Source organism: Novosphingobium sp. 32-60-15, assembly GCF_002280675.1.
In the GTDB taxonomy this organism is placed as follows: Bacteria; Pseudomonadota; Alphaproteobacteria; order Sphingomonadales; family Sphingomonadaceae; genus Novosphingobium.
Map to the genome: position 1 here is coordinate 1 of NZ_NCEN01000004.1, position 228,718 is coordinate 228,718.

The following is a 228,718-nucleotide window of genomic DNA, read 5'->3' on the forward strand; positions in this document are numbered from 1 at the left end:
AGTTGCAGATACTGTTGAAAGCCCACCATGATAGCAACCCTTCTGCCCTCACACTGGACACAGTTTACATGGACAGTTGTGGTATCGCTATTAACATAATCATTATTATCAAATCTAGTGTCGGAGCGCTGTGCCATGAGCTTTAACTCTCTTAGCAAACTCCTGGCGATCATGGCCCGCCTGCGCGATCCTGAACGCGGCTGCGAATGGGACTGCGCCCAAACCTTCGCAACCATCGCGCCCTATACCATCGAAGAAGCATACGAAGTCGCCGACGCGATAGAGCGCAATGACATGGCCGCGCTCAAAGAAGAGCTCGGTGATCTGCTGCTGCAAGTCGTATTTCATGCCAGAATGGCCCAAGAAGCTGATTTATTTGACTTTTATGATGTGGCGGCCGCGATTTCGGACAAAATGGAAGTTCGTCATCCGCATGTATTTCATCAACAAAACCCCGACGGCCAATCCCGCGAAGACCACTGGGAAACCGCAAAAGCCGTCGAACGCGAAGCCAAGGGCGCAACCAGCGCGATGGACGGCGTAGCCCTTGCCCTGCCTGCGTTGATGCGCGCAGAAAAGCTCCAAAAGCGTGCAGCCCGCCAGGGTTTTGACTGGCCCGATCCCGAAGGCGCGGCTGCCAAAGTCACCGAAGAAATCGATGAACTGCGCGAAGCCGCAACCGACGAAGAACGCATCGCCGAGGCCGGCGATTTGCTGTTTGCCGCAGTCAATGTGGTGCGAAAATATGGCGTCGCACCCGAAGACGCCTTGCGCGCTGCCAACGCAAAGTTTGAACGCCGCTTCCGCGGAATGGAAGCGCTAGCGCAAGGCGAGTTTGCCGGGCTGAGTCTCGAAGAACAAGAAGCCCTGTGGCAGGACGTCAAGAAATCAGAGGCTGGTAAAACGGCCTAATTCACGCGGCGTCAGGCGGACTTTGATCCGCATGGCAGGTTCACCACCCTCCCCATCGATCTGATGTTCTTCAACGATATCCCCATGCGCATGCAGCCAAGCCAAGCGCTGGCCATCGGAAAGCGGAACCATCAAATCCAGGGTCTGGGCGCTTCCGGTGAGCATGACGCCCAACTTGTCGAGGAATGCTTCAACACCCTCACCGGTCAACGCAGAGAGCGGCGCAACTGGCACGTCTGCAATTTTAGCTGAGATGATATCCTGACGCACCGCCTGGTCATCTGCGGAGAGCAAGTCCCACTTGTTCCACACCTCGATCACGGGGATGATTGTGCCCCCTTCCCCATTGATGCCGAGGTCCGCAAGGATCTGTTCGACCTCGGCTTTTTGCTCAGCCGTCGCGGGGTTAGCGACATCGCGCACATGGACGATGACATCGGCGGCAGTTACTTCTTCAAGCGTCGCGCGGAAGGCTGCAACCAATTGCGTCGGCAGATCCGAGATGAATCCGACCGTATCGGACATAATCGCCTTATCCACACCCGGAAGGCGGATAGCCCGCATCGTCGGATCAAGCGTGGCAAACAGCAAGTCTTCTGCCATCACCGTCGCGCCGGTCAAACGGTTGAACAACGTTGATTTTCCCGCATTCGTGTACCCTACCAGAGCAACCACGGGCCAAGGCGCACGTTGTCGCCGTTCACGGTGTAGTCCGCGTGTGCGGCGCACTTGTTCAAGTTCGCGGCGCAGGCGTGCCATGCGGTTGCGAATCAAGCGGCGATCTGCCTCGATCTGGGTTTCACCCGGACCGCCAAGGAAGCCGAAGCCCCCGCGTTGCCGTTCAAGGTGCGTCCAGGACCGCACCAATCGGCCAGCTTGATAATCAAGATGGGCGAGTTCGACCTGCAAGCGGCCTTCAGCAGTTGCCGCGCGCTCGCCAAAAATCTCAAGAATCAGGCCGGTGCGGTCAATGACCTTGCGCTTGAGCTTTTCCTCAAGGTTGCGTTGCTGGATCGCTGAAAGTGCGCCGTCGACAATGACAAGTTCGGCATCGGCCATGTTGCAAGCAACGCCGATGCGTTCAACTTGTCCTTCCCCGAACAGAGTGGCTGGGCGCACGGCCCGGATCGGCAGGATGAACGAGTCCACAACCTCGATACCGATCGCGCGGGCAAGGCCCTGCCCTTCTTCAAGCCGGGCTTCTGCGTCATCGCCGTAGCCGCCTCCCCGCTGCTTTATATCGGGGAGGAGGACAACGGCGCGCGCGCCACGGGTTACTTCACCGGCGACTTCGCCAGTGTTGTTGCCAAATTCAAAAGTGCTCAGGAATCCTCGCCATCCCAGTCGCCGGTGAGATCAACATGACCGGCAGGCTGAATTGTTGAAACGGCATGCTTGTAAGCAAGCTGGACATAGCCCTCACGCTCAAGCAGCATGCAGAAAAGATCGTACGACGCGACTTTGCCCTGCAACATCACACCGTTGACAAGGAACATCGTCACTTGAACGCCAGAATCGCGCACGCTGGACAGGAAGATTTCCTGCAAGAGCCGCGCCTTCTTGCTGTTTTCCTCACCCGTGGTCTGGAAGTGCGCAACCGAAAGCTGTTGTCCCGGCATGATTGTGGAAATCGCGTGTTTATAGACGAGTTGCGACTGGCCATCACGGCGCAACAGAATCGAGAAATTGTCAAACCAGGTGACAATCCCCTGAAGCTTCACACCCTTGACAAGGAACATCGTGACCGGGGTCTTGTTCTTGCGGAGATGGTTCAGGAACAAGTCTTGCAGGTTCTGGCCCTTGCCTCCGGTCGGCCCGGTTACGGGCGCTGGGGGCGGCGTTTCCACTGCGGGCACAACCTCGGCCTTGGGCTTCGGGCGTGCGGTAAGTGTCTTTCCGGTCATTTCTTCTGACTCCGTTTTCTATTGGCTCAGCCCCTTTATGGGACCTCGCAATCTGGCCGTTACGGATTTCGCCGCTTTTGCCGGGTTCGATTTCAAGTGTAGGTCGCTACTTGCCAGAGGTAAACATGAGAAATCGCCGCAAGTTCCGAATAAATGCGTATTCACGACTCTATTCGTCGTCTTCCCCTTCACGACGATCCGCCATGCCGAGCAGTTTGAGCTTCCTGTGAAGGGCAGACCGCTCCATGCCTATGAAGCTGGCAGTCTTGGAAATATTCCCTGAAAACCGCCGAATTTGTACCTTGAGATACTCACGTTCAAAGTTTTCGCGCGCCTCTCTTAAGGGCACGCCCATAAGCGATGAACCTCCTGCTTCTCCGCCCATAGGAGTTGCAACGATTTCGGAGGGAAGCATGTCGCCATCGATCCGGGCAAGGCGATCGCGCGGCGCCAGAATGATCGTACGCTCGATCACATTGCGCAATTGGCGGACGTTGCCGGGCCAATCATAGCTTTGCAGGGCGGCCATTGCTTCCGGCGTTACGGCAGGTGGCGTGACGCCTTGTTCATTGGCGTACCGCGCGAAGAAATGATCGACCAGTGCCGGAATATCTTCGCGCCGTTCGGTCAAGGACGGGATTGCTACAGGCACGACATTGAGGCGGTAATAGAGGTCCTCACGAAAGCGGCGTTCTGCGATTTCCTTTTCAAGCGGGCGCGACGACGATGAAACGACGCGCACGTCCACGCGCAATTGGCGATGGCCACCAACGCGGACGAAGGCCTGCTCGGTCAAAACGCGCAGAATGCGAGCTTGGCTGGAAGGCGGCATGTCGGACACTTCGTCAAGGAACAGTGTCCCACCATCAGCCATTTCGAGCAGCCCTGCCCGGACCAATTTGCCGTCAATTTCCTCACCGAACAATTCCTGTTCAAAGCGTTCGGGCGTAATGCGTGCAGAATTGACGGTAACAAAAGCGTTTTGCGCGCGTGGGCTCCACGAATGCAGCAGGCGCGCGGCCACTTCCTTGCCCGACCCTGCAGGGCCCGTAATCAACAAGCGGCTGCCGGTGTTTGCGACACGTTTGAGGGTGGCGCGTACCTGGTTGATGGAAGTGCTGTTGCCGGTGAATTCATCGGCCATGACAAAGTCCTGGCGCAAGCGGGCGTTCTCGCGGCGCAATCGCTCGGTTTCCGTGGCACGTTCAACAAGCAGCAGCAGGCGTTCTGCCTCGAAGGGCTTTTCCAGGAAATCCATCGCGCCGCGGCTGATCGCGGATACGGCCGTATCAATGTTGCCGTGGCCTGAAAATATGATGACGGGCAATTCAGGTTCCCGCCGTTTGATTTCATCCAACACTTCAAGCCCGTCCATCGGGCTGCCATGGAGCCAGACGTCCAGCAACACGAGACTCGGTCGCCGCTCATCCACGGCGGCAAGCGCTGATGTACTGTCTGCTGCGGTGCGACAGCCGTAGCCTTCGTCGCTCAACACGCCTGCCACCAGTTCCCTGATGTCGCGTTCGTCGTCGACGATGAGGATGTCGAGTGCCATTTTGGGTCCTGTCAGTCCTGTTCGGTGCCGGTATTGGCTGAATTCAAAAGGGGATCACGCGCAAAACGCATAGTTACGCTCGTTCCGCCGGTGGGTTGGGCTGTGAAGGCCATTTCGCCACCGTGCTCTTCGATAATCTTGTGGACGATCGCCAAGCCGAGGCCAGTCCCTTTTTCGCGTGTGGTGACATAGGGTTCAAGAATGCGATCACGTTCGGCCGGAAGGCCGATGCCGTTGTCTGTCACGGAAATGGTTACAGTCTCGGCATCGCCTGTCAGTGTAACTGCGATTTGGCCGCGATAATCCACGTCAGCCAATTTCGATTTTGTTTCAATCGCTTCAACTGCATTTTTCAGCACATTCGTCATGCATTGACCGAACTGATGGCGGTCACATTCCAGCGGATAGTTGAGCTGGTCACTGGCGAAGTTGTAGGCAATTTGCGTGTGCGCAACTTCTTGCAAGAACAACGATTGCCGCACCAGATCACTGGCATCTTCGGCCCGGAAAACCGGCTTTGGCAGCCGTGCAAACGAGGAGAATTCATCAACCATTTTGCGCAAATCGCCGACTTGGCGAATGATCGTTGCGGTCAATTCCTCAAACAGTTCGGGGTCTGTTTCAATTTGTCGGCCATAGCGACGGCGCAAGCGCTCAGTGGCAAGCTGGATGGGCGTTAGCGGATTTTTGATTTCATGAGCGATACGGCGGGCAACGTCTGACCATGCGGCGCGTCGCTGATCAAGCAATTGGCGCGTAATGTCTTCAAACGTGATCACGTAGCCATTGCTGTCTTTGGCGACACGGACGGCAAGCGTGCGCAAATCGCCTGCAAGGGGATGCTGGATGACGTTGTTGGGTTGGCCAGAGGCCACCAGTTGCGCAAATACCGGCGAGACGTCAGAAAGCGATTTCCCGATAGGGGATTCTGCACCCGGAGCCAGCAAGAGCCGCGCAGCTGAAGGGTTGATCAACTGGATCGTACCATCGCGACCAATGGAAATGATCCCGGCGGTTATCGATTCCAACACCGCTTCGATGAAGGCGCGGCGCACTTCCAATTGCGCATTGGCAGACACCAGAGCCTGGGTTTGCCCCTCAAGCTGCTGCGTCATCCGGTTAAACGCACGGGCAAGCAGGCCAATTTCATCGGTGCCGCTGTTCTGCGCCACGCGCATGGCGAAGTTGCCGCTGCCGATGTTGCGCGCAGCCGATACCAGTTCAGCCAAGGGGGCCACTTGGCGATCAGCAAAGCGCAGCGCGGCCCACACCGCCAGCCCGACAAGCGCAAGGCTGATGACAAAGAGCGCGATGTTGAAGCGCAATTGCAAGGCGCGGGCGCGGGTGGTCAGCATATCGTACGCCTTGAGTACGGTCTGCGCGCGCTCCCATTGTTCGAGCGCCAGAGCATTCGAATTGCGGGCGGCGTAAAGATAGATTCCGCGGCCTTTATCAACGGCGGTAACAGCATCGATGCGTTCAGCCGATGCGTTCACGACGACAGTTTCTCCAGCGTCGAGCCGCTTCAGATCAGCGGCTGACACGCGTTGCCGGTCATCCGTTTTTTCAGGATCTACAATCGCAGCAGTACGCAAAGTGCCGTCAGGCGCGCGCTCAAGAATGGCGGATTCGTTCAGTTGGCGACTAAGGACCTGAAACGAGTAGCCTTCTGCAAATTCCGTCGAGGTAATCGCGGCTTGATCAAGGTAATCACGAATGTCGCCGGCCATCGTGACAGTCTCGTTGCCAACATCGCGCAACTTGTCTTCATAATATCCGCGCGCAAGCTGGTTGGCGTTTTCCAGCATGCCGCGTGAACTATCGGAAAACCAGAACTCCACCCCCGACTGAAAAAGGATAGATGCAAAGACCACCACCAACAGCGTTGGCACCGCAGCGATCAAAGAGAACAGCCAGACAAGCCTGACGTGCAAGCGCCCGCTTGATCCCAACAGACTGCGGCTGGCGCGACGAATTGCAAGACGGCGTCCGCCCAGCACCAGAAGGGCCATTGCCGGGACAATTGTGCCGATCAGCAGCGTTGATGTCAGCCGTGATGGAAGTATCTGTCCTTCATTGCTGGAACCGGTTACGGTGAGCCAACTGACAGCGATCATCAGGGCAAAAATGGCAGACGCTGCCAATTCCAGCAGCAAAAGGACATTGGCACGACGAAGACTGACAAGGACCCGCCGCCACCAACGTGGCATGCGCCGAACCTTTATCGTGCCTTCATTTTGCATAGTTGCTATATAACAACACTGCTGTGGCAAAAATGCAAGTGGAAAGCACCAAAATTGAACAAAGGCTGTGCTTCAAGACAAGATCACTCTTTGACGATGTAGTCTTCCGGAAAAATACCAAGATCAGACAAGCGCTTGCGCAATGTGTTGCGGTTAATGCCCAGCATTTGGGCGGCGCGCAGTTGATTGCCACCTGTCTTGCCCAATACGTTCAAAAACAGTGGCCTTTCGAACGCAGCCAGGGCCGCGCTGTAATAATCGCCGGGTTCAGGGTGGTGTTCTTCAAGCCAAAAATCGACCGCAGCGCCAAGATCGGCAGGATCTTTTGAACCAAGGTCGGAATTGCGAGAAACTGCGGCACCTTCGGTTTGTGCAAGCAGCGGTTCAATGGACGTTGCATCAATAACTTCATCGCGGGCCAGCAGAGCAAGCCGATAAATGAAGTTGCGCAATTCGCGCACGTTCCCGCGCCATGGCTGACGCGCAAGAATGTCGGCACCAGCCTCGGTCAAGTGGCGTCGCGGCAGCCCTTCTGCGGCGGCTTGGGCAAGGAAGTGGCGTGCCAAGGCTTCGATATCGTCTGTTCGTTCGCGCAGTGGCGGAAGCTCGATCGGCACTACGGCGATGCGGTAATACAAGTCTTCGCGGAAAGTGCCGGCGGCGATCATCGGCAGCAGGTCGCGATTGGTGGCTGCTACGATCCGGCAATCGAGCGTAATCTCGTCCCGTCCGCCGACGCGGCGGATTTTGCCCGATTGAAGCGCGCGCAAAAGCCGGGTTTGCGCCTGCATTGGCATATCGCCGATTTCATCAAGGAAAAGCGTTCCACCACTCGCCTGTTCGAACTTGCCGATGGATCGCGCCACTGCTCCGGTGAACGCACCCTTTTCATGCCCGAACAATTCGCTCTCGATCAATTCACTCGGGATAGCGGCTGTGTTGACCGCAATGAACGGACCAGAGCGACGGTTGCCCAGTTCATGAATGGCTTCAGCGACCAGTTCCTTGCCTGTGCCTGATTCCCCAAGGATCAGGACGGTCAGGTCATTGCGGAGAACGCGCGTGATCATGCGGTAGACCGCTTGCATCGCTGCGCTGCGCCCGACCAGCGGCAACCCCTGAGGCACGTCCTGAGGCACGTCGAACGCTTCGGCTTCAGCTTTGCCAATGGCCTGCGTAACAGTGCGGATCAGTTCCTCAAGGTCGAACGGCTTGGGAAAGTATTCGAACGCTCCGGTATCGCTGGCGCGAACGGCGGTATCGAGGGTGTTTTGTGCTGACAGAATGATGATCGGCAGGCCCGGATCGGCATCGCGCACCCGGCCAATCGTCTCGATCCCGTCGCCGTCGGTCAACATCACGTCGGTCAACAGCAGGTGATAGGCATGGTTGGCAAGAAACCGGTCGCGCCCAGCGATGGAATCGCAGCGATCAACGGTAAAGCCCTCGGCTTCGAGAGCGGCGGTGATGACGAGGGCGATCGAAGCATCATCCTCAACCAGCAGGACGCGTTTCCTCATGATGCAGGGACCGATCCTGCGACTGGCAGATGAATGCGGAAGTGTGTCCAACCGCCCAGTTCATCGCGATCATGGGTAATGCGACCGTTCATTTCGCGAACCAACTTTTGCACCAAAGCAAGCCCCAGCCCTTGCCCGTTCTTCTTGCCGGTGACGAAAGGCTCAAAAATATGATCGCGCAATGACGGGTCTATACCGGGACCATTATCGGACACGCGCAGTTCTATCGGCAACCGCAGCGGCACTCCGCCCGGTCCTGTGTGCAGCAAGATGCCGCTGGCAAAGCGCGTGCGGACCACGATGCGCGGCGATGGCTGTGATTGACACGCCTCGCGTCCGTTGCTCAGCAGATTAAGCAAGACCTGCACCAGCGAGTCCGGGTTTGCCATAATCGGCGGAAGGGAGGGATCGAACTCCTCCTCGATCGCCACCGGTTCAGGCGATCCGGCAGCAATGACGGCCTGCGCTCGCCGGACAGCCTCATGCAAATTGCACGATTGCGCAGGTTCCGTGCGGCGGCGTGAGAGCGATTGCATCTGGTCGATCAACTTGGCGATACGGTCGACTTCCGCAGTGATGAGGCCCGTCATGGCGCGATCGCGCTCTGACAGCTTGCGATCCAGCAATTGTGCGGCACCGCGAATCCCCGCAAGCGGATTCTTGATTTCATGCGCCAGCACCTCGGGCGCGCGCAGGGCGATGCCCTCCCCGCCACCTGCCCCGCCGCCATCGCCTGACAATGCTTCAACCCCAACGCCTTCGTGGAGCATGAGCAATTGCCAACCGGGGCAGTAATTGACGGGGCTGGTCATCACGTCAAACCTACGTGGTGCCTGCCCCCGGATTTGAACGCGAACGCCCCGCGCGAAAAGCTGCGCCTCTCCTTCGGCCAGGCGGCCAAGGATAAGCGGCTCATCAAATTCGAAGAGTTCGGCAACCGATTTGCCGACCAACCGGCGCGCGCCCTGCCCCATCAGTTGCTCAGCCGCCGGATTAACCGCCGCAACAATCAAATCGGGGTCCAATTGCAGCAGGGCAAGCGGCAGACTGGCAACGACGCGCTTCGGATCGGGCTTTTGGGTCGGGTCCTGTTTGCGCCAATCCGGAAGAGTAATCATGCTGCTGCCCGGTGCTCCGCCTGATTTTCGCCCGCGTTAGCCAGTTGATGCTCAATCGCGCGACCATAGAAATCGGCAAGGCTGGCAATGACCGCATCAGGATCATCGATAAAGTTGACCTTGTTCCGGAAATCGGCCGAGCCGTGAAGGCCCTTGGTATACCAACCCAGATGCTTGCGCGCCATGTTGACACCCGTAACCGTGCCGTAATGCGCCTGCATGGCATGATAATGCTCAATGATCAGCGCGTATTGTTCGGCCAACGTCGGATCGGCCAAACGCTCACCCGTTTGCAGCCAGTGCATCATCTGGCCCAGCAACCATGGACGGCCATAAGACCCCCGCCCGATCATTACGCCATCCGCGCCACTTTGCTCGATGGCCGTGGCTACGTCCTCGATCGTACAAATGTCACCATTCACCAGAACCGGCAGCGACACCGCCTCTTTCACTTGGCGGACGAACGCCCAATCGGCATTGCCTTTGTACAATTGGTTGCGCGTGCGTCCGTGTACAGTGATCATTTTCGCGCCCAAGTCCTCGGCAATGCGCGCAAGTTCGGGGGCGTTCAGGCTATCATGGCACCAGCCCATGCGCATTTTGACCGTGACCGGTACGCTGACGGCCTTGACCGTCGCTTCGATCAGGCGCGTGGCTAGCGGAATGTCGCGCATCAAGGCTGAACCGGCATCACCATTAACAACCTTGCGCACCGGACAGCCCATGTTGATGTCGATGATCGCCGCGCCCTTGTCCTCGGAAAGCTTCGCAGCCTCGGCCATTTGCACCGGATCACAACCGACAAGCTGCATTGAAACCGGCTCCTCCGTTGGATGCCACGCTGCCTTCTGGATAGACTGACGCGTTTCGCGGATTGCCGCAGGGCTGGCGATCATTTCGGTTACATTCAGGCCCGAACCAAAGCGGCGCACGATGGTGCGGAAAGGCAAGTCTGAAACGCCCGTCATAGGCGCAAGCACAACCGGCCAATCTACGTTGACGGGGCCAACCTGGATCGGCTTGAGTTGTGGTGGAACGGGAACGTCGGACATACGATAACCTGCCTAAAAAACAGGCAGCTGTCTAAGCCATCGCCACGCAAACGGCAAGGCTGTTGCTCCCACAGGGCAAGCGCTGGTAGAGGCGCCAACAATGGATAGGCAGGACTCCCCAAACGCCATGCGGACAGCAGCCATTGTCGTGGCTGCGGGCAAAGGACTGCGCACCGGTGGCGCTGTTCCCAAGCAGTTCGTTGCATGGCGCGGAAAACCCTTGGTTCGGCATTCGGTCGAGGCTTTGGCAATGGCCGGGATTGCACCAATCGTTATCGCTATCCCCGAAGGTTGGGATGACATTGCGGCAGCGTCAGTGGCTGGCATTGCCGGGGTGCAATTTGTGCACGGCGGGGCAACGCGGCAAGAATCGGTCAAGCGAGCGCTTGAAGCGTTGGCGCACGTCGCACCTCAAACCGTGCTGATTCATGACGCCGCGAGGCCTGTTTTGCCGCGCTCAGTCATTGATGGGCTGTTACGGGCATTGGCAAGCGAACCTGCAGCGATACCGGTCCTGCCGGTCGTCGACAGCATGGTTCGTGGAACGTCAGGATTTCGGGCAGAAACTGTAGCGCGCGATGAACTCTACCGCGTGCAAACCCCCCAAGGTTTTGATTATAGTGCAATACTTGAAGCGCACAGACGGTGGCAAGGTCCGTTTGACGCAGGCGACGATGCCCAAGTTGCTGATGCTGCCGGGATGCAGGTCACGTTAACCGCAGGTGACGAAGACTTGCGAAAAGTGACGTTCGCCGCCGATTTACAGGAGCCTTCAATGAACCGTCCCCCGCGCACAGGCATGGGCTTTGACGTCCACCGGCTTGTCGAAGGCGAGGACTTGTGGCTTTGCGGTGTCAAAATACCGCACGACAAGGGCCTTTCGGGGCACTCAGACGCAGACGTTGCGATTCACGCGCTTGTCGATGCTCTGCTGGGCGCCATTGCTGCGGGCGATATTGGCGATCACTTCCCTCCATCTGATCCGCATGGGAAAGGCGCTTCATCGGACCGGTTTCTGGCCCACGCAGCGCAGCTTGTGGCCAAGGACGGGTATCGCATTGCCAACGTTGACGTCACGATCATTTGCGAGGCGCCGAAGATCGGACCGCATAAGTTTGTGATGCGCGAGGCGCTTGCCCGGATTCTCGGGATTGACTTGGCCGCCGTCTCGGTCAAGGCGACGACTACTGAACGGTTGGGACTGACAGGGCGCGGTGAAGGTATCGCGGCGCAGGCTGTGGTCACGGTTGTTCCAGAGTGATGGCGTAGGAGAAGAAACGATGGCGTTGTTTCGGTCAGTTTTCGCTCTTGGCGCGACGGTTGCTCTGGCACAGGGGCAATTTGCCTATGCATCGACGAATGCAGAAAACTGCCTCAGCGAAGCCGAAGTTGGCGGATTGGTAGGCTATGCCCTGCCATCCGTCATTGATGGCGCGATGAAGGCATGCAAACCGCACTTGTCGCCAACAGGCTTCTTCGCAACGCGCGGGACTGCATTTGCAGGGCAATATGCAGCGCGCAAGGATTTGAACTGGCCCGTTGCAAAAAACGCGTTCCTCAAGCTTGGCGGAAGCAAAGACGCCACGATGAACAGCACATTGAAGGCCCTGCCCGATGGTGCATTGCAACCTTTTGTCGAGGCGATGGTTTCGGAAATGGTCGGTGGTGAAATCAAGCCCAACCAGTGCACAGCCATTGAACGGGGTGTGCGTATTTTATCCCCGCTTCCGGCCGAAAACACGGCGGAACTTATAACCTTTGTCGTAGTGCTCGCAGACAAACCGAAGAACGGTAAGCCCGCGTCTCTGCCGATTTGCAAGGCTGCAAACTAAGACCATGGACAGCATTCTTCCCGCAGAAATTGGCATCCTCGCACGCCGCGTGATCGAGGAAAACGCAGCCCTTGGCCGCAAGCTGGCTGTTGCAGAAAGCTGCACCGGCGGCTTGGTAGCAGCAGCATTAACCGAAGTGCCGGGAAGTTCGGCCGTGCTTGACCGTGGATTTGTCACGTACTCAAACGAAGCCAAGATCCAGCTTTTAGGCGTGTCCGAGGACGTGATCGACACGTTTGGCGCAGTCTCTATCGCCGTGGCATGGTCGATGGCTCAGGGCGCGCTGAAGAGATCAGGGGCTGATGTTGCCGTTGCGATTACAGGTGTGGCGGGTCCTGAAGGCGGGACTGATCAAAAGCCGGTCGGTACCGTGGTGTTTGCATGCGCCAAGCGCGGGGAAGATCCCGAAGCGACCAATGCTGAACTCAAGATGTTTGAAAACGCGATTACACGGGCAGACGTTCGCTTTCAGGCAACACTCGTGGCGTTGGAGTTGTTATTGCCGTAAAGTTGCTGGGCACGCTTTTCAAATGCCGCCACCATTTTACGAAAAGCGCTGTCAAGATATTGCCCGGCCAGCTTTTCAAAGATCGCATTGCGGAATGCGAAGTCTACGGAAAAGTCGATGCGGCAGCCGCCATCCGCAGATGGCGTAAATGTCCAATCGTTCGCCAAATTCTTCAGCGGTCCTTCGAGATACTCGACTTTGATAGACCGATTGCGGTCTTTCAAGACGCGTGAGGTGAACTTTTCCCGCAGCGCGCTAAAGCCGACCAACATGTCGGCAATCATCACGGTTTCGTCTTCAGATTTGATCCGCGTCGCGACAACCCACGGCAAAAATTCGGCATAGCGGCGCACGTCAGCGACCAGACTATACATCTGTTCAGCCGACCATGGCAGTTCACGGGTTTCAGCGATATGCGGCAAGATCAGCCGTCCTTTGCCTCAGACTTTTAATGCAACCTTGGCGAGTTGCGCTTCGCGCGCCGCCCGCATCTCCCGGAAATCATCGCCCGCGTGATAGCTTGACCGGGTGAGCGGGGTTGCGGCGACTTGCAGAAAGCCTTTGGCCCGCGCGATGGAACCGTAAGCATCGAATGCCTTGGGCGTGACAAATTCGATCACTTTGGCGTGCTTTGGCGTGGGTTGCAGATATTGACCCATCGTCAGGAAATCGATCTGCGCCGAACGCATATCGTCCATCACCTGATGCACCTCAAGCCGCTGCTCACCCAGCCCCAGCATAACGCCTGACTTGGTAAAGATGCGCGGATTGTGGCGTTTTACCTGCTCAAGCAAGCGCAACGAGGCGTAGTAGCGCGCGCCCGGTCGTATCGTCGGGTATAGCCGTGGCACGGTTTCAAGATTGTGATTGTAAACGTCTGGACCAGCATCGACGATGGCTTCGACTGCGGATTCCATCTTGTTGCGGAAATCAGGCGTCAGGATTTCGATGGTCGTGTCCGGCGTCATCTCACGCAGGGCTTTGATGACTTTGACGAAATGGCCTGCGCCACCGTCGGGCAGATCATCGCGGTCAACCGACGTGATAACAATATGCGTAAGGCCCAACTTTGCAGCAGCGGTGGCGACGTTCATCGGTTCCAGCGGGTCAACTGCACGTGGCATACCCGTCTTCACGTTGCAGAAAGCGCAGGCGCGGGTGCAAACATCGCCCAGGATCATCACCGTGGCGTGCTTCTTGGTCCAGCATTCACCGATGTTCGGACACGCAGCCTCTTCACACACCGTGTTCAGACCGAGTTTGCGCATCAAGTTGCGCGTTTCGCCGTAACCTTTGCTGGTGGGGGCTTTGACACGGATCCAGTCAGGTTTCCGTTGACGCTCGGGCTTAAGGGCCGGTGATGAAGCAGTTTCGTTCATGCCGATCAGATAGGCGCAACTGCATTCACTTGAAAGACCCAATTGATACGTCCATTGTCACACCCATGGACCAAACCGCGACACCAGAACTCGATCGGCTTATCGCCGGATATCAACGCTTCCGCGAACAAGCGTGGCACCCGAAGCTGGAACGGTGGGCAGAACTGAATACCGGCCAAGCGCCGGACACTATGATCATCGCGTGTTCGGATAGCCGGGTTGATCCTGCACAGATATTTGATGTCGATCCGGGAGAAATTTTCGTGGTGCGCAATGTTGCCGCGATGGTGCCGCCGTTTGAAACAACGCCAGGGCATCACGGCGTTTCAGCCGCGCTTGAATTTGCTGTACAAGTACTGAAGGTTAAAGAAATCATCGTGATGGGCCATGGCCTTTGCGGCGGTTGCAAAGCGGCCTTGTCGCAAGACCTTAAAGGCACAGAGCCCGGTCAAGGCGGTTTCATCGCCGATTGGATTGCGCTGCTGGATGATGCGCGCGAGGAAGTCGTAGGGAAGCACGGCAGTTCCGGCCAAGCAGCGGAGCGTGCAATGGAACTGGCCGGTGTTCGCGCCAGCCTCGCCAACTTGCGCACTTTCCCTTGTGTGCAGATCAAAGAGGGCCGCGGCCAACTACGACTACGCGGCGCGTTCTTCGCGATATCGGACGGGTTGCTACATCTGCTTGATGAAGCAACAGGAGAGTTTGCACCGGTCAACTGACGCGGCGCAGACCAACCAAAAAAGGGCGGCCCGCAAAGGCCGCCCCCTTTTCGTATCAAGGCGTTTTATGCGCCCAAAAGGTTACGGACGCGCTTGCGTCGTAGCGAAGGCAGACCACAGCCGGGCCAGTGAAGCGCGCGCGCCACCGACTTGCGCAAAGGAAGCTTTGGCTTCTTCAAACTTGTCCTGATCAATTTGTGCAATGCCTAGACGTGTCAGCGCACGATCTTTGTCGATGTTGCCCTTTTCAAGGGCCATCTTGTACATCTCTTCTGCCTTGGCAGCCTCATCGTATGACAGGTAAGCATCGGCCATTGCCAATGCGCTTCGGCCATCCTTGCCTGCGCGGGCTTCGCGGTCCAATGCTGGCAGTGAAGCCTTATCGGCTGCAATGCGGCCCTTGGCTTGTGACATGGCGTCGGCGACAAAAGGATCGTTGGCGCGCAAAACGCCTGCCTTTACGCCACTTTCAGCAACCTTGAGCACTTCGCCGGGCAGACGACGCGGATCGGCAGCTTCGATATATTCGATATATTCACGCTCGACATACTTCGGATCGTTCTGGAACCCGCCCGAGCGGAGAAGAAGGCGTCCAAGATCAAGCGATTCCTGATTGGTGAACGTGCCAAATTCACGCGCAAGCTGGCCAGCACCAAGCCAATTGAGGGCCGTCGGATCATTCTCGACCATCATCGTCGACCATTCGATCGCTTGAGGACCGAGGCGGTTCTTGTATGCAATCAGGTTTGCCCGCTTGTACCAGCCTTCAGGCACTACGCCGCCAGCAGCCTTGCGCGCTGTCAGGGCCGAACGAAGGGCATCGAGCGCCTGCGCATGCTGGCCTTGCTGCGAATAGCTGTCTGCCAGCAGTTCGGCTGCCGTGTCATCCTTGTAATTGGCCTGCACGACCGTCGTCAGCGCCGCAATCGCCGCAGGGTAATCCTTGTTTGAATAGGCGAAATTGCCAAGATAGAATTGATATTCGGTCACATTGGCCGCAGGCACCATGCCGCTGTCGAGCATGTTCTTCATGCCGCGCTGCCGCATGGCGACGTCGTTCAAGGTTCCGCCGATGCTGACGCCCCAGCCCCCAGCGGCCATGCGATCAAGCGGCGTCGAGATGGCAGCTTCAGCTGCGGCCAACTCTGCTTTCGCATTGGTGAGCAAAGCAGCCTGCGCTTCAGGTGTTGCGCCCTTTTTCTTGGCTTCATCAAGAGCAGTTACAGTTTTCTGGATGGGGCCAGCGGCAGCAACAAACTCTTTCGAGTACGATGCCTTTACTTCCTTTGGCTTCTTTTCTGCAGCGATTGCTGCTGTGGCGCCCACGGTCAGCGCTGCTGCGCCGATGCTGGTGGCGAGCACGAGGGCCATCGCCGTCTTGCCAATCAACCCAAAAGTAGCACGCATATAACTCGTCTCCTGTTCGACCGGATGCGGCGGCGGGGCTACCGTGCCTTGCGCCACAGCGCATCCTGTGTCCTCTCACCATTGGCTGCTTCCGCTAGTGGCGCGGAATTTTAACCTTGGCAACGGGGTGAGCGCTACCCTTTTCTCTTTGAACGACAATTGAATGACACCTCGTCCCAATATTCATGCAATCCGTCGCAGATGTGGAAAACCGCCATCAAAACCGGGGCATCAGGCCTGTGTTGCTGGTCATCCCCGGTCAATTGGCCTAGAGCCTTGACGCATCCCTGAAACAAAAACGAAAAAGCCACCATAGTGAGCGACGATACCACCATCATCGACCCCCCGATCCCAGCGCCGGAAGGCGAATTCCAGCGGATTGACATCGTCGATGAAATGAAAACCAGCTACCTTGATTACGCGATGAGCGTAATCGTCAGCCGCGCGCTGCCCGATGTGCGCGATGGTTTAAAGCCAGTTCACCGTCGCATCTTGTGGACCGGCCACGAAAACGGCTTCGTCTCGACCAAAGCCTATCGCAAGTCGGCGCGTATCGTTGGCGATACGATGGGCAAATATCACCCGCATGGCGATAGCGCGATCTACGATGCCTTGGCGCGTATGACGCAAGACTGGTCGATGCGGCTGCCGCTGCTCGATGGTCAGGGCAACTTCGGTTCGATGGACCCCGATCCTCCGGCATCAATGCGTTACACCGAAGTGCGTCTGGCCAAAGTGGCAGATTCGCTGCTCGCCGATATTGAAAAAGACACGGTTGATTTCACGCCCAACTATGACGGGTCGGAACATGAACCGCAGGTTCTGCCCGCGCGCTTCCCCAACCTGCTGGTCAACGGCGCTGGCGGTATCGCGGTTGGCATGGCCACCAACATTCCGCCGCATAACCTTGGCGAAGTGATCGATGGTTGTCTGGCCTACATGGACAACCCGCTGATCACGATTGACGAGCTGATCCAGATCATTCCGGCACCGGATTTTCCCACCGCGCCGTTGATTCTTGGCCTTTCTGGTGCGCGCAAGGCATACCACGAAGGCCGTGGCTCGATCATCATGCGCGCGCGCCACAAGGTTGAGGAAACCCGTGGTGATCGCCGGGCTATCGTGCTCACTTCGATCCCGTATCAGGTTGGCAAGTCCGGCCTGGTTGAAAAGCTGGCCGAGGCCGCCAAGGACAAGCGGATCGAAGGCGTTTCGGACATCCGCGACGAATCGAGCCGTGAAGGTGTGCGCGTCGTCATCGAACTGAAGCGCGATGCCACACCCGAAGTCGTGCTCAACCAGATCTGGCGCAACACCCCTGCCCAATCCAGCTTCCCCGCCAACATGCTGGCAATCCGGGGCGGCCGTCCCGAGGTTCTGAACCTCAAGGACATCATCGAAACCTTCGTCCGCTTCCGCGAAGAGGTCATCACGCGCCGCACCAAGTTTGAACTGAACAAGGCGCGGGACCGCGCCCATATCCTGCTCGGCCTCGTCATCGCGGTGACGAACCTTGATGAAGTGGTGCGGATCATCCGTGGGTCGCCCAACCCCGCTGCTGCACGCGAAACGCTGATTGCGCGCGAATGGCCGATGGGTGAAATTGCCCCGTACATCAAATTGGTTGAAGCCATCGAAGACATCGGCGTCGCTGATGCAGCGACATATCGCCTGTCCGAAACGCAAGTCCGCGCTATTCTGGAACTGCGCCTGCACCGCCTGACGGCCCTGGGCCGTGACGATATTGGTGGTGAGCTGGAAGGCTTGGCGGTTGCCATCACCGAATTCCTCTCGATTCTGGCAGACCGGGTGAAGCTCTACGGCGTGATGCGCGAAGAATTCCTCGAGGTCCGCCAAGCCTATGCCACGCCGCGCATGTCTGAAATCATGCCTGCCGCTGATGGCATCGAAGATGAAGACCTGATCGAGCGTGAGGACATGGTCGTCACGATCACGCTTGACGGCTACATCAAACGCACGCCGCTCTCCACCTTCCGTGCGCAGAACCGTGGCGGTAAAGGCCGTTCGGGCATGGCGACGAAAGAAGAAGATGCCGTCGCCACGATGTTCGTTACCAGCACCCATACACCGGTGCTGTTCTTCTCGACGGCGGGCAAGGTCTATCGCCTGAAAGTCTGGCGCTTGCCTGAAGGCGGGCCGACCACGCGCGGACGCCCGGTCGTAAACTTGCTCCCTGCGCTCGATAAGGACGAGACTATCGCAACCGTGTTGCCCCTGCCCGAGGATGAGGCGGAATGGGGCAAGCTTTCGGTCGTATTCGCCACGGCCAAGGGCAACGTCCGCCGCAATTCCATGGATGCATTCGCTAACATCCCGTCCAACGGCAAGTTCGCGATGAAGTTTGATGCTGACGAGGATGGCTCACCCAATGTGGACCGCCTGATCGGCGTCGCCTTGCTCGAAGCCAGTGATGACGTCCTGCTTGCCACCCGCGCAGGCAAGGCTATCCGCTTTGCTGGCGATGAAGTGCGCGAGTTTACAAGCCGCACCTCGACCGGCGTACGCGGCATGACGTTGAAAGGCGATGACGAAGTTATCTCGCTATCAATTCTCCACCGCGTCGGCGCCACACCTGAAGAACGTGAGGAATACTTACGTTTCGCCCCGTGGAAGGGCGAGAAGGAAGGCGAGATGGCTGATCAGGAACGCTATGCCGTTATGGCCGAGCGTGAGCAGTTCATCCTCACCGTCTGCGCCAATGGCTATGGCAAGCTTTCCTCAGCGTTTGAATATCGCCGCACCGGTCGCGGTGGCCAAGGCATTACCAATATTGATAACATTGCCCGCAACGGGCCGGTGGTCGCCAGCTTCCCGGCAGTTCAGGCTGACCAGTTGATGCTCGTGACCGATCAGGCCAAGCTGATCCGCCTGCCCTTGGCGTCGTTGCGCGTGATTGGTCGTGGCTCGGCGGGCGTCCGCTTGTTCAGCGTGGCTGATAAGGAGCATGTCGTCAGTGCCGTCCGGCTTGCGGAAGACACCGAAGTTGTCGAAGACGTTGAAACTGAAGTTGATGGCGGTGAAGCTGACGTGGGTGAGAGCGCTTCGGAATGAGCGATCTGCCCACGGTCGCCTACAAAGTGTTGACTGGCCCGCAAATGATTGAACTGGAACATGCTGGTTCCTTCAAAGGTGCGCCGGTCGATCTGGCCGATGGCTACATCCACTTGTCGACCCTCGACCAGTTGACCGAGACGGTGGACAAGCATTTTGCAGGACAAACTGACCTGCATGTTGTGGCGGTTGATCTTGAGGGGCTGGGCGCGGCAGTGAAGTGGGAGCCATCGCGCGGCGGGCAACTGTTTCCGCATATCTATGCCGACCTGACATTAAATGTTGTGACCGCTTATGGGCCGCTGGACCGCGACGCACAGGGCCAGGTTTGCATTCCTGTGGCTGGCTAACCGGCCAAGCGCCTGACATGAAATGTCGCAATCCCGGCCTTCGTGCGAATGACAAACGGTATAAATGTCCTTAGTCGTTTTTAAACTCACCCCGCGCACGCAGTGTGGCGATCACGCCAGTGCAGATCAGAAACTGCCCAAAATAATACAGCGGCCAGATCAACATATCCGGCAAGCTGCTTCCCGCCAGCGGCCCCATGCGCGCAAATATGAGCAGGTCCGACACCACAAACATCATAGCGCCTACGCCAACGCGATAGCGCGGGAAGTGGCTCAACCATGCCGCAGCGGCCATTCCGGCAAGGCTGAAGGCATAAAGAGTGACCTCTGCCGCTTGCAACAATTGCCACGAAATAACTGGTACACCAATCGATGTTGCCACAGCAGCCGCTTTCTGGCTCCCCGTGGGATGCGTCCTACGGTGCCGCAAATACAGCGCAATCGCAACCAGATGCCCGAGGAAAAACGCCACCGCCCCAGCAGTGAAGAACATCTCGATCAGCATATCGCCAACTGCGCCCAGCGCCATGACCAGCGCCAGCCAATGGGCATTGCGTGAAGGGTGATGCGCCCATGCATAGGCCGCCAGCAGAGCCACACCGGCGCCTTTCCACATGATCAGCCACAGGCCCGGCACATGGCCTTTGGCCGCCAGCCAATAACTGACCCCCGCGACAAGGCTTGCCACCAGCCACGGACGTCTTTCGATCAGTGCGCGTTTCGGCACATGGCCCCTTCCCATCTGTTCCGATGACGGTCTTGCCCCAGCGCTGCAGCAATGCCAAGGGCAGAGCTATGACGCATCAGGTACATATCATCGGCGGCGGAATGGCCGGAAGCGAAGCGGCTTGGCAACTGGCGCGGCGCGGCATCCGCGTGCGCCTTTCGGAAATGCGGGGCGGCGGCGATACTACAGCAGCACACCATAGCGACGGTTTGGCTGAACTGGTCTGTTCAAACTCGTTCCGTTCGGACGATCATGAAAAGAACGCAGTTGGCCTGCTTCATCAGGAAATGCGCAATTGCGATAGCTTGCTGATGGCTGCAGCAGAGCAAGCGCGCGTTCCGGCAGGTTCTGCATTGGCAGTTGATCGTGATGTGTTTTCCAACGCGGTTGAAGAAGCACTCGCTGCGCAACCAACGCTGCAAATCGTGCGGGAGCGCGTGGATGTTCTGCCGTCCGATGGCCTCACCATTGTCGCCACCGGCCCGTTAACGGCCCCTGCACTGGCCTACAGCATCGGCGCCGCCACTGGTGCGGACAGCCTCGCCTTCTTTGATGCCATCGCTCCCATCGTTTATCGCGATTCTATCGATATGGACGTGGCGTGGATGGCTTCGCGCTGGGACAAGGGTGCCGAGGCATCGCATGCCTTGGGCGGTGACGGGCGCGATTACATCAATTGCCCGATGACCAAGGACCAGTACCACGCCTTCCGCGAAGAATTGCTGGCGGGCGAGAAGACTGAGTTCAAGGAATGGGAAGCCAACACGCCCTACTTCGATGGCTGTATGCCAGTCGAGGTGATGGCCGCGCGTGGCGTTGAAACACTGCGGTTTGGCCCGATGAAGCCAGTAGGCCTCGACAATCCCCATACCGCAACGGCAGAGCATCCGAACGGGCGCTGGCCCTATGCAGTTGTCCAACTGCGGCAGGATAACAAGCTTGGTACGCTATGGAATATGGTGGGCTTCCAGACCAAGCTGAAGCATGCCGAACAGGTGCGCGTTTTCCGCACCATACCCGGCCTTGAAAATGCCGAGTTCGCCCGCCTTGGCGGCTTGCACCGCAACACTTTCCTGAATTCGCCCACGCTGCTTGATCGGCAGTTGCGGCTCAATTCTGCGCCACACATCCGCTTTGCCGGGCAGATCACCGGCTGCGAAGGCTATGTTGAGAGCGCGTCTGTCGGTATGTTGGCAGGATTGATGGTTGCAGCGCAGATCGCAGCGCGGGATTGGACCCCACCGCCGCCGACGACCGCTTTGGGAGCACTTCTTTCGCACATCACGGGGGATGCGGAAGCGGAAACCTATCAACCGATGAACATCAACTTCGGTCTGTTCCCGCCCCTGCACGATGTGAAAAAGAAGTCGCGAAAAGAAGCCTATACCGAACGCGGCAAGGCTGACATGGCTGACTGGATTAAGACGCTGTCCTGAAATCTATTTGCAAGAACACTTCGGTTTCGGCTTCGGTTTGGGGCGCGTCGCTGCGAATTCTTCGCGGCTTAACCACAAGTCTGCGTTGCCATCAGCAAACTTGAATTTATCCACCGTGGTATGTGCCCACTCTTCAAACGTCAGCAGATTGTTGCCGTCCTTGTCGAGTTTGCGAAAGTCCTTGGCCCGCGCCGCCAACATTTCGTTCCGGGTAATCCGGCTATCGCGATCCTTGTCGAGCATATTGAAGCGTTTGGTTTCGCGCCCGACCTCGGTGGCCTCAGGCGGGGCGACACCGACAAGACCATCGACATCAGCCGAAGGCAAATCATCCGGTTCTGCATCTGGTGCTTCTTCGATGGCCAAAACCGGCGCATCACCGAATGTCGTCTCTGCCCGACCTTGCCACCAAAACACGCCCGCAGCCACCAGCATCAGCGTTGCCAGTCCCCCCAGCAATCCCCGCAGCATGTCCATCGCTCCTATATTGAGCCACGAACCTAGCGCGTCAGGTAAACTTGCGGCACCGAGAGATCGTACCGCTTTGGCAGGATTTTAGTGGCCGAACAGGCCTATCCTGAGAAGTGCGGCGAAGTTTGCGACGGGCCTTGCGCTATCCCCCTGTGCTGATCGCACAGCATGCGCACGCAGAATGGAGAGAGGCCGCATTTTGCGCGACAGTCGTTTCGGGGCTTGGGCTACCGTCGCTGGATTGAGCAGTTGTTCAGCGGTTACCTGCACTGCTGCCATATCCTTCTCACCCACAAGACTGCCGAGCGCCACGTAAGCGGCAATCTGTGCGCTTTCCAAAGCGGTTCCTCCATCCTCGCCAACAACTTTGGCCTCCCACCCATCGACGAGGCCGATCAGTGCGCCTGCTTCGGCCTGCCAGATAGCCATGCGGGCCAATAATGGTTCCCCCTTTGGCCAATGATCAACAGGTTCTGCCAAGCGATCCCGCCACCATGACAAGCGCAGTTGGATCATCAGCGGTTCACGGCCAGGCCGCGCCGCGTCTTTCAGCCGATGTTGTAGCAAAAACAACGCTTCCCAAGCCTGCCGCGCTTGATGATCGGCGTAAACCAGTGCGAATCGTTCAATTGCGTCCAAAGTTTCTTTGGGCACAAAAGGTTCGTTAGACATTGATGAGTGACCTTGGGCGAGACGGGAAAATCAAACGTGCAGTTTGATCCGGTTGGCAGGTAATGGAAAAGACAGGCTTGTAAATTCTTTATATTACGAGGTTTTCCTCTTTTACATGATGCGCGCTGTTTACCCGCAATATGTTTGGAAACAAGATTTAAGCAACTGAACTCAAAACAAAAAGGAGTTGATCAGCAAATCAGGCCATAGGCGATGCGTTGCTGCGGCAATTTTGAAGTATTAAGACAGAATGGCCCGAATATGTTGGCCTCTCCAGCAATCTTAAGCCTATATTAACCACGAACCTTACCCAATATATTACGCGTTTGCCGTTAGTGCAGTCCAATGCACAATACTCTCCACCCCCGGCTCGTCACCAAGCGTAAGGCACCTGCGATACTGCAGAAGGTGCAACGCACGTTCAAATCGCTCGCCCGCGATACTAGCGGCAATGCCTTGATGATCATGGCATTTGCAGTCGTGCCGCTGTTTGCGCTTGTGGGATCGAGTATGGACATGGGTCGTGCCTATATCGTTCAGTCGCGGTTGCAACAGGCATGCGACTCAGGAACGTTGGCTGCGCGTAAAGAACTGGGCGCCATCGCGAACTTCAACGTCAACAGCCACGGGGCCGCGATTACGACGAAGGCCAACCGGTTCTTCAACGTGAACTTCCCTGACAATATGTACAGCGCAAAGAACCGCAACTTTCAGATTTCGATCGAGGACGATATGTCGATCAAAGGTCTGGCGTCGGTGGTTGTGCCCACAGATGTGATGAAGATGTTCGGCAAGAGCGACATCACGCTGAGCGTGCAATGCCGTGCGGAATTGAGCATTCCAAACACTGACATCATGATGGCCCTGGACGTGACCGGGTCGATGCTCGACACCAATCCGGGTGACTCATCGAACCGATTGACCATCCTGAAAACAGTTGTGAAAGATTTTTACAACACGATGGAAACCACCCGGCAGACCGAAAGCCGCTTGCGTTATGGTTTTGTGCCCTATTCCACTAACGTGAACGTAAGCAGCCTGTTGAAGAGCCAATGGGTTGCCAATTCATGGGTTTACCCATCCCGGGTGCTGGGTTCTGTAGAAAATGTTCCTTGGAACCACACATACTATATTGACTTCGTGAATGTTTCCGGTGGTAATTCTTCGACGACGTCAACCTACACAGCGACGAAGGGAGCCAACGAAGGACAGTATTATTGCCCAACTCCCGCTAACACCATGACTGAATCGTGGCAGGAATTGTCGTCGACCACCGAAGTGGTGAAAAACCCGGACGGCACAAAAACCACCAGAAAGTACCGCCGCACACGTAACGGTAATTACTATTGGGCCAATCTCAACGGCACAACGTGTACGATGACCACACAAACATTGACTGATTTTATTGACACGTTCACCCAGATCACTGAACCACGTGTGTCACCGGTCAATGTGTGGGTTTACAAAGACATCACACACAATGCCAGCAATTGGCGCAATGATTCCAATGGCTGCATTGAAGAACGGGCAACTTACGAGATCAGCGACTACAACAATGTCGATCTTGATCGTGCGATGGATCTCGACATCGATCGCGTACCTGCACCCAATGATCAGACCACACAGTGGAAGGCAATGTACCCTGCCTTGATCTACGAACGTTCCAAATATTGGGATGGTTCAGGGCCATTCACGCCCGGTGAAGTCACGACCACGCAGGATTTTCTCGCACCCCATTACAGCGGACATGCAGCTTGCCCGAAAGTGGCCAAAAAACTTCAAGTCTGGACCAAGGCTGATTACAACTCCTACGTCGACGGGCTAACCGCTGGCGGCAATACCTATCACGACATCGGGATGATTTGGGCTGCGCGCCTGCTCTCGCCGACCGGAATTTTTGCGTCTGAAAATGCCGACGTCTCGGATGCACGACGCACAAGCCGGCACTTGATCTTCCTGACCGACGGCCAAACGGAACCACGCGACATCAGCTATAGCTCCTATGGTGTCGAACCGCTGTCCAAGCGTCGCTGGAGTGAAAGTTCACCGCTGACATTGACACAAACGGTCGAAAAGCGGTTCTCGTTCGTATGCGCAGAAGCGAAGAAGAAGCGGATTACAGTTTGGTTCGTGGCTTTTGGCACCAACTTGAACCCGATCATGACGCAATGCGCCGGGCCTGGCCGAAGCTTTAGCGCTTCCAATGCGGGCGAATTGCAGAACGCTTTCCTTACCATCGCAAAATCCATCGGCGCATTGAGGCTCTCGGAATGAAGCAGTTCCATCTCCTGAGGCAGTTGAGGCAGCAAAACGAAGGCGCGGCAGCCGTCGAATTTGCCCTGATAGCGCCGATGCTGATCATGGTGATCATGGGCATGTTTGATGTTGGCTACACGCTTTACGCCAACGTGACCCTGCAAGGGGCGGTGCAGCAGGCCGCGCGCAAGGCGACAGTTGAAAGCGGTCAATCAACGTGGAGCTTGATGGACAACGCCGTGCGCCGACAAGTCGGGCTGGTCGTTCCCAATGCGAACGTCACGTTTAACCGTAAAGCCTATTCCAACTTTTCAAACGTCGGCATGCCCGAAGACTTTACCGACGTGAACGGCAATGGCCAGTGCAACGCTGGGGAACCGTTCGAAGATGCAAACGGTAACGGGATTTGGGACCAGGATCGCGGGGCAAATGGCATGGGCGGTGCTCGAGATGCAGTGCTTTACACCGTTACAGTTACCTATCGCCGCCCCTTCCCGATGGCCACGCTAATTGGACTGCCAAGGGACGTTACATCTGTCGCCAAGACAGTTCTGCGCAATCAGCCTTATGATTCCCAAAGAAGTCTCGCAATTCCAGGAACATGTGCATGAACAAGCAGTTTTCCAAAGTTGCTCGCAGATTACACCAGTTACGCGGAAGTGTTTCAGGCACTGCCGCGATGGAATTTGCGTTAGGTCTTCCGATGTTGTTGGGCATCGGACTTTGGGGTGGCGAACTCGGCAATCTTGCAATGGTCAACATGCAGGTAAGCCAGCTTGCGATGCAGATTGCCGATAACGGGTCACGCATCGGCGACACGTCCATGCTTGAAGATCTCAAAATCTATGAAAGCGATATCAACGACATACTGGAGGGTGCCAATATCCAGGCCAGCAGTTTGGATGTCATGCGGCATGGGCGGATCACAATAAGCAGCTTGCAAGTCGTTCCGGGAACGACTGACAGGCAATACATATTATGGCAGCGCTGTAAGGGCGGAAAAAATGTCCCGTCGCGTTATGGTCCTGCCGGCACGGGCGCAACAACGACGCTCAATGGAATGGGACCAGCAGGTGCAGAAATCACCGCGAGCCAAGGCGATGCTGTGATCTTCGTGGAAATTGAGTACAATTATCAGCCACTTATATCTGCAAAGTTTGCACCGACAAAGGCGATCCGCGCCGTGGCAGCGTTCAATGTGCGCGATGACCGCGACATTACGCAAATTTATCAGCGCGATCCCAGCGACCCTGATCCGATTGCGTCGTGCAATGTTGTGGCAGCGCCAGATGCAGCACCCGCGCCAGACGCAACGCCATCAGCTGTGCCCAGTGCGACACCGTCTTCGACACCGACCGCAACCCCGACAGCCGGGCCGACAGACAGGAATACAGGTCGTCCGACATCGACACCTCCGCGTCGTACACCGCGAAACGATGACGATTAGTGTTCGACTGTTGTCACATCAGTTCGGACTAAAAAACAGGGCGCGCATATCAATGCGCGCCCCATTTCTAACTTGGCTTAGGCAGTCGCAAATCAGCGATAGCAGACTTTCCGAACAGCGTCAGCGACGCGCTTGGCATCAATCAAAGCGGCCTTTTCAAGGTTTGCGGCATAAGGCAGTGGTACGTCTTCGTTGCATACGCGCAAGACTGGAGCGTCCAGGTGATCAAAGCCTTCTTCCATGCAAATGGCCATGATTTCAGACGCGATTGAGCACACCGGAAAACCTTCTTCTGCCACAACCAGACGATTGGTCTTGGCAAGCGAGGCCAGCACCGTTTCCTTGTCGAGCGGACGCAATGTGCGCAGATCGATCACTTCGGCGTCAATGCCTTCATCAGCCAACGTAGCAGCAGCCTCAAGTGCCAGGCCCACGCCGATGGAATAGGACACGATGGTGACGTCCTTTCCTTCGCGGACGATACGGGCCTTGCCGATTGGCAGAATAAAATCATCCATCTGCGGCACATCGAACGTACGGCCATAGACCAGTTCATTCTCAAGGAATACGACCGGGTCTTCGCTGCGGATCGCTGCTTTCAGCAAACCCTTGGCGTCAGCTGCATCGAACGGCGCAATCACAATTAACCCGGGTACGTTGGCATACCACGGGCCATAGTTCTGCGAATGCTGCGCACCCACGCGGCTTGCAGCACCATTGGGACCACGGAAAACGATGGGGCAACGCATCTGGCCGCCAGACATGTAATTGGTCTTGGCTGCCGAATTGATGATGTGGTCAATTGCCTGCATGGCAAAGTTGAACGTCATGAATTCAATGATCGGCCGCAAACCGCCCATCGCTGCGCCGGTGCCGATCCCGGCAAAGCCATATTCCGTGATCGGGGTGTCAATGACGCGGCGCGGGCCAAACTCTTCGAGCAGGCCTTGCGTCACCTTATAGGCGCCTTGATATTCAGCGACTTCTTCACCCATGACAAAGATGCGGTCATCGGCGCGCATTTCTTCGGCCATGGCATCGCGCAAAGCCTCACGCACCGTAGTGCCGACCATTGCCGTGCCCGCAGGCACTTCGGGATCGGCAGCAGAGGCAGGAACCGATGCGACTTGCGCCTTGGGTGGTGCAGGAGTGCTGGATTCCAAAGCCTTTGCTTCAACCACAGGAACGGCGACGGGAGCCATCGCGGGCGCAGGCGATGCGGCTTCATCGTCCCCCTGCAACGTGGCGATTATAGTGCCGACTTTCACGCCTTCTGTGCCTTCGGCAATCAGGATGTCTGAAATGACACCTTCGTCAACCGCTTCAAATTCCATCGTCGCCTTGTCGGTTTCAATCTCGGCAAGGATGTCGCCGGATTTGACCGTATCACCGGCCTTGACCAGCCACTTGGCCAGCGTGCCCTCTTCCATCGTAGGCGAGAGGGCGGGCATTTTCAGTTCAATCGCCATCTCAATACTTCCCCACCAGCACGTCGGTATAAAGCTCGGCCATATCGGGCTCGGGCGATGTCTCGGCGAAATCTGCTGCCTGCGCGACAGTCTGGCGAATGCGCTTGTCGATGTCCTTGATCTTTTCTTCGGTCACGCCACGCTTGAGCAATTCAGCCTTGGCGGCTTCAATCGGATCGTGATTGTCGCGCATGTCCTGCACTTCTTCACGGCTACGATACTTGGCCGGATCGGACATCGAGTGTCCGCGATAACGATATGTCTTCAGTTCCATCAGAACCGGACCATTGCCACCGCGCACATATTCCAGCGCGACTTCGGCCGCCTGCCGCACTTCCAACACGTCCATGCCGTTCACGTCCATGCCCGGAATGCGGAATGCTGTGCCACGACGGTAAAAGTGCGTTTCTGCCGAACCGCGTTTTACCGCAGTGCCCATCGCATAGCCGTTGTTTTCAACCACGAAGATGATCGGCAATTTCCACAGCGCAGCCATGTTGAAGGTCTCATAGACCTGGCCCTGATTGGCTGCACCATCGCCGAAATAGGCCATGCAAACACCACCATCGCCGCGATATTTGTGCCCGAAGGCCAGCCCTGCCCCAAGCGACACTTGCGCGCCGACAATGCCATGACCGCCAAAGAACTTATGTTCGGTGCTGAACATATGCATCGAGCCGCCCTTGCCGCGCGATATGCCAGCGCCACGCCCCGTCAGTTCGGCCATGATAACCTTGGGATCAATGCCATAAGCCAGCATGTGCCCATGATCGCGATAACCGGTAATCACACTGTCATGGCCTTCTTGCAGCGCAGACTGCAAACCCACCGCGACAGCTTCCTGGCCGATATACAAATGACAGAAGCCGCCAATAAGGCCGAGACCATACAATTGCCCGGCCTTTTCCTCAAACCGGCGAATCAGCACCATCTGTTCGTAGAACTTCAACAGTTCCTCATCAGATGCGTCATAGCGGGTATGATTGGCGTGCGCTTGCTGTAGGCTGCGCAATGCGAAATCCGCCTCTTCAGCAACAGAAGACGCAATCACAGGCTGATCGTCTGGTTTCCCAGCGGTCCGTGCAGTCCTTGAGTTCGCTCTTGCTACGGGTTTGGCGGCGGGTTTAGTGGCTCTGGGCCTGGCGGGCTTTGCCAAGTCTGGTTTTCCTCTTCTGGCACCTCAGGTTCCGCGAAATCCGGAACTTGCAGACGTGCTATAGCCTAGCGGAATATGTTCGCAACGCTGTTCAACAGCTACGAACCTTTTGCGGATACCTATGCAAATTCCATGAACCGAACAGGTTCGTCGTTCGCAAACGCAACACACAAAATCAACACTGGTTAACCAGGATCGATTCCTACGAAATCAGACGGTTTGATGGTACAAATCCAAATGACGGTAAACGTCTACGATGCCTTGGCAACAAACCGAATTCTGGTTTAGCTGCAAAAGAGTGAAGCGCGCGAATCGTATAGAAGCTCGCATGTTTGCCGTAATGGCTCTAGGTCACGCGAAACAGGGGATTTCTAGTGTTTTTGACCCGGTCCATGCGCAGCGGAGTACTGTGGGAAGCTGCGACAGACTACAAACGCGTTTTCATTGCGGTCTTTGCGGCAAGCGCAGTTCTAAACGTACTGCTTCTTGGCGGCTCGTTTTACATGATGCTCATTTATGATTCAGTCTTGCCAAGCCGGTCCATACCGACGTTGTTTGGCCTGCTGATCCTGTTGGGCTGTGTCTACTTGTTCCAAGGATATTTCGAGACCTTGCGCGCTGGTATGTTGGCAGATGTGGCAAACGCCCTTGACCGGCGCTTGTCGCGCCGCGTCCAAGACGCCATTTCACAATTGCGGCTGCATGGGAACCGATCGCTAGGTGACGGGCTGATCCCCATGCGGGATCTTGAACAAGTCCGTGCGTTTCTGTCAGGAGGGGTCGCCACCCTGATCGATTTGCCATGGATCGTGTTCTTCATTGCGGTCTTGTTCGCCCTCCATTTTTGGCTGGGTATGACTACGCTAGTTGGCGCAGCAGTGATCTTCTCGCTAACGATTCTTACCAACCGCACGATGAGCCAACCTTCATCGCAAGTCGCGCAATTGGCAGCACGTCGCAACGGTGCCGCCGAAGCCAATCTGCGCCACGTCGAACTTCTTGCAGCGCTGGGCATGCGTGAGCGGATGCAAGAGCGGTTTGAAGCGATTAACCGGCGCTACACAGCTACGCAAAACGCGCTTAACCGAACAGCAACTGCATTCACCGGATTAAGCAAGATCCTGAGGCTTGCGCTTCAATCTATCATTCTCACCGTGGGGGCGCTGCTGGTTATAGATGACCGCGCAAGTGGTGGGGTGATCTTTGCCGCTTCCATCCTGTCTGGCCGGGCGCTGGCTCCGGTCGATCAGGCTATTGGCAACTGGAAAAACATGATCGCCGCGCGCAATGGCTGGCAGCGACTGACCGAGTTGCTTGATAAGGTGAAGCCGCTCGCCGAAGTTGCCACAACGCTGCCTCCACCTGTTGGGCGTTTGGAAGTAGAGGCGCTGTTCGTCGGCGCTCCCGGATCACAAGTGCCCATCGTGAACGGCGTGCGTTTTGCCCTCAGCGCTGGCGATGCATGCGGTGTGATCGGCCCAAGCGGTGCGGGCAAGTCAACGCTCGGCAAAGCGCTGGTTGGCATTTGGCCAGCCTTGCGCGGCCATGTGCGGCTTGATGGCGGCGCGCTTGACCAATGGAGCGAAAGCGTTCGGGGACGTTTCCTTGGGTACTTGCCGCAAACCGTTGAATTGCTCGAAGGCACTGTTGCCGAAAACATTTCGCGCTTTGACCCTGATCGAGGCAGCGATCCACAAGCCGTTTCGTCAGCGGTCATCGCAGCAGCCCGTTCCGCGGGCGTACACGATCTCATAACGCGGTTGCCACAGGGTTACGATACGCCTGTAGGCCCAGGTGGCGACACCCTCCCCGGCGGACAACGCCAGCGTATCGGTTTAGCCAGAGCGCTGTATGGCGATCCGTTCTTGGTGGTGCTTGATGAACCGAATTCGAACCTTGACGTTGAAGGTGATGAAGCATTGGAACATGCGGTCATGGCCATTCGCGCACGCGGCGGGATCGCTATAATCATCTCTCACCGCCCTGGCATTGTCGAACGAACAAGCCATGCGATGATCATGCGCGATGGACAGATCGCCGCCTTTGGCCCAACATCCGAAGTCCTCGCAAAGTTGATGCCGGCAAAGCCCGTTCTTGCCTCGCAGAATAAGGGTGTTTGAAGTGCAAGACAGCGCATTTTCCACCCCAGAAGCCCATTCCAACCCCTCGTACGATCCAGAGGCCGATGTCGAACGCAAACTGCGTTCGGTATCGATAGCGTTTGCGGTGCTGCTGGCCATTTTCATTCTGGCAGGTATTCTATTGCCGATCGGCGGCGCGGTAATTGCTGGCGGGCAAGTTGGCGTTGAATCCCATGTCAAACGCATTGCCCATCCAAACGGGGGTGTGATTGCCGAAATCCTTGTCCGCAATGGGCAATCTGTCCAGAAAGGCGAAGTGCTGCTGCGCTTTGACGATCGCGTAACCGACGCAGATGCGCAGTTCTCAAGCCTTAGCGTTGATCAAATGCTTGCACAGCGGGCACGGCTTGAAGCCGAACGCTTGGGGGCATCGTCCATCAAATTCCCGGCCCAACTGGTGCGCAGCAATCCCAATTCTGCCAAGGTTATGGCGGACGAGGAAAAGCTTTTCCGCATCCGCCAATCTGAACAAGCAGGCATGGAAGCGCAACTTAGCGCCCGTATTGCGCAATACAGCCAGCAAATTGTCGCGCAACGCGCGCAAATCCGTTCACTCGAAAAGCAATCGGTGCTGATTGAACCTGAACGCAAAGGTGTGCGTGAATTGTGGGATCAGGATCTTGTCACAATCAGCCGCCTCAATCAGCTTGAGCGAACCGCCGCTGACATTGAGGGCAATATTGGCGCGATGCATGCTGAAATCGCACAGGCGCAGGCCCGCATCTCAGAAGCGCGCCAGCAGATCATTCAACTGGGCGAAACCCGCCGTTCGGAGGCGGGTGAGCAACTTGCCCAGCTCAACGCAGTGCTGAACCAACAACAAGTGCGCAGCGTTTCTGCCGGTGATGCACAAGACCGCAGTTCGGTGCGCGCGCCATACGATGGCGTAGTCGATAAGCTCGCTTTCAACACGATCGGCGGCGTCGTGCGTCCCGCTGAAGTTATCATGGAAATCGTGCCCGATAGCGACACTTTGCTTGTCGAAGCAGCCGTCGCACCCAATGACATTGACCGCGTCCGCGCCGGCCAAACCGCACGAATCCGCTTCACAGCATTCAGCAATACCGCCACGCCAGAAATTATTGGCAAAGTCGTTTTCGTCGCAGCCGACAGTACGACCGATCCAGAGGCTAAAACCAGCTTTTACCCTGCGCGCATTGCGATTGATCAGGCCGGCCTAAAGCAGAACCCGGAACTTGCTCTGAAACCGGGGATGCCTGCTGAAGTGTTTATCGAAACAGGCAACCGAATGATGATTTCTTACCTCACCAAACCGCTGCGTGACCAATTCGCCCGGGCTTTCCGGGATGATTGAAATGCGCTTGCTTTTGATTGGCCTGTGTTCCGCGCTAATTATCGCGCCCGTTGCTGATGCGCAGGACGTAAGCCCCACTCGTGAGGCGACAGCACCGACCCCGGTTACCCGCTTGGAAGAGGCATTGGTACTTGCCTACGAAAGCAATCCCAACCTGCTCGGCCAGCGCGGCATCTTGCGCTCAACCGATGCGCTTTATCCCGGTGCGCGCTCTGCTTATGGACCACAAGTCAGCCTTGAAGGGCGGCATCAATTTGCATGGGACCGGACGCAGTTGCAAACCGGGAATTATGCCGGCATTGACGGGTTTGCCTCAACTGCCGCGCTCGTCTTCTCGCAGCCGTTGTTCAGCTTTGGCCGCCGTTACGCCTCCGAACAGTCGGCGCTTGCGCAGATTGATCTAGGCCGAAATCAACTGCGTTTGACCGAAGCGCAAACGATGCTCACAGTGATTCGCGACTACCTCTTCCTCGTTCGAGACCGCGACGTCGCTAACATTACGGCCGAAAACCTTGCGCTGCTGGATCGGCAATTGTCCGCAAGCGCAGCCCGGTTCCGCGTTCGCGAGATCACTTCAACCGATCTGCAACAAGTTGAAACCCGGGTCGCCATCGCCCGCACGCAAGTGCTGAACGCGCAGGGTAGTGTCGGGGTGAGCCAATCGCGGTTCTTGCAAAGTGTGGGTGCGCTCCCGGGCACCTTGGCGTCACCCCCACCACTTGATCCAGGTGTGGCAACTCTGGATGATGCTTATGCCATTGCAGAAAATGAAAGCCCCCTGATCCTTGCAGCCCGTGCCCGCGAAAAATCCTCGCGCGCGGAACTTGCCGCTGCCCGCGCAGATCAATATCCGAATGTCACCATGCAAAGCAGTGGGGCTTACGGCACTGTAACGCCCTACTCCAATACCCGCCGCACGACTGAATTGCGCTCGGCTATTGTCGTTGGCATCCCCTTAATCGATGGTGGCAACCGCCGCGCGCGCATTGAAGGCGCAGAACAAGCCAATGACGCGGACTGGCGGCTGCTCGACGCCGCGCTGCGTGATACGCGTCAGGCCGTTGCTGAAACCTGGAACAATTGGCACGCCGCTGAACAATCCGTCCAATACTTCCGCACCGCGATTGAAGCCGCACGTAAAGCCTATGACGGTGCCGTTATCCAGGAAAAGGCCGGCGCTCGCACAACGCTTGATGTCCTCGACTTGGCGCGGGACTTGCTGAATGTCCGTACAAGCCATGCGAGTGCGATGGCCAATGAATATGTGGCGCGGGCATCATTGATAGCTGCGATGGGCCGCCTCGAAGCGCCACTCCTTTTGCCAGATGTGCGGCGCTATGATCCGGACACCAATTTTCGTAACCAGCGCTGGCGCGGTGATGTGCCCCTGGTTACCTCGATCCTCTCCGGCCTCGATTCCATTCCGGTGCGCGATCTGGAAACAGACCGCACCTACCGCGATCCCGCTGCAAATTTGCGCAGTAACAATGTCGTCTCTGTCCCCGTGCCCTGATCACGCTTTACCAGTCACGCTTCCGATTATTCCGGTAAACGACAGGCACAAATTTGCCATCGGTTGCGCGCAGGGTACTATCCTGATGTCGTGCAACGTCAGGCTCATGTCAGGTTCCCCGGTTAGACAAGGTCATATGCCCATTGGCTTGAATGATCAGCAAACCCTTGCTGCGCGCTCTACGACTTAGCGTTTTTTCAGCTTAGAGTTTTGACAGTGGATAGTAATCTGCAACAAGATGAATCCATGCGCATTCTAATTGTCGAGGACAGCGACAGGCTGGCAGGCCTGATTGCTGACGTGCTCAAACGCGATGGCTATGCTTGTGATGTTGCTGCAACGCTGGCCGATGCCGAAAATGCGCTGGCTGTGGCAGAATTCGATGCCGTATTGCTGGACCTTGGCCTGCCCGATGGTGATGGTGTTGATTGGCTCAGAGTGCAGCGCCGCGCAGGCTTTGACAGCCCCGTTTTGATGCTCACAGCACGCGGTGCGCTGGATGACAGGATAATCGGTCTGGATGCCGGGGCAGATGATTATTTGGTGAAGCCTGCAGCCATGGATGAAATCTCTGCCCGCCTCCGGGCGTTATTGCGCCGCCCCGGCCGCCGAATGAATCCCGTGTTGCAAGTCAGCGGGATCAGGTTTGACACCACTTCGCGACAAGCAACATTCAACAACGCACCACTTGAATTGACCCGGCGCGAGGCAAACTTTCTTGAATTGCTGATGCGCGGCGCCGGTAGCGTAGTGCTGCGTCAGAAAATCGAAACCGCGCTTTACGATTTTGACGACGAGATCTCGCCCAATGCAATTGATGCCATTGCGTCCCGCTTGCGGCGCAGGTTGAAGGCCCATGGTGCCGGTGATTGCATTCACACATTGCGCGGTTTGGGCTACCTTTTGGAAGACAGCGCGCGATTTCCGGGATCGCCATCGTGAAGCGGCGCCCTTCGATCAACCGGCGCTTATCGCTCGGCTTGTCGGTCACTGCGGTCATCGGAACGAGCTTGCTGCTGACTGCAGTCTTTGCGGAATATCGTCTGGGCATAAGCGACCTTACCGGCACTGACGCTTTTCGATTTGCCTGGTCTGAAGTGGCCGATCACGTGGGCATGCCCGTGTTGATCCTGATCCTTCCGGCAATTCTGACTGTGCGTATTATCATTCAACGGTCGTATCGCTTGCTCGAACAGTCCGCCAGGATCATCTCGGAAACACCTGCCACGCGCGGCCTGCAAATAGATGATCGGGCGATGCCCGTGGAAGTCCTACCCTTTGTGAGCGCCATCAACGATTTGCTGAAACGTTTGGACCACGCGGCAAAGGAGCACGAAAATTTTGCCGCCGATGTAGCGCACCAAATCCGCACACCGCTTGCGATCATGGCGCTTACCCTGGATCATGGGAACGATCCCGACATCGCCATCTTGCGCGCCGAAGTTGCCAGCATGTCGCGATTGGTTGATCAACTGCTGCTGCTTACACAAGTCAATGCCCAGGCCGCTGCGCCTGTGCCAATGCAGGTTCACCCGCTCAATGATCTGGTGATTGATGCAACATCGCGTTTTGCCCCATTGGCTGTAGCGGCATCGCGCAAAGTCGCCTTTGAAGAATGTGCTGCTGACGTGGCTGTCGCTTGTCACAAAGAGGCCGTAGCGTCTGCGCTGCGAAACTTGCTCGATAATGCATTGCGGGTCACCCCTGAAGGCGGCACTGTGGTTGTCGGCTGTGGCCCGGGCGCACGGGTCTTTGTGCGCGATGAAGGCCCCGGCCTTCCGGCTGCAGAATTGGACAAGATTGTCAGACGCGAAATCCGCACGGATAGCACGCAGGGTAAAGGTGCCGGGTTGGGTTTGGCCATCGTTACCCGGATCATGGCCGCGCATGGCGGGCAGTTGCAAACACACCCGGACAAGCGTGAACTGGTTATGGTTTTTCCCGCCTGACACCTTTTCCACTTTGACGTCAGGTTGCTGTCAGGCTCACCACCCAAGCCGCACAACATGGGCAGAAACACCGTACTTTTAAGCAGCGTTGCGCTGTTGGCTATAACGTTTGGCGGATGGTGGGTGGTGTCGCCCGCCACCCCTTCACCCGATAACCAAGCAGCAGAGAAATCAGCCGCCAACCCGGATTTTCTGGCAGTGGCCGATGACAAGGTTCGCCTGTTGGGGATCACGCTCGCAGCGGCAACCCCGGCTTCGGAAGTGGCTTTGGCGCAATTGCCTGCCACAATTTCTCCCCCGCCAAATGCACGGGTTGCAGTGGCAGCGACTTTGCCCGGCACTGTCCAGCGCACTTTCGTCAACGAAGGTGACATGGTTCGGGCAGGCCAGCCACTTGCCGTCGTGATAAGCCGCGATATCCTCACGATTGGTGCAGACTTATCCCGCGCAAACGCACGGCTCGGCGTGTCGCAGGCATCTGCTGCGCGACTGTCAAAGCTTAGCCGTGAAGGGATCATTGCAGCTGCCCGCGCCGATGAGGCCCAAGCCATTGCTGCCGAAGCCCGCGTCGATGTTGCGGAAAAGTCCCGGATCCTGCGCATGGTTGGTGGCAGCGGCAGCACTGGAACCTACACTTTGACCGCGCCAATTTCAGGCCGCGTTACACACGCAGATCTTGTCGCCGGAAACCCGGTAGATGGCATGAACGCTCCTTTCGTTATTGACGCTGAAGGCAAGTATGAGGTGATCGCCCAAGTACCCGAAAACCTTGTCGGCAAATTGCAGCCCGGCATGACCGTCCGGCTCGGCGACATTTCAGGCAAAGTAACGTCCATCGGATCGACGATTGATCCTGCGAGCCGGTCTGCCACCCTGAAAGCAAGTTTGCCTGCTGGTCCCGGCGTACTCGCTGGGCGCAATGCCACTGTGACGGTTTTCGGCCCAGCCCCCGCAAAGGCCGTCGTCGTCCCTTCATCTGCACTCGCTTCAATCGACGGGCGTGATGTCGTGTTCGTTGTGGCCAAGGGAGGATATGACCGCAGGTTCGTCAAGGCAGCGACCGCCAACGGGAAAAGCGTTGTCATCTTCGAAGGCTTAGGTGCAGGTGAACGCGTTGTCGCTTCGGGCACCAGTGCGCTCAAAGCGCTGATTTTGGCGCAGTAAGCGCGATGCTTCAACAAATTGTAGCCCATTCCCTATCCCGGCGGATGCTGGTGATTGCCCTTTCGCTGGTTGTGGCAGCTTTGGGCGCCTGGGCTTTCATCCGGCTTCCGGTGGATGCCTATCCCAACATTGCCCAAACGCAGGTCAAAATCATCCTGAAAGCGCCCGGCATGACCCCGGAGGAGGTCGAAAGCCGGGTAATCACGCCCATAGAGACCGAGTTACTTGGTATCCCGAACCAGGCAATCCTGCGCTCTACTGCCAAGTACGCCATCGCCGATATCACGGTTGATTTTGTTGATGGGACTGACATTTATTGGGCACGCCAACAGGTGGCAGAGCGTTTATCGGGTGTCTTGGCGGATATGCCCGGCGCGGTTTCGGGCGGCCTCGCGCCAATTTCCACCCCGCTTTCCGACATTTACATGTTTACCATCGAAGGCCCGCTCTCGCTTCAGCAGAAGCGCGAATTGCTCGATTGGACAATCCGCCCTGCCTTGCGTACGGTTCCCGGCGTTGCAGACGTGAACGCGCTTGGCGGCTTTGTCCGCACATTCGAAGTGCGCCCCGATCCGGTTGCGCTCGCTGCCGCACGGTTGACCGTCACTGATTTGCGTACCGCGATTGAAAGCGGCAATCGCAACGATGGTGCAGGCAGGCTGACCAGCGGAGAGGAATCGCTCATCGTGCGATCCGTCGGCGCGATGCAATCCGTTCAGGACCTTGCAGGGCTGGTCGTAGCAAGCCGCGAGGGACGCATCACGCGCGTATCCGATGTGGCCAGCGTTAGCGCAGGCAGCCTTACCCGCTATGGCGCTGTGACCCGCAACGGCCAGGGCGAAGCCGTGCAAGGCCTTGTCATCGCCTTACGTGGGGCTGATGCCCGCACGGTGGTTGATGGCATTCGGACGCGTCTTGCCGAGGTTGAAAGCGGGCTTCCTTCAGGAACGACCGTCGACGTCTTCTATGACCGGTCAGACCTTATTTCGCGCGCGGTCGGTACGGTTGAAAAGGCTTTGCTCGAAGCGACAGTGCTTGTCGTCATCTTGCTCATCGTGTTTCTGGGTGATTGGCGCGCAGCCGCCATTGTTGCGGCAACCCTGCCCATGTCCGCTTTGATCACATTCCTGTTCATGCAAGCGTTCGGTCTATCGGCAAACCTGATGAGTCTTGGCGGTTTGGCTATTGCCATCGGAATGCTGGTTGATGGCGCGGTCGTGGTTGTCGAAAATATTGTTGAACGCCTTGCTGCGCGCAAAGATGATCACACACCCGGCCTCAACCTAGTGTACCGGGCCACCACCGATGTGGTTGTCCCTGTCTCGGCCGGTATTGCCATTATTGCGCTCGTCTTTCTCCCGCTCCTGGCGCTTGAAGGATTGGAAGGCAAACTGTTTGCCCCCGTTGCATTGACGATTGTCTTTGCACTGGCAGGATCGTTGATCGTCGCGATCACGCTGGTACCTGTTATGTCCTCTCTCGGCCTGCGGACGGGACATCATCAAGAACCTGCGCTGATGCGCTGGTTGGCGCCGCGCTATCACCAGTTGCTGACAACCGCCTTTGCCCGCAAGAAACTGGTCTACGGACTTTCCGGGTTTGGTTTGTTGCTGGCAGGCCTCGCTTACGCAGGTGTCGGCAAAACCTTCATGCCGACGATGGATGAAGGATCGGTCATTGTTCAGTTGACCAAGCTTCCGTCGATCAACCTTGCAAAATCAGTCGAAGGCGACCTTGCCGTGCAGCGTGCGCTGTTAAGCGTGCCCGAAGTCGCCGACGTTATTGCCCGCGTCGGCTCTGACGAATTGGGCCTTGATCCGATGGGTCTCAACGAAACCGACAGCTTCGTGCGGCTCAAGCCCCAATCCGAGTGGCGCGGCGACAAAGACTTTATCATTGAGGAACTGCGCAAAGCCACTGATGGCCTGCCCGGCATCGAAACAAGCTTCACACAACCCATCGAAATGCGCGTCTCCGAAATGCTCACGGGTTCGCGCGGCGATCTTGCGGTCAAGATTTTCGGTCCCGACAAGGCGGTCTTGTCAGATCTCGCCGGCAAAGTACAAAAGTCCATAGAGGGCGTACGCGGTGCCACCGAAGTTCTTACAGTCGCCAATGATAGCGTCGATTACCTGCAACTCGACATCGATCACACCAATGCAGGTCGCTTTGGCATGCCTGTTGATCAATTGCAGGACGCCCTGCGCGCGCAAGTTGAAGGTATGGCTGCAGGCAATGTCCTGGAGGGCCAGCGCCGTATACCGATCATGATCCGGGGTGATGAAAGCCTGCGCAGTGATCCCGCGCGCTTTGCAGATCTGCAACTGCTCACCCCCCGCGGAACGCTTGCACGGGTCAGCGATATGGCCAAGATTGAAAAGACCAGCGGGCCGGTGAAGCTCGACCACGAAAACGGCTCGCGCTTCGCGCTGGTTCAGGCGTTCGTTTCGGGCCGCGATCTTGTCAGCTTTGTTGATGAATCGAAGGCGGCGGTCACAAGAAATGTAGTCCTGCCTGCAGGATACCGTATTGTCTGGGGCGGTCAGTTTGAAAACCAGCAACGTGCCTCGGCCCGGCTGATGACAGTAATCCCCTTTGCTTTGGGACTGATCCTGCTTGTCTTGCTGGCTACATTACGCTCAATGCGCGCTTCCCTGCTGATCTTGGGCAATATTCCATTCGCAATGGTTGGCGGCCTCATTTCGTTGTGGGCCTCGGGTGAATATCTTTCGGTTCCTGCCTCTGTCGGCTTCATCGCCTTGCTCGGGATCGCAGTCCTGAATGGCCTGGTCCTGGTGTCCTGCTTCCGGCAATTGCGATACGAAGGCATGACGATGGCACAGGCCGTGCGCATTGGCGCTGAACGCCGGTTACGCCCTGTGTTGATGACGGCCAGCATCACCGCATTCGGCCTTGTCCCGCTGCTTTTCGCAACTGGTCCCGGATCAGAAATTCAGCGTCCCCTAGCCATCGTTGTGATCGGCGGACTGATTACATCAACCCTGCTGACGCTCGTCCTGCTGCCAATCCTGTTCGAACGCTTCGGCGAAAGCGCAGATGAACGCGACGACCCTCGCGAGAGCGGAAGTGCCGCCAGTGCCTGATCTGATGCTCTCCCTCCACTGCGCCACGGCCGATGCAGATGTCATCACCAATGCCCTTCGCACGATTACGGACGCGCCCATCCATTTGCATGATGAAGCCGTGCTTGGCCGGGATTTCAGCGATGCGGCACTTGGTGAAAAAGTTACCGGGCAATTGCGCCGCACCTGCATTGAACTGCTGGTCGAGGATACCATGATTGACGACTTGATCGAAGCTGCGCGCACATGCCGCCGTCGTTTGCCCGTGCGCTGGCACGCTGTCCCTATATCGGCGCAAGGACGCTTGGCATGAACCGCTTGGCCCTCAGCGCCATTGTCGCCGTACTTTTGGCCAATCCGGCAGTCGCCGCGCCCAGCTTGCCGGATGAGCCGATGGTGGTGGCAGCCCTGGACAATCATCCATCTGTGACTGGCGCAGCGCAACGCGTAGAGGCCGCACGCGCCGCAGCCCAGATGCTTTCGCGCGGATCGCAGGAGTTCACGCTGTCTGGCAGCTATATGTCGCGCGATATCACCAATGAGCGACGCTATAACGAATTTGATGCCAGCCTGACCCGGCCAATCCGCATGCCGGGAAAAGCAGGGCTGGATCGAAAATCAGGCCAGTTGGGCGTCGAAGTCGCCCAAAATCGGATGGAAGACGCGCGCCACCAAACGGCGCTTGTCTTGGCAGGAATGTGGATTGATTGGCTGACTGCCGGAGAATTGCAGCGCAGCGATCTTGCCACCGTGGACCTTCTTGAACAGGAGGTTCGCGCTCTGACACGTCGCCACGAATTACGCGATGCGTCCCGGCTGGAGATCGATCAAACGCAGGCAGCGCTGGATCAAGCGCGTGGCCAAGCGACACGGACCACGGCCGATTTGGAACGTGCCCGCGCGATGCTGGCCGCCAATTTCCCCGATTTGCCGCTGACTCAAGCCCCCCCTGCCCTCGGAACACCCGAATTGCCGAATGACGGGTTGGAAAAGCTGCGCGATCTTGTCATTTCGCGCAGTCACGAGATCCTTGCATCCCAACGCGAAGCTGAACGCGTTTCAACACTGGCAGAACGCGCACATCGCGATCGTATCGCCGACCCATCCGTTGGCGTGCGTGTTTTCAGAGAGCGTGGCGGCCTTGAACGGGGCGCAGGCTTGACCTTTTCAATGCCGTTGGGCGGCGGCTATCGTAAAGCCGCTGCTGAACAAGCCTCGTCCGAAGCAAGCGCTGCCCAATTGGAATTGGTCAGCGTGCGCCGAATGGTTGAAGCGACGGCGCAGTCCGATCTGCTTGATGCCCGCAACAGGCTGGCTTCGTGGGAGAGATTTGAGGCTGGTTCTCGCACTGCCACAACTGCCGCTACGCGCGTCAGCACAGGCTACAGGCTTGGTGCAATCGACTTGTCCGATTTGCTGCTGGCGCGCCGGCAAGAGCATGATGCAAGGCGGATGGAAGTGACGGCACGGGCGGATTCGATCCGCTCCTTACTCAAGCTGCAAATCGATGCGCACGTCATCTGGATGGGTAGTGAAATTGAAAATTGATACCCACTTGCCCGGCATTGCGGGATGCGCCACTTTGACAGGCGTGACACTCCGGCGCATGTAGCGCGCCATGCAATTTACCGGTTTCGATCTCGATCACTTTGTGGCCCATTACTGGCAAAAGCAGCCACTGCTTATCCGCAATCCTTGGGGTGATTGGCAAAACCCGCTTGAGCCTGATGAATTGGCCGGGCTTGCTTGCGAAGATGACGTCGAATCGCGCCTTGTCATCGGTAATGATGGCAACCGGACCATGGAGAATGGCCCGTTTGCCGAAGATCGGTTCGCTGGCCTCGGCACTGGCCCCTGGACGTTGCTAGTCCAAGCTGTGGACCATCACGTGCCCGATGTCGCCGAACTGATTGCACCGTTCCGATTTGTACCCAACTGGCGCATCGATGACGTGATGGTCAGTTACGCGACTGATGGCGGCGGTGTCGGATCACATTACGATAATTATGATGTCTTTCTCGTCCAGGGCCTTGGCCAGCGGCGGTGGCGCGTAGGCCCCAAGTGCGATTCCCGGACACCCTTGTTGCCGCATGACGACCTGCGCCTTGTTGCCGAATTTGAGGCAACTGATGAGTGGGTGCTAAATCCCGGCGATATCCTGTATGTGCCGCCCTGCTACGCGCATGATGGCGTGGCCGTGGGCGATGATTGCATGACATATTCAATCGGGTTTCGCGCACCTTCGCGAAGTGAATTGATTGAAGGATGGGCTGAGCATCTGGCCGAGCAATTCTCCGACGAAGAGCGATATACCGACCCCGATCTTGCCTTGCAGGCCCAGCCCGGCGAAATATCGGAAGCCGCCATCGCTCGGCTGCATGACATTGTTATGGAAGCCATCTCTGATCGCGCCGGATTTGCGCGCTGGTTTGGCCAGCACAACAGCACGCCAAAGTACGACCGCGATTGGCGGCCCGAAACGCTGCTCGATGAAAAGGCGTTGCTTACATCCGTGGCGCAAGGCCTACCGCTTATTCGCAACCCGGCATCACGATTTTCTTTCATCCGCGTCGGCCCGCAAGAAAATGCTTTGTTCGTGGACGGTCAAAGTTTCAAATGTGAGGGCGAAAGTGCCGTGTTGGCTGAAAGCATCTGCGCGACCCCTGTCATTTTGCTTGGTCACACTGACGTCCAATGCGCCGACGTAGCATCGCTGCTTATTGCGCTGGTCAATCAGGGAAGTTTAGCGTTCGACGACGATGGCTAGACGCTTGGCCTTCAGAAGTGCTGCGTCCTTTCAGTAGTTTACCGACATATTCCAATGCCCGCATTTCAACTTGCTTAACCTAATCAGGCTTAAGGTGCCAAAGGACGTGGGCAACTGGAAATACGCATGACTGAAGGAACCGGGCGTTCGGCCAAATGTGGGCAATGTCGCGACGGGTTCGCATTTGATCGTCCGATCACCATGGCCTTCCAGCCCATCCTCGACTTTTCCGCAGGTTCGATCTTTGCCCAAGAAGCCCTCGTTCGTGGCACCAACGGCGAGACTGCTGCTGACATTCTGACAAGCGTGGATTCCCAAAGCCGCTACTCATTCGATCAGCTTTGCCGGATCAAAGCCATTGAATTGGCGTCGGATTTATCGCTGGCGCAAGATGGCAGCAATCTGTCCATCAATTTTCTGCCGAACGCGGTCTACGAACCGCGCGCCTGCATCCGCACCACGCTTGAAACGGCCATGCGCGTGTCTTTCCCGCTGCGGTGCATCATCTTTGAATTCACAGAAGTTGAGCAACTCGACACCAATCACCTGCTCAATATTCTGCGCAGTTACCGCGCGATGGGCTTCAAAACCGCGATAGACGATTTTGGCGCAGGCTATGCCGGGCTTGCTCTTCTGTCCCGTTTCCAGCCCGATCTGGTCAAAATCGATATGGAACTAATCCGTGACATCGACAAATTCGATGTCAAACGCACCATCGTAAGAGGTATTATCAGCATCCTCGACGACCTTGGTATTCGCGCCATTTGCGAAGGCATCGAGACGCTCGAGGAGTTCGAGGTTTTGCGCGATATGGGGATCGACCTCATGCAGGGATACCTGTTTGCGCGACCCAGCCTCGCGCAGATCACGGCACCGTTTTGGCCAGATCGGCAGGATTTGGCGCGCGCTCAGGCATAAATTACTTCAATACATTCCGGATTTGACAAAAATGCGCGAACCGGAAAGCCAGTCCGCGCTTTTTTGATTAGCTACCTATCCTGGAACAAGCCTCAGATGTGGATGGCCTTGCCATAAGCTGCCAGCACGCTTTCGTGCATCGATTCACTGATCGTCGGGTGCGGAAATACGGTGTGCATCAATTCCGCTTCGGTTGTTTCAAGCGTCTTGCCAATGACAAAGCCCTGAATCATTTCCGTGACTTCGGCACCAATCATGTGCGCGCCGAGCAGTTCGCCAGTTTTGGCATCGAACACGGTTTTGACAAAACCTTCAGGTTCACCCAGCGCAATGGCTTTGCCGTTGCCGATGAACGGGAACATGCCAACCTTGAGCGTGTAGCCAGCCTCTTTGGCTTTCGCTTCTGTCATGCCCACGCTGGCGATTTGCGGGTGGCAATAGGTACAGCCCGGAATATTGCCACGATCCATCGGATGGGGGTGAACATCCTTGTTGCCAAGTTCAGCGGCAATGGCTTCGGCGGCGATCACGCCTTCGTGGCTTGCCTTGTGTGCAAGCCATGGCCCCGGCGTAACGTCGCCAATCGCCCACAGGTTCTTGACGTTGGTACGGCCAAAACCATCAATGGTGATAAAGCCGCGGTCAGCGGTCACGCCAAGCGCTTCAAGACCGATGTTTTCGGTATTGGGCACAATGCCGACTGCAACGATCACGTGGCTGAAATCGCTTTCAGCGACCGTTCCATCTTTGCTCTTGATCTTCGCCTTCAAGCCATTGGCATTCAAAGCGATGCTTTCGACACCAGCACCGGTCATGATGGTGATGCCCTGCTTGGTCAGCGCCTTTTGCAGGAAGGCGGAGACGTCAGCGTCTTCCACCGGTACAACGCGGTCGAGCATCTCAACGACGGTAACCTTTGATCCCATATCGTTGTAGAAGCTGGCAAATTCGATGCCAATTGCGCCCGAACCGATGACCAGCAGATTGCTCGGCAATTCCTTCGGCGTCATCGCATGGCGATACGTCCACACGCGTTCACCATCGGCCTTGGCAAACGGCAGATCACGGGCGCGCGCACCGGTTGCCACGATCACGTGCTTGGCTGTGAGGGTTTCAACACCATTGTCACCTGTCACCTCCACGCTCGTCGCGCTCTTCAACACGCCTGCGCCCATGTGAACCGCGATCTTGTTCTTCTTCATCAGGTGCCCGATGCCCTGATTAAGTTGCTTGGCTACACCGCGCGAACGCTTGACCACTGCATCAAGATCAGCGCGAATGTTGTCTGCCGCCAGACCATAAGCTGCTGCATGCTTCATATGGTTCAGCACTTCGGCAGACCGCAGCAGCGCCTTGGTCGGGATGCAGCCCCAATTGAGGCAAATGCCGCCAAGATTTTCCCGTTCAATAATCGCGGTTTTCAGGCCAAGCTGCGCGCAGCGGATGGCCGCTACATAACCGCCGGGGCCCGATCCTAGAACGATGACATCATATTGTTCAGCCACGCGAAAACTCCTTCAGGCCTTATATCTTTGGCCACTGATTTAGCATCAGGAGCAGACAGCGCCGCTCCTCATTATGTCAGGCGATCAGGCCGAGCGGATCTTCGATCAACGCTTTGAACGCCTGCATCAGGGCCGCACCGTCTGCACCGTCAACTGCGCGGTGATCAAAGCTGCCCGTGGCTGACATCACCGTAGCCACTGCTAAAGCGCCGTCGATCACATAAGGCCGCTGTTCGCCTGCCCCCACAGCCATGATCATGCCCTGTGGCGGGTTGATGACCGCGTCGAAATTTTTGATGCCGAACATGCCAAGGTTTGAAAGCGATGCAGTACCGCCTTGATATTCATGCGGCTGCAGCTTGCCTTCACGTGCTTTGCCAGCAAGTGCCTTCATTTCGGTTGCGACTGCCGAGATCGATTTGTTGCCCGCGTCAACGATGATCGGCGTAATCAGGCCCGAAGGCGCAGCGACAGCAACCGATATGTCGGCGCGTTCATAAGTGCGCAATTCATCGCCAGCAAAGCTGACATTGCATTTCGGAACCTGAACCAGCGCCTTGGCCAGCGCTTTGATGATCAGGTCATTGACCGAAAGCTTTACGCCTTGCGCTTCCAAGGTCTTGTTCAACTGGCTGCGCAGCTTGAGCAATGCATCCAGTTGAATATCGACCGTAAGGTAAATATGGGGAATCGTCTGCTTCGCCTCAGTCAGGCGGCGTGCGATTGTCTTGCGCACGTTGTTCAGCTTCTGCGACGTGTATGGAATGCCGAAATCTGGAGCCGGTGCGGATGTTGGCGCTGTTGCGGGCTCGGCGATTGCGGCAGGTGCCTGAACAGGCGCAGCAACTGGAGCAACCATCGCTGCTGAAGGTGCAGCGACAACGTCTGCTTTTACAATCCGACCATTGGGGCCTGAACCCTTGACGCTCACAAGATCAACGCCTGTATCTGCCGCAATGCGCTTTGCCAGAGGGCTGGCGATCACACGGTCAACTTTGGCAGCAGACGCCGGTGCAATTACCGCTGCTTGCGCCTTAGGCGCGGGCGAGGGTGTTGTTACTGCTGTTGGAGCAGGCACAGGCACTTTTGCCGCTGGTGATGGCGCCGGCGTTGCATCTTCGTCTTCCCCAGCGATCATCGCGATCACCGTACCGACCTTTACGCCTTCGCTGCCTTCCGAAACGTCGATGGAAACAATCGTACCCTCGTCGACGGCCTCAAATTCCATCGTGGCCTTATCTGTTTCAATCTCGGCCATGATATCGCCCGAGGACACTTTATCGCCGACTTTCACCAGCCATTTTGCGAGAGTACCTTCCTCCATGGTTGGCGAAAGGGCGGGCATCTTGATCGCGATGGGCATGGGCGGTTTCCGGGTCCTGTTTGCGGCAAGGAAACCCGTGCCGAAGCACAAACCTCCTTTGCATCTTTTGTCTGCCCCATTTCACCAGCATGGCGCGTTCGGTCAAGTGGCTTGCCACTTGCACCGCATACGAATTTGCCGGTAGTTGTGCACCAGAGGATCCAAAACATGCCACAACGTATCTATCTCGTCATCATGGATGACACAGACGAAGCTCGCGCGGCATTGCGCTTTGCTGCAAGGCGCGCGGTTCGAACCGGTGGTGCTGTCCATATCCTCGCACTTGTCCCGCGCCAGCAATTCGTTGCCTTTGGCGGTGTGCAGGCAACGATTGAGGAAGAGGCGCGGGATCGCGCAGAAGTTTTGGCGATGGCCGCCGCCGGCAGCCTTGCCTCGGAATCGGGTCTAACGCCCGTCATTGCTGTAATGCAAGGCGATGGCCCCCAGTCTGTCCGCGCGTATCTTGGCGAACACCCTGAAATTTCGGCACTTGTCCTGGGTGCGGCTCTTGAAGGGAGTCCCGGCCCGTTGGTCACGCATTTTGCCGGGAACGTCGGCCAACTCCCCTGCCCGCTGATGATTGTACCCGGCGGGCTAAGTGATGAAACGATTGACCGGGTGAGCTGACCTCAACGCTTACCTTTGCCCTGATGGCGGATATTTGAAGGACGGCCACGCTTTCCTGCGGGATGCGGCCCTTTGAACCCCGCGCCCTTGCTGCGCGGCTTGTGCTCAGACCGCCCGCCCCGCCGCTCAATTCCGCGCACGCCATCGGCCACTTCAACCGGCTCAAACTTCAAGGCTCCAGTCAAAGGATTGGCTTCGGCAAGCCGAAGCTTGATTATCATACCCATGGTGAATTGCTCACCAGTGGTTTCACCGACCAGACGCTGCGCCTTTTCATCATAACCGAATCGTTCTGCGCCGAGCGTCGATATCGGCACTAACCCGTCGCCGCCCAAACCGATGATCGTGGCAAAAAGGCCGAACTTCTGCACGCCGGTGATGCGGGTATCAAAGACCTCTCCCACCTTACCTGAAAGCCATGCGGCCACATACCGGTCGATTGTATCCCGCTCAGCTTCCATCGCGCGGCGCTCTGCCACGCTCAAGGCCTCGGACACGCGCCCAAGATCTGACCGGTCACGGTCGGACAGGCCCGATGTTGCGGGAACATCGGCATCAGGACGGGGTTGTTCAAGCTTGTAAGCATCCACCAGCGCGCGGTGCACCAGCAAGTCCGAATAGCGCCGGATGGGCGAGGTGAAGTGCGCATAACTGCCCAATGCCAAACCAAAATGCCCGGCATTGCGCGGTCCGTAATAGGCCTGTGTCTGGCTGCGCAGCACGGCCTCCATCACCAGTGCCTTCTCAGTATCGTCAGACACATCTTTGAGCATGCGGTTGAACAATGATGGCGTGACAACCTGGCCCAAGGTCAGCGTCCGCTCGAATGTGGCGAGGTACTCTTTCAGGGCAATCAGCTTTTCGCGGCTGGGCGGTTCGTGGATACGATATACTACCGGGGCGACCTTCGCTTCCAGCGCCTTGGCCGCCGCCACGTTGGCGGCAATCATGAAATCCTCGACCACGCGATGCGCATCAAGCCGCTCGCGCAGCGCGATTTCTGCAATCTTACCTTGCGCATCAAGCACGACCCGCCGTTCGGGCAGATCGAGATCAAGCGGGTCACGATCCTTGCGGGCATGCTCAAGCAAACGCCATGCGTCCCAGAGGTTCGTCAGATGCAGAGCAGCCTCGCCCGTATCGATCCGCCGCTGCGCCTCTTCATAAGCAATCACCTCGGCGATGCGCACCAAGGCGCGGGTAAAGCGCCATTCCTTGATCCGGCCTTGCGCATCAATCGACATATGACACGCCATCGCAGCCCGATCTGCGCCGGCTTTGAGAGAGCAGACATCCGCGCTCAATACTTCCGGCAGCATCGGCACGACCCGATCCGGGAAATAGACAGAGTTGCCGCGTTTGCGGGCCTCACGGTCAATCTGGCCACCGGGACGGACATAAAAGCTTACGTCCGCAATCGCCACAAGAGCACGGAAGCCGCCTTCGCCATCGGGTTCGGCCCAAATCGCGTCATCGTGATCGCGCGCGTCACTTGGGTCGATGGCGACAATGGGCAGATGCCGCAAGTCCTCACGGTGATCTTCGCTGAGCGACAGACGTGCCGCGATATCGCCTTCATCCAGTGCCTCGGCCGGGAAGATAAACGGGATGCCGTGCTTGTGAATGGCTATCAGGCTGAAGGCTCTAGGTGCCAGTGGATCGCCCAACACGGCAGTCACGCGCATGCCCGCACGCGCTGAACGGCCAGCTGGTTCAGCGAGAACGAGCTGTCCAGCCTCGGCCCCGCCAAGATCAGAGATCGGCACGGCATTGCGCACGCGCTTATCAACCGGCGCGAGCCACCCTTTGCCCGTGCCATCCAGTTCGACAACGCCAAGCAATTGCTCGTCATTGGTGGCGAGTTTCTTCATGGGGTGGGCCAGCCAGCCATTACCGACTTCCTCGGTCCGCGCCAACACGCGGTCCCCTACCTTAAGCGCTGCTTGCCGATCCCGGACCTTGCCGCGTGGTTCGATAACGCGCAGCCGCGGCGGCGGGCTGGCATCGTCAGGCTGCCATGAATCAGGGATGGCATAAGCTTCGCCGTCCTCAATCTCCAACACGCGCAAAACGGTTACGCGCGGCACTCCGCCCATTGCGTGAAACGCGCTGCGGTTGCCGTCGATCAGGCCTTCTTCGGCCATATCTTTCAGCAAGGCTTTGAGCGCAATCTTCTCGGCGCCCTTGAGGCCAAACGCCTTGGACATTTCCCGCTTGCCAGCAGGTTCATCAGACTGCGCAATGAAATCGAGGATTTGCTCACGTGTGGGCATGCCCTGAGGAAGCTTGTGCGACGATTTCGGCGGGAATTTGCTATTTACCATTTCCGGCATGTGGTCGTTCACATGCCGGAAGGCAAGCAGTCTTCAAGGCTTGGGTAATGGCGCGAACTGGCCGCCGGGCACAGCCGACGCTACCGGGCTTTGCGCACCGGTTGCGCTGACCGCACTTACGCCAAACAGCCAGTCATCGGCCCGCACTCCTGGAAAACTGGCTGAAAGCGCCGATGTCTCGACCACTTTTGTCTCCCACATCGGTGCATCTGTGCGGCGCTGCCACACAATATAATACGACGCTCCGGCCACCGCCTGCCACTCCAGTTCGGTTGATGTTTGCACCGCGCCTTTCACCTTGGGCGCAGGCGGTATTGGCGCAGCAGCAAGCGCTGCCAAGGCCCGCACGTTCAACCGCGTCACTTTGGCAAGTTAGGGGAAATCCATTTCATCAATGGTATCGCCAAACTTCACGCCGTTTTCGATGCGCAAGTCTTGATGCTGGTGTTCATAGTCTTCAACCGCCACGCTGAACCGGATTGCAGGGAAGCCCTTGTCTGAAAACGGCAATTGATCGCCGCCGCGACCCATCCGGTCTGCGCGCCAGATCTGCCGCACAGCAAGGCCTTTGGCATCCTCTGCCGCAAGTCCGCCGATCCATCGTGCGATATTGCGCGAAGGGCTGTCGTTCTCCCCCCCAAAGCGCCGCATTTGCGCGCGCAACGCATCGGTAGCATCTGCGCGCAGACCTTCGGACAGGACGCGGACATGCTTGTCATCACGATAACCATCGGACCCGCGTGAGCCGCCGACGATATCGTTGTTGAGCACGGCTTTGACTGTCCAGCCTTGCTCTGCGGCATAATCGGCCAGCAATTTGCCGCCCAGCAACCCCTGCTCTTCACCTGACAAAGCGGCGTAGATGATGGTCGCTGGATACTTTAGTTGAGAAAGTACACGCGCTGCTTCCATAACCAACGCAACGCCCGAGGCGTCGTCATTGGCGCCTGGCGCATCGCTTGTCGCATCAAGAATTTGGCTGACGCGGCTGTCAATATGTCCTTGAACAATAACGACTTCTTTCGGCCGTTCTGTCCCGCGCTGGATCGCGACGACATTGACAAGACGAGTCGGCACCGGCACCCGGTCACCCGCAATCATCCGTTCGGGCAGCACAACGTCAAGGCAGCCACCGCACGCAGCGGAAGTTTTGCGGAACTCGGCCTCTGCCCAATTTCGTGCAGCACCAATGCCGCGTTCGGGATCTGTTTGGGTGGAAAGCGTGTGCCGTGTCCCAAAGCCCACCATCCGCTCAACATCGGCGCGCAACCGCGTTTCGTTAATCGCGTCCTCTGGCGCTGCGGCCATTGCAGCGGTGGAAACGACCAGCGATAAGAACGGGAGACAAATGCGCATGACCACAGGTTTACGCATATCGCTGCAACAGCCAAGTGGCCGATGCAAAAAGGGTGGTGACACGCGCCACCACCCATAAAATCAGTATGAACGTGCGATCAGGATCGTTTCCACCGCTGGCTCACCGGTAAACGGGCAAAGGCCCGTCGGCTTAGGTGCGTCCAGCGGCGTATTGCGGATGGTGAGCTTCAACGCTTTGAGCTGTTCGACCACTTTATCAAGTGCAGCACCGGTCGGTTTGGACCAGCCCATTTCCACCCAGCCCGGAAACTTTGCGCTGTCGTTGAAATATTCGGCAAGGCCTGCCAGATCGGTAACGTCACGCACGATCAGCGCATCGCGGCGCGCGCGTGCCTCGGCATAAAGACCCGATTGGACCGCCTCCAGTTGCGCCGCTGCTCCGGCGATAAAGTCCTCTTTTGACTGACCGACAAAGTTCGGTTTGGCATCAGCGCGCCAAAGCTGGTCACGACGCAGCGCGGACACTTGTCCACCCTCGGCGTCACGTCCACCAATTTCAAGGATAAGCGGCACTCCCTTCTTGACCCAGGCCCACCGCTTTTGCGTGGCTTTGCCCGGACGCTTGTCAAGCAGCACGCGAACCCGCTCGTCAAATACGGATTGCTTGGACAAACTTGCGCGGATTTCCTCGCAGTAGGCCAGCAACGCTTCGTCGCCATCGTTATCACGCAGCATCGGCAGGATCACGATTTGCTGCGGTGCAACTTGCGGTGGCACGCGCAAACCATCGTCATCACCGTGGGTCATGATAACGCCGCCAATCAAACGGGTTGAAACGCCCCATGACGTCGTGTGCGCCAGCGCCTGTTGGCCTTCCTTGTCCTGATAGCGAATGCCGGCAGACTGCGCGAAAGTGGTGCCCAGATAATGCGAGGTTCCGGCTTGCAGCGCCTTTCCGTCCTGCATCATCGCTTCGATGGAGAACGTCTCAACCGCGCCGGGGAATCGTTCATTTTCAGGCTTCGGCCCGGCAATCACCGGCATCGAAAGTGGGCCTTCGGCAAAGGCACGGTACATTTCCAAAGCCCGCAGCGTTTCGGTCATCGCATCGGCTTCATCAGCGTGCGCGGTATGGCCTTCTTGCCACAGGAACTCGCTGGTGCGCAGGAACATGCGGGTGCGCATTTCCCAGCGCACAACATTGGCCCACTGGTTCACCATCAGCGGCAGATCACGCCACGATTGCACCCAGCGCGCCATCGCAGCACCGATTACTGTTTCCGATGTCGGACGAACCACCAGCGGCTCTTCCAGCTTTGCCTCAGGATCAGGCACCAGACCGCCCTTACCATCCGCAATCAGGCGGTGATGGGTGACAACCGCCATTTCTTTGGCAAAACCGTCAACGTGTTCCGCCTCTTTGGCGAAATAAGACAGCGGAATAAACAGCGGGAAGTAGCAGTTCTCTACCCCGGCCTCTTTGATTTGTGCATCCATCAGCTTCTGGATGCGTTCCCAAATGCCATAGCCCCACGGCTTGATAACCATGCAGCCGCGTACGCCGGATTCCTCGGCGAGTTCGGCTTCGGCAATGACGGCTTGATACCATTGGGCAAAGTCGTCGGCGCGCTTCACATTGAGCGCATGCTTGATCGTAGGCTGGTTCATGGCTTGCGCGTTAAGGCGCAAACGCGTTTCCCGCAATGCCGGATTCGGCATTGCGGGAACGGTTGCCTACTTCGCTAGCTGATCAAGCTTCTTCTGCATTTCGGCCATTTGCGCCCGCAATGCGTCAAGCTCCCCGCCTTCAGCGGCTGGCTTTTCGTCATCCTTGAGGACAGTCCCGGGGACGAAGGCTGCTGCTGCAGCCTTGAACATTTCCATGTTGCGCTGGGCGATTTGTGCCAACGGGTTTGTCCCGATACTTTCCTCGATAGCCTTGCGCATTTTGGCCTGGTTATCGCGGAAATGGTCCATCGAAGCTTCAAGATAACCCGGCAGGAAAGCCTGCATCGAATTTCCATACATCGAGATCAACTGGCGCAAGAAGTTCGTCGGCAGAATCTGCTCGCCCGCAGCTTCTTCGTCCATGATGATCTGGGTCAGAATAGCGTGCGTGAGGTCCGCGCCCGTCTTGGCATCCATCACTTTGAAGTCGACATTATCCTTCACCATCTGTGCCAGATGATCGAGCGTAATGTAGCTTGAAGTGCTGGTGTTATAGAGGCGGCGATTGGCGTATTTCTTGATTATTACGGTTTCGCCGGTCTTGGATTCACTGGACATGGAATGCGGCCCCATATGAGATAAAGGCTTTTAGCATGTGCAGCATGTGCGGCGCAACAATTCTTAATAACCGCGCGAGGCAAGGCGTTACCGCGAAAACCTCTGCCCCAGAAGGGTCAACAATTCATATTGCGACAAGCCGCTTGTTTGCGCAGCCAAAGGCAAATCATAAACCGCGCCAAGCCAATCCCCTTCGCGGCAATCGGGAACATCGCTCAAATCGACGATTGTCAGGTCCATTGAAACACGCCCGAGCACGGGCACTTCGCGGCCTTGCCACGCAAATCGCCCTTTCCCCGACCAGCATCGCAAATAACCATCGGCATATCCCACGCCCAAGATCCCGACGCGCATCGGCCCTGCGGCGGTAAAGGTTGCATTGTAGCCGACGCAATCTCCAGCCTGCAGCGTGCGGACTTGCACAATAGCTGCTTCTGGAAAGGCCACTTGGGCAATCCTGCCCGCAAATTCCGGTCGCACGATGCCGCCGTATAAGGCTATGCCCGGACGCGTAAGGTCAGCATGATAGGCACGTCCCAACGCGATACCTGCGCTGTTGGCAAGGCTGTAGCGTTTTGCAGTGACAAGCTGCCGAATGCCCTCAAAACTTGCCAACTGTCTGGCATTTTGCACGACATTTTCATCCGCACTGGCAAGATGGCTAAGGCAAATGTCGATATCCAGCGAGGCGAATATAGCATCGCCAAGGTCGTCCAAGGCAAAGCCCAGGCGATTCATTCCGCTATCCACCATGACATGGCAGGGCCCGCCGCCAGCCTCAATCCACCGCCGTGCCTGCGGCAGGCTGTTCAACACCGGCCTTGTACCGGTCGCCTGTGCAAAGCCGACATCCTGCGCATTCAAGGGGCCGTGCAGAACCGCGATTTGTTCAGCGGGCACATGGGCCAGCAATTCGGGCACTTCGCCCCAATGCGCGACAAAAAAAGCGCGGCAACCAGCCCCGGCCAAAGCTTGTGTTATTGTGCCCGAGCCAAGCCCGTATGCATTGGCCTTTACCGCAGCACCAGCAGTTGCCGCCCCCGACATTGCATCCAATATGCGCCAGTTTGCGCCGAGCGCAGCATCATCCATCCGCAGGCGCAATGAAGAAGGGGGCGGGGAGATAATCTCAATCATCCTTGAAATCGGCCGGCAATCCCGGCTTCAAGCCCCAAAGTGCGACGATCAGACCAATCAGCACGATCACCCAAGTGTACCATAGGCCCGCATAAGGATCACCGGTGCGGGCCACGATATAGCTTGAAATCAGGGGCAAGAAACCGCCGAAGTACCCCGTCCCAAGGTGATAGGGTATCGACATGGAACTGTACCGGATGCGCGGCGGGAACATTTCCGAAAGTAAGGCCGCGACAGGCCCGTAGGTTGCCCCCGAAAGCGCCATCAGGCCCAGTAGCGCTGCAAGAACCGCGACAGTCCGGCCGAACGATGGCTTTACTTTGGCAAAATCATAGCCAAATTTTGTCAACTCTGCCTGCAGCGCTGCCGTCCGGGCTGCTGCTTTCCCGTCCCACGGGAATGTCGACATATTCAAGGCCGCCCCGCCAACGGTGACCGCAAATGTCGGCGCGTCTTCAAGGGTGTAGGTTATGCCGGAGGCTGCCATGTCGCCCAGCAATTTGCCGCAATTGCTGTCCTGTTCGGATGCAAACGGGCTGTAATTGCAGTCCGCGCCGCTCACCACCACGGGATTGCGCGCGGCGGCCGCCGCCAGTTCGGGATTGGCCGCAGCCCCCATCAACCAGAATGCCGGAAACATCAGAAGCAACGTGGCTGCATACCCGAATACAATGGGTTTTTTGCGCCCGATCCGGTCAGACAACGCACCGAACAATATGAAGAAACCCATGCCAAGCGCAGCCCCCACCCCGACGACAATCTCGGCATAAGTGTCCTCCATTCTCATGGCCGATTTCAGGAAACTGAGGCCGGTGAACATGGCGGTGTACCAAATGACGGTGAGGCCCGCAGCGACGCCGAACAGGGCAATAAAAATGCGGCGCTTGTTACCGGGATATGTGAAGCTTTCGACAAAAGGATTGCCGGCCAATTCGCCCTGCTCTTTCATCGCCTGAAACACGGGGCTTTCGGAAAGTTTGAGCCGCATCCACAACGAGACCGCAAGCAGTGCAATGCTCAACAAAAATGGTACGCGCCATCCCCAAGCGAGCCAGAACTCCTCGGTCATCAAGGCCTTGCTCGACAGAACGACGATCAAACTCAGCACAAACCCGCCAACGACGCTGGCTTGAATATAGCTTGTATAGTAGCCGCGCCGTCCGCCGGGGGCATGTTCGGCCACGTAAATTGCAGCGCCGCCATATTCCCCGCCCAGCGCGAGCCCCTGCAGCACGCGCAAGAAAATGACGATCGCCGGAGCAAACAGGCCGATGGAGTCCGCCGACGGGATCATACCAACGCCTGCCGTGGCGACGCCCATCAGGGTGACCGTCACAAGGAAGGTGTATTTGCGCCCGAGTTTATCACCCAGATAGCCAAACAGGATCGCGCCTAGTGGCCTGAAACCGAAGCCGACGGCAAACCCTGCCCACACAAGCAGGACTTGAAGCGTGGCATTGTCCGACGGGAAAAACGTCTTGCCTATGATTGAGGCAAGTGTGCCATAAATGAAGAAGTCATACCATTCGAACACTGTCCCGGCGGAACTGGCAGCAATGACCAGCCTGATGTCCGAGGCACTAGGCTCTGTCCCAAGGTCCTTCACGTCTGCAGCGCTCACACCAAAAATCCCCCAAAACCGGTTTATTCTTGCGCAGGCTCTAGCGAAGAGGACCCGTCCATGAAAGCCCCGCAAATGTGGCCAAGTCTCATTTGCTCAACGCGTCCAGCGCAGCATCCCATGCCAAAAGGATCGCACTATGGCGCGCAGGATATTTCTGCGCCGGTTCGAGAAGAGCCATGCCCGGCCAATCCGGTGTAAAGCCCCCGTCAGCTAACCATGTGGCCAAGCTCTGCCGGGCGTTGCGCAATTGATCACGGTTAAGCCCAACGACCCCTTGCGCAAAAATCGAAGCCGCCGCTTGGCCGACTGCGCAAGCATGTGGTTTCAACCCGATCGCCGAGACGTTCCCGTCTACATCAAGTGACAGGCAAATTTCGATGGCACTACCGCAACTGCGCGACCTTGCCGTTCCCTTTAAACCATATGCTTCGTTCCAGGGATACTTGGTCAGTTCCATCGCCGCTGCCAGAATAGCGGGCGTGTAAAGCCCTTGGGCGCCGCTCATATCAATCGCTGGTGCCAGGACGAATGACGCGGACTTGGCTGGCTTGAGTAGCCGCCTCGTTCCTGCGGTCACCGATTGCCGTCATCAATTCTTCGCTGGCGGCATTGAGGAACGGGTAGCTGCGCGAAGCGACAATCCAATCCGGCCGACCATCCTTGCCCTTGATGATGTCATAAGCGAAGACGACCACGGAGTAAGCCAGCACGATAATGACGAAGCCTTTGACCGCCCCGAAACCAAAGCCGAGGAGCCTGTCAACCGGCCCGATCGCTGACCCGCGGCTTGCCCGTCCCATACGCCGCGCAATGAAACGGCCTGCAAAATAAGGAAGGAATGACAGCAAAAAGAACGCCAGTACCCCTGCACCGGTTTCATACGGCAGATATTGTGACAGGTAAAACGTTGCTGTTTCATGGAAATAATGGACGGCCAGCAAGGACAAGCACCACGCTGCCAACGACATGACTTCCTCGACGAAGCCGCGAAAAAAGCCGCCAACTGCGCAAACGCCGACAAGGAACAGGACTGTGTAATCGAAACCGGTCATAATGGTTATGCCTATGACCCGCCCATGACACGGTCAATCAGATTTGGCAGCAGCTTGAGCGGTGAGTACTTCAGGCCAGCAACCTTTTCTGCGCCCGCTTCCGGTCCGCACCCGCGCGTAAAGCCCAACTTGGCAGCCTCGCGCATCCGGACAGGCGTATGCGCAACCGGGCGCACTTCACCCGACAGCGATATTTCGCCAAACCAGATTGAATCAGCAGGAAGCGGCCTGTCTGCCAAAGCCGAAACAAGTGCGGCGGCCACGGCCAGGTCGGCTGCAGGATCAGTCAATCGATATCCGCCTGCGACGTTGAGATACACTTCGGCTGTCGAGAAATTTAGCCCGCACCGCGCCTCAAGCACAGCCAGCAACATGGCAAGCCGCCCGCTATCCCACCCCACAACCGCGCGACGCGGCGTGGCACCACTGGCAAGGCGTACGGTCAGCGCCTGTATTTCAACCAGCACCGGGCGCGTGCCTTCAAGTGCCGGGAACACGGCGCTGCCCGGAACTTCCTGTTCACGCCCTGACAAAAACAGCAACGATGGATTGCCGACTTCTTCAAGGCCGGATCCCGCCATTGCGAAAACGCCGATTTCGTCCACTGCGCCAAAGCGGTTTTTGATTGCCCGCAATATCCGGTATTGGTGACTGCGTTCACCTTCGAAGCTCATCACCACGTCAACCATGTGTTCCAGAACACGCGGGCCCGCGATAGATCCGTCTTTGGTGACATGGCCGACCAGCACCAAGGCGGCGCCGGTTTCCTTGGCATAGCGGATAAGCTCGAACGCGCAGCCGCGCACCTGGCTGACGGTTCCGGGCGCCCCCTCAATCTGATCCGAATGCATCGTCTGGATCGAATCGATCACGAGCAGCGCAGGCGGCTCCATCGTGCCGAGCGTGGTTAAGATGTCGCGTACCGATGTTGCCGCAGCGAGTTGGATTGGCGCTTTGCCGAGGCCCAACCGGTCAGCCCGCAACCGAACCTGATCAGACGCCTCTTCGCCGCTGATATAGACAGCAGAGCCACCTTCCATCGCCACTTTGGCCGAGGCTTGCAGCAGAAGGGTCGATTTGCCGATACCCGGATCGCCACCCATCAGGATTGCGCTGCCCGGAACAAGCCCGCCGCCAAGCGCGCGATCAAATTCGGCAATGCCTGTTTTGCGCCGTTGTGGCAGCGCAATGGGCGCATCAAGCGATACAAAGGCAACCCTGCGGCCACCGCTCGACAGATCATGCTTGGCTGAAAAGACCGTTTCAGGGGCTTCTTCAGCCAGCGTATTCCATTCGCTGCAATCGGCGCACTGACCCTGCCAGCGGTGCGTGACACTGCCACAAGCCTGGCAGACATAGCGGCGTTTCGGTTTGGCCATGCCACTCACTTATTCAGAACATAGGTGGAACGCAAGCGCGGCATTGCGCCAACTTCAGCCAAATCAGCAAGGATTTTGTAACCATGCCGATTGAGATCATCGTTAACGAGGCGCTGGTATCACAGCACGCTATGGCTGCACAAACTTCTCCCATGCTTGGCGTTAATCCGAAGCTGTATCGGCACTTTGCGATAGGCACGATTGCCATTGCGGTGATTGTCGCTGTATTTTCAAGCGGTGAAACGCAAGACGCGATTGCCAAAAATCAGCAGCAGATCGCGATTAAGAAGGCCGATGAGGCAAAGTTCGGGAAGACCAGACTGGTCGACAACCGCGATGATAGAGTCAAGCAGAGTATCGAAAGCGGCGGTTTCGGAGCAGAGCCATCCGCGCCGATGATCATAGACTCACCTGGCAATTCCGGTGGTGATGCCATGGCGACAGATATCGGCCCGCCAAAAATGCCCGTCATTATTGAACCCAATCAGGCGATGATGGCCAAGATGAACGCTGATGAGCGCAAAGCCTATCTCAAAGCGCTTGAGGATGACGCCAAAAAGCGGGCTGCAAAAGGCCCTTACGTTCCCACGAAAGCACAGCTAGCAGCCCTCGACGAAGCCTCTGCCGCGCGTGCCGGACCGCCAAGCACGGACTAGGCCGAGCACGCACTAGACTGGGCGCCAAATAGGCTGTGAGGGCCTTCAGCCTTTCGGCATCAATGCCATGGCTGAAATGACAAGCGCCTGCGCCCCTGCCGCGATCACCTTATCTGCCTCGGGAACGAAAAACGGACTGTGAAGCGACGGCAGGACTGTCCCATCCTTGCGCGCTTTTGCAAGATCGTCTGCGCGCCTTGCCCCGACCCACAAGATTGTCGCTTGGATATTCGCGCTATCGGCAAGACCGTATTCGCCAAAATCTTCGCCAGCCATTGTTGGTGTCGTTTCCACGACCCTGTCCGCACCAAGGCTTTGCGTTAAAACCGCGTTGATTTTCCGCGTGAAGTCCGGCGTGTTCCATGTTGCCCGGGTATGGGTTTCGCGCACCAGCACAGTCGGCATCCGGTCTTCCGGCAACCCTGCTGCAATGCCCTCGCCTTTGGCAATGCGGGCAATCCCGTCAAGCAAGCGCTGGCGATGGGCATCGCCATAGCTGCGCACGGTCAATTGCAACTGCGCCTCGTCGGGGATGATGTTGTGCTTTGCGCCTGCATGAAAGCTGCCGACAGTTACCACCGACGGCTCAAACGGGCTCATTTCGCGGCTGACCAGCGTTTGCAGGCGGGTCACGATCGCGCTGGCCAGAACGATGGGGTCTTTGGTCGTCTGCGGATAGGCACCGTGCCCGCCAAGCCCCCGCACGGTAAGGTCGACGCTATCGACATTGGCAAAGGAATATCCCGGCACGGTGCCGATCACGCCGCCCGCCAGATCACCGCTATCATGAAAAGCAATGGCATAATTCGGCTTGGGAAAGCGGGTGTAAAGCCCGTCGGCAAGCATGGCCCGCGCGCCCAGCCCGACTTCTTCGGCAGGTTGGCCGACCATGACCAGCGTGCCCGACCACATCTGCCGGTTGGCCGCCATCAGCCGCGCGACTTCGATCCATGCCGTCATATGTGTATCATGGCCGCATGCATGCATGATGCCGCTTTCCACGCCCGCCGTAGAAGTGCCGCGTGCCTTCGAGGCATAGGCAAGGCCCGTCTGCTCGATCACCGGCAAGCCGTCCATGTCAGCGCGAATCAGCACAACCGGCCCCGGCCCGTTGCGCATCACCGCGACGACGCCGGTCTTGCCAACCTTTTCGGTAACCTCGAACCCCGCTTTGCGCGCCTCTGCCGCAAGCCGCGCCGCTGAACGCACTTCCTGAAAGCTTAATTCAGGATTGGCATGAAAATCGCGATAGACCTCCATCAAACCCGGCAAATCACGGGCAATGGAATCGCTGATGGCATCTGCCTTGGCAGGTGTGGAGATGAGAGTGATAGCCGACGCGACGGCGAATAGTGTTTTCATGCAGAGCAAGCTACTTTGCCCGGCCCAACTAACAAACACTTTATGCGGATGGTGCCCCTGGCCCGACTCGAACGGGCACGTCTCTCAACAAACGATTTTGAGTCGTTCGCGTCTACCATTCCGCCACAGGGGCACAGGGTCTTCTGGGGACGGGCCTTAGCCACGCCCCCAGTGTCACGTCAAGTGTTGCGAAGCGCTTCTGCCACAAGCTTGTGCAACTTTGAATGAAGCGAGTCGTTTCCGGCAAGGATCGTCTCGTCACAGATGGGCAGCGAACGACCCTTGTAATCGGACACGAAGCCACCGGCCTCACGCACGAGCAAGCACCCTGCGGCGCTGTCCCATGGTTGCAGGCTGCTTTCCCAATATCCGTCATAGCGGCCAGCAGCCACCCATGCCAGATCAAGCGAGGCGGCACCGTTTCGGCGGACACCCGCAATGCGCGGGCCGATTTCGGCGTAAATCCGCGCCCATTCATTGATGTCGCCATGGCCGGCAAACGGGATGCCCGTAGCGATCAGCGCTTCATCCATATAGCGCCGTGCCGAAACGCGGAGCCTGCGGTCCTGCAACCACGCGCCACGGCTCTTTTCAGCCCAGAAGCTTTCGTCCGTGATCGGCTGATAGACGATCCCGGCGGTGACTTCACCCCAGTCCTTGCCATCCAGCGTGCGTTCTTGCACGGCAATAGAGATTGCAAAGTGCGGAATGCCGTGGAGGAAGTTGGTGGTGCCATCCAATGGATCAATGATGAAGCGCGGCTTGCCGTCTTCACCCGGAATTTCGCCGCCCTCTTCCATCAGGAAGCCCCAATCAGGCCGCGCTGCGCGCAATTCGTCCCACAAGGTACGCTCAGCCATCTGGTCGGCCTTGGAAACAAAATCCGCAGGCCCCTTCTTGCTCACCTGAAGATGTTCGACTTCACCAAAATCGCGACGCAAGCGCTGGCCCGCTTTGCGCGCAGCACGCTCCATCACGCGCATCAGGCCGGTAATTGCTGCCATGTAATCAGCCCACCTTGCCGACGTACGAACGCTCGTAAACGTCGACGATGATGCGTGTGCCGCTGCCGATGTGCGGCGGAACCATAACGCGGACGCCATTGTCGAGAATCGCCGGCTTGTACGACGAAGAAGCAGTTTGCCCCTTCACCACGGCATCGGCTTCAACGATGGTGGCTTCAACCTGATCGGGCAATTGAACCGAAATCGGGCGCTCGTCATACATTTCGAGAAGCACGGTCATGCCGTCCTGCAGGAATGCCGCGGCATCGCCCAAAAGATCGGAAGGCAGCGTGATCTGATCGTAGTTTTCCACGTCCATGAACACCAGATCCTCGCCCTCGGCATACAGGAACTGGAAGTCCTTGGTATCAAGCCGGACGCGTTCGATGGTGTCCTGGCTGCGGAAGCGGACGTTGGTTTTGCGGCCGTCGATGAGGTTCTTCATCTCGACCTGCATGAACGCACCACCCTTGCCTGGCTGGGTGTGCTGGGTCTTGGCAACTTTCCAGATGCCCTTTTCGTATTCCAGGATATTGCCCGGACGGATGTCCACGCCGCTGATCTTCATGATGAAAAGAGCCTTATAAAGGAAAGGGGTCTTAATAAAGGGAAGCGCGGCCCTTAGCCGCTCATGGCCGTTGCTTCAAGCGGGCGTCGCATGCTAGCGCAAATTCAATGAAACGCACCGCACTTCTCGCCCTCGGGCTGGCCAGCCTTGCCACATCGGCCAATGCCGTACCGGGCGGCAAGTTGATGACGCTCCAACTGGGCGCGTGGACGTGCGAAGTGCCTGGCGATGCAACGGTTATGCCGATCGCAAAGCCCGAACTCAGCTTCACCGCAGTAGCTGATTCGAGCTACATTTCTCCCGAAGGCATCCGCGGTTCGTATTTACGCCTTGCTGGCGATGTCACGCTTACCAGCGGGACATTTGCCGGTCGTCGTTTCACGATGGACGGTGAAGAAATCATGCGTGAATTGGTCGGCGGCGATAAAGAATCGGGCATCCGCTGCGTTCACGCCAGCCCGATCAACATGGCAACTTCGGGTTAAGCAGGCTGCCCATCGCGCCGCATGCGCCAATAGGCATAGCCAAGAATACCGGCAAACAGCGCGACACCAACCGGAAGGCTTGCCGCAAATCCATCCGCCAGCGCCAATGCATCCGGATTGTCCGTAGCTGCGACAATGGCGGCATAAGCGATGTTGAACAAGCTATCGCCAACGATCAAGCCGGTCGCGGTCAAAACGCCCATGCGTTCGGCCAAGTCTGGCGCTTTCTGCCGGGCGGCCCAGCGATTGTAGAGATGCCCGAGTACCGCGCCCACGATTACCAGCATCGTCACTTGGGTGGGCAGATACATACCCATACCCACAGCGAGCGGCGGCAAGCTTTTGCCTGAACGCTTGAGCACTTCATCCACAGCGATCACGCCCGCGCCGATGGCCGCGCCAAGCCCGACCAGATCCCAATCAAGGCTGCCGCCCAGAACCCCTTGGGCAATGGCCGAGATCAAGGCTGCTTGCGGCGCAGACAGAGGTTTCTCGCCTGCTCCGGGGGCGCCCTGAAAACCAAAGGTTGAATTGAGCAAGTCGAGAATGGGCGGGATCACCAAAGCGCCAAACAGCACGCCAAGCACCAAGGCCACTTGCTGACGCCAAGGCGTCGCGCCGACAAGCTGGCCGGTCTTGAGGTCTTGCAGATTGTCGTTCGAAATTGTGGCCACACCAAACACGATGGCCGTGACGAACAACGCAAAGGCGACCAGGGCTTTGGTATCGGCCTCGCTCCCACCTTGCCCGAAGAGCCCCAGCAGCAGCAGTGAAATACCGAGCGCGGCCAGAATGCCGACGCCTGAAATCGGACTGTTGGATGCCCCGATCAGGCCAGCCATGTAGCCGCAAACCGACGCGATAATCACGCCTGCGACCAGCACATAGACAACCGACGCAACCAGCGTCATGCCAAGCGCGCCCGCAACCGGCCCGCCTACAGCGAAATCAGCCAATAACAGGGCGATGGGGATCATCGAAAGCACGATGGTGGCCCCGACGATGCCGATGGGAATATCCCGCTCGGTTATGGCAAGGCTTTCAAAGCCAGCGCCTTTGCGCGCCTTGTTTGCCGCAAGCGCGCTGGCAATGCCGCGAACAATCGGGCCGATGACGCGCAGCAAAGTCCAGATCGCTGCGACACCGATTGTCCCGGCGCCAACGAAGCGGATCTTTTCGCGGAAAACCGAACTCACGAAATCGGCAAGGTCAGTCCCTGCGGGCGGACCACCGGCGGTGAATTGCGGCATGAGTACGCCAAAGCTGATGACAATCCCGGTCAACATGGCAAGGCCGACGGCGATGCCGACAAGATGCCCGACGCCGACCAGAGCAAGCGACAAGCCGCCGAACAGCATCGATCCGCCGGTGCCCATCTTGAACACGCCGCCCACTTCCTCCACCGCGAACTTCATCTTGGCAAGCAACGGATAGAGCGCGGCCAGAAGTCCGCCTGCGGTAACTGCGGCAAGGCCTTTGCGGTTTTCCTCTTCGCCGCCAACGCCTGCACCAACTTTCAGAACTTCAGCAGCAGCAACGCCTTCGGGATAAGGCAAATCCGACCCTGTCACGAGGGCGCGGCGCAAGGGCACCGAATACATCACCCCCAAAATGCCGCCAACGGCGATGACCGCGACGGATTCCCAATACGGGAAATCTGCCCACCATCCCACCATGACCAAACCCGGCAGCACGAAAACAATCGCCGAGAGCGTGCCGGCCGAACTGGCGATAGTCTGGACGATGTTATTTTCCTGGATAGTCGTGCCGGAAAACGCGCGCAGCACCGCCATGGAGATCACTGCAGCAGGTATTGAGGTGGCGAATGTCAGCCCGATCCGCAGGCCAAGGTAGACATTGGCGGCCGTGAATACGACCGTCAGTAACGCGCCGAGGATGACGCCTCGGACAGTCAGTTCCCTTGGGCCAGCAGTCCCGATCATGCGCCACTCCAGTTTGCCATGTTCAAGGCGCTTGTCTGGCACGTGCTGCGCACGGGGGGAAGTGCGTTCAGCTTACGAACGCAACCTTGGTTGATCCGCTTACCATTTGTGCAAGGCGGGCAGCGTCCCAATTGGTCAGCCGCACACAGCCATGGCTTTGCGCGCGGCCAATCGTATGCGGCTCTGGCGTGCCATGAATGCCGTAATGCTCTTTGGACAAATCGATCCAGACCACGCCCACCGGACCATTAGGTCCCGGTGGCAGCAGATGCTCACCCTTGCTGTCGGGCACATCCCAGAACAGGCTGGCATCATAGCTGAATTCGGGATTGTACGACTTGCCGTTGATCGCCCAGTTGCCCAGCGGCAAAGGGTCTTTGTCCGAACCGGTTGTGACCGTAAACAGCGCGACAAGCTTGTCTGCCTTGTCAAAAACCTTGAGTGTTCCGGCGCTCTTGCTCACGACAATTCGCGAAGCGGTTGGCTGTGACGTGCCGACACCAAGGCTGATCAATGTCGTTGCCCAATCCTTGTTTTCGACGGTTGCCGCATCGAAACCGTCGGCTCCTACATTGGGCACACGCAATTGCTGGCCTGCACGATATACTGCCGGTTGGGGCTCTGCCGCCTGCGAAGCCGCATCTGACGGAACCGATGTAGGATTGAGCATGCGCAACACATCGGGGGTCGTATGGAACCGCTCCGCCAGCTTTTCTTCGAGCGATGTGTATCCCATCGCTGAAAGCTTGGCCTGTTCAGTCGTTTCCTTTGGCAAAGGCACGAACGGGCCACGCGCAAAGTCTTCAGGGATCGTCACGACGCGGGTCGCCGCAATGTTTGACCACGGCGCCAATGCCTGCAGCGTGGCAGGATCGAATTTGCCGGTCACAGGGATTTCCGTGGCAGTTTGAAAGCCCTCAAGCGCATTGCGCGTCGACAGCCCCTCTTTGCCGTCAATTATGCCCGGAGCAAAGCCCAACCGTTCCAAAACCACTTGCGCTTGCATCACGGGCAGCGGGGTATCCTCGCGTTCTCCCGGTTGCCCCGGCGCCGGATCGCGCGATGTCATTGGGTCAGGCGCCAGAACGGTCGCCGCATCCTCTGACGGCGCGGACTGCTGCGGTTCGGATTGGCAAGCGGAGAGAGAAACGAAGGCGAGCGCGGCTGCGGTGGCGTGACGGAGCATCTGAAATCCCGGAAAGTTATCCGGTCAGAACGCTCGGACAGACGCTCAAGTTCCCCCCGCCCTCAATCCCGGTCAGTGGAGCGAGGATTGGTACGGATCGCTTCGTGGAACGCCACAATTGCGGCCGCTTCATCACCACCCCAAACGGCGTTGCTAACCGCGATGAAATCTGCCCCGGCTTGCACCAACGGGCCACAATTGGCAGGCGTAATGCCACCAATCGCCACACAGGGAAGCTCAAAAATACCCTGCCACCATTCCAGCAGGTCCAGCCCGGCCACAAATTCGGTATCTTTGGTCGTCGACGGGAAGAATGCGCCAAATGCCACATAGTCCGCGCCCGCTTCACCTGCGGCCATGGCAAGGTGTCGGCTGTCATGGCAGGTTACGCCAATTTGCGCATCGCGGCCAAGCCGCTCGCGCGCCTCACGCACATCGCCGTCTTTCTGCCCCAAATGCACACCATCGGCGTCAAGCCGTTTGGCCAGGCTGACCGAGTCATTGATAATAAACGCAACTTCGCGGTCTGCACAAATGCGCTGGAGCGGTTCGGCAAGGCGCGCTGCGGCGTGATCATCAAGCCCTTTGACCCGAAACTGAAATGCAGCGACCGGCCCGGCATCGAGCGCGCGTGCAAGACGGTCAGGGAATGCACCCTCAACATCAAGAGGGGAAATCAGGTAAAGTTCGCTGGTAAGGTTCGTCATAGCTGCGGCCCTTATCCATGCGTCGCTGATACCGCAAGAAAAACGCCCCGCCCCGGCTTTTGCCGGGTGCGAGGCGTGCCTTTCCGTCCTCTCAAACGGTTATCAGGCTGGTACCGCAATCTTGTTTGTCGATCCAGCGTAGATTTCGTCAATGGCAGCGCCCAATGCTGCATCAAATTCCGCGTCCGTCATCTGATGACGCAAGTCTTCCAGCAGCGCACGGCTGAAGCTGGCGATGATACCGGTGTTCTTGGCCAGTTCGACACACGCCTCAGGACGCTTGTAACCACCCGACAGCGCAACAACGCGCAGAACCTTGGGGTGCGCCACTAAAGGATCGAATGTGCATGGCGCGACAGGCAGCGACAGCTTCAGCATCACTTGAACACCGTTAGGCAGTGCATCCAAAGCCTTCAAGATTTCACCGAGCAGGATCGTGTCACACTCTGCGCGGGTTTCGCTCTTGATGTTCACTTCAGGCTCAATGATCGGCATCATGCCATGGGCCAGAACCTGCATGCCCACTTCGAACTGCTGCTTTACAACCGCGGCAATACCTTCGCGGTTTGCCGAATTGATGACCGAGCGTTCCTTGGTGCCGAATACGCCCAACGCCTTTGAGCGCGTCAGAAGTTCGTCCAGCGTTGGCATCGGCTTCATAAGCTGAACGCCGTTGGCTTCGTCTTCCAGGCCCTTGTCGATCTTGATAAAGGGAACCACGCCATTTTCGATCAATGCCTGCGGTACCGACTTGCCATCAACAGTGCCGTCCATCGTGCGTTCAAACAGGATCGCGCCGATCACTTTTTCGCCGTGAAACACGTCCGAGCTGATGATCCGAGCGCGCATACCATGGATCAGGCCGAACATTTCTTCTTCGGTGGTCCAAGCATCTTCGGTTACGCCGTAACCCGCCAAAGCCTTGGGCGTGGACCCACCAGACTGGTCCAAGGCGGCGATAAAGCCATTGCCCGAGGCCATCTTTGCGGTCATTTCGGTTGTGTTCATGAGCCCGTCCTGTTCTCGTGGAAGCCCGGAAAACAGGCTCCGCATACCTATGCGCAAGTGCGCCAAAATAATGCGCCATGATTTGGCGCATAGCTATCCGTTGACACGCCATAATAAGGCGCGTGCCGCAGTGCAACACGCGCCTTTAAAAAATAATCAATGGCTCCAAAAATTATGCGCCAAGAGCGGCCACGCCAGGCAATTCCTTGCCCTCCATCCATTCAAGGAAGGCACCGCCCGCCGTCGAAACATAGGAAAAGTCGCTGCCGACGCCCGCATGATTAAGGGCTGCCACAGTATCGCCCCCGCCCGCGACCGAAACCAGCGAACCTTCTTTGGTCAGTGCCGCTGCCGTTCGGGCCAGTGCAACCGTTGCTGTATCGAACGGCTCGGTCTCGAAGGCACCCATTGGACCATTCCAGACCAGCGTCTTGCAGGTTTTCAACACGTCGGCGAGCGCTTCAACCGCAGTCGGGCCAACGTCAAGGATCATCTCGTCAGCCGCCACTTCGTGGACGTTGCACGTCCGCAAGCTTGGCGGATTGGCCGCAAATTCTTTCGATACGACAACATCATAAGGCAGATGGACGGTGCAACCGGCCTTGTCAGCGTTTTCCAGAATTTCGTCAGCGGTCGAGGTCAGGTCATGCTCGCACAACGACTTGCCAACGGCCACCCCGCGCGCGGCAAGGAACGTGTTGGCCATGCCACCACCGATGATCAGGTGATCAACTTTACCGACCAGATGCTTGAGCACATCAAGCTTGGTCGAAACCTTTGCACCGCCGACGACGGCTGCGACCGGATGTTCCGGCTTGCCCAGCGCCTTTTCAAGCGCGGTCAATTCAGCTTCCATGGCGCGTCCTGCAAAAGCGGGAAGCGCGTGGGCAAGGCCTTCTGTCGATGCATGCGCGCGGTGCGCAGCAGAGAAGGCATCGTTGACGTAGAAATCGCCGAGGTTGGCAAAGCGTTCGACCACAGCAGGATCGTTCTTTTCTTCGCCACCGAAGAAGCGCGTGTTTTCAAGAATGGCAATGTCGCCTGCTTGAAGGGCGGCAACGGCTTCCTTGTCGCCCTCCCAGTCAATGAAGCTGACCGGGCGGCCCAGAACTTGCGACAAAGGCCCTGCCAACTTTTTCAGCGAGAATTCTTCCGAAGGCTGGCCTTTGGGCCGTCCGAAGTGCGCAAGGACCAAAACCTTTGCGCCCTTGTCCGACAGTTCGTTCAGCGTGGCGACAGTGGCACGCAGGCGCGTATCATCGGTTACAGCGCCATCCGCCATCGGAACGTTCAGGTCTTCACGGACAAGCACGGCCTTGCCGTTGACATCGCCAATATCGTCGAGGGTTTTGAAGGTCATTGCTCGATCCTCACTTCATCGCCAATGGCAATATCGCCATCGGTCAGGACCCGCCCACGCACACCGCCACGCCAATCCGGCAGCAGCGCGGCTTTCAGGCCGGGCAGAATTTCGTCCATGCGGCTGCAAGGATCGCATTCGCAGGTAACTTCTATGCGCAAGCTTTCGCCGATGGCGATGACTTTACCAGCCTCACGCGGGAGGCGGATGCCATGCACCAGCAAGTTCGCGCGACGTTCGTGCCAAGGGAGAATCCGATCAGCGCTCAGAGCCAGGTCTGCAAGCGCTGCATCCCAGCTTTCCGCCTCGATCAGCGAAATCTGTCGACGACCCTTCCCACCGGGGCGGATCGCACCGCGAAGATCACCCCGCACGCCGAGTTCACGGGTTACCGAAACATTTTGGAGCGTCTCAATGGCTCCGCGCGACCGATCATGCCGCGCAATGCCACCAAGACGCCCCATGTTTTCCACCAACCTTAAAGGAACTTGGCCATCACGCCTGCGGTATCCAGCATGCGGTTCGAGAAGCCCCATTCGTTATCGTACCACGAAAGAACACGAACCAGCTTGCCTTCCAGAACGGCAGTTTCAAGGCTGTCGATGGTCGATGAATGCGAATCGTGGTTGAAGTCGATCGAGACCAGCGGCTCTTCCGTGTAGCCCAGAACGCCCTTCAACGGACCTTCAGCGGCCGCCTTGAGAACAGCATTCACTTCGGCCAGCGTCGTGTCGCGCTTTGGCGTGAAGGTCAGGTCAACGACCGATACGTTTGGCGTTGGCACGCGGATCGATGAACCATCGAGCTTACCCTTGAGGTCTGGAAGAACTTCACCCACGGCAACGGCTGCGCCGGTGCTGGTCGGGATCATGTTCATCGCAGCAGCGCGGGCGCGGCGGGGATCGCTGTGGATCTGGTCAAGGATCTTCTGGTCGTTAGTGTACGAATGGATCGTGGTCATCAGGCCGCGTTCGATACCAATCGCTTCGTGCAGAACCTTGGCCATCGGCGCGAGGCAGTTGGTGGTGCACGATGCGTTCGACACAATCTTGTGATCGCCGGTGATCTTGTCATCGTTCACGCCGAACACGACCGTGAGGTCAACATTCTTGCCCGGAGCAGAGATCAACACGCGATTGGCACCTGCATCAAGGTGCTTCTGGCCACCTTCACGCGTGGTGAAGAAACCGGTGCATTCCAGAGCAATATCAATGCCGTTGGCAGCATGCGGCAGATTGGCAGGATCGCGCTCAGCCGTCACTTGAATACGCTTGCCGTTGACGATCAGATCATTGCCATCAACCGAAACATCGCCCGCGAATGCGCCGTGAACGCTGTCGCGCTTGAACAACAATGCGTTGGCTTTGGCGTCCGCCAGGTCGTTGATCGAGACCAGTTCAAGGCCGCAATCGGGCCGTTCGAGGATGGCGCGTGCAACATTGCGCCCGATACGTCCGAAACCGTTGATTGCAACCTTGGTCGCCATGAGAGGTTCTCCTGTTTAAACTACGATACCCGCGCGAGGATTTGCGGAACAATCTTTTCAACCGTAAGACCGAAATGGTCGAACAGCGCTTCAATGGGGGCCGATGCACCGAACGAATCGATGCCGATGGTCAGGCCATCGCCGACGTACTTTTGCCAGCCTAATGTGACGCCTGCCTCAATCGAGACTTTCAGCGCATCTGCCGGCAGAATGCCTGTGCGGTAAGAGGCGTCCTGCTCGTCGAACAGTTCCCAGCATGGCGCGGACACCACGTCTGCGCCGATGCCCTGGGCTTCAAGGGCGACAGCGACGTCCTTGGCGATGGCAACTTCCGAACCCGTAGCAATCAGCACAACCTTGCGCTCTGCTTGTGCTTCAACCAGACGGTAAGCACCGTTGGCGCTCTTCATGTCGGCATCAAAACGCACCGGAGGGAGGTTCTGGCGGGTCAGCGCGAGAACCGAGGGACGGTCCTTGTTCGCCAGCGCCAATGCCCACGCCTCGGCAGTTTCGATGGCGTCTGCGGGGCGGAACACCAGCAAGTTGGGGATCATGCGCAAGGACATGACATGTTCAACCGGCTGATGGGTCGGGCCATCTTCGCCAAGGCCGATGGAGTCGTGCGTCAGGACATAGACAACGCGCTGATGCTGCAATGCCGACATGCGGATCGCGTTGCGGCAATAGTCCGAGAAGATCAGGAAGGTGCCGCCATAAGGGATCACGCCGCCATGTAGCGCCATTCCGTTCATCGCCGCAGCCATGCCGAATTCGCGGATGCCGTAATAGACGTGACGCCCGGCGTAGTCGTCGGCAGTGAACGGCGTGGTCGACTTGGTCTTGGTGAGGTTTGAGCCAGTAAGGTCAGCCGAACCGCCCACGAGTTCAGGCACGTTCGCCGTAAACGCTTCCAAGGCCATTTCGCTGGATTTGCGCGTGGCAACCTTGGGTGGATTGGCGATCAACGACTGGATATAAGCGTCAAAGCCCGTTTCAGCCGGAAGCACGCCGTCCATGCGGCGAGCAAGCTCAGCAGCCTTGGCATTGCCTGCGGCACGTGCTTCCCAAGCGGCATGGTCAGCCTGACCAAGCGCCCCTGCGGCGCGCCAGTTGGCCATGATTTCGGCAGGCACTTCGAAAGGAGCCGCCGTCCAGCCCAGATATTCGCGCGCGGCGGCGATTTCGTCTGCCCCCAGTGGCGAGCCGTGGACATTATGGCCGCCCTGCTTGTTCGGCGCGCCCTTGCCGATCACGGTGCGGCAAGCAACCAGTGACGGGCGCGGATCAACCGCAGCTTCAGCCAAAGCCCGGGCGATATCGGCAAAGTCATGCCCGTCGCACGTCGTCACATGCCAACCGCTGGCGGTATAGCGGGCAAGGATATCTTCGGTGGTTGAAAGCGATGTGTCGCCGTCAATCGTGATCTTGTTGTCGTCCCACAGAACGTTCAGACGGCCAAGCTTTAAGGTCCCTGCAAGCCCGATCGCTTCGTGATTGATGCCTTCCATCAGGCAGCCGTCACCTGCCACAACCCATGTCTTGTGATCTACCAGATCATCACCGAACTGGGCGTTCAAATGGCGTTCGGCCATTGCCATGCCGACCGCCATAGCCAGACCTTGCCCCAGTGGACCAGTCGTACATTCAACCCCGTCCAGCATGAAGTTTTCGGGGTGACCGGCGCACGGACTGTTCAACTGCCGGAAATTGCGGATGTCCTGCATCGTTGGCGCGGCATAACCCGTCAGGTGCAACAACGCGTAAATCAGCATCGAACCGTGGCCTGCCGACAGGACGAACCGGTCACGATCAGACCAGTTTGGTGCTGCCGGGTCATGTTTCAGGAATTGCGTCCACAACACGGTTGCCACATCGGCCATGCCCATCGGCATGCCGGGGTGGCCCGAATTTGCAGCCTGAACCGCATCCATGGCGAGCGCGCGGATCGCGTTGGCCATTGGTGCCAACTTGTCCTGACTGTGCGCCAGCGCGCCGGATTCGCGTGTCATGCTTGCAAAAAACCTTCCATGTCGTGCGGTCAGCAGCGACCTTTACAATGGTTTCCGAATGATTCGGAGCGCGGCCTCTTTGGTCACGCTGGCCGCTATGGTCAAGGCTGAGGCGACGACAGGCGATCGTTCAATGGCATAGATTGACGCTATGCGGCGGCATTTTCTGGGTTGGCTGTTGCGATAAACCAACAATCTGTTAGCGTTCATGCCCATGGCGACTGAAGCATTGGATGCCGCGCTGGATCGGCTTGAGCAAGCGCTCGGCAGGGTCGAGGGGGCTGTTTCACAACTGGGCAATCATGGCGGCGAGGCTGGCCAGGAACTGGCTATTCTCAAAGTTCGCCACCGGAAGCTGAAAGATACTGTCGCGCAAGAACTGCAGCAACTGGACCTGTTGCTGGCAGGCCTGCCCAAATGAGGAAATTCGGTTGATAAACGTCAACCTTCCAATTGGCGGGCGTTCGTTCGCCGTATCTTGCGCCGAGGATGAGGAACCCCACGTCGAAATGTTGGGCCGCATGCTCGATGATCGCGCGCGCAAAATGGGCGGAGCGCCCAATGAAGCCCGAATGCTGCTGGTCGTCGCACTTATGCTTGCCGATGAATTGCACGAAGCGCATCGTCAGGCGCCACCACCAGAAAATACAGCCCAACCATCCGCTTTGGCGCGCGAAATGAATGAGCAGGCCGCCGAACGGATCAACTTATTGGCAGAACGGCTCGAAAAACTTGGGCAAGCCCTTGAGCATGGGCCTGCGAAGGCCTAACTAGAGGGTGACGGGATCTGCCCGGCACGAGCCGCATGAATATCCCTGAGGCTATAAGCAATCCAAGGGGTCTGCCCCTGTCTGGGACCCTGGTCCCGGGTAAGCGGTCCCCACCTGACGTCGAGGCGTCAGAGGATTTTCCGAGCTAACGACCCATGGTGGGCCCGTCACCCCCCTTTTTTGAGCCTTCGGAGTTGAGCGTGGACGGAAAAGCAGCACTGCGCCGTGACCTGAGGGCGAAGCGCAATGCCCACGTTCTTGCACTGGACCCGCGCTTTCGGGCGCTGATGTTCAAACAGCCCCCCTCACCTGTTGCAGCGCTTGTTCCGGCTGACGCCACGGTTGGCGTCTATCTCGCCGGACCGGGTGAAGCACCGGCAACGGCTTATGCGCGGCATTTCCATGAAGCTGGCCACAAGGTTGTTTTACCGTGGTTCGCAAACCGTGCCGCGCCGATGACGTTCCGCGAATGGCGCTCACCATGGGTTGATGACATGCTTGTCCCCGGCCCTTGGCAAGGCATCGCCCAACCTGATGCTGACGCCTCCGAATTTGTACCGGACGTAGTGTTCGTGCCTTTGGTCGGTTTTACCGCAGAAGGTGACCGGCTGGGCCAAGGCGGCGGCCATTATGACCGGTGGCTGGCAGCAAATCCCGGCGCAGTGCCCATCGGCCTTGCCTGGGACTGCCAATTGGTCAGCGACCTGCCCTGTGAGACGCATGACCGCCCGCTCCACGCCGTGGTAACGCCTACGCGAATCTATGGCCCTTGGGAGTTGGCAGCATGAAGCATGACGAGCGCCCTGACTGGCAGCCGACATGGCGCAAGCCGATTGGCATCATTCTGTTGCTCGTTGCGCTGACACTTTATGCCGTGGCAATCGCATCGGCCTCGTCCATCATTGGTCAATGGCATGTTCTGCTGCAAACGCTGGTATACATTGTACTGGGCGTCGCATGGCTATTGCCGCTGCGCCGATTCCTGATCTGGATGGAAACCGGCCGCTGGGGCTGACACGTCCCAAACCCGCGCAGAAGGCAGCGCCTTAATTCCGGAATATAGGGAAAATTCCCCAAGGTGGCGCGAGTGACGGGACTTGAACCCGCGACCCTCGGCGTGACAGGCCGATACTCTAACCAACTGAGCTACACCCGCTCGCCCCTTGGGGAGACGCGCCTCTATGGCAGGTTGATCGGGCTGTCAACACACTGCGAACGGTAATTTCTGTTGAACATTGCGGACAAAGAAAAAGGCGCCCGAAGGCGCCTTTTTCATCTTCCCAATGGCGCGAGTGACGGGACTTGAACCCGCGACCCTCGGCGTGACAGGCCGATACTCTAACCAACTGAGCTACACCCGCTCGCCCTTGGGAGCGCCGCCTCTATGGCAGTGATCGCACCCTGTCAACGCTCAACGTACAGCATTTTTGAGCGAGACAGAAAAACTTGGTTTAACAGCGTTAACCACGTTTTAGCGTCTCTTTGGCAAACCGGTGTCTGGCGCAATCTGTGCGTCAAAGGGACTTGGAATGCTTGCAAGATCGATTGCCGTAAGCGCTGGTAGCGCTGTCGCCGTGTGTGCGCCGGTTGCAGCACAAGCAGCCGCCACCGTTCGCTTTGCAAGCGACGTTTTTGTCGAGAAGTTCGTGACGGCACCTGGTGGCCACAAAAGCCGCATCCTTGCCCGCGCGGATCGTTTAAGCCCCGGCGACAACGTAATCTTTGTGGTGAACTGGATTGCCCGGCGCGGAGATCAGTTCACTGTGACCAATCCCCTGCCCCGCACCGTCGCCTTTCAACGCAGCGTTGATGGTACAGAAGAAGTCTCGGTCGACGGCGGCCGTTCATGGGGCCAACTGGAAGACTTGCGTATACGTGACCGTGATGGCTTCATTCGCGCAGCTTCGCCCGAAGATGTAACCCACTTGCGCTGGCGCGTGCCGGGGAATGTCGCCTTGCGCGGCAGTGGGCAGCTTACCTATCGCGGCGTCGTGCGCTGATTCAGTCGGCCAGCAACAATACCGGCGTCTCGATCAGCTTCTTGACGGCTTGCACAAAACTGGCCGCGTCATGGCCATCAACCACGCGATGATCGCAACTGATAGATATATTCATCAGCTTGCGCTTCTCGATCCGTTCACCGCCCATGCCATCGGAAACAAACATCGGGCGTTCAACGATGCGATTGGGGCCGATGATGGCCACTTCTGGCCGATTGATGACCGGCGTCGTTGCAATCCCGCCCAAAGGACCAAGCGAAGTCAGGGTAAGCGTTGATCCTGAAAGCTCTTCGGATTTTGCCGATCCGTTACGCGCAGCTTCCGCCAAACGTCCGATTTCTCGCGCCAATTGCCACAAGTTCAACGTTCCGGCGTTGCGAATGACCGGCACCATCAAACCGGCAGACGTTTGCGCGGCGATACCCAGATGCACCGCGCCGTAACGCGTGACGATCCCCGCCTCGTCATCATAGCGTGCGTTGATCATCGGGAACTGCGGCAAAGCGCGACAGATGGCCGTAATCAACAATGGCAACATCGTCAGTTTGGGCTTGTCGCCCCTGCTGGCGTTAAGCTGTCCTCGCATAGTCTCAAGCGCCGTTACGTCACACTCTTCGACGTAGGAGAAGTGCGGAATATTGCGCTTGGATGCGGCCATATTCTCGGCAATCCGGCGGCGCATGCCGATGACCTTGATCTGTTCATCACCGCGATCGTGCCCAGCAGGCCGGTATCCGCCCGCAGCGTTGTACGCCAGGAACTGGTCAAGATCGGCATGACGGACGCGGCCTTCGTCCGAGGGGCGCACTTCGGCAAGGTTGATGCCAAGGTCAGCCGCCCGCTTTCGCACAGCGGGGCTGGCCAGGACCTTTGCTTCCGCCCCCCGCCCGTTCGTGTCGGGCGAGGTCGAGCCACTTTCCGATGACATGGCCGGGCTTACGAGCCGAACGGATGCGCGTGGTGTCTCGACTTCGCTCGACACGAACGGCAATTGGGCATCTGGAGCAGCTTGTTCTTCGAACGGCGTTTCGACGTCTATACGCTCTGCAAGGATTTCTGCTTTGGGCGCAGGGGCTGTCGCATCAGCGTCAACTTCGCCTTCAACCTCGATTACGACCAGCGCCGAACCGATCGCTACTACATCACCAACTTCGCCAGCGACCGAGATGACGCGCCCGGACACCGGACTTTCCATCTCGACAGTCGCTTTGTCTGTCATCATGTCGGCAATGCGGCCATCTTCTTCAATCTGGTCGCCGACGGCCACGTGCCACGCCACGATTTCAGCCTCGGCAATGCCTTCACCGATGTCGGGCAGACGGAATGTATAAGTTGCCATAGCAATCAGGCTTTCATCAAACGGTCGATAGCCTCGCCAATGCGGACCGGTCCGGGGAAATAGGCCCATTCAAGGCTGTGGGGATAAGGCGTGTCAAAGCCGGTCACGCGCTCGATCGGCGCTTCCAGGTGATAGAAGCAGCGCTCCTGCAGCAATGCGGACAGTTCGGCGCCAAAACCGCAAGTGCGCGTCGCTTCATGGACAATCAGGCATTTGCCCGTTTTCTCCACCGACTTTTCCACAGTCTCTATATCGAGAGGTACCAAGGAACGCAGGTCGATGATCTCGGCGTCAACGCCTTTTTCAGCACAAACCGCAGCGGCCACATGCACCATCGTGCCGTAAGCCAGCACAGTGAATGCCTGCCCCGGACGGACAATGCGCGCCTTGCCCAAGGGAATCGAATAATAGCCTTCGGGCACCTCACTGTCGGCGTGTTTTGCCCAAGGCTCTACCGGTGTGTCGTAATAGCCGTTGAACGGGCCGTTATAGATGCGCTTTGGTTCAAAGAAGATCACCGGATCGTTGTCTTCTATGGCCGCAATCAGCAATCCCTTGGCATCGTACGGGGTGGAGGGAATGATCGTCTTGATGCCCGAAACGTGCGTAAACAATGCCTCGGGGCTTTGGCTGTGCGTCTGACCGCCAAAAATCCCGCCGCCAAAGGGCGAACGGACGGTCATGGGCGCAATAAACTCTCCTGCCGAACGATAGCGCAGCCGTGCCGCCTCTGACACGAGCTGGTCCAGACCCGGATAGATGTAATCGGCAAACTGGATTTCAGGCACGGGCCGCAGGCCATATGCACCCATGCCCACCGCAACGCCGATGATCCCGCATTCACTGATCGGAGTGTCAAACACGCGGGTCTTGCCATGCTTTTTCTGCAAGCCCGCCGTCGCCCGAAAAACGCCGCCAAAATAGCCGACGTCCTCGCCCATCACGACCACGTTGGGGTCGCGTTCCATCATGATATCCAGCGCATCGTTGATGGCTTCGATCATGTTCAGACGGCGCGCAGGCGCGTCCTGCAATGATACCGGAGTTTCGTCCACGATCATGACTCTTTCCATTCCGGCCATTTGATCCGGCGCTCACGGATGGCTTGTTCGCTTTGTTCCTTGAGGTGCCAGGGCAATTCTTCGAACACATCTTCGAACATGGTGTGGAACGGATGATGCAAGCCGTGTCCAAGGATACCGTTCTTTTCGGCTTCCTTGGTGGCTGCCTTGACCTGATCGACAAGTTCGCGATCCATCGCCACTTGCTGGTCTTCCGACCATTCGCCCAGCGCGATCAGATGCCGCTTCAACCGCATGATCGGGTCGCCCAGCGGCCATTCCTCGCGTTCATGCGCGGAACGATACTGGCCCGGATCATCCGATGTCGAATGCCCCTCTGCCCGATAAGTGAAGTGCTCGATCAAAGTCGGACCGGCGTTTGAACGCGCGCGGTTGGCCGCCCATTCAGTCGCTGCGTAAACCGCCAGCGGGTCGTTCCCGTCCACGCGAATACCGGCGATGCCATAGCCGATTGCGCGCGCCGCAAACGTGGTCCGCTCAGCCCCGGCAAATCCGGAAAAGCTTGAGATGGCCCATTGATTGTTGACGACGTTGAAAATGACAGGTGCATTATAAACCGCAGCAAAGGTCATCGCCGAGTGGAAATCACCTTCTGCCGTAGACCCTTCGCCAATCCACGTCGCGGCAATCCGGCTATCGCCCTTTATCGCGCTGGCCATCGCCCAACCCACGGCTTGCGGATATTGCGTGGCAAGGTTGCCCGAAATCGAAAAGAATGAAACTTCGCGCGCCGAATACATGATCGGCAACTGCCGACCCTTCAATTTGTCGGCACGGTTGGAATAGATCTGGTTGACCATTTCCACCAACGGATAGCCGCGCGAAATCAGAATGCCCTGCTGGCGATAGCTGGGAAACACCATGTCATCATGCGCCAGCGCCATGGCGGGGGCGACCGACGTTGCCTCTTCGCCCGTACACTTCATATAGAAGCTGGTCTTGCCCTGCCGTTGGCCGCGATACATCCGGTCATCAAACGCGCGGGTCAGCGCCATGGTGCGCAGCATGCGGCGCAGAGTGTCCGCATCAAGCTTCGGGTCCCAAGGGCCAACCGCGTGGTGATCTTCGTCCAGCACCCGCACCATATCTAGGCATAACCGGTGCGTTTCGGCAGCCGCACAGCCTTCGTCCGGGCGCGGTTGTGCGCCTGCTGACGGAATGGCCAGGTGCGAATAATCCACCACATCGCCGGGCCTGAACCTGGGTTCAGGCACATGCAGGGATAGCGGCGGCAGGTTTCCGCGAAGTTTATCGGTCATGACTTATCGCCTGCATCTGACTGACTCTCCCGCGCCAAGACCCCAAGCATAAGCAAAAAGGGCTGCGACGCAATATTCCCGATGTGTGTTATTTTATTTCACACACCTTTGCGAGTCAATCAAGCAGATCAGACAGCCACTGGCGCACTCAATTGGCCTTGCGGGGCATATCCGGTAACCTCGAAGTCCTCGATCCTGTAGCCGAATATGTCATCCGGACGCCGCACTATCGAGAGGCGGGGCTCTCCATCCGGCTCCCGCGCAAGCTGCGCTGTGACCAGATCGGCGTGGTTAAGGTAAAGATGCGTATCTCCGCCCATCCAGACGAGTTCGCCCGGCTCAAGATCGCATTGCTGTGCAAGCATGCGCAGGAACACCGCCCCGCCCCACAAGTTGAACGGCAACCCCAGCGCCACATCACAACTGCGCTGATACAGCAAACCGTTGAGCCGGTTGCCGCTCACGTGGAACTGGTAGGTCTTGTGGCATGGCGGCAAAGCCATCTGGTCCAGTTCGGAAACATTCCAGCCTTCAACGATATGGCGGCGGCTGCCCGGATTGTTGCGCAGCGAATCCACCAGATCCGCCACCTGGTTCACGCCTTGAGGATGCTGACGAAACAGCCCTTCGCCTACAGGTTCATAAACCGGCCAGTTGACCCACTGCTTGCCATAAACCGGCCCAAGATTGCCCCATTGTGCAGCAAAGGCAGCATCTGCCACGATGCGCGCGGAGAACGCCTCGCGCGTAATATCCTCGCCACTGGCCTTGCGATATTTGTCCAGCGGCCAGTCCGTCCAGATTTGCACACCCTGCGCGCACAGATCACGAATGTTGGTATTACCGGTCAGAAACCACAGAAACTCGCGCGTTGCCGTCTTCCAGAATACGCGTTTGGTGGTCAAAAGCGGCATGCGGCCATCAGCAAGATCAAACCGCAATTGCGCGCCAAAGACTGACCGTGTCCCGACGCCGGTACGATCAACGCGTTCGTCCCCATGCTCCCAGATCTGGCGCATCAAATCGAGATATTGCCATTCGGGATGGCGCGCAGAATCAGCAATTTCGCTGGAAGACGTGGACATGCGCCTGCTTCTATCCGCCGATGCACCAACGCGCAAAACTCGGAGCAAAAAAACTTGTTTGCACCCGCTTGTCACTACCCGAAGCCCTTATTATACGGCCCCTCTGCCTTGTGACCGGGTAACCGGTTGCTGATCGGTCGGGGAATAGCTCAGCCTGGTAGAGCACTGTCTTCGGGAGGCAGGGGCCGGAGGTTCGAATCCTCTTTCCCCGACCAAATCATCTTTATGCAATGCTGCGGGGGCACCGCGGGAACGTCGGTTGCCTTTGTGGTTTCAGTCCGGGAACCCTTAATCCCGGAGCGCCCCATGACCAAAACTTACAAAGACGCCGTCGCCAAGCTTGAAGCCGATCATGATCTCATCGAGGCATTGTTCGAAAAAGTGAATGATGCCAGCGGCAAACAGAAACGCCGCCTCGGCATTCAGGCCGCAAACCTTGTCAAAATCCACATGACGCTGGAAGAAGAGTTCTTCTATCCGGCCCTGCGCGGCAAGGGCGATGATGACAAGATCACCGAGGGTTTGGTTGAGCATGACACCGGCAAATTCCTGATCAACGATATCCTTGCGCCTGAAACTGACGATGATTCTTTCGGCCCCAAGCTGCAAGTGCTGGGTGAGCAAATGGAGCATCATCACAAGGAAGAAGAGCAGGACAACAAAGGCGTGTTCGATCAGGCCCGCAAAGCCGACATCGACCTTGTTGCCATGCTGGACCAGATGATTGAGCGCGAGAATGAGCTACGTGCCCAACTGGCAGAAGATGACCTGCCCGATTGGGACATGAACTTTGTTGATGTGAGCGAAAGCACCTGACCATCTGTCAGCGACGAGTTGTGCAGGACCTGCTGCCAGTCCGTTTTGGCGGCTCAAGCGACCCCAAAAATCAATGAATTCAACGCAAAGGGGGTGTCACGAAACCAGTGGCACCCCATTCTCTTGCCACATATCGTTCAATCATAAGGATCAAAACCGTGGTCAAAAAGCTCTCCATTTTTGCAACTTTCGCAGCGCCGCTCGCTTTGATGGGTACTGCTGTATATGCCCAAGGAACTGCCGCGCCCGCTGCCCCTGCGGCTGAAGCCACTGCACAAGTCGCCGTGGGCGCGACGGTCTACGACTCCACCGGCGCTGAAGTCGGCAAAGTCAAAAGCGTTGCAGCGCCCAATTTCGTGATCGACACCGGCAAGAACACTGCCACGCTCGCGTTGTCAGCGTTGGGCACCAGCCCCAAAGGCCCGGTCCTTGGCCTGACGCGTGAGCAACTTGATACCGCTGCCGAAAAGGCCGCTGCCGATGCAGCAGCAGCGCTGGCCTCGGCGATTGCAGTTGATGCGCCGGTCCATGCCTCTGACGGCACAACGGTAATCGGCAAAATCGCCGAAGTCGCTGAAGCGGACTTTGTGCTCGATACCGGTTCCACCAAAGTGAAAATGCCGAAGACCTCGGTGGCGAACGGGACCAATGGATTATTCATTGGGCTCACGGCACAAGCTTTCGCTGAAGCCACAAAAAGCGCCTCGCCACCGTCTGCAAGCAAGTAAACCGCACGGTGGGGCGGGCGGCGCGACTGAAGCCCCTTGTCGCGCCGCCCTAGCCGCCCCGCAGCAGTTGCACACCCCAATCGCGCTCGAACAAATATAGCAGCAGTCGTGCCGCTTCGCCGCGTGGTGATGACAGGCCGCCGTCACGTTCCATCAGCAATCGCGCATCATCGTGAGCCATCGGCAACAGACGCGCAATTTGTTCGAAACTTGCTACCTTGAACGGCGTATCGCCCGATTGGCGTGTGCCGAGCAGTTCTCCGCCACCGCGCAACCGCAAATCTTCCTCGGCCAGCCGAAAGCCGTCCTGCGTCTCGCGCATCAGCGCAAGCCGTTCGCGCCCGGTTTCGGACAAGGCCTCCCCGCGTAGCAACAGGCAGGTGGATTGCTGGCTGCCCCGGCCAACCCGCCCACGCAATTGGTGCAATTGGGCAAGGCCAAAGCGTTCGGCTTGTTCAATGACCATCAGCGTGGCGTTGGGCACATCGACGCCCACTTCGATAACCGTCGTCGCAACCAGAACCTTCGCCCCACCGCGCGAAAATTGCTCCATTGCGGCGTCTTTTGCCTCTGGTCGCATCTGGCCGTGAACCATCACGACGGTATCGCCAAAACGCTCCCTCAATGCAGCATATCGGGCTTCTGCGGCGGCAATATCCTCGGTTTCAAGCTCGCGCACCATCGGGCACACCCAATAGGCCTGCGCGCCTTTTTCCACATGCCGGCCAACGCCGTCTACCACATCGCCGATGCGTTCAAGCGCGATCACGCGCGTGTCGATCGCTTGTCGGCCCGGCGGCATTTCATCAAGCCGCGATACGTCCATCTCACCATATTGGGCCAATGTCAGGGTGCGCGGGATCGGAGTTGCAGTCATCGCCAGGCAGTGCGGCGTATGCTTTGCCTTTTGCGTCAACATCAGCCGCTGCCCCACGCCAAAGCGATGCTGCTCATCAATCACCACCAGTCCGAGATTGCGATAGGAGACGCTGTCCTGAAATATCGCATGCGTGCCAACGCAAATGTCGATGCTGCCATCCATCAGGCCCATCAGGATAGACTCCCGCGCCTTGCCCTTATCACGCCCCGTCAGCAGCGTAATGGTAACGCCTGTGCCCGCAGCCATCCGCGTGAGTGTTTCTGCATGTTGGCGCGCGAGTATTTCCGTGGGCGCAAGCAAGGCAGCCTGACAACCAGCCTCAACCGCGATCAGCATGGCATGCAGGGCAACGGCGGTTTTGCCTGAACCCACGTCCCCCTGCAACAGACGCAGCATCGGCGCCCCTTGCGCTACATCGCCTTCGATCTCGGCAATAGAGCGTGTCTGCGCGCCGGTCAGCGCAAAGGGCAGGTTCAGCTTCGCGCGTATCCGCCCATCGCCCTTCAACGGCGTGCCTTGGCGGTTCCGGTTGCTTTCACGCACCAGCATCAGCGCGAGGCTGTTGGCCAGCAATTCGTCATAGGCCAGGCGATCGCGCGCGGGCGCGTTTTCGGCTTTGTGCGCCAGCGGCAAAGCGTCATGCCAGCGCGGCCAGTCCAACTTTGCCGCCAGCCCCGGCTCGATCCATTCGGGAAGTTCCGGCAGTTGCCCCAAGGCCTGATAGATCAAACCCTGCAGTCGTCCCTGCGTGAGCCCTTCAGACAGCGGATAAACCGGCTCGTTCAACTGGCCAAGCATACCGGCGCTATCGTCACTCACGTGATCGGGGTGGACCATCTGCCAGGTCTGCCCGAACTGTTCGAGCTTTCCCGCAACCCAGCGCTTTTCGCCAATCGGCAATTGCTTTTTGCCGGTATAGGACGCGCGGCCAAAATAGGTCAGCGCAACGTAATTGCCGACAGCATCTTCTGCCAGAACGCGGAAAGGCCCACGCCCGGCGGCTTGTTTGTATTCACGCGGGGTCAGCGCGATCACAATCTGCTCGCCCAGCCCTGCTTCGTCCAGATTGCCGACTGCCCGGCGCAAGACGAACCGGTCCGGCAAATGGTAAGCCAGATCCTTGATCCGGTTCAGCCCCAGCTTTTCCAACGGACGCGTCAATCCCGGCCCGACGCCCTTCAGACCGGCAGTTTCGGCAAACAGGTGATTAAGCACTTCAGGACGCATTTTGTGGACATAGGCGGAACGCGTGCCCTTCGCCACTGGCACGCCCGAGAATATTCACGGCAATTTTTGACCCAGCGCATGGAACGGGGCCCCAAACAGGCGCTTCATCCGTTCAACGACCAGAAGAACAGGAGAAGAATGCAATGTTGATCCCCCATGGTGCCGTAATTGCCCTTGTCGATGGTGAAAACTGGGAAGTGCTGCGCAACAGCGGCACCGAAGCAGAACCCGAATTGAGCGTTTTGGCAACGCCTGAACTGGACGAAACCAATCATAGTTCGGGCAACCGCCATCGCGTGAGTTCGGCCAATCCATCAGGCAATCAGCGCGATGAAGACGCCCACGCCGCCGCCGTTGGCGATTGGCTGAATGCCCAGGTGCAAACGCACAAGATTGAACACTTGTTCGTGATCGCCTCGCCCCGCACTTTGGGTGAGCTGCGCCACCGTTACGGCAAAGCCGTGCAGGCAGCATTGGCGGGAGAATTGGCAAAAGACCTGATCGGCCGCCAACCGTCCGAGGTCCTCGCGGCATTGCGCCACGAATAACCCCGATTGGCACTCCGGTATGTCGCCGGGGTGCCTTTTCGTGTGGGTCCTGCTGCCTTGTTTCTGCGTCCGGAAACGCCTAACGGCCAATCATGACTGACGCCTCACCATTTGATCCCGCTTACTTGCGCCGCATTCATTTTCGCGCGTGGCATCGTGGCACTCGTGAAGCCGATTACATGATCGGCTGCTTTTTCGATCATTATCACGCCCAATGGGACGCTGCGCAGATCGCGTGGTTCGAAGAACTGATCGAGGAAGACGACGTAGAAATCATGGCATGGGCACTTGGCACGCTTCCCATCCCTGAAAAATACACAGGCCCCATGATGGACGAGATGCGCAAGCTCGATTACGTCGTGATCCCGCGCTGAAACTGACCGTCACGCATTAGCACAATCGTCATGCCCGATTTCACCCGCATCCTTTCGGCCAAGACGCCGCTTACGCTGTCCTCGGTCGCGCGTGGTGCACAGCCGCTCGTTTTGGCCGATCTTGCACGTGCCGCCAAAGGCCGGACGGTGTTTATCGCGCCTGATGATGCGGCCATGCGCGCCATCACAGATAGCGCGGCATTTTTTGCACCCGATCTTGAAGTCATAGACTTTCCAGCCTGGGATTGCCTGCCGTTCGACCGCGCATCACCAGCTCTATCCGTCAGTGCAAAACGGCTTTCTGCCTTACAAAAGCTGCAGCACAAGCGCAGCGGCCCACAATTGCTGGTCACCACGATCAACGCGGTGCTGCAACGCGTGCTAACCCCGTTCCGCATCCGTGAATCCACGCGGCTGTTATCACCGGGCGCTGAAATTGGCCGTGAAAGTCTGATCGCGTTGCTGCAGAGGCAAGGCTACTCGCGCACCGATACTGTCGTTGATGCTGGCGAATATGCCGTTCGCGGTTCGGTGTTCGATATTTTCCCGTCAGGCCTTGATCACGGACTGCGGCTCGATTTTTTTGGCGACGAGTTGGAAACGCTGCGCCTGTTCGATCCGAACACACAGCGTTCCGTGCAGCCCGTTGAAACGCACTTGCTCCTGCCAGCCAGTGAAGCGCTGCTTGATGAAGACAGCATCAAACGCTTTCGCAGCCGCTATCGCGAACAGTTTGGTGCCACCGCCACTGGCGATCCGCTTTACCAGGCGATCAGCGAAGGCCGTCGCCTTGCCGGGATGGAGCATTGGCTTCCGCTATTTGAAGACCGGCTCGTCACCTTGTTTGACCACTTGGGCGAAGACGACCTTGTTCTGATCGACGGCAGCGCCGCCAAAGCCACCGAACAGCGCATCACGGATATTGTCGATTATCATCAATCGCGTTTGGATAGTTCATCCAAAGCGCCCGGCAGCTACCGCCCGCTTGCCGAATCTGCGCTGTACCTGACCCGCGATGAAATCGACCGCGCGTTGCTCGGCTGGCCCGTCCACCGCACCACGATGTTTGCCGAACCGGAATCGCAGCACGTCATCGATTTCGCATTCACTTCGGGCCATGATTTCACGCCTGAACGTGCGGCCGCCACCAGCGGCGGTACGAACATTTACGAAGTGGCGGCAAAGTACCTGGCGGCGCTGGGCACACGCGGCCTCAAGCCGATCATCGCCGCTTACAGCACCGGCTCACGTTCACGCCTCGCCTCGCTGTTGGCAGAAGCGGGCAAGTCAGCGCCGCTCATGGCCGATAGCTGGCAAGACGCGCTGGGCCTTGCCGCCACCGGAAAACCGGTTGCCGTTGTCCTTCCGCTCGAACAGGGCTTTGCCAACGCTGAACTGGAACTGCTGACCGAGCAGGATATCCTTGGCGACCGGCTTGTCCGCCGCAAAAAGAAGCGGAAAGACGCTGATGCATTTTTGGCGGAACTGTCTGCGCTTACCCCCGGCGATCTGGTTGTCCACATGGACCACGGCATCGGGCGTTACATCGGGCTTGAAGCCATCGCGGTGGGCGATAGTCCGCATGACTGCGTCCAGCTGGAATATGCCGGCCGCGACAAACTCTATATCCCGGTCGAAAACCTTGATGTCCTGTCCCGCTATGGCTCGGATGCCGAGGGCGTAAGCCTTGATAAGCTGGGCGGAGAAGCGTGGCAGCGCCGCAAAGCCCGGATGCGCGAACGCATTCTGGAAATGGCAGGCCAGCTTATGGCAACTGCCGCGCATCGAGCACTGCGTGAAGGCGCAGTTCTGGCCGCCGATCCCACCAGTTACGGCCCGTTCGTTGATCGCTTCCCGTGGGATGAAACCGACGATCAGGAACGCGCAATTGACGATGTGCTGAGCGACATGGCCGGTGGCAAGCCGATGGACCGCCTTGTCTGCGGCGATGTCGGCTTCGGCAAAACCGAGGTTGCTCTTCGCGCAGCGTTCGTAGCGGCCATGGCGGGCATGCAGGTGGCGGTTGTTGCCCCCACCACGCTGCTGGCACGCCAGCATTACACAAATTTTGTCGAACGCTTCAACGGCTTCCCGCTTGAAATCGGCCGTCTATCGCGGCTTGTGCCTGCCAAGGAAGCTGCCGAAACCAAAGTCGGCTTGGCCAATGGCACAGTCGATATCGTGATCGGCACCCATGCCCTGCTGTCCAAGTCGGTCGATTTCAAGCGCCTCGGCCTTGTTGTCGTTGATGAAGAACAGCGCTTTGGCGTGACGCACAAGGAAAAGCTGAAAGAGCTGAAAGCCGACGTCCACGTTCTGACGCTCACCGCCACGCCCATCCCGCGCACGCTGCAAATGGCCATGTCGGGCTTGCGCGAATTGTCCACCATCCAGACACCACCTGTCGACCGACTCGCCACGCGCACTTATGTGATGCCGTGGGACGATATGGTCATGCGCGAGGCCCTGCTGCGCGAACACCAGCGCGGCGGGCAAAGCTTCATCATCGTGCCACGCATTGCCGACATGGCCGATCTTGAAGAGTGGCTGCGGCTCAATGTTCCCGAAGTGCGCTTCGTCACGGCCCATGGCCAGATGAGCCCGACCGAGGTCGAGGACCGCATGGGCGCATTCTACGAGAAGAAGTACGAGGTCCTGCTCTCAACCACCATCGTGGAAAGCGGCATCGACATTCCTTCGGCCAACACCATTGTCATACACCGCGCCGACCGCTTCGGCCTTGCCCAGTTGTACCAATTGCGCGGGCGCGTCGGTCGCGGGAAAATCCGCGCTTATGCCTACCTGACGCATTCCGAAAACATGGCTCTGTCCGAAATCGCGGAAAAGCGCCTCAAAGTGCTGGGTGATCTTGATAGCCTTGGCGCAGGCTTCCAGCTTGCCAGCCATGACCTTGATCTGCGCGGTGCCGGCAATCTGCTGGGTGACGAACAATCCGGCCACATCAAGGAAGTCGGCTTCGAATTGTACCAGTCGATGCTTGAAGACGCGATCCTTGCGGCCAAGGCGGGTGACATCAGCCTTGCGCGTGAACGCGATGCGCTTAGCCCGCAGATCACAGTCGATGCACCGATCATGATCCCCGAAAATTACGTTCCCGACCTGGCTGTCCGCATGGCACTTTATCGCCGGATGAGCGACGCAGAAGGCCCCGATGCCGTCGAAGCACTCGCCGCCGAAATGATCGACCGCTTCGGCCCATTGCCACAGCCCACGACAAACCTGCTGCGCCTGATCGAAATCAAGCGCCAGGCCATCGAAGCCAACATTGCCAAGATTGATGTAGGGGCCAAGGGCGCGCTGGTAAGCTTCCACAAGGACAGCTTCCCCGATCCGATGGGCCTGATCGCCTATGTTGAAAGGTTGAACGGCATCGCCAAGCTGCGGCCTGATAACAAGCTCGTCATTACGCGCGCTTGGGGCACGCCTGAAGGGCGTCTCAACGGCCTTGTCCAGATGACCAAGGGCCTGTCTGCTATTGCCCGAAGGGCGCGCAAAGCGGCTTAACGCAGCAGTTCGACAATCGCTTCGGCGCGCAACGGTCCCGCCCGAAGAAACCCTTGGAACGTATCGCAACCTTCATCTGCCAAGACCGCCAGTTGCGTCTCGCGCTCGATCCCCTCAACCACAATCTTCTGCCCCAACGCCCGCGCCATGGCGATGATCGCCCGCAAAATGGCTCTGTCACGTGGGTCTTGATCAATGTCGCGTGCCAATGACCCGTCAAGCTTCAGCGTATCAATCGGCAAGGCCTTCAGCGTTTGAAAATTGGCGTAGCCGGTGCCGAAATCATCCAGTGCAATACGCACCCCCAGATCGGCCAATTCACCCAGAACCTGCGACGACCGCGTGAAATCGGCAACCAAGGTATGCTCGGTCACCTCCAGTGTCAGCAACTTTGGCGCAAAGCCTGTCTGGGCCAGAATCGCCCGAAAGTTCTTGGCAAACTCCTCATCGGCCAGATCTTCTGCGGTTACATTCAGCGATAGCGCCAATGGTGGCTCCCACGAGGCCGCAATCGCCAAGGCGCGCTTGGCAATGTGCTGCGAAAGCTGCGCCACGTGATCGCCCCGTTCGGCAATTGCAAACAGCGTCTCGGCCCCGATCCGTCCAAGCTGTGGATGATCCCACCGTGCCAAGGCTTCAACACCTGCCAAAGCCCCGCCCGAAACCGTATACTGTGGCTGAAACACCAGCCCGATCTCGTCGCGCGCCATGGCCCCGATCAAATCCGCCTCAAGCCGTGCCGCGCTGCGCCCGCGCGCGCGATGTGACCCGTCCGCCCACGCGACCCGTTTGCCATTCTGTTGCTGTAACGACGATAGCGCCTGATCAAGCCGGTCAAGTATCGCAGCGCCGCTCTCGCCCGGTTGCCCGCGCAGCAGCGCAGTGCGTGGAGCCAGATGCAGCACATCGCCGCGCATCGGCAAGGACCGTGCAACAGTTCGGGCCAAGGCTTCTGCCAACCATTGCCAGCGCTCACGGCTTGGTGTGCCCGCACTTGCGACAAGGAAGTCACCACCACTTACGCGCGCAACCAGCGCATCAGCACCCAACTCTTCGGCAACGCAATCCCGGATGCGCCGCGCAATCTCGGCCAAAGCCAGATCGCCACCTGCCTGCCCATAGGCAAGGTTGACCGACCTGAACCGGTGCAGGCCAATCAACATCGCGTGAACAAAGCCGCTTTTGCTGGCACTTTCCAGCCACGCCAAGGCATCGGTTGCGCCGGGCAACCCTGTCAGCCGATCTCTGGCGGCAAAAGTCTGAAATGCGGGTTTTACAGGTGAGGCCATCGTCCCGCCATACCGCCTAAAACTTGCCAAACCGTAGCGCTGTTCAAAACACGGCCTGGCGAAATTCATTATTGTGCATTGCGCGCTTCACCACCGCCTCATATCCATCGCAAGTACCCATTACCAAGGTCCTCACGATAATGCCGGAATTTGCCCGCCTTGCTCTGTTGGCCTCTCCCACAGACCGGGCCCAGGAAGCCTGCGATGCCTTGCGCAAAACGCGCGATTGGGTTGCATTGGAAGACGCGCAAGCTGTTGTCGTCATCGGCGGCGATGGTTACATGCTGCAAACGCTGCACATGATGATCGACATCGATCACATCATTCCCGCCTTCGGCCTCAATTTGGGAACCGTCGGCTTCTTGATGAACAAGTACCGCTCAAGCCGGTCGATTGACGAGCGTCTCAGCAAAGCAACGCGAATCGCGATCTCACCGTTGCGAATGACGGCAACGACAAATTCCGGCCAGATTCACTCCGTTTGCGCCATCAATGAAGTGTCCTTGCTGCGCGAAACCCGCCAAACCGCCAAGCTTGAGGTCAGCGTCAATGGCAAAGTTCGCATGCCTGAACTGGCGTGCGATGGCGTTCTCGTCGCAACCCCTGCAGGCTCTACGGCGTACAACCTGTCCGCCAATGGCCCGATTCTGCCACTGTCTTCAAACATGCTCGCACTTACGCCGATCAGCCCGTTCCGGCCCCGCCGCTGGCGCGGAGCGATCTTGCCCGACACCTACGAGATCGTGTTCAAAGCTTTGGAATCAGTAAAGCGTCCGGTACTCGTCGTCGCAGATCAAAAGGAAGTCCGCGATGTGAGCGAGGTCCGCGTAAAGGCTTGGCCAGAGCACCGCCTGACCTTGATGTTCGATCGCGGACAAAGCCTGGAAGACCGCATCTTCGCCGAACAATTCATGGTCTGACGAAAATTTGAAAACAGGTGCTTGCCAAACCGGAAACGCCTGTTATTAGCACGGCCCTGCCCCGGGGAACCGTGGCTGCTCCCTGATAGCTCAGCGGTAGAGTAGGTGACTGTTAATCACTTGGTCGTAGGTTCGAATCCTACTCAGGGAGCCAATTTTTCCGATTTATCGCGAGAGATCAGCGGCTTAGTTGGTGCCGCCAAACCCGTTCTCATGCAATCTCAACCTGCGAAGCTATCGCCCGTGTTCAATTGTGGGAATTGGAAGTGGGCAGGCGCAGCGTTGTCCTCGCTCTGCTTGAGCCTTCTATCTCCAAATTCGCAATTGCGGCGGCCTGCCAGATTGCTGCCTACCGTCGAGACAGGACGGTCCCGGAACCGCCATTGGTTGCGAGACCACTTTTTGGCGATGAACGTTGGCTTCTCACGTTTACAAGAGGCCACCGCAAAGTGCGCCTTGCGAGTCGCGTGGGTGGCGGTGGCCCTTGGATGACCTTCCTATATCCCAACGCAGCAATAAATGTCTCTGCTGGACGGATAGTATGAATAATACTCGTAAAATGTCAGCGGGACGCATGAACCTTTCGTAGATTCCAATTTCTCCTCATAATATTTGACTCTGCGCGGAATCCTGTGATTGGCTAACACGTAGGAAAGCTTAGCGTCCGCAGACCGCTTGCCCTCCTGATCGGCTTTGTTGCTAACGCCGGTATAATGGTCGCAACTACGTGCGGATGCCCAAATTTGGCCGATCCTCCTCATGCAGGAAGGATATAGCTATGACTTATGCGCTGATGTTAGCTTTGTCCGCTGGGCTGTTCGCCACCAGCGGCGTTGCCACTTATGCCCAAAACGAACACACCGTTTATGCAGGAAAGCACACCAAGTCCGTCTGGGCTAACCGGGTGAGTAACGATCTTTCGGGAAAGCTGGAGTATCCCAACACCCCGACGTCCGGCTTCGTTTCGGTACGGTTTGAATGTGGGCCAGATGGGAAACCGATCAACATTGTGGTTGTTAATCACAGTCACAGTCGTTTTGACGCCAAATCAATCCGTGCGGTCCGCTCGTTGCGCTCACTTCATCCGCTGCCAACCAGTATCAAGACTGGTCAGAAAATGCAGGCAAATCTGATATTTGCAACAAACGAATATCAGCTTTCACGCCAAGCCCTCTTGCTCGAACGGGCTGAAGCAACTCGTTTATCGTCCTCGCAATCAGAGCAAACCGTCTTGGTTTTAAGTTCCAGTTCAAGAAGTCCCGGCTGATCTCGGTCGGTACGCGCGAGGCCATTTCACACTTAAGCTCTGCGGGCGAGAGAGTGGTATGGCTTCGCGTTTACGGCAAAGGGATCCAAGACTTGTCCATCGAAGAGGACTGCATTTCAGTGATAGCTGCGGAGTGATCCGCTCAGGATCGCGTCAAGGACGGCGGGGTGGAATGGCTGGGCAAAGCGCACGAATGCGCGAAAGTCCTTGCTGGTTTCCACCACAGCAGCACGCGCTTCAAGGCCAGGAAGTGTCAACCAGACCAGCGTGCCTACTGGCGGATTTTCCATACCGTCAATCGCAGCCGACAAGCACGAAAGATTTCGGACGTTAACCTTCGCGCGCAAGATACCCCGACGGTATGCCGCTTGAATGGGCGCTGTTGCCGCCGGGATAGCCCCTGACGGTCCGCCGAATTGCATGTCACGATCAAGCCACATAGCCGTCTCCGGTCCCATTTTGGTCCTGATAAGAAGGACGGTGCATTAACCAGCACATTCAGTTGTAGGCAGGTCGAAATCGTCCCATTGCGTGTTGTTACTTAGCCAAAACGAAAGCGGCGCAAGGATCAATCCTTGCGCCGCAAATGTTCCTGAAGTCCGGTTGCAAAGCGTCTTAGGGTCAGGACCTATTAATCCCGCCTTCGAGGTTTGAGGCAAAATGGCATGGTGCAAGGCGGATAGGCGCAGGAATAGTGGTTCTATTTCAAGACTATCTTCCCGGCGCACCTGTCCGTCCGATATGTTCGCCATTCCGGCGCCTCGAAGGCGGGATTAATAGGTCCTGACCCTAGTCAGCAACACCGTGGCAGTGCTTGTACTTTTGCCCTGAACCGCATGGGCATGGCGCATTGCGGCTAATGCCTTGCCCGGCGAAGGGATCAGCCGAAGGCGCACCAACTGATAGCGATACTGCCGCTTGTGGCGGAAGCGCGCCGAACATTGCAGGAACGGGCGGCAAGGCATCGTTTTCCCCGGTGAAGGGATCGATGTGGCTTGTCAGGAAGTCCGGAAGTTCGGGAAGCTGGAATTCATCGGCTGGCCGCATGCGGATTTCGCTGGTCATCAGGATGCGGGTTACGTCCTCGCGGATCGCGTCGAGCATCTTTTCAAACAGGCCGAACGCTTCTTGCTTATACTCGTTGATCGGCGTCTTTTGAGCATAGGCACGCAAGAACACGACCTGGCGCAGCGCATCAAGCGTGGCGAGATGCTCTTTCCAGTGGTGATCAAGCCGTTCCAACAGGATAGATTTCTCAAGGCTACGCCACGCCGCTGCATCAACCTCGGTGATCTTCGTGTCCATATGGGCATCGGCAAGCGTCTGAACGCGTTCTTCAATCACGTCGGGCTCAATCGCCTCTTCCTGCAGCCAATCCTCAACAGGCACGTCAAGGCCAAGCACATCAGCGATCCGCGCCTTCAAGGCATCGACATTCCACTGTTCAGGGTAAGACCCCGGCGGACATGCATCGCCAACCAGCGCGTTGACCGTATCGTGGCGCATATCTGTCACGACATCGGCAACGGCTTCGGCATCCATAATGTCAGCGCGCTGTTCATAAATGACCTTGCGTTGGTCATTCATCACATCATCGTATTCGACGACCTGCTTGCGGATGTCGTAATTGCGGGCTTCCACCTTCTTCTGCGCTGTCTCAATCGCCTTTGACAGCCACTTTGAACCAATCGCCTCGCCATCGGCAAGGTTCGAATTCATCATCTTGGCAAACAGAGTATCCGGCCCGAAAATCCGCAACAGATCATCTTCAAGGCAGAGGTAAAATTTGCTCATGCCCGGATCGCCCTGACGGCCTGATCGGCCGCGCAACTGGTTATCGATGCGTCGGCTTTCGTGGCGTTCGGTGCCGATCACGCAAAGGCCGCCGGCCTCAAGCACCTTGCGCTTGTCCTCGGCCACTTCGGCGCGAATCTTGGCAATCCCTGCATCGCGCTCCGGCCCTTCGGGGACATCACGCAGTTCATCATCGATGCGAAACTCGATGTTGCCACCAAGCTGAATGTCAGTGCCACGGCCTGCCATGTTGGTGGCAATCGTTACTGCGCCCAAACGGCCCGCCTGCGCCACGATATGGGCTTCCATCTCGTGGAAACGGGCGTTCAACACGTTGTGCGTCACGCCTTCCTTGGTCAGGAATTCTGACAGCAATTCCGACTTTTCGATGGAGACCGTGCCGACCAGCACCGGCTGGCCGATGTCATGCTTTTCGCGGATCAGCTTGGCGATGGCCTGAAACTTGTCCATCGTGTTCTTGTAGAACTCGTCCTCATCATCGATGCGCAAGACCGGCACGTTGGTGGGGATCGAGACGACATTCATCTTGTAGATATCAAAGAATTCCGGCGCTTCGGTCGCGGCAGTGCCGGTCATTCCCGAAATCTTGGGATACATGCGGAAATAGTTCTGAAACGTGATCGAGGCCATCGTCTGGTTTTCAGGCTCGATGTTGACGCCTTCCTTGGCTTCCACCCCCTGGTGCAAGCCATTCGACCAGCGCCGGCCATCCATCATGCGGCCGGTAAATTCGTCAATGATAACAATCTTGTCATCCTTGACGATGTAATCGATATCGCGCTTGAACATCTTGTTGGCTTTGAGCGCCTGATCAAGATGATGGACGACCATCGTGTTCTCGACATCGTAAAGGTTTGAACCTTCGAGCAAACCTGCCGTTTCCAGCGCGCGCTCGACCCATTCCACGCCTTCTTCTGTCAGCGTGATGTTCTTGGTCTTCTCGTCCGCCTCGTACAGTTCGGGCTGGATTGTCTTCACCACCGCATCGACCGAGAGATAGAGATCGCTCTTGTCATCAGTCGGCCCGGAGATGATCAGCGGCGTCCGCGCTTCATCGATCAGAATGGAATCGACTTCGTCAACAATCGCGAAATTGAAAGGCTTGTGGACCATCTGATCGCGCGAATGCTTCATGTTATCGCGCAGATAATCAAAGCCCAGCTCGTTATTGGTCGCGTAAGTGATGTCGCTTTCGTACGCTTCGCGGCGGCGCTCTTCATTCATGTTGGGCACAATCACGCCCACGCTAAGGCCCAGGAAGTTATACAAAACGCCCATAGTTTCCGCATCGCGGCGGGCCAGGTAATCGTTCACCGTCACAACATGAACGCCCTTGCCCTCAAGCGCGTTGAGATAAACCGCCAGCGTTGCAACCAGCGTCTTGCCTTCACCCGTGCGCATTTCGGCAATTTCACCGCGATGCAGCACAATGCCGCCGATCATCTGCACATCGAAATGGCGCAGGCCCAGCGTACGCACAGACGCTTCGCGAACGGTCGCAAAAGCCTCGGGCAGAAGCTCGTCAAGCGTCTTGCCCTCTGCAAGCATCTGCCGGAATTTGGCTGTCTGGCCGGTCAGTTCTTCGTCCGAAAGCGCCTGCATGGCGGGTTCAAAGGCGGCAATCTGGCGCACGATCTTGTCGAGCGATTTAACGTAACGGTCGTTTGAAGAACCAAAAAGAGCTTTGGCGATGGAACCGAACATAAGGCGGTACAATCCTGTCAAATAAAATAGTGTTGAAATGGCGCGCGGGTGACGCGCCGAATGTAGCAAAGGGATTGCTGAATTGAGGAACGACGAAAGCCGCGCTATTCGCGGGCGCGGTCTGTCAGTTCTATGCCGCAAGACCGGACGAATGCCGGGGCGGGCAGCCACACGGTTTTTCTGCGCGTACCGTAGCGTTTCTGCGGGATTGTCCCACCGCGCTCAACACAGCGCTGTTGACGCCGTTCGGCTGACGCCGTTGCTGCACCTGACGTGCCCGCGCCTGCAATCTCCGTGCGCGATGCAGCAAACGCCACCTCAGGCAGGGAAAGGCCCGTAATTATGGCCAACAGGGCGAGCAGAATGCGCATCACCAAGCCAGATAGGCATTCCAACGGCATTCGTCTATCGTGAAAACACAGTCATCTCCTCAGCCGTCAAGGTTGAACCGTGCTTCATGGCGCGCTAGGCGCTGTGCCATGTCAGACGCTGTATCCCCACTCGCCTCGCCCTTCCCCGCGCTTCCCGCCATTGCCGGAGCGACGCCGCATGTTGTGCGCGCCGGTTACAAGGACTGGGGCCGGTGTGATCTGACTTATGTTGAACTGGCGCAAGGCACTGCAGTTGCAGGCGTTTTCACCCGGAACATTTGCTGCTCATCCGAAGTGGAACTTGGCCGCCAGAATGTTGCCCAGGGCAGCGCGCGGGCGCTGGTTGTCAACGCTGGCAATTCTAACGCTTTCACCGGCTATCGCGGGCGCGAGGCAGTTGAACAGATCATGGAGCAGGTTTCTGCCCACCTAGGCTGCACGAAAGAGGAGGTTTTCGTCTCCTCCACCGGCGTAATCGGTGTTCCCTTGCCCAAGGACAAGGCGCGCGCAGGGGTTGCAGCCGCGCTTGAGGCCGAACCCTGCTCATGGGAAGACGCTGCCCGCACCATCGGAACGACCGATACCTTCACCAAAGGCGCTACCGCCTCGGCAATGATTGGTGACACTCGCGTCAACTTCAGCGCCATCATCAAAGGCAGCGGGATGATCGCGCCTGATATGGCAACGATGCTGGGCTATATCTTCACCGACGCCGCTGTTGACCCGGCCTTTTTGCAAGAGTGCCTGTCAGCTGCCAACACGCGCACGTTCTCGTGCATCACGGTCGACAGCGACACCTCCACCAGCGACACCGTGCTGGCCTTCGCCACGGGGAAAGCAGGCAATGCGCCATTGACCGGCTTTGATAGCCCCGGCGCTGACGCCTTCGCCGCTGCCTTGGCTGACATTTGCCGCCAGCTCGCCCACCTTGTCGTCAAGGATGGCGAAGGCGCGCAAAAGTTCATCGCGGTCAGCGTATCTGGCGCAGTGTCCGATGAAAGCGCCCGAAAGGTTGGCCTTGCCATCGCCAACTCGCCCCTGGTAAAAACGGCCATCGCAGGCGAGGATGCCAACTGGGGCCGCGTCGTCATGGCTGTGGGCAAGGCAGGCGAACCGGCAGACCGTGACCGCCTGTCCATCGGCTTTGGCGGGATATGGGCTGCGCGCCATGGCCAACCCCTTGCCGATTATGACGAAGCCCCCGTTGCCGCGCACCTGAAAGGCCGCGAAATCTCGCTTGAAGTCGACCTTGGCCTTGGCGATGGCGAGGCGACCGTTTGGACCTGCGATCTCACTCACGGCTATATCTCGATCAACGCCGATTATCGGTCATGAGCCGCGCGCCATGATCACACTCTGGGGCCGTCTCAATTCGCACAACGTCAAGAAGATCGCGTGGGCGCTGATCGAAATGAACCTCGCGTCCGAGCGTAAAGATATTGGCGGCCAATTCGGCTACACGCCGGAATATCTCGCCATGAATCCCAACCGCATGGTGCCGACCCTACAAGATGGCGATCTTGCGCTTTGGGAATCCAACGCCATTCTGCGCTATCTGGCAGAGCGCTATGCTCCAGCTTTTCGCAGCGATGACCCGGTGGTCCGTGCCTCGGGTGATAAATGGATGGATTGGCAATTCCATTTTGCCGACGCTCAACGCGATGCGTTTTTGGGCTGCGTTCGCCAAGGCAAGGATGGAACCGATGCAGTCGTAGCACAATCTGCCGTGAATGCGGTTGCCATGATGACTATTCTTGATGCCGAACTTGCCCATCGCAATTGGCTCTCGGGCGAACGCTTTGGCATCGCAGACATCCCGATGGGCGTCTATGCTCACACATACTTTTCGCTCCCCATGAATCGTCCTGATTTGCGGCATCTTGCCGAATGGTACACGCGCTTAAAACAGCGACCCGGCTATACCAGCCAAGTCATGATCCCACTCACCTAAGGATGACGATGTCGCGAACCTCACTTGACGCAGCTGTCGCTGCGCTGATGCGCGAAACCGCTGAAAAGACGCTGCTCAAACATTATCAAAAGCTCAGCATCGGCGATGTGACCGATAAAGCTGCTGACGATGTCGTGACTATTGCCGACACCGAAAGCGAGGCCATGCTTGCCGAGGGTTTGGCAAAAATCCTCCCAGACGCCGTCATTGTAGGCGAGGAGGCGGCCCACGCTGATCCCGCCATATTCGAGCGGCTATGCGACAAGCTGTGCTGGATCATCGATCCGCTCGACGGGACCAACAATTACGCTGTCGGCAAGCCGCCGTTCGGCATCCTTTTGGCACTGGCAGAACAAGGCGAAACCGTTGCAGGCTGGATTTACGAACCGCTATCAGGCCGCCTGTGCACCGCGCATCGTGGGCAAGGCGCATGGATCAATGGCGAACGTTTTACTTCAAGGGTAAGCGGTGCAGACAAGCCCATCGCCGCCATTTCGCTTGTGTTCGTGGACAAAGAGAAACGCGAAGCTCTGCTGGAACACATTGCCCCGCATTACACGCTGGTGGACATTCCGCGCTGTGCCGCCGAACAATACCCGCGCATCGTCCTTGGCGCCAACGATGTATCGCTGTTCGAAAAAACGCTTGCGTGGGATCACGCAGCCGGCGTCCTGTTCCTCAATGAATCCGGCGGCAAAGCGGCACGCCCGGATGGCTCAGCATATCGCGTTGACCGCCACCTGGAACCGGGCCTGATCGGTGCTTCCAGCCCGGCATTGTTCGATGCGATGGCAGAACGCCTCGCCAAAATTGGCTGATCCATCCCCCAACCCGTTTTCAGGCGGGTGGGGAAGGGCATTTGCCTTGGCTGGTTACAGCACGCTTTCCAACCAGCTCTTGAGCTGGCTCTTGGGCGCAGCACCAAGCTTTTGTGCAACAGGCTGGCCGTCCTTGAACAGGATCATCAGCGGGATTGACTGCACGCCAAACTGGCTGGCGGTATCGGTGTTTTCCATGATGTCGACTTTTACAATCTCGACGCTATCTGCCAGCTCTTCGGAAATTTCTTCAAGCGCCGGCGCAATCATCTTGCACGGGCCGCACCAATCAGCCCAAAAATCCACAAGCACAGGCTTGCTGCTACCCAGAACGTCGGTGGCGAAGCTGGCGTCGGTTACGGCTTTGGTCGGCATCGAATGAACTCCTGTCTATTTGTCTCTAACGTAAGGCGCGTGGGAGCCAGCGCAACCGATCAGGCAGAAAAGGATTCCTGCTGCCCGGTAAGGCGCAACTTTTGCTCGTCGATCACACTTTGCGGCACCACGAACAATTGCGGTGTGTGCGTATACAGCAACGCGGCCTCCACCGGCACGCCGGGGTGGATCATTTCCAGCGCCGCTGCATAGGCCGCCATTTGCCGCACATAAGCACCGGGCACTTCATCCATTGTCATGGGAGGACGCCGGGCCGTTTTGAAATCGATGATGCGGATGCGGTCACTTCCGATGACCAATCGGTCCACCGTCCCGCTTACTACCCGCCCGCCAACCACAGCGGCCAGCGGCACTTCGGCAAGCGATTCCGGCCCGAATACATCGGCCCAGTCAGGATGCTCCAGCACTGCAAGCGCTGACGATATCATTGCCTCGCGCTCCTCAACACTGAATTCACCGCCCGCGCGCGCAAGCCACGTTCGGCCAGCAGTGCCACGCGCATCAGCCGGCACTTCGGGCAAACGCTCTATCAAGCGGTGCAGCAATGTCCCTCGCCGTGCTGCCATCATGGCTCCGGCACCTGACTGCGCCGGTGGATCGGGTGCATCATCTTCACCCAGCGATGATGGTGCCAAGGGCCGTGGAGGCCGGGGCTCTGCCCCTATTGGCGTCAACAAAACATCCGGCAAAACCATCCACTCTGTCGCAATAACCTGCGCCGGTTTTACCGGGAACGGCAGCGGAGCCCCAATGGTCTTGCGCCCCACCCATAACGAGCATGGTTCCCATTCTGTATCGCCAAACAGTGGCTCCAACTGCGCAAACCAGCTGTCCTCGGGCAGGTCAGCACCGCCTCTGGCCTTTTTCTTGCCTTTGGCTCCTGCGATAAACAGTGCTTCTTCTGCGCGCGTCATCGCCACATAAAGCAGCCGCCAATGCTCCTCCCGCTCGGCCAGCTTGGCAACGGATTCAGCTTCCAGAACGGCCGGTGCCTTTTCCTCTTTGCGCAGCGGAGGCAAGGGCACCTTCCGGCGAGCGCCGAGCACATCTTCGACCAGTTCAAGCCCGCGCGGTGGCGACAAGTCAGGATCATCGGCAGAATCGGCCAGGATGACGATCGGCGCCTGCAAACCTTTTGATCCGTGCACCGTCATCACGCGCACCAGACCGTCGCTCTTGCCCGCCTCGCGCTTCAACTCTCCTTCGCCAGCATCAAACCATTGCAAAAAGCCGACAAGGCTTGGCACATTTGCGCTGGAATAGGCCATTGCCGCATTCAGCAATTCATCGATTGGATCATGCGCCTCACGCCCCAACCGCGCGATCAACTTGCGCCGCCCATCCCAAGGTCCGACCAGCAGCCAGTGCAACAGCACTTGCGGCGGGTCATAATCTGCCCTCGCCAGCAAACTGCGCAACCGCTCCATCGCTGCAAAGGTCGCAGGACCTTCGTTGCGGCGCAGCCAGCTCCACAACCGCTCACCATGTGGACGATAGCCATGCTCCAGCAAGTCTTCCTGGCTCCATCCGATCAGCGGCGAAACCAGCAAGCCTGCAAGATTGAGATCATCAAGCGGCTGTGCGGCAAAGCGCAGTGCCGCCACCAGATCCTTTACCGCCAACGGCGCGCCCAGCCGCAACCGGTCAACCCCTGCCACCGGAACGCCGCGCGCATGCAACCGCGCCACGATCAGCCCTGCCAGTTCCTTGCGCTTGCGCACAAGGATCATCACATCGCCCGCGTTGGCGAGCCTTGGCCCACCTTTGGCGAGCGGAAACCCGACGTCGATCCAAGCCTTCACTTGCCGGGCAATACGGTCTGCCAGTTCACGGTCAGGGCGTGAGAGCCAGCCCTCCTCGCCCTCGTCGTCTTCGCCTGCGTCTTCAACCTTGTCCTCATCGCCCACCACGCGCCACAGTCCGACCGTGCCGGGGATGGGCAACCCGCGATGGGGTTCAGGGGGTTGGCTCAAACCAAACCGGTCCCACCCGATCCGCGCTATAGCGCCATCCACGAAATCGAGGATCGGGTTGGCCGTACGGAATGACTGGCCAAGGCCCAGTTCAAGCAATTCCCGTTCTGGATCACGCAAGACATCGGCCACTTCGACCAACTGGCTTTTGACCTTGCCGCTGGCGCGCGCGAAGTTTTCAGGGCTCGTGCCCTGAAAGCCGAAGATAGCCTGTTTATAATCGCCAACCACAAACAGCGTGCGCATCTTCGGTCCGCGCTGGCCTTCCCCGGTGAAAAAGTCGGAAACCAGCCCTTCAAGAACGATTTCCCACTGCGAGGCATTGGGCTTGGTCAAAAGGTCTGCCGCGGCACGGATCTGGTCATCGAAATCAATGAACCCTTCGCGCGTCTTGGCCTCATCCCACGCCAGCGCAAAACGCCGCCCGACAGTCAGCGCCGTATCCAGCAACGATGCCAGATCCAGCTTGGCCTTCAGTTCGCGCACCACCTCAATCGATGCAATGACCCGCTGCGCCGCCTCGCCATAGGAGCCGTCGACTTTGAGGAGGTTCTTCAGCCATTTCGGCTCACCCTCGGCATTGCACAGCGCCTTGGCCAACTCATCAATGCTTTGCGCGCGCGCTTCGGGCGAGGCGCTTAACCACCGGGCAATCGGCTCGGCCATCTTGGCCCCGTTGGCAGTACCCCAATCCAATTGCACCTCAAGGCATGACCTAAGGGCTGCTGCATCAAACGCATCATCGGCACAAATCGCGGCAAGGCTCGCCTCGCCGTCATCTTCATCTAAACCAAGCACACTGTTAATACGCGGGCGCAATGGTGGAATCCACGACCCCGGCCCCCACCACAAATCCCGTGCGCCCGCACTGCGCAGCAGGAATGCCTCAACCTGATCCTCGCTCATCCGCAAGGACAGGGACGCGAGCGCATCAAGCAACGCCTCGTCACCCTGCGCTTCGGCCTCAACCAGCATCTCGGCAAGCACTTGGCGCACCAGCAAGGCGCGGTCGCGGTCTTCCATCGCCCGTGTGCCGGGGCGCAGACCGGCTTCCACGGGGAACGAAGCGAGCAACCATTGGCAAAATGCGTGGATCGTCTCGATCCGCAAGCCGCCCCCGGGGCAATCCAGCACCGCGGCAAAGCGGCTGCGCGCCCGCGCCACAGTGGCGGGATCAAACGGCGCGCCAATCGCCATCAGGTCTTTGGCAAGGCGGGTGTCATCCATCCTCACCCAGCCTGCCAGAACTTCGTTCACGCGCGTCGCCATTTCGGCAGCGCCTGCTTTTGTGAACGTCAGGCATAGCAATTGCTCAGGCTCGACGCCGTCCTGCAAAAGCAGCCGCAATACGCGCGCTGACAGCACTTGCGTTTTACCGGTGCCTGCCGATGCCGAAAGCCAGACCGTACGCTGCGGGTCCACCGCTTGCGCCTGGTTGTCCATAAGCGGATAGACTTTGCTCATGATGCGCCCTCTGCATTGGCGCGTTCACGGCCCTGCCATTCATCCAGACGCATCAACTGGTCATAGTCCGAATAGCCGGGAAGATCAGGATTGAGCCGCGCGGTAAACGGCTCATCGCCAAGCAACCATCTCGCAATGGCTTCGCGCAGGAAATCCTCGGTCTTGATCAGGAAGTCTTCTAGCAGAATGCCCGATTGCCGCGCATTCTCTTTCACAGGCGACTTCATATAGCCAAATCCGCGCTCTTTATTGCGCCCCAACGACCAGTATTCGAACCGTGTTGGAACGCCTGCGACGCCATCAATCCCGCCACCCTGCGCGATCAGCCCCAACAGCCCCAGTTGTAGCGCAAAGCCCTGCTCCACCATCTTGCCCGATGGCGGCATGCCTGTTTTGTAATCCACCACACCAAGGCTACCATCAGCCAGTTTGTCGATCCGGTCGGCCCGCCCATGAATGCGGATGCCGTCAACGACGATCTCGCCCTTCTGCTCGACCGAAAGCACCTCGCGGCCCTCACCGTTCAGCCGGTCCGTCTCTTCTTCTATCCAGTGCAGCGCGTTGATCAGGCGCGGTTTCCACATTGTCCGCATAAACGGGTGGGCGCTCATCTCATCAAACATACGCTCGGCCAGTGGCACCAATTCGCCTGGCATACCGCCTGCATCATGCCAGGCCTTCAGCACGTCATGCACCGCCGTGCCCTTCCACGCAGGCGTGGGATCGGCGTCAATCGGATCAAGGCTGCGCAAATTCAGGATGGCCGACGCATAAAACTGATAAGGATCACCGCGTAGCCGGTCGAGCGCAGTCACCGCGATCGGAACGCGCCGCTGCTCTGCTGTTGGCATCGGCTCCGGTCGTGGGTAGGCCGGAGCAGGCGCGGCATCGCCGAGTGCCTTGGCCAAGTCTACTGCGCGGTTTTCGGTGCGCAATTGCTCTCCCAACATTGCCTGAATGCGCAGCAAAAAGCGCGATGGAATGGCAGGCCCTGCCGCATCGCGATGGGCAAAGCTCAAGACTACTTCAGGCGCGCCCAATGCTGCGGCCAGATCGTGCGCGGAAAGGCCGATGCGGAAATCGGCCCCCGGAATGCCCAGCGCACGCAAGATCGGCGGGGCCAGCAGCGGATCAGGCGCAGGGTTGCCCGGCCATGTCCCTTCGGTCAGCCCACCACAGATTACCAGATCTGCCCGGCTCATCCGCGCTTCAAGCAATCCATAAATCGCAAGGCGGGGATGGCCTCCATAAGGGGGACGCACCGATATTTCGTCCATCGCATCGCGCAACAATGCCGGAAGATCGGCACAGTCGACCGTTGATGGCGCATTTCCCGCCGCCTCGCGCCATCGCTCGACGAATTGTGACAAGCACCGTCCGTCGGCCTGCGCCCACATGCCTGCCCCGCACAAAGCTTCACCTGCGTCAGCCAGCGCCACAAGCGCAGCATCAAGCGGCAGGGCTCCTTCAAGCGACACCAATGGAAACAGCAAATCCTCAACGCCTGACCACCAGTCGGTCAGCCCCGGAAAGCGCTTTTCAAATTTCTCGACCGCCTGCCGCGTTGCGGGCAATCCCGGCCCCGGCCTCGGCCCGCGCAATACCAGATCAAGCTGGCGCACGCGCTCCAGCCAAGCAGGTCGCTTATCCCCCGCTTGCACCAGCGGATGGCCCAGCAACGCCACAAGCGCCACCGGAGCAACACGTTCCGCCACAACTTCGGCCAGTTGTAACAACACCCGTCCCGCTGCAGTCTGCGGCAAGGGTCTGCCCGCCGTGTCATCGGCTATGATGTTCCACCGGCCCAGATGCGCTACAACCCGCGCGGCAAGGCTGCGGTCAGGTGTGATGACCGCCACGCGCCGCTCTGGCTCGGCCAAAGCCTCGCGCACCAGCACCGCAATGGCCTGCGCTTCCTCTTCGGGATGCGCGGCTTCCATCACCCGAACGCCCGAAAGCCGCCGATCTTTCGCCTCAAGCGAAACCCAGGCCGCGCTGGCCTCAGGCGGCAAGAACAGGTTCGAGATTGCGCGGCTGCGTTCAGGCGGTGCCGGCGAAAGGCCAGCCCGGTGCCACGGCTGCACCTCACCGCGCGCAATTCCCATGCGATTGAGCAGAAGCTTAAGATGATACTGCGGATGCGTGACCACATCGCCACGGTCAAAAACAGCGCCATCAGGCCCGCCTGCGCTGCCCAGCGCTTCCCAAACATCTGCATCCAGTGCAAGGTCGAGATCGGGCAAAATCACTCCGCCGTCGGGCATATCAGCCACAGTACGCAGCAACTTTGCAACCGCGGGTGACGCAGAGGTAACCCCTGCCGCAATCACCGGATGCGAAGGCGGCCGCGTCCGCCATGTTTGTGCTGCATGGTCAAGCAACCGGTTCCGCCGTTCTGGGGCATCAATACGCCCAAGCGCATCCAGTTTAGCCTGCCAAATCGCAAAGACTGACGCAAAAATCCGTGTGTTTTCGATCCAGTGGACAGACAGGTCCGATGCAATCCCGACAACCGCTTCATCCAGCAATTGCTCGGGGTGAATCCCCTCTACCAGCAACCGGTCCATGCCCTGCGCCAGCCCGCGCGCCTGACGCAGCAAAGCTGCCGCACCGGGCGCATCACCACCCAGCACTTGCCGCAAAATCTGGGCTAACCGAAGCAGCCGCCAAACCGGATCGACCGCCTCGGGAATATCCAGCCCTGCGCCGATAGGATCAAGCAGCGGCCCCAGCGTCTCATCCAGATCAAGATCACCCACCACCGCCATGCGCGGCAACAACAGGCCCTGCCCGCTTGCGCGGATGAAAGCCTCGGTCACCGTGCGGATCGCGCGCTGGCTCGGCAAAAGCAGCGTCAAACGGGCAAGGCCGAATCGGTCTTCGCGATACCGGGGGATCAATCCCGCAACCAATGCATCGGCAAAACCACGGTGCGCCGCGATTGACCACACGCGTGGGCGAAAAGCCCCTTCTGTCATATCAATCCTGACGCAATGCGGTTTCGGTCGGCGCAATCATTCCGGGCTCACCCACTTCGTACCACAGGCCAAGATGCGAAGTTCCAAACAGACGACCCTCTTCAATCGCCCGGTCCCACAGCTTTGATGTGGAGAACGCACCATCAGGCGCATCGCGCATCAATCTGTGCGAGACAATCTGGATGCCGCTAAAGATAAAGGGCGCAATCCGTCCGGTGCGCCGCCGTGAAATCGCGCCAAGCGGATCCATGTGGAAATCGCCCTTGCCGCGATAATTGAACGCGCGCGCATGCGGCACCAGAAGCAACAGCGCATCCATCCGCTCCGGGTCCCAAAATTCGGACAAATGCTCAAACACATTGCGCGGCCCATCCAGCCAGATGTTGTCGCTGTTCAAAGCAAAGAACGGATCGCTGCCGATCAATGGCAGGGCCTTCGCCATGCCGCCGCCTGTTTCAAGCAAGTGCTCACGCTCGTCGGAAATGGCAATCTCGGGCTTTTCCCTGCGCGCAAGATAAGCCTCCAGCGCATCAGCAAGGTAGTGCACGTTCACCACAGCCCGCGCCACGCCCGCATCTTGCAACTTATCAAGGCAATGGTCGATCAGCGGCTTGCCGGCCACTTGCACCAAGGGTTTGGGCCGCGATGCCGTAAGCGGACGCATACGCTTGCCCAAACCGGCTGAAAGCACAATGGCTACGTCACTTGCCAGTGGTTTGCTCATACCGCGAACGTGCCGCCAAGATTGGCCCGTACATCGGCAGGAATGTTGGCGTCAAACCACGCCCGCACCGGTGCCAGCGCCGGATGTGCCAGATCACGCTCCAACGCTGCCCACACGCGGGGGATATAATCAAGGTAACGCGGCTTGCCATCGCGCTTCCATAACCGCACGAAAATGCCGACAATCTTGGCATTGCGCTGGGCCCCAAGCCGCGCATAATCAGCCCGGAAATCCTCGCCCTCCCCTGTTTGGGCAAGGTAATAATCCAGCATTTTTGCCTCAAGTCCGGGCGAAACATCGCGCCGCGCGTCTTGCAAAAGCGATACCAGATCATAGGCCGCATGGCCCACCAAAGCGTCCTGAAAATCAAGCAGACCTTGGCTGTCCAAGCCGCCCAGCAACATCACGTTTTCCGCGTGATAATCGCGCAGAACCGTAACGCCGGGGCGTTGCCGCGCCAGCAAAGGCGCAAGCGCTTCGTCCCAAGCCGTTCCCCAACCGCGGCCATCAACGTACAGTTCGCGCGCGGGCACGTACCATTCTGTAAACAGCCTTGCCTCGCGCTGATATTCGGCCAGCGTATAGTTCGTGAACGGTCCCGGCGGCAGGCCGCGCAGTTTGATTAATGCATCAATGGCAACGCGGTAAATCTCTTCTTCGTCCTGCGGCCACGCATCAAGGTATTCGCGCATCCGCACTTCGCCAAAATCTTCCAGCAGCACAAAGCCGTCGCCAGCCTGTTCGGCCAAGATGATCGGCGCGCGCATGCCATTGCTTTCCAGCCATCGGGCTGAACGGATGAACGGTTCCGGGTCTTCATTGGGCGGCGGTGCATACATCAACATCGCCGTGCCAGTTGAGCGGCGAATGCGGAAATAGCGGCGGAACGATGCATCGCCCGGCAAAGGCTCAATCGTCGCGCCAACCCAGCCAGCCTTGTTCAGGAAAGCTTCGGTGCCCAAAGGAATAGTCAGGTCCATAACCCTCGCTCTAGCCAATCGCGCCCTGCCCGCACAATGGCCCTGCGCCCGTTTTCGGTGGATTCAAGCGCAATCGACAAACACCCTGCCTCATCGGCAAAGCCGCCAGCATTTTCCGGCCATTCCGCCAGCAACGCAGCACCTTGGCGATAATCATCAAGCCCGATTTCCTCCGCTTCCGATGGATGCTCCAACCGGTAGAAATCAGCGTGTACCAACGGCAGCCGTACCAAAGGCGGATCGTAAACCTCGATAATCGCAAAGCTCGGGCTTGGCACTTCGCCATCGTGGCCCAGCGCGGCAATAATCGCGCGGGCAAGCGTGGTCTTTCCCGCACCCAACCCACCGGTCAGGGCAACCACATCGCCCGCGCGCAAATCAGCAGCGATCCGTTGTGCCAGCTCTTGCGATGCGTCCAGATCAGGAAGCGCGAAGATCATGGCAGCACAACGATTGCGCTGGTGCCAAGTCCCGGTTCCGACATCAATTCCAACGTGCCGTTGTGGGCTTCAACCAATTGCCGCACCAACGGGAGGCCCAGTCCCTGACGTCGCTCTACTGCACGACCGTCCGCGCCAACTTTCAACCCGTCAAGCGCCCGTGCCAGCACCTCGGCGTCCATGCCGCGTCCGTTGTCAGAAACCACAACCTGCAACTTTGCGCCGACTTTGCGCGACGCTTCAACCAATATCCGGCCGCCCTCCGGCGTTGCGGCAATCGCGTTATCGATCAATTGCCCGAACGCACGGCGCAACCGCCGGGCATCGCCCGTCACCACGCCAGCAGACCTGTCCGCGCGCAGATCCAGCGTCAGCTTTGCTGCGCTCAAACGCTCGGCGCGCTCTTGCACAACTTCGGTCAGCAGCGGAAACATCTCCACCCGGTCCTGCGCCAGCGGCAGCGTTCCGGCCTCGCTTTGCGAAAGATCGAGCACATTCTCGATCTGCTCGCCAAGCCGCTCAACCGATGACAGGATCGCTGCAACATATTCGTTTTGCTGCTCGGTCAATTCCCCGGCCAGCCCGCTTTGCAACAGTTCGGCAAACCCGCCGATGGATGTCAGCGGGGTGCGGAATTCATAGCTCATATTGGCAATGAACCGTGTCTTCACCGCGTCGGCTTCAACCAGCGCGGCATTGCGCTCACGCAGCGCGGCTTCGGCCTTCTGGCTGTCGGTTATGTCCAGCACGGTCAGCATGCCGTTGCCATCGGGCAGCGGAACGCCCGCAATGGCGAGATGCCGCCCGTCAGCCAGCGTCAACCGCCCGCTGCGCTGCTTGCGTTCAAGCGTTGCGCCCTGAATGACTTGCGCAATCGTGCCGACTTGGGCCGGGCGCTTCAACTGGGAAGCGATCTGCTTTAGCAAGACATCAGCGCGCGGGTGCGTTGCCAAAAATGCCTCGTCCAATCCCCAATCGGCTGCAAACCGCCTGTTCCACAACTGGAGTTTGGCATCGGGCGCAAACACTGCCAGCGATTCAAACAGGTTGTCGAAGGTTGCGGTACGGGTCCGCAGCAAAGTGTCGCGGGTTGCGGAAAGTTGCAGTTGCTCGGTACGATCTTCAAAGATCATCAACATGCCGCCATCGGGCATTGGCTGCGCAATCACGCGCAAATGCGTGCCGTCAGACAAATGCCACGATTCCTCAATGGGTTCGTGTGACAGGAACCAGCTTTGACGTTCGCGCCGCCATTCCGGAAAATCGCGCACCTCGGGCAGGCGTCCACCATCACGCATCCGGTCAATCACCCGGTCAAAAGGCGGCGTGTCGATTACCCAGGCATGCGGCACTGCAAAGATGCGCAGGAACGGCTGGTTGGCGAAGACCAGATTGCGCTTGTCATCAAACTGCGCGATCCCGGCTGACAGCGTATCAAGCATTTCGCGCTGTGCTTCGCGGAACCGGCGAAACTGGCGGGTGATATCCTCCATTTCCTCGATATCAACAGCATAGCCCGCCACACCTTCATCGCCCAACGGCAAATCGGTAACCCGCAACGCCCGCCGCTGGCCTTTGATCGTGGCCAGTACTGAGCGTTCGATCGGCACTTTGCGCGAATGGGCCTGCCGCGCCACTTGCCCTGCAGAAAGTCCCTCGATGGGTTCGACCAGTTCGGTGCCTTGGGCAATCACTGCATCGGCGCTCACCGCCCCGACGGCCTTCACATATGCGCTATTCACCAGGCGCAGTTTGAAATCAGGCCCCCGGAACCACATCGGCAAAGGAGCAGCTTCAATCAGCCCGGAAAGCCCCGCAAAGTCTGCCTTTGCGCTGCTGGTCTCGGCCCGAAGCTGTACCAGTTCCGCTTCGCTTTCGGAAAAATCGAAGAACCAGACCAGCGCTGCACCACCGGGCGATACTTGCGGATCGGCCAAATGGCCGTGCGCCGCCAAACTGCGCGCACCGCCACGCGGAGTCAGCGCCAGTCGGAACGGCGTTGCGGTTTTCTGGGCGCGCCGCACGGCCTCGCCCAAAGCTGATAACTCAAGTGCATCAAGCCCTCGATCACCGGCATCAAGTTCGGACAAGTACTCGGGCATGGCATCAAACCCAAGCCAGCCCGCAAGCCGCGATGGCCCTTCAATCCGCCCGTCTGCCCTGACCAGCAAAGGCAATGCCGGTGATTCGTCGATCATCCGCGCCAATCGCCGCGCCTGGCGCTGCACCGCTTCGCCCCTGCGGGCGCGGGCACGTGCATCAAGCACAAACCAGCAAGCCCCTACCGTCCAAACGGCAAGCAGCAATCCAATCAGCACCAAAACAGTCTGGTTCAGCAGCGGCATCATGCTCTCGCTATGCGCACAAAGCCTTTAATACAATGGTTGATGTGGGCCAAATATCATCAGCATGATGTATGAAAAAGGACGGCGAAGCCCGCGCTCCACCGCCCTTGCAACTGATCGCCCCTGAAGCCGTTAGTAGCGGTAATGGTCTGGCTTGAACGGGCCTTGCGCCGAAACGCCGATGTAGTCAGCCTGCTTCTTGGAAAGCGTGGTCAGCTTAACGCCCAGCTTTTCAAGGTGAAGCGCGGCAACCTTTTCGTCCAGATGCTTGGGCAGGACGTAAACGTCGTTCTTGTAGTTTTCGTTCTTTGTGAACAATTCGATCTGCGCCAGCACCTGATTGGTGAAGCTTGACGACATCACAAAGCTCGGGTGACCAGTGGCGCAACCAAGGTTGACCAGTCGGCCCTTGGCCAGAACAATGATCTGCTTGCCATCGGGGAATTCCACCAGATCGGTGCCGGGCTTCACTTCGGTCCACTTGTAGTTGTCGAGCGCAGAAATCTGGATTTCGCTATCGAAGTGGCCGATGTTGCACACGATGCTCATGGGCTTCATCGCCATCATGTGTTCGGCGGTGATCACGTCTTCGTTGCCGGTTGCGGTTACGAAGATATCGCAACGGGTTACCGCTTCTTCCATCGTGACAACTTCATAGCCTTCCATCGCGGCCTGAAGCGCGCAGATCGGATCGACTTCGGTTACCATAACGCGCGCGCCGCCCTGGCGCAGCGATGCTGCCGAACCCTTGCCCACATCGCCGAACCCGGCAACGCAAGCAACCTTGCCAGCCAGCATCACGTCTGTTGCGCGACGGATCGCGTCAACCAGCGATTCCTTGCAGCCGTACAGGTTGTCGAACTTTGACTTGGTGACCGAATCGTTCACGTTGATCGCAGGGAAAGGCAGTTTGCCGTCCTTGGCGATCTGGTAAAGGCGGTGGACGCCCGTGGTGGTTTCTTCCGAAACGCCCTTGATTGCCTTGACCGATGCGGTCAGGTAACCCGGCTTGCGCTTCAGGAAAGCATTCAGCGCGCGGACGAATTCGATTTCTTCTGCGTTTGATGGTTCGAACAGGGTTTCGCCCGCTTCAACGCGCGCGCCCCACAGTGCAAACATCGTGGCATCGCCGCCGTCATCAAGGATGAGGTTGGTGGTGATATCGTCACCCCAATCAAAGATCGAGCCGACATAGTCCCAATATTCGGCAAGGCTTTCACCCTTGATCGCAAACACCGGTATACCGGCAGCTGCAATAGCGGCAGCGGCATGGTCCTGCGTCGAAAAGATATTGCATGTCGCCCAGCGGACTTGGGCACCAAGCGCAACCAGCGTTTCGATCAGAACGGCGGTCTGGATCGTCATGTGCAGCGAACCGGTGATGCGCGCCCCCTTCAAAGGCTGCGACGCACCAAATTCCGTGCGGAGCGCCATCAGGCCCGGCATTTCGGTTTCAGCGATACGGATTTCCGCGCGGCCAAATTCGGCAAGGCCGATATCGGCGATCACATAATCATTCTTGGCGTCAATTACGCTGGCCACGAGGCATTCTCCTGAAAATCCGATATGCGCAATTGCGCCATGCCCGCCCTTTAGCGCGGCTTTATGGTTCGTGCAAACATAACATAAAGATTTCTTTATATCCGAACTGAGGGCCAGCCCTGCACTTGCCCCGTTGCGCCTTGGCACAGGCGTCCTATATCCCTGCGGCAAGTCCCATCCGCACACGCAAGCGGCCTTGGGCATATCGAAAGGAATTTCAGCATGACCATCGCTGTTGGAGACAAACTGCCCGACGTGAAAATCGTCAAGGCGACCGCTGACGCCAATGAAGCCGTCCAGTCTGCCGATTATTTCAAAGGCAAGAAGATCGCACTCTTCTCCGTTCCCGGCGCATTCACGCCCACCTGCTCGGCCAAGCATCTTCCCGGCTTTGTAGACAAGGCTGCCGAGCTGAAGGCCAAGGGCATTGATGAAATCGCCTGCACCGCCGTCAACGATCCGTTCGTGATGAAGGCGTGGGGCGCAGCTTCGGGCTCGTCAGACGTTACCATGCTGGCAGATGGCAATGGCGATCTTGCCGAAGCGCTCGGCCTTACGATGGACGGTTCGGGCTTTGGCCTTGGCAAGCGCGGTCAACGCTTCTCGATGGTCGTCAATGACGGCGTGGTCGAACAGCTTTTTGTCGAAGCACCGGGCGACTTCAAGGTCAGCGCCGCTGAACACATGCTCGAAAACCTCTAATCATAATCTGGCCCCTGCATCCAGCGGGGGCCAGCTTTGATCAGAAAGAAAGCCTTACGCGTCCAACCACACGGTCACCGGCATGGCGCAGATCGGCGTGCGGTGAGACTGATACCCGCGACGTATCAATATCGGTCCCGACATAATCCAACCCGACGGTGAAAGGAAACTGGTTGTATTCCAACCCGAGTTTCCAATCTGTATAACTGCCCGCAGGCCGTAACCGCGCAGCCCGCAACGGATTGTCGGCATCACCCGTCGTATAGCCGACCGAGGCTGACACGCTTACGGGGAAGGCAGGAATTCCGGCCAACGCATTGGCCCTCAGGTAAAGGTTATCCCCGCCAATCGCATCCTGGCTTGGCGCATAAAAAGCATTTGCTCCCACTTGCAGCGGACCTATCGAATAGCGCGCGCCGAGCCCCAGTTCGGCATAATTCATGCCTGTGTCAGCACCGCCAAACACGTGGCCAATCGCTTCTGTGCGCAGGGTAAATCCGCTGAGGCTCCAATCCTTGCCAATGCCAAGGTCGGCCACCAAGTCAGCATTGGCATGGCGGTCAGACTTGCGCAGCGCTGCAACGCGGACCGATGCGTCCAACCCTGCAATGCCTGCGTAAACGTCCGTCGAGGCCGAAACCTCGCCGTCACTCCAGCTTACCCCCCGGCGCACCTCATCAGTTGTCGCCTCGACGCCGAAATCAACAGATTGCGCATGGGCTGCAGGAACAAACGCCCCCGCAGCCAGCACGGCCAATCCAAGTTGAAAAGCCAGTCCGGATGGGCGGGCAAGACTGACCATAATTACCTAATCCTTATCCGGCACTAGCGCGGCTTTTTGCACTGTCAGCTTCGGCGAGAATCACCGCACGGTCCTGTGCCACCATCGCCATCAACGTTTGGCGCAGACTGTCGCGCCGCGCATCGACGATGCGTTGAATGGCCTTGCTGTTCGATGAACACCATCCCGGCGCCGAACCTTTCAAGGCATTTTCCTGCGTCATTGAACGCGAAGCCTGCATGCCTGAACCCACCAGCGCGGTCCGTTCCACCGTAAGCGAAACCGACCACATGCAGCGCAGCGTGCTTGCACGTCCGCCCGGCCCTGCAGACCCGATCTGCTTCTCTACAATTCTGGTGGAGCCGCGATAGTCAGCGGCAATCGGGCCGGCATCAGGGTGTTCAATTGTTGCCCGATGCTCCAGCGCCTGTGCGGGAGCCGCAATCAAAGCGCCAAGCATAAGCCCGGCAAAGGCAAAGCGTTTCATAACTCGTGTCTCCTGCAATGCCCCGACATTTTTTCCGCCGGTGACGCTGCCAAGTTAGTACGCCCTGCCAATAACCCAAGACATAGATTTGTAACGTTTGTTTGCCGGACAGAGCCTCAATAACCCATCAGACTAAGCACTTCCTTGCGGCTGCGGGTGTCTTCTAGAAACGTACCCATCATCCGGCTTGTTACCATGCCCACACCCGATGTGCGTACGCCTCGCGCGGTCATGCACGCATGGCTTGCCTCGATCACAACCGCAACGCCATGCGGCCGCAAGTTGTCCCAGATGCATTGCGCCACTTCGGCGGTCAGTCGTTCCTGAATCTGCAATCTGCGGGCAAAGCCATGAAGAACCCGCGCCAGCTTGGAGATGCCTACAACCTTGTCGCGCGGCAAATAGGCAATCGCGGCCTTACCAATGATCGGAGCCATGTGGTGTTCGCAGTGGCTTTGGAACGGGATGTCTTTCAGCAGCACAATCTCGTCGTAACCACCCACTTCCTCAAACTGCCGCTCAAGGTGCGCCGCCGGGTCCTCGCTGTAACCCATGCAATATTCTTTCCACGCCCGCGCCACGCGCTTTGGCGTATCCAGCAGGCCTTCGCGTGCCGGATCATCGCCTGACCAGCGGATCAGCGTGCGGATGGCTTCTTGAACATCAGCGGGAACGGGGATTTTACCACGGGCCAGATCATCAGCATCGTCAGCCCCCACCACATCGCTCATTGCATGCCCCTCCTATCCCTTCGGCCGGTGTAAAATCCGGCTCGTAAACAAACCCTTGCGATAGAAGGATATGATCTCCTCCGGCCGCTCCGGGTCCAGCACTTCGTTATCCGCAAGCGCCTTTTCCGCATCGCTCAATTCATGCGGAACGAACGGGATCAGGCGCTTACCGGCCTTTGACGTAGCGCCGATCATTGCAGCCATTCCGCCATGCTGGCCCAAGCGCTCCGCTACCCGCTCAGGCGTCATACCGCAATGCTCGGCAAGCAGCGAAATGCGCAAATTGCGGATTGTACGCCCGCAATGGGCATTGGCTGGCCGTGCACAATCGATGAAAACATCGCATTCGCTATCCAGTCCCATGGACCGGTTGTTGAGATTGGCCGATCCGATGCGCAGCACCTCATCGTCAACAATCGTCAGCTTGGAATGCACATAAATCGGCGTCCCACCCGCCGTTACAGGGTGCCAGACAGAGAACCTGCGCTTGTGATCAGCCTGCTCGATGGCTTGTATCAGCCGCACCCTTGCCCCATCCATCGCGGCTTGCTCCAACCAGCCATCAGAGCTTTGCGGATTGATCAGCACCACCTCTGGCGGGTCAGGTTCAGCCATGCGAACCGCAATCGCTTCGGCAATTTTGCGAGATGCGAAATACTGGTTCTCGAAATAGATGTGCTTTTTTGCGCGCGCAATATGTTCGACAAACAACGCCTCGATTTCGCGAATTTCCCCCGCATCGGCATATTGCGACCGCGTCCGCGCGATGCCGATTTCGACATCGCGGAACTCGGCTTCGATCTGCGCTGGCCAGGGCGATGAATCCTGCGGCACACAAGGGATCAGCGGCTTGCCCCCTGCCTGCACCCAGCGCGTACGCCCGAACTTGCCGAGCAAAGCTGCCGCATCGCCCTCCATCAACATTGTGCAATCATGCCAAGGACCGTAAGGTCGGCCACCCGGACCCCGCCGTCGCTTGTCATTGTCCAGGTGGTCGCGCGTGTCCCAGCGGTCACCCGCCATATCGATCCCGCCACACACCGCAAACTTGTCGTCGATCACCACAATCTTCTGATGGTGACTGCATCCCAGCGGATGGGCACTGTCCAGTTTGAACACGATCCGCGGATGCCGCCACCACCGCAGCAGATCGAGCATCATCGACCCGCGAAACACCGCTTTTAAGGCACCAAAGTTCCACTTTAGCACCCGTATATCCAGCGTCTTGCGCCGGTTGGAAAGCCACACAATAAAGGTGCCAAGCCGCGCGGGCGCAACCTTGCGGCGCGGCAAATTCCACCACCGGCGACCGCCGCCAATCTTGATGCGAGTGTCAAAATCCCACCCGATCAACATGATCCGCTGCTGCGCGCGCATCATGGCTTCGCGCATTAACGAGAAGTAGTCGGCCGCATCAATCACTGCATGGGCGCGCGTCGCCATGGCATATCGCCAGACAGACCGTGTTTCACCAGCATGATCGGTTTCGTTTTGATCTGCGAGTTGATTGCTATCGTGCGTCACGTATTCCCCGCCAACCGCATAGTTCGTGACGCCCCGACCCGCCACATAACGATACAGTTAGTGCAGGTCTGCGGCCACATTGCAAGGTTACGCTTAGCGGTAATGACGGTTCCCGTGTCGGATAATGCCGCGCTGCTGCGCGCTAGTTCCTGAATTCAATTCTCGACCGGGATGACCAGTTCATCAGGATGGGCCATGTTCAAATTGCTTCGTAGCAATTCTCCGACAAGATCAGGGTCAGCGTGACGCGGGTCAAGCAAGGCAACACGGTTCTTCATCCGGTCCCGCTCGGCGGTCAGCTTCGCAATCTCGGCCTCACGCTGATCAAGCAGCCGCGCATTTTCACCCCAAGCCAGCAGTCCACTTGGCCCGGCAACACCGATAGCGCCAAGGACCAGCAAAGCCACAAGCGCAAGCGACTGGGTCAGACTGTCTTTTGGAAGCAAGGGGGCGCGGCGTGATTGCATGGTCTTACTGAATCACAATTCCCAAGCCGATTCAAGCGCTAATGAAAACAATTCGGAATATCCTTGGCATAGGATCGTTCAAAACGGTGTGCTGGGCGACGCGGTCAGTAGAACGCTGCTCTCGAAACGATGCTGCCAGCCTTAGCCTGTATATGCGCTGTTCACCGTATTCCATCCGCGATGGTTGCCTGTCCTTTTCCAGACAGCTTTCCTGCCAATCCGGAGCGGCTCATGGAACTCGCAGTCCCTTCGCGTCGTCATTTTTTGACCGCAATCGGAAACTTGGCCAGCGCAGGCTGGATTGCAATGAACTGGCCGAAGATCGCAGCCGCAACCGAACACTCCGGCCATGATGCCGCAGCACCGCCCAACGCCATCAAAACACTGTCCGAGAGCGAGGCCGCCACTGTTGATGCCATCGCCAACCTGATTGTGCCCGGCGGTACAACACCCGGCGCACGTGACGCGCGCGTCATTTATTTCATCGACAACGCGTTGGGGAGTTTCTTCGCAGCCCAATTGCCCTCGTTCCGCGAAGGTCTGGGCGAATTTACCAGCAGCTATAGCTCAAGCCATGGGACCGAAACTTCGTTCGCTTCGGCCGCTGAAACACAGCAGATTGCGTTTCTGAAAGAGGTTGAGAAAACGCCGTTTTTCCTCGCTGTGCGCAGGCTCACCGTGCTCGGTCTGCTCGCGCTGCCCAAATATGGCGGCAATCATGACAATTTGGGCTGGAAGCTGATCGGGGTGGAGGACAACCACGCGTGGGAGCCACCATTCGGCTTCTATGACCAGGATTACGCAGGGTTTGAGCCCTACCCCGGCACCAAGCCCTACACCGCCTGACGGAGCAGCCCGATGCAGCGCAAAACTTTCAAGACCAGCGAAACAGTCGATTTCATCGTCGTAGGCTCTGGCGCATCGGGCGGAATCATGGCGCGTGAACTGGCGCGCGCGGGCAACAGTGTTGTCGTGATGGAACAAGGCCCGCGCCTTGATGCCCATGAATTTGAACATGACGAACTGAAATACCGCAACCTTTCCGGCATCACCAATAACCCCGCCACCAACCCGCAAACCTTCCGTAATACCGAAGACCAAAAGGCCGCTAAGGTTTCGGGCAGAAACCCGCTGACTTACGCCCGCGTGGTCGGTGGCAGCAGTTCGCACTTCAACGCCAATTTCTGGCGGTTGCACGAAATCGACTTCATCGAACGCAGCCGCCTTGGCGCAATCGAAGGCGCAGACCTCGTCGACTGGCCCATCACATATGCCGAACTCGAACCGTACTATACCAAAGTGGAATGGGAAGTCGGCGTGTCCGGCCTTGCCGGGGCCAGCCCGTTCGATCCGTGGCGCAGCAAACCCTACCCCATGCCGCCCTTGCCCGTGAAATCATCCGGCGTGTTGTTTGAACGCGGCGCAAAGAAGCTCGGCCTGCACCCCTTCCCCGCCCCGATGGCGATCAATTCGGTCCTCTACAAAGACCGCCCGCCGTGCATCCAGTGCGGCCTGTGCGGCGGCTTTGCGTGTGAGGTCAAGGCCAAGTCATCATCGGTCTGGACCGTCATACCCGAGGCCGAGGCCACCAGGCGCTGCGAAGTGCGCGCCGAAAGTTACGTCTTCCGCATCGGCATGAACAAAGCTGGCCGCGCCACCGGCGTCTATTACTATGATCGTGATCGCAAGGAACAGTTCCAGAATGCCCGTGCGGTGGTCGTCTGCGCCAACGGTGCCGAAACACCACGACTGCTGCTCAATTCGGCCACGGGATCAGCCCCCCAAGGCCTCGCCAATTCCAGCGGCGCGGTGGGGCGGTACTTGATGTTCAACAAGGGCGGCGGCGCGATGGCGCGCTTCGAACACCCGCTGAACGAATACAAGGGCGCCAATGTAACGCGCATCATGCACGACTTCTATGATTCCGATCCCAAGCGCGGGTTTTATGGTGGCGGTGGCTTTGATGCGCGATCAGGCGGTCCACTCACATGGGGGCAAAGCGTACCCAAGGGGACACCAAACTGGGGGCCTGAATTCAAGGAATACCTTGAATCGTACACGTATTGGATGAACTGTTCAGGCCACGGCACATCACTGGCGGTCGAAAGCAATCGCGTCGATATCGATCCCGATTTGAAAGATGCGTGGGGGCTGCCAGCCATCCGCGTAACCCACAAAGACCACCCCGACGATACCAAGCACGCCAAATGGCAGGTGGAACGTGCGGCTGAAATCATGGACGCAGCCGGAGCCAAGCAGATCGTCCCCGGCGAAATCGGTGAGGCAACCGGCGGGGTTCACTTGCTCGGTACCTGCCGCATGGGCAATGATCCTGCAACCTCGGTCATCGACAAGTACCACCGCACGCATGATGTACGGAACCTGTTCCTGTGCGATGGTTCCAGCATGGTCACATCAGGCCGGGGCCAGCCCACGCAAACCATAGAAGCGTTGGCGTTCCGCGCCGCAGATCACATCGCCAAATTCGCCCGCACAGGCGATATCTGACAATCAGGCTCTTGCAGAGACAGCGTCTTTGATGGTGGAGGAAATGGTGCACCCGGAACGATTCGAACGTCCGGCCCTCAGATTCGTAGTCTGATGCTCTATCCAGCTGAGCTACGGGTGCCTGCCATTTTCTTCAAACGCAAATCAATGCGTTCATATCCCGACATTCGCCCCAAAAGGGGGAATGGTGCACCCGGAACGATTCGAACGTCCGGCCCTCAGATTCGTAGTCTGATGCTCTATCCAGCTGAGCTACGGGTGCGTGGAGACGCGCCTTTAGGTTGGTCTTTTCCCTTTGGCAACCCCTTCAATCACAAGCCCGTCAAGCACCGGAATTAGCGCCTGCGCCAAGGGTATGTCGAGCGGGGGCATGGGCAAAGCCAACAGTTCCGGCGCAGACACCCAGTTTATTTGCGTGCCGGCCTCAAGCGCCTTGGGCGAACCGCACCAACGCGTCGCTGTATATAATAACAGCAGCACTGCCTTTTTCCCCGGTTCGGCAAAGCTCGTTGCAAACGACAGCGGCGTGATCGCATAAGATTCGACAATAACGCCCAGTTCTTCGGCTATTTCACGCACCAGTGCGGCTTCGGGCGCTTCACCAGCCTCAACCTTGCCGCCGGGAAATTCCCACAGCCCGCCGTGGGCTTTGCCCGCAGCGCGTTGCTGCACGAGCACTTTCCCGTCTGTGGATAATAACGCAAGCGCAACCACGACCATCATCGGCGGATTGCCGTCCATCTACGTTGCCTCCATCAATATTTTATTAGGCATGGTATCGTATTATTGCTGAACCGCAATATTGGAAGAAATGTGAAGTTGCTGTTTCATCATCTTATTCGCAATACTTGCGGCGCTACGGCCATTGAATACGGCTTGCTGATTGCTGTGATCGGTCTGGCAGCAGCCACCGGCCTGAGCAAATTCACACCATCGTTGAACAACATTTACTCAATGGTTCACCAAGCCACCGAAAATAAGGTCTGAACGGTTTAACGCAATTTTTAGAATTGCACACGTAAGACTACCAACGCTTGCTTCGGTACAAAAATTCTTGAGCGGGCCGGGATGATGAAAACATACACTAGGAGACTGACCATGAAGCTTTTCCGTGACCTGTTCACCAACGAAGATGGCGCCACCGCGATTGAATACGGCCTGATCGCCGCTCTCGTGGCTGTTGCTGCAATGACCGCCATGGGCTCGCTCGGCAACTCGCTCAGCACCACGTTCGGTCTGGTTTCGACCAACATGACCAACGCACAAGACGGCAAGCTCTAAGAGCTTGATGATCGCCTGAAGGGTTGGGCGTAACACACGCCCCCCTTCAGGACGGTTTCTTACTTGTTCAAAGGAATTCCATCATGAAGCTTTTTCACGAAATACTGAAAAGCGAAGATGGGGCTACAGCAATTGAATACGGCCTGATCGCCGCTCTTGTTGCCGTTGCTGCAATGACCGCCATGGGTTCACTGGGCAACTCGCTCAGCACCACGTTCGGTATGGTTTCGACCAATATGGTCAAAGCGCAGGACGGCAAGCTGTAATAGCTCGATTACCGCAGAAAACCGGAGGGGCTGGCAAACGATTGCCAGCCCCTTTTCTGATTCGGCTTCGGGCACTATCTCAATTTACACCCAAGTATTTAATATACAACAATTTTTACCTTCTGGCCTACCGAAAGTTTACTCGTCGTGGTCAATCCGTTGAGCACCAGAAACCGTTCAAGCGCCTTGTCGGTATAGGCCATCCGGCTGGCCATAGTCTGGACCGTCTCGCCGGACTTTACCGTAACAACCGAAAGCTTGCGCGGGCGCACTGCTGATGCTTCGGTGGCGTTGATCCGGCGGATTGACTGGAACATCGCATTGAACTGCGTCGCCTGTCCTGCCTGGCTGATAGTCGCAAAATGGAACGCCTGTTGTGGCCCCCATTCATAGGCAAAAACGATTACGTCGACCTGGCTGTTGCCGCTTGTGGCGCGCGTCGCACCATAGGCGGCTTTGATGCCGTTAACCGTCGTCGTCTGAATCGAATCAGCCCGCATTTGCTGTTCGCTCAATCCCGCAAACACGGTGTTGATGTAAGCGGACAGATCACCATTGTACTGCGCTGATGAAAACTCGCCCTTCCCGCTCTGGCCCGAAATCGAAACAGAGCGCGTTCCGTTAACCAGATAGAACCCGTTGGGCGCCTGAAACGCCAACCGCAGCGAAGGATGCGTAAACTTCGATCCATCGACAATGCCCTGTGCCGGATCATCACCATATGTCAGGCCATTGATCCCTGCCAGAAACGCATCGCGATTGGTCATCCCCGGCTTCGTTCCGGCACGTGCCAAAGCGGCGCGGACGCGCGATGCCGGATCAGGATGGGTACTGGCCCATGCCGGAACCTGATTCGAAGTGCCCTTTATGCTGGCATCCAGCGTGTTCTGGTTGGCAAGGCTTTGCAAAACCGATGACATCGCGCGCGGATCATATCCTGCGCGCTGCAAATAGGTAACGCCAAGGTTGTCCGCTTCGGTTTCCTGCCCGCGCGAATACTTCAGCGTCAGCAATTGGCTGCCGGTGGAGAAAATCTTCTGCCCGATCTGCCCCAGCGCACCGTTGCCGAGCAATGCCCCTGACAGCAGCGTACCCAACGTGCCGATGATGGTATTGCGCGTTGCAGCGCTTTGACGCTTGGAGGAATGGCGAGCAGCAACATGACCCACTTCATGGCCCAGCACACCTGCCAGTTCCGCCTCATTGTTCATCAAAGCCGCCAATTGGCGCGTCACGTAAATATAGCCGCCTGGAACCGCAAAAGCGTTGTTCACGGGCGAATTCAGCAGGGTAACCGTAAAGTCACCACGCGCGTTGCTCAGGCCGGATTGTACCGCAATATTCTTGCCGATCGTCTGCACATAATTGGACTGCGGGCCAGTCATCGCCCCGCCAAATTCCTGCAGCAACTGGGGATGCGCTTCGGCACCTTGCTGCCGGTCTGCCGCGCTGATGGCCTGGATTGCACCTTGTGCATTGGCCGGGCTAGCCTTCTGGCTGGCCCATGCAGGCAGAACTACCGCCGCCATTGCGGTTACTGTCAGAATTGCAGCACGTGAACGAAGTTTAACTGGCATCGGTCTCTCCCTACCGGCAAGCGAGATTGTACGCCCGCACCTTAACCGGTGACGAACGCAATAACCCCTATCTCGCAAATAGAGTTCCCGAGCGCCAGTGGGCGCACAAGATTAAGCGCCGATGCGCAGGAACCGTTCAGCACGCAACTGGCGTAACTCATCGCCTGTCTTGCCTGCCAGTGCGTCCAGTTCCTCAGCAATTGCTGCGCCCAGCTTTGCACAGGCAGCCGCAGGATCGCGGTGTGCGCCGCCCACAGGCTCACGCACAATCCGGTCAATCACGCCAAGGCCCAGCAGATCTTGCGCCGTCACTTTCATCGCCTCGGCTGCATCTGCCGCTTTTTCCGATGTGCGCCAAAGGATTGATGCACAGCCTTCGGGCGAGATCACCGAATAGATAGCGTGTTCCATCATCAACACGCGCTCGGCACTTGCCAGCGCAACGGCGCCGCCCGATCCACCTTCACCGACAATCGTTGCAACCATCGGGACGCCCAGCGCCAGACACGCCTCGGTCGAACGGGCAATCGCTTCTGCCTGCCCACGCTCTTCAGCTTCGACGCCCGGAAACGCGCCTGACGTATCCACCAGCGTCACCACCGGCAGGCCGAATCGGCTGGCCATTTCCATCAGGCGGATAGCCTTGCGGTATCCTTCAGGCTTGCCCATGCCAAAATTGTGGCGGATGCGGCTTTGCGTGTCATTGCCCTTTTCATGGCCGATCAGCATCACCCGCCGATTGCCCAGCTTGGCAAAGCCGCCGATAATGGCCTGATCTTCGCCATAAAGCCGATCCCCGCCCAAAGGCAGAAAATCGGTAAACATAGCCTCGACATAGTCTTTGAAGTGGGGGCGCGCGGGGTGGCGGGCCACTTGCGTCTTCTGCCACGGCGTCAGCGCGCGATAGGTGCTTGCCAACAGTTCGGCGGATTTGGTTTCAAGCCGGCGGATCTCGGACCCGATATCAATGTCTCCGCCCAGCGCCGTCTGGCGCAGTTCGGCGATGCGGGCTTCGAGCGCGGCGACCGGCTTTTCGAACTCGAGATAGGAAATCATGACGCTCCCGCTAAGCGCGCGCGCGCCTTCGGTCAACTGCTAGCCGCGTTTCCCAAGGGATGGCGTTCATTCACCAACGCGACAAGCCGGGCAGAATCAACGTGCGTATAGATTTGCGTCGTTGCAATATCGGCATGGCCCAGCAGCGTTTGCAGCACCCGCAAATCTGCCCCGCCTTCCAACAGATGCGTGGCAAAGGCATGGCGCAGTACATGCGGGCTGACCGTTTCCGGGTTCAATCCGGCCCGCAGTGCCAAGTCCCGCAACAACTGGAACAGCCGCACGCGCGACAAATGCCCCCCTTTCGGACTTGGGAAAACAAAGCGCCCGCCTTTGCCCCTAACCGCCAACCAATCGGCCAGCGCCCGCACCGCGCGCGCTGATACCGGCACCATCCGCTGCACCCCGCCCTTGCCCGTTATCGTCAGGAACGGCGCATCGCGCGGCACGGCCGCAATCGGCAGCGAAACCAGTTCCGTCGCGCGCAAGCCCGAACCATAAAGCAATTCCAGCAAGGCCAGCATCCGCAAACCTTCGGGCGTTCCTGTCGCGCCATCGGCCTCTGCCGTGACAAACAAGGCACCGACTGCGCTGTGATCCAGCACGCGCGGCAACGGACGCCGCGCGCGCGGACGCGGCAGTGCTGATGACGGATCATCATCGCGCAGCCCTTCATCCACCAAAAAGCCATAGAACTGTCGCAATGCCGATGCTCTGCGCGCCAGCGACGACGGCGCAAGCTCGACCCACGCCGCCGCCAGCTTCGCAATGTCCTCGCGCCCCGCCGTGGCCAGCGTACCGATCACCAGCACCGCACCTGCCAGGTCACGACGATAGGCAGACAGCGTATTTGCTGCCGCCCCGCGTTGCGCTGCCAGCATCGCCAGAAAGCTCTCAACCTCAGGCTCGGCGGCGGCCTTTACCACGTCAAACGCGGGAAACCGCTTCGGCTGCGATCATCCGCGCCTCGGCTTCAAGACCGACCTGCCGAAGCGCCGAAACGATGTGGTACAAGTGCAGCGGCGTCATCCGGTCCCAACGTTCCGCTTGCATCCCGAATGCCGCCAGCAAGGAAACCAGCGCCGGGTTATCCGATGCTGCCGCCGCATCAATCGCGCGCGTCCATCGCGTCTGCCGGTTAAGGTCAACGCTCATCTTTTCGGCGAAATTGGTTGCGGCAGCGGGGTCAACCCGTTGCAACCCCATCAGCCCTGCCAGCAAAAATCGTGACCGCAGCGCCCCTTCGGATTCATCGTTGTCGGCAAAGGCGTTCAAGCCATCATTGGTCACTTGCGTGGCCCGTGCAGGATTGGCGAGGACCACCAGCCCCCAGCCCTCGCTACCAACTGACAGGAACGGTGCCCATTTCAAGGCATTGCGATCCAGTCCTGCAGTAAGCATGGAGGCCACCAAAGCGGCTGCATTGTCTGACAAGTCGTTTGAAGGGGCAAGCCGCGCTGCGGCATAAGATGTCAGCACCAGTCCTGAATAGGCGCGGTCCGGATTGGTCCCATCACCCCACAAGGTGCGGATGGCTTCAAAACGATCACTGGCTGCTTTTGCCAGATAGGCGGCGCGCAGCGTTTCAGCCCGCTTCGTCCATTCATCCGCTTCGGCAGCGCCACCGCCGTTATTGGCGCGTGCCGCATAAAGCTGGCTGTAAAGATCGATAACCGCCTGTGATGACAGAACTCCGCGCGCGGCAGCCACATCAGCGGCGGCTGCGCGGGATGCCAGTGGCAGCATGGGTGCGCGCACTGCCGTCAGCGAATAGGTCGCGCCTGCACTCTGGCGCAAGGCCGCAGGCGGCTCGACACCGGTCGCAAACGCCATGCCGATGCTCCACGGCGTCAGAGCATCGACACCTTCCCATTCAATCTTCACGGCGCGCCGCGCATTGATTGCAGCACCGGCAAATTTCTGGGCCAGCAGTATATCGATCTTGCTGCCGGTGCCGCGACGCAAAGCGCGGTCCAGTTGCGACATGCCGGACGATCCCTCGTCAGAGAACGAGGAACAGATCGCGCGGGACAAATCCCATTCCCACCCGGGTCGCCCTGCCGCCGTCAGCGCGGTAATCGGGCACAAGCCAACCGGATCAGATGTGGCGATAAAGCTTGCCATCGCCGCATCTTCCAATGCGCGCGTAAAGTTGCCGCTGTCCACCGATTGGACCATGGCCCGCGCGGCATCAGCCTCGCCCATGCGCAACAGCAATTGCGCCCGCATTGCCGCCCAATCCGCGCCATTCATGCCAACAGGCGTCGCCAATCGGCTGGATAGCGCGCGACGGGCAAGGATGTGGCCCCAGCGCGAAACGAACCGCCCGCGCGTTTTGCCAATCACACCCTCAACAAATTGCCCGTTCAGGTAATGCGTTGAAGCAACCGGAAATCCGCCCTCACGCTCATCAATCACACCGACAATCTCAAGACTACGACGGCCCGATGGCGGAATATCAAACTTCGGTTTGGCCGATTGGATCAGCTTTTCCAGCAGAACAGGGTCAATCGACTTGAGCAACGCCTCATCGCTATTGCCACCGCCACCGCCACCGCCACCGCCAGTCGATTGGGAAGCATTGGCAACAGGGATGGCCTGAACCACCGGCGTCGCGGTGCTTGCCGGTGTGCCGACAGGGCTTGGCGCAGGGGTGCTTGAAACCGGGCGTACAGTTGCTGGCGTCGCCGAACGCGCCGGTGCAGATGAACGCTGCGGTGCAGGCCGCGATGGCGCAGGCGGGCTGTCAAACCCGGGAGGAAGCAGCGATTCTTGCGCAACCAACGTTCCCGAAACAGCCGCCAGCGCAGCGACCCCGCTTAACCAAAGAATGCGCCGGTTCATTGTTGCAGAGCTCCTGCGCTCACCGGTTGTTCGATCCATCGCATCGGCTGCGCCCCACCCTTGATCCATGCAATCACCAAAATTGCGGCCACCAAAATTGCAGCCAACGCCAGCGCGCCGACCACGGCAACTATCCTGTTCACGCGCATTTCGCTCCCGGCAGCCCGATTGCCGCCCCCATTCGCTGTCAAATGTGCCTCAACAGGCGATACTTGCAACGATCACTAGCGCAAGTATAGGCAACCCGGCAATGCAACTTGATGCCGCCCCTCTCAGTTCGTCCGAAATCGGCCATATCGCGCGCCGGATAGATCGGCCTTTGGTGCTGGTTGGCATGATGGGCGTCGGTAAAACCACAATAGGCCGAAAACTCGCCACAATGCTTCATCTGCCCTTCGTCGATGCCGATGAAGAGATTGAACGCGCTGCACACATGCCCATCCCTGAAATCTTCGCGACATACGGCGAACCCTATTTTCGCGATGGCGAACGGCGCGTCATCGCCCGGTTGATTGGGGACGGACGGCCCAATGATCGCAAAGTCCTTTCCACAGGCGGCGGCGCATTTGTCGATGCGTCCACGCGGGCGCTGTTGCTGGAAAAGGCCATCGCGATCTGGCTCGATAGCGATATTGCAACGTTGCTTGAACGCGTAGGCCGCAAAGGCAACCGCCCATTGTTGAAAACGGGCGACCCGAAGGAAATTCTCACAAACCTGCGCGCTGAACGCCAACCATTCTACGCTCAGGCACCAATCCATGTCATCAGCACCACGCAGCCGCACCACGTTACGGCCTCGCGCATTCTCAGGGCAATCGACCAATGGCTGTAATTCCCGTCGCTATCGCGGGCGCTCCTTATGAAGTGCGCATTGAAGCCGGTGTGCTGGCCCGCGCCGGCGAACATTGCCGCCCGTTCATCCGCAAAAACCATGTATTGGTCATCACTGACCACAATGTTGCGGCAAAATGGCGCCAAACTGCCACTGAATCGTTCGCTTCCGTCGGCATCCGCAGCGAATGGCTTGTCCTGCCAGCGGGTGAAAGCACCAAAAGCTGGGATCACCTCGCCCAGGTAATAGACTGGCTGCTCGACCAAGAAGTTGAACGCAAAGACAAAATTATCGCACTTGGCGGCGGCGTGATTGGCGACCTTACCGGTTTTGCCGCCTCCATCGTAAAACGCGGCTGTGGCTTCATCCAGATCCCCACCACTCTACTCGCGCAAGTTGATTCCAGCGTTGGCGGCAAAACGGCGATCAACACGCGCGCTGGAAAGAACCTTGTCGGCGCATTCCACCAACCTGCCCTTGTCTTGGCAGATCCCTTGGCGCTCAATACCTTGCCATTGCGCGATGTGCGGGCCGGTTACGCCGAAGTTGTCAAATACGGCCTGATTGATAACGCAGCATTCTTTGAATGGTGCGAAGCCAATGGTGCAAAATTGCTCGCAGGCGATCAAGCCGCACGCGAATACGCCATCGCGCACAGCGTCGCTGCCAAAGCGCGAATCGTTGCGGCCGATGAAAAAGAAACCGCAGGCGTTCGTGCCCTGCTCAATCTCGGTCACACTTTTGGCCACGCTCTGGAAGCCGAAACCGGCTTTTCGGAAAGGTTGCTGCATGGCGAAGGTGTGGCGCTCGGCATGGTGTTGGCAGCCCGCTTTTCGGCGCGACAGGGGTTAATGACCGGGCAAGACGCAGAGCGCGTTGCTGCCCATATCGGCACCGTCGGGCTACCAGCCTCGCTCCCTGCACTTGCACTCAATTGCGATGGACGCCGCCTTGCCGATCACATGCTTCACGACAAAAAGATGGACGCGGGTACCCTGCCGTTCTTGCTCATGCGCGGGATCGGGCAAACCTTCCTCGCTACCGATACTGATCTGAACGAAATTGCAGCCTTCCTTGATGAGGAATTGGCGCGCACCTGATCCTTGAATGCTGATCCCGGCGGTCTTCAGCAGGCACCGGGATCAGCAAAACTCGCCGATCAATTCCCGGTAAAAACGGCCTTGCGCTTTTCCAGAAACGCAGCACTACCTTCCATGGCGTCGGCGCTATCACCGGCAATCCGTTGGCCTTCTGCTTCGTTTAGTAACGCGCTGGAGTAATCCATCTCAAGCGCTTCGGCCAAATTCTGTCGCATGATGCCCAATGCAACTGTCGGGCCATTGGCAAGGCGTGTCGCCAAAGCCAGCGCTTCATCCTGCAAAGCGGCGTCGTCCACCGCTTTGTAAATCAGGCCCCAGTTTTCCGCCTTTTCAGCGCCAACTTTTTCGCCAAGCATCATCATTTCGGTGGCGCGCGCTTTGCCGACAAGGCGGGCCAACATCCATGATGCGCCGCCGTCAGGAACGAGGCCGATGTTGACAAAAGCCTGAAGGAAATAGGCTTTGTGACCCGCCAGTACAAAATCCCCTGCAAGAGCAATCGAGCAGCCGATCCCTGCTGCCGGACCGTTGACAGCCGTCACGATTGGCACGGGCAAACGCGCCAAAGTCTGCATCATGGGGTTATAAGCCATTGTCAGGGTGCTATATGCCCCAAGGCCACCAGCTATTGAACGGTCACCTTCCACTGCAAGGTCAGCTCCCGAACAGAATGCACGCCCGGCACCCGTGATCAGAACAGCGCGGGCTCCGTCCAAATTCGACACAGCATTGGCGATTTCAACGGCCATATCAGGCGGGCAAGCATTGAGCCGATCAGGACGATTCAGCACAATCTTCAGGACATGGCCAATCCGTTCAACCTGAATGGTTTCGTATTCCATCTCGCACAACCTCTTTCGTCAGCCATCAAACCACAGGCCAACGGCCATAACCGTGTGGACGGATGATGCCATCAAAAATTGGTTGTGCGCCTCTGCGCAATCAAACTGTGATCAAACCTGATAGGCCTGTGCAAATGCTGCGGCGGCTCCAAACAGTCCCGGCTGCGGATGGGTAATCATCTTAACCGGAATTGCCGCCATAAGGGCTTCAAACCGGCCCTTGGCTTGAAATCGGTCAGCAAAGCCCGACCTGACCAGCGTATCCTTGATCCGTAGCCCCAAGCCGCCAGCCATCACTACACCAGTTGCCCCGTGCGCCAAAGCAAGATCGCCGGCCACGCTGCCCAAAGACAGGCAAAACCTGTCCACTGCCGCTGCTGCCAAGCTATCTTCGCCCGACGTTCCCAACTCCCACAACTCGCGGTCCGTACGCGGGGTGAAGGGGCGCGCTTCAAGCATCGCCAGAGCTTCATAAATATCGACGATCCCTGGCCCTGCGACCACGCGTTCTACCGATACCCGGCGATGACGCTTGCGGAGGCCCGCAAGTATGGCATCCTCGATCGTGTCAATCGGCGCGAAATCGATATGGCCACCTTCTGTCGGTTGCACGCGATAAACCGCGCCATCGCGCCACAATTGCGCTACGCCAAGGCCTGTGCCGGGGCCGACCACGCTGATCACACCCGTAGTGGGCAGGTTTTCCTTGGGGCCACTCAAGTGGACGAAATGATCGCAATCCGCTTGCGCAACGGCATGGGCCACTGCTGCAAAGTCATTGACCACAACGTAATTGTCCGCACCCAGCTTTTCAGGGATTAGCGCTGGACGAATGATCCACGGGTTGTTGGTGAACTTGATGATGTCACCACCCACAGGCCCTGCCACCGCAATCGCGGCTGCCTTGGGCAATGGGCTGCCAACAATGCGCCCGAACTCTTCCCAGGCCAGTTGGAATGACCCGTGTTCAGCGGTCTTCAGCGTTACCGCGTCACCTAGCGAAACAACGCGACCACCGCTGACTTCAGCGATGGCAAATCGCGCATGCGTCCCGCCAATATCAACGGTTACTACCTGCATCCCATCCCCCGAAGGCGCTTATGCGCCAAGCTTGTTATAATCCCGCTGCCGCTAACATGGCCGATCCGCCACGCTCTGCTGGGTCGGAATGCTGACGCATCAGCGCAAACAATTCACGGCCTACGCCCACTGCGTTATGCGATGCAACGGCATCATCGCGCGCGTCCCATTCCTGATCGGGCACCAGCGCCGTCAACACGCCCGTGTTGGCACACACCCGCACGACATCACCATCGCGCAACTTGGCCAAGGGGCCGCCATGGCCTGCCTCAGGCGATACGTGAATAGCAGCCGGAACTTTGCCCGAAGCGCCAGACATGCGGCCATCAGTCACCAACGCTACCTTGAACCCGCGATCCTGCAACACGCCCAACGGCGGAGTCAGTTTGTGCAATTCAGGCATGCCGTTCGCACCCGGCCCTTGGAAACGGACCACCACAACGACATCACGCTCCAGTTCACCGGCCTTGAACGCCGCCAGAACATCATTTTGTTCAGCAAACACACGGCAGGGTGCTTCAATTGTCCAACGCGATGGATCAACCGCGCTGACCTTGATCGTACCGCGCCCAAGATTACCCTTGAGCAACCGGAAGCCGCCTTCTGCCTGAAACGGTGCAGCAACCGGCCGAAGCATAGTATCGTCGCCCGATACCTCCGGCGCTGGCTCCCACTTGAGCAAATCCGTATCCATCACCGGCTCTTGCGCGCCTTCAGCCAGTGAAGCGCCATAGACGGTGCGGATATCGGCATGGGCAAGGCCCGACCCGATCAATTCGCGGATCACGAACGGCATCCCGCCTGCGGCTGCAAACGCATTCACATCGCCCGCGCCATTGGGATAGACATTGGCAATCAATGGCACCACGCGCGACAATTCGTCCATATCATCCCAGTCGATCTGGATACCTGCTGCGCGCGCAATCGCAGGCAAATGGATCACATGATTGGTGGACCCGCCCGTCGCCAAGAGCCCCACAATGGCATTGACGATTGCCTTTTCATCCACACAAACGCCCAAGGGGCGGTAATCATCGCCATCCCAACCAATCTGCGCAACGCGGTGTACGGCAGAGCGGGTCAATTCCTGACGCAGCTTGTTTCCGGGCTGCACAAAGCTGGAGCCGGGCATATGGAGCCCCATCATCTCCATCATCATCTGGTTCGAATTGGCCGTGCCATAAAACGTGCATGTGCCGGGTGAATGGTAGCTGGCGCTTTCGCTTTCCAGCAGCTCATCGCGGCCCACTTTGCCTTCGGCATAAAGCTGGCGAATGCGCACTTTTTCCTTGTTTGGAAGGCCCGTCGGCATTGGCCCTGCTGGCACAAGAATCGTCGGCAAATGGCCAAAGCGCAGCGAACCGATCAACAATCCCGGCACGATCTTGTCGCAAATGCCCAGCAGCAGCGCGCCTTCGAACATGGCATGGCTCAGGCCAACCACCGTTGCCATCGCAATCGCGTCTCGACTGAACAATGACAGTTCCATAGAATCCTGCCCTTGCGTCACCCCGTCGCACATCGCAGGCACGCCGCCTGCCACCTGGGCAGTAGCGCCGACTTCGCGGGCGAAAATCTTGATCTGTTCGGGATAGCGGCCATAGGGCTGATGCGCTGAAAGCATGTCGTTATAGGCAGTGACGATGCCAATGTTCATGGCCCTGCCCGCCTTGATCAGCGGCTTGTCATCACCCGCTGCGGCAAAACCGTGCGCAAGGTTGCCACATGAAAGCTGCGGCCGGTTCAGACCCTGATCGCGCGAACGTTCGATCAGATCGAGGTAAGCCGCCCTCGTTGTACGGGAGCGTTCGATAATACGCTGGGTAACGCGCGCCACGGTGGGGTTCATTGGCATCATTCGCTCCAGTAAATCGTCACGGGCGGACCAAATCCGCACAGGAAATCGGCCACGGGATAACTGTCATCCCCGGCCAAAACGCGCTCTATCAGCGCCTTCTTTGACGCGCCGGTCACCACAAGGATAATTTCCTTCGTGGCCTTCAGCGCCTTCTTGTTCAGCGTCAGACGCTCAAACGGGGCCTCTGGCGGCAGCGGGATTGGCGTTGTTGCAATCACTGTAGCGCCCGGACGGACCAATGCTTTCATGTGGGGGAACAACGATGCAACATGGCCATCTTCGCCCATGCCGAGCCAGACGAGATCAAACGGCGACACCGCCGCGCCTTCTTCAAGGCGTTCAAACACAGCGCCGGAATGCCCCAATGCGGCGTGAATCTTGCCAAAATTGCTGGCCGGATGATCATCAGGGACACACCGGTCATCTGTCAGCGTGATCGTCACACTGGACCAATCCAGCGCCCGATCCTGAAGCAAATCCAGCACCTTGATAGGTGTTGAGCCGCCTGTAAACGCAATCCGCTTAGCCCCCGGTGCAGCCACAACGCGGGCTATGCGATCAGCAACCGCTGCCGCATTCCCGGGACTTGCCCATGTGACTGTGGTGGGCGTCCATTCAGTCATTCCAGCTGCGCCCGTCTCGTTCTGTCAGTGCAATGGCAGCGTTGGGGCCCCAGCTTCCGGCAGCATAGGGCTTGGCCTCCATACCGGTGTCGTCCCAGACTTTGCGGATACCATCAACCCATCGCCACTGCGCTTCGACTTCGTCGCGGCGGACGAACAGAGTCTGTTCGCCTTCGATCAGATCGAGCAACAACCGTTCATAGGCAATGCGGCGGCGCGCCTTGGCGAACGCCGTGGTCAACGACAGATCGAGGTTTACTTCACGCAGGGTAATCCCGCCACGGTCCAGGCCCGGCTCTTTGGCCATAACCTGCATCCGCACATATTCTTCGGGCTGAAGCCGGATAACCAGACGATTGGCCGGCAACCTGCCACCACGCTGCCCGAACAGATTGTGCGGCACCGGCTTAAACTCGACCACGATCTCGCTGCGACGCTCGCTCAAACGTTTGCCAGTCCGAAGGTAGAACGGCACACCGGTCCAACGCCAGTTATCGACATGGGCTTTGATCGACACGAAGGTTTCGGTGTCGGATGCTTCGTTCAAGTCTTCTTGATAACCGCTAACAGCAGCGCCTTTGACGGCGCCCGTGCGGTATTGCCCGCGCACCATTTCCTCGGCCTTGACAGGCCGCAGTGCACGCAAAACTTTGACCTTCTCATCACGGATCGACGTTGCATCAAGGCTGGCGGGAGGTTCCATCGCGATCAGAGCAAGCAACTGCAGCATGTGGTTTTGCACCATATCCCGCAATGCGCCGGTGTCGTCGTAAAAGCCTTTGCGACCTTCAAGACCTACCGTCTCGCTCACCGTGATTTGCACATGATCGATCCCGCCGGAATTCCACAGCGGCTCAAAAATCATATTGGCAAAACGAAGGGCCATCAGATTTTGAACTGTTTCCTTGCCAAGGTAGTGATCGATCCGAAAAATCTGTTCTTCGGCAAAAGCTGCTGCGACTGCATCATTGATCCGTGTGGATGAAGCCAGATCATTGCCCAACGGCTTTTCCAAACCGATCCGCACATTGCCGTGGGTCAGGCCAGCACGGCGCAACCCTTCAATCGTAGGTTCAAAAAGGAATGGCGCGGTCGATAGAAAGATCGAAAGTCCGCACGACGTGTCACCCAGTTTCTTGGCCAGATCGCCGAAACCATCAACGTTAGATGCATCCAGCGTCTGGTATTCAAGCCGATCCAGGAACGAGGCAAGCTTGGCGTCATCACGCCGGTCTTCGGGCAAAAACTCGGCCAGAGCGAGACGCGCAAACTCGCGGAACTCTGCATCGTCATGCTCAGAACGTGCCGTTCCGACAATCCGCAAATCAGGACCGATCAACTCGTCCTCATGCAACGCATAAAGCGATGGCAGGAGCATACGGCGCGAAAGATCGCCGGTCGCGCCGAACAACAGCAGCGCGGAACAGCTTTTCTCGATCATTGGCGCAATTCTCCCCATGGTGTTGCGAACCGAAAGCTTTGCAGTGCCGCCAACCCATGCACCACTGCCCTAGACCCTTAGAAACCTTAGATCAGCATGCATAAGTATGCTGCATAGCTATGCGTGGCGATGGCCATTGCCGGGATCAGCACGATATTTCGATCCATAGTGCCCCATATGGCGGCAGATCGCCAATAGTGGCCCCATTAACTGCGGCGACGATTGCACCGTTTAACGTCAACACCGCAGGCCAGACAATGGGCTCAGCTGAAAGATTGAATACCGCAGCAATCGCCTGTTGCCCCGCCACTCGGCGTACCGCCAGCACGTTTTCATCGGCGAGAAGCACGGTGAAATCCCCATACCGCAAAGCTGGATTTACTCGTCGTAAATGCAACAGCTTCGTCGTCAGGTTAAGCAACGATGCTGGATCGCCTTCCTGGCTATCGACCGCATAGGATAAGTTCTCCTCACCCAGCGGCAACCATGGCAAGCCCGTTGTAAAGCCGCCTTCGTCAGCCTGAGCATGCCACGGCATTGGAGTTCGAGCGCCATCACGCGAAAGGGTCAATGGCCAGTTTGCTATCGCTTCGGGATCTTGCAATCGCTCAAACGGGATGTCGACTTGGGTAAGGCCCAATTCCTCGCCCTGATATACGATGATATTGCCGCGCAGGGATGCAAATAGCATTGCTTTCATCCGCCCGAAGGCTTCGCGATGTTCTGGCGCGCTCCATCTGGACAATGCTCGCGGTGCATCGTGGTTTTCAAACGCCCAACTTGGCCAGCCCATCCCCGGCTCATCCGGCCATTTGGCCACAGCTTCCGCCACAAATTGGGGGGTCAGCGCATCAGCATAAAGGAAATCAAAACCATAAGCGCTGTTGAGATGGTCCTCGCCCGCCGTAAATGCCTTCATTTCTGTTTCGGCAATATCGCCGCCCACTTCGGCAACAGTAAACACCGCGCCATATTCGTTGCAAACAGCGCGTACGCGCTTGATGAAATTCAGGATGTCCGGGTGCGATTGATTGTAGAGTTTCAATTGAAAATCAAACGGACGCGTCTTGCGCCGCCCATCATTGGGCGCAGGGGGATTATCGCGCATATCCAGATCATGCATCAGAAAGTTAAGAGCATCCAACCGGAAACCATCAACGCCGCGTTCCAGCCAGAACCGCATTGCTGCCAGCAACGCGTCCTGCACCTCAGCATTGTGCGCGTTGATCTGCGGCTGGCTCGATAGGAAATTGTGAAGGTAATACTGCCGGCGCCGCGCATCCCACGTCCAAGCGGGGCCACCAAATACCGATTGCCAATTTGAAGGTGGCGAACCATCGGGTTTTGGATCAGCCCAAACGTACCAATCTGCTTTCGGGTTCGTGCGGTCCTTCCGGCTTTCAACAAACCAGGCGTGCTGATCAGAGGTATGCGCGAACACCTGATCAATCGTCACCTTTATGCCCAATTCGTGCGCACGGGCGATCAACGCATCAAAATCGGCAAGAGTGCCGAAAATCGGATCAACGTCGCAATAATCGGCCACGTCATAGCCGAAATCCTTCATCGGTGATGTGAAGAACGGCGATATCCAGACCGCGTCCACACCCAAACGCGCGACGTGATCAAGCCTCGCTGTAATTCCTAGCAAATCGCCAATGCCATCGCCGTTCGAATCGCAAAAGCTGCGCGGATAGATCTGGTAGATCGCGGCCCCGCGCCACCATGGAAAATCTGTTGGAACGTCAAGCGAGGTCAGCTTTTCGGATGTCGCTGTCATAAAAAGAGGTTCCGCCAGAAAAAGGACGCACGTCAGGTCGCTATCGCGCAACAGATGAAGGTGTTAGTAAAGGAAGGTAGTTTTGCGCAAGCACGGACCTTCAATACCGGCACTTTCCCCTCTTATTATTCGTATGCGGATCGATTGCAGTCGGCGTTTGATTCTGCGACGGGCCATTCGTGACGACATAACCAAAGGATACGACATGGCCACGCAAGGACTGATTGGTGCAGTCGAGGCAGGCGGCACAAAATTCGTGTTGGCACTGGCCACATTCGATGGCGAAATCGTCGCCCACTCACGCCTGCCAACGAACACGCCGGTTGAAACATGGCCTGCAATGCAGGAGTTCTTTACGCAGAATTCCGCAAGGCATGGCCCCATTTCTGCATTCGGCATCGCCAGCTTTGGCCCGATCGACATCGACCCTGCCTCAGCCGCTTATGGCACTTTCACAACCACACCAAAGCCGGGTTGGTCAGGCGCGCGTTTCCATGATGCGCTCGCCAGCTTCAATGCCCCCATCATGGTCGATACCGATGTAAACGGCGCGGCCATCGGTGAATGGCAAGCTGGTGCGGGCCAAGGTTGCCGGACGCTGGCGTACACAACTATCGGCACTGGCGTAGGTACGGGAATCGTGCGCGATGGCCGATCGCTCATGGGCATCTCGCACTTCGAAAGTGGGCATATCGTACCCCCGCAAGACTTTGCAACCGATCCTTTTGGCGGCATTTGCCCTTACCACGGCAATTGCATCGAAGGTTTGGCATCAGGCCCGGCCATTGAAAAGCGCTGGGGCCGCAGCCTTGACAAGTTATTGGGCGAAGCAAACGCTATCTCCTTGATCGCTGATTATATTGCGCATCTCGCTTCCACGCTCGTGCTGCTTCATATGCCAGACCGGCTTATCTTCGGCGGAGGAGTCATGAAGGCTCCCGGCCTGATCGAAGCCGTCCGCACCGCCACTGCGGAAAAACTCAATGGCTATGTGCAGCATCCCCGCCTTGATGCAGGGCTCACCCGGTACATTGTCACACCCGGACTTGGCGATGATGCGGGCATAACCGGCGCAATCGAACTGGGCCGTCAAGCTCTCGCTGCACAATGAGCCACCACGAGCGCACCTGTTCGATAGGCTGACAATTGGGAAGTATGCCGCGAATCGGACAATCAGTCCGGAAACATTCACATCTCTGGGAAACTTGCTGGGTGATGCCAATTTGGCCCAAGCATAGCTAATCTGCAAAGCGCAGATCGGTATTTTACCTAACGATGCAACCCCCTATTTTAAAACGATTTAATTACACAGGTTGGCACAGAACGCTGTCCAAATCGCACAAGTTTGTCACAGGTTGCGCGCACTTTGTTAAAGTCCGAACCCCTGCACCAAAAGCCACAACAATCGATTGAATTTTGATTGCAATCGATTGCAGATCGATTAATTAGCACGAACTGAACGCGTCGAGAGTCGTAATGTCGACGCAGAATCAGCAGGGAGAGTAATCATGACCAACACCCGATTCCGTAGTCTTATCTCTGTGTCGGCAATCTGCCTGACAGCAATGGCGACCCCCGCATGGGCACAAGCCGCAGACGAACAAGCAGCCGAAGCACCAACCTCGGAAGAAATCATCGTTACCGGCGTTTCGCGCGCCACCAACCGCCTCGACACCAGCATTTCGGTTAGCGCGCTGAACGCTGACAGCATTGCTGCAGTCTCACCGCGCGGCACGTCGGAAATTTTCCGCCAACTTCCCGGCATTCGTTCAGAATCATCTGGCGGCGGCGGCAACTCGAACATTTCGGTTCGTGGCCTGCCTATGCTGACGGGTGGCGGACAGTTCGTTTCGCTGCAAGAAGACGGCCTGCCTGTGCTGCTGTTCGGCGATCACAACTTTGCCCCGGCTGATGGTTTCATCAAAACGGACACGACGCTGGCCCGCATTGAATCAGTCCGCGGCGGCAGTTCTTCCACCCTCACCACAAACGGCAATGGCGCGATCATCAACCTGATCAGCCGCACGGGTGAACAAGAGGGCGGTAGCATCCTGTTGAGCAAGGGCATCGATTTCAACGATTCGCGTGTTGATCTGGAATATGGCTCGGCGCTGGCCGAAGACCTCTACTTCCATGTTGGCGGCCACTACCAAATCGGTGGCGACGTGCGCGACACCGGCTTTAATGCGGTCAACGGCGGCAAGTTTCGCGCCAGCATCACCAAGAAGTTTACATCAGGCTTCCTGCGCGTGTTCGCACAAGTGATCGACAAGAAGGACGCAACCTTCATGCCGCAGCCTGTCCGGATTACGGAAGTGCCCGGCTCGGTCGCAGCCGTCGCAGCAGGTGCGGCGAACTATGGCCGTGTGCTTGGTACGCTCACCAACAGCCTGCCCGGCCTCGATGCAGCGAACCAGACCTTACACGGCGGCAACCTCATCGGCTTCCCTGTTGTCGATGGTTCTGGCAACCTGATCTCTACAGATCTGCGCCAAGGCATCCACACCAAGGGCCGTTCGTTCGGCGGTGAGTTCGAGTTTGAGCCTGCTGAAGGCCTGACCATCAGCAACAAGCTGCGCTACACCGACTTTAGCGGCCGCTTCATCGCTCCGTTCACCCATGCAGTCGACACCGCGACGAATACCCTTGCCCGCGTTGGCGGCACTTCGGCAACATTCTTCAACGGCCCCAACGCTGGCGCTGCTGTTACCAACGCATCGCTCACGGGTCTGACGGGTAACAACCTGATCACCGAAATCGCGCTGTTCGATACCGAACTGAATGATATGGGCAACTTTGCCAATGACTTGCGCGTCACCAAGTCATTCGCGCTTGAAGGTGGAGAAATCGTCGCAACCGCTGGCTATTTCGTGATGAGCCAGAACTTTGAACAGCGCTGGCACTGGGGCCGCCTACTCACATCGACCGAGGGCAATCCTGCAATCATCAACGTCCCCGGCGTGACCGAAGCCGGTATCTACACCTACAACGGGGCATTTGGCGGATGCTGCAACATTCTGTGGGATATGACGGCAAAGGTTGATGCAGTATACGGCGGCCTTAACGCCACTTTCGGTGACCTCAGCCTTGATGGCAGCCTGCGCCGCGAGACCATGCGCTACAACGGATTTGCCCAGTTCAACTCGGCGCGCAATGTTGATGTGAACCGCGATGGCACCATCGGCCCTGCGGAAATCGGCGTGCCGATCAGCGATCCTGCGACACGCGGCAATATCGGTGGCGCGCTTTCGGGTACGGCCTATTCGATTGGTGCAAACTATCGCGCAACCGCCGATCTCGCTCTCTTTGCACGCTACAGCAAGGGCCTGACGTGGAACTTTGACCGTCAGTTCGGCGCATTCAGCGGCGGACAGATCACCCAGCCCGGACTGCTGCGCAACACCACCAAGCAGTTTGAAGCTGGTCTGAAGTGGCGTGAATCGATGGACTCAATCCCCGGCCGACTTGAACTTTACCTTACCTACTTCCACGGTGAGGCAAATCTGCGCAACTTCTCGATCACCAACAACCAGGCGACGGGCAACATCGTCAAAGCAGATGGTGTCGAGATGGAAGCCAACTGGCGGACGGGCAACTTCAACTTGTTCGGCAATGCTACGTGGACCAACGCACGCAACGTAACCGACTTTTCGGTTCCTGCCCGCTCTGGCCTCGTTCCGCGCCGTCAGGCTGATTGGATTTACAACATCGGCGCTTCCTACACCTTCATTGACCGCCTGACTTTGGGCGCGGCTGTCAACGGAACGTCGGCAACATTCGTGGATTTCGAAAACCGCTTCGTCCAGCCAGCTTTCAACGTGGTCACAGCCTATGTCAGCTTCGACGTGACCGACCGGATGACGCTTGCCGTAAATGCGAACAACCTGTTCGATACGACAGGCTTCACTGAAGGTGATGAAAGCCGCTTGTTCGATACCGATGGTAATGGCGCTTACGACACCTCGATTGGCCGTTCGATCACTGGTCGCACGATTTCGGCATCGCTGCGTTACAGTTTCTAACCGATAAAACTTCAAACCCCTTACCCCGGCATCGGCCTGACAAGGTCGATGCCGGGGTTTTCACGTCCACAATGTGCCAAGGCAAAACACGTAACAAAACTTGCCAATCACACATTTTACTTCGTATTAATCGATTAGTTAGAAGATGGAAGCCAACTGGCTGCTTCCAAACCGCAAACGCAGTTGACATTTGCAAGGCGTATCAAGCAGATAGCGGCAAACCGGAGGCACCCAGATATGTCAGCGCAAATATCTTCTGTTCGCGCAGTAGCTGTTCTGACAAGCTTTATGAGATTCTGAACCGCCCAATGACGACTGGACAAAGTGGCTTGAAAATTCGCAATATTGCTGAGCTGGCGCGAATGGCAGGTGTTTCGGCAGGCACCGTCTCGCGTGCCCTTGCCGGCAAAGACCTCGTCAACAAGGAAACGCGTGAACGTATCCAGGCATTGGCGCGTGAACACGGCTTTCGGCCAAATCAAATGGCGCGCCGCCTGCGTACACAGAAAACCGGTGTGATTGGCGTGGTCATTCCGCTTGGCCATGAACGCCGTCAACACATTTCGGACCCGTTCTTCATGACGTTGTTCGGCTACCTTGCAGACGAGTTGACCGAAAGCGGCCATGATCTGATGCTATCGCGTGTCATTCCCGGCGATGATGAATGGCTCGATCGCATTGTCGATTCCGGCATGCTTGATGGGGCGTTGGTCATTGGCCAATCAAACCAGACTGATGTCATTGAACGTGTGGCCGCACAGTATCGTCCGCTGGTCATTTGGGGCAGCCACCGCGAAGGCCAGATGCAGTGTACTGTCGGCGTCGACAACCAGGCAGGTGGACGTCTTGCCGCGGAACGACTTGTCGCGCGTGGTGCAAAGAATTTGGCATTTTTTGGCGATACCAACGGCCCTGAAATTGCAGAACGGTTGGCTGGAGCGCAAGCCGTTGCCAATGCGCATAGTTTACCGATGCGTGCATTCCCGACGCACCTTGCCAGCGATGAAATGGCGAGCCAAATCGCAACGCACCTTGATGACCTCGGCAATTCAATTGATGGCATCGTCTGTGCGTCTGACATTATCGCTATGACAACCATCCGCATGCTGCATGAACGCGGTCGGTCAGTACCCGATCAAATCGCGGTTACCGGTTTCGATGATCTGCCCTTGGCCGAACGTATGGTGCCGCAACTAACCACAGTGCGGCAGGATATCGCCGCCGGCGCCCGCGCGATGGTCGACGCTTTGCAGCGCCGCATCGCGGGCGAGGATGCGCCTTCCACTGTGATGAAACCCGAACTTATCTTGCGCGAAAGCGCGTAGACTATGCAACGGTAACGGCGTCCGCGTCGAACCGCAGATCAAAGCGGGGTGCGGGGGTTCCGCCAAAGTTGCTGCGAAGCAATTCAGGAAAATCCTCTGTCGTGCGGCCCGCCATCGCAAAGTAATCGACAAAGCTCCACACCTCGCCCTCCCCCGTCACCCACCAGCTATAGCTTTGCATTGGTTCGGCATCGGGATTTGCTGCAACCAGGCCTGACCCGTTAATCGGCCGCCAAGGGCCAGCGATTGAATCTGCCACCATGCCATAAAGCCCGTTCGGTCCTGCATGCGCCTCAGGTGCAAAGACATGGCGCTGCGTTGACCAAAACAGATAGTAACGCCCATCACGCACCACGACGTGGGGACGCTCAAGTTCGTTATTGATGCCCACCGCCTCGACAACCGGATCGCCCAGTACCCAAGCGCCGTCCGTCAATGTTGCAATGCCGATATTGCCATTGTGCGTATGGTCAGACCATGCCGCGGTTCCCGTAAACAGGATATGCGCCAAGCCCGTCGCCGGATCACGCAACCATGCCGGATCGCGAAAGCCCTTGATTTGTCCGGGAGCGCCGCTGTCTTGCCGGTCCAGCAAGTAGCGCACGCCATCAGCCACAAAGATTTCTTGCAGCACCTGCCATTCGCCCGGACCAGCATCACCCAGTTTGCCTTCAGTCGCAAACAGGCGTTGCTCAAACGTCAACGCCGCTTCATCGCGCCTGCCTGCGGCTGTGATGAAATGCTGGACCGTATAGCCATCATCCATCAGCACCGCTGACCCTGCCCATTCGCGGCTTCCGGGGGTTAAGCCGTCAGGAAATGCGTTGCCGTGGTCGCGCCAGCCTTCACTGCCTAACGACAACAACCGGATCCGAGCATGCGCATGGCGGTTAACCGGATCAGGAAACACGGGCGCGCTGAGGAAAAACCACCACTGCCTGCCGCGATGTTCAACGGTACGCCCATCCTCGTGCGCCAATGGCCAGCAATCCCACAAATCTAGATGCTCAAAAATCCGCTCTACATCACCTGCATTGATCAATGGAATGCGCGGCATTTCGGCAAAATGCGTTGGCGCCCAGCGGCATATCTGCGACGAAACAATCGATTGCGGCGGACCAGAAAATTCAGACATCAGAGACTTTCAAAGTAATCAGACGAAGGTCAGGGTCTAGGCTTCAATTTATGCCGGCATGGGTTGAGCGGTCGTGGCAACAGCCCTACCCTCACGCACCCAAAGCACCGAGAAGCCGGCAAGCACCAAACAAGCGCCACAAAACATAAGCATGTTCCTCGGGTCACCGCCGAGCACTTGCTTATAGGCATCAAAGCCGATCGCTACGAAGCCAAGATCAAGACGGCTCATCAACACCGCAAACAGCAGCATCGGTATCACGATCATCATGTTGAAAATGCCCATGTAAACGCCGGTACGCTGGGCTGGAATTGCGTTGCTCAATATCGCATAAGGGTTGCCCATGATGCTCCCCCAGGCAATACCAATGCCAACCGCAGGCAGGAACAGCAGGAACTTGTCCGTGATATTGGGCAAGGCAAACATGCCAATTCCGCCCGCAAACAAGCACACCGCGTGTAACGGAGCAGGGCCCATACGCTTGGCCAGCGGGACCATTGAAAACGCCGTTATGAACGCGATGGCGTTATAGAACGCGGCCACTTCACCGTTGGTTAGTACTGCACTGCGAAACGCACTGCTGTGCACGTCGCTGGTGCCGTAAACCGTGCGGCTCATTGAATAGACAGCGTAAGTCCAATAGCCGGACATCGCCGCCCATTGGAACAAACTCATCAACCCTAGTTTGCGCATGGCCACCGGCATTTCCGCAATCGCACTACCAATCTCGCGCAGCGTGGCCATTCCGCCCTTGGGCTGCTCTGCAATATGCGCGCGTTCTTCACCGGTCAGTGGCAATTCCGGAACACGAAGGATCGACCATACAATCGTTGAGAGCGACAATACCGCCCCAACAATAAACACCACGCGGACCGTGTAAGGAATGCCGTGGTCATCCACCCAATCCTGGTTCATGCCAAAGCCCACCAGCAGCGAAGGCGTAAGGAAAGCAAGCATTTGGGCAAGTCCGGTGAACGCACTTTGCGATAGGAAACCGGTCTGGCGTTGATCCGGGTTCAGCCGGTCAGAGACATAGGCCCGGTAAGGCTCCATCGTGATGTTATTACCTGCATCTAGGATCCATAGAAGCGACATCGCCATAAGGATCGAACTCGACAGCGGCATAAAAAACAGGCCTGCCGTGCATAGGACCGCGCCGATCAAGAAATAGGGCGTACGCCGCCCCCACTTGCTATCGGTCCGGTCACTCAATGCGCCAATAATCGGCTGCACCAACAAGCCTGTAATCGGCCCGGCAAGCTGCAACATCGGGAGTTGCGATTCATCGGCGCCCAAATAGCTGTAGATCGGGCCCATGTTGCCCTGCTGCAAGCCAAAGCTGAATTGTAACCCGAGAAACCCGAGGTTCATCTCAAGGATCCGCGACAGCGGCAGATGCGGACGTAGGACACTCATGCGCAGGCTCTCCCACCGGGTTTCGCTGACCCGTTACCGCATAGTGTCATAACCGCGATGTGAAAACAACAATCGATTGCATAAGAAATCCCATGCTTGTGGTGCGCACAAGCCAAACTGTCCTTTAGTCAGTCAAAACCGTCTCAGGCGGGGCCTTTCCGCTTCGCCACAAGTACAGCCCCGCAACTACAATTACCGCTGAGCCGAGCAGAGCTAATGCATCGGGCCGCTCACCAAACAAGACCCAGCCAAATCCACCAGCCAGCAACAACTGCACATAAGTCATTGGCGCAATCGCGCTGGCATCTGCACGTGTTGTAGCGATGAACAAGCAGGCGTGCGCAGCCGTCGCTGTCACCGCTATCAATGCACACTTGGCAATCACAGTGGCAGACGGGATCGCCACTGCAAAGAATGCCAAGCCGCTAAAATGGCCGGTAACTGTCGCAAAAAACAAACAAAAGGCACCAATCGAAGCGACGTTGAATTGCATCGCCAGTGCGCTGCCAGTGCCTGCCACTTTGCGATTTGCAATCATCAAAAACGCCATGCCTGTTGCAGCTAGAACGGGCAGCAACGCTACCCAACCCAACAGACCAAAATTCGGCCTCAAGATGATCAAAACGCCTGCAAAAGCAACGGCACTGGCAATCCATGTTTCCCGCCGCAGGGGTTCTTTGAGGATTAACGCCGCCAACAAAGCGGTGATCATCGGGCTCGTAAAGGAAATCGCTGTAGCTTCTCCAATTGGCATCAATTGCACTGCGCTGAAAAACGACACAGCAGAAATCGAGACACTCAATCCCCGCAGCATTTGCCAACGGAATTTTGGGTATGCAAACCCTGCCCGCCCTTCCCGCGCAAACAACACCGCGCCAAGGCCAACCGCGCCAAGCAAATACCGTAGCGCTGAAATTGCTGTGCCAGGCCACATACCCGCCATGCTTTTAACCACTGCATCGCCCACTGACAGCAACGCAAAAGCCAGCAGCGCAAAGACAAGCGCCGATCTGTGACCGTTTCTCAAATTTTCGTTCCCGAATAAATCTGCAAGCGCCTGATCAATCGCGCGTTCGCAGTCCTCTAGTATCTAGTTTAACCCTGCTCCAGAACAAAGATGAAAGCATGCAACAAGGGTAAGCATCGACTTCTGGCCAAAACCTTTGTGGGCTCAATTCCTTTGCAACGCCGTTAGGAAACTCTGAAGGATTTGCATGTAATTAACCCTTATCAATGGCGTGGCTGATGCAGGAAAATCCTGCGTCTCGCTCACTGTCCAACAGCGTACCGGGGTGAAATACATGAGCGCTTTCGGGCGAAAAAATGGGTTACCGGGCAATGCAGGTGGAGGCGCTCGCCTCTCCTTTGGCGTTGCACGTCCCATGCAAGGCAGCGACAATGGCGCAGCAAATTCGTCCGCTGCGCAACCGTTGGGTGGTGAACAATTTCCACCACTTCCGGCACAAGATCCGTCAGAGGCACCGGTCAACGGCGCAACCCTGAAGGCCGATGCGCTAACCCGCCTTGCCGATCGCGCCAATGGCGTGAGCGAGGGCAATTATCAGGCCGAAGGTTTTGAAGCATCGGTTCACAAGATCAAGGAACAGGTACTTCCCCGCCTGCTTGAACGCGTTGATCCCGAAGCTGCGGCAACGCTAACCAAGGAAGAGTTGTCGGAAGAATTCCGGCCAATCATCCTCGAAGTGCTCGCCGAACTCAAAGTCACCCTCAACCGGCGTGAACAGTTCGCGCTGGAAAAGGTGCTGATCGACGAACTGCTCGGCTTCGGTCCGCTGGAAGAACTGCTCAACGATCCGGACATCACCGATATCATGGTCAACGGGCCAGAGCAGACTTACATCGAAAAGAAGGGCAAGCTGGTCATTGCCCCAATCCGTTTCCGCGATGAAAGCCATTTGTTCCAGATCGCCCAGCGCATCGTGAACCAGGTTGGCCGCCGCGTCGACCAGACCACGCCGCTGGCCGACGCCCGCCTGAAAGACGGCAGCCGCGTTAACGTGATCGTTCCGCCGCTCAGCTTGCGCGGCACTGCAATCTCCATTCGAAAGTTTTCCGAAAAGCCGATCACGATCGACATGCTGCGCGATTTCGGTTCAATGTCCGACAAGATGGCCACTGCGCTGAAAATTGCGGGCGCTTGCCGGATGAATGTGGTTATTTCGGGCGGTACGGGTTCAGGCAAGACGACGATGCTCAACGCCTTGTCAAAGATGATCGATCCGGGTGAGCGCGTGCTGACCATCGAAGACGCCGCCGAACTTCGGCTACAGCAACCGCACTGGCTCCCTCTGGAAACGCGTCCGCCAAACCTTGAAGGACAAGGCGCGATCACCATTGGCGATCTTGTGAAGAACGCCCTGCGTATGCGACCTGACCGGATCATCCTGGGCGAAATTCGTGGCGCGGAGTGCTTCGACCTGCTCGCTGCCATGAACACCGGCCACGATGGCTCAATGTGCACGCTTCACGCCAACTCCCCACGTGAATGCCTTGGCCGTATGGAAAACATGATTTTGATGGGCGACATCAAGATCCCGAAGGAAGCCATTTCGCGCCAAATTGCAGAATCGGTCGATTTGATCGTGCAGGTAAAGCGCCTCCGTGATGGTTCACGCCGTACCACCAACATCACCGAAGTGATCGGGATGGAAGGCGACGTGATTGTCACGCAGGAATTGTTCAAGTTCGAATATCTTGATGAAACCGAAGACGGCAAGATCATCGGCGAATTCCGCCCTTCGGGTCTTCGCCCATATACGTTGGAAAAAGCCCGACAATTCGGCTTTGACCAAGCGTATCTCGAAGCCTGCCTCTAACTGCCAAACCACTCCCTCGCCGCAAGTCCCGACAGGACAATGGCGGCGAGGAAACTGGTTAGATATATCGCGGTCCAAGGCATAAAGCCTACTGCATCAAGGTTTTTGCGCCGTAACCGGCGTCGCTCGGCCCAGATTGCCGCTATCGCCATGCCAAGCGCCACAGCCCCCAAAACCGCGTGATATTGCCAGACGTGCGCAAACCAATCTTCCATGCCGCGCCCCATGGGCAAGTAAGGGCTTGATCGCAAGTGTCCTTGGCCTAAGGGCTAAACAATGCCTTCGCATGACCGCCCCATGTATGCGCTTGCGCTGCGCTTAGTTGCTACGGTCCTGTTCTCGGTCATGCTTTTGTTGGTGAAGCTGACAGGCGAACGGGATGTACCTTTGCCAGAAACGCTTTTCTGGCGGCAATGCCTGCCCGCTCTGGGCATATTCAGTTGGCTCTTGATGCGAGGCCAGTTGCATCGCCTTAAAACGAAGCGGCCTTGGGTCCATGCGCGGCGCGCGCTGATCGGCGGGGCCGGAATGTTTCTGACACTTGGCGTCGTGCGCATTCTGCCTTTGGCCGAGGCAACAGTTCTGGGCTTCACCACGCCTATGTTTGCCGTAATGCTGTCAGTCATACTGCTGAAAGAGCGCGTGGGCATCTGGCGTTGGTCAGCCGTTACCGCTGGATTGGCAGGCGTCATCATCATTGCAGGACCGAACAGTGGCAGTTTGCCTATGTGGGGCGTTGCAGTTGGCATTGGTGCGGCATTCATGGTCGCGTTAGTCACAGTTCAAGTTCGCGATCTTGGCCGGACCGAAGAACCTTTGACGGTGGTCTTCTATTTTTCGGCGATCAGCGCTCCATTTCTGGGGCTGTTCTTGTTCAAGACAGGGATAAGTCATGATCTGACGTCGTGGCTGATGCTGGCTGGTATCGGTTTGACAGGCATGTTTGCGCAAGTGACCATGACGGCATCCCTGCGCTATGGCTCGGTCTCAAGCGTCATGGTCGTCGATTACATCCAACTGGCCTGGGCAACCTTTTGGGGTTGGCTCATCTTCGATCATATGCCGCCGGCTTCAACATGGCTTGGCGCGCCGGTCATCATCGGGGCAAGTTTGCTGATCGTTTGGCGTGAACACAGCCTCGGCAAAATTCGCGCGGTTGCTATCAAAGGCTGACGGAACCGTCAGCCAGTTCCCGCGTTCTCACTTTCGTTCAGTTCATGATGCGCCACCTCGCGCATCACACTTTTCCGAAAGGTGAAAACCATGATCCGCAAGTTCGTTATGGCCACGATGATGGGTGGCCTGTTGCTGGGCGCTAGCGCTTGCAACACTGTCAAGGGCGCAGGCGACGACCTCAAATCCGTATCGAAGACCACCGAAGAAGCCATCAACTAAGCTTCCAGAGGTTCAATCCTCGCCGTAAAGGGCCGCCGTGGGTATGCCACGGCGGCCCTTTCCACATCAGGCGTGCTTGTAAACCAACTTTGGTTTACGCGCGGCCAATGTTTCATCAAGACGGCGGCGCGGAGCAAGATGCGGTGCGCTTTTCAACAATTCATCGCCCGCTTTCGCCCGTTCTGCCAGCGAACGCATCGCGCCGATGAACTGGTCAAGCCCGGCCTTGCTCTCGGTTTCGGTCGGCTCCACCAGCATCGCACCATGAACGACCAGTGGGAAATAGACGGTCATGGGATGATAACCCTCGTCGATCAGGCCCTTGGCCAGATCGAGCGTCGAGAACCCATCGGCAAAACCATCATCGCTGAACAATGCCTCATGCATGCAGTGCCCTGCAGGCCCAAATGGCGCCTCAAGCACATCGTCAAGGCTACGCAGAACATAGTTCGCGTTCAGCACCGCATCACCCGATACTTGCCGCAAGCCGTCAGCACCGTGGCTGAGGATATATGCAAGGGCCCGCGTATACATGCCCATCTGGCCGTGGAACGCGCACATCCGCCCAAACGCCTGTGGATGTTCAAGGTCAGCATCCTCCTCCTCGATCAGCTTGATCGAACCGTCCACTTGACGTGCGGTGAATGGCAGCGGTCCAAACGGTGACAGTGCTTCGGACAAAACGACCGGCCCTGAACCGGGACCTCCACCGCCATGCGGCGTTGAAAACGTCTTGTGCAAATTGATGTGCATCGCATCTACGCCGAGATCACCCGGACGGACCCTGCCGACGATGGCGTTGAAATTCGCCCCATCGCAGTAAACATAGCCCCCGACGGCATGCACCGCATCCGCGATGACCTTCAAATCACGCTCAAACAACCCGCAAGTGTTGGGGTTGGTGATCATAACTCCAGCCACATCAGGGCCTAGCCGCGCGGTAAGCGCCGTCACGTCGACGCGGCCATCAGCGGTCGCAGGGATGTTTTCGACGCGATAGCCTGCAAAAGCAGCTGTCGCGGGATTGGTGCCATGCGCGCTTTCGGGCACGAGGATCACTTCACGCGGATCCCCTTTGGCTTCGAGCGCGGCGCGGATGCACAACAATCCGCAAAGTTCGCCATGAGCGCCAGCCTTGGGCGTCATCGCCACACCGTGCATTCCGGTCAATTTTATGAGCCACACTGCCAATTCATTTATGGCAGAAAGCGCGCCCTGCACAGTTTGTACAGGTTGCAGCGGATGAACGTCAGCAAAGCCGGGCATCCGCGCCACCTTTTCGTCCAACCGCGGATTGTGCTTCATCGTGCACGATCCCAGCGGAAAAACACCAAGGTCAATTGCATAGTTCTGGCGTGACAAGCGCGTGTAATGACGCACCGTTTCAGGCTCTGACAAGCCGGGCAAGTTCGGTGCAGTCTTGCGTACATTGGGGCCGAGCGCCGAAAGATCGAAGTCTGCCACGACATCGAAATCAACGCCCGAACGATCCGACGAGCCAATTTCAAACAAGAGTGCTTCTTCAAGCTGCAATGCGCGGTTGCCGGTGAAAGTTTCAATTTCACGCGTAATTGGGGCAGTCCCCATGGCAGGACGCCAGCCCGACGGGTTGAGTTCGTTCATGCCAAAACCTCCTCAAGCGCCGCCGCCAGCGCTGCAATATCATCTTCGGTTGTGCATTCCGTGGTCGCGATCAACAGGCCGCCAGAAAGCGCGTCCACGTGCGGATAGAGCCGCCCCATCGACACCCCGCCCAAAATCTGCCGGTCGGCCAGATCACGCACCACTTGCCGTGCATCCTTGGGCACAGTCACTGCGAATTCATTGAAGTAATGACGGTTGATCACCGTAACGCCCTGAACATTGGCGAGCCGCTCAGCCGTCTGGCGAGCACGATGGTGGCTAAGCTTGGCCATATTCGCCAGCCCGGTTCCGCCCAGCAGCGTCATGTGTACAGAAAACGCCAGCGCGCACAGGCCGGAATTGGTGCAGATGTTGCTCGTCGCCTTCTCGCGGCGGATATGCTGCTCGCGCGTTGAAAGCGTCAGCACAAAGCCGCGCTTACCATCGGCATCTACGGTTTCGCCACACAGACGTCCCGGTATCTGGCGCACAAACTTTTCACGGCAGCCGAACAGGCCAAGGTAAGGCCCGCCAAACTGCAACCCAACGCCCAGTGCTTGGCCTTCACCCACCACGATATCCGCGCCAAGGCTGCCAGGGCTTTCCAAAAGGCCAAGTGCCACCGGTTCAGTCACAACCGTGATGAGTAAAGCGCCCTTGGCCTGGGCTGCGGCGGCGATCGCTGCGAGATCAGGAATTCGGCCCAGTACATCGGGATATTGCACCACGACGCAGGACGTTTCACCGTCAATCTTTGCGATCAAATTGGCATCATCAGGATCGGGAAGCAGTTCGGGAACGGAGATGTCCAGCACGTCGTCGGTAAACTTCGCCATCGTGCGCGATGTTTCGACATAGTGCGGATGCAAACCACCAGAGATGATCGCTTTATTCCGGCGCGTGATGCGCGCTGCCATGGCGATGGCTTCCCAGCACGCAGTGGATCCATCATAAAGCGAGGCGTTGGCGATGTCTGTGCCGAAAAGACGCGCGACTTGCGTCTGGAATTCGAACAGCACTTGCAACGTGCCCTGTGCGATTTCCGGCTGATAGGGCGTGTAAGCGGTCAAGAATTCACCGCGCTGGATCATGTGATCAACCGTAGCGGGAATATGGTGGCGATATGCGCCTGCGCCCAAGAAGAACGGCACTGACCCAGCAGTGATGTTGTTGGCTGAAAGCTGAGCCATGTGACGTTCAACAGCCATTTCGCTGGCGTGATTGGGAAGGCCGGCAATCGGCGCGGTAAGGCGCGCATGTTCAGGCACATCGGCGAAAAGCTCGTCGATGGAACCTGCGCCGATGACCGAGAGCATAGCGCTCCGGTCAGTGGCGGTCAGGGGAAGGTAGCGCATCGGCTTATAGCTCCGCTACGAATGTCTGGTACGCTGCTTCATCCATCAAACCGGCAAGTTCGGAAGGATCAGACAGTGTCATCTTCCACAGCCATCCTTCACCCTCGGCATCGGAATTGACCAGTTCGGGCTGATCTTCAAGCGCTGCGTTGACAACGGTAACCGTGCCGGAAACCGGCGCATAGACGTCCGATGCAGCCTTGACGCTATCGACCACTGAGGCGCTGTCGCCCTTCGCAACTGAGGCATCGACGGCAGGCACTTCGACAAAGGTAATGTCGCCCAATTGGCTTTGGGCGTAATGGGTTATGCCAACGGTTGCTTCGCTGCCTTCAACCGCGATCCATTCGTGGTCCTTGGTGAAATAGCGCGTCATCAAGCGGCTCCTTTGCGGTAATAGCGATGGGGAATGAAAGGCATCGGCGCGACGGTGGCAGCAAGCTTGCGCCCCCTCACATCGATGAAAAGTGAAGTGCCGGGTGCGGCATGTGCCGTGGCGACAAAGGCCATCGCGATGGGCCGTTCCAGGCTAGGCGAAAAACCACCTGACGTGACTGTGCCGACTTCGGTTTCGCCAGCAAGAACGTTGGCCCCTTCCCGTGCGGCCATGCGGCCTTCGATCAGCAGACCGACGCGGCGTGTTGCTGTGCCATTGGTGATCAGCGGCAGAATGTCCTCAGAACCGGGGAAGCCACCTTCCATCCGGCGGCGCTTGTTTATGCCGAACAACAATTCGGCGCTAACCGGATCAACATCGGCGTTCATATCGTGACCGTAAAGCGGTAAGCCCGCTTCAAGACGCAGACTATCACGCGCTCCAAGGCCAACCGGCTTCACCTGGCTCTGCGCACATATCAAATCCGCAATCTCGGCAGCATTTTCGGCCGGAACTGAAATTTCAAACCCGTCCTCGCCGGTATAGCCAGAGCGGCTGATCCATACATCAATACCGGCAAGTTTGAATGCTGCGCCGCGCATGAAACTTAGCGACGATAGCGCCTGATCACCAGTAACCAGAGCTTCCAAGGCCTCGGCAGCCTTCGGTCCCTGCAACGCGAAGAGCGCACTATCATCGAGGTGGTTGAGCGTTACTTCGTCGGGCAAAAACTCCCGCAAATGGGCGATATCATCCCATTTCGTGGCGCCGTTGACGACGAGGTAGAAACCGCTTTTCCAGCGGGTAACCATCAGGTCATCAAGAATGCCGCCGCTCTCATTCAATAGCAGAGAATAGCGCACACCTCCCACTGGAAGCGTCGACAGGTCAATCGGCAAGATTGCCTCAAGCGCCGCTTCAACGGCCTCTCCGGACACATAAAGCTGACCCATGTGTGAAACATCAAAGAAGCCTGCGCTGGACCGCGTCCAAAGATGCTCGGCAATAATGCCTTCAAACTGAACCGGCATCCAATAGCCCGCAAAGTCGACCATCCGGCCACCACGCGCACGGTGCCAAGCGTCCAACGGAAGCGCCAACGGGCCAACCGGCTCGGCATCAGCGTCTTCAATTTGATCAATATCGTATGTGTCGCTCACAAATCAGTTCCCCGTACAGTTCAGACGCCAATCGGCGCCCCCTCTGTCACGGAAACCTGAGAGCTTTCCCCCGCCCCCCTCTCCAGAAGGGTTTCATGGGGTTACCCCTTCGGCGGCCCCCTTCTGTTGAAGGGTAGCACTTTCCAGAGCGTCGCTATCGACCCACGCGGTCCATTTGCCTGAGAGATTCCGGGGCGGTTGCTCCTTCGGCGTCTCACGATTCTGAACGAATCGAGAGAACTCTCCCGCGCGATCAGCGACATCTCTACTTCGCTGCAGTGCAACGTGAAGTCAACCACGCCCTAGCACCCTTATCCCCGGCGCAGGATGCGCCGGAAATCATCGTGCTCCAAAACGAGACGCCCACGCTGCTTGTTGCCTGCCAAAGTCAAAATAACTTGGGCCAAATCTGCGGCTTTTACCGAACGATATTTGCGCATTGGCCCGACCAACAGCAAATCCACTAGCGGACTGAAGAGCATGCCCCAGCGTTCTGCCCGACGCGGCGGGCCTTCACGATGTCCGCGCAAAAGCCCCGGACGGATGATATCAAGCCGTTCGAAATGCAGCTTGGCCAATTTGTCCTCCACCTCGCCTTTGACCGACAGATAGAAGTTCTTCGAGGCAAACTGTGCGCCAACCGATGACACGACGATCAATTGCCGCGCGCCGGCGGCTTTTGCCGCAGCAGCGCATTGCAGCACCAGATCATGATCCACAGCGCGGAATGCAGCCTTGTCACCTCCGACAGTTTTGATCGTAGTGCCAAGCGCAATCACTACGGTGTGCGGCCGCCCGGCGGCAATCGCATCGGGCCAATGCTCTGTTTCGGAAAGCAGCAATTCCATGCGCGCGCCTTTGGGCAACGGCACTTCCCGCCGCGCGACAGCAACCAAATGTATGTTGGGCCGCCCGACAGCATCCTCTATCACCGCCCGCCCGATCAAACCGGTGGAGCCTACGAGGACAACGCGGGTTTGATCAGACATTGCGCAGGCCTTCTGGCGTCTCACCAAACAACCGTGCGTAGCTATCAATCGCATAACGATCAGTCATGCCAGAGATGAAATCCGCGATGTGCCGTGTCCGTGCAGGCTCTGTGTGCGGCAGGGTAATCCGCCAGCTAACGGGCAACAGCGCAGGATCATTGGCATATGCACCAAACAAGGCCGCAATTACATCTCGCGCCCGATCTGCCGTGGCGCGCTGTTCATCGTGCAAATACAACCGGTCGTACATGAACTGCTTTAGCGCGCGTTCTTCCTCGCCCATCGCCGCCGAAAATGTAGCCAGCGGGCGGTCTGCTGCCCGCACATCCTCGACGCTCATGACGCCCGTGTCAGTTAAGCGCGCCCGCGTTTCAGCGATGACGTCGTTGACCATCCGCCCGATCTGCCCGCGCACCAATTCACGCAACATACGGTCTTGCGGTGCCCCAGGGTAACGCTGCTCGATCAGGCGCCATTGTTCGGCAACCGCCGGCAACTCCATCAAGTCGTCAAGGTTTAAGAACCCCGCACGCAAGCCATCATCGATGTCGTGGTTATCATAAGCGATATCATCTGAAATCGCAGCAACCTGCGCCTCCAACGATGCGAAAGTTGGAAGGCCCAAGGGATAGGCTGCATCAAGTTCTCTTAACGCCCACGATGGCTGCAGGATCGGGCCATTGTGCTTGGCAAGGCCCTCAAGCATCTCCCACGAAAGATTGAGGCCTTCGTGCCCACAATAGGGGCTTTCGAGCCGCATCAGCACGCGCAAGGTGTTGGCATTGTGGTCAAACCCGCCCGCACTCTCCATCGCCGCCTCCAGCGCATCCTCGCCAGCGTGGCCGAACGGTGGATGACCGATGTCATGCGCAAGGCACAGTGCTTCGGTCAGGTCCTCGTCCAACCCCAACGCTCTTGCAATCACCCGGCCAATTTGCGCCACTTCAAGGCTGTGCGTGAGTCGGACGCGATAGTGATCACCATCAGGCGCGATGAACACCTGGGTCTTGTGGCGCAGACGGCGAAAAGCGATGGAATGGATAATCCGGTCACGGTCGCGCTGAAAGTCGCTGCGCGGCCCTCGGGCAGAGCCGCCATCGGTAAGAAATTCGCGTCCACGCGATCGCGCCGGATCGCTGGCGTAAAGCGCGCGGCCTGAACTTGTCATCGGATCAGCCGAGTATCCATTCGACAGCGGCTTCGGCATGGATCCGTGTGCAATCATAGATTGGCAGGACATTGGCGTCGACATCGACAATCATATCAAGTTCGGTGCAGCCCAGCACAGCTGCTTGTGCGCCCTGATTGCCCATCGTGGTGAGCATCGTTTTGAGCGTACGTTCGGCAGCGCGCGTGACCTTGCCCTGCATCAGTTCCTCGTAAATGATCCGGTCAACTTCATCGACCTCTTCCATGACGGGCGGCAACAAGGTGATGCCATGGGCCACCAAGCGTTTGCGATAAAAGCTTTCCATCACAACGTTCCGCGTGCCCAATAAAGTCGCACTGGTGATGCCGTCAGCTTTCATTTTGCTGCCCACGACTTCGGCGATATGAATCACCGGAACAGAGATGGCCGCTGCCACTTTGTCATAGGCTTTGTGCATGGAATTGGCGCCGATCAACACCGCCGTGGCACCGGCCTGTTCAAGCCTACGGGCGCTATCTGACAGGATTTCTGCGGCATTCGCCCACTGCTCAGGCGTCGAAAGGCGCACAAGGTCAGCGAAGTTGAGGCTTTCAATCAGCAATGGCGCGCTGACATCGTGGCTTGTGCGCGCCTGAACCAGTTGGTTGATATCTTCGTAATACGTGCGGGTCGAAACCCAGCTCATGCCGCCGATAAGGCCGATCTTGCGCAAAGTCCGATACTCCCAAGGCTGTCCGGCAACGGCCTTACGAAAGGTGGCCGGACAGGTCTAGGGCCTACCGCTTTTCCGGCGCAAAGCCCATGGCGCAGAGCGCGGCAGCAGTGGTTGTGACGCCAAGCAGTTCCGCATCACCGATGCGGCGTACTGTCGCGACGTAATCGGAAAGACCGCGCTTGGGCCCTTGCAAAGCCTGCAGCTTCTGAAGTTGCCCGATAGACAATCTGTCTGTCATCCGGTCTGCCATGCAGGCGGCGTTGGCATTAGATAGACCGGCATCAACCAAGGCTGATCTCACGCGTCCCTCTGCCAGCTTGGCAGGGGCACACGCAGACATTGTCATAACAGCAACGGTAAGGGTTACTGTGGCACCCAACGACCAGCCATAGTTAGGCCGTTGTCGAATGCCGAGTAACCCCTGCCCATGCCTATCAATGTCCCAGAGACTTCACGATATCTTCAACCATCTTCTTTGCGTCAGCCAGCAACATCATCGTCTGGTCCATGTAGAACACGTCGTTGTCGACACCGGCATAGCCGACCCCGCCCATCGAGCGCTTCACGAAGAAAATCGTCTTGGCTTTGTCCACGTCGAATACAGGCATGCCATAGATCGGTGAGGACTTGTCGGTTTTTGCCGCCGGATTGACCACGTCGTTCGCGCCGATGATGAAGGCAACGTCAGCTTGCGCAAACTCGCTATTGATGTCTTCCAGTTCGAAAACTTCATCGTAAGGCACGTTGGCTTCAGCCAAGAGCACGTTCATGTGCCCGGGCATACGGCCTGCAACCGGGTGGATAGCGTACTTCACGTTGACGCCATGAGCCTTCAACTGGTCACCCATTTCACGCAAAGCGTGCTGCGCCTGCGACACCGCCATGCCATAGCCTGGTATGATGATGACGCTTTCAGCTTCCTTCATCATGTAAGCCGCATCTTCTGCCGAGCCGCGCTTCCACGGGCGCTGTTCGCGGGCGGCGCCGCCACCTGCCTCTGGGGCTGCGCCAAAGCCGCCCGCGATCACCGAGATGAAGCTGCGGTTCATGGCCTTGCACATGATGTAAGACAGGATAGCGCCTGATGATCCGACGAGCGCGCCCGTCACGATCATTGCGGTGTTCTGAAGCGTAAAGCCCATCGCCGCTGCGGCCCAACCCGAGTAGGAATTGAGCATCGACACAACCACCGGCATATCCGCGCCGCCGATAGGAATGATCAGCAAGAAGCCGATGATGAACGCAAGCACGGTAAGCGTTGCGATGACCCAAACCGATTGGTCTTGTGTGAACCAGGCCGTCAAGGCGATGATCGCAAGCAAGGTGCCAAGGTTAAGCGCATGACGCCCCGGCAGCATGATCGGCGAGCCGCTCATCTTACCGGCAAGTTTGAGAAACGCGATGATCGAACCGGAAAAAGTGATCGCACCAATGGCAATACCAAGGCCGAGTTCAATACGGCTTACCGGGTTGATTTCACCGTTGGGCAGGAGGATGTCGAAGGCTTGAGGGTTCAGGTAAGCCGCAAGGCCGACCAGGACTGCCGCGAGGCCGACCAGCGAGTGAAAAGCCGCAACCAGTTGCGGCATGTCCGTCATCTTGATCCGCCGTGCGGTAGTAAGTCCGATGACCGCACCCACAGCAATGGCTGCAAGAATTTCGCCGAATGAGAAGAAGTCAGGCCCGACATAGCTGTTGAAAGCATCACCGGCTTTCATCGGCATGTGCGTAACCAACGTCGTCACGACCGCGATGGTCATGCCGATCATGCCATAGCGGTTGCCCGCGCGGCTGGTGGCTGGGCTGGAAAGCCCGCGAAGTGCCAGAATGAACAGGACACCCGATACGAGGTAGGCAAAAGCTACCCATGGAGAAACAGCGACGTGTTCCATCACTTCTTCTCCTTCTTCTTGTACATTGCCAGCATGCGTGCCGTAACGGCAAAACCGCCGAAGATATTGACCGATGCCAGCACCACCGCAAGCAGGCCCAGCCACTTGGCTGAAGGGCTACCAGCGGCAGCCGAAGCGACCAGCGCACCCACCACGATCACCGAAGAAATCGCGTTAGTAACGGCCATGAGCGGCGTATGAAGCGCCGGGGTCACCGACCAGACGACGTAGTACCCGACAAAGCAGGCGAGCACAAAAATGCTCAGGATCGAGATAAAGTCCATGTCAGGCCCCCTCAGCCGAGCAGTCGTTCGTTCACCACTTTGCCGCCCTGCGTCAGGCGGATGGCCTTGCCAATTTCCTCGTCAAGAACAGGCTTGCCCTGTTCCTTGTCCCAGAAGGCTGAGAGGAAATTATAAAGATTGCGGCTGAAAAGTGCCGATGCGTCTGCTGCAAGATGCGTGGCGGTGTTCGAATAGCCGACGATCTTGACGCCATGCTTTTCAACAACTTGGTCTGCGACCGAGCCTTCGACGTTACCGCCCTGTGACACCGCCAGATCGAAGATCACCGAACCCGGTTTCATCGTGGCGATCTGGGCATCGGACACAAGACGCGGTGCGGCGCGACCCGGGATCAACGCCGTGGTAATCACAATGTCTTGTTTGGCAATATGCGCGGAAACCAGTTCGGCTTGTGCCTTCTGATATTCTTCGGACATTTCTGTTGCGTAACCGCCAGCACCTTCGCCTTCGATGCCAGCAACACTCTCAACAAAGATGGGCCTGGCACCGAGCGATTGGATCTGTTCTTTCGTGGCGGAGCGAACGTCTGTTGCCGAAACTTGCGCCCCCATACGGCGGGCTGTCGCAATCGCCTGAAGTCCTGCGACACCAACGCCCATGATAAATGCCTTGGCCGCCGAAACCGTACCGGCAGCAGTCATCATCATAGGAAATGCGCGACCATAGATATTGGCTGCAGTAATTACCGCTTTATATCCGGCAAGATTGGATTGCGATGATAGGATATCCATTGACTGGGCACGCGTAATGCGTGGCATGAATTCCATCGCAAGTGCTTCAAGCCCAGCTGCTGCATAAGCATCAACGCGGTCACGCTGTCCGAACGGATCAAGGCCGGCAACAACCAGCGCGCCCGGCTTGGCCGTTGTCAACAACCCGACGTCAGGGCCTTGTATGCCCAGCACAATGTCAGCATCTTTAGCAGCATCGGCAGCTACGACTTCGGCCCCGACGGTACGATAATCATCGTCTCCAATCGAAGCGCCTGTTCCTGCACCACTTTCCACGACGACCGATGCGCCGAGGGCAATGAATTTCTTTACAGTTTCCGGCGTTGCCGAAACCCGGCTCTCCCCTGCCGCGCGTTCCCGCAGGACGGCGATCTTCATTGCCCCTGCCACGCTGTTATTGGATCACTAGGATGATGAGCAGAACCAGCACGCAAATAGCGGGCGTGGACCACTTCACAAGGTTCACAAAGCCTTCGTAAGTCGCCTTTGCAGCCTTCATGTCATTTGCAGAAGCCATTTTCATCCCCAATATTGCTGCGCCATCTTGACGCGTCGGCGTTGCTCTAGCGTTCACACGCTTTCGGCTCAAGACCGTAACCGCCTCTTCAAGCTTAATCGCCTCTTTACTCTATGCGTCTATCGGTTGGCTCCTGTCGCAAATGTGGGGGGAGTGAGTAGAGCAAATCATGCAGGAGCCTGAACAACGCCTTCTCTTGCTCATCGATGATGAACCCGCGCAATGCCGCCTGATTACAGCGTTGGCTTCGCGTGAAGGATGGCGCACGATCATTGCACGCGATTCGGAAAGCGCCATTGCCACGCTCGGCACGCGTCAGGGCATGCAGCTTGGTGCTATCATTTTGGATCAATGGGTTCCAGGCGATGATGCGTGCTCTTTGATTGCCGAACTAAAGGCGCGCCGCCCTGCCCTGCCAATCTTGATGCTTACAACCAGCGCTTCGCCGTTATTGGCCGTAGAAGCGATGCGTGCCGGGGCGACAGACTATCTGATCAAGCCCGTGGCGCCTGAACGCCTGCTCCAAGCCCTGCGGAGCGCGACCACACGCGAAAGCGATGCTTGTGAATTGCAGCCTCTGACTGAAAAGATTGGGGCGACGCTCGATTTCGATTCGATGATCGGGGCAACGCCTGCTTTTAGGGCTGCTCTTGCTGTCTCTGCAAAGGCTGCGCGGACGCACGGAACGGTGCTGATTGAAGGTGAAAGCGGGACAGGTAAGGAGATGTTGGTGCGCGCCATGCACGCTGCCAGCCCCCGCTCCAAGACGGCGCTGCGCACGATCAACATCGGAAGCATTTCGTCAAACCAGATCGAATCGGTGCTGTTTGGCCACGAAAAGGGTGCTTTCCCCGGCGCTTTTGAGCGGCACATTGGTGCGCTTCAACACGCAGATGGTGGCACTTTGGTGATCGATGAGATCGACCGGATGCCTGAACCCATGCAGGACCGGCTCGTCCGTTTTCTGGAAAAGGGCGATGTCCAGCCCATCGGAGCGCGCCACTCTTTTCGGGTCGATGTGCGAATCATTGCTTGCGCCAATGCCGGCTTGCGCGATCTTGTGGACATGGGCGATTTTCGTGCAGACCTTCACGCGCTACTCGCCCAGACACAGGTCATCCTGCCGGCCTTGCGCCAACGTGCGGGTGACATTCCGGCGTTGGCAAGGCATTTTCTGACGCGGATCGGCGAACAACCGGGTTTGCGCGCGCTTGGCATCACAGATGGAGCGCTTGCCCTGCTGGCCGCGTACGATTGGCCCGGTAACGTGCGGCAATTGCAAGCAACCTTGTTCCGCGCTGCCGTGTTCTGTGAAGGCGAGGCACTGACCGCGCAGGACTTCCCGAACTTGTCCAACCTGATCGGCGAAGGCAACCGCCGCGCGCCAAGTGTTACAGATGGCGCGGGCGTCACACTGTTTTCGGCAGATGGCAACTTGCGACCACTGGAAGAGATTGAAGCAGACGTTATCCGATTGGCAATTGGCCATTATCGCGGGCGTATGACCGAAGTTGCGCGCCGCCTCGGAATTGGCCGGTCAACACTTTACCGCAAGCTTTCGGAACTGGGAATCGACAACGTCGCATGACCCGCGCTAACTTTCACTGATGACAAGTGAATCGGAATTCAGCGGCAAAATTGCGTTAGTCACAGGAGCCGGTTCGGGCATTGGCGCAGCGTGCGCGCGCTGGCTTGATGCACGTGGCATCGGCGAATTGATCCTGATCGACATGGATCGCAACGGGCTGAACGGCTTGGGCCTCACCTGCAAAATCAACGCGCTTGGCGGTGACATTTCGGAACCTTCGCTTTGGAAACTGCTGGAACGAGACCTGCCAAGGCTTGATTACGCGGTTCTGAATGCAGGAATCGCCAGCAATGGTGATATTGTCGACCTGGATATTGCCAGTTGGCGCAAAACGATGTCCGTCAATCTTGATGGCACTTTTCTGTCACTGCGCACCGCATTGCGCGTGATGAAACGGCAAAACAGCGGTTCGGTGGTGATCACGGCATCGGTGTCCGGGCTCAAGGCTGCTGTAGGAACATCCGCATATTCAGCATCCAAAGCGGCAACGATCCAATTGGCCAAAGTAGCGGCGGCTGAAGCGGCACAGTACGGCGTGCGGGTAAATGCCATTGCGCCGGGCGGCGTGGACACCGGTATTTGGGACCGAGCGGAATGGTTTGCGCCGCTGGTTCAACAACATGGCGGCAGGGACGAGGCTCTGGCAGCGATGGCCAAAGATGCAACGCCAATTGGCCGGTTCGCCCGCGCGGATGAAGTGGCAGCGCAAATCGGGTTCTTGTTATCCGATGCCGCCGCAACGATTACCGGCACATGCCTTGTCAGCGATGGCGGCGTTTCGCTTTAAGGCAACTGGCTGAAATCGGTTAGCGCCGCATCGCTTAATCCGCGCCAGACGTGCAGGGCCTGCACCGTTTCAGGCGCATCATGCACCCGCACGATCTGGCACCCTGCCTGCCATGCTTTGATTGCCAGCATGACCGACCCCGGCATACGCTGGTGCGACGGCACTTCGTTTGACAGTGCGCCGATTAAACGTTTGCGGCTCGCGCCGAACAGGATCGGCTGACCAAGCGCGTGAAACAGCGGCAAAGCGTTGATCAGCGCAAGGTTCTCGGCCAGCGATTTGCCAAAGCCGATGCCGGGATCAAGCAAGATTTTATCCCGCGCGATTCCCGCAGCCAAAGCGGCGTCGCGCCGATCACGCAAAGCATCAAACACATCGAATACAACGTCGTTATATTCACCATCTGCATGAAGATCGCCATCGCTGCCGGGGGCATGCATCAACACCACTGGCGCACCACTGTTGGCAACGATTTCCGCTGTTCGCAGATCGTGGCGCATTGCGGAGACATCGTTGACGATATGCGCACCTGCTGCCAGCGCAGCTTCTATCACCATTGAACGCCGGCTATCGATGGAGATCGCCGCACCACTTGCCGCCAATCGCTCGATCACCGGGACGACGCGCTTAACCTCGTCGCCTTCCCACACCGCAGCAGCGCCCGGACGCGTGGATTCTCCGCCAATATCAATGATACCAGCCCCTGCCGATAGCATCGCGTGGGCGTGGTCGAGCGCCGCATCCGGCTTATCCAGAAATTGGCCACCGTCGGAAAAACTATCGGGTGTTACGTTGAGAATGCCCATGATCTGCGGTTGATCGAGCCGGATCATGCGCGGACCACATGCCAAAGGGGCATGTACCTTGCGCAAGTTGTCCCACTGGTCAATGGCGTCTGCCGCCAGACCATCTGGCAGCGCAGCTACCGCGTCAGGCACATCGCCAGCGCCAAGGCGGCGGCGTGAAATAACCCTGCCACCTTCGCGCACGATCAGCGCAAAACGGCTTGCATAGGATAGCCCACCGCCAAGCCGGATCGCCTCGCCGTCTTCGGCTTGCGGGCTATCGACCAGAGCGATGGGGCGGATGTAAACGGTAGGCATCAGACGCCTTTACCGCCGCAATGGGTCACGCTCAATCCTCGACAGCGAGCAGGTATAACTGGCGCAGCGCATCAATCGGCTTGACCTCGCCTTCATGCTCGACATGCCAGAATGTCCAGCCATTGCATGACGGTGCGTTCTGCAGTTTTGCGCCAAGGCCGTGGATTGAACCTATTTCGGCATCGGATTGCAATGACCCGTCGGCGCGTACAATCGCGCTGATCTGGCCCTTCTTGGCCGTGAGTGTCATCCCCGGCGTCAAATATCCGCTTTCCACCAGCGCGCCGAATGCGACTTTAGGAGCAGAACGCTTTGATTGCATCGTCACCAAAGCGCTTTCATCCAGCGGCAGGGCCAGGGCGATACGCTCTTGCGCCACTTCGATGTAATCCGCTTCCCGCTCACATCCGATCCAGTCGCGACCAAGCCGCTTGGCCACAGCACCGGTCGTGCCCGTGCCAAAGAACGGATCAAGCACCACATCGCCCTTGTTGGTCGTGGCCAACATGACGCGATAAAGCAAAGCCTCGGGCTTTTGCGTGGGGTGCGCCTTGGTGCCATTGCGGCGCAGGCGTTCCGGCCCCGAACAGATCGGCAGGACCCAGTCCGAACGCATCTGCAGTTCATCGTTCAGCGTCTTCATTGCGCGATAATTGAAGGTGTACTTCGACTTCTCGCTTTTCGCGGCCCAGATCAGCGTTTCGTGCGCGTTGGTAAAGCGCGTGCCCTTGAAGTTGGGCATGGGGTTGGCTTTGCGCCAGATGATGTCGTTGAGAATCCAGAAGCCCAGATCCTGAAGGATCGTGCCCACGCGGAAAATGTTGTGGTAGCTCCCGATCACCCAGATCGAACCATCGGCCTTCAGCAACCGGTGCGCTTCAGTCAGCCATTCGCGGGTAAACTTGTCATAGACCGCAAAGCTGGAGAATTTATCCCAGTCATTGGTCACTGCATCTACATGACTGCCATCAGGACGCGCCAAATCGCCTCCCAATTGCAGGTTATAGGGAGGATCGGCAAAGATCATGTCGATCGATCCATCAGGCAGCTTGCGCATTTCCTCGATGCAATCGCCGCGCAAGATACGGTTAAGCGGAAGCGTCACCTCGCTCTTGAGCACCTTTGCCGGTGCTGCCCGAAGCGCTTTTGCGCGTTCTTTAAGTGCGACTGCCATGACGTGTCCTTAACCCTCGAATTGAAGGGCACAGGTGAGTCATTCGGGACTGCACGTCAAGCGGCGACTCGCCAGATTCCAACGAGTCGCAAGTGATGCAAAGGGAGAACGGAACGAGTCCGGATCGATATGTAGAGTCCTGCATGACCACTCGGACTCAACATATAGTGGTGTGCTTTGCAGGACTCACCGCGAAATTTTTTTCTTCACAGCAACTGCAATTGCGCCACCGGAGCGAAACTGCGGCGATGAAGCGGCGTTGCCCCATGCTGACGCAGCGCTGCAAGGTGCTCGGGCGTGCCATAACCTGCGTTGCGTTCCCAACCGTAGTGGGGATGATCAAGCGCTGCCAGCCGCATGATCCGGTCACGATGCTCCTTGGCGATGATGGAGGCTGCTGAAATGCACGGCTCTATCGCATCGCCACCGACAATCGGTCGCGCGGGCCAGCACCATTCCGGGCGTCGGCCCTGCGGGGTCAGGTTGCCATCGATCAACACTTCCGCGACAACTTCCTTTGCCAACAGCTGTTCGCACAGCGCCGATACGGCAAGCGTCATGGCCAACATCGTTGCGCCAAAGATATTCAGCCGGTCAATCTCTGCGGGGTCCACCACGCCCACAGCCCAACGGCAGCGGCGTTTGATCTTTTCCTCAAGGGTGGCGCGGCGGGCGGCTGTCAGTTTTTTGGAATCATCAAGGCCGGCAGGCCGCGGTTTGCACAAGATTACTGCAGCAGCGACAACTGGCCCCGCCAGTGGTCCGCGCCCCGCTTCGTCAACGCCAATAATCACGCCTGAGCAGGCATTGGACGAAAAGACACTGGCACTTGTTGCGCCGCTGGGCATTGTAGACGTCATGACGAATCCGATCCTGAAAACTCTATCGCCCCTCGCCCTGCTCCTCGCAAGCTGCGGCTCTTCTATTTCGGCAAAAGACCCTGTGACGGTCGATCCGGATGCAGCAGGCTTTGCCATTACCGACGTTGCGACATTTGACGAACCGTGGGCGATGGCTTTCCTTCCGGGCACGCCCATGGCCTTGATTACGGAAAAGAAAGGCAAGCTGAAGCTTTGGCGTGAAGGTGCAGCGTCGGCTGTGGACGTAAACGGTGTGCCGCCCGTTGCATATGCAGGCCAAGGTGGTTTTGGCGATGTCGTTGCAGCCCCGGATTACGCCACGTCCTGCTTGGTTTACCTCAGTTGGGTTGAAGCCGGTGATGGCGACACGCGCGGCGCGGTTGTGGCGCGGGCAAAGCTTGTCATCGGCGAAAAACCCACACTTGAGGGACTTTCGGTTATCTGGCGGCAATTCCCCAAAGTCACGGGTCGAGGCCACTATTCCCACCGCTTGGCGTTTTCACCCGATGGGAAATATCTTTATGTGACCTCTGGTGACCGGCAAAAATTTACGCCTGCCCAAGATTTGTCGGTCAATCTCGGCAAAGTGCTTCGCCTGCTGCCTGATGGAACACCGGCGCCCGGAAATCCCTTTGCGGACAAAGGCGGCATTTCGGCACAAATCTGGTCATATGGTCATCGCAACCTGCTGGGCATTGCCTTTTCGCCCGACGGGCGCTTGTGGGATATTGAACATGGACCTGCCGGGGGTGACGAGATCAATCTGGTTGAGCCTGCCAAGAATTACGGCTGGCCGTTGGTTTCTGACGGCGATCATTACGATGGCAAACCGATTCCTCGTAACGTTACGCGCCCTGATCTTGCCCAACCCGCAATCAGTTGGAACCCGGTTATCGCACCGGGCAACATGATTTTCTATACGGGCGCGTCCTTTCCCAAATGGCAGGGCCAAGGCCTTATCGCTGGCCTGGGGTCAGGCGGTATTGTGCGCGTGAGCATCCAAGGCAGCAAGATACACGAAATTGAACGGATCGATCTTGGCAACCGTATCCGCGAGATTGAACAGGCCCCCGACGGCTCACTTTATGTGCTGGAAGATGGTGATGGCGGGAAGTTGCGTCATCTCACGCCGAAGCCTTGAGCAGCTTCGGAACATTGACGAAACTACTCGCTGCTTCGTTTGACAGGATACCCCATGGCCTTTGATCCTACGCACGTCGATTGCTGGATCTTCGATCTTGATAACACGCTATATCCGCCCTCGACGCGTCTGTTTGACCAGATCGACGTGCGGATGGGCCAGTTCATCCAGAACCTGCTTGGCTGCGATCCTGTCGAAGCGCATCGTGTGCAGAAGCTTTACTTCCACGATCATGGTACGACGCTGTCAGGCCTGATGCATTATCATGCGATTGATCCTCACGATTTCCTGAACTTTGTGCACGACATCGACATGGCCCCGCTTGTCGCCGCGCCACGCCTTGCCGATAAATTGGCTGCTCTCCCGGGCCGCAAGCTTGTCTTCACCAACGGCGATGATGCTTATGCTGCGCGCGTTCTTGCAAGCCTTGGCTTGTCGGACAGCTTTGATGGCATGTGGGACATTCACGCGATGAATTATCGCCCGAAGCCAGAGCCTTCGGCATATGCAGGCCTTATCGAAGCTTTTGCAATCCGGCCTGAAACAGCCGTGTTCGTTGAAGATATGGCGCGTAACCTTGCACCTGCAAAAGCGTTGGGGATGCAGACGGTGTGGCTGGATCTTGCCACCGAATGGGGTGACCGCGCCAAAGACGACGCCGCCATAGATCTGATCATTGATGACATCGATCAATGGCTGGCACGTCTTGCCGATCATCCCTTGCTAGGCTAGGCGGCGCGCGAAATTGCTTTAAACATTGATCTTGCCGAACAGCAGAATCCCGACGGAGAAACACAATGACCGCTCAGCTTGAAGCCGCCATCGAAGCCGCTTGGGAAGACCGCGCCAATGTAACGCCTGCCAGCGACAGTGTGCGCGAAGCTGTTGAAGCCGTCTTTGAACTGCTGGAAAGCGGTCAGGCGCGTGTGGCGCAAAAAGTCGATGGCCAGTGGCAAGTAAACCAGTGGCTCAAGAAGGCTGTGCTGCTGTCGTTCCGCCTGAATGACAACGTGGTGATCGATGCTGGATCGGGCGGTGCGCCTGCCTTTGATAAGGTGCCATCAAAGTTTGAAGGCTGGGATGAAGCGCGCTTCCGCGAAGCTGGCTTCCGCGTGGTCCCCGGCGCGGTTGCCCGCAAAGGCGCACATATCGCCAAGGGCGTGGTATTGATGCCAAGCTTCGTCAACATTGGCGCTTTCGTTGATGAAGGCACAATGGTTGATACCTGGGCGACGGTTGGTTCGTGTGCGCAGATTGGCAAGAACGTGCACATTTCGGGTGGCGCTGGCATTGGTGGCGTTCTCGAACCGCTGCAGGCTGGACCGGTCATCATTGAAGACGGCGCATTTATCGGCGCACGTTCCGAAGTGGCCGAAGGTGTCATCGTTGGCGAGGGCGCGGTGCTTTCAATGGGCGTTTACCTTGGCGCGTCGACCAAGATCGTTGATCGCCAGACCGGCGAAGTCCACATCGGCCGCGTCCCGCCTTATGCGGTTGTGGTTCCCGGTGCGCTGCCGGGCAAGCCCTTGCCAGATGGCACACCAGGACCATCGTTGTACTGCGCTGTAATCGTCAAAACGGTCGACGCGCAAACCCGCAGCAAGACCGGCATCAACGAATTGCTGCGCGACTGATCCGGCGTTCCCGCGCGGTTATTACAGGCTGCCTCGGAACAGGGCGCGTGCCCAAGCGTAGAACCGGTAAGCACCGGAACTACAAAAGGAAATGCGCCATGGAACGCCAAGGCAATGAAACCCATATCACCACCGAAGAAGCCCGCGGTGGCCGAAGCAATCATGTGGTTCGGTGGGTTTTGGGGATCAGCCTGCTGCTCGCCATTGTCGCCCTCACCATCATCTGGGTAACCGGGGCCGTGATGACGCCTGGATAATATTGAGCAGGGCGGTGCTGACGTGATGATCGGTTGGGATATTGACCGGGATCAACGCGCCGCCTTGTTTGCCTGCGATTGACTCGGGTGCGCAGACGCAGCAAGCCTCGGCTTATGATATGCCTTCAACTGCGCCAAACGATCCGGCCATCTTCACCTTGCCCATGATGCGCACTATCCTGCGTTACGCTCTAGCAATCTTCTATCTGGCCGCTGGCATCATTCACATCGTTGCACCGTCGCCGTTCCTGACCATCATGCCAGCTTGGGTGCCTGACCCCGATGCGGTTGTATTCTGGACAGGTGTCGCAGAGGTGCTTGGCGCTATCGGGCTTGTGCAGTGGTTTTCACCGAAACTTCGCCGTGCGGCCGCGATTGGCCTTGCGCTTTATGCCGTTTGCGTTTTTCCTGCCAACATCAACCATTTCATCCTCGATATGATAAAGCCGGACGGCGGACTTGGGCTTGGCTATCATGTGCCGCGAATGTTTGCGCAGCCGCTGGTGATTTGGGCGGCGTTGTGGGTTGGAAGCGTGACCGACTGGCCGTTCCCCAACAAGTCCGGCTAATTCATGCTTTTATCAGATCCCGTTATTCTGAGTGCTTGTGCCTTCGCTGTCATCCTTGTGGGGATGGCAAAAGGCGGCTTTTCCGGACTTGGCGCCTTGGGCACGCCTGTTGCCGCTCTGGTATTGCCGCCAACAGTTGCGGCGGCGATCCTCTTGCCTATCCTGATTGTGCAAGATGTCGTCAGCGTCTGGTCATTCCGCCATTCGTGGGACAGATGGATCGTTGGCTGGATGCTTCCGGGCGCCATCATCGGCATCGGGATCGGCTGGGCGATAGCCGCCAGCGTTGATGAAAAAATCATGATGGCGGTGCTGGGTGCAATCACATTGCTGTTTGGCGTTTATCGGATGTGGGTGGAACGTGGAGGACGCGTGGTTGCCGCATCTACCTCGTCAGGCTGGGTGGGCAGCCTGTTTGGCGTGGCGACGGGCTTCACCAGCCAGATCGCCCATGCTGGGGGTCCGCCATTCCAGATGTGGGTCACGCCGCGAAAACTGCCGCATCTGAGGTATGCAGGTACCAACTCTATCCTGTTTGCCGCAATCAACTGGGTCAAAGTGCCAAGTTACATGGCGCTGGGCATCTTCACGCATGATGTGATGATCGCGGCTGCATTGCTTGTTCCGCTAGCGATAATTACCACCCTGATTTCGGTCCGTATTGTACGCGTGTTAAAGCCCGAACGCTTCTATACGATCATCTATGTGTTGATGGTCCTGCTGGGCGGAAAACTCATTTTGGATGCCGTTATTTAGCGAACGGCTTGCGCGCCATTGTCCAGAACTGCGGGCCGCCCCGCCCCACCGTCCAGTTTGATAGCACTTCAAAACCCAAGGCGCGATAAAGCCCGACATTGCTTTGGGTCGCGGTTTCCAACGCAGTGGGCAATCCGCCGGCATCGCTTTGGGCCAGCCCTGCACGGATTACCAGACCGCCCAACCCTTGCCCTTGCATGTCGGGCCGAACACCGGCCATCCGCAAATAGAACTGCTGCTCGCCCTTTGGCAAATGCAAGCCGATACATCTGTCCACCCGCTCTGCCCGCAGGACTGCAGTGCCCAGCATGCGAACAAACCCGATGGCGGTACCAGGCGTTAGCGCCGGATGTTCATGAACCGATCCCGGCGGCCTCCAGAGCGTTACAGCTTCGCAACCCGGCGTGCCAAGAACCATCCCGTGGCGCAAATGATCTGTAAACATCCAGTCGATCAAGGTTGGCAATCGCCGAGCTCGCACAACCGGATCGGGAAACATCCACGACATTGCAGGATCGGTAGCAAACGCTGCACTCAATGTATGGCAAGCCGCATCCCGATGCTGGGACCCGAGCGTTATGATGCGTTTATCCATGATCGCCCACATTCCGCTTTTGCTGGCCATTTCGGTCCGGCAATGCCACGGCCATTATCAAACAGGAGAACGCACAATGGCCAATGATGATGAATACGTCTATGACGACGAAAGCGGAGAATGGATGACTGCGTCCGAATTGCAAGCCAAGCAATCCGCTGCAAACGCCGTTGAAGTGCGCGATGCCGTGGGCAATCTGTTGGCAGATGGCGACCAGGTCACCCTGATCAAGGATCTTGATGTGAAGGGCGCGGGCCAGACCCTCAAGCAGGGTACGCTGATCAAATCGATCCGGCTGACCGGTCATCCGCAAGAAATTGATTGCAAATACCCCGGCATCAAAGGTCTGGTTTTGCGGGTAGAGTTTGTCCGAAAGCGCTGATTGCGGGCGGCTGCGAACGTCCGAATTCGTATGTGCAGCTACGTAATTTAGGGCACAAATTGGAAGATATTTTCGACAAGCAACTGTTTTTAAGGTGAAATATAAAAGCGATTGCAAGATGTGCAACTGCACTGTCCCTGATTACAATTGCCGCACTGCACCCGTCGTATATGCTGCAATGCAACAAGATAAGGGTGCTGAAGGCAATCTTTCCTTATCTACCAGGAGACATTGCCATGTTTAATTCTTCGTTTGCAATCACTGCCGCCGCTCTTCTTCTTGCCGCTCCTGCAGCCGTTGCTAACGCTGCCGAACCGGACGCTGGCAGCTTCACCTATCAAGGTGTGAAGTATGATTACACCGCCGAACAGCGCGGCGATGTAAAGGTTCTCAAGGGATCGGCTTATGCCGGCAAGGTGCCTTTTGAACTGCGCGTCAACAAGCGCACGGTTACGGGTCGTTTCAATGGCCGGCCAGTTTCGTTCGACGTCAAGGACGTGAAGCCAATCGCAAGCAAGGCTAGCGCGCTCGCTGATTGAAAGCGTAGCAATACGGGGCTGCCGCGTGAATTTGCGATGCGCAATCACAAGGTAAGTGCAAAACCCGTTAGCGGCATCAGCTTCGCGCTGAACCGGTAAGGATCAAGGGGCGCTCTGTAACAGGGCGCCCTTTTCCATTCGCCTTTGATCCATGAACGGTCCTTAGTGGCTGGTGCCGCCCATGACGCGAACATCGATACCGCTCCCCGGCTCGGCTGCTCCGTGTTTTTCAATGACTGCTTCACAACGCGCCTTTACGGCATTGTCGTCAAGTTCAGCCTCAAGCACATAACGGGCGATGATTTCGCCCTCACGCACGTCTGTTACGCAAATGTAACGGATGTGTGAATGGGATGCGAGTTCATCAAGATCGACACCATCGGCCAAGGTCCAAGACTTCCCGCCGTGTGATCGAATTGCTCTCTCACAATGGCGGCAGGTTGAGATTATTGCCCCATGCTCGTCGCGGCGTCTGGTCGCCGTCGGAACGTGTGAACGCGTGTACCAGCACTGCGTCATCGTATAGGATATGGCGGGCCTGATATGCATTCGATCAACGTTACATCTCATGGTAAATTTAGCATCAACCAATCCATCTGCAGCAATACTAGCGCCAATAATGCATATATTTAGCAGAGGCTTAACTTTCACACCGCTATAATCCCAAAATGGACGAGCCAGACCTACGCCGCACCCGCTTGCGACTGATTTGCACCGGGTTTTTGGTAACGCTTGCCTCACTTGCAGCCTCCATGGGGGCAACGCATCTATCGTTCGAACTGCTAGGCGCCGCTCGCTATTCCGTCTCGATGGTTTCAGCGGCAATCATACCGCTTGTGATTGCGCCTGTTGCCTATAGTTGGGTTGCCATTTTGACGATGCAACTGGAACGCAAGACCCGGTCAATGGAACGCTTGTCTCGCACTGACCCGCTTACCTCACTGCCCAATCGTCGGGCATTTATCGATAACTCGGAAAGATGGCTTCAGCAGGGTCCGCTTGCCATTGCGATGATCGACCTTGATCATTTCAAACAAATCAATGACCGGCTTGGCCATGCGGGTGGTGATCAGGCATTGATCCATGCAGCCAGTCTACTGCGCGATACCGCACCCGAAGGCGCCTTGATTGCGCGCCTTGGTGGGGAAGAGTTCGGGTTGATCTGCCCGCTTGACGGGACACCTGCGGATTTGGCCCATGAAGTATGGTTGCTCAAGCTTGATATGATGCGCCACCGGTTGAACAGCGTGCCCTTAATTATGCAAGGCCAAGCCTTGCACATTTCAGCAAGCTTCGGGTTTGCAATAATGATGCCGGGTGACTCGCTCGACAGTCTGTTAAAGCGGGCTGATGGGGCGATGTATCAAGCCAAGCAGGCTGGGCGAAACTGCGTGCGGATTGCTGCCTGACCCTTATCCCAGGGTGACGAAGATTTCGGCGACAAGCAGCCAGACACCGCTATTCTGACGCCATTTCGCGGCGTAGGTTTCAGAAGCTGCGGGCACACCCTCGCCATCAGCAAGGCCACGCCAGTGACCATGCTCCATCGCAATGGGCTCAACCGCAGAGGCGGTGATTGTGTCTGTTGTGCGGGTATAGACCATGCGCGGCTTTGCGGAAAATTCACGTTTCCACGCATGCAGTTGCGCTTTACGGCCAGACACGACGGCGCTGTCTGTGCCGGTTATCATGATGACATCTGGAGAAAGGAGCGCGCTGATCGCGGCGATGTCTGCAGCGGCAATGGCGCGGTTAAATTCTACGCGGCGCAACCGGATTGTGATTTCGGCAGTCATGCCAAGATCCGTCAAATGGTGCATATCCGGCGGCGAGCGATACGCTCAACCGCCGGAAATGCGTTATTAATCAAGCAGAAGCGAGATTAACTGCCGAAGCCTTGCCGTTACGGCCGGTTTCAACTTCATACGTCAAGCGCTGGTCACGCTCGAGCGTTGCCATGCCGGCTGCCTGAACGGCCGAGATGTGCACGAAGCTGTCAGTGCCGCCGTTGTCAGGCTGAATGAAGCCGTAGCCCTTGTCGGTGTTGAAGAATTTTACGGTGCCTACTGGCATGAGATGTTCCTTTCGAGAACGAAGGTTGCCCGGACACAAAAGCGCGTACGGGCCGTGCGTCAGATCGTCATTCGAAAGGAAGTCGTCGTCAAAAGCCGCTTTATCCGCACCGTAAAGTACGAAGAAACAGAGATTTTCTGCCGAAGTCCGTTGGAGTGTTCAACGTCAGCAGCGCGGCAATAGCACGGTGGTTGGGCTTTACCTAATCATTCCGAGGTGTTGGCATGGTGATGGGGGGGTAGAGGGGGTGTCTGGCTAGTGTATGGGGGGGACACGCCTGTGGCACATATCTGTTTAAGCCGCTAAGCGCGTGTGCATGAGCGATGCTGCCCCCCTCTCCCCGATCATCCTCGTCGATGGTGATGCATGTCCGGTAAAGGAGGAGATTTACAAAGTCGCCTATCGCCGGAATGTGCCGGTCACCGTCGTCAGCAATTCCCCCTTCCGCGTGCCTGTCCACCCCTTGGTGCGGCGCGTGGTGGTGAGCGATGGGTTTGACGCGGCGGACGATTGGATCGCCGATGCAGCCCATGTCAAAGCGGTGGTTATCACTGCCGACATTCTACTGGCGGATCGCTGCCTGAAGGTTGGCGCAAGTGTCCTTTCACCGGCGGGCAAGGCTTTCACCACCAGTTCCATCGGAAGGCAGATTGCGACGCGCGCGATCATGGCGGATCTTCGCGCAGGCGGTGATATTGTTGGCGGCCCTGCCCCGTTTTCCAAGACCGACCGTTCACGCTTTTTATCGGCGCTTGACGAGGCTCTGGGCCGCTTGGCGCGTTAGCGTTCGCTATTCAGGCGGGAAAGGCGTATCGGCGCACAGTGGGCAGTTGCCTGCCGGAGAACGATAATGGCGAAGAGCCAAAAGAAATCGAGCAAGGAAATCCGCAAACCCAAGGCGGAAAAACCCAAAAAACAGAACGCTTCCAACCCGACACAAAAGACCGGCGTAGTCGCAGGCCTTGATAACATGAAGAAGACCTGACTCGGCTCTCCGCGCTCAGGCAGTTGATTTTAAAAGGCCCTCCCCCGACCCCTCCCGTAAACGGGAGGGGAGTCATTAGGGTTAGCGGCAGCGGACGTTGTTGCGATTATTGCGGTTGTTGTTGCCGCTATCAATCGCACCACCGACAGCAGCGCCGCCGATGCCGCCAATGATTGCACCCAGCAATGTGCTATCGCCCGGGGCAATGATAGCGCCTGCTGCGGCGCCGCCGATGCCTCCGATGATCAAGCCGGTCGAGCCATCCGAGCGGCGGCAATAATAGCGATTGTCGCGACCGCGATAAACGCGATCATTTTCAGACAGTTGACGTTCGCGATAACGACCGTTGTTGCGGTAATAGCGGTCAGCCTCGTAGCGATTGCCATAGCGCGGGTCGGGGTTGTTGTAATCGTAACGGCCGTTTTGGGCATAGTAGCCCTGATCGTAATAACCCCATTCGCCCGCATTATTGGCATAGCCCGGGCCGCTGTAGCCGTTGCTGGTGCATGCGCCGGTAAGGGTTGCGGCAGCGAGGGCGGAAAGCATCAGGGCCTTGTTCATGGCGCCTACTCCATTGGTTGGGCGGGCGCGCGAATGACACCCGTTGTGTTAAGCGCAATGGATGGGGGGCGCAGGTGTTCCCGGCTGGTGACCAGAGGTTCTTGCAACTTGGCCGTGCAATGCGGTAACATCGCCCGCGATGAGCCTGATTTCGTTCCGATCCCGCCTGCGTGCTTTTCAGACAATGCGCTGCAATCCGCCCGATCCGGGGTTCATCGCCGATCTGGAATTTCTGGAAAATCGCGACCTTGATTTGTCCGTGCGGCTGGGCGCAATGCTCGGGTTCAATGCTTTGTTGATCACCATCGGCACCCACCCGATTTCGGCCAGCCCCGGCGCGCCGCTTTCAGTTGACGCGGCAACCCAAGCCGGACTGGTGCTTGCCAATGTGGCGGGTCTGGTGCCGCTGGTGGTATCTTGTTTCCTCGCCTTGCGCGCAATGCTGCTGGGCGAGGAATTTGACGCAGAGGGCCTTGAGGGCGACACCGCCCTGCGCCAACGCCTGTTCGCCAGCTTCGTCCATTCCATCGACGCCCAAGCCCGCCTGCTGCACCACGCCATTCGCTGGACTATCGCAGGCGGCGCGCTGACGCTGCTGGTGTGGGCGGCGATTTTGTTTGATAAGATGGTTTAGCGCGGGGCGGTGTGCTGGCGGAACCAGTCTGTGAGTTCGGCCTCTGTGAGTTCACCGGCTGCAAGGGCGACGAACGCGACGACGACTTCGGCATCGCTTGCGGTCAAATCATAGCCGTTGAGCATCAGGAAGGTTTCCGAGACGACGGCTGCGGTGCGCTTGTTGCCATCAACAAACGGATGGTTGCGCGCGATGCCATAGGCGTAAGCGGCGGCAAGTGCGGGGGCATCAGGGTCGCCATAGACGACAAGGTTCTGCGGACGCGCCAGCGCGCTGGCCATCAAACCCGCATCGCGCACGCCCTCACCCCCGCCGTGTTCGGCCAGTTGCTCGGCATGCGCCGCCTCTGCCACTGCTGGCAGCCCCCAAACCCAATCGCCGGCCATGATTACTTGGCGAGTTCGCGCAAGGCACGCTTGCGCCGCGCCATAACCTCACGCGCCGCCGCCATCTGCGCATCGAAGTCCGGCTCCGCCGTGGACAGTTCGATCCCGCGCGGGGTGAGCACGACAGACAGCGTCTCGCCCACTCCGGCGTTGAGATGGGCAAGCAGTTCCTTGGGCAGGATAATCCCGGCGGAATTGCCGACTTTGGTGATTTTGACGGATATGTTCATACGGGTGTTATAACGTAGAAAATTCTGCGGCGCAACGCTGTTCTGAATGTTTGGGACCAGTCGAGCGAACCATTACCCAACGCTGGAGAACTAAGTTCATATATTTCAATAATATAGCATGTTACCACATTGGCTTCTTCCAGCTTGCCCTTACGTGTCGGAAGCGGATAGGATCAACTTTCGGGCTGTAACCTACATCCCATTCGTCACCTTCTATCTGCCGACTAGAACGCAAAAGGTCCGAAACGTGGCCTAACGACGGACTCTGGAGGAGATCGCGCGATATATTGCGAAGCAAAGCTAACGACTTACTTCTGTTTGGAAACATAGAAGAGACACGATCTTTGACCGCTGATAGCTTAAAAGATCCACTCATGCCTATCAAATTTACCGATATTCCATAAGGATCTTCAGATCCCACAGCGTATTTGCGAAAAAAAATCCCGGACAGAATTTCATAATCTTTAAACAGAGAGCGCGAATTTTTCCTACCCTCTAGCATTTCCCCACTTTTAATAAGCCACTCTATCTCTCTCAACCTAATTCTCATCGCTTTCGCTTCGGGCGAGTTACGAACATCATTCACGAAATTCTTCGCTTCTCTAGGCGAACCTGCTTTCAATGTAGCCCACGCCGAGATGAGCGGGGTATTCACGCTAAACGCTGACTCGCCAATTAAGCTGTTAGAGCTACCCACTAGTTTCGATGTGGTATTCTGAAATTCGTTAAGTAGCGCTCGCCGTTGATCAGGCCCAATTTTGTTTAACTTATCCACAAAGAAACGGGCCAAATAATCATTTCGGATTGGATGACAAACAGCTACAGCATCAAGCTTCTCCGCGACTAGTGCGTAAAAAATAGACCGTAGGGATAACCAATTCAGACCTGCAGCAAACGCCTTTACATCACTTCCAATGACATGAGAATGATCTTCACTTAACCTACTTATCGTTTGAATTGGCCTTCCTTGAGAATCGAGAAGTCTTCTGCTCCAATCGGGGCTTTTTCCAGCATTCTTATTTTCACTTAGCTGATCAAATATCGCGGTCATCAACGGTGTATATTTTTCTAACTCGACACCTGTGTGATCTGACAACAAGCGTATGCGCAAAAAGAAATCACTAGATTGCATAATCCATGCAGGAGAAACATGAAGATCCAAATCCTTCAAAAAATTACCTATCTCATTATTTTCGACATCTCCAGCTTTTATACTTAGCATTGCGCCTTGCGAAAGAATTCTTGCTGCATCTACAAAATCATTATAGCTATTATTCTCAAATTTAATTGTGTCTAATTCTGAAAAATTTTTGGATCTTCGTTCAGAATGCTCTTCTTTATAGTCGTCTACACGAATTACATCATCATAGAATATAAGCGATGATAAGTAACTGTCGTATGCGGATAGATCACCTGACAAATCATAATTAGGCAAAACTGGTACTTCACCTATTACGCGTTCAACCGAAGATAGTGTCGAATTATCAATTATCGCATTCTTCATCGGCGAGCATTCCCATTAATTGAGTCTTGCTGCGTTCATTCAAGACTTTGATTATATCATTAATTTCGTTGAGGTGGAAGCCACCGCTTACCAGCCTCGTCATACTGAACTTGTTTCAGCATCCATCTCTCGCCACGAACCGCCGTGTGTGGGGATGGATGGACCCTGAAATGAATTCAGGGTGACGGGTTTTGGGGTGTTGTTTGGGCTGGGTTTGTGTTTGGTGATGGCCAACACCCCCAGCCCCCTCCTCTGAAGAGGAGGGGGCTTTTTGTTGTGGGTTGGGGCGCCCTGCCCACCCCGCTGCGAAAAAGACTTGCTGCGCAAGCCTAAGTCTCGCTCCCCTCCCGCAGGCGGGAGGGGTTGGCGTTGGCGTTAATCGTGTTCTCTGCCCCCTGCGCCGATGTAGAGCTCGCGGCCGCCTTCGTGGTACTTTTCGCTCATGGCTTTCATGCCTGCTTCGGCTTCTGCCTCGTTAGCAACTCCTTCAGCCGCAACGAAGGTTTCGATGCCGGCGTTCTGCTTGGCGGCGAATTCGCGGACTTCCTGGCTGATCTTCATCGAGCAGAACTTGGGGCCGCACATTGAGCAGAAGTGAGCGGTTTTGGCGCCTTCTGCGGGCAATGTCTGGTCGTGGTACTGTTCGGCGGTTTCGGGATCGAGCGACAGGTTGAACTGGTCGCGCCAGCGGAATTCGAAGCGGGCCTTGCTGAGCGCATCGTCGCGGACTTGCGCGGCGGGGTGGCCCTTGGCGAGATCGGCGGCGTGAGCGGCGAGCTTGTAGGTGATCACGCCGACTTTCACATCGTCGCGGTCAGGCAGGCCGAGGTGTTCCTTGGGTGTTACGTAACAGAGCATCGCGGTGCCGTACCAGCCGATTTGCGCCGCGCCGATGCCGCTGGTGATGTGATCGTAGCCCGGCGCGATGTCCGTTACCAACGGGCCCAAGGTGTAGAACGGGGCTTCGCCGCAGGCTTCGAGCTGCTTGGTCATGTTCTCCTTGATCTTGTGCATCGGCACATGGCCGGGGCCTTCGATCATGACCTGCACATCTTCGGCCCAGGCGCGCTTGGTGAGCTCGCCCAGCGTGTAGAGTTCGGCGAATTGCGCTTCGTCGTTGGCATCGTAGATCGAGCCGGGGCGCAGGCCGTCACCCAAGGAATAGGCGACGTCATAGGCCTTCATGATCTCGGTGATTTCATCGAAGCGTTCATAGAGGAACGATTCCTTGTGATGCGCAAGGCACCACTTGGCCATGATCGATCCGCCACGGCTGACGATGCCGGTCATCCGCTTGGCCGCAAGCGGGATGTACGGCAGGCGCACGCCTGCGTGAATGGTGAAGTAATCGACGCCCTGTTCGGCCTGTTCGATCAGGGTATCGCGGAACACTTCCCACGTCAGGTCTTCGGCAACGCCGCCGACCTTTTCGAGCGCCTGATAGATGGGCACGGTGCCGATGGGCACAGGGCTGTTACGGATGATCCATTCGCGGGTGTCGTGAATGTTGCGACCGGTGGACAAGTCCATCACGGTGTCTGCACCCCAACGGATCGACCACACCATCTTGTCGACTTCGTTCGCCACATCAGACGCGACGGCCGAGTTGCCGATGTTCGCGTTGATCTTGACGAGGAAGTTGCGGCCGATGGCCATCGGTTCTGATTCAGGGTGATTGATGTTGTTTGGGATGATCGCGCGGCCACGGGCGACTTCATCGCGGACGAATTCGGGCGTGACATAATCGGGGATCGATGCGCCCCAATCCTGCCCGTCGCGGATCAGCGCTTCCTTGGCTTGCTTGCGGCCAAGGTTTTCGCGGATGGCAACGTATTCCATTTCAGGCGTGATGATGCCTTTGCGGGCATAGTGCATCTGGCTGACATTGGCGCCTGCCTTGGCGCGCAAGGGGCGCTTGACCACGTTGGGGAATGCAGGGACGCCAGCCGAACGGTCAGGGCCTTTGAGGCCGTTGTCTTCCGGCTTGATCTCGCGCGCTTCGTAATCTTCCACATCGCCGCGCGCCATGATCCAGTCACGACGCAGCTGTGGCAGGCCGGTGGCGATGTCAATGGTGACGTTCGTGTCAGTAAACGGGCCGGACGTATCGTAAACCCGCACCGGAGGCTCGCCGCTGCTGGGTTCGAGGCTGATTTCGCGCATGGCGACGCGCACGTCAGGAAAGCGCAAGCTTTCCACATGGATTTTGCGGCTGCCACGGATCGGGCCGGTGGTGACCCCGATTTCGAGTTTGGAATTGATGTCGGCCATGCGCTCATCCTTCAATGGACGGAATGGGAGCGCGGGGTTTGGACCGGCCCTCCCTCCGCCCGTGCTAACGGGTTCAGGTTCGACGGGTCGGGCAGCGTGACCTGCCCCTCTCAGCCAACACTGGCTCCCCGGGGTGTGACGGGTTCTTACGCGCAGTCTGGCAGGGGGGCAACTGGCCATTGGACGGCTTTGAGAGATTCCTCCGTTGCGATGTGTGGTCGGTATTGTCCCCCTGCCCTTTCTAACGGGTGGGGGTGAGCCGTTGAAGGGCACGGTTGCACCCGCAATCGCATGCTCCTAAGCGCAGTAGGCATGACGGCACGGCAATGTGATATCGCGATCCTTGGTGGCGGCCTTGCGGGTGGACTCGTGGCCCTAGCGCTGCGCCGCGTGCGGCCTGATCTTACGCTTACGATTGTTGAACAAGGCACAGTTCTTGGCGGAAATCACGTTTGGTCGTTTTTCGGAACCGACGTGGGTAAAGCAGGGCGCGAATTGCTCGATGGACTGATTGTGGCGGCCTGGCCGGAATATTCGGTGATATTCCCCACATTTGAGCGACATTTGAAGACCAGTTACTATTCCATCACGTCGGAACGGTTTGACGCAAAGCTGCGGGCGGAACTGGGCGACGATGCGATCATCACAGGCGTGCGGGCCCTGGCCTGTAGTGCCAGTAACGTAACGCTCTCGGACGGGACTCGGATTGAAGCAGGTGCGGTGATTGATGCGCGCGGCCTGCGGAACATGGAGCATTTGACCGGGGGTTGGCAGAAGTTTGTCGGCCAGAAGTTGAAACTGACCACGCCGCACGGGCTGGCTTCGCCAATTGTTAAGGACGTGACGGTTGAACAGGCCGATGGCTACCGCTTCGTTTATTGCCTGCCGTTTGCACCTGACGAGATTTTCATCGAAGACACTTATTATGCCGACGATGCCAAGCTTGATATCGTAACGTTACGCAAGCGCATTGCCGAATATGCTGAAGCACGCGGATGGCACGTTGCCGAAGTATTGGCCGAAGAGCACGGTGTCCTTCCTGTGGTGGCTGGCGGCAACTTTGACGCTTTCTGGCGGTCAACCGGTGGCACCGTTGCGCGGGCCGGTGCGCGGGCCGGATTGTTTCAGGCGGTGACAAGCTATTCTCTGCCCGATGCAGTGCGCTATGCTTTGGCTTTGGCGCAACAGAGCGACCTCTCGGGTGCCGCGCTCGCTGCATTCTCGGAAGGCTGGGCGCGCCGCCACTGGCAGCGCGGCAAGTATTTGCGCGCACTTTCGGCCATGTTGTTTGCAGGGGCCAAACCTGCGCAGCGTCATCGCGTTTTGGAACGGTTCTATACCCTTGACCACCGCCTGATTGAGCGGTTTTATGCAGGGCGTATGACTGCTTTGGACAAGGCCCGGGTGCTTATCGGCAAACCGCCGATCCCCATCGTTACCGCGCTTGGTGTGCTGACCGGCCTCGGCAATAAGCCGCAACCCCTCTCGTTTGCAGGAAACCGCGCATGAAGCGTGCTTGTGTTATTGGCGCCGGATTCGGTGGCCTCGCCTTGGCCATCAGACTTCAATCGGGCGGGGTGCAAACCACGCTGATCGAAGCGCGCGACCGTCCCGGCGGGCGCGCTTACGTGTGGGAGAAGGACGGCTTCACATTTGATGCAGGGCCAACCGTGATCACCGATCCATCGTGCTTGCAGGAACTGTGGGCGCTCAAGGGCCATCGCATGGCCGATGATGTCGAACTGATGCCGGTTATGCCGTTTTACCGGCTCAACTGGGGCGATGGCACGAACTTCGATTATTCGAATGACGACGTCAGTCTGAAGGCAGAAATCGCCAAGCTGAACCCCGCCGATGTTGCAGGGTATGATGACTTCTTGGAATATTCCGCCGGTGTGCTGGAAGAAGGCTATGTGAAGCTGGGAGCGGTGCCGTTCCTTGATTTTGCCAGCATGATCAAGGCGGCCCCTTCCCTGATGCGCTATCAGGCGTGGCGTTCGGTCTATTCGATGGTGTCCAGCTTTGTGAAGAACGAAAAGCTGCGCGAGGCATTCAGCTTCCACAGCTTGCTGGTGGGCGGCAATCCGATGACCACCAGCGCGATCTATGCATTGATTCACAAGCTGGAAAAGAATGGTGGCGTGTGGTGGGCCAAGGGCGGCACCAATCAACTGATCAATGGCATGATGACGCATTTCCAGCGCCTTGGTGGTGAAGTGCGGATGGGTGATCCTGTTACGCACATTTCCACACTGGGCGCGCGGGTGACGGGCGTTGAGACAAAAAGCGGTTGGTCCGCGCAGTTCGATGCGGTGGCATCGAACGCAGACATCATGCATTCCTATCGTGATTTGATGCCCGACAACCAGCATGCCAAGCGGCGTGCAAAGTCGCTATCGAAGAAGCGCTATTCGCCAAGTTTGTTTGTCGTCCACTTTGGTGTCGAGGGCACGTGGCCGGGTATTCCGCACCATATGATCCTTTTCGGGCCGCGTTATAAGGGCTTGCTTGACGACATTTATAACCATGGCGTTCTGCCCGAAGATTTCTCGATCTATCTGCATCACCCGACCGTGACCGATCCTTCGGTTGCGCCCGAGGGCATGAGCACATTCTATGCGCTGGTTCCCGTGGCGAATATGGGCAAGCTGCCGGTCGATTGGGACGAGGTTGGCCCGATCCTTGAAAAGCGCATTCTGGACGAGGTTGGCCGCCGCCTGATCCCCGATATCCACAGCCGTATCGTAACGAAATTCAGCTATGCCCCAAGCGACTTCAAGGCAGACCTCTCGGCCCATATGGGCAGTGCATTCAGCCTTGAACCGCTGTTGACGCAGAGCGCGTATTTCCGCGCGCACAACCGCGATAATACCATCTCTAACTTCTATCTTGTTGGCGCAGGCACGCATCCAGGCGCGGGTATTCCCGGCGTTGTCGGGTCGGCCAAGGCCACAGCAGGGTTGATGCTGGAAGACCTTTCGTGAAACGCATTGCCGTCTATTGCGGATCTGCAACGCCCGCTGATGCCCGTTACGTAACATTGGCCCGCGAAATCGGGCAGGAATTGGCGCGGCGCGGGATTGGCGTGGTCTATGGTGGTGGACGGCTGGGCCTTATGGGCGCGGTTGCCTATGGCGCCTTGGATGCGGGCGGTGAAGTGATCGGCGTCATTCCCGAAGGCCTTGTCAACAGCGAGGTTGCCAATAACGACTGCACCGAACTGCAAGTCGTTTCAGGGATGCACGAACGCAAGAAGCGCTTCACCGATCTGTCCGATGGCTTCCTGACCATTCCGGGCGGTGTGGGCACGATGGATGAGCTGTGGGAAGCGGTAAGCTGGGCGCAACTGGGTTATCACGCCAAACCTGTGGGATTGCTCAACGCGTTTGGTTTCTTTGATCATTTGCTCGCGTTCAACCGCCACATGATTGAAGTGGGCTTTGTTCGTGAAGCGCATGCCGGGATTATCCTGGCCGAGGCGGACCTTGACGTATTATTGGCGCGGATGACGGCGCATGAGCCGCACGTGCCAATCTTCGCGATGAAGGCGGACGACCTCTAGGGTATGTTGCAAGAAACGACTTTGGATCGCCGTACTGCCCTCGTTAGTAACGCGCGCGCATCTATTCTGAAAGGCTCTAAGAGCTTTGCCGCGGCGAGCCATCTGTTTGATCGCGAAACGCGCGAGCGGGTGTGGTTGCTGTATGCATGGTGCCGCCGTTGCGACGACATAGTTGATGCACAGGACCACGGCGGCGCGCTGGGCGACCAGAGCGGGGCTGCAGAACGGTTAGAGATTGTGCGCACCAAGACCGCGCTGGCCTTTGCAGGGCAGGATGCTGGTGATCCCGCGTTTGATGCACTTGGGCTTGTGGCGCGCGAGACTGGCCTGACTTTGGACATGGCTGACGCGGTCATCGAAGGGTTTGCGCTGGATGCTGCTGATTGGCAGCCGCACTCCGAAGGTGACCTCATGCGCTATTGCTGGCATGTGGCGGGCGCTGTGGGTGTGATGATGGCGGTTGTCATGGGTGTTCATCCTGACGAAGTGGACACGCTCGACCGGGCCTGTGATCTGGGCATAGCGTTTCAATTGGCCAATATCGCGCGCGATATTGAAGAAGATGATGCAGCAGAGCGCTGTTACATACCCATCGATTGGCTGGTGGACGAAGATATTCCGCCGGGAGAACAATTGCGGCCAAGGTTCCGCGCGCAACTGACGCGGATTGTCGGCAAGATGTGCAAAATGGCCCATATTTACGAATGTTCAGCGCGGATTGGCGCAGCGCGGTTGAAGGGGCGGCAACGTTGGGCGATTCTGGCAGCGGCGGGAATCTATGGCGAAATTGCGCGTGAAGTGGCACGACGCGGTGACCATGCGTGGGATCACCGCACGGTCATCAGTAACGCGCGCAAATTCGGACATATCGGCAAGGCGGCTTGGGCAGCTTTGCGTCCTGTGCCGCTATCGTGCGTTGTGGCCGCAAGCGAGCGACCATTCTCACGGGCAGATCTGATCGCGCTATCCAGGCGCAAACCGGCAGCGGCGAGTTGGACGTGAAGGTGACAATGCCTTGCCGGGCTTGCACTTTGCGGTGAACGTGGCAGCTTGCGTTTCACATCACACCGGGAGAGACGGGCGTGGCCGTGATTGAAGCTACCGAGGCGCCGCACGACACAGAACAAGTCAATCCGCGAACGCTGGTTTATCGGACGCGCTTGCCGGTGCGGCTCTGGCACTGGATAAACGCTTTGAGCATCTTCGTTATGCTGATGAGCGGGGCTACGATATTTAACGCACATCCAAGGCTTTACTGGGGAGCCTATGGCGCGAATTTCGATGAACCGTGGCTGGTGATCGGAAGGCGCGGGCAAGAGGGTTTCCTGAACCTTGCAGGCCTTGAAATTCCGACGACGGGATTTTTGGGGTTCACCGAAAATTCGATCCGGGCGTTTCCGCCACTGGTGACGATACCCAATTACTACAGTCTGGCCGAAGGACGGCAGTGGCATTTCTTTTTTGCATGGGTGCTGGTGATTTCGGCGACCTTGTATTTGCTCTATTCGCTTTTTTCAAAGCACTTGTCCCGCGATCTCGCCTTGCAAGCGCATGAGCGCAAGCTGTCACACTTGTGGCAAGACCTTAAAAACCATGCACGCCTGCGCTTTCCCACGGGCGACGCTGCAAGGGCCTATAACCCGTTGCAGAAAATCGCTTATCTGGGCGTGATATTTGTGTTGATCCCGTTGGTGGTTCTTACGGGACTGACGATGTCGCCCATGCTCAACGCAGCATTTCCGTGGCTGCTCGACATTTTTGGCGGGCGGCAATCGGCCCGATCCATCCACTTTTTGTGCGCTGCTGGTTTTGGTGCATTTATCCTTGTTCACTTGCTGATGGTTGTCTTGGCAGGGCCGCTTAACGAATTGCGGTCGATGGTGACGGGCTGGTATCGCTTGCCCGCTGTTCGCGTGAAGGACCGGTCATGACCCTGATATCGCGCCGCGCTGCATTGGCCGGGGCCACAGGGTTGTTGGTGGCAGGGTGCGACAAGATCACAACTTCACCCACGGTCCGTAAAGTGCTGACTTTGGGTGAAAAGGCCACGTTGAGCAGCCAGAAATTGGTGACAGGTCCAAACACATTGGCTCCTGAATTCACCCGCGCGGACTTGTCACCCCGGTTCCGCGTCAATGGCAACCGGATGCCTGCATCGGCAGAATATGCCGCGCACATGACCAGCGGCTTTGTCGATTGGAAGCTGGTGATCGGCGGCCTTGTTGCCCGTCCTGTTGCGATGTCATTGGCGCAGTTGAAATCTGCACCGCAGCGGACACAGATCACCCGCCACGATTGTGTGGAAGGGTGGAGCGCGATTGGCGAATGGACAGGTGTGCCACTGGCGCTGTTACTGCGGCATGTGGGTGTTTCCGCGAACGCCAAATATGTCGTGTTTCATTGTGCCGACGATTTCTCGGGCACGCCGTTCTATGAAAGCATCGATATCGTCGAGGCGTTTCATCCGCAGACTATTCTTGCCCATACAATGAACCGCCAACCGCTATCGGTGGGGCATGGCGCGCCGATCCGGCTTCGTGCCGAACGCCAGCTTGGCTATAAGCAGGCTAAATATGTGCTGAAGATCGAGGCCGTTGCTTCGCTTGACGGGATTTATGGCGGCAAGGGTGGCTATTGGGAGGATCATTCCGGTTACCAATGGAACGCCGGAATCTGACCCTCCCTGCCCAGCTTTAACGCATCAGGACGAGTTCTTCGGCCATCGACGGGTGCAAGGCCACGGTTGCATCAAAATCATCCTTGGTCAGGCCTGCTTTGACGGCAATCGCAGCGGCTTGCAGGATTTCTGGTGAATCCGGGCCGATCATGTGAATTCCCAAGACCTTGTCCGTCGTCGCGTCGACGATCATCTTGTAAAGTCCACGTTCGGGGCGGTGACCAAAGATGTTTTTCATTGGGCGGAAGTCGGATGAATAGACCCGGATATTGCTGCCGAACGCGACACGTGCCTCGGCCTCGGTCAAGCCGACCCCCGCCAATGGCGGCTGTGAGAACACTGCGCTCGGGATGCAATCGTAATTGAGCGTGGTATCCTTGCCGCCGAAGATGCGGTCAGCAAAGGCTTGGCCTTCGCGGATTGCGACGGGGGTGAGTTGCACGCGATCCGTGACGTCTCCTACCGCGTAAATGCTGTCACAGGCGGTTCTGGCGGTATAGTCGACCGGAATTTCGCCACGTTCGCCCAGCGTAATCCCCACAGTTTCAAGGCCGAGGCCTTCTGTCTTGGGGCGACGGCCTGTGGCGACGAGCACGACATCGGCAATGATCGGATCAGGTTGGCCACCAAGGAAGACGTGGAAGGTGCCATCTTCCTGCTTTTCAACGCGCTCAAACGGGCAATTGAAGCGATACTGGATGCCGCGCGCCATGGTGATTTGCAGCAAACGGTCACGCAGCGATTCATCATAGCTACGAAGCACGGCTTCACTGCGGTTGACGACCGTTACGTTACTGCCGAGTGCGTTGAAAATGCCCGCGAATTCCATCGCAATATAGCCCGCGCCCGAAATGACCACGCGCTTGGGCAGGCTTTCCAGGTGGAACACTTCGTTTGAAGTGATGCAGTGTTCGCTGCCTTCGAATTCAGGCATGACCGGCCATGCACCAGTGGCAATCAGGATATATTTCGCGGTAATTTCGCGTCCGCTGTCAGCCAGTTTGACCGTGTTTGGTCCAGTAATCGTGGCGCGTTCAAGGAAGCGCTCAACCTTATTGTTTTCCAACGTGTTGGTGTAGGCGGTGTTGAGGCGGTCAACGTCCTTCAGCACCGCGTCACGTAACGTCGGCCAGTCGAACGACATCTTCTCGACCGTCCAGCCATAATTGGCGGCGTCCTGCAATTCTTCGGCGAAGTGTGAACCGTAAACCAGCAACTTCTTGGGCACGCAGCCACGGATCACGCAAGTGCCGCCGACGCGGAACTCTTCGGCCACAGCAACGCGAGCGCCGTGGCTTGATGCGATCCGGCTGGCGCGTACGCCGCCCGATCCGGCACCGATCACGAAAAGGTCGTAGTCGAATTCCTGCTCAGCCATAATGCGCTCCTGTACGATGTGCGCATATGGCCTCTGGTCCTTCGCAAGACCAGAGGCTTTGAGTGCAATTGTTTGCCTGTTATGCGCCGATGCCCGCGGCAGCCAGCAAGGCCTCGGTCGAAGGATCAAAGCCATCGCCGCCGCCAGATTCAATCTGTTTGGCAATAGCCTTGCCCAGTTCAACCCCGAACTGGTCAAACGGATTGATGCCGAGCATCGCTGCTGAAACGAAGGTGCGGTGTTCGTGGAAAGCGATCAGCGCGCCCAGTGTTGCGGGGTTCAATTCATCGCACAGGATCGTGGCTGAGGGGCGATCACCGGGATAGGCGCGCGCGCCATCTTCCGAGTTTTTGCCCGCCATCAGTGCAGCACCCTGGGCAAAGCAATTGGACAGCAGGATTTCGTGATGCGCAGGGTCAAGATCGTGGCCTTGTGCCTTGACTGCGAGGAAATCGACCGGGATCAGGTGTGTGCCTTGATGGAGCAACTGGAACACGGCGTGCTGTGCATCTGTGCCAACCCCGCCCCATGTGACAGGCGCGCTGGCGCGGTGAAGCGGAGTGCCGTCGGCATGAACACGCTTTCCGTTGGATTCCATTTCAAGCTGCTGAAGATAGCTAGGCAGCAACGCAAGACGTTCATCATAGGCAAACACCGCGCGGGTCTGGCAGCCACGCACTTGCGCGTAATAGAGATCGGCAAAGGCGGCGCGGACCACGACGTTTTCACCGATGTCTGCATCGATGAAGTGGCGGTCAATCGCGGCGGCGCCGTCAAGGAATTCGGCAAAGCCCTGCCAGCCAAGCGCAATCGCCACGGGAAAGCCGATGGAGGACCAGAGCGAATAGCGCCCGCCAACGGTTTCGGAAAATGGCAGAATGCGGGTTTCATCAACGCCCCATTCGACGGCCTTTTCAGGGGCTGCGGTGAGCGCAATGACGCGGCCATAAGGATCGGACACGCCACCTTCGCGCAGCCAATCGAGCGCGCTGAAAGCATTGGTGATGGTTTCGGTGGTGGTGAAGGTTTTGGAGGCAAGCGCGATCATCGTGGTGGCGGGATCGCAAGCCTTCATCGCCGCTTCCAGGGCGCAGCCATCGATATTTGATACGACATGGACTGCAACTTTGGCACCATTGCGGGTGAGCGCGTCAATTGCCAGGGCCGGGCCGAGAGCGGACCCGCCGATACCGATATGGATCAGGCTTTTGACATCACCCAATGCGCCATCGTGGATCGCATCGACCAGCATCTGCATGCGCGCGTGGAATTCTGCGGCCTCTTCAACGCTGGATGTTTTGCCGATGCCGCGCTGGGCGGTATGCTCTGCTGCTCGGTCTTCAGTGTTGTTGATCTTTTCGCCTTCAATCAGGGCGTTGCGCCGGCCTGCGAAGTCCATCGCGGCGGCAATTGCCGATAGTTGCGCTTCAACATCGGCGGACAAGTGGGTTTTTGACCAATCGAACCGGATCGGTCCACCGGGCAGATCCAGCACCGTTGCATAAGTGCCAAGCCGGGAAGTATCGACAAACAGCTCTTTCAAGGTGGGCCGTGGCAGGCTTTCGAGCGCTGTCCAAAGTGGTTCGGCTTGCTCAACGGTCATGTTCACACTCTTTCATCCGCAAATCGTTGACGGGGTTATGCCTGTCCGACAGGCCATCGCCAACCCGCCTGTTCATAGCCGCGTAAGGTTTAAATTCGTATTTCTTCGACTGTATTGGCTAAATAACACACTTGACGAAGGCCACGGCTGGCAACATGACCGCGATGATGAACGACACGCCCGACGCCTCACCAGACGCTTCACCACAGCCGATGGCCGCTGTTCCACCTGTGAAAAAGGAAAAGAAGGAAGACAGTTTTCCGGTCTTCCTGATCAAGCTGGTGCTGGTGGTGGCGATCTTTCGCAGTTTCATCTTTGCGCCGTTTAACATTCCGTCGGAATCGATGCTTCCACGATTGGAGAACGGCGATTATCTGTTGGCCGCAAAGTGGCCGTATGGGTTTAGCAAGTATTCGCTGCCGTTCAGCTTGCCGTTGATCCCCGGACGCATTCTGGCCAGCCAGCCTGAGCGCGGCGATGTTGCCATCTTCAAAGCGCCGCCTACCAATGATGTGGACTATATCAAGCGCGTAATCGGCCTGCCGGGCGATACTGTGCAAATGATTGGCGGGACTTTGCATTTGAACGGGCAAGCCGTGCCAAAGCAACGCGTTGAAGATTTCATTATCCCTGTCAGCCCGAACACCGATTGTCTCTCGCCAGAATTTGCCGTGACCGAAAAAGACGGTGCGCAGACCTGCCACTATCCCCAATATCGCGAGACGCTGCCGGGGGGACGCAGCTACAACGTGCTTGATCTGGGCTATCGCCCGCAGGACGACACCGCCCCGGTGGTGGTGCCTGAAGGCCAGTTGTTCATGATGGGCGACAATCGCGACAATTCGATGGACAGCCGCTTCCCCGCCATGGAAGGCGCGGGCATCGGATTGGTGCCGCAGGAAAACCTTGTGGGCCGTGCAACTGTGATGATGTGGTCGACTGACGGCAGTGCCAACTGGGTCTTGCCGTGGACCTGGTTCAGCGCGGCGCGCTGGGAGCGCATCGGGGGCACGTTCTGAGCGCGCTGTCTGCAGACGCTGCCGCCTATATTGCGGAATTGACCGGTGCGGCCCCTGCCCGCGCGGATCTGTGGGCTGATGCGTTGACGCATGGCTCCATGGGCGAAGCGCGCGATTATCAGCGGCTGGAGTTTCTGGGCGACCGTGTTTTGGGGCTGGTCATTGCTGACTGGCTGCACGAGAAAAGCGATGCTGCCGAAGGCAAGCTTTCGCAACGCCTGAATGCGCTGGTCAGCCGCGAGACGTGCGCAGATGTGGCGCGCATGATTGCCGTGCCCCAGCACATCCGCTTGGGCAAACAGGCGCGCGATGACGGCGGGGTGCAGAGCGACAATATTCTGGGCGACGTGATGGAAGCGCTGATTGGTGCGCTGTTCGTTGAACGCGGGTTTGAAGCCGCGCGCGATTTTGTGCGCAAGGTGTGGGACAAGCCGATGGCTTCGGGCACCGGCCAGCGCAAGCACCCCAAGGCGGCTCTGCAGGAATGGGCCGCTGGCAACCGCCGCAAGCCGCCCGTATATACGCTGGTCACCCGCGACGGGCCGGATCATTCGGCGACTTTTACGGTGTCGGTCGAAGTCAAAGGCGTAGGCGAGAGCACCGCGCGCGGATCAAGCAAGCAGGAAGCCGAAACGGCGGCTGCGCGTGCGTTCATGCAGGCTTATGCCAGACGGCCTTTTGGCCTATAGTCACCCGACTTAACGATAGAGATTTTCAAAGATGACTGAAAAATGTGGCCTTGTGGCTGTGCTGGGCGCGCCTAACGCCGGTAAATCGACCCTCGTCAATTCGCTGGTAGGGCAGAAAGTGGCGATTGTATCTGCCAAAGCGCAAACGACGCGCGCGCGGCTGATGGGGATTGCCTTGGCGGGCGAGACGCAGATCATTCTGGCCGATACGCCGGGCTTGTTTGAACCAAAACGTCGGCTTGACCGCGCGATGGTGAGCGCAGCCTGGGATGGCGCGCAGGAAGCTGACGCGATCCTGCTGGTGGTGGATGGCCGCAAGAAGAAGCGCGACTATCTGGACCCGATCATCGCCAGCCTGAAGGACCGGCCGGAACGCAAGATTCTGGTGCTGAACAAGGTTGATTCCACCGCCAAGGAACCGCTGTTGATCATGGCAGAGGCGCTGGTAGCTGATGCAGGATTTGACGAGGTGTTCTTTGTTTCGGCATTGACCGGTGACGGTGTGCCGGAATTGAAGCAGCGGCTGGCCGATCTTATGCCCGAAACGGCATGGCATTATCCGGCCGATCAGGTGTCAGATGCCAGCGAGCGGTTGATGGCAACGGAAATCACACGCGAACAGTTGTACCGCCAACTTCATGACGAGTTGCCTTATGACAGTGCAGTTCGGCCTGAAAAGTATATCCATCGCTCGGACGGATCGATCGAGATCCATCAGCAAATCGTGATTTCGCGCGAAAGCCAACGCCCGATTGTATTGGGCAAGGGCGGCACGAAGATCAAGGCGATTGGCGAGGCAGCGCGCAAGGAACTGGCCGAGATGCTGGAGACGAAAGTCCATTTGTTCCTGCATGTCAAAGTGGATGAGCGCTGGGCCGATGCCAAGGAAATTTACGAGGAAATCGGGCTGGAATGGGTGAAATGAGGTTATTTGGCGGGCTGGTAGGACTGGCGGCGACGCTGGTTTCTTCGTCCGCGTTGGGCAATCCTGCGCAATTGCCTGAAGGCGCGCGTTACGTTGCGATGGGCAGCTCGTTTGCGGCGGGTCCCGGTGTGGGGCCGAACACGCCGGACACACCCCAACGCTGTGGACGAGGCACGTTCAATTATCCCAACCTCGTCGCCGAACAGCTTAAGCTGAAACTGGTGGATGCCACGTGCAGCGGCGCCAAGACCGAACATGTACTGGGCCCGTGGAACGAAGTTGCGCCACAGATTGACAGCGTTGATGCCGATACGCGGTTGGTGACGGTCACAATCGGCGGCAATGATATCGCATTTGTCGGCAACATCTTTGCCGCGTTTTGCGAAAAAGCGGAAAAGCCCGAACCGCGATGCCGTCCTTGGAGTGCGCCTGCAGAAACAGATTGGCAGGCCGACGAGAAGCGGATGCGCGAAATCGTGCGTGGAATCAAATCGCGCGCTCCCAAGGCGCGCGTGGTGTTCGTGGATTACATCACCGTGTTGCCAGCCAAGGCAGGATGCGCCGAGGTGCCGATGTCGGCAGAACGGCTTGCCTATAGCCAGGGTGTAGCGAAACGTCTGGCAGCGATGACAGCGCAGGTTGCCCGCGAAGAAGGGGCAGAGGTTTTGAGGTTTTCAAAGCTTTCGAAAAACCACGCACCTTGTTCAAAAGCGCCTTGGAGCAACGGCGTAAACGCGCCCGCGGGAGATGGCATTCCCGTTCACCCCAACAAACTGGGCCATCAGGCTGCAGCAGACGCGCTGGTGAAGTTCCTGACCCGCCGATAAGCCCATCCAACCCGCTGCGACGACCGGAACGGCGTTCGCAGCGGGTTGGACTTGGCGCTATTCAGCTTCCGCTTTCGCCTTCTTCGCAGCAGGCTTTTTCGCCGCAGCCTTCTTGGCAGGCGCTTTTTTGGCTCGTGCCTTGTCGGTGGCAGTGGTCTTGGGGGCCGCCTTCTTGGGTGCAGCCTTCTTTTTGACAGCTTTCTTGCCCTTTGGCGGTCCTTTGGCTGCGCGTTCGTCGATCAGGACGATGGCTTCTTCAAGCGTCAGGTCTTCGGGCTTCTTGTCTTTAGGCAAAGTGGCGTTGGTGGTGCCGTCTGTGACGTAAGCGCCATAGCGGCCAGCCATGAGTTTGATTTCGCCGCCCGATGTGGGATGCGGACCAAAGGTGTTGAGCGGTTCGGCAGCAACGCGGGCGCCGCGTCCGCCACCGGCTGCAGCGGCCGCAAGCAACATGACAGCGGCATTCATGCCGGTTTCAAACACTTCAGCAGTGGCTTTCAGCCGCGCATATTTGCCATCATGGGCAAGATAGGGGCCATAGCGGCCAATGCTGGCGGTGATGGGATTGCCCGATTCGGGATGTTTGCCCACTTCGCGCGGCAGGCCGAGCAGCTTTAACGCCCATTCGAGATCGAGTTCGCCGATGTCCTTGGGAATAGAGGCCCGCTTGGCTTCCTTGCCATCGCCCAGTTGGACATAAGGCCCAAAGCGGCCGGTTTTGCGGCTGACATCAAGGCCCGTCACCGGATCTTTGCCCAGCACGCCATCATCATCGCCGCCTTCACCATCAGCGCCGCCGGGTTGGGCGAATTTGCGCGTGAATTTGCATTCGGGATAATTCGAACAGGCAACGAATGCACCATAGCGTCCACCGCGCAGGGACAAGCGGCCTTCTGCGCACTTGGGGCAGATGCGTGGATCAGTGCCGTCATCGCGTGGCGGGAACAGGTAATCGGACAGGAATTCATCAAGCTCGGCCATGACCTCGCTTGGCTTGTTCTCCATAACCTCATCGGACTTCGGTTTGAAATCGCGCCAGAAATCGGCGAGCACGATCTTCCATTCCGCACGTCCGCCCGAGACGTTGTCGAGTTCATCCTCCATCCCGGCAGTGAAGTCATAAGCGACATAGCGCGGGAAGAAGCGTTCGAGGAACGCGGTGAGCAACCGCCCCGATTCCTCGGCGAAGAAACGGTTCTTCTCGGTGCGAACGTAATTGCGGTCTTTCAACACCTGCAAGGTCGCGGCGTAAGTCGATGGGCGACCAATGCCGAGTTCTTCCAGACGCTTTACAAGGCTGGCTTCGGAATAGCGCGGTGGTGGCTGGGTGAAGTGCTGGGCTGCATCAACCCCGCGCTTGGCCGGGGTATCGCCCTTGTTCATCGCGGGCAGCAAGCCGCTTTCGTCGTCGTCGCCATCCTGCTTCTGGTCACGGCCTTCTTCGTAAACCGCGAGGAAGCCGGGGAACTTGATCACCTGGCCGGTGGCGCGCAATTCGTGCTTGCCGGTGCCGTCACGCAGGGTGATGGTGGTGCGTTCAATGTTGGCGGACGCCATCTGGCTGGCCATCGCGCGCTTGTAGACAAGGTCATAAAGCCGCGCTTCATCACCCGAACCATAGCGGTCCTTGGTGAAGTCTGTCGGGCGGATGGCCTCGTGCGCTTCCTGTGCGTTCTTGGCCTTGGTTTCGTAATGGCGCGGCTTTTCGGGCAGATAGTGCCCGTCATAACGGTCAGAGATGGCCTTGCGCGCTTCGGAAATGGCGCTTGGATCCATCTGCACACCATCGGTACGCATATAGGTGATGGCGCCTGCTTCATACAGCGTTTGCGCCACACGCATTGTATGGCTGGCCGAAAAGCCAAGCTTGCGCGCGGCTTCCTGTTGCAAGGTCGAGGTGGTGAACGGCGGATAGGGATTGCGGCGGGTGGGCTTGGTCTCAACCTCGTCCACGCGGAAAGTGGCGGATTCGACCAAAGCCTTGGCCTTCATCGCCGCGCCTTCATCGCCCAGCGTCAGCTTATCAAGCTTGTCGCCTTCGAAACGCACGAGGCGTGCCGAAAATTCGGTGCCGAGGTGTTCGAGTCGCGCGATGACCGACCAGTATTCCTGTGAACGGAATGCTTCGATTTCCCGTTCACGCTCTACAATCAGGCGCAGAGCGACCGATTGCACACGCCCTGCAGATTTGGCACCCGGAAGCTTACGCCACAAGACCGGCGAAAGCGTGAAGCCGAACAGGTAATCGAGGGCTCGGCGGGCGAGATAGGCGTCGATCAGATCCTGATCGAGTTCGCGCGGGCGCTTCATCGCGTCGGTCACGGTCTGCTTGGTGATCGCGTTGAAAGTGACGCGTTCAACTTCCTTTGGAAGGACCTTGCGCTTCTTCAGCAATTCTCTGACGTGCCACGAGATAGCCTCGCCTTCGCGGTCAGGGTCAGTCGCGAGGATCAGGCGGTCAGCGGTTTTGGCGGCATCGGTAATGGCCTTCACGCGCGAGGTTTTGTCGCCGTACAATTCCCAGTCCATCGCGAAATCTTCGTCCGGACGGACAGAGCCATCCTTGGGCGGCAGATCGCGGATATGGCCATAAGAGGCGAGGACCTTATAGCCTGGGCCGAGATACTTCTCGATGGTCTTGGCCTTGGCCGGAGATTCTACAATGACAAGCTGCATGACGGTTTAAAGCAGTCCTTACGTGTACGTGTGCGCGAGGGTGGGGACGGAAACGCCCGTTCGTCAAGCGTCAGGTTGGGTATTCGCGGTTAAAGGAGGCTTAAGCCGAGAGGCTGACCCTTCCCGCAGCATGGCGTTGCAAGCGTCCGGCAAGTTCAAGTTCGAGCAGCGCTATCTGCACAGCCCCTGCACTTGCCCCGCTTTGCCGGATGATTTCGTCCACGGCAACAGGCGCAAGACCGAGAAGTCCGGCAATGTCTGCGGGTTCATCGGTAATGTCCGGGGAGTAACTCTCAGGTGGTTCGCGGAAGGATGAGCGCGCTTGCCCTTCAAATCCGGCGAGAAGTTCAATCACGTCCTCCGGCGATTGGACGAGGATTGCGCCTTCACGGATCAGCTGGTTGCAGCCTTGCGAGCGGCTGTCGAGTGGCGAGCCGGGAATGGCCATGACTTCACGACCGGATTCGGCAGCAAGGCGGGCTGTGATGAGCGAGCCTGAGCGTGGCGCAGCTTCAACCACCAACGTGCCCGTGGCAAGGCCTGCGATGATGCGGTTGCGGTGGGGGAAGTGACGCGCGAGCGGTTCCGTACCGGGCGGCATTTCAGCGATGAGCAGGCCTTGACTGGCGACTTGCTCTTGCAGGTCGGCGTTTTCAGGCGGGTACGTGATGTCGATGCCGCTGGCGATGACGCCGACAGTCCCGCCACCATCGGCCATCCCTGCGATGGCCCCGCGATGCGCGGCGGAATCGATACCCCGCGCAAGGCCTGAGACGACAACATATCCCATGCCTGCAAGCGCTGTAGCGAAATCGCGTGAGAGTTTGACAGCAGCCGCGGACGCATTGCGCGCACCGACAACGGCGATGGAAGGACGCGACAGCAATGCGCCATCCCCACGCACGGTCAATATCGGCGGAGGGTTTTCAAGCGCGGCCAACAAAACGGGATAATCGGGGCTATCGTGGAAAACATAGCGCGCACCGTTAGAGCGAACGGCGGCAATTTCGGATGCGATACGTTCAATCGCCGCTGGCCGGTAGGGTGCTCCGCAACGTGCGGCAAGATCGGGCAAGGCATTGAGTGCAGCAGCAGCTGTGCCGAAGCGGCGAAGCAACTGGGTATAGCTGACCGGGCCAATATTGGGTGAGCGCAGCAAACGGATGCGCGCAAACGCCTCGTCACGGGTTAGCGAGGCAGCAGCGCTCACTTTTTGCTGCCGACCTTGGGTTCGGTGCCGGCGCGCAGGCGGGCAATGTTCTCGCGGTGGAGGAAGAGCACGAGCAAAGCCAGCAGTGTCAGCGCCAAGGCGTATTGGATTTGCCCCAGCAACGCAGCAGCGATCGGTGCGACGATAGCGGCACACATCCCGCCGAGGGAAGAAATGCGGCTGAGGCCAAGCACGCCAAGCCACGTGACGGCATAAGCGAGGCCGATGGGCCATGCGAGGCCAAGCGATACGCCCATGAGCGTGGCCACGCCCTTCCCGCCCTTGAACTTGAGCCAGACCGGGAAACAGTGCCCAAGCACAGCCGCAACGGCTGCGAGCGCTTCATGCCCTGGCCAAAAGTGGCGGGCGAGCAGGACAGCGGCAAGGCCTTTACCCAGATCAAGCAGCAGCGTGGCAGCGGCCAGCCCCTTTTTACCGGTGCGCAGGACGTTCGTTGCGCCGATATTGCCCGAACCGATCGCGCGCAAATCGCCCGTGCCGGTCAGGCGGGTGAGGATGAGGCCGAAGGGCACCGAGCCCAATAGATAGCCGACGACAAGAGGCAAAAGCGTTTCCACAGCACGCTAATACGCACTCAAAACCCAAAAGCGAAAGAGGCCACTTTCCATTTTGCTGCCATTCCCGATACAAGAGTGGCGATGACCCCACAAAGTACAGACGCGATGACCGCTCCCATCGTCGATCCAACCGCACCTTTGCTGCTTTTCGATTCGGGCGTTGGCGGGCTTTCTGTGTTGCGGAAAGTGCGCGCGCTGCTGCCGCAAGCGCCCGTGATTTACGTAGCTGACAATGCCGGTCTGCCTTATGGTTCCAAGACCGAGGCACAGATTGCTGCACGCGTTTCGGGCCTGCTTGGGCGGCTGACCGAACGTTTTCGGCCTCGTCTTGTCTGCATCGCCTGCAATACCGCATCGACGATTGCGCTGGCTTCAGTGCGCGAAGTGCTGGAGGTGCCGATTGTAGGCACGGTACCCGCCATCAAGCCTGCCGCCGCGATGACCCGCACCGGCGTGATCGGTTTGCTCGGCACGGCCGCCACGATCCGGCAAAGCTATGTGGACCGGCTTGAGGCAGAATTTGCCGCCGACAAGCGCCTGCTTCGGCATGGCGCACCGGAACTTGTCACCGCAGCTGAAGCCAAATTGCGCGGCGAATCGGTTGATCCTGCCGTCTATTCACGGGCCGTGGCTGCACTGCGGAGCCAGCCTGACGGCGAGCGGATTGATACGGTTGTTTTGGCTTGCACGCACTTTCCATTGATTGAAGACGAATTGCGCGCCGCTTTCGGCCCCGGCGTCGCGTTTATCGATGGATCGGATGGTATTGCCCGCCGCGTTGCATTTCTGACGCAAGGGCAGGAGTGGCGACGCAATCAGCCAGATCTTGCGCTGTTCACGAAAGGTGGGGACGATGTCGATCAACTAGACTGGACGCTTGCCGCGCATGGGTTGGAGCGCGTGGCGATTTTCTGACAGATGGCTCAGGCCAGATTTACGGCCGAGTGGAGGGCCATGTGATGAGCAGATTTTCCAAGGCCTTGATCATCATGCTGGTACTGCTGGGGGCGGGATACTACTGGCTGCTGGTCAACTCTGGCCCCGCCGGTGCGCCGCCACGCACACTTGACCTTGCCGAAATCCGCACTCAAGCTGAAGCCTTACCTGGAGAGAAGCCGACGGCGCTGGAATATACGACCGTTGCGACACGGGATGTCCCCGGCGCGGCACTGGCAGCCGGAACCGGGCTACGGATGGTACAGAGCGGCGTGATCGTTTGGCATGTCGTCACGCCAAAGGGCGGGATCGTGATCGATAGCGGGCTTTCCGAGGCCAACGCCAAGGAACTGGACTTTTCAGGCTATGACCACACAGCAGCGACTTTGGTCGGCAATTGGATGGAGAATGCGAAATTGATTGTGTTCACCCATGAGCACATCGACCACGTAGGCGGTTTTCTGGACTATCCGAAGTTTGATGCCGTGGCGCACAAAGCCATCGTATCGCCCGATTTGGCACGCGGCATGACCTCGCTATGGCGCGCCAATGCTGGTCAACTGCCCCCGCCACGATCCCTTGACCAGATTGAAGCTGTGGCACCGGGTGTTGTTCTGATCCAGACACCGGGTCACACCACGGGATCGCAAATGATCTATGTTCGCCTGCAGAACGGGCGCGAATATCTGTTTGCTGGCGACACAGGATCGCTTGCCAGCAACGTCATCCAAACTGTGCCGCGCAGCCGGCTGTTGACCGACTGGCTGGCTCAAGAAGACCGGGTGGCAACAATTGGCTGGTTAAAGGGGCTAAGTGCCTTACGCCAACAGGATGCGTCTTTGATGATCATCCCCTCGCATGACCCGCAGTTCCTTAAAAACTCGGGCCCCAAAGATGGTTTTACCGTGGCTGGTTTGCCACGTCTTTTACCATTGGCGCGATAGGGCGGTCTTTGGGACAGAGCCTGCAAATCTTGCTGGCAATGCGGAATCAAGAGGCGTAGAGGCTGATCCATCGCCGGTGGGTCCACGTTATCGGGCCTCAAGGACAAGTATGTCCTTGTTGCAGGAAGGAGCGGCGGGGTGAACTACGATCAGGTTTTCGATTCAGCTATCGAGCGTTTGCACTCGGAAGGTCGTTATCGCGTCTTTATCGACATCCTGCGCAATAAGGGGGCGTACCCCAATGCGCGCTGCTTTGCCGGCCATAACGGCCCGAAGCCGATTACCGTTTGGTGTTCGAACGATTACCTTGCGATGGGCCAGCACCCGAAGGTTATCGAAGCGATGGAAGAGGCGCTGCACAACGTGGGCGCAGGGTCCGGCGGAACGCGCAACATTGGTGGCAACACCCACTATCACATCCAGCTCGAAGCAGAGCTTGCCGACCTGCATGGCAAGGATGGTGCTTTGCTGTTCACGTCGGGCTACGTCTCGAACGATGCGACGCTTTCGACGCTGGCCAAGATCCTGCCAGGCTGCGTGATCTTTTCGGACGAGTTGAACCATGCTTCGATGATTGCGGGTATTCGCAATTCGGGCGCGGAAAAGAAGGTGTTCCGTCACAACGACGTGGAGCATCTGGAAGAACTGCTGGCCGAAACCGATCCGGCGGTGCCCAAGCTGATCGCGTTTGAATCAGTCTATTCGATGGATGGCGATATTGCCCCCATCCACGCCATTTGCGATCTGGCCGAGAAGTACAACGCGCTGACGTATATTGATGAAGTACATGCGGTGGGCATGTATGGCCCACGCGGTGGCGGCATTACCGATCGTGATGAGGCTGCACATCGAATTGATATTATCGAAGGTACGTTGGGCAAGGCTTTTGGCGTGATGGGCGGCTATATTGCGGCTGACACGCGGATTATCGATGTGATCCGTTCATATGCACCGGGCTTCATCTTCACCACATCGCTGTCGCCCGTGCTGGTGGCCGGTGTTCTGGCATCGGTGCGGCATTTGAAGGCGTCCAGCGTTGAACGTGAAGGCCAACAGGCGGCAGCAGCTTTCATGAAGAAAGCTTTTGCCGATGCGGGCCTGCCGGTCATGCCATCAACCACGCATATCGTGCCGCTGATGGTGGGCGATCCGGTGCGGGCCAAGAAGATCGCGGACATCTTGCTGGCGGAATATGGCGTCTATGTGCAGCCGATCAATTACCCGACAGTTCCGCGCGGCACGGAGCGCTTGCGCTTTACGCCGGGCCCGTCGCACACGGAAGAGATGATGAGCGAGCTGACAGCGGCGCTGGTCGAGATCTGGCAGCGTATGGAACTGGACTTGCAAAAGGCTGCTTAAGGCAGTTCGCATTTGCCATTAAGATTGAGCCCTTCTGTTGCCGGGAGGGCTTTTTCTTCGGCCCAAAACTTGCTCTTGCATTCGCTCGACACGAACGGGTTTCGGGTTTGGCAAAAGAAAAAAGGCCCCGCCTTTCGGCAGGGCCTTTTTCTATTCCAACACAGCGTGACCGGTCAGCGCAGTGATACCACGTTGTCCGAAACGCGGGGGTCACGCCGGTCGCCACGGTACTGGCTCGACATCGGTTCGTCCGACACTTCGTACACTTCGGTTGCGCCAAAGCCGTTGAATGCGGTTTTCATGGCGGCACCATAAGCGCCGAGCATGCCGATCTCGATGTAGTCACCTGCACGGATGTTCGAAGGCAATTCGAACGGACCGTCCATGTGGTCCATGTCGTCGCAGGTTGGGCCGTAGAAGCTGAAGGGCTCCATTTCGATCTCAACGCCGTCATTTGCGACTTCGTTGCGCAAGACGTTCACAGGGAAGCGCCAGCCAACGTGTGCGGCATCGAACAAAGCGCCATAAGCACCATCGTTGATGTACAGTTCGCTACCGCGACGGCGTTCAACGCGCACGATCATCGAATTGTATTCAGCCGACAAGGCACGGCCCGGTTCGCACCACAGTTCTGCCGAGTAGGACACTGGCAGAGATTCGTAGGTACGGTCGATCACGCCGAAGTAATCTTCGAGCGGTGGTGGTTCCATGCCGGGGTAGATCGACGGGAAGCCACCGCCGACATCGATGATGTCAACGAGGACCGAGGCGTCAACGATGGCTGCACGAACACGCTCAAGCGCCTGAACATAGGCGTGAGGGCTCATCGACTGGCTGCCGACGTGGAAGCACACACCGAGCGAATCCGACACCTGACGGGTTGCCTGAAGCAATTCAGCGGCGTTGGTCAGATCGCAGCCGAACTTGGATGCAAGGCTGAGTTCCGAATATTCCGATGAAACGCGCAAACGGACGCAGAGCGTCAGGTCTTCGGCCTGATCGGTCGCTTCGGTGATCTTTTCCAGTTCATCAAGCGAATCAAGGCTGAACACACGCACGCCATGATCGTGATAGGCTTCACGAATGGCGCTGGGCGACTTTACCGGATGCATGAAGCACAGCGTAGCTTGTGGCAGCGTCTCGCGCACGAGACGCACTTCGACAATCGAAGCAACGTCATAGTGCGTTACGCCTGCATCCCACAGCACACGCAGCAAATCCGGCGAAGGATTGGCCTTTACCGCATAGAGCGACTTGCCCGGAAACTTCTCAACGAAGAAACGGGCTGCGCGCGCAGCAGCATGCGAACGGTTCAAAATGGCGGGTTGGTCAGGCGCGCAAGCGCCAACTACAGCCAATGCGTTAGGATAGATGTGCAACTCAAGGGACCCCCAAACGGAACAGTGAAAGAAGCTGCCTTGCGGTTTGGAAGTCCCCATGGGGCAGCGAGAAGGGGTAAATAGAGGCGTCTGGCTGAACATCAAGTGAAAAACGGACCCCGGCAAACGCGTGTCAAAAAAATGAAACAATTTGCGCCAAATCGCCTAAAAATCGGGGATTCTTTACAGAGCCGTGAAGCACCCCCGGCCTTAAGGGCATGTCGGTGATTTCCGAATCATCATGACGTCTTTTCACGAAAGCCGGTCGCGGAAGTCCTCATAGGTAAAGCCGCGAACTTTCTGGAGCGCGTCGGTTTGACTGTTCCAGAGCCAGATCGATGGCAGGGGCACACCGTTGAACGTGGTCGTCTTGACCATCGAATAGTGCGCCTGATCGAGGAAGGCGAAGCGGGTGCCGGGGGCTGCGCCGGCGGGCAAGCGGTAATCGCCGATTACATCTCCGGCCAGACAGGAAGGGCCACCGAGGCGAACGGGCGCCCCGCCCTCGCCCCCAATGTCTCCGGCGTCCTCGTATTCATCGATGGGCAACTCACCCAACATCGCAGGGCGATAAGGGGCTTCGATCACGTCGGGCATGTGGCAAGTGGCTGAAATGTCAGTCACAGCCAGTTGCATGCCGTTCCAGTGCGTATCAAGCACGGTGCCGACAAGGATGCCTGCGTCAAGCGCGACAGCTTCACCGGGTTCGAGATAGATCTCGCAGCCGGTTTGCGCCTTCACAGCTTTGAGGAAGGCGACCAGATCATCGCGCTGATAATCAGCGCGGGTGATATGGTGGCCGCCGCCAAAGTTCAGCCACTTTAGCTGGCCGAGATAGGGCTGGATGCGCGGCAGCAGAGCATCCCATGTGCGCTGGAGCGGTTCGAAGTCCTGTTCGCACAGTGTGTGGAAGTGGATGCCACCGACACCTTCGAAATGTTCGGGTTTGAGTTGATCCACAGGGAAGCCGAGACGCGAATGCGGCGCGCACGGGTCATAGCGCGGCACTTCGCCTTCGGCATGAAGCGGGTTCACACGCAGGCCGATGTCGAACACATCGCCACGCGCTTTGGCGGCGGTGATCTCGGCCTTGAAGCATTCGTGTTGGCCGGGCGTGTTGAAGATCACGTGATCGGACAGCCGAAGGATTTCGGGCAGGTCTTCGGCTTTGTAGGCTGCGCAATATGTGGCGATTTCGCCCTTGTAATGTTCGGCTGCCAGCATGGCTTCCCACAGGCCCGATGTGCACACGCCATCAAGGTATTCACCGATGACGGGCGCGACTTTCCACATGGAAAACGCCTTCATGGCGGCAAGGACTTTGATCCCGGCACGGTCACGCACATCGGCGAGCACGGCCAGATTGGCGCGCAATTTGGCTTCGTCCACAACGAAGGCGGGGCTATCGACACGGCTAAGGTCGAAGTGGGCAAACGCGCCCGGATCGCCGGCTTTGGTTTCCATTTTCAAGCCCTCATTTTAAAAATGTTTCGCGCAGAGGCGCAGAGGAAGCAGAGAACGGGGAGACTTCAATCGGCTTGGTAATTGTTGACCATTCGCCGAATCCCTTCCTTCATCGTCGCGCCGGAAAAGTTAAGGAGCAGCCCTACGGGCTGTTTCATGAGCCGCAGGTACGTGAGGAGCTGCTTTGCATGAGCCTTGCTCAATTGCTCGACAGCTTTCACTTCAACAATCAATCGCTCCTCGATCAAAAGGTCAATCCGGAACGCAGCGTCGTAGAATTTCCCGTCAAGATTAACACCTACCGCCACCTGACGTTCAACTCGCAAGCCTCGCCCTTCAAGCCGTCCTGCAAGGACCGCTTCATAAACTGACTCAAACAGACCAGGACCGATCTCGCGATGTATACCAATCGCCTCTTCGATCACAGTTGCGCTGAGTTCATCGAACTGCATCCGTTGAAACCCTCAGCGCTCTCTGCTTCCTTCGCGTCTCTGCGCGAAACCTCTTCCTTCTTACCTCAAAACGCCAGTGGCCCGGCCAGTTCCTTGACATGCCACGGGAGGCCGTGCTGGTTTAGCATGTCCATGTAGGGATCGGGATCGAGTTGTTCGATGTTGAACACGCCGGTTCCGCTCCAGATGCCCTGCACCATCAGTGCTGCGCCGATCATCGCGGGAACGCCGGTGGTGTAGCTTACTGCCTGGTTGCCGGTTTCGCGATAAGCGTCCTCGTGATCACAGATGTTGTAGATGTAGAAGGTCTTTTCGACGCCGTCTTTGAGGCCGGTGGCGATGTCGCCGATGTTGGTCTTGCCCTTGGTGGTGGCACCCAAAGAGGCGGGTTCGGGCAGGACGGCTTTGAGGAACTGGAGCGGGATGATTTCCTTGCCTTCGTACATCACCGGATCGATGCGCGTCATGCCGACGTTTTGCAGGACGGTAAGATGCGTGATGTAGGCATCGCCGAAGGTCATCCAGAAGCGGATGCGTTCGATTTCGGGGATATGATGCGCGAGGCTTTCGAGTTCCTCGTGGTACATCAGGTACATGTTCTTGGGGCCAACCGCTTCGAAATCGAAGGTTTCGCGGATGGTCAATGCAGGCGTTTCAATCCATTCGCCGTTGAGCCAGTGGCGTGCGGGCGCGGTCACTTCGCGGATGTTGATTTCCGGATTGAAGTTGGTCGCAAAGTGCTGACCATGATCGCCGCCGTTGCAATCAAGGATGTCGAGCGTGCGGATCGTGTCGAGCTTGTGCTTGCGCAGCCACGTTGCGAACACGCTGGTGACGCCGGGATCGAAGCCTGAACCGAGCAGCGCCATCAGGCCGGCTTCCTTGAAGCGCTCCTGATAGGCCCACTGCCACGTGTATTCGAACTTGGCCTCGTCAATCGGCTCGTAATTCGCGGTGTCCATGTAATTGACGCCGGCGGCAAGGCAGGCGTCCATGATGTTGAGGTCCTGATAAGGCAGCGCGAGATTGACCACGAGGACGGGCTTTACTTCGTTCAGCAACGCAGTGGTTGCGGCAACATCATCGGCATCGATCTGGTAAGTATCGATGGTGACGCCGGTACGCTCTTTCACCGAAGCGGCGATGGCATCGCATTTGCTTTTGGTGCGGCTGGCCAGCGCGATTTCGCTGAAAATACCGGCGTTCATCGCCATCTTGTGAACCGCAACCGAGCCGACGCCGCCTGCGCCGATGACGAGAACTTTAGCCATTGTGTCTCCAAACCTTCATTGCCGCGCGCTTCGGGCGCGGGCGCATCATAGCGCGCCTTTAGGATATCGGCATGACAAACCCAAGCCCCGCATTTTGGGGCAGAGCCGGAAATGTCATGGGGCACGCACATGGTGATAGCGCAAGTTGTCAGACAGCAGTGTTACAACCGCAGCATTGCTAGCACACAACCGCAACATAGGGCTTCTAAGCGCAGTGTGGGATCAATGAAACCGGGACTTATTATGCTTGAGCGCGCGCGTTCGCATCCGATTACGCGATCAGTTGTCCGCCGGGGGGCGAGCGCGACCAACCGTCTGCTTGACCACGCTTTTGCGTTGGCGTTTCGCGGACTGGTTTATGCACAGATCTGGGAAGACCCGGATGTGGACATGAAAGCGCTGCAAATTAAGCCGGACAGCCGGATGATTGCCATTGCCAGCGGCGGGTGCAACGTCTTGTCGTACCTGACCGCCAATCCTGAAGCGATTACGGCGGTCGATTTGAACACGGCACACATCGCGCTGAACAAGTTGAAGATCGGTTCGGCGCGCTATTTGCCTGACTATGCGCACTTCCGCCGGTTTTTTGCCGAAGCCGATAGTGCTGCAAACATCGCTTCGTACAAAACGTACATTGCTCCGTACATGGACGAAACGACGCGGCGCTATTGGGAAGGCCGTGATCTGATCGGGCGGCGGCGCATTCGCGGCTTTTCGAGCAATTTCTACAAGCGCGGATTGCTCGGCAACTTCATCGGCGTGGCGCATTTGCTGGCGCGGCTTTACCGGATTGATCTGTCGACGATCCTTGATGCCCAGACGATTGAAGAACAGCGTCAGGTGTTTGAGCGCGAGATGTCGCCGGTGTTCGACAAGCGCTTTGTGCGTTGGCTGACCGATCAGCCCGCATCGCTGTTTGGCCTTGGCATTCCGCCAGCACAGTTTGACGCGTTGGCAGGTGATGAGCCGATGGCCGAAGTGCTGCGGCGGCGCCTGGCCAAGCTGGCCTGCGATTTTCCGGTGGGAGACAACTATTTCGCATGGCAGGCGTTTTCGCGCGGCTATGGCCGGGGGGATGAATGTCCGTTGCCGCCATACCTGCAAGAGGCGAACTGGGAGGTCGTGCGTGAACGCGCCAACCGAATCGATGTGCGCCATGCGAACCTGACCGAGCACTTGACCTCGCTGCCGGATGCATCACTGGATCGCTATGTCCTGCTGGATGCGCAGGATTGGATGACCGACGTTCAATTGAACGACCTGTGGCGCGAAATCACGCGCACGGCACGGCCAAAATCGCGCGTTCTGTTCCGTACTGCGGCCGAGCCCAGTCTGCTGCCGGGACGCGTGGATGAAGTGGTGCTGTCACGCTGGACCTATGATGAAGCGGTTTCAGCTGAGAGCACGGCGCAGGATCGATCATCAATCTATGGCGGCGTGCATTTGTACGAGTTGGCCTGATGGCAACGGTTGCCCCCTCGCCCACGCATGATGCGCTGATGGATGCGGTATATCGCAACCAGAAGTACATTTATGACGCCACGCGCAAATACTATCTGTTCGGGCGCGACGGGTTGATCCGCAATCTGGAAGCCGCGCCGGGGATGAGCGTGCTGGAGATTGGCTGCGGCACGGGGCGCAATCTGGCTTGTGCTGCGCGATCCTGGCCCGGCGCACAGTTGCACGGCTTGGACATTTCAGACGAAATGCTTTCGGTTGCCCGCAAGCGGATGGGCGATGATTGCGTGCTATCGCGCGGTGATGCGACCGGCTTTGACGCAGAAGCCTTGTTCGGTCGGGCGACATTTGACCGTGTATTCATATCGTACGCCTTGTCGATGATCCCGCAGTGGGAGCAGGCGATGGATCAGGCCGCCCGCGTGCTGGCGCCTGGCGGATCATTGCATGTGGTTGATTTTGGCGATTTTGGCGGCCTGCCCCGGCCTGTACGCAGCCTGATGCATGGATGGCTGGAAAAGTTCCACGTGACCCCACGTGAAAACATGGGATCGGTCGCATCCAGCATTGCGCAAGACCACGGCCTGACCCTGCGCACATTGCGCGGGCGGTTTGGCTATTACCGGCGAATTTCCCTGCGCAAATAGGAGCGCTTCCGGCCCAAATTAAGTTGCGATTGACAATCTAATTTTCGTCTCGCACTCTCCTGTCACGATATGTGGGAGAGTGATCGATGCTGGGGGCGATATTGATGCCGGCCACAGTGCTGGTGCTGTGGTCTTTGGTCATGATGTTCTGGATGGCCGGTTCGCGTCTGCCCGCGCTTTCCAAGCTGGGCGGGTTGGGCAATGCCAAGCCCGGTGGACGCGGACAGGATCTTGAAGGCGTCATTCCCGATCACATCAACTGGAAGGCGCACAATTACGCCCACTTGATGGAGCAGCCGACGCTGTTTTACGCCACGTTGATGATCCTGGCGATCTTGGGTGCAACGCAGCTCGATGTGGGGTTGGCGTGGGGCTATGCAGGGATCCGTGTCATACATTCGGTCTGGCAGTCGACGGTCAACCGGGTTCCGGTGCGGTTCACGCTCTTCCTGCTTTCCTCGATATGCTTGATCGCGCTGGCCATCCGGGCGTTGGTGGCCACATTCGGACAAAGCTGAAGTTCACAAAAACAATGGGGGAAAGTTGCCATGAATCCAGCAGCGATTTTGCAGCCGGCAGTCGCGCTTATGGCTTGGACAATGGTCATGTGGCTGTGGATGTATGCGACCCGCATTCCCGCGATGAACGCCGCCAAGCTTGATCCGGATGCATTGGCGCAAGACCCGACGCGAACGTTGGATGATATCCTGCCAGCGCAGGTCCAATGGAAAGCGCACAATTACAATCACCTGCATGAAGCGCCAACACTGTTCTATGCCGTGTGCCTTGTGCTGGCAGTTGCCGGGCAAGGTAATGGCATGAGCGCGCAAGTTGCGTGGGCCTATGTGGGCCTGCGCGTGATCCACTCCTTGGTGCAAGCAACCGTGAACAAAGTCGTGGTGCGCTTTGTCCTGTTTGCGCTGTCGTCGATTGTGCTGATGGCACTGATTTACCACGCTGCGCGCGTGGTGTTCTGAACAATCAATCGCGGACGAACAGGCTGGCCAGTTCCACATGGGTTGACCAGCGGAATTGGCCAACCGGCCGCACTTCTGCCAGCCTGTAGCCACCTGCGATAAGGCGCACGGCATCACGCGCCCAACTGGCAGCGTTGCAGCTGATATAGACGACGCGTGGGACGGCGCTGGCAGCGATCTGATCAACTTGCTCTTGCGCGCCAGCCCGGGGCGGATCGAGCAGTACCGCGGCAAAGCGGTCCAGTTCTTCCACACGCAAGGGATTGCGGAACAAATCGCGGTGCAGGCAATGAACCGGACGCCCGTTTATGCGCGCAGCTGATTGGCAAGCAAGGTGCGTATCGCGCGCCGCTTCGACCGCGAGGACTTTTGTTGTCGCACTTGCCAGTGCGAAGGCAAACGTGCCGAGTCCGGAAAAAAGATCGGCCACGGTTGGGGCATCGCCGATCCATTCGCGCGCGGCTTGTGCCAGCACTTCCTCGCCATCGCGGGTCGCCTGAAGGAACGCGCCCGGAGGCAGCGATACGGCGGTGCCGCCAAGCGTAATGGTGACCGGTTCAGGCTCCCACACGCCTTCGGGGCCATAACCGCTATCGATGGTCAGGCGGGCAAGGTGATTGTCGCGCGAAAAATCGAGCAAGGCTTCGGTGCGCTTGAGGCCTTCGACTTTCAGCCCTTTGAGGCCAACGGAAAGGCCCTGATCCGCCATTGCCAGTTCAACATCGACACCCAGTTTGCGATCACCCCAGCCTTCAAGCAGTGTGCGCAAAGCGGCGACGATCGCCACCATTTCAGGCGCAAGAACATGGCATTCGCGCATGTCGATGATCTTGTGCGAGCCTTGTTCGCGAAAGCCGATGACAACGCGCTTGCCAATGCCCTGCGCGTGAAGCGTGGCACGGCGGCGACTGTTGGCGGGCGAAAGGTGCGGCGGCGTGACTTTGCCGGATACAATATCCTGCCCTTTGGCCGCGCCGATTGCGCGGTCAAACACGTATGTTGCAAGCGCGCTTTCAGACAAGTGCTGCAACTGGCAGCCACCGCAGGCCGGAAAATGGCGGCACGGTGGCGCCACGTGATTTGGGCCTTTGGTCAAGCTGCCATCAGCCTCGATCATATCGCCGGGTGCAGCAAGTTCGGCATAGCGGCCATCCGCAGTGGCGCCCTCGCCTTTGGCAGCGATGCGGACAATCAGGCCGGGATGGGTCATGGAAGGCACTCGATCAAGGCAAGACGAATGGCGTGAGCCAGTTCGGTGGGGGTAAAGGCCGCACCACACAGGCGGGCCGCTTCGCCGTGGAGCCATAGACCTTCTTGCGCGGCGCGCAACGGGTCAGCGTGAACAGCAAGGCGGCTGGCGATGGTTCCGGCCAATACGTCGCCCGTTCCCGCAACCGAAAGCCATGGCGATGCGCGGGGGCTGAGGATGAGCGAGCCATCGGGAGCTGCGATGAGACTGTCGGGGCCTTTCAGGACAACGACGGTGCCGGTTGCCGTAGCGAGAGCCCTGGCGCGATCCCGCCGCAATCCTGTGCTTTCAAGCGCAAAACTGCGTTCAAGGGCGAGCATCTCACCGTCATGGGGCGTCAGAATGCATGGTGCGTGCGTAAGCATCGCTGAGCGGAGAAGAACCAGCGCATCGGCATCGATCACGGTTGGCCGCTCTGCCGCCAAAGCCTGCGCCAAAAGCCGCGATGCAGCGTCGGAACGCCCAAGGCCGGGGCCAACGAGCAGTGCGGCGGTGCGCTTATCAGCAAGTGTCGCACTGACATCGGTCGTTAAAACCAAAGCGGGATCTGCCTGGTGCAAAGGAGAGGCTGTGGCGAGTTTGACGTAGCCCGCACCCGCATTTTGGGCGGCGGCGGCAGAAAGCAGCGCTGCGCCCGGCATTTCGCCACCAACAATGCCTAGCAAACCCCGGCGGTACTTATGCGCATCGGCAGCAGGAGGCGTGATGGCGGGCTTCACCAATGTGAGCGCTGCGTCGGATTGGGCCGAAACACCGATATCAACGAGCCTGAGCGCCCCCATACTTTGGCAGGCTGGCATTGTCAGGTGAGCATGTTTCCACGCACCAAGAGCGATGGTGTGCGTCCAGTCTGGCAGGCCGGGGTTGAGGGCTAGCCCGCTATCGCTTTCGATGCCGCTGGGTACATCAATAGCAATGCGGAAAGGGTGATGCGCGGCAAGTTCGGTGATCAGAGCATAAAGATCTTCAGGCAAAGCGCGCGTCAGGCCACTGCCGAACAGGCAATCAACAAGGACATCGCCGGTCGTACCGGGATCAGCAGCGGTGACCGTACCACGATAAAGCGCGCGGGCATTGCGTGCAGCGTCAGTGGCAGGTTCGCGCGCGGCAATGACGGTGACGGGATTGCCGTGTGCCCGCAAATATTCGGCGATAACCCAGCCATCGCCGCCATTGTTACCGGGGCCGCACAGGACGGTGACCGCGCGCCCGGCAGCGATACGGCGCACCCATTCAGCCGCCCCGTTGCCGGCCGTTTGCATCAGTGCATCGACAGAGATTCCCGCTGAAATCAATTCGTCTTCGGCATGGCGCATTTGCGCCACGGTGAGCACTTGCCGTAGCATTAGAGCCAGATGACATAAGATTGACCCACCGTGATTGCTCTGTGAGGTTCGCCGACAAGGAAGGTTGCGCAGCGCGGGCTGGTTGCCCGTGCAAGCAACGTGACGCAGGCGGCGGGCCTCACAGAGCAACCCCGCAGGGGCGGGCCGCTTTTGGCCCAGAGCTGCGTCTCTCGTCGGTCACTATGCGACGGCATGGCTCCCTCCTCATTCCTTGCTCTGAGCCAAAATCGGCTCCGTCAAGGTGGGTCAATCTTATGTCATCTGGCTCTAGCTCACGGTTGCGGGGCATCACTTTTCATCCTTGCGGGAAAGCGATAGCGATCTTTGCCCACCGCAACTTCAAGCACACCTTCGGCCGACCATTTTGCGACGGCCTCATCTGCGCCATCGGCTGCAACAACGCCGCGCCCGTCATTGACCATTTCAAAGCGGCGGAACGCGCCGTTCTTGTTGCGGACGGTCAGGAAACGGCGTTCGCCAACCTGCGAATCTTCAACGAAGCATTCGGGCACGAATTTTTCCGAACCGCCGGTTGCGCAATCAATCCCCCTGCCCTTCGGCGCTTCTTCTCCGGCTGAACATGCCGCCAACACGGAGAGGAGCGTAAGAGCGAGGACTTTGCGCATAAGTTCAATCCAGCTTCAACTGCGACAGATCACGGACCGCGCCGCGCGCGGCACTGGTGGTCATAGCTGCATAAGCTTTCAAAGCGGTTGAGACTTTGCGCGGGCGCTCCTTGGCAGGTTTCCAGCCATGGGCTTCCTGAATGGCGCGACGTTCAGCCAGAACGCCGTCCGTTACGGCGAGGTGAATGGTGCGGTTGGGGATATCGATCTCGATGATATCGCCCTCTTCCACCAGACCGATCTCGCCGCCCTCAGCCGCTTCTGGCGAAGCGTGGCCGATGGACAGGCCCGATGTGCCACCCGAAAAGCGACCATCGGTCAGCAAAGCGCAGGCAGCGCCAAGGCCCTTCGATTTGAGGTAGCTGGTGGGGTAAAGCATTTCCTGCATGCCGGGACCGCCCTTGGGGCCTTCATAGCGGATGACGACAACATCGCCTGCAACGACCTGACCGGTCAGGACTGCCGTAACGGCAGCGTCCTGGCTTTCATAAACCTTTGCAGGGCCGGTGAATTTGAGAATCTTATCATCGACGCCAGCTGTTTTGACGATGCAACCATCGCGCGCGATGTTTCCGAACAAGACCGCAAGCCCGCCATCCTTGCTGAAGGCATGTTCGGCAGAGCGGATCACGCCATTCTCACGGTCGAGATCAAGTTCCTTCCAGCGCCGGTCCTGTGAAAAGGCGACTTGGGTGGGCACGCCACCGGGGGCCGCGCGGAAGAATTCCTGCACGGAAGGAGCAGTCGTACGCTTGATGTCCCACAAGTTCAGCGCATCAGCCATCGTCCGGCTGTGTACGGTTGGCAGATGCGTGTGGAGCAAACCGGCACGGTCCAGTTCGCCAAGGATGGCATAGATGCCACCTGCGCGATGGACGTCTTCCATGTGGACATCGGACTTGGCCGGAGCAACCTTTGACAAGCACGGTACGCGGCGGCTGAGCCGGTCGATATCGGCCATTGTGAAATCAACGCCCGCTTCATGTGCTGCGGCGAGCAAATGCAGCACAGTATTGGTCGAACCGCCCATTGCAATGTCAAGGCTGACCGCATTTTCAAACGCTTCGAAGCCCGCAATGGTGCGTGGCAGAGCGCTTTCATCGTCCTGTTCGTAATAGCGTTTGCACAGATCGACGACGAGACGGCCTGCTTCGAGGAACAGGCGCTTGCGATCAGCGTGGGTTGCCAGCGTCGAGCCATTGCCCGGCAGCGACAGCCCCAGCGCTTCTGTAAGGCAGTTCATCGAATTGGCGGTGAACATGCCCGAGCATGAACCGCAGGTTGGGCAAGCGGAGCGTTCAATGCTGGCGACTTCTTCATCGCTGAACGATTCATCAGCTGCGGCGACCATTGCATCGACCAGATCGAGTGCGGTTTCCTTGCCCCGCAAGATCACTTTGCCCGCTTCCATCGGTCCGCCAGACACGAACACAACAGGAATGTTGATCCGCAATGCGGCCATTAACATGCCCGGTGTGATCTTGTCGCAGTTGGAGATACAGACCATCGCATCAGCACAGTGCGCGTTGACCATATATTCGACGCTGTCGGCAATAAGATCACGGCTTGGCAACGAATAGAGCATGCCGTCGTGGCCCATGGCGATGCCATCATCGACGGCGATGGTGTTGAATTCCTTGGCAACGCCGCCTGCTGCTTCGATTTCCCGCGCGACCATTTGGCCCAGGTCCTTGAGGTGGACATGGCCCGGAACAAACTGTGTGAAGCTGTTGACCACGGCGATGATGGGCTTGCCAAAATCGGAATCCTTCATGCCGGTGGCGCGCCACAATCCGCGCGCGCCCGCCATATTTCGGCCATGGGTGGTGGTGCGTGAACGATAGGCAGGCATGGGTGAACTCCGGACCGGGAATCAGTTTTTATGGGCGACTTTCCTTGCCACTAACGCAGCGGGGCCTGTCCGTCGAAGGATAAATTACCTTCGTGTCAGTGGGAAAAACGCCCAGAAACGCTAGGTAATTGCAACCGCAACTTGATTTGCGATACGGGCAAGCCGCTCGGCCCATTCGGCTTGGCCTTTTGGCGTGTCGATCAGGTCCTGCCGCACTTCAATGCCAAGATAGGGACGGCCATCGGCCTCTGCGTGGCGATTCATCGTCGCGTTGAGAAGTTTGCCCGAATAGGGAAGCTGGTCGCCGACATTCAGACCTTCGCCTGTCAGCATGGGGATTGCGATGCGGGCGGCGCGGTCGTCTTCGTTATACAGCACGCCGACATGCCATGGGCGCGGCTCTTCGCTGGATGCAAGGTGAGGCGTGAAGCTGTGAAGTGACAGGATCAGCGCCTGCGGAGTGTTGGCCAAGAGGTTTTCAAGCGCCGTGTGATAGGGGTGGAAGAACCTAGTCAGGCGTGCTTCTTGGCCAGCGTGATCAAGCGCGTTGCCGGGGATAGCGTGACCGTCGCTTGCGATGGGGACTACGGTTGGCAAGTGTTCTTCGCGGTTGAAATCGCAGACCAGACGGCTGACATTGCCTTGGAACGCAGCAAAGCCGGGGCGCTGGGCCATCAGTTCCCCAATCGCGCCAACACCGATGTCGACGGCGATGTGCTGATTGAGCAGATCGGGCGCGATGCCGAGAGCGATGTCGTCTGGCACGCGGTTCGAGGCATGATCGGATACGACGAGAATGCCGCCAAAGCGGGGAGTGCCGATAAGGCGGTAGGCCTCGCTCATCGCAGCGCTCCGACCATTGTCCACCATTCGCGGGGCATGGCTCGTTCGGCTGCGTCACGCTGCTCAGACGTGTCGTAAAGCGCAAAGCATGTTGCACCAGAGCCGGACATCCGCGCGATCCATGAGTCTGTCTTGCGCAATGTGGCAAGCACGTCAGCAATCTGCGGGACCAATTCGAGCGCGGGGGCTTCAAGATCATTGCGGCCATTGAGCGTCATTTCGCGCAAGTTTTCTCCTGCAAGCGGTCCATGATCAACCCCGTCCCAGCCTTTGAACACAGGGCCGGTGGCGAGCGGAATGCGCGGGTTTACCAGCAGAACCGCGCATCCCGCCAGATCATTGGTGACGGGTTCAAGTTCAGTGCCTGTGCCGCGCCCGATGCAGGCGCGGCTTTCAACGCAAGCAGGTACATCCGCGCCCAGCTTTGCGGCCTTTTCACGCCAGTCATCAGGCAAGCCAAAGGCGCGCTCAACCATGCGGAAAATGGCACCTGCATCGGCAGAGCCGCCGCCCAGACCCGCTGCGACGGGCAGGTTCTTTTCAAGCGTAACGGCCCAGCCTGCCCCGTGCGGCAAACCGGCCAGTGCCCTGGCAACGATATTGCCGGACGGATCATCCAGCGCGCCGCAAAATTCGCCCGTTACGCGCAATTCATCGCGAGGAGCAGACGTTGCGGACAATTCATCGCCCGCATCGACAAAGGCGAACAGCGTTTCCAGCGCGTGATAGCCGTCTTCCCGGCGTTCGCGCACGTGCAACGCAAGGTTGATCTTAGCAAAAGCGGTTTCGCGCATTATTCCTCCCCTCCCCGTTGAGGGGAGGAACGTGCCTCACATGTTCGGATAGTTAGGTCCGCCGCCGCCTTCGGGTGTGACCCATTCGATGTTCTGGGTCATGTCCTTGATATCGCAGGTTTTGCAGTGGACACAGTTTTGCGCGTTGATTTGCAAGCGCGGATTGCCCTCTTCAACGCCGATGTATTCATAGACGCCTGCGGGGCAATACCGCGCTTCGGGGCCTGCGTAGATCGGCAGGTTGATGCGGGTGGGTACCGTGGGGTCTTTGAGCACGAGGTGGCACGGCTGGTCTTCCTCGTGGTTAGTATAGGAAAAGGCCACGCTGGTGAGACGATCGAACGTGATCGTGCCGTCGGGCTTGGGATAGACGATAGGCTTATACAAGTCGGCGCGCTGCGTAGCCTCGGCGTCCTTGTGGTGCTTCATCGGCTTCCAGATGCCGAAGCCGCCGATGGTGCGCAGCCACATGTCAGCGCCTGCCAGGACAGTACCCAGCTCGCCACCAAATTTGGCAACGAGTGGCTGGGCGTTCTGAACCTTTTTAAGTTCGGTGGCGATCCAGCTTTCGCGGACGGCAGTGTCGTATTCGACCATGTCGTCCTTTTCGCGGCCAGCGGCCATGGCAGCGACAATCGAGTCCGCCGCCAGCATTCCGCTTTTCATAGCGGTGTGGCTGCCCTTGATGCGGGGCACATTGACGAAGCCTGCCGAGCACCCGATCAGCGCGCCACCCGGGAATGACAAGCGCGGCACAGACTGCCAGCCGCCTTCGTTAATCGCCCGCGCGCCATAAGATACGCGGCGACCGCCTTCGAGAATTTCGCGTATCGCAGGGTGCTGCTTCCAGCGCTGGAACTCTTCGAAAGGATAGACGTAAGGGTTTGCATAATCGAGTGCAGTAACAAAGCCCAGAGCCACCTGATTGTTCGATTGATGGTAAAGGAAGCCACCGCCCCATGAATCTGATTCAGAGAGCGGCCAGCCTTGGGTGTGCAAAACGCGGCCCGGGACGTGCTTTTCGGGATCGATATCCCACAATTCCTTGATGCCGATGCCATAGACTTGCGGTTCGCAATCACGCTCAAGATCAAAGTGCGCTTTCAGCCGCTTGGTCAGATGGCCTCGTGCGCCTTCGGCAAACAGCGTGTACTTTGCGTGGAGTTCCATGCCGGGCTGGTAATCACCCTTGTGCGAGCCATCTTTGGCAACACCCATGTCACCTGTAGCCACGCCCATGACAGAACCGCTTTCATCAAACAGCACTTCTGCAGCGGCAAAACCGGGGAAGATTTCAACACCCAGTTCCATCGCCTGTTCAGAAAGCCAGCGGCACAAATTGCCCAGGCTACCGGTATAGTTGCCATGGTTGGACATGAACGGAGGCATCGGCCAATGCGGAATGCTGACTTTGCCGGTCTTGGACAATACCCAGTGCCAGTTATCTGTCACCGGCGTTTCGGCCATGGGGCAGCCCTGATCCCGCCATTCGGGCAGAAGCTCGTCCAAAGCCTTCGGATCAACAACGGCGCCCGAAAGAATATGCGCACCGATTTCCGAGCCCTTTTCCAGAACACAGACCGCAATATCCGGATTGGCCTGCTTCAACCGGATTGAAGCGGCCAAGCCAGCTGGCCCACCACCCACGATGACCACATCATACGGCATCGATTCCCGTTCGCTCATGCCCGCGTACTCCCGACTATATGCGCATTCGAATTCGCTTTATGCCTTGAAAGAGGCCACCGGGAAGGTCAAGACCGCAAATTGGACTAGGAGGATGGACAGCTTGCCCGACACGCCGGAGGTAAAACACGCAAACTGGAGCGAAGCCCTTACGGCAGCGCTGGACTGGTGGCGTGATGCCGGGGTGGACGGGACATTCGTGGACGACCCGCAAGACTGGCTGGCGCAGAACCATCGCCAACCTGATCCTGCCGTCCCTGCCCCGATGAAGCCATTGCGCGAATTGGTGGCAGAACGTGATTCGCCGCCTGCTCCGGTGGTGATTGATCGTTCAGGCTGGCCGCAAACGCTTGAGGCATTCAACGCCTGGTGGCTAACCGAAGAGCCACTTGCTCCGCCAGGTTTGCGCCGCTTGGCTCCAATCGGTCAGGCACAAGCAGAATTGATGATCCTGGTGCCGATGCCTTCAGTCGATGATGGCGATAGCTTGTTGAGCGGGCGTACGGGCCGGCTGCTTGACGCAATGCTGTCAGCAATGGGCATCTCGCGCGCTGAGGCATATCTCGCCTCGGCCTTGCCCGCACATATTCCCATGTCGGATTGGGCAGCACTGCGTGCGATGGGTTTGGGCGAGGTTCTGTTGCATCACATCACCATCGCGGCGCCCAATCGGCTCCTCATTTTAGGCGCAACAGGCGTTTCAGCGCTTCTTGGACACGATCCAACGAATTTGGCTCACAGTTTACGCGCAATTAATCAAGAGTCTTCACAGATTGCCGCGATGTCGGCTTGGGATCTTGATGCCATGCTGGCACGCCCGGTTTTGAAAGCCGGGTTCTGGGGCCGCTGGCTCGATTGGACGGGAACGAAACCATAGTGAAAATGGCTTGCGCTGCACGATGCACGCTTCTGACGCTGGCAACTTCGGTCGCTGCGTTTGCCGCTATGCCTGCTTTCGCCAATAGCGCCGCGGTCGATTATTTTCGGGGCCGCGCTGATCGTACTGCCGTGCCATCCCTGCTGAGCCAGGATGACCGTTCTTATTACAAAACGCTGTTCGGGGCGATTGACAAGGAAGACTGGTCGCAAGTCCAGTCCTTGTTCGCGCAACGCGCTGATGGTCCGCTGCACACAGTTGCCCGCGCACAATACATGCTTGCCGCCAATTCGCCGAAAGCCGAACTGGTGCCGCTTACCGATGCTTTGCATGCTGCCCCCAACCTTCCCTGGGCAGAGCAGTTGGGCAAGCTTGCCTTAAAGCGCGGCGCAATTGCCATTCCTGATCTGCCGCAAGCACAGCGCTTCGTTTCACTGCCAACGGTAACAAAGCGCATCCGGCCCCGCTCAATCACCGATGGCACAATGCCTGAAAGCGTGGCTGCTGCTATTGTTGACCGGATCAAGTTTGACGATCCCGTTGGCGCCCGGGTGCTGCTTGATGGCGTAGACGCAACGCTTTCGCCTGAAGCCCGCGCAGAGTGGCGCCAGAAAATTGGCTGGGCGTTCTATATTGAAAACGATGACGCCACAGCCCGCGCAATATCGCTGACCGCAGCCGATGGAAGCGGTCCGTGGGTTGCCGAGGCATATTGGACGGCAGGGTTGGCAAGCTGGCGTTTGGGCGATTGCCTTGCCGCCGCTGATGCTTTTACCAAATCGGCATCGCAGTCCCACAACGACGAACTGGGGGCTGCAGCGCATTATTGGGCGGGACGTGCTGCGATGCGTTGTCGCAAACCTGAAATGGTTGCCGCATCACTGCGGTCCGCGGCGCGTTTTGGTGAAACACTTTACGGCATGATGGCGCAAGAAGCGCTGGGCATGCGCGAAAGCACGCGATCAGCCGCACCTGATTTCTCTCCTAGCGATTGGCAAAATCTTCGTAACGTAGCCAATATCCGCACGGCGGTGCAACTTGCCGAAATCGGCAAAGATGGCCTGGCCGACGAGGTTCTGCGGCATCAGGCGCGGATCGGTGATCCTGCACAATATGCGCCGCTTTCGCGTTTGGCGCGCGACCTTGGCCTGCCATCAACGCAATTGTGGATGGCGTACAATGCGCCCACGGGTGCGCGACCCGATGAATCCGCACGCTTCCCTGCACCAAAATGGGTGCCTGCTACGGGTTGGAAAGTTGATCCAGCCCTGCTGTTTGCGCATTCATTGCAGGAATCAAACTTCCGCACATCGGTGACAAGTCCCGCAGGGGCCAAAGGCCTGATGCAGCTTCGTCCCGGCACTGCTCGCGATATGGCACGGGCAGAACCCTTGATGGCAGGGCGCGATAGCCAGCTTGAACTGCCCGACGTAAACCTTGCCTTTGGCCAGCAATATCTACAGCAATTGCGAAATTCTGAAGCTACGCAGGGTCTGTTGCCGAAAGTCATGGCGGCATATAACGCAGGCCCAATGCCCGTTTCGCGCTGGAATACGGATATACGCGGCGGCACTGATCCACTTTTGTGGATGGAATCAATTCCCTACTGGGAGACGCGTGGATACGTTTCCATCGTGATGCGCAATTACTGGATGTATGAGCGTCAAGCCGGAGGCCCTTCCGAAAGCCGCCTCGGCCTTGTTCAAGGCATGTGGCCCAAATTCCCCGGCCTTGAAGGTGCAGAAAACGTCCGGCCAGAACATGTCAGGATTGCATCGCGTGGCAATTGATCCCGCTCGGCAATTCAAGCCTATCAATATTGCACTGCTGACAGTGTCCGATACGCGCACTGCTGCCGACGACACATCCGGTGATATTTTGGCAGAGCGAGTCAAGGCATCCGGCCACAAACTGGCAACGCGCGCCTTGGAAAAGGACGATGCCGATCGCATCGCAAACCGGCTGAACAACTGGATTGATGATCGCTCGGTTGATGCGGTGATTATCACGGGCGGAACCGGCCTTACGGGCCGTGACGTTACGCCTGAAGCGCTTGACCGGGTAAAGACGCGTGACATTCCCGGATTTGGTGAGCTGTTCCGCTGGCTGAGTTACAAGACCATCGGCACAAGCACGATACAATCGCGCGCTTGCGCCGTGGTTGCGCGCGGAACGTATATCTTCGCACTGCCGGGATCAAATGGCGCCGTGAAAGACGGGTGGGATGGCATCTTGGCCGAGCAACTCGATAGCCGCAACCGGCCCTGCAATTTCGTTGAGCTTATGCCAAGATTGCTTGAAAAATAGCCCGTATTGATGCGCTGCGCCGCGCTCAGATCAATACAGCACCCGCAAGGACGCAGCTTACGGCGAAAAGCGCAATCACTGTAGCAATCTCGACTGATCGCAAAGCATCGCGTCTCAGCCAATCTTTACGCATTGTTATAACGGGTGGCTCATCGCGTTTTTCAGGGTGACCTACGCTTCGTCCGTGGATTGATTCGACCGCATGGAAATGCCGGTTCGTCATCTTGCGGCACGCGATGCATACATCGGCAAGGAAGACTGAAAGCCATCGTCAGAAGAACCTGTCGCGGGCATGACACCTGATAGCAACAGCTTATGCATCGCTTCGAAGCCGGTGTTGCTTAAAGTAATCCAGCGAACCCGCTGATCTACCTGATCATTGTTGCGCTCTAACAGCCCTTCTTTAACCAACATCCCGATCCAGCGAAGCGCTGTGGTCGGCGGGACGCCCGAGGCGATGCAAACGCTCTTCACGCTCGCTTTGCGGCCTTCGCGGCGCAGCACATAGAGTTCGAGCAAGATGTCCCAGCTTGGATCGGCAAATAGCGTACTTGCGAAAAACTCGTTCCGTTTGCGACGGAAACGATAAATTTCCTTTGCAAGCAGCAGAGCGGCTTCATCGCCAGACGACGGCTGATGCGTGGCTGCCTTATGCAGGCGGATGAAAGGTTGATCCTGATCGCGTGCGCTGCCCTCAGTTGAATTAATCAACTCACCAAGTTGAGCCCACACTTGCCGTAGGCGAGGAATATCTAAAACATCACTGGATGCCGACATGTCAACTCAACCCCTTTTCAAAAAACATCATGGTCACGATATCCGCCCATCACAGAGGACGAGGAATTCTTATCATACTGTAGCTGCGCACATTTTTTCCCGAGACAGTTGCCCAAAGAATGATCAACGCAGCACTTAGGCGCAGGCCGATCTGAACTTCTTCACGCGCGAATATTCCGACTTGCATGCCCAGATATTGGGTTAATCCCGCACTGGCTTTGACGAGGAAAATTGCAGCGATAATCAAGGGCCAGAACCGCGCCGTTTTTAAAGCGACCCAAACCGAAATACCTAACTCCACTGCGTATGAAATGACCTCAACCGATTGGAACTTGATACCGTTCGCGTTCGATAGGGCGACCTCAGCAGTTTGCAGCACAACGAAAGCTGCAATCATCGAACCCAATATCCGCTCTTCCGGCTGCCCTATGAACGCTGTAAACAATGCTACAATCATGCAGACAATTGACGTGGCCGCAGCAAATAAAACCAAACCGCTGCTCACATCCATTATCACCATTTCAAAAAGACTACCTTCGCTTTTTGGCATTCAGCATTTAAACAAAAAGTTGTCCAAGCCACACCGACTTGTTAATTCAAAGCTGGAGCAACCTCTGTAATCAAAATGATCAGAAGAGCGATAGAAGCAGCGGCTGTCGTAATGGCAGCAATTCTACCAGCCAGACCTGCGGTACGATCAATCACTTCAAGCACGCTGGATTTCGCTTCTAAGCTAAGACCTCCATCCAAAAATGTGGTTTTCAAGAGCGGCACGTCCACACCGTTAACTTTTGGATCGGCCGTCTCCTTCTCAAAATACTTAGTAGGACTTTGACCATCGGGAATGGAGGATTCTACCTGATATTCCGCACCTGTCAGATTTAGACAGGTTACTTGAGCCCTCTCATATGCCCTTGCCAGATCTGCACGGCTATGAACTCCGAACTTGCGCCGAACAGATTGAAGGCGCTGTTCGACAGCCGACGGCGAGATGCCGAGCATCAGAGCGATCTCCTTGTTCGTGCGACGATCACAAACAAATTGAAGCACTTCCACCTGCTTATCCGTCAGGCCCGCACAATCACCATCCGCTTCGTGAACTATAACTTTCGTTACCATATGGCCGAGTTCCACAAACAGTGCACGGTCCAAGCTTCGATGTGCATTCCCAAATCAGCTACCCCCAAGCTTTTTACGCCCTTGTAACAGAGCCTAACATTTTAGAGCCTGATTCAAAATTATCCTTCGTAAATTCATAACCTTGCGATGCGGCGGGCGAAGAGCTGGATCGAGGCTATGAACAGCCATGCGGTTGCTGACGCGATGGTTTGCTCGAAATCCTTGGCCAATCGGCGGTTTCGATTCAGCCATGCCAGCGTCCGCTCTACGACCCAACGGCGTGGAAGGACCACGAAACCCCTGGCGGTATCGGACCGTTTGACGATCTCGAGGTTCCATTTGCCGATCCGGCTCAGCGCCTGCCGGAGTTTGTCTCCAGCATAGCCGCCATCGGCAAACACATGGCGCAGCCACGGGAAACGCTTGATGATCTCGGTCAGCACCAGCGGTGCACCGTCTCTGTCCTGAATGTCGGCGGTGTGGATCACGGCGTGGACCAGATTGCCCTCGGTGTCGGTGAGGATGTGGCGCTTGCGGCCCTTGATCTTCTTGCCCGCATCATAGCCGTGAGGACCGCCGGATTCGGTGGTTTTGACGCTCTGGCTGTCGATGACCCCGGCACTGGGCGAGGCATCGCGCCCGGTCGCCTCGCGTCCGATCAGCAATAGGGCATGATTGAGCGACAACCAGAGCCGGTTGTCCCGCCAAAGGTAAAACCAGCGCCGCACTGTCGAGACCGGCGGAAAGCACGGTGGCAGCATCCGCCACGGCAGACCGCCGCGCAACAGATACAGGATCGCCTCGATAATCCGCCGCAGCGGCCACTTGCGCGGACGGCCCACATGCGACGGCGGCGGCAAAAACGGCTCAAGCAGCGCCCATTCAGCGTCGGTCAAATCACTTGGCAAAGCCAAGTCCGCGCGGGCATACTGCGTCCGAGTGGTGTCGGTCCACATCGTTGATCTCCGGTAGTCTTCGCAAAACCACCTGAATCAACGACTTGGGCTGGCGTCAAGCTAACCCACTGATACCACTCAACTTAGTTTCGGATCAGGCACTTAGAGAGTACCTGTGCACATTCAATCAACCGGCAGAAACAGCAATCTAGGTAAAATCAGATAGATGTCGAACGATTTTTACATCCGACGTCGACCTATGCCTATGCGGTCCTAACTGGCCCTTTGGGGAAAAGTTCCCAAAAATTATAGAAAGGTGACATTTTTGCCAGGGAAAATCATTTGACGGATAGTCCCTAACGAACGTTTACCATGATTGCGCGACTCAGCATCATTAGCTAGCGTAACAGAGTGAGCACTTTCATATATGGAGCGTGCCACAATTGCAGAACAGAATGCGAAGATCGTTTTGTCCTAAGCCCTAACCAATGTCGGATTTTCAAGACGAAGCCCATTGATAGCTGGCAAACTGCACACGCAGGTCTTTCTTGCTGATCTTTCCGGTTCCCGTATGCGGAATTTGATCTACGAACGCTACCGCGTCGGGCACCCACCACTTCGCAACATGACCTGCCAGAAAATCGCGCAGATCGTCCTCTGATACTTCTGCGCCGGGCTTTTTGACCACGATGAGCAAAGGCCGCTCGTCCCATTTGGGATGGGACACTCCAATTGCAGCAGCTTCGGCGACAGCGGGATGGCCTATTGCCGCGTTTTCCAACTCGACCGAACTTATCCATTCACCGCCTGATTTGATCACATCTTTCGTGCGATCCGTCAGTTGCAGGGTGCCATCAGGGTAAATCAAGCCAACGTCGCCGGTGTCAAACCATTGACCCGCAGTAACCGCGTCTTGTTCCGCTTTGAAGTAGCGCTTTACCACCCAAGGCCCCCGCACTTGCAGGGCCCCGGCAGTTGTGCCGTCGCGTGGCAGTACTTTGCCCGGATCATCCAGATCGACGCAGCGGATCTCTACACCGAATGGCGGACGCCCTTGCATCGATTTGACGGTGACTTTCTCATCAAACGTCAATTCATTCCAATTCCACGTTTCAGCACCGGTAGTGCCGATGGGCGAAGTTTCGGTCATCCCCCATGCGTGAGCCACACGGATGCCCTGGCGCATGAGGCGTTCAATCATTGCACGCGGCATAGCCGAGCCACCACATACGACAGTTTCGAGGCTTGGGGGGAAATGACCTCCGTTGGCATCGATATGCTGTAGCAAGGCCATCCATACGGTTGGCACGCCCGCCGAACATGTCACCTTTTCGCGTTCGATAAGGCCGCACAAAACCGCGCCTTCATTGACGGCGGAATAGACAAATTTTGCTCCGGCAGCAGCACCAGCCCACGGCAAGCCCCAACTGGCAGCGTGGAACATCGGCACGATCGGCAGCATGACCGAACGGCAATCCATTCCGAACACCGGCGGGCTAATCGCGCTTAAGGCGTGCAGCATGGTGGACCGGTTTTCGTAGATTACGCCTTTGGGGTTTCCGGTCGTGCCACTCGTGTAACACAACATACAAGCATCGCGTTCGTCGCCGTCAGACCATTCTGTTTGACCGTCTTCCTCCCCGATCCATTCTTCAAAATGGATTGCAGGTTCGCTGCTGTCGAAACAGATGTAATGTTCAATGGTGGGCCAGCGGGGCTTCATCCGTTCAACAATGGGCGCCCAGACCTTGTCAAACAGCAACACGCGATCTTCGGCATGGTTGACGATATAGTCGAGTTGATCATCAAACAGACGCGGATTGATGGTGTGAAGAATTCCGCCCGCGCCGACCGCGCCGTACCACGTGACCAGATGGCGCGAATGGTTCATCGCCAGCGTTGCAATCCTGTCGCCAGACTGGATGCCGAGGCGGCGCAAAGCTTGTGTCATGCGTAAGGCATCATGGCGGATGCCCGACCAGTTGGTACGCGTTTCCGCTCCATCGGCCCAGAGACTAACAATTTCACGCGAGCCATGTTCGCGCGCAGCGTAATCGATCAGGTGTGTTACCCGCAGCTTCCAGTCCTGCATTGCGCCCAGCTGCTGCATCAGATCTCTCTCCGGTTATTGTTATTCCACCAGCCGCAGATGCCTTTCCGGCCTTGCGGTCAGCGCCACATTGGCAAGTCCTTCTATCGGAATCAATCGTTCGATTAAATCGCTATCAAGTTTAAAATTGTTGCCAAGCCGGACAAGTGGTTCACGCGCCCCCCCGGTCTTCAGCCGCGCCAGCACCTCACCCTTGGCTTCGCTGTCGCGCGGCAGCAGAAGGGCAAGTTCGGCAATGGCTTCGGGCCGGGTGACTTCAAGCTGCAATTGCATACGCGATGCACTGGTCACTGACGCCAAAGGACGCGCTCCACGCACCGTTACGCGCGGCGCCTCATCCGGGTTTGGTCGATCAAGCTCAACGTTGAGAAGAACGCAGGTACCCTCTTTCGCCCATTGCTGGAACGGTTCGACCAGACTTTCTTCAAAGCAAGAGGCAGAGAACAGGCCGGTGCTGTCCGAGAAATCTGCCATGACGAAGTCCTTGCCCTTCTTCGTCTTGCGCTTCTGCACGTTCTCAACCAACGCGGCCATGACAGCAGCCGAGCGGCCCGCCGCTTCGCCCGTGCTACCAATCAAGCTGCCAAATGTGCGCGCACCGTTGGCCGATGCGACAGCGCGATATTCCTCAACCGGATGCGCCGCGAAATAGAAGCCGAAGTTCTCTCGCTCAGCCGTCATCTGATCCGAACGCGACCATGGCTTTGTATCAGCAAGGCGCGTGGCGGGCACCGCGTGATCGTCACCTCCAAACAGGCCGCCCTGCCCCGAAGTGCGCGAGCGCGAGGCTTCGTCGGCCACCGCCATCAGCAATTCGGCGTTGGCGATAACTTGCGCACGGTTTGGTTCAAGGCAATCAAGCGCGCCGCCTGCAGCCAAAGCTTCCAACTGCCGCCGGTTCATTGAGCCTGCCGGAATGCGTCGGAACAAGTCATCAAGCGATGCAAATGCGCCCTTGGTTTCGCGTTCCTCGACGATCTGTTCCATCGCCTTTTCGCCAACGTTGCGAAGGCCCGCCAAGGCATAGCGCACGGCATAGCCATCATGCGTGCGCTCAACCGTAAATTCGGCAACCGAGTGATTGATGTCAGGCCCTGCCAACGCCACGTTGTTGCGGCGCATGTCATCGACAAAGATCGCAAGCTTTTCCGACTGGTGCATATCAAAGCACATCGAAGCGGCATAAAATTCGTGCGGGTAGTGCGTCTTGAGCCATGCGGTTTGATAGGCAAGCAGCGCATAGGCGGCTGCGTGGGATTTGTTGAAGCCATAGCCTGCGAACTTGTCGATCAAATCGAAAAGTTCATTGGCCTTGCCCTTTTCAATGCCGGAAACGGTTTTGCAGCCATCGGCAAAGCGCTGGCGCTGGGCATCCATTTCCTTCTGGTCTTTTTTGCCCATCGCGCGGCGCAAAAGGTCGGCATCGCCGAGCGAATAGCCCGCGAGGATCTGCGCGGCTTGCATGACCTGTTCCTGATAAACGAAAATCCCGTAAGTTTCGGCCAGGATCACGCTCAGTTTTTCGTGAGGATATTCAATCGCCTCAAGCCCGTTCTTGCGGCGGCCAAACAGCGGGATGTTGTCCATTGGCCCCGGGCGATAGAGCGAGACGAGCGCGATAATGTCACCAAAGTTGGTCGGCTTTACCGCCGCCAGCGTGCGCCGCATGCCTTCGGATTCCAGCTGGAACACGCCGACCGTATCGCCCGATTGGAGCAGTTTGTAAGTCTGTTCATCATCCCATGCGAGAGCAGACAGATCAATGTCGATCTGGCGCTTGCCGAGCAAGTCCACCGCCTTGCGCAAGACTGACAGCGTTTTGAGGCCGAGAAAGTCGAACTTGACCAACCCGGCATCTTCAACGTGCTTCATGTCGAACTGCGTCACCGGCATGTCGGAGCGCGGATCGCGGTAGAGCGGCACGAGTTGCGCCAAGGGGCGGTCACCGATCACCACACCGGCGGCGTGAGTGGAACTGTTGCGGGGCAAACCTTCAAGCTGCATCGCAAGATCGATCAGGCGTTTGACCTCGGGATCGCGGTCATATTCGCGCTTCAGTTCGAGTACGCCGTTCAAGGCGCGCGGCAATGGCCAAGGGTCTGTCGGATGGTTGGGCACCATCTTGCACAGCCGGTCGGTCTGGCCATAGCTCATTTGCAGGATGCGGCCTGTATCGCGCAGCACCGCACGGGCCTTCAGCTTGCCGAACGTGATGATCTGGGCGACGTGGTCCTGCCCGTACTTTTGCTGGACATAGCGGATAACCTCGCCGCGCCGCGTTTCGCAGAAGTCGATATCGAAGTCTGGCATGGAAACGCGTTCAGGGTTGAGGAAGCGTTCGAACAGCAGTCCTAGCTTGATCGGGTCAAGATCGGTAATGGTCAGCGCCCACGCCACCAGCGAGCCTGCACCGGAGCCACGCCCCGGCCCAACCGGAATGCCTTGGTCCTTGGCCCACTTGATAAAATCGGCAACGATCAGGAAGTACCCGCCAAAGCCCATGCGGTTGATGATGCCGACTTCAAATTCCAGCCGCTGACGATAGCCGCAGACTTCTTCCCACACGCCAACCGCTGCAAGTTGCGGATAGTCCGCCGCGTCAGGTTCAACGTCAGGCCCGATGCACAACACGCGTTCCAGTTCTTCGTGCGTGTCTTCGGGATAATAAGGGCGCAGCCGCAGAACGAGGCCCTTTCGACTATCGGCCGCGCACATCCGCGCTTCGCCTTCCTGATCGCCTGCAAGGCTAGGCAGGATTGGCTTGCGCTTTGGCGGCATCACCGCGCAGCGTTGCGCGACGACCAGCGTATTGGCGATGGCTTCGGGAAGGTCCTTGAACAATTCCTCCATCACTTCGGCAGGTTTGATCCACCATTCACGGCTTGAACGGGGGCGATCAGTGCTGTCGACGTGGGTTGAACTGGCGATGCACAACATAGCATCGTGCGCTTCGTAAAAACCTCGTTCGGCAAAGCATGCCGGGTTTGTGGCAACCAGCGGCAAGTCGCGCGCATAGGCAAGATCGATCAGCGCCGCTTCGGCTGCGTCCTCAACCGGATCATTGCGGCGGGCCAGTTCAATGTAGAGCCGGTTCGGGAACAGTTCTTGCAACCGGTCAGCATAGGCTAGCGCCGCAGCTTCCTGTTCACCGCCAAACAACCGCGTGAGCGCACCTTCACCCGAAGCTGTAAGGCATATCAGGCCACCGGTGTGGCCGACAAGGTCTGCCAGCATGACATGCGGCGCAAATTCGAGAGGCCTGTCCAAGTGTGCGCGGCTGACGAGGTGGCACAAGTTGTCATAGCCCACCGTATCCTGCGCATAGAGCGCAAGCCAATCAATGGTAGGCTGGGTTGTGCCAAATCCGGTCGCCGCACCCTCGCGTTCAGGTCGTGCGACGGCGAGCATCGTGCCGATAACCGGTTGAACGCCCATTTCCTTGCACGCTTTGGCAAAGGCGACCGAGCCATAAAGGCCGTTCCGGTCGGTAATCGCCACGCCGGGAAAGCCACGCTCAGCCGCTGTTTTGGCAATGGCCTTGGGGTCCACGGCCCCGTCGAGCATCGTGTAGGACGAAAAGACGCGAAGCGGGACGAACGTGGCATGGGGCATGGCTAACAGGTAAGCAAAAGGCCGCAGTCTTTCGAGTGGTGTGGCCTTTTTTTCCCCTGTTGTAAGCGTCGCGCTTCAGAGCAGCGCTTCAATGTCTTTCGCAATGCTTTCCGGCTTGTCGGTTGATGCGTAGCGGCGCACCACTTTGCCATCGCGGCCGATCAGGAACTTGGTGAAGTTCCACTTGATTGCCTTGGTCCCAAGCACGCCGGGAGCTTCGGCCTTGAGCCATTCATAAAGCGGATCAGCGCCCGCACCATTGACTTCGATCTTGGCCATCAGCGGGAAGCTGAGGCCGAAGTTAACCTTGCAGAAGCTTTCGATTTCATCAGGGCCGCCGGGTTCCTGGCCACCAAACTGGTTGCAGGGGAAAGCCAGCACTTCAAATCCGCGCTCTCCATACTTTTTCCAGAGCGCTTCCAGCCCGTCATATTGCGGGGTGAAGCCACATTTGGACGCGGTGTTGACCACCAGCAAGACCTTGCCGACCTTTTCGGCCAGATCAATCACCTCACCATTGGGCTTTTTCGCTTTGAAATCAGCGATAGTGTGTGGACCGCTCATGTTCATTTCCCCATGTTCGCTAAACGATTATGCCCCGCCGCCAATTGTCCGCAACACACCTTCGTGCAAGCGCACCACCCGATCCATGCGCAGTGCCAGACGTTCGTTGTGCGTCGCAATCAAAGCCGAACTGCCCTCGCCGCGCACCAGCTTGAGGAATTCCTCCAACACGCGATCAGCTGTGGCTTCATCAAGGTTGCCGGTTGGTTCATCGGCCAGAACCAACTCAGGCCGGTTGGCCAGCGCACGCGCCACGGCGACACGCTGCTGTTCACCACCCGAAAGCTGACTTGGTCGGTGATCCAGCCGTTGGCCAAGTCCCAATGCGCTGAGCAATTCAGTGGCCCGCACATCAGCCGTTGACCGTTCTGTCCCTGCCACAAGCTGCGGCAAAACGACGTTTTCGAGCGCGTTGAAATCTGCCAGCAAGTGGTGGAACTGATAAACAAAGCCCAAATGATCGCGGCGCAGGGCCGTGCGATCATCGCCTGAAAGCTTTGATGCATCTGTCCCGGCAATCTCGATCAAACCTGAAAAGCCGCCTTCCAACAGGCCGATGGCTTGGAGCATCGTTGATTTGCCCGATCCCGAAGGACCCAGCAGCGCAACGATTTCGCCCGGCTGGATTTCAAGGTTAACCCCGCGCAAGACGTCAATCGTCACACCACCCTGACTGAAAGAGCGGCGCAGATCACGCAGACGGACAATCGGTTCATTCATAACGCAGCACCTGAACAGGATCCGTGCTTGCCGCCTTCATCGCCGGGTAAAGCGTGGCGAGGAAGCTGAACAACAACGCCATCACGCTGATCGTTGCAATCTCGACAGGGTCGGACCGGCTTGGCAATTCGGTGAGGAACCGGATGGATGGATCCCACAGATTCTGGCCGGTCACAAATTGAATGGCATTGACGATCGGTTGGCGGAAAAACAGGAATATGAAGCCTAGCAGCAGACCAGAAAGTGTGCCGAGCGCTCCGATCACGAAGCCGATGGTGACAAACACTTTCAGCAACGATTTGCGCGTTGCGCCCATTGTCCGCAAAATGGCAATGTCCCGCGTTTTGGCGCGCACCAACATGATCAGCGATGACAGGATATTGAACACCGCCACCAGCACGATGATCGAAAGAACGACGAACATCGCCACCCGCTCAACTGCCAAGGCCTCGAACAAGCTGGCGTTCATCGTCCGCCAATCTGTGACAACGGCTTGCCCCGCCAGTTCCTGTTTGAGCGGGCCGAGCGTATCCATCACAGTATCGGCATTCTTCGTGGTCACCTCGATCATGCCAATCGCATCACCACTGAGCAGCAGAGTTTGCGCATCCTGTATCGGCATGACGACATAGGCCTGATCGTAGTCGTAGATACCAATTTCGAACAGTGCCGAGACGGTATAGGCGATTTCTCGCGGTACGGTGCCAAATGGGGTGGAACGGCCTTGCGGATTGATGATCGTGATCGTGTCACCCACCCGTGCGCCAAGGTTTTCAGCGAGGCGCGCACCCAGCGCAACGTTGTTTGCACCGGGCCGCAGCGCGCCAATCACACCGTCGACGCGCTTGGCTTCGAGGTCCTTGATATCGCCAGCAGTGTTGCCGCGCACGAGAATGGCTTCTACCCGCCCGTTAAAACTGGCGAGTAGCGGCTGTTCGATCAGCGGCGAGGCATGGGTGACGCCCTCGGTCCGCTCAACCTTTTTGAGGATTTCCTGCCAGTTATCGAGCCTGCCGCCGTAGGCCTGAATGATTGCATGACCGTTCAGCCCGACGATCTTGTCCAGAAGTTCAGCGCGAAAGCCGTTCATCACGCTCATCACGATGACTAGCGCAGCCACGCCAAGCATCACCGCGACCAGACTGATCCCGGCAACCAGCGCAATAAACGCCTCCCCTCGGCCAGGCATCATATAGCGCTTGGCAATGGTCCATTCGAACGGAGAGAGGATCAAGCAGAGGCCCTTTTGGAAGATGTTAGCCTAATTGGCCTGCCCGGATGTAGGGCGCGGCGCAAAAAACGGCAATGGCTGTGCTATCCGCAATCTGCTTGAAGCGAAATGATTTGGACTTTGAGCCTAGTAGGGCGATGGTTCCAGCGCTTCCAACTCGGCAAGCCGTTCGCGCATGCGGCGCAGTTCGGCCAAACGGCGCGATCTTTCGCAAGAAATTGGCAAGGCTGCCAGCACCGTGACGCCGACATAAAGCTGGAAGAA

Annotated in this window: 215 protein-coding genes, 7 tRNA genes and 3 riboswitches (1 of these 225 cut by a window edge); of the genes, 90 read left to right on the forward strand and 132 right to left on the reverse strand. The window is 57.8% G+C overall.

All coding sequences use genetic code 11. The features are described 5' to 3' along the window. Positions 1–135: 135 nt before the first annotated feature. Positions 136–912 (forward strand): nucleoside triphosphate pyrophosphohydrolase, encoded by a 777-nt coding sequence (mazG, locus tag B7Y89_RS03965; protein ID WP_292935974.1) that lies wholly within the window; start codon positions 136–138, stop codon positions 910–912. Here the strand turns inward: mazG and hflX are convergent. The 7 genes from hflX to dusB form a co-directional block, all read right to left on the reverse strand. After that, on the reverse strand, positions 889–2,238 hold the full coding sequence (gene hflX / locus B7Y89_RS03970; protein WP_292936501.1) for a GTPase HflX: 1,350 nt from the start codon (positions 2,236–2,238) through the stop codon (positions 889–891). The two genes, mazG and hflX, sit on opposite strands and share 24 nt — an antisense overlap. Then, positions 2,235–2,816, reverse strand: a complete 582-nt coding sequence (gene hfq / locus B7Y89_RS03975) for an RNA chaperone Hfq (RefSeq protein ID WP_292935976.1) — start codon at positions 2,814–2,816, stop codon at positions 2,235–2,237. Before hfq ends, hflX begins: the two co-directional genes overlap by 4 nt. 169 nt (positions 2,817–2,985) lie before the next feature. Next, complete coding sequence (locus B7Y89_RS03980) at positions 2,986–4,371, reverse strand: sigma-54 dependent transcriptional regulator (RefSeq protein WP_292935978.1); 1,386 nt, start codon at positions 4,369–4,371, stop codon at positions 2,986–2,988. Positions 4,372–4,382: 11 nt separating this feature from the next. Next, the gene (locus B7Y89_RS03985; protein WP_292935980.1) at positions 4,383–6,581 is read right to left on the reverse strand and encodes an ATP-binding protein; all 2,199 of its coding nucleotides are present in this window, start codon (positions 6,579–6,581) and stop codon (positions 4,383–4,385) included. A gap of 116 nt (positions 6,582–6,697) precedes the next feature. Next, positions 6,698–8,134: a sigma-54 dependent transcriptional regulator gene (locus B7Y89_RS03990; protein WP_292935982.1), complete on the reverse strand. Its 1,437-nt coding sequence runs from the start codon at positions 8,132–8,134 to the stop codon at positions 6,698–6,700. Then, complete coding sequence (locus B7Y89_RS03995) at positions 8,131–9,252, reverse strand: ATP-binding protein (RefSeq protein WP_292935984.1); 1,122 nt, start codon at positions 9,250–9,252, stop codon at positions 8,131–8,133. Before B7Y89_RS03995 ends, B7Y89_RS03990 begins: the two co-directional genes overlap by 4 nt. Continuing rightward, positions 9,249–10,304 (reverse strand): tRNA dihydrouridine synthase DusB, encoded by a 1,056-nt coding sequence (gene dusB / locus B7Y89_RS04000; protein WP_292935985.1) that lies wholly within the window; start codon positions 10,302–10,304, stop codon positions 9,249–9,251. The genes B7Y89_RS03995 and dusB overlap by 4 nt, the downstream gene beginning before the upstream one ends. Before the next feature lie 127 nt (positions 10,305–10,431). On the opposite strand from dusB, the gene B7Y89_RS04005 reads away from it, so the two are divergent. Genes B7Y89_RS04005 through B7Y89_RS04015 form a run of 3 tightly spaced genes read left to right on the forward strand, consistent with a single transcriptional unit; the run spans position 10,432 to position 12,644 of the window. Next, on the forward strand, positions 10,432–11,565 hold the full coding sequence (locus B7Y89_RS04005; RefSeq protein ID WP_292935986.1) for a bifunctional 2-C-methyl-D-erythritol 4-phosphate cytidylyltransferase/2-C-methyl-D-erythritol 2,4-cyclodiphosphate synthase: 1,134 nt from the start codon (positions 10,432–10,434) through the stop codon (positions 11,563–11,565). A gap of 19 nt (positions 11,566–11,584) precedes the next feature. Continuing rightward, positions 11,585–12,136, forward strand: a complete 552-nt coding sequence (locus B7Y89_RS04010; protein WP_292935987.1) for a hypothetical protein — start codon at positions 11,585–11,587, stop codon at positions 12,134–12,136. A gap of 4 nt (positions 12,137–12,140) precedes the next feature. Continuing rightward, positions 12,141–12,644 carry a CinA family protein gene (locus B7Y89_RS04015; protein ID WP_292935988.1) on the forward strand — a complete coding sequence of 168 codons (504 nt, stop codon included), beginning with the start codon at positions 12,141–12,143 and terminating at the stop codon, positions 12,642–12,644. Here B7Y89_RS04015 and B7Y89_RS04020 read toward each other — a convergent pair. Both B7Y89_RS04020 and lipA read right to left on the reverse strand, forming a co-directional pair. Then, on the reverse strand, positions 12,605–13,066 hold the full coding sequence (locus B7Y89_RS04020; RefSeq protein WP_292935989.1) for a type II toxin-antitoxin system RatA family toxin: 462 nt from the start codon (positions 13,064–13,066) through the stop codon (positions 12,605–12,607). The two genes, B7Y89_RS04015 and B7Y89_RS04020, sit on opposite strands and share 40 nt — an antisense overlap. Before the next feature lie 18 nt (positions 13,067–13,084). Then, a complete protein-coding gene (gene lipA / locus B7Y89_RS04025; RefSeq protein ID WP_292935990.1) occupies positions 13,085–14,023 on the reverse strand; it encodes a lipoyl synthase in 939 nt (312 codons plus the stop codon). A 65-nt stretch (positions 14,024–14,088) separates the two neighbouring features. Between lipA and B7Y89_RS04030 the strand changes: the two genes are divergently transcribed. Beyond that, positions 14,089–14,742 (forward strand): carbonic anhydrase, encoded by a 654-nt coding sequence (locus tag B7Y89_RS04030; RefSeq protein ID WP_292935991.1) that lies wholly within the window; start codon positions 14,089–14,091, stop codon positions 14,740–14,742. 81 nt (positions 14,743–14,823) lie between these two features. On the opposite strand, the gene B7Y89_RS04035 is transcribed toward B7Y89_RS04030, so the two are convergent. Continuing rightward, positions 14,824–16,149, reverse strand: coding sequence for a hypothetical protein (locus tag B7Y89_RS04035; protein WP_292935992.1), 1,326 nt, complete (start codon positions 16,147–16,149; stop codon positions 14,824–14,826). 315 nt (positions 16,150–16,464) lie between these two features. Here B7Y89_RS04035 and gyrA point away from each other — a divergent pair, with 315 nt between their 5' ends. Together gyrA and B7Y89_RS04045 are read left to right on the forward strand one after the other, a co-directional pair. Beyond that, positions 16,465–19,221: a DNA gyrase subunit A gene (gene gyrA, locus B7Y89_RS04040; RefSeq protein ID WP_292935993.1), complete on the forward strand. Its 2,757-nt coding sequence runs from the start codon at positions 16,465–16,467 to the stop codon at positions 19,219–19,221. After that, entirely contained in the window at positions 19,218–19,571 is a 354-nt protein-coding gene (locus tag B7Y89_RS04045) for a DUF952 domain-containing protein (RefSeq protein ID WP_292935994.1), read from the forward strand. Before gyrA ends, B7Y89_RS04045 begins: the two co-directional genes overlap by 4 nt. Positions 19,572–19,641: 70 nt before the next feature. On the opposite strand, the gene B7Y89_RS04050 is transcribed toward B7Y89_RS04045, so the two are convergent. Further along, on the reverse strand, positions 19,642–20,298 hold the full coding sequence (locus B7Y89_RS04050) for a lysoplasmalogenase (protein WP_292935995.1): 657 nt from the start codon (positions 20,296–20,298) through the stop codon (positions 19,642–19,644). Between the two features lie 68 nt (positions 20,299–20,366). Between B7Y89_RS04050 and trmFO the strand changes: the two genes are divergently transcribed. After that, the gene (gene trmFO / locus B7Y89_RS04055; protein WP_292935996.1) at positions 20,367–21,734 is read left to right on the forward strand and encodes a methylenetetrahydrofolate--tRNA-(uracil(54)-C(5))-methyltransferase (FADH(2)-oxidizing) TrmFO; all 1,368 of its coding nucleotides are present in this window, start codon (positions 20,367–20,369) and stop codon (positions 21,732–21,734) included. Between the two features lie 3 nt (positions 21,735–21,737). Here the strand turns inward: trmFO and B7Y89_RS04060 are convergent, their stop codons facing one another. Both B7Y89_RS04060 and B7Y89_RS04065 read right to left on the reverse strand, forming a co-directional pair. Further along, on the reverse strand, positions 21,738–22,205 hold the full coding sequence (locus B7Y89_RS04060) for an EF-hand domain-containing protein (RefSeq protein WP_292935997.1): 468 nt from the start codon (positions 22,203–22,205) through the stop codon (positions 21,738–21,740). 84 nt (positions 22,206–22,289) lie between these two features. Next, positions 22,290–22,877: a hypothetical protein gene (locus B7Y89_RS04065; RefSeq protein WP_292935998.1), complete on the reverse strand. Its 588-nt coding sequence runs from the start codon at positions 22,875–22,877 to the stop codon at positions 22,290–22,292. A gap of 345 nt (positions 22,878–23,222) precedes the next feature. On the opposite strand from B7Y89_RS04065, the gene B7Y89_RS04070 reads away from it, so the two are divergent. The 3 genes from B7Y89_RS04070 to B7Y89_RS04080 are packed head-to-tail and all read left to right on the forward strand — an operon-like array spanning position 23,223 to position 26,580. Continuing rightward, positions 23,223–25,151, forward strand: coding sequence for a Tad domain-containing protein (locus tag B7Y89_RS04070; protein ID WP_292936000.1), 1,929 nt, complete (start codon positions 23,223–23,225; stop codon positions 25,149–25,151). Then, positions 25,148–25,744 (forward strand): TadE/TadG family type IV pilus assembly protein, encoded by a 597-nt coding sequence (locus tag B7Y89_RS04075; protein WP_292936002.1) that lies wholly within the window; start codon positions 25,148–25,150, stop codon positions 25,742–25,744. Before B7Y89_RS04070 ends, B7Y89_RS04075 begins: the two co-directional genes overlap by 4 nt. Next, complete coding sequence (locus tag B7Y89_RS04080) at positions 25,741–26,580, forward strand: hypothetical protein (protein WP_292936004.1); 840 nt, start codon at positions 25,741–25,743, stop codon at positions 26,578–26,580. Before B7Y89_RS04075 ends, B7Y89_RS04080 begins: the two co-directional genes overlap by 4 nt. Before the next feature lie 92 nt (positions 26,581–26,672). Here the strand turns inward: B7Y89_RS04080 and B7Y89_RS04085 are convergent, their stop codons facing one another. Next, positions 26,673–28,049 carry a pyruvate dehydrogenase complex E1 component subunit beta gene (locus B7Y89_RS04085; RefSeq protein ID WP_292936006.1) on the reverse strand — a complete coding sequence of 459 codons (1,377 nt, stop codon included), beginning with the start codon at positions 28,047–28,049 and terminating at the stop codon, positions 26,673–26,675. Position 28,050: 1 nt separating this feature from the next. Further along, positions 28,051–29,061, reverse strand: coding sequence for a pyruvate dehydrogenase (acetyl-transferring) E1 component subunit alpha (gene pdhA, locus B7Y89_RS04090; protein ID WP_292936503.1), 1,011 nt, complete (start codon positions 29,059–29,061; stop codon positions 28,051–28,053). 536 nt (positions 29,062–29,597) lie between these two features. Here pdhA and B7Y89_RS04095 point away from each other — a divergent pair. The 11 genes from B7Y89_RS04095 (at position 29,598) to B7Y89_RS04145 (ending at position 44,055) form a co-directional block, all read left to right on the forward strand. Continuing rightward, positions 29,598–31,325, forward strand: a complete 1,728-nt coding sequence (locus B7Y89_RS04095; RefSeq protein ID WP_292936008.1) for a type I secretion system permease/ATPase — start codon at positions 29,598–29,600, stop codon at positions 31,323–31,325. A 1-nt stretch (position 31,326) separates the two neighbouring features. Next, positions 31,327–32,661 (forward strand): HlyD family type I secretion periplasmic adaptor subunit, encoded by a 1,335-nt coding sequence (locus B7Y89_RS04100; RefSeq protein ID WP_292936009.1) that lies wholly within the window; start codon positions 31,327–31,329, stop codon positions 32,659–32,661. Between the two features lies 1 nt (position 32,662). Further along, positions 32,663–34,174 (forward strand): TolC family protein, encoded by a 1,512-nt coding sequence (locus tag B7Y89_RS04105; protein WP_292936011.1) that lies wholly within the window; start codon positions 32,663–32,665, stop codon positions 34,172–34,174. Between the two features lie 246 nt (positions 34,175–34,420). Next, complete coding sequence (locus tag B7Y89_RS04110) at positions 34,421–35,116, forward strand: response regulator transcription factor (protein ID WP_292936013.1); 696 nt, start codon at positions 34,421–34,423, stop codon at positions 35,114–35,116. Then, positions 35,113–36,123, forward strand: coding sequence for a HAMP domain-containing sensor histidine kinase (locus B7Y89_RS04115; protein WP_292936015.1), 1,011 nt, complete (start codon positions 35,113–35,115; stop codon positions 36,121–36,123). The genes B7Y89_RS04110 and B7Y89_RS04115 overlap by 4 nt, the downstream gene beginning before the upstream one ends. A gap of 57 nt (positions 36,124–36,180) precedes the next feature. Further along, entirely contained in the window at positions 36,181–37,287 is a 1,107-nt protein-coding gene (locus B7Y89_RS04120; RefSeq protein ID WP_292936017.1) for an efflux RND transporter periplasmic adaptor subunit, read from the forward strand. 5 nt (positions 37,288–37,292) lie between these two features. Then, on the forward strand, positions 37,293–40,391 hold the full coding sequence (locus tag B7Y89_RS04125; protein ID WP_292936019.1) for a CusA/CzcA family heavy metal efflux RND transporter: 3,099 nt from the start codon (positions 37,293–37,295) through the stop codon (positions 40,389–40,391). A 4-nt stretch (positions 40,392–40,395) separates the two neighbouring features. Then, complete coding sequence (locus tag B7Y89_RS04130) at positions 40,396–40,683, forward strand: DUF3240 family protein (RefSeq protein ID WP_292936021.1); 288 nt, start codon at positions 40,396–40,398, stop codon at positions 40,681–40,683. Further along, positions 40,680–41,918 (forward strand): TolC family protein, encoded by a 1,239-nt coding sequence (locus tag B7Y89_RS04135; protein WP_292936023.1) that lies wholly within the window; start codon positions 40,680–40,682, stop codon positions 41,916–41,918. Before B7Y89_RS04130 ends, B7Y89_RS04135 begins: the two co-directional genes overlap by 4 nt. A 70-nt stretch (positions 41,919–41,988) precedes the next feature. Further along, complete coding sequence (locus tag B7Y89_RS04140; RefSeq protein ID WP_292936025.1) at positions 41,989–43,137, forward strand: cupin domain-containing protein; 1,149 nt, start codon at positions 41,989–41,991, stop codon at positions 43,135–43,137. A 126-nt stretch (positions 43,138–43,263) separates the two neighbouring features. Next, positions 43,264–44,055, forward strand: a complete 792-nt coding sequence (locus B7Y89_RS04145; protein ID WP_292936027.1) for an EAL domain-containing protein — start codon at positions 43,264–43,266, stop codon at positions 44,053–44,055. Positions 44,056–44,147: 92 nt separating this feature from the next. Here B7Y89_RS04145 and lpdA read toward each other — a convergent pair whose 3' ends face one another. Both lpdA and B7Y89_RS04155 read right to left on the reverse strand, forming a co-directional pair. Further along, entirely contained in the window at positions 44,148–45,560 is a 1,413-nt protein-coding gene (gene lpdA, locus B7Y89_RS04150) for a dihydrolipoyl dehydrogenase (protein ID WP_292936029.1), read from the reverse strand. A 76-nt stretch (positions 45,561–45,636) separates the two neighbouring features. After that, a complete protein-coding gene (locus B7Y89_RS04155; protein ID WP_292936031.1) occupies positions 45,637–46,923 on the reverse strand; it encodes a pyruvate dehydrogenase complex dihydrolipoamide acetyltransferase in 1,287 nt (428 codons plus the stop codon). A 168-nt stretch (positions 46,924–47,091) separates the two neighbouring features. Here B7Y89_RS04155 and B7Y89_RS04160 point away from each other — a divergent pair, with 168 nt between their 5' ends. Next, the gene (locus B7Y89_RS04160) at positions 47,092–47,550 is read left to right on the forward strand and encodes a universal stress protein (protein WP_292936033.1); all 459 of its coding nucleotides are present in this window, start codon (positions 47,092–47,094) and stop codon (positions 47,548–47,550) included. 2 nt (positions 47,551–47,552) lie between these two features. Here B7Y89_RS04160 and B7Y89_RS04165 read toward each other — a convergent pair whose 3' ends face one another. The 10 genes from B7Y89_RS04165 to radA form a co-directional block, all read right to left on the reverse strand. Continuing rightward, positions 47,553–49,823, reverse strand: a complete 2,271-nt coding sequence (locus B7Y89_RS04165) for a VacB/RNase II family 3'-5' exoribonuclease (RefSeq protein WP_292936035.1) — start codon at positions 49,821–49,823, stop codon at positions 47,553–47,555. Positions 49,824–49,916: 93 nt separating this feature from the next. Further along, a complete protein-coding gene (locus tag B7Y89_RS18280; protein ID WP_366415632.1) occupies positions 49,917–50,246 on the reverse strand; it encodes a hypothetical protein in 330 nt (109 codons plus the stop codon). Between the two features lie 9 nt (positions 50,247–50,255). Beyond that, a complete protein-coding gene (locus B7Y89_RS04170) occupies positions 50,256–51,239 on the reverse strand; it encodes a M28 family peptidase (RefSeq protein WP_366415634.1) in 984 nt (327 codons plus the stop codon). A gap of 81 nt (positions 51,240–51,320) precedes the next feature. Next, positions 51,321–52,868: a proline--tRNA ligase gene (gene proS / locus B7Y89_RS04175; protein WP_292936037.1), complete on the reverse strand. Its 1,548-nt coding sequence runs from the start codon at positions 52,866–52,868 to the stop codon at positions 51,321–51,323. Positions 52,869–52,934: 66 nt separating this feature from the next. Continuing rightward, positions 52,935–53,486 carry a polyhydroxyalkanoate synthesis repressor PhaR gene (gene phaR, locus B7Y89_RS04180; RefSeq protein ID WP_292936039.1) on the reverse strand — a complete coding sequence of 184 codons (552 nt, stop codon included), beginning with the start codon at positions 53,484–53,486 and terminating at the stop codon, positions 52,935–52,937. Between the two features lie 87 nt (positions 53,487–53,573). Beyond that, positions 53,574–54,623: an alanine racemase gene (locus B7Y89_RS04185; protein ID WP_292936041.1), complete on the reverse strand. Its 1,050-nt coding sequence runs from the start codon at positions 54,621–54,623 to the stop codon at positions 53,574–53,576. Further along, a complete protein-coding gene (locus B7Y89_RS04190; protein ID WP_292936043.1) occupies positions 54,616–56,244 on the reverse strand; it encodes an MFS transporter in 1,629 nt (542 codons plus the stop codon). Before B7Y89_RS04190 ends, B7Y89_RS04185 begins: the two co-directional genes overlap by 8 nt. An 88-nt stretch (positions 56,245–56,332) precedes the next feature. Then, complete coding sequence (locus B7Y89_RS04195) at positions 56,333–56,752, reverse strand: iron-sulfur cluster assembly scaffold protein (protein WP_292936045.1); 420 nt, start codon at positions 56,750–56,752, stop codon at positions 56,333–56,335. 1 nt (position 56,753) lies between these two features. Beyond that, entirely contained in the window at positions 56,754–57,299 is a 546-nt protein-coding gene (locus B7Y89_RS04200) for a CvpA family protein (RefSeq protein ID WP_292936047.1), read from the reverse strand. A gap of 11 nt (positions 57,300–57,310) precedes the next feature. Continuing rightward, on the reverse strand, positions 57,311–58,678 hold the full coding sequence (gene radA / locus B7Y89_RS04205) for a DNA repair protein RadA (protein WP_292936049.1): 1,368 nt from the start codon (positions 58,676–58,678) through the stop codon (positions 57,311–57,313). An 83-nt stretch (positions 58,679–58,761) separates the two neighbouring features. Between radA and B7Y89_RS04210 the strand changes: the two genes are divergently transcribed. Then, a complete protein-coding gene (locus B7Y89_RS04210) occupies positions 58,762–59,334 on the forward strand; it encodes a hypothetical protein (RefSeq protein ID WP_292936051.1) in 573 nt (190 codons plus the stop codon). A 45-nt stretch (positions 59,335–59,379) separates the two neighbouring features. On the opposite strand, the gene B7Y89_RS04215 is transcribed toward B7Y89_RS04210, so the two are convergent. The 4 genes from B7Y89_RS04215 to efp form a co-directional block, all read right to left on the reverse strand. Next, entirely contained in the window at positions 59,380–60,696 is a 1,317-nt protein-coding gene (locus tag B7Y89_RS04215) for an amidohydrolase (RefSeq protein WP_292936053.1), read from the reverse strand. 49 nt (positions 60,697–60,745) lie between these two features. Beyond that, a tRNA-Leu gene (locus B7Y89_RS04220) sits at positions 60,746–60,829 on the reverse strand. 46 nt (positions 60,830–60,875) lie between these two features. Continuing rightward, positions 60,876–61,700 (reverse strand): inositol monophosphatase family protein, encoded by an 825-nt coding sequence (locus tag B7Y89_RS04225; protein WP_292936055.1) that lies wholly within the window; start codon positions 61,698–61,700, stop codon positions 60,876–60,878. Positions 61,701–61,704: 4 nt separating this feature from the next. Beyond that, a complete protein-coding gene (efp, locus tag B7Y89_RS04230) occupies positions 61,705–62,268 on the reverse strand; it encodes an elongation factor P (protein WP_183613528.1) in 564 nt (187 codons plus the stop codon). A 107-nt stretch (positions 62,269–62,375) separates the two neighbouring features. Between efp and B7Y89_RS04235 the strand changes: the two genes are divergently transcribed. Then, the gene (locus B7Y89_RS04235; protein WP_292936056.1) at positions 62,376–62,753 is read left to right on the forward strand and encodes a hypothetical protein; all 378 of its coding nucleotides are present in this window, start codon (positions 62,376–62,378) and stop codon (positions 62,751–62,753) included. Here the strand turns inward: B7Y89_RS04235 and B7Y89_RS04240 are convergent. The 8 genes from B7Y89_RS04240 to tkt form a co-directional block, all read right to left on the reverse strand. Then, entirely contained in the window at positions 62,750–64,696 is a 1,947-nt protein-coding gene (locus B7Y89_RS04240; protein WP_292936505.1) for an oligopeptide transporter, OPT family, read from the reverse strand. The genes B7Y89_RS04235 and B7Y89_RS04240 overlap by 4 nt on opposite strands. A 67-nt stretch (positions 64,697–64,763) precedes the next feature. Next, positions 64,764–65,882, reverse strand: a complete 1,119-nt coding sequence (locus B7Y89_RS04245) for a L,D-transpeptidase family protein (protein WP_292936058.1) — start codon at positions 65,880–65,882, stop codon at positions 64,764–64,766. A 62-nt stretch (positions 65,883–65,944) separates the two neighbouring features. After that, positions 65,945–66,589: a thiamine phosphate synthase gene (gene thiE / locus B7Y89_RS04250; RefSeq protein WP_292936060.1), complete on the reverse strand. Its 645-nt coding sequence runs from the start codon at positions 66,587–66,589 to the stop codon at positions 65,945–65,947. 102 nt (positions 66,590–66,691) lie between these two features. Then, complete coding sequence (locus B7Y89_RS04255) at positions 66,692–67,597, reverse strand: fructose bisphosphate aldolase (RefSeq protein WP_292936062.1); 906 nt, start codon at positions 67,595–67,597, stop codon at positions 66,692–66,694. A 172-nt stretch (positions 67,598–67,769) separates the two neighbouring features. Continuing rightward, positions 67,770–68,957, reverse strand: a complete 1,188-nt coding sequence (locus tag B7Y89_RS04260; protein ID WP_292936064.1) for a phosphoglycerate kinase — start codon at positions 68,955–68,957, stop codon at positions 67,770–67,772. Next, entirely contained in the window at positions 68,954–69,421 is a 468-nt protein-coding gene (locus B7Y89_RS04265) for an MOSC domain-containing protein (RefSeq protein WP_292936066.1), read from the reverse strand. The genes B7Y89_RS04260 and B7Y89_RS04265 overlap by 4 nt, the downstream gene beginning before the upstream one ends. Before the next feature lie 14 nt (positions 69,422–69,435). Beyond that, entirely contained in the window at positions 69,436–70,443 is a 1,008-nt protein-coding gene (gap, locus tag B7Y89_RS04270) for a type I glyceraldehyde-3-phosphate dehydrogenase (RefSeq protein ID WP_292936068.1), read from the reverse strand. Between the two features lie 20 nt (positions 70,444–70,463). Next, positions 70,464–72,452: a transketolase gene (gene tkt, locus B7Y89_RS04275; RefSeq protein ID WP_292936070.1), complete on the reverse strand. Its 1,989-nt coding sequence runs from the start codon at positions 72,450–72,452 to the stop codon at positions 70,464–70,466. 214 nt (positions 72,453–72,666) lie between these two features. Here tkt and B7Y89_RS04280 point away from each other — a divergent pair, with 214 nt between their 5' ends. From B7Y89_RS04280 to B7Y89_RS04295, 4 genes are all read left to right on the forward strand, one after another. Further along, entirely contained in the window at positions 72,667–72,873 is a 207-nt protein-coding gene (locus B7Y89_RS04280; RefSeq protein WP_292936072.1) for a hypothetical protein, read from the forward strand. A gap of 10 nt (positions 72,874–72,883) precedes the next feature. Continuing rightward, entirely contained in the window at positions 72,884–73,222 is a 339-nt protein-coding gene (locus B7Y89_RS04285; protein WP_292936074.1) for a cell division protein ZapA, read from the forward strand. Positions 73,223–73,422: 200 nt separating this feature from the next. Next, on the forward strand, positions 73,423–74,010 hold the full coding sequence (locus B7Y89_RS04290; RefSeq protein ID WP_292936076.1) for a 5-formyltetrahydrofolate cyclo-ligase: 588 nt from the start codon (positions 73,423–73,425) through the stop codon (positions 74,008–74,010). Then, positions 74,007–74,237: a DUF2842 domain-containing protein gene (locus tag B7Y89_RS04295; protein ID WP_292936078.1), complete on the forward strand. Its 231-nt coding sequence runs from the start codon at positions 74,007–74,009 to the stop codon at positions 74,235–74,237. Before B7Y89_RS04290 ends, B7Y89_RS04295 begins: the two co-directional genes overlap by 4 nt. A gap of 64 nt (positions 74,238–74,301) precedes the next feature. On the opposite strand, the gene B7Y89_RS04300 is transcribed toward B7Y89_RS04295, so the two are convergent. Continuing rightward, positions 74,302–74,378, reverse strand: a tRNA-Asp gene (locus tag B7Y89_RS04300). Between the two features lie 128 nt (positions 74,379–74,506). Continuing rightward, positions 74,507–74,583: transfer RNA gene (locus tag B7Y89_RS04305), tRNA-Asp, on the reverse strand. A gap of 168 nt (positions 74,584–74,751) precedes the next feature. Here B7Y89_RS04305 and B7Y89_RS04310 point away from each other — a divergent pair. Continuing rightward, on the forward strand, positions 74,752–75,222 hold the full coding sequence (locus tag B7Y89_RS04310; protein ID WP_292936080.1) for a hypothetical protein: 471 nt from the start codon (positions 74,752–74,754) through the stop codon (positions 75,220–75,222). Between the two features lies 1 nt (position 75,223). On the opposite strand, the gene B7Y89_RS04315 is transcribed toward B7Y89_RS04310, so the two are convergent. The 4 genes from B7Y89_RS04315 to thyA form a co-directional block, all read right to left on the reverse strand. Next, complete coding sequence (locus B7Y89_RS04315; protein ID WP_292936082.1) at positions 75,224–76,561, reverse strand: dihydrolipoamide acetyltransferase family protein; 1,338 nt, start codon at positions 76,559–76,561, stop codon at positions 75,224–75,226. A 5-nt stretch (positions 76,562–76,566) separates the two neighbouring features. Further along, positions 76,567–77,622 (reverse strand): alpha-ketoacid dehydrogenase subunit beta, encoded by a 1,056-nt coding sequence (locus B7Y89_RS04320; protein WP_292936084.1) that lies wholly within the window; start codon positions 77,620–77,622, stop codon positions 76,567–76,569. After that, positions 77,619–78,902, reverse strand: coding sequence for a 3-methyl-2-oxobutanoate dehydrogenase (2-methylpropanoyl-transferring) subunit alpha (locus B7Y89_RS04325; RefSeq protein WP_292936086.1), 1,284 nt, complete (start codon positions 78,900–78,902; stop codon positions 77,619–77,621). The genes B7Y89_RS04320 and B7Y89_RS04325 overlap by 4 nt, the downstream gene beginning before the upstream one ends. Positions 78,903–79,030: 128 nt before the next feature. Beyond that, the gene (gene thyA, locus B7Y89_RS04330; RefSeq protein ID WP_292936088.1) at positions 79,031–79,987 is read right to left on the reverse strand and encodes a thymidylate synthase; all 957 of its coding nucleotides are present in this window, start codon (positions 79,985–79,987) and stop codon (positions 79,031–79,033) included. A 138-nt stretch (positions 79,988–80,125) separates the two neighbouring features. Here thyA and B7Y89_RS04335 point away from each other — a divergent pair. The 3 genes from B7Y89_RS04335 (at position 80,126) to B7Y89_RS04345 (ending at position 81,531) form a co-directional block, all read left to right on the forward strand. After that, positions 80,126–80,202, forward strand: a tRNA-Pro gene (locus B7Y89_RS04335). Positions 80,203–80,293: 91 nt separating this feature from the next. Continuing rightward, a complete protein-coding gene (locus B7Y89_RS04340) occupies positions 80,294–80,803 on the forward strand; it encodes a hemerythrin domain-containing protein (RefSeq protein WP_292936090.1) in 510 nt (169 codons plus the stop codon). A 209-nt stretch (positions 80,804–81,012) separates the two neighbouring features. Continuing rightward, on the forward strand, positions 81,013–81,531 hold the full coding sequence (locus B7Y89_RS04345; protein WP_292936092.1) for a hypothetical protein: 519 nt from the start codon (positions 81,013–81,015) through the stop codon (positions 81,529–81,531). A gap of 49 nt (positions 81,532–81,580) precedes the next feature. Here B7Y89_RS04345 and recG read toward each other — a convergent pair whose 3' ends face one another. Beyond that, positions 81,581–83,638, reverse strand: a complete 2,058-nt coding sequence (recG, locus tag B7Y89_RS04350) for an ATP-dependent DNA helicase RecG (protein WP_292936506.1) — start codon at positions 83,636–83,638, stop codon at positions 81,581–81,583. A 143-nt stretch (positions 83,639–83,781) separates the two neighbouring features. On the opposite strand from recG, the gene B7Y89_RS04355 reads away from it, so the two are divergent. From B7Y89_RS04355 to mfd, 3 genes are all read left to right on the forward strand, one after another. Beyond that, on the forward strand, positions 83,782–84,186 hold the full coding sequence (locus tag B7Y89_RS04355; protein ID WP_292936094.1) for a host attachment protein: 405 nt from the start codon (positions 83,782–83,784) through the stop codon (positions 84,184–84,186). 92 nt (positions 84,187–84,278) lie between these two features. Next, the gene (locus tag B7Y89_RS04360) at positions 84,279–84,560 is read left to right on the forward strand and encodes a succinate dehydrogenase assembly factor 2 (RefSeq protein WP_292936096.1); all 282 of its coding nucleotides are present in this window, start codon (positions 84,279–84,281) and stop codon (positions 84,558–84,560) included. Between the two features lie 30 nt (positions 84,561–84,590). Further along, the gene (gene mfd / locus B7Y89_RS04365; RefSeq protein ID WP_292936098.1) at positions 84,591–88,085 is read left to right on the forward strand and encodes a transcription-repair coupling factor; all 3,495 of its coding nucleotides are present in this window, start codon (positions 84,591–84,593) and stop codon (positions 88,083–88,085) included. Here the strand turns inward: mfd and B7Y89_RS04370 are convergent. After that, positions 88,082–89,374, reverse strand: coding sequence for a bifunctional diguanylate cyclase/phosphodiesterase (locus tag B7Y89_RS04370; RefSeq protein ID WP_292936100.1), 1,293 nt, complete (start codon positions 89,372–89,374; stop codon positions 88,082–88,084). The genes mfd and B7Y89_RS04370 overlap by 4 nt on opposite strands. Before the next feature lie 140 nt (positions 89,375–89,514). Here B7Y89_RS04370 and B7Y89_RS04375 point away from each other — a divergent pair, with 140 nt between their 5' ends. From B7Y89_RS04375 to B7Y89_RS04385, 3 genes are all read left to right on the forward strand, one after another. Next, the gene (locus B7Y89_RS04375) at positions 89,515–90,294 is read left to right on the forward strand and encodes an NAD kinase (RefSeq protein ID WP_292936102.1); all 780 of its coding nucleotides are present in this window, start codon (positions 89,515–89,517) and stop codon (positions 90,292–90,294) included. A 79-nt stretch (positions 90,295–90,373) separates the two neighbouring features. Beyond that, positions 90,374–90,448, forward strand: a tRNA-Asn gene (locus B7Y89_RS04380). Positions 90,449–91,072: 624 nt separating this feature from the next. Further along, positions 91,073–91,561 (forward strand): energy transducer TonB, encoded by a 489-nt coding sequence (locus B7Y89_RS04385; RefSeq protein WP_292936104.1) that lies wholly within the window; start codon positions 91,073–91,075, stop codon positions 91,559–91,561. 116 nt (positions 91,562–91,677) lie between these two features. Here the strand turns inward: B7Y89_RS04385 and B7Y89_RS04390 are convergent, their stop codons facing one another. The 4 genes from B7Y89_RS04390 to B7Y89_RS04405 form a co-directional block, all read right to left on the reverse strand. Then, positions 91,678–91,872 (reverse strand): hypothetical protein, encoded by a 195-nt coding sequence (locus B7Y89_RS04390; protein ID WP_292936106.1) that lies wholly within the window; start codon positions 91,870–91,872, stop codon positions 91,678–91,680. A 174-nt stretch (positions 91,873–92,046) separates the two neighbouring features. Then, on the reverse strand, positions 92,047–92,313 hold the full coding sequence (locus tag B7Y89_RS04395) for a hypothetical protein (protein ID WP_292936108.1): 267 nt from the start codon (positions 92,311–92,313) through the stop codon (positions 92,047–92,049). Positions 92,314–92,350: 37 nt separating this feature from the next. Continuing rightward, the gene (secA, locus tag B7Y89_RS04400; RefSeq protein WP_292936110.1) at positions 92,351–95,080 is read right to left on the reverse strand and encodes a preprotein translocase subunit SecA; all 2,730 of its coding nucleotides are present in this window, start codon (positions 95,078–95,080) and stop codon (positions 92,351–92,353) included. A gap of 104 nt (positions 95,081–95,184) precedes the next feature. Then, on the reverse strand, positions 95,185–95,451 hold the full coding sequence (locus tag B7Y89_RS04405) for a hypothetical protein (RefSeq protein WP_292936112.1): 267 nt from the start codon (positions 95,449–95,451) through the stop codon (positions 95,185–95,187). A 108-nt stretch (positions 95,452–95,559) separates the two neighbouring features. Between B7Y89_RS04405 and argJ the strand changes: the two genes are divergently transcribed. From argJ to B7Y89_RS04420, 3 genes are read left to right on the forward strand one after another with little or no spacing between them, the layout of a single operon-like run. Continuing rightward, a complete protein-coding gene (gene argJ, locus B7Y89_RS04410) occupies positions 95,560–96,786 on the forward strand; it encodes a bifunctional glutamate N-acetyltransferase/amino-acid acetyltransferase ArgJ (RefSeq protein ID WP_292936114.1) in 1,227 nt (408 codons plus the stop codon). 10 nt (positions 96,787–96,796) lie between these two features. Then, entirely contained in the window at positions 96,797–97,402 is a 606-nt protein-coding gene (locus B7Y89_RS04415; protein WP_292936116.1) for a glutathione S-transferase N-terminal domain-containing protein, read from the forward strand. Positions 97,403–97,410: 8 nt separating this feature from the next. Further along, the gene (locus B7Y89_RS04420) at positions 97,411–98,220 is read left to right on the forward strand and encodes an inositol monophosphatase family protein (RefSeq protein WP_292936118.1); all 810 of its coding nucleotides are present in this window, start codon (positions 97,411–97,413) and stop codon (positions 98,218–98,220) included. Positions 98,221–98,274: 54 nt separating this feature from the next. On the opposite strand, the gene trxA is transcribed toward B7Y89_RS04420, so the two are convergent. The 8 genes from trxA to ahcY form a co-directional block, all read right to left on the reverse strand. Further along, a complete protein-coding gene (gene trxA, locus B7Y89_RS04425) occupies positions 98,275–98,595 on the reverse strand; it encodes a thioredoxin (protein ID WP_292936120.1) in 321 nt (106 codons plus the stop codon). Positions 98,596–98,654: 59 nt separating this feature from the next. Then, positions 98,655–102,053, reverse strand: coding sequence for a UvrD-helicase domain-containing protein (locus B7Y89_RS04430; RefSeq protein WP_292936121.1), 3,399 nt, complete (start codon positions 102,051–102,053; stop codon positions 98,655–98,657). Then, positions 102,050–105,031 carry a PD-(D/E)XK nuclease family protein gene (locus tag B7Y89_RS04435; protein ID WP_292936123.1) on the reverse strand — a complete coding sequence of 994 codons (2,982 nt, stop codon included), beginning with the start codon at positions 105,029–105,031 and terminating at the stop codon, positions 102,050–102,052. Before B7Y89_RS04435 ends, B7Y89_RS04430 begins: the two co-directional genes overlap by 4 nt. Before the next feature lies 1 nt (position 105,032). After that, complete coding sequence (locus tag B7Y89_RS04440) at positions 105,033–105,755, reverse strand: nucleotidyltransferase family protein (RefSeq protein WP_292936125.1); 723 nt, start codon at positions 105,753–105,755, stop codon at positions 105,033–105,035. Continuing rightward, positions 105,752–106,735 (reverse strand): phosphotransferase, encoded by a 984-nt coding sequence (locus tag B7Y89_RS04445; protein ID WP_292936127.1) that lies wholly within the window; start codon positions 106,733–106,735, stop codon positions 105,752–105,754. The genes B7Y89_RS04440 and B7Y89_RS04445 overlap by 4 nt, the downstream gene beginning before the upstream one ends. After that, positions 106,726–107,175 carry a tRNA (adenosine(37)-N6)-threonylcarbamoyltransferase complex ATPase subunit type 1 TsaE gene (gene tsaE / locus B7Y89_RS04450; RefSeq protein WP_292936129.1) on the reverse strand — a complete coding sequence of 150 codons (450 nt, stop codon included), beginning with the start codon at positions 107,173–107,175 and terminating at the stop codon, positions 106,726–106,728. Before tsaE ends, B7Y89_RS04445 begins: the two co-directional genes overlap by 10 nt. Next, positions 107,172–109,520, reverse strand: a complete 2,349-nt coding sequence (locus tag B7Y89_RS04455; protein ID WP_292936508.1) for a PAS domain-containing sensor histidine kinase — start codon at positions 109,518–109,520, stop codon at positions 107,172–107,174. Before B7Y89_RS04455 ends, tsaE begins: the two co-directional genes overlap by 4 nt. Positions 109,521–109,652: 132 nt before the next feature. After that, entirely contained in the window at positions 109,653–111,062 is a 1,410-nt protein-coding gene (ahcY, locus tag B7Y89_RS04460) for an adenosylhomocysteinase (protein WP_292936131.1), read from the reverse strand. A 222-nt stretch (positions 111,063–111,284) separates the two neighbouring features. Here ahcY and B7Y89_RS04465 point away from each other — a divergent pair, with 222 nt between their 5' ends. Then, entirely contained in the window at positions 111,285–111,764 is a 480-nt protein-coding gene (locus tag B7Y89_RS04465) for a peroxiredoxin (protein WP_292936133.1), read from the forward strand. A gap of 40 nt (positions 111,765–111,804) precedes the next feature. Here the strand turns inward: B7Y89_RS04465 and B7Y89_RS04470 are convergent, their stop codons facing one another. The 5 genes from B7Y89_RS04470 to B7Y89_RS04490 all read right to left on the reverse strand — a co-directional run bounded on the left by B7Y89_RS04470 (position 111,805) and on the right by B7Y89_RS04490 (position 115,754). Further along, a complete protein-coding gene (locus B7Y89_RS04470; RefSeq protein WP_292936134.1) occupies positions 111,805–112,566 on the reverse strand; it encodes a TorF family putative porin in 762 nt (253 codons plus the stop codon). A gap of 13 nt (positions 112,567–112,579) precedes the next feature. Further along, positions 112,580–113,032 carry a hypothetical protein gene (locus B7Y89_RS04475; RefSeq protein WP_292936135.1) on the reverse strand — a complete coding sequence of 151 codons (453 nt, stop codon included), beginning with the start codon at positions 113,030–113,032 and terminating at the stop codon, positions 112,580–112,582. A 116-nt stretch (positions 113,033–113,148) separates the two neighbouring features. Further along, on the reverse strand, positions 113,149–113,763 hold the full coding sequence (gene folE, locus B7Y89_RS04480; protein ID WP_292936136.1) for a GTP cyclohydrolase I FolE: 615 nt from the start codon (positions 113,761–113,763) through the stop codon (positions 113,149–113,151). A 12-nt stretch (positions 113,764–113,775) separates the two neighbouring features. Beyond that, a complete protein-coding gene (locus tag B7Y89_RS04485; RefSeq protein WP_292936138.1) occupies positions 113,776–115,206 on the reverse strand; it encodes a phospholipase D-like domain-containing protein in 1,431 nt (476 codons plus the stop codon). A gap of 236 nt (positions 115,207–115,442) precedes the next feature. Continuing rightward, positions 115,443–115,754 (reverse strand): septum formation initiator family protein, encoded by a 312-nt coding sequence (locus B7Y89_RS04490; RefSeq protein WP_292936140.1) that lies wholly within the window; start codon positions 115,752–115,754, stop codon positions 115,443–115,445. 306 nt (positions 115,755–116,060) lie between these two features. On the opposite strand from B7Y89_RS04490, the gene B7Y89_RS04495 reads away from it, so the two are divergent. Continuing rightward, positions 116,061–116,600: a gluconate 2-dehydrogenase subunit 3 family protein gene (locus B7Y89_RS04495; RefSeq protein WP_292936142.1), complete on the forward strand. Its 540-nt coding sequence runs from the start codon at positions 116,061–116,063 to the stop codon at positions 116,598–116,600. A gap of 12 nt (positions 116,601–116,612) precedes the next feature. Next, a complete protein-coding gene (locus B7Y89_RS04500) occupies positions 116,613–118,262 on the forward strand; it encodes a GMC family oxidoreductase (RefSeq protein ID WP_292936144.1) in 1,650 nt (549 codons plus the stop codon). A gap of 44 nt (positions 118,263–118,306) precedes the next feature. On the opposite strand, the gene B7Y89_RS04505 is transcribed toward B7Y89_RS04500, so the two are convergent. The 3 genes from B7Y89_RS04505 to B7Y89_RS04515 form a co-directional block, all read right to left on the reverse strand. Beyond that, a tRNA-Arg gene (locus tag B7Y89_RS04505) sits at positions 118,307–118,383 on the reverse strand. A 64-nt stretch (positions 118,384–118,447) separates the two neighbouring features. Beyond that, positions 118,448–118,524 (reverse strand) — tRNA-Arg (locus tag B7Y89_RS04510). A 14-nt stretch (positions 118,525–118,538) separates the two neighbouring features. Then, positions 118,539–119,003, reverse strand: coding sequence for a (deoxy)nucleoside triphosphate pyrophosphohydrolase (locus tag B7Y89_RS04515; protein WP_292936146.1), 465 nt, complete (start codon positions 119,001–119,003; stop codon positions 118,539–118,541). Positions 119,004–119,075: 72 nt separating this feature from the next. On the opposite strand from B7Y89_RS04515, the gene B7Y89_RS04520 reads away from it, so the two are divergent. From B7Y89_RS04520 to B7Y89_RS04530, 3 genes are all read left to right on the forward strand, one after another. Beyond that, complete coding sequence (locus B7Y89_RS04520; RefSeq protein ID WP_292936148.1) at positions 119,076–119,249, forward strand: Flp family type IVb pilin; 174 nt, start codon at positions 119,076–119,078, stop codon at positions 119,247–119,249. A 111-nt stretch (positions 119,250–119,360) separates the two neighbouring features. Continuing rightward, complete coding sequence (locus B7Y89_RS04525; protein WP_292936150.1) at positions 119,361–119,543, forward strand: Flp family type IVb pilin; 183 nt, start codon at positions 119,361–119,363, stop codon at positions 119,541–119,543. A gap of 83 nt (positions 119,544–119,626) precedes the next feature. Further along, entirely contained in the window at positions 119,627–119,809 is a 183-nt protein-coding gene (locus B7Y89_RS04530) for a Flp family type IVb pilin (protein ID WP_292936152.1), read from the forward strand. Between the two features lie 98 nt (positions 119,810–119,907). On the opposite strand, the gene B7Y89_RS04535 is transcribed toward B7Y89_RS04530, so the two are convergent. The 5 genes from B7Y89_RS04535 to B7Y89_RS04555 all read right to left on the reverse strand — a co-directional run bounded on the left by B7Y89_RS04535 (position 119,908) and on the right by B7Y89_RS04555 (position 125,411). Next, complete coding sequence (locus B7Y89_RS04535) at positions 119,908–121,386, reverse strand: M48 family metalloprotease (protein WP_292936154.1); 1,479 nt, start codon at positions 121,384–121,386, stop codon at positions 119,908–119,910. 111 nt (positions 121,387–121,497) lie between these two features. Then, on the reverse strand, positions 121,498–122,442 hold the full coding sequence (locus B7Y89_RS04540) for an acetyl-CoA carboxylase carboxyltransferase subunit alpha (RefSeq protein WP_292936156.1): 945 nt from the start codon (positions 122,440–122,442) through the stop codon (positions 121,498–121,500). 32 nt (positions 122,443–122,474) lie between these two features. Continuing rightward, complete coding sequence (locus B7Y89_RS04545) at positions 122,475–123,368, reverse strand: tyrosine recombinase (RefSeq protein WP_292936158.1); 894 nt, start codon at positions 123,366–123,368, stop codon at positions 122,475–122,477. A 1-nt stretch (position 123,369) separates the two neighbouring features. After that, positions 123,370–125,286, reverse strand: coding sequence for a hypothetical protein (locus tag B7Y89_RS04550; protein ID WP_292936160.1), 1,917 nt, complete (start codon positions 125,284–125,286; stop codon positions 123,370–123,372). Beyond that, entirely contained in the window at positions 125,283–125,411 is a 129-nt protein-coding gene (locus B7Y89_RS04555) for a hypothetical protein (RefSeq protein ID WP_292936162.1), read from the reverse strand. Before B7Y89_RS04555 ends, B7Y89_RS04550 begins: the two co-directional genes overlap by 4 nt. A 125-nt stretch (positions 125,412–125,536) precedes the next feature. On the opposite strand from B7Y89_RS04555, the gene B7Y89_RS04560 reads away from it, so the two are divergent. Beyond that, positions 125,537–126,118, forward strand: a complete 582-nt coding sequence (locus tag B7Y89_RS04560) for a shikimate kinase (protein ID WP_292936164.1) — start codon at positions 125,537–125,539, stop codon at positions 126,116–126,118. Then, a complete protein-coding gene (gene aroB / locus B7Y89_RS04565) occupies positions 126,109–127,218 on the forward strand; it encodes a 3-dehydroquinate synthase (RefSeq protein ID WP_292936166.1) in 1,110 nt (369 codons plus the stop codon). The genes B7Y89_RS04560 and aroB overlap by 10 nt, the downstream gene beginning before the upstream one ends. Before the next feature lie 59 nt (positions 127,219–127,277). Here the strand turns inward: aroB and B7Y89_RS04570 are convergent, their stop codons facing one another. The 6 genes from B7Y89_RS04570 to B7Y89_RS04595 all read right to left on the reverse strand — a co-directional run bounded on the left by B7Y89_RS04570 (position 127,278) and on the right by B7Y89_RS04595 (position 134,842). Continuing rightward, a complete protein-coding gene (locus B7Y89_RS04570) occupies positions 127,278–128,060 on the reverse strand; it encodes an enoyl-CoA hydratase-related protein (RefSeq protein WP_292936168.1) in 783 nt (260 codons plus the stop codon). Positions 128,061–128,171: 111 nt separating this feature from the next. After that, positions 128,172–129,140 (reverse strand): glucokinase, encoded by a 969-nt coding sequence (locus B7Y89_RS04575; RefSeq protein WP_292936170.1) that lies wholly within the window; start codon positions 129,138–129,140, stop codon positions 128,172–128,174. Positions 129,141–129,174: 34 nt separating this feature from the next. After that, entirely contained in the window at positions 129,175–130,998 is a 1,824-nt protein-coding gene (gene edd / locus B7Y89_RS04580; RefSeq protein WP_292936172.1) for a phosphogluconate dehydratase, read from the reverse strand. Next, a complete protein-coding gene (locus tag B7Y89_RS04585; protein WP_292936174.1) occupies positions 130,995–131,621 on the reverse strand; it encodes a 6-phosphogluconolactonase in 627 nt (208 codons plus the stop codon). Before B7Y89_RS04585 ends, edd begins: the two co-directional genes overlap by 4 nt. Further along, positions 131,614–133,062 carry a glucose-6-phosphate dehydrogenase gene (gene zwf, locus B7Y89_RS04590; RefSeq protein ID WP_292936175.1) on the reverse strand — a complete coding sequence of 483 codons (1,449 nt, stop codon included), beginning with the start codon at positions 133,060–133,062 and terminating at the stop codon, positions 131,614–131,616. Before zwf ends, B7Y89_RS04585 begins: the two co-directional genes overlap by 8 nt. A gap of 145 nt (positions 133,063–133,207) precedes the next feature. Next, on the reverse strand, positions 133,208–134,842 hold the full coding sequence (locus B7Y89_RS04595; RefSeq protein ID WP_292936177.1) for an alpha-glucosidase: 1,635 nt from the start codon (positions 134,840–134,842) through the stop codon (positions 133,208–133,210). Between the two features lie 205 nt (positions 134,843–135,047). On the opposite strand from B7Y89_RS04595, the gene B7Y89_RS04600 reads away from it, so the two are divergent. The 3 genes from B7Y89_RS04600 to B7Y89_RS04610 all read left to right on the forward strand — a co-directional run bounded on the left by B7Y89_RS04600 (position 135,048) and on the right by B7Y89_RS04610 (position 140,189). Next, entirely contained in the window at positions 135,048–135,953 is a 906-nt protein-coding gene (locus tag B7Y89_RS04600) for an ROK family protein (protein ID WP_292936179.1), read from the forward strand. 397 nt (positions 135,954–136,350) lie between these two features. Further along, complete coding sequence (locus B7Y89_RS04605) at positions 136,351–138,864, forward strand: TonB-dependent receptor (protein ID WP_292936181.1); 2,514 nt, start codon at positions 136,351–136,353, stop codon at positions 138,862–138,864. Positions 138,865–139,172: 308 nt separating this feature from the next. Further along, entirely contained in the window at positions 139,173–140,189 is a 1,017-nt protein-coding gene (locus B7Y89_RS04610; RefSeq protein WP_292936182.1) for a LacI family DNA-binding transcriptional regulator, read from the forward strand. A 1-nt stretch (position 140,190) separates the two neighbouring features. Here B7Y89_RS04610 and B7Y89_RS04615 read toward each other — a convergent pair whose 3' ends face one another. The 3 genes from B7Y89_RS04615 to B7Y89_RS04625 form a co-directional block, all read right to left on the reverse strand. Further along, on the reverse strand, positions 140,191–141,324 hold the full coding sequence (locus tag B7Y89_RS04615; protein ID WP_292936184.1) for a glycoside hydrolase family 68 protein: 1,134 nt from the start codon (positions 141,322–141,324) through the stop codon (positions 140,191–140,193). 48 nt (positions 141,325–141,372) lie between these two features. Next, positions 141,373–142,740, reverse strand: a complete 1,368-nt coding sequence (locus tag B7Y89_RS04620; RefSeq protein WP_292936186.1) for an MFS transporter — start codon at positions 142,738–142,740, stop codon at positions 141,373–141,375. A gap of 124 nt (positions 142,741–142,864) precedes the next feature. Beyond that, positions 142,865–143,767 carry a DMT family transporter gene (locus B7Y89_RS04625; RefSeq protein ID WP_292936188.1) on the reverse strand — a complete coding sequence of 301 codons (903 nt, stop codon included), beginning with the start codon at positions 143,765–143,767 and terminating at the stop codon, positions 142,865–142,867. Positions 143,768–144,041: 274 nt separating this feature from the next. Here B7Y89_RS04625 and B7Y89_RS04630 point away from each other — a divergent pair, with 274 nt between their 5' ends. Then, positions 144,042–145,577 carry a CpaF family protein gene (locus tag B7Y89_RS04630; protein WP_292936510.1) on the forward strand — a complete coding sequence of 512 codons (1,536 nt, stop codon included), beginning with the start codon at positions 144,042–144,044 and terminating at the stop codon, positions 145,575–145,577. On the opposite strand, the gene B7Y89_RS04635 is transcribed toward B7Y89_RS04630, so the two are convergent. After that, a complete protein-coding gene (locus B7Y89_RS04635; protein ID WP_292936190.1) occupies positions 145,574–145,792 on the reverse strand; it encodes a hypothetical protein in 219 nt (72 codons plus the stop codon). The two genes, B7Y89_RS04630 and B7Y89_RS04635, sit on opposite strands and share 4 nt — an antisense overlap. 61 nt (positions 145,793–145,853) lie before the next feature. On the opposite strand from B7Y89_RS04635, the gene B7Y89_RS04640 reads away from it, so the two are divergent. Together B7Y89_RS04640 and B7Y89_RS04645 are read left to right on the forward strand one after the other, a co-directional pair. Further along, the gene (locus B7Y89_RS04640) at positions 145,854–146,750 is read left to right on the forward strand and encodes a DMT family transporter (protein ID WP_292936192.1); all 897 of its coding nucleotides are present in this window, start codon (positions 145,854–145,856) and stop codon (positions 146,748–146,750) included. A gap of 90 nt (positions 146,751–146,840) precedes the next feature. After that, complete coding sequence (locus tag B7Y89_RS04645) at positions 146,841–146,972, forward strand: Entericidin EcnA/B family protein (RefSeq protein WP_292936194.1); 132 nt, start codon at positions 146,841–146,843, stop codon at positions 146,970–146,972. A 66-nt stretch (positions 146,973–147,038) separates the two neighbouring features. Here the strand turns inward: B7Y89_RS04645 and gcvPB are convergent, their stop codons facing one another. The 12 genes from gcvPB to B7Y89_RS04705 all read right to left on the reverse strand — a co-directional run bounded on the left by gcvPB (position 147,039) and on the right by B7Y89_RS04705 (position 157,785). After that, on the reverse strand, positions 147,039–148,595 hold the full coding sequence (gcvPB, locus tag B7Y89_RS04650; protein ID WP_292936196.1) for an aminomethyl-transferring glycine dehydrogenase subunit GcvPB: 1,557 nt from the start codon (positions 148,593–148,595) through the stop codon (positions 147,039–147,041). Beyond that, entirely contained in the window at positions 148,592–149,950 is a 1,359-nt protein-coding gene (gene gcvPA / locus B7Y89_RS04655; RefSeq protein ID WP_292936198.1) for an aminomethyl-transferring glycine dehydrogenase subunit GcvPA, read from the reverse strand. Before gcvPA ends, gcvPB begins: the two co-directional genes overlap by 4 nt. Positions 149,951–149,954: 4 nt before the next feature. Beyond that, on the reverse strand, positions 149,955–150,326 hold the full coding sequence (gcvH, locus tag B7Y89_RS04660; RefSeq protein WP_292936199.1) for a glycine cleavage system protein GcvH: 372 nt from the start codon (positions 150,324–150,326) through the stop codon (positions 149,955–149,957). Beyond that, positions 150,326–151,468: a glycine cleavage system aminomethyltransferase GcvT gene (gcvT, locus tag B7Y89_RS04665; protein WP_292936512.1), complete on the reverse strand. Its 1,143-nt coding sequence runs from the start codon at positions 151,466–151,468 to the stop codon at positions 150,326–150,328. The genes gcvH and gcvT overlap by 1 nt, the downstream gene beginning before the upstream one ends. Before the next feature lie 51 nt (positions 151,469–151,519). Next, positions 151,520–151,643: riboswitch (glycine riboswitch) on the reverse strand. Then, positions 151,644–151,744: riboswitch (glycine riboswitch) on the reverse strand. Between the two features lie 53 nt (positions 151,745–151,797). After that, positions 151,798–152,475: an NAD(P)H-binding protein gene (locus tag B7Y89_RS04670; protein ID WP_292936201.1), complete on the reverse strand. Its 678-nt coding sequence runs from the start codon at positions 152,473–152,475 to the stop codon at positions 151,798–151,800. Next, positions 152,468–153,643 carry a deoxyguanosinetriphosphate triphosphohydrolase gene (locus B7Y89_RS04675; protein WP_292936514.1) on the reverse strand — a complete coding sequence of 392 codons (1,176 nt, stop codon included), beginning with the start codon at positions 153,641–153,643 and terminating at the stop codon, positions 152,468–152,470. The genes B7Y89_RS04670 and B7Y89_RS04675 overlap by 8 nt, the downstream gene beginning before the upstream one ends. Before the next feature lie 4 nt (positions 153,644–153,647). Continuing rightward, the gene (locus B7Y89_RS04680; RefSeq protein ID WP_292936203.1) at positions 153,648–154,337 is read right to left on the reverse strand and encodes an amino acid racemase; all 690 of its coding nucleotides are present in this window, start codon (positions 154,335–154,337) and stop codon (positions 153,648–153,650) included. 64 nt (positions 154,338–154,401) lie between these two features. Further along, the gene (locus B7Y89_RS04685) at positions 154,402–154,680 is read right to left on the reverse strand and encodes a hypothetical protein (RefSeq protein WP_292936205.1); all 279 of its coding nucleotides are present in this window, start codon (positions 154,678–154,680) and stop codon (positions 154,402–154,404) included. A gap of 94 nt (positions 154,681–154,774) precedes the next feature. Beyond that, positions 154,775–156,232: an NAD(P)(+) transhydrogenase (Re/Si-specific) subunit beta gene (locus B7Y89_RS04690; protein ID WP_292936207.1), complete on the reverse strand. Its 1,458-nt coding sequence runs from the start codon at positions 156,230–156,232 to the stop codon at positions 154,775–154,777. After that, positions 156,232–156,516, reverse strand: a complete 285-nt coding sequence (locus tag B7Y89_RS04695) for a proton-translocating transhydrogenase family protein (RefSeq protein ID WP_292936209.1) — start codon at positions 156,514–156,516, stop codon at positions 156,232–156,234. The genes B7Y89_RS04690 and B7Y89_RS04695 overlap by 1 nt, the downstream gene beginning before the upstream one ends. A gap of 11 nt (positions 156,517–156,527) precedes the next feature. Continuing rightward, the gene (locus B7Y89_RS04700; RefSeq protein ID WP_292936211.1) at positions 156,528–157,646 is read right to left on the reverse strand and encodes an NAD(P) transhydrogenase subunit alpha; all 1,119 of its coding nucleotides are present in this window, start codon (positions 157,644–157,646) and stop codon (positions 156,528–156,530) included. Between the two features lie 16 nt (positions 157,647–157,662). Further along, positions 157,663–157,785, reverse strand: coding sequence for an aa3-type cytochrome c oxidase subunit IV (locus B7Y89_RS04705; RefSeq protein ID WP_292936213.1), 123 nt, complete (start codon positions 157,783–157,785; stop codon positions 157,663–157,665). A 169-nt stretch (positions 157,786–157,954) separates the two neighbouring features. Here B7Y89_RS04705 and B7Y89_RS04710 point away from each other — a divergent pair, with 169 nt between their 5' ends. Continuing rightward, positions 157,955–159,373: a sigma-54 dependent transcriptional regulator gene (locus tag B7Y89_RS04710; protein WP_292936215.1), complete on the forward strand. Its 1,419-nt coding sequence runs from the start codon at positions 157,955–157,957 to the stop codon at positions 159,371–159,373. Between the two features lie 19 nt (positions 159,374–159,392). Then, entirely contained in the window at positions 159,393–160,160 is a 768-nt protein-coding gene (locus B7Y89_RS04715) for an SDR family oxidoreductase (protein ID WP_292936217.1), read from the forward strand. On the opposite strand, the gene folP is transcribed toward B7Y89_RS04715, so the two are convergent. From folP to B7Y89_RS04730, 3 genes are all read right to left on the reverse strand, one after another. Next, entirely contained in the window at positions 160,157–161,266 is a 1,110-nt protein-coding gene (gene folP / locus B7Y89_RS04720) for a dihydropteroate synthase (RefSeq protein WP_292936515.1), read from the reverse strand. The two genes, B7Y89_RS04715 and folP, sit on opposite strands and share 4 nt — an antisense overlap. A gap of 28 nt (positions 161,267–161,294) precedes the next feature. After that, a complete protein-coding gene (locus B7Y89_RS04725) occupies positions 161,295–162,437 on the reverse strand; it encodes a site-specific DNA-methyltransferase (protein WP_292936219.1) in 1,143 nt (380 codons plus the stop codon). Positions 162,438–162,643: 206 nt separating this feature from the next. Beyond that, complete coding sequence (locus B7Y89_RS04730) at positions 162,644–163,285, reverse strand: ribonuclease HII (protein WP_292936517.1); 642 nt, start codon at positions 163,283–163,285, stop codon at positions 162,644–162,646. 10 nt (positions 163,286–163,295) lie between these two features. Here B7Y89_RS04730 and B7Y89_RS04735 point away from each other — a divergent pair, with 10 nt between their 5' ends. From B7Y89_RS04735 to B7Y89_RS04760, 6 genes are all read left to right on the forward strand, one after another. After that, positions 163,296–164,438, forward strand: coding sequence for a PQQ-dependent sugar dehydrogenase (locus B7Y89_RS04735; RefSeq protein WP_292936221.1), 1,143 nt, complete (start codon positions 163,296–163,298; stop codon positions 164,436–164,438). A 54-nt stretch (positions 164,439–164,492) separates the two neighbouring features. Continuing rightward, positions 164,493–165,170: a pyrimidine 5'-nucleotidase gene (locus tag B7Y89_RS04740; protein WP_292936223.1), complete on the forward strand. Its 678-nt coding sequence runs from the start codon at positions 164,493–164,495 to the stop codon at positions 165,168–165,170. A 65-nt stretch (positions 165,171–165,235) separates the two neighbouring features. Beyond that, positions 165,236–166,072 (forward strand): 2,3,4,5-tetrahydropyridine-2,6-dicarboxylate N-succinyltransferase, encoded by an 837-nt coding sequence (gene dapD, locus B7Y89_RS04745; protein ID WP_292936225.1) that lies wholly within the window; start codon positions 165,236–165,238, stop codon positions 166,070–166,072. Positions 166,073–166,170: 98 nt separating this feature from the next. After that, on the forward strand, positions 166,171–166,329 hold the full coding sequence (locus B7Y89_RS04750; RefSeq protein WP_292936227.1) for a hypothetical protein: 159 nt from the start codon (positions 166,171–166,173) through the stop codon (positions 166,327–166,329). Positions 166,330–166,493: 164 nt separating this feature from the next. Next, positions 166,494–166,898: a DoxX family protein gene (locus B7Y89_RS04755; RefSeq protein WP_292936518.1), complete on the forward strand. Its 405-nt coding sequence runs from the start codon at positions 166,494–166,496 to the stop codon at positions 166,896–166,898. A gap of 3 nt (positions 166,899–166,901) precedes the next feature. Then, on the forward strand, positions 166,902–167,654 hold the full coding sequence (locus tag B7Y89_RS04760; RefSeq protein WP_292936229.1) for a sulfite exporter TauE/SafE family protein: 753 nt from the start codon (positions 166,902–166,904) through the stop codon (positions 167,652–167,654). Here the strand turns inward: B7Y89_RS04760 and B7Y89_RS04765 are convergent. Then, positions 167,647–168,162, reverse strand: coding sequence for a GNAT family N-acetyltransferase (locus B7Y89_RS04765; RefSeq protein ID WP_292936231.1), 516 nt, complete (start codon positions 168,160–168,162; stop codon positions 167,647–167,649). The genes B7Y89_RS04760 and B7Y89_RS04765 overlap by 8 nt on opposite strands. Before the next feature lie 163 nt (positions 168,163–168,325). Here B7Y89_RS04765 and B7Y89_RS04770 point away from each other — a divergent pair, with 163 nt between their 5' ends. Further along, entirely contained in the window at positions 168,326–168,631 is a 306-nt protein-coding gene (locus B7Y89_RS04770; protein WP_292936519.1) for an alkylphosphonate utilization protein, read from the forward strand. Between the two features lie 170 nt (positions 168,632–168,801). Next, positions 168,802–169,170 (forward strand): hypothetical protein, encoded by a 369-nt coding sequence (locus B7Y89_RS04775; protein WP_292936233.1) that lies wholly within the window; start codon positions 168,802–168,804, stop codon positions 169,168–169,170. Positions 169,171–169,332: 162 nt separating this feature from the next. Here B7Y89_RS04775 and B7Y89_RS04780 read toward each other — a convergent pair whose 3' ends face one another. Next, a complete protein-coding gene (locus B7Y89_RS04780) occupies positions 169,333–169,557 on the reverse strand; it encodes a hypothetical protein (protein WP_292936235.1) in 225 nt (74 codons plus the stop codon). Positions 169,558–169,922: 365 nt separating this feature from the next. On the opposite strand from B7Y89_RS04780, the gene B7Y89_RS04785 reads away from it, so the two are divergent. Continuing rightward, complete coding sequence (locus B7Y89_RS04785; RefSeq protein ID WP_292936237.1) at positions 169,923–170,579, forward strand: GGDEF domain-containing protein; 657 nt, start codon at positions 169,923–169,925, stop codon at positions 170,577–170,579. A 3-nt stretch (positions 170,580–170,582) separates the two neighbouring features. Here B7Y89_RS04785 and B7Y89_RS04790 read toward each other — a convergent pair whose 3' ends face one another. Both B7Y89_RS04790 and B7Y89_RS04795 read right to left on the reverse strand, forming a co-directional pair. Further along, positions 170,583–170,966 carry a DUF4440 domain-containing protein gene (locus tag B7Y89_RS04790; RefSeq protein ID WP_292936239.1) on the reverse strand — a complete coding sequence of 128 codons (384 nt, stop codon included), beginning with the start codon at positions 170,964–170,966 and terminating at the stop codon, positions 170,583–170,585. A gap of 70 nt (positions 170,967–171,036) precedes the next feature. Continuing rightward, positions 171,037–171,243, reverse strand: coding sequence for a cold-shock protein (locus B7Y89_RS04795; protein ID WP_054108535.1), 207 nt, complete (start codon positions 171,241–171,243; stop codon positions 171,037–171,039). 316 nt (positions 171,244–171,559) lie between these two features. Between B7Y89_RS04795 and B7Y89_RS04800 the strand changes: the two genes are divergently transcribed. Next, on the forward strand, positions 171,560–172,027 hold the full coding sequence (locus B7Y89_RS04800; protein ID WP_292936245.1) for a YaiI/YqxD family protein: 468 nt from the start codon (positions 171,560–171,562) through the stop codon (positions 172,025–172,027). A 66-nt stretch (positions 172,028–172,093) separates the two neighbouring features. Further along, the gene (locus B7Y89_RS04805) at positions 172,094–172,228 is read left to right on the forward strand and encodes a hypothetical protein (protein ID WP_292936247.1); all 135 of its coding nucleotides are present in this window, start codon (positions 172,094–172,096) and stop codon (positions 172,226–172,228) included. Positions 172,229–172,309: 81 nt separating this feature from the next. On the opposite strand, the gene B7Y89_RS04810 is transcribed toward B7Y89_RS04805, so the two are convergent. Beyond that, complete coding sequence (locus B7Y89_RS04810) at positions 172,310–172,789, reverse strand: hypothetical protein (RefSeq protein ID WP_292936249.1); 480 nt, start codon at positions 172,787–172,789, stop codon at positions 172,310–172,312. Positions 172,790–172,928: 139 nt separating this feature from the next. On the opposite strand from B7Y89_RS04810, the gene B7Y89_RS04815 reads away from it, so the two are divergent. Next, positions 172,929–173,423 (forward strand): hypothetical protein, encoded by a 495-nt coding sequence (locus B7Y89_RS04815; protein WP_292936251.1) that lies wholly within the window; start codon positions 172,929–172,931, stop codon positions 173,421–173,423. Here the strand turns inward: B7Y89_RS04815 and B7Y89_RS04820 are convergent. The 4 genes from B7Y89_RS04820 to thiC all read right to left on the reverse strand — a co-directional run bounded on the left by B7Y89_RS04820 (position 173,420) and on the right by thiC (position 177,814). Further along, on the reverse strand, positions 173,420–173,809 hold the full coding sequence (locus B7Y89_RS04820) for a type II toxin-antitoxin system death-on-curing family toxin (protein ID WP_292936253.1): 390 nt from the start codon (positions 173,807–173,809) through the stop codon (positions 173,420–173,422). The genes B7Y89_RS04815 and B7Y89_RS04820 overlap by 4 nt on opposite strands. Before the next feature lie 2 nt (positions 173,810–173,811). Beyond that, positions 173,812–174,039 carry an AbrB/MazE/SpoVT family DNA-binding domain-containing protein gene (locus B7Y89_RS04825; protein ID WP_292936255.1) on the reverse strand — a complete coding sequence of 76 codons (228 nt, stop codon included), beginning with the start codon at positions 174,037–174,039 and terminating at the stop codon, positions 173,812–173,814. 121 nt (positions 174,040–174,160) lie between these two features. After that, positions 174,161–175,543 carry a hypothetical protein gene (locus B7Y89_RS04830; RefSeq protein WP_292936257.1) on the reverse strand — a complete coding sequence of 461 codons (1,383 nt, stop codon included), beginning with the start codon at positions 175,541–175,543 and terminating at the stop codon, positions 174,161–174,163. 375 nt (positions 175,544–175,918) lie between these two features. Beyond that, positions 175,919–177,814 carry a phosphomethylpyrimidine synthase ThiC gene (gene thiC, locus B7Y89_RS04835; protein WP_292936259.1) on the reverse strand — a complete coding sequence of 632 codons (1,896 nt, stop codon included), beginning with the start codon at positions 177,812–177,814 and terminating at the stop codon, positions 175,919–175,921. A 33-nt stretch (positions 177,815–177,847) separates the two neighbouring features. Then, positions 177,848–177,955, reverse strand: a riboswitch (TPP riboswitch). Between the two features lie 171 nt (positions 177,956–178,126). On the opposite strand from thiC, the gene crtY reads away from it, so the two are divergent. From crtY to B7Y89_RS04865, 6 genes are all read left to right on the forward strand, one after another. Continuing rightward, positions 178,127–179,323: a lycopene beta-cyclase CrtY gene (crtY, locus tag B7Y89_RS04840; RefSeq protein WP_292936261.1), complete on the forward strand. Its 1,197-nt coding sequence runs from the start codon at positions 178,127–178,129 to the stop codon at positions 179,321–179,323. Further along, positions 179,320–180,798 carry a phytoene desaturase gene (locus B7Y89_RS04845; RefSeq protein ID WP_292936262.1) on the forward strand — a complete coding sequence of 493 codons (1,479 nt, stop codon included), beginning with the start codon at positions 179,320–179,322 and terminating at the stop codon, positions 180,796–180,798. Before crtY ends, B7Y89_RS04845 begins: the two co-directional genes overlap by 4 nt. Then, complete coding sequence (locus tag B7Y89_RS04850; RefSeq protein ID WP_292936264.1) at positions 180,795–181,376, forward strand: TIGR00730 family Rossman fold protein; 582 nt, start codon at positions 180,795–180,797, stop codon at positions 181,374–181,376. The genes B7Y89_RS04845 and B7Y89_RS04850 overlap by 4 nt, the downstream gene beginning before the upstream one ends. A 21-nt stretch (positions 181,377–181,397) precedes the next feature. Next, positions 181,398–182,378, forward strand: a complete 981-nt coding sequence (locus tag B7Y89_RS04855) for a phytoene/squalene synthase family protein (RefSeq protein ID WP_292936266.1) — start codon at positions 181,398–181,400, stop codon at positions 182,376–182,378. Between the two features lie 86 nt (positions 182,379–182,464). After that, a complete protein-coding gene (locus tag B7Y89_RS04860) occupies positions 182,465–183,307 on the forward strand; it encodes a cytochrome b/b6 domain-containing protein (protein WP_292936520.1) in 843 nt (280 codons plus the stop codon). Further along, positions 183,304–184,053 (forward strand): molybdopterin-binding protein, encoded by a 750-nt coding sequence (locus B7Y89_RS04865; protein WP_292936268.1) that lies wholly within the window; start codon positions 183,304–183,306, stop codon positions 184,051–184,053. Before B7Y89_RS04860 ends, B7Y89_RS04865 begins: the two co-directional genes overlap by 4 nt. A gap of 16 nt (positions 184,054–184,069) precedes the next feature. Here B7Y89_RS04865 and gorA read toward each other — a convergent pair whose 3' ends face one another. Further along, positions 184,070–185,431, reverse strand: a complete 1,362-nt coding sequence (gene gorA, locus B7Y89_RS04870) for a glutathione-disulfide reductase (RefSeq protein ID WP_292936270.1) — start codon at positions 185,429–185,431, stop codon at positions 184,070–184,072. 79 nt (positions 185,432–185,510) lie between these two features. Next, positions 185,511–187,034: a glucose-6-phosphate isomerase gene (gene pgi / locus B7Y89_RS04875; RefSeq protein WP_292936272.1), complete on the reverse strand. Its 1,524-nt coding sequence runs from the start codon at positions 187,032–187,034 to the stop codon at positions 185,511–185,513. Positions 187,035–187,246: 212 nt separating this feature from the next. Here pgi and lepB point away from each other — a divergent pair, with 212 nt between their 5' ends. The 4 genes from lepB to B7Y89_RS04895 are packed head-to-tail and all read left to right on the forward strand — an operon-like array spanning position 187,247 to position 190,494. Further along, positions 187,247–188,053 carry a signal peptidase I gene (gene lepB, locus B7Y89_RS04880; protein WP_292936522.1) on the forward strand — a complete coding sequence of 269 codons (807 nt, stop codon included), beginning with the start codon at positions 187,247–187,249 and terminating at the stop codon, positions 188,051–188,053. 29 nt (positions 188,054–188,082) lie between these two features. Beyond that, positions 188,083–188,742 (forward strand): ribonuclease III, encoded by a 660-nt coding sequence (gene rnc, locus B7Y89_RS04885; protein WP_292936524.1) that lies wholly within the window; start codon positions 188,083–188,085, stop codon positions 188,740–188,742. Positions 188,743–188,773: 31 nt separating this feature from the next. Then, positions 188,774–189,667, forward strand: a complete 894-nt coding sequence (gene era, locus B7Y89_RS04890; RefSeq protein WP_292936273.1) for a GTPase Era — start codon at positions 188,774–188,776, stop codon at positions 189,665–189,667. Further along, the gene (locus B7Y89_RS04895; protein WP_292936275.1) at positions 189,664–190,494 is read left to right on the forward strand and encodes an SGNH/GDSL hydrolase family protein; all 831 of its coding nucleotides are present in this window, start codon (positions 189,664–189,666) and stop codon (positions 190,492–190,494) included. The genes era and B7Y89_RS04895 overlap by 4 nt, the downstream gene beginning before the upstream one ends. A gap of 57 nt (positions 190,495–190,551) precedes the next feature. On the opposite strand, the gene topA is transcribed toward B7Y89_RS04895, so the two are convergent. The 3 genes from topA to plsY all read right to left on the reverse strand — a co-directional run bounded on the left by topA (position 190,552) and on the right by plsY (position 194,958). Further along, positions 190,552–193,170 (reverse strand): type I DNA topoisomerase, encoded by a 2,619-nt coding sequence (topA, locus tag B7Y89_RS04900; RefSeq protein ID WP_292936277.1) that lies wholly within the window; start codon positions 193,168–193,170, stop codon positions 190,552–190,554. A 100-nt stretch (positions 193,171–193,270) separates the two neighbouring features. Further along, positions 193,271–194,380: a DNA-processing protein DprA gene (gene dprA, locus B7Y89_RS04905; protein ID WP_292936279.1), complete on the reverse strand. Its 1,110-nt coding sequence runs from the start codon at positions 194,378–194,380 to the stop codon at positions 193,271–193,273. Beyond that, a complete protein-coding gene (gene plsY, locus B7Y89_RS04910; protein WP_292936281.1) occupies positions 194,377–194,958 on the reverse strand; it encodes a glycerol-3-phosphate 1-O-acyltransferase PlsY in 582 nt (193 codons plus the stop codon). The genes dprA and plsY overlap by 4 nt, the downstream gene beginning before the upstream one ends. Positions 194,959–195,039: 81 nt before the next feature. On the opposite strand from plsY, the gene murI reads away from it, so the two are divergent. From murI to hemA, 3 genes are all read left to right on the forward strand, one after another. Continuing rightward, positions 195,040–195,873 carry a glutamate racemase gene (murI, locus tag B7Y89_RS04915; protein WP_292936283.1) on the forward strand — a complete coding sequence of 278 codons (834 nt, stop codon included), beginning with the start codon at positions 195,040–195,042 and terminating at the stop codon, positions 195,871–195,873. Positions 195,874–195,917: 44 nt separating this feature from the next. Beyond that, the gene (locus B7Y89_RS04920; RefSeq protein WP_292936285.1) at positions 195,918–196,838 is read left to right on the forward strand and encodes an MBL fold metallo-hydrolase; all 921 of its coding nucleotides are present in this window, start codon (positions 195,918–195,920) and stop codon (positions 196,836–196,838) included. 138 nt (positions 196,839–196,976) lie between these two features. Further along, positions 196,977–198,197 (forward strand): 5-aminolevulinate synthase, encoded by a 1,221-nt coding sequence (gene hemA, locus B7Y89_RS04925; protein ID WP_292936287.1) that lies wholly within the window; start codon positions 196,977–196,979, stop codon positions 198,195–198,197. A gap of 173 nt (positions 198,198–198,370) precedes the next feature. Here the strand turns inward: hemA and B7Y89_RS04930 are convergent, their stop codons facing one another. The 4 genes from B7Y89_RS04930 to B7Y89_RS04945 all read right to left on the reverse strand — a co-directional run bounded on the left by B7Y89_RS04930 (position 198,371) and on the right by B7Y89_RS04945 (position 202,763). Then, a complete protein-coding gene (locus tag B7Y89_RS04930; protein ID WP_292936288.1) occupies positions 198,371–199,576 on the reverse strand; it encodes a type III PLP-dependent enzyme in 1,206 nt (401 codons plus the stop codon). A 252-nt stretch (positions 199,577–199,828) separates the two neighbouring features. Beyond that, positions 199,829–201,040: a carboxynorspermidine decarboxylase gene (locus B7Y89_RS04935; protein WP_292936290.1), complete on the reverse strand. Its 1,212-nt coding sequence runs from the start codon at positions 201,038–201,040 to the stop codon at positions 199,829–199,831. Positions 201,041–201,105: 65 nt separating this feature from the next. Continuing rightward, on the reverse strand, positions 201,106–201,492 hold the full coding sequence (locus B7Y89_RS04940) for a GxxExxY protein (protein ID WP_292936292.1): 387 nt from the start codon (positions 201,490–201,492) through the stop codon (positions 201,106–201,108). A gap of 65 nt (positions 201,493–201,557) precedes the next feature. Further along, on the reverse strand, positions 201,558–202,763 hold the full coding sequence (locus tag B7Y89_RS04945; protein ID WP_292936294.1) for a saccharopine dehydrogenase family protein: 1,206 nt from the start codon (positions 202,761–202,763) through the stop codon (positions 201,558–201,560). 225 nt (positions 202,764–202,988) lie between these two features. Here B7Y89_RS04945 and B7Y89_RS04950 point away from each other — a divergent pair, with 225 nt between their 5' ends. From B7Y89_RS04950 to B7Y89_RS04965, 4 genes are all read left to right on the forward strand, one after another. Beyond that, complete coding sequence (locus B7Y89_RS04950; protein WP_292936296.1) at positions 202,989–204,224, forward strand: DUF3419 family protein; 1,236 nt, start codon at positions 202,989–202,991, stop codon at positions 204,222–204,224. Next, entirely contained in the window at positions 204,224–204,868 is a 645-nt protein-coding gene (locus B7Y89_RS04955) for a class I SAM-dependent methyltransferase (RefSeq protein ID WP_292936298.1), read from the forward strand. Before B7Y89_RS04950 ends, B7Y89_RS04955 begins: the two co-directional genes overlap by 1 nt. 86 nt (positions 204,869–204,954) lie before the next feature. Next, complete coding sequence (locus tag B7Y89_RS04960) at positions 204,955–205,386, forward strand: MAPEG family protein (protein WP_292936300.1); 432 nt, start codon at positions 204,955–204,957, stop codon at positions 205,384–205,386. A gap of 30 nt (positions 205,387–205,416) precedes the next feature. Beyond that, a complete protein-coding gene (locus B7Y89_RS04965) occupies positions 205,417–205,845 on the forward strand; it encodes an MAPEG family protein (protein WP_292936302.1) in 429 nt (142 codons plus the stop codon). Between the two features lie 4 nt (positions 205,846–205,849). Here B7Y89_RS04965 and B7Y89_RS04970 read toward each other — a convergent pair whose 3' ends face one another. The 7 genes from B7Y89_RS04970 to B7Y89_RS05000 form a co-directional block, all read right to left on the reverse strand. Beyond that, entirely contained in the window at positions 205,850–207,055 is a 1,206-nt protein-coding gene (locus tag B7Y89_RS04970) for a class I SAM-dependent RNA methyltransferase (RefSeq protein WP_292936304.1), read from the reverse strand. Then, entirely contained in the window at positions 207,052–208,440 is a 1,389-nt protein-coding gene (locus B7Y89_RS04975; protein ID WP_292936306.1) for an NAD(P)H-hydrate dehydratase, read from the reverse strand. Before B7Y89_RS04975 ends, B7Y89_RS04970 begins: the two co-directional genes overlap by 4 nt. 272 nt (positions 208,441–208,712) lie before the next feature. Further along, entirely contained in the window at positions 208,713–209,066 is a 354-nt protein-coding gene (locus tag B7Y89_RS04980; protein ID WP_292936308.1) for a hypothetical protein, read from the reverse strand. A gap of 4 nt (positions 209,067–209,070) precedes the next feature. Then, entirely contained in the window at positions 209,071–210,918 is a 1,848-nt protein-coding gene (ilvD, locus tag B7Y89_RS04985; RefSeq protein ID WP_292936310.1) for a dihydroxy-acid dehydratase, read from the reverse strand. 120 nt (positions 210,919–211,038) lie between these two features. Continuing rightward, positions 211,039–211,761 (reverse strand): N-formylglutamate amidohydrolase, encoded by a 723-nt coding sequence (locus B7Y89_RS04990; RefSeq protein WP_292936311.1) that lies wholly within the window; start codon positions 211,759–211,761, stop codon positions 211,039–211,041. After that, complete coding sequence (locus B7Y89_RS04995; RefSeq protein ID WP_292936312.1) at positions 211,758–212,555, reverse strand: 4-(cytidine 5'-diphospho)-2-C-methyl-D-erythritol kinase; 798 nt, start codon at positions 212,553–212,555, stop codon at positions 211,758–211,760. The genes B7Y89_RS04990 and B7Y89_RS04995 overlap by 4 nt, the downstream gene beginning before the upstream one ends. 36 nt (positions 212,556–212,591) lie before the next feature. Then, on the reverse strand, positions 212,592–214,241 hold the full coding sequence (locus B7Y89_RS05000) for an electron transfer flavoprotein-ubiquinone oxidoreductase (RefSeq protein WP_292936314.1): 1,650 nt from the start codon (positions 214,239–214,241) through the stop codon (positions 212,592–212,594). A gap of 103 nt (positions 214,242–214,344) precedes the next feature. Between B7Y89_RS05000 and B7Y89_RS05005 the strand changes: the two genes are divergently transcribed. The 3 genes from B7Y89_RS05005 to moaB are packed head-to-tail and all read left to right on the forward strand — an operon-like array spanning position 214,345 to position 217,425. After that, positions 214,345–215,118, forward strand: coding sequence for a hypothetical protein (locus B7Y89_RS05005; protein ID WP_292936316.1), 774 nt, complete (start codon positions 214,345–214,347; stop codon positions 215,116–215,118). Between the two features lie 5 nt (positions 215,119–215,123). Next, positions 215,124–216,908, forward strand: a complete 1,785-nt coding sequence (locus tag B7Y89_RS05010; protein WP_292936318.1) for a lytic transglycosylase domain-containing protein — start codon at positions 215,124–215,126, stop codon at positions 216,906–216,908. Then, positions 216,898–217,425 (forward strand): molybdenum cofactor biosynthesis protein B, encoded by a 528-nt coding sequence (moaB, locus tag B7Y89_RS05015; RefSeq protein WP_292936320.1) that lies wholly within the window; start codon positions 216,898–216,900, stop codon positions 217,423–217,425. The genes B7Y89_RS05010 and moaB overlap by 11 nt, the downstream gene beginning before the upstream one ends. A gap of 219 nt (positions 217,426–217,644) precedes the next feature. Here moaB and B7Y89_RS05020 read toward each other — a convergent pair whose 3' ends face one another. From B7Y89_RS05020 to B7Y89_RS05065, 10 genes are all read right to left on the reverse strand, one after another. Further along, positions 217,645–218,202 (reverse strand): MarR family winged helix-turn-helix transcriptional regulator, encoded by a 558-nt coding sequence (locus tag B7Y89_RS05020; protein WP_292936322.1) that lies wholly within the window; start codon positions 218,200–218,202, stop codon positions 217,645–217,647. Positions 218,203–218,251: 49 nt separating this feature from the next. After that, on the reverse strand, positions 218,252–218,752 hold the full coding sequence (locus B7Y89_RS05025) for a hypothetical protein (protein ID WP_292936324.1): 501 nt from the start codon (positions 218,750–218,752) through the stop codon (positions 218,252–218,254). A 41-nt stretch (positions 218,753–218,793) separates the two neighbouring features. Continuing rightward, entirely contained in the window at positions 218,794–219,354 is a 561-nt protein-coding gene (locus B7Y89_RS05030) for a helix-turn-helix transcriptional regulator (protein ID WP_292936325.1), read from the reverse strand. Positions 219,355–219,455: 101 nt separating this feature from the next. Beyond that, a complete protein-coding gene (locus B7Y89_RS05035; protein ID WP_292936327.1) occupies positions 219,456–220,277 on the reverse strand; it encodes an IS5 family transposase in 822 nt (273 codons plus the stop codon). A gap of 439 nt (positions 220,278–220,716) precedes the next feature. Beyond that, positions 220,717–222,327 carry a long-chain fatty acid--CoA ligase gene (locus B7Y89_RS05040; protein ID WP_292936329.1) on the reverse strand — a complete coding sequence of 537 codons (1,611 nt, stop codon included), beginning with the start codon at positions 222,325–222,327 and terminating at the stop codon, positions 220,717–220,719. Positions 222,328–222,348: 21 nt separating this feature from the next. Next, positions 222,349–225,939: a DNA polymerase III subunit alpha gene (dnaE, locus tag B7Y89_RS05045; RefSeq protein WP_292936331.1), complete on the reverse strand. Its 3,591-nt coding sequence runs from the start codon at positions 225,937–225,939 to the stop codon at positions 222,349–222,351. Between the two features lie 75 nt (positions 225,940–226,014). Then, a complete protein-coding gene (locus B7Y89_RS05050; protein WP_292936332.1) occupies positions 226,015–226,503 on the reverse strand; it encodes a glutathione peroxidase in 489 nt (162 codons plus the stop codon). A 27-nt stretch (positions 226,504–226,530) separates the two neighbouring features. Continuing rightward, on the reverse strand, positions 226,531–227,223 hold the full coding sequence (locus tag B7Y89_RS05055; RefSeq protein WP_292936334.1) for an ABC transporter ATP-binding protein: 693 nt from the start codon (positions 227,221–227,223) through the stop codon (positions 226,531–226,533). Continuing rightward, complete coding sequence (locus tag B7Y89_RS05060) at positions 227,216–228,457, reverse strand: lipoprotein-releasing ABC transporter permease subunit (protein WP_292936336.1); 1,242 nt, start codon at positions 228,455–228,457, stop codon at positions 227,216–227,218. The genes B7Y89_RS05055 and B7Y89_RS05060 overlap by 8 nt, the downstream gene beginning before the upstream one ends. Positions 228,458–228,580: 123 nt before the next feature. Next, on the reverse strand, positions 228,581–228,718 hold the 3' portion of the coding sequence (locus B7Y89_RS05065) for an MASE1 domain-containing protein (protein ID WP_292936337.1). 822 nt of this gene lie beyond the right edge of the window; the window shows 138 of its 960 coding nt (coding positions 823–960); its start codon lies beyond the right edge, outside the window; the stop codon is at positions 228,581–228,583.

What these genes read in the sequence shown, in the direction of transcription:
- mazG (WP_292935974.1), top strand. Translation starts at nt 136, where the DNA reads ATGAGCTTTAACTCTCTTAGCAAACTCCTGGCGATCATGGCCCGCCTG.
- hfq (WP_292935976.1), bottom strand. Translation starts at nt 2,816, where the DNA reads ATGACCGGAAAGACACTTACCGCACGCCCGAAGCCCAAGGCCGAGGTT.
- B7Y89_RS03980 (WP_292935978.1), bottom strand. Translation starts at nt 4,371, where the DNA reads ATGGCACTCGACATCCTCATCGTCGACGACGAACGCGACATCAGGGAA.
- B7Y89_RS03985 (WP_292935980.1), bottom strand. Translation starts at nt 6,581, where the DNA reads ATGCCACGTTGGTGGCGGCGGGTCCTTGTCAGTCTTCGTCGTGCCAAT.
- B7Y89_RS03990 (WP_292935982.1), bottom strand. Translation starts at nt 8,134, where the DNA reads ATGAGGAAACGCGTCCTGCTGGTTGAGGATGATGCTTCGATCGCCCTC.
- B7Y89_RS03995 (WP_292935984.1), bottom strand. Translation starts at nt 9,252, where the DNA reads ATGATTACTCTTCCGGATTGGCGCAAACAGGACCCGACCCAAAAGCCC.
- dusB (WP_292935985.1), bottom strand. Translation starts at nt 10,304, where the DNA reads ATGTCCGACGTTCCCGTTCCACCACAACTCAAGCCGATCCAGGTTGGC.
- B7Y89_RS04005 (WP_292935986.1), top strand. Translation starts at nt 10,432, where the DNA reads ATGCGGACAGCAGCCATTGTCGTGGCTGCGGGCAAAGGACTGCGCACC.
- B7Y89_RS04010 (WP_292935987.1), top strand. Translation starts at nt 11,585, where the DNA reads ATGGCGTTGTTTCGGTCAGTTTTCGCTCTTGGCGCGACGGTTGCTCTG.
- B7Y89_RS04015 (WP_292935988.1), top strand. Translation starts at nt 12,141, where the DNA reads ATGGACAGCATTCTTCCCGCAGAAATTGGCATCCTCGCACGCCGCGTG.
- lipA (WP_292935990.1), bottom strand. Translation starts at nt 14,023, where the DNA reads ATGAACGAAACTGCTTCATCACCGGCCCTTAAGCCCGAGCGTCAACGG.
- B7Y89_RS04030 (WP_292935991.1), top strand. Translation starts at nt 14,089, where the DNA reads ATGGACCAAACCGCGACACCAGAACTCGATCGGCTTATCGCCGGATAT.
- B7Y89_RS04035 (WP_292935992.1), bottom strand. Translation starts at nt 16,149, where the DNA reads ATGCGTGCTACTTTTGGGTTGATTGGCAAGACGGCGATGGCCCTCGTG.
- B7Y89_RS04045 (WP_292935994.1), top strand. Translation starts at nt 19,218, where the DNA reads ATGAGCGATCTGCCCACGGTCGCCTACAAAGTGTTGACTGGCCCGCAA.
- trmFO (WP_292935996.1), top strand. Translation starts at nt 20,367, where the DNA reads ATGACGCATCAGGTACATATCATCGGCGGCGGAATGGCCGGAAGCGAA.
- B7Y89_RS04060 (WP_292935997.1), bottom strand. Translation starts at nt 22,205, where the DNA reads ATGCTGCGGGGATTGCTGGGGGGACTGGCAACGCTGATGCTGGTGGCT.
- B7Y89_RS04065 (WP_292935998.1), bottom strand. Translation starts at nt 22,877, where the DNA reads ATGTCTAACGAACCTTTTGTGCCCAAAGAAACTTTGGACGCAATTGAA.
- B7Y89_RS04070 (WP_292936000.1), top strand. Translation starts at nt 23,223, where the DNA reads ATGCACAATACTCTCCACCCCCGGCTCGTCACCAAGCGTAAGGCACCT.
- B7Y89_RS04075 (WP_292936002.1), top strand. Translation starts at nt 25,148, where the DNA reads ATGAAGCAGTTCCATCTCCTGAGGCAGTTGAGGCAGCAAAACGAAGGC.
- B7Y89_RS04080 (WP_292936004.1), top strand. Translation starts at nt 25,741, where the DNA reads ATGAACAAGCAGTTTTCCAAAGTTGCTCGCAGATTACACCAGTTACGC.
- B7Y89_RS04085 (WP_292936006.1), bottom strand. Translation starts at nt 28,049, where the DNA reads ATGGCGATTGAACTGAAAATGCCCGCCCTCTCGCCTACGATGGAAGAG.
- B7Y89_RS04095 (WP_292936008.1), top strand. Translation starts at nt 29,598, where the DNA reads ATGCGCAGCGGAGTACTGTGGGAAGCTGCGACAGACTACAAACGCGTT.
- B7Y89_RS04105 (WP_292936011.1), top strand. Translation starts at nt 32,663, where the DNA reads ATGCGCTTGCTTTTGATTGGCCTGTGTTCCGCGCTAATTATCGCGCCC.
- B7Y89_RS04110 (WP_292936013.1), top strand. Translation starts at nt 34,421, where the DNA reads ATGCGCATTCTAATTGTCGAGGACAGCGACAGGCTGGCAGGCCTGATT.
- B7Y89_RS04120 (WP_292936017.1), top strand. Translation starts at nt 36,181, where the DNA reads ATGGGCAGAAACACCGTACTTTTAAGCAGCGTTGCGCTGTTGGCTATA.
- B7Y89_RS04125 (WP_292936019.1), top strand. Translation starts at nt 37,293, where the DNA reads ATGCTTCAACAAATTGTAGCCCATTCCCTATCCCGGCGGATGCTGGTG.
- B7Y89_RS04130 (WP_292936021.1), top strand. Translation starts at nt 40,396, where the DNA reads ATGCTCTCCCTCCACTGCGCCACGGCCGATGCAGATGTCATCACCAAT.
- B7Y89_RS04135 (WP_292936023.1), top strand. Translation starts at nt 40,680, where the DNA reads ATGAACCGCTTGGCCCTCAGCGCCATTGTCGCCGTACTTTTGGCCAAT.
- B7Y89_RS04140 (WP_292936025.1), top strand. Translation starts at nt 41,989, where the DNA reads ATGCAATTTACCGGTTTCGATCTCGATCACTTTGTGGCCCATTACTGG.
- B7Y89_RS04145 (WP_292936027.1), top strand. Translation starts at nt 43,264, where the DNA reads ATGACTGAAGGAACCGGGCGTTCGGCCAAATGTGGGCAATGTCGCGAC.
- B7Y89_RS04155 (WP_292936031.1), bottom strand. Translation starts at nt 46,923, where the DNA reads ATGCCCATCGCGATCAAGATGCCCGCCCTTTCGCCAACCATGGAGGAA.
- B7Y89_RS04160 (WP_292936033.1), top strand. Translation starts at nt 47,092, where the DNA reads ATGCCACAACGTATCTATCTCGTCATCATGGATGACACAGACGAAGCT.
- B7Y89_RS04165 (WP_292936035.1), bottom strand. Translation starts at nt 49,823, where the DNA reads ATGCCCACACGTGAGCAAATCCTCGATTTCATTGCGCAGTCTGATGAA.
- B7Y89_RS04170 (WP_366415634.1), bottom strand. Translation starts at nt 51,239, where the DNA reads ATGCGCATTTGTCTCCCGTTCTTATCGCTGGTCGTTTCCACCGCTGCA.
- proS (WP_292936037.1), bottom strand. Translation starts at nt 52,868, where the DNA reads ATGAACCAGCCTACGATCAAGCATGCGCTCAATGTGAAGCGCGCCGAC.
- phaR (WP_292936039.1), bottom strand. Translation starts at nt 53,486, where the DNA reads ATGTCCAGTGAATCCAAGACCGGCGAAACCGTAATAATCAAGAAATAC.
- B7Y89_RS04185 (WP_292936041.1), bottom strand. Translation starts at nt 54,623, where the DNA reads ATGATTGAGATTATCTCCCCGCCCCCTTCTTCATTGCGCCTGCGGATG.
- B7Y89_RS04195 (WP_292936045.1), bottom strand. Translation starts at nt 56,752, where the DNA reads ATGAGCGGCGCCCAAGGGCTTTACACGCCCGCTATTCTGGCAGCGGCG.
- B7Y89_RS04200 (WP_292936047.1), bottom strand. Translation starts at nt 57,299, where the DNA reads ATGACCGGTTTCGATTACACAGTCCTGTTCCTTGTCGGCGTTTGCGCA.
- radA (WP_292936049.1), bottom strand. Translation starts at nt 58,678, where the DNA reads ATGGCCAAACCGAAACGCCGCTATGTCTGCCAGGCTTGTGGCAGTGTC.
- B7Y89_RS04210 (WP_292936051.1), top strand. Translation starts at nt 58,762, where the DNA reads ATGCCGATTGAGATCATCGTTAACGAGGCGCTGGTATCACAGCACGCT.
- B7Y89_RS04215 (WP_292936053.1), bottom strand. Translation starts at nt 60,696, where the DNA reads ATGAAAACACTATTCGCCGTCGCGTCGGCTATCACTCTCATCTCCACA.
- B7Y89_RS04225 (WP_292936055.1), bottom strand. Translation starts at nt 61,700, where the DNA reads ATGGCAGCAATTACCGGCCTGATGCGCGTGATGGAGCGTGCTGCGCGC.
- efp (WP_183613528.1), bottom strand. Translation starts at nt 62,268, where the DNA reads ATGAAGATCAGCGGCGTGGACATCCGTCCGGGCAATATCCTGGAATAC.
- B7Y89_RS04235 (WP_292936056.1), top strand. Translation starts at nt 62,376, where the DNA reads ATGAAACGCACCGCACTTCTCGCCCTCGGGCTGGCCAGCCTTGCCACA.
- B7Y89_RS04240 (WP_292936505.1), bottom strand. Translation starts at nt 64,696, where the DNA reads ATGATCGGGACTGCTGGCCCAAGGGAACTGACTGTCCGAGGCGTCATC.
- B7Y89_RS04245 (WP_292936058.1), bottom strand. Translation starts at nt 65,882, where the DNA reads ATGCTCCGTCACGCCACCGCAGCCGCGCTCGCCTTCGTTTCTCTCTCC.
- thiE (WP_292936060.1), bottom strand. Translation starts at nt 66,589, where the DNA reads ATGACGAACCTTACCAGCGAACTTTACCTGATTTCCCCTCTTGATGTT.
- B7Y89_RS04255 (WP_292936062.1), bottom strand. Translation starts at nt 67,597, where the DNA reads ATGAACACAACCGAAATGACCGCAAAGATGGCCTCGGGCAATGGCTTT.
- B7Y89_RS04260 (WP_292936064.1), bottom strand. Translation starts at nt 68,957, where the DNA reads ATGACCTTCAAAACCCTCGACGATATTGGCGATGTCAACGGCAAGGCC.
- B7Y89_RS04265 (WP_292936066.1), bottom strand. Translation starts at nt 69,421, where the DNA reads ATGGGGCGTCTTGGTGGCATTGCGCGGCATGATCGGTCGCGCGGAGCC.
- gap (WP_292936068.1), bottom strand. Translation starts at nt 70,443, where the DNA reads ATGGCGACCAAGGTTGCAATCAACGGTTTCGGACGTATCGGGCGCAAT.
- tkt (WP_292936070.1), bottom strand. Translation starts at nt 72,452, where the DNA reads ATGACACGCGAATCCGGCGCGCTGGCGCACAGTCAGGACAAGTTGGCA.
- B7Y89_RS04280 (WP_292936072.1), top strand. Translation starts at nt 72,667, where the DNA reads ATGGCGACTGAAGCATTGGATGCCGCGCTGGATCGGCTTGAGCAAGCG.
- B7Y89_RS04295 (WP_292936078.1), top strand. Translation starts at nt 74,007, where the DNA reads ATGAAGCATGACGAGCGCCCTGACTGGCAGCCGACATGGCGCAAGCCG.
- B7Y89_RS04310 (WP_292936080.1), top strand. Translation starts at nt 74,752, where the DNA reads ATGCTTGCAAGATCGATTGCCGTAAGCGCTGGTAGCGCTGTCGCCGTG.
- B7Y89_RS04315 (WP_292936082.1), bottom strand. Translation starts at nt 76,561, where the DNA reads ATGGCAACTTATACATTCCGTCTGCCCGACATCGGTGAAGGCATTGCC.
- B7Y89_RS04320 (WP_292936084.1), bottom strand. Translation starts at nt 77,622, where the DNA reads ATGATCGTGGACGAAACTCCGGTATCATTGCAGGACGCGCCTGCGCGC.
- B7Y89_RS04325 (WP_292936086.1), bottom strand. Translation starts at nt 78,902, where the DNA reads ATGACCGATAAACTTCGCGGAAACCTGCCGCCGCTATCCCTGCATGTG.
- thyA (WP_292936088.1), bottom strand. Translation starts at nt 79,987, where the DNA reads ATGTCCACGTCTTCCAGCGAAATTGCTGATTCTGCGCGCCATCCCGAA.
- B7Y89_RS04340 (WP_292936090.1), top strand. Translation starts at nt 80,294, where the DNA reads ATGACCAAAACTTACAAAGACGCCGTCGCCAAGCTTGAAGCCGATCAT.
- B7Y89_RS04345 (WP_292936092.1), top strand. Translation starts at nt 81,013, where the DNA reads ATGGGTACTGCTGTATATGCCCAAGGAACTGCCGCGCCCGCTGCCCCT.
- recG (WP_292936506.1), bottom strand. Translation starts at nt 83,638, where the DNA reads ATGCGTCCTGAAGTGCTTAATCACCTGTTTGCCGAAACTGCCGGTCTG.
- B7Y89_RS04355 (WP_292936094.1), top strand. Translation starts at nt 83,782, where the DNA reads ATGTTGATCCCCCATGGTGCCGTAATTGCCCTTGTCGATGGTGAAAAC.
- B7Y89_RS04360 (WP_292936096.1), top strand. Translation starts at nt 84,279, where the DNA reads ATGACTGACGCCTCACCATTTGATCCCGCTTACTTGCGCCGCATTCAT.
- mfd (WP_292936098.1), top strand. Translation starts at nt 84,591, where the DNA reads ATGCCCGATTTCACCCGCATCCTTTCGGCCAAGACGCCGCTTACGCTG.
- B7Y89_RS04370 (WP_292936100.1), bottom strand. Translation starts at nt 89,374, where the DNA reads ATGGCCTCACCTGTAAAACCCGCATTTCAGACTTTTGCCGCCAGAGAT.
- B7Y89_RS04375 (WP_292936102.1), top strand. Translation starts at nt 89,515, where the DNA reads ATGCCGGAATTTGCCCGCCTTGCTCTGTTGGCCTCTCCCACAGACCGG.
- B7Y89_RS04385 (WP_292936104.1), top strand. Translation starts at nt 91,073, where the DNA reads ATGACTTATGCGCTGATGTTAGCTTTGTCCGCTGGGCTGTTCGCCACC.
- B7Y89_RS04395 (WP_292936108.1), bottom strand. Translation starts at nt 92,313, where the DNA reads ATGGCGAACATATCGGACGGACAGGTGCGCCGGGAAGATAGTCTTGAA.
- secA (WP_292936110.1), bottom strand. Translation starts at nt 95,080, where the DNA reads ATGTTCGGTTCCATCGCCAAAGCTCTTTTTGGTTCTTCAAACGACCGT.
- B7Y89_RS04405 (WP_292936112.1), bottom strand. Translation starts at nt 95,451, where the DNA reads ATGCGCATTCTGCTCGCCCTGTTGGCCATAATTACGGGCCTTTCCCTG.
- argJ (WP_292936114.1), top strand. Translation starts at nt 95,560, where the DNA reads ATGTCAGACGCTGTATCCCCACTCGCCTCGCCCTTCCCCGCGCTTCCC.
- B7Y89_RS04415 (WP_292936116.1), top strand. Translation starts at nt 96,797, where the DNA reads ATGATCACACTCTGGGGCCGTCTCAATTCGCACAACGTCAAGAAGATC.
- B7Y89_RS04420 (WP_292936118.1), top strand. Translation starts at nt 97,411, where the DNA reads ATGTCGCGAACCTCACTTGACGCAGCTGTCGCTGCGCTGATGCGCGAA.
- trxA (WP_292936120.1), bottom strand. Translation starts at nt 98,595, where the DNA reads ATGCCGACCAAAGCCGTAACCGACGCCAGCTTCGCCACCGACGTTCTG.
- B7Y89_RS04430 (WP_292936121.1), bottom strand. Translation starts at nt 102,053, where the DNA reads ATGAGCAAAGTCTATCCGCTTATGGACAACCAGGCGCAAGCGGTGGAC.
- B7Y89_RS04435 (WP_292936123.1), bottom strand. Translation starts at nt 105,031, where the DNA reads ATGACAGAAGGGGCTTTTCGCCCACGCGTGTGGTCAATCGCGGCGCAC.
- B7Y89_RS04440 (WP_292936125.1), bottom strand. Translation starts at nt 105,755, where the DNA reads ATGAGCAAACCACTGGCAAGTGACGTAGCCATTGTGCTTTCAGCCGGT.
- B7Y89_RS04445 (WP_292936127.1), bottom strand. Translation starts at nt 106,735, where the DNA reads ATGGACCTGACTATTCCTTTGGGCACCGAAGCTTTCCTGAACAAGGCT.
- tsaE (WP_292936129.1), bottom strand. Translation starts at nt 107,175, where the DNA reads ATGATCTTCGCGCTTCCTGATCTGGACGCATCGCAAGAGCTGGCACAA.
- B7Y89_RS04455 (WP_292936508.1), bottom strand. Translation starts at nt 109,520, where the DNA reads ATGCCGCTGCTGAACCAGACTGTTTTGGTGCTGATTGGATTGCTGCTT.
- B7Y89_RS04465 (WP_292936133.1), top strand. Translation starts at nt 111,285, where the DNA reads ATGACCATCGCTGTTGGAGACAAACTGCCCGACGTGAAAATCGTCAAG.
- B7Y89_RS04470 (WP_292936134.1), bottom strand. Translation starts at nt 112,566, where the DNA reads ATGGTCAGTCTTGCCCGCCCATCCGGACTGGCTTTTCAACTTGGATTG.
- B7Y89_RS04475 (WP_292936135.1), bottom strand. Translation starts at nt 113,032, where the DNA reads ATGAAACGCTTTGCCTTTGCCGGGCTTATGCTTGGCGCTTTGATTGCG.
- folE (WP_292936136.1), bottom strand. Translation starts at nt 113,763, where the DNA reads ATGAGCGATGTGGTGGGGGCTGACGATGCTGATGATCTGGCCCGTGGT.
- B7Y89_RS04485 (WP_292936138.1), bottom strand. Translation starts at nt 115,206, where the DNA reads ATGGCGACGCGCGCCCATGCAGTGATTGATGCGGCCGACTACTTCTCG.
- B7Y89_RS04490 (WP_292936140.1), bottom strand. Translation starts at nt 115,754, where the DNA reads ATGCAATCACGCCGCGCCCCCTTGCTTCCAAAAGACAGTCTGACCCAG.
- B7Y89_RS04495 (WP_292936142.1), top strand. Translation starts at nt 116,061, where the DNA reads ATGAACTGGCCGAAGATCGCAGCCGCAACCGAACACTCCGGCCATGAT.
- B7Y89_RS04500 (WP_292936144.1), top strand. Translation starts at nt 116,613, where the DNA reads ATGCAGCGCAAAACTTTCAAGACCAGCGAAACAGTCGATTTCATCGTC.
- B7Y89_RS04515 (WP_292936146.1), bottom strand. Translation starts at nt 119,003, where the DNA reads ATGGACGGCAATCCGCCGATGATGGTCGTGGTTGCGCTTGCGTTATTA.
- B7Y89_RS04525 (WP_292936150.1), top strand. Translation starts at nt 119,361, where the DNA reads ATGAAGCTTTTCCGTGACCTGTTCACCAACGAAGATGGCGCCACCGCG.
- B7Y89_RS04530 (WP_292936152.1), top strand. Translation starts at nt 119,627, where the DNA reads ATGAAGCTTTTTCACGAAATACTGAAAAGCGAAGATGGGGCTACAGCA.
- B7Y89_RS04535 (WP_292936154.1), bottom strand. Translation starts at nt 121,386, where the DNA reads ATGCCAGTTAAACTTCGTTCACGTGCTGCAATTCTGACAGTAACCGCA.
- B7Y89_RS04540 (WP_292936156.1), bottom strand. Translation starts at nt 122,442, where the DNA reads ATGATTTCCTATCTCGAGTTCGAAAAGCCGGTCGCCGCGCTCGAAGCC.
- B7Y89_RS04550 (WP_292936160.1), bottom strand. Translation starts at nt 125,286, where the DNA reads ATGAACCGGCGCATTCTTTGGTTAAGCGGGGTCGCTGCGCTGGCGGCT.
- B7Y89_RS04560 (WP_292936164.1), top strand. Translation starts at nt 125,537, where the DNA reads ATGCAACTTGATGCCGCCCCTCTCAGTTCGTCCGAAATCGGCCATATC.
- aroB (WP_292936166.1), top strand. Translation starts at nt 126,109, where the DNA reads ATGGCTGTAATTCCCGTCGCTATCGCGGGCGCTCCTTATGAAGTGCGC.
- B7Y89_RS04570 (WP_292936168.1), bottom strand. Translation starts at nt 128,060, where the DNA reads ATGGAATACGAAACCATTCAGGTTGAACGGATTGGCCATGTCCTGAAG.
- B7Y89_RS04575 (WP_292936170.1), bottom strand. Translation starts at nt 129,140, where the DNA reads ATGCAGGTAGTAACCGTTGATATTGGCGGGACGCATGCGCGATTTGCC.
- edd (WP_292936172.1), bottom strand. Translation starts at nt 130,998, where the DNA reads ATGATGCCAATGAACCCCACCGTGGCGCGCGTTACCCAGCGTATTATC.
- B7Y89_RS04585 (WP_292936174.1), bottom strand. Translation starts at nt 131,621, where the DNA reads ATGACTGAATGGACGCCCACCACAGTCACATGGGCAAGTCCCGGGAAT.
- zwf (WP_292936175.1), bottom strand. Translation starts at nt 133,062, where the DNA reads ATGATCGAGAAAAGCTGTTCCGCGCTGCTGTTGTTCGGCGCGACCGGC.
- B7Y89_RS04595 (WP_292936177.1), bottom strand. Translation starts at nt 134,842, where the DNA reads ATGACAGCGACATCCGAAAAGCTGACCTCGCTTGACGTTCCAACAGAT.
- B7Y89_RS04600 (WP_292936179.1), top strand. Translation starts at nt 135,048, where the DNA reads ATGGCCACGCAAGGACTGATTGGTGCAGTCGAGGCAGGCGGCACAAAA.
- B7Y89_RS04605 (WP_292936181.1), top strand. Translation starts at nt 136,351, where the DNA reads ATGACCAACACCCGATTCCGTAGTCTTATCTCTGTGTCGGCAATCTGC.
- B7Y89_RS04610 (WP_292936182.1), top strand. Translation starts at nt 139,173, where the DNA reads ATGACGACTGGACAAAGTGGCTTGAAAATTCGCAATATTGCTGAGCTG.
- B7Y89_RS04615 (WP_292936184.1), bottom strand. Translation starts at nt 141,324, where the DNA reads ATGTCTGAATTTTCTGGTCCGCCGCAATCGATTGTTTCGTCGCAGATA.
- B7Y89_RS04620 (WP_292936186.1), bottom strand. Translation starts at nt 142,740, where the DNA reads ATGAGTGTCCTACGTCCGCATCTGCCGCTGTCGCGGATCCTTGAGATG.
- B7Y89_RS04630 (WP_292936510.1), top strand. Translation starts at nt 144,042, where the DNA reads ATGAGCGCTTTCGGGCGAAAAAATGGGTTACCGGGCAATGCAGGTGGA.
- B7Y89_RS04635 (WP_292936190.1), bottom strand. Translation starts at nt 145,792, where the DNA reads ATGGAAGATTGGTTTGCGCACGTCTGGCAATATCACGCGGTTTTGGGG.
- B7Y89_RS04640 (WP_292936192.1), top strand. Translation starts at nt 145,854, where the DNA reads ATGCCTTCGCATGACCGCCCCATGTATGCGCTTGCGCTGCGCTTAGTT.
- B7Y89_RS04645 (WP_292936194.1), top strand. Translation starts at nt 146,841, where the DNA reads ATGATCCGCAAGTTCGTTATGGCCACGATGATGGGTGGCCTGTTGCTG.
- gcvPB (WP_292936196.1), bottom strand. Translation starts at nt 148,595, where the DNA reads ATGAACGAACTCAACCCGTCGGGCTGGCGTCCTGCCATGGGGACTGCC.
- gcvPA (WP_292936198.1), bottom strand. Translation starts at nt 149,950, where the DNA reads ATGCGCTACCTTCCCCTGACCGCCACTGACCGGAGCGCTATGCTCTCG.
- gcvH (WP_292936199.1), bottom strand. Translation starts at nt 150,326, where the DNA reads ATGACGCGCTATTTCACCAAGGACCACGAATGGATCGCGGTTGAAGGC.
- B7Y89_RS04670 (WP_292936201.1), bottom strand. Translation starts at nt 152,475, where the DNA reads ATGTCTGATCAAACCCGCGTTGTCCTCGTAGGCTCCACCGGTTTGATC.
- B7Y89_RS04675 (WP_292936514.1), bottom strand. Translation starts at nt 153,643, where the DNA reads ATGACAAGTTCAGGCCGCGCGCTTTACGCCAGCGATCCGGCGCGATCG.
- B7Y89_RS04685 (WP_292936205.1), bottom strand. Translation starts at nt 154,680, where the DNA reads ATGTCTGCGTGTGCCCCTGCCAAGCTGGCAGAGGGACGCGTGAGATCA.
- B7Y89_RS04690 (WP_292936207.1), bottom strand. Translation starts at nt 156,232, where the DNA reads ATGGAACACGTCGCTGTTTCTCCATGGGTAGCTTTTGCCTACCTCGTA.
- B7Y89_RS04695 (WP_292936209.1), bottom strand. Translation starts at nt 156,516, where the DNA reads ATGGACTTTATCTCGATCCTGAGCATTTTTGTGCTCGCCTGCTTTGTC.
- B7Y89_RS04700 (WP_292936211.1), bottom strand. Translation starts at nt 157,646, where the DNA reads ATGAAGATCGCCGTCCTGCGGGAACGCGCGGCAGGGGAGAGCCGGGTT.
- B7Y89_RS04705 (WP_292936213.1), bottom strand. Translation starts at nt 157,785, where the DNA reads ATGGCTTCTGCAAATGACATGAAGGCTGCAAAGGCGACTTACGAAGGC.
- B7Y89_RS04710 (WP_292936215.1), top strand. Translation starts at nt 157,955, where the DNA reads ATGCAGGAGCCTGAACAACGCCTTCTCTTGCTCATCGATGATGAACCC.
- B7Y89_RS04715 (WP_292936217.1), top strand. Translation starts at nt 159,393, where the DNA reads ATGACAAGTGAATCGGAATTCAGCGGCAAAATTGCGTTAGTCACAGGA.
- B7Y89_RS04725 (WP_292936219.1), bottom strand. Translation starts at nt 162,437, where the DNA reads ATGGCAGTCGCACTTAAAGAACGCGCAAAAGCGCTTCGGGCAGCACCG.
- B7Y89_RS04730 (WP_292936517.1), bottom strand. Translation starts at nt 163,285, where the DNA reads ATGCCCAGCGGCGCAACAAGTGCCAGTGTCTTTTCGTCCAATGCCTGC.
- B7Y89_RS04735 (WP_292936221.1), top strand. Translation starts at nt 163,296, where the DNA reads ATGACGAATCCGATCCTGAAAACTCTATCGCCCCTCGCCCTGCTCCTC.
- B7Y89_RS04740 (WP_292936223.1), top strand. Translation starts at nt 164,493, where the DNA reads ATGGCCTTTGATCCTACGCACGTCGATTGCTGGATCTTCGATCTTGAT.
- dapD (WP_292936225.1), top strand. Translation starts at nt 165,236, where the DNA reads ATGACCGCTCAGCTTGAAGCCGCCATCGAAGCCGCTTGGGAAGACCGC.
- B7Y89_RS04750 (WP_292936227.1), top strand. Translation starts at nt 166,171, where the DNA reads ATGGAACGCCAAGGCAATGAAACCCATATCACCACCGAAGAAGCCCGC.
- B7Y89_RS04755 (WP_292936518.1), top strand. Translation starts at nt 166,494, where the DNA reads ATGATGCGCACTATCCTGCGTTACGCTCTAGCAATCTTCTATCTGGCC.
- B7Y89_RS04760 (WP_292936229.1), top strand. Translation starts at nt 166,902, where the DNA reads ATGCTTTTATCAGATCCCGTTATTCTGAGTGCTTGTGCCTTCGCTGTC.
- B7Y89_RS04765 (WP_292936231.1), bottom strand. Translation starts at nt 168,162, where the DNA reads ATGTCGTGGATGTTTCCCGATCCGGTTGTGCGAGCTCGGCGATTGCCA.
- B7Y89_RS04770 (WP_292936519.1), top strand. Translation starts at nt 168,326, where the DNA reads ATGGCCAATGATGATGAATACGTCTATGACGACGAAAGCGGAGAATGG.
- B7Y89_RS04775 (WP_292936233.1), top strand. Translation starts at nt 168,802, where the DNA reads ATGCTGCAATGCAACAAGATAAGGGTGCTGAAGGCAATCTTTCCTTAT.
- B7Y89_RS04785 (WP_292936237.1), top strand. Translation starts at nt 169,923, where the DNA reads ATGGGGGCAACGCATCTATCGTTCGAACTGCTAGGCGCCGCTCGCTAT.
- B7Y89_RS04790 (WP_292936239.1), bottom strand. Translation starts at nt 170,966, where the DNA reads ATGACTGCCGAAATCACAATCCGGTTGCGCCGCGTAGAATTTAACCGC.
- B7Y89_RS04795 (WP_054108535.1), bottom strand. Translation starts at nt 171,243, where the DNA reads ATGCCAGTAGGCACCGTAAAATTCTTCAACACCGACAAGGGCTACGGC.
- B7Y89_RS04800 (WP_292936245.1), top strand. Translation starts at nt 171,560, where the DNA reads ATGAGCGATGCTGCCCCCCTCTCCCCGATCATCCTCGTCGATGGTGAT.
- B7Y89_RS04805 (WP_292936247.1), top strand. Translation starts at nt 172,094, where the DNA reads ATGGCGAAGAGCCAAAAGAAATCGAGCAAGGAAATCCGCAAACCCAAG.
- B7Y89_RS04810 (WP_292936249.1), bottom strand. Translation starts at nt 172,789, where the DNA reads ATGAACAAGGCCCTGATGCTTTCCGCCCTCGCTGCCGCAACCCTTACC.
- B7Y89_RS04815 (WP_292936251.1), top strand. Translation starts at nt 172,929, where the DNA reads ATGAGCCTGATTTCGTTCCGATCCCGCCTGCGTGCTTTTCAGACAATG.
- B7Y89_RS04820 (WP_292936253.1), bottom strand. Translation starts at nt 173,809, where the DNA reads ATGGCCGGCGATTGGGTTTGGGGGCTGCCAGCAGTGGCAGAGGCGGCG.
- B7Y89_RS04825 (WP_292936255.1), bottom strand. Translation starts at nt 174,039, where the DNA reads ATGAACATATCCGTCAAAATCACCAAAGTCGGCAATTCCGCCGGGATT.
- B7Y89_RS04830 (WP_292936257.1), bottom strand. Translation starts at nt 175,543, where the DNA reads ATGAAGAATGCGATAATTGATAATTCGACACTATCTTCGGTTGAACGC.
- thiC (WP_292936259.1), bottom strand. Translation starts at nt 177,814, where the DNA reads ATGGCCGACATCAATTCCAAACTCGAAATCGGGGTCACCACCGGCCCG.
- crtY (WP_292936261.1), top strand. Translation starts at nt 178,127, where the DNA reads ATGACGGCACGGCAATGTGATATCGCGATCCTTGGTGGCGGCCTTGCG.
- B7Y89_RS04845 (WP_292936262.1), top strand. Translation starts at nt 179,320, where the DNA reads ATGAAGCGTGCTTGTGTTATTGGCGCCGGATTCGGTGGCCTCGCCTTG.
- B7Y89_RS04865 (WP_292936268.1), top strand. Translation starts at nt 183,304, where the DNA reads ATGACCCTGATATCGCGCCGCGCTGCATTGGCCGGGGCCACAGGGTTG.
- gorA (WP_292936270.1), bottom strand. Translation starts at nt 185,431, where the DNA reads ATGGCTGAGCAGGAATTCGACTACGACCTTTTCGTGATCGGTGCCGGA.
- pgi (WP_292936272.1), bottom strand. Translation starts at nt 187,034, where the DNA reads ATGACCGTTGAGCAAGCCGAACCACTTTGGACAGCGCTCGAAAGCCTG.
- lepB (WP_292936522.1), top strand. Translation starts at nt 187,247, where the DNA reads ATGGCCGCTGTTCCACCTGTGAAAAAGGAAAAGAAGGAAGACAGTTTT.
- era (WP_292936273.1), top strand. Translation starts at nt 188,774, where the DNA reads ATGACTGAAAAATGTGGCCTTGTGGCTGTGCTGGGCGCGCCTAACGCC.
- B7Y89_RS04895 (WP_292936275.1), top strand. Translation starts at nt 189,664, where the DNA reads ATGAGGTTATTTGGCGGGCTGGTAGGACTGGCGGCGACGCTGGTTTCT.
- topA (WP_292936277.1), bottom strand. Translation starts at nt 193,170, where the DNA reads ATGCAGCTTGTCATTGTAGAATCTCCGGCCAAGGCCAAGACCATCGAG.
- murI (WP_292936283.1), top strand. Translation starts at nt 195,040, where the DNA reads ATGACCCCACAAAGTACAGACGCGATGACCGCTCCCATCGTCGATCCA.
- B7Y89_RS04920 (WP_292936285.1), top strand. Translation starts at nt 195,918, where the DNA reads ATGAGCAGATTTTCCAAGGCCTTGATCATCATGCTGGTACTGCTGGGG.
- B7Y89_RS04935 (WP_292936290.1), bottom strand. Translation starts at nt 201,040, where the DNA reads ATGGAAACCAAAGCCGGCGATCCGGGCGCGTTTGCCCACTTCGACCTT.
- B7Y89_RS04940 (WP_292936292.1), bottom strand. Translation starts at nt 201,492, where the DNA reads ATGCAGTTCGATGAACTCAGCGCAACTGTGATCGAAGAGGCGATTGGT.
- B7Y89_RS04945 (WP_292936294.1), bottom strand. Translation starts at nt 202,763, where the DNA reads ATGGCTAAAGTTCTCGTCATCGGCGCAGGCGGCGTCGGCTCGGTTGCG.
- B7Y89_RS04950 (WP_292936296.1), top strand. Translation starts at nt 202,989, where the DNA reads ATGAAACCGGGACTTATTATGCTTGAGCGCGCGCGTTCGCATCCGATT.
- B7Y89_RS04955 (WP_292936298.1), top strand. Translation starts at nt 204,224, where the DNA reads ATGGCAACGGTTGCCCCCTCGCCCACGCATGATGCGCTGATGGATGCG.
- B7Y89_RS04960 (WP_292936300.1), top strand. Translation starts at nt 204,955, where the DNA reads ATGCTGGGGGCGATATTGATGCCGGCCACAGTGCTGGTGCTGTGGTCT.
- B7Y89_RS04965 (WP_292936302.1), top strand. Translation starts at nt 205,417, where the DNA reads ATGAATCCAGCAGCGATTTTGCAGCCGGCAGTCGCGCTTATGGCTTGG.
- B7Y89_RS04970 (WP_292936304.1), bottom strand. Translation starts at nt 207,055, where the DNA reads ATGACCCATCCCGGCCTGATTGTCCGCATCGCTGCCAAAGGCGAGGGC.
- B7Y89_RS04975 (WP_292936306.1), bottom strand. Translation starts at nt 208,440, where the DNA reads ATGCTACGGCAAGTGCTCACCGTGGCGCAAATGCGCCATGCCGAAGAC.
- B7Y89_RS04980 (WP_292936308.1), bottom strand. Translation starts at nt 209,066, where the DNA reads ATGCGCAAAGTCCTCGCTCTTACGCTCCTCTCCGTGTTGGCGGCATGT.
- ilvD (WP_292936310.1), bottom strand. Translation starts at nt 210,918, where the DNA reads ATGCCTGCCTATCGTTCACGCACCACCACCCATGGCCGAAATATGGCG.
- B7Y89_RS04990 (WP_292936311.1), bottom strand. Translation starts at nt 211,761, where the DNA reads ATGAGCGAGGCCTACCGCCTTATCGGCACTCCCCGCTTTGGCGGCATT.
- B7Y89_RS04995 (WP_292936312.1), bottom strand. Translation starts at nt 212,555, where the DNA reads ATGCGCGAAACCGCTTTTGCTAAGATCAACCTTGCGTTGCACGTGCGC.
- B7Y89_RS05000 (WP_292936314.1), bottom strand. Translation starts at nt 214,241, where the DNA reads ATGAGCGAACGGGAATCGATGCCGTATGATGTGGTCATCGTGGGTGGT.
- B7Y89_RS05010 (WP_292936318.1), top strand. Translation starts at nt 215,124, where the DNA reads ATGGCTTGCGCTGCACGATGCACGCTTCTGACGCTGGCAACTTCGGTC.
- B7Y89_RS05020 (WP_292936322.1), bottom strand. Translation starts at nt 218,202, where the DNA reads ATGTCGGCATCCAGTGATGTTTTAGATATTCCTCGCCTACGGCAAGTG.
- B7Y89_RS05025 (WP_292936324.1), bottom strand. Translation starts at nt 218,752, where the DNA reads ATGCCAAAAAGCGAAGGTAGTCTTTTTGAAATGGTGATAATGGATGTG.
- B7Y89_RS05035 (WP_292936327.1), bottom strand. Translation starts at nt 220,277, where the DNA reads ATGTGGACCGACACCACTCGGACGCAGTATGCCCGCGCGGACTTGGCT.
- B7Y89_RS05040 (WP_292936329.1), bottom strand. Translation starts at nt 222,327, where the DNA reads ATGCAGCAGCTGGGCGCAATGCAGGACTGGAAGCTGCGGGTAACACAC.
- dnaE (WP_292936331.1), bottom strand. Translation starts at nt 225,939, where the DNA reads ATGCCCCATGCCACGTTCGTCCCGCTTCGCGTCTTTTCGTCCTACACG.
- B7Y89_RS05050 (WP_292936332.1), bottom strand. Translation starts at nt 226,503, where the DNA reads ATGAGCGGTCCACACACTATCGCTGATTTCAAAGCGAAAAAGCCCAAT.
- B7Y89_RS05055 (WP_292936334.1), bottom strand. Translation starts at nt 227,223, where the DNA reads ATGAATGAACCGATTGTCCGTCTGCGTGATCTGCGCCGCTCTTTCAGT.